Source organism: Mycolicibacterium brisbanense, from assembly GCF_001570425.1.
Lineage (GTDB): Bacteria > Actinomycetota > Actinomycetes > Mycobacteriales > Mycobacteriaceae > Mycobacterium > Mycobacterium brisbanense.
The window spans coordinates 1-226010 of sequence record NZ_BCSX01000051.1; the positions used below are offsets into that span (position 1 = coordinate 1).

The following is a 226010-nucleotide window of genomic DNA, read 5'->3' on the forward strand; positions in this document are numbered from 1 at the left end:
ACTCGTCGAACACCGCCAGGACCGTTTCCCGGTCCATCACCGCGTTCGCAAGCATGTTCGAATTCTACCGCCACCACCCGACACCCCAACCAGTTATCCACAACCCGCACTTCATCCACAGATCCAGCTGCACAACACAATTGGCGTTCGCGGCGCGGTATCCTGGCGGCAGACAACAAGGCGGGCAACAGGCCAGACGTATCGGCCTTTCACGTCTGACAGCTGGGACACCAATAGGTCACGCGATCACCGCTGCTGTCTGTCTCGATGAGTGTGCCGCATCGCCGGCAGGGCGCGCCGGCTCGGCCGTACACCCACAGTTGGCGGCCGTTCCTGGTGTCGCCGGTCGTGGTCCGATTCCAGCGGGACCTGTTGAGCCACAGCATGTCCCGTGCTCGCTGCACCACCCGCAGTGGATCGTTCAGCGCGCTGACGGGGGTGGTGGGGCGACGACCGAACACGAAGCAGAGCTCGTTGCAATACACATTGCCGACGCCTGCCATCACCCGCTGATCGAGCAAGGTCTGAGCGAGCGCCCGGTCCGGGTCGGCCGTGAGATTGGTGGCCGCGGTGCGCGGATCCCAGTCCGGCCCGAGCAAGTCCGGTCCCAGGTGCGCGACGGCATCCATGTCGCGGTCGCGGTCGAGTACTTCCAGCACGCCGAGGTCGATACCCGTTGCTCGGCTGTCATTGGTTTCCAACACAATTCGGATGCGGTGCGGGGCGCCGGAGCTCTTCCACCCGACCCGCCAGCTGCCTTCCATCTTCAAATGCGAGTGGATGCTTGCCGTGCCGACCCGGATGAACAGATGCTTCCCCCGGCTGACGACTTCGTCGACGACGTCGCCGCTCAGATCGACCGCGGCATATTGCGGAACACGGATATCGCAGCGGGTCAACGTCTTTCCCGCCAGCGCGTTGCGCAGAACCGCGGCGGTGTGAAAAACGGTGTCGCCTTCGGGCATCTCCTTATTGAACAGCTCTCTACCCGTGGCTTCAACATTCCCGCTGCTGGAGCCGCCTGAGGAGTCGGTCGTGTAGCCCCCGGGCTAGCCGTATTCTTGCGAGGCGTATCGCGATCTCATGGCATGGATTTCCTCACCGCAATCGAAGGCCGCGCGGAGTCCGGCTGAAGCCGGCGCCTGTCAGCGCGTCTTGCACGACGCTGCGTGCGTCATCGGCGCTGGGGTCGAGCACTGCCGTCCCGTTGACCCGTTCCACGAGCAGTGACGGCACCCGGCCGGAGCTGACCAGATCGGCCAGGGCGGCTGCGGCGGCCCGCTGTGCATCGGCGTCAGAGCCGAAGCTGAGCAGCGACTTGCCGCCACGCTCCAGGAACCACACGAGCTGCCCGTCGACCAGCGCCACCAACGCGCCCGCTTTACGGCCAGGCCGGTGGCCGGATTCGCCGTCATCGGGCCAGCTCAGCGCGGCGCCATAGGGATTCGCAGGGTCCGTGGCGGCGAGCACCACCGCGTGATACTCGGGCCGTTGCGGGTCGACACTGTCCAGATAGGACCGCAGCCGGTCAACGGTCGACGCCGCGGCGAACTGTGCGCCACCGAGCGATTCGACGAAATATCCACGTTGACACCGCCCGGCGTCCTCGAATGCGCTGAGCACCTTGTAGAGGGTGGCGAAGCCGCCTGGCACCCCTTCGGCGTTGACTGCACCCTTGGTCAGCACGCCGTGCCGGCTGAGCAGAAGTTCGGCCTGGAAATGTGCGCGCACTGTCGAGTCGGGTTCGGGGCCGGGCAGTGCCGACCAACGTCCGGACACGGTCGGATCGGCGGCGCGGGCCTGCGGCCGGGCCACGCTGTAACGGCTCAGCCGTGGCGGTCTCTGCCGCTGCCGGTGCGCGGGGGTGCCGGTGCGGCGCGGGCCCGCCAGCACCGCCCGCACGGGAGCGAATGTGTCGCCGGTGACCCACCCGGCCCAGATGAGTTCCCACAGGGCGGTTTTGAGCTCATCTGCGGGCAGTCCGTCGGCGAGCTGACGGAAGAAATAAGCTCCGCCGCCGCCCAAGGTCTCCATGATGGCCCGGTGGGTGTCGGTGAACTCGATCTCGGTGGGCGCGGCCAACGTCAACGGCACGGTGTCGGCCTGATGGAACGCGATCCAGCCGTCACCTCCACCGATCTGCCCGACGCCCGACCACGTGATCTCACCGGAGGCCAGCAGCTCGTCGAGCATGGCCGGCTGGTAGTCGCGCACGCGCTGGCCGAACACCAGCGACTCCACTGCCGAGGCCGGTACGGGCACCCCCGCGAGCTGATCGATCACTGCGGCCAGCCCGTCGATGCCGCTGCTGTGCGACGACCCCACATGCTGCCAGGACGGCAGGAACCTCGCGTACGCCGCGGTGGACACCGGTTCCACCTGGGCCCGCAGCGCCGCCAGTGACCGCCGGCGCAGGATCTTGAGCACCTCGGCGTCGCACCACTGGTCTCCAGGCAGGTCCGCGACGAACTCGCCGCGCACCATGCGCCCGTCCACGGCCATGCGGCCCAGCACGTCGGCGGTCACGCGCAGCCCGAGTCCGAATCGCGTCGCCGCGTCGGCCGTGGTGAAGGGACCACGGGTGCGGGCGTAGCGACCGAGCAGATCCCCGAGCGGATCGGGGACGGATTCGGTGAATGCGGCGGGCACGCCGATCGGAACCGGCACCCCCACGCCATCACGAAGCAGGCCGATGTCCTCGACCGCCACCCACCACGTCTGCCCGGCGAAGCTGACCGGCAGCGCCCGCTTGGCGGCGTGCAGACCGTCGAGCCAACCCCCGATCGTCTCCACCGTGCAGCGTTGGGCGATCTCTTCCTCGGTGAGCGGGCCGAGTAGCCGCAGCAGATCGGCCACACCTTCGGCATCGCGGGCGGCCCGTTCGGGGGTCAGGTGTTGCAGCTGGGCGGCGGTCGACGCGATCACCGCGGGGTCGAGCAGCTCCCGCAGTTCCACGCGGCCCAACAGCTCCGACAACAGCACGGTGTCCAGGGCCAGTGCCGCGGCGCGTCGTTCGGCCAGCGGGCTGTCGCCTTCGTACATGAATGCGCCGACGTAACCGAACAACAGCGACGCGGCGAACGGCGAGGGTGTCGCGGTCTCCACGTCGACCACCCGCAGCCGGCGCTGGGCGACCTTGCGCATGAGCTCGATCAGCGCCGGCACGTCGTAGACGTCCTGCAGGCATTCCCGGACCGCTTCCAGCACGATCGGGAAGTCGGGGTACTTGCGTGCGATGTCGAGCAGCTGTGCGGCGCGCTGACGTTGATGCCACAGCGGTGAGCGTTTCCCTGGATGCCGACGGGGCAGCAGCAGGGCCCGGGCGGCGCATTCCCGGAATCGGGATGCGAACAGCGCAGACCCGCCCACCTCGGCGGTGACGATGGATTCGATCTCGTCGGCATCGAAGACGAAAAGATCGGCGCCTGGCGGGTTTTCACCTCCGTCGGGCAAGCGGACGATGATGCCGTCATCCGATGCGGTGGGCTTCTCGTCGATGCCGTACCGTTCCCGCAACCGGCGGCCGACCGCCAGTGCGAGCGGGCCGTGCACCCGCAGCCCGTACGGCGAGTGCAGGATCACGCGCCAGTCGCCGAGCTCGTCGCGGAATCGCTCGACCAATAGGGCGGTGTCGCTGGGGACGATGCCGGTGGCCTCCCGCTGCTCGCGCAACAGCTGGTGCAGATTGTCGGTGGCATACCCGGCGAAACCCATTGCCAGGCAACGTTCGTCGAACGTGGCGCGGTCCAGTGCGGCGAGCTCACCGGTGAACGCACCGACGGCCGCCCCCAGCTCGGCCGGCCGGCCCACACTGTCGCCGCGCCAGAACGGCAGCCGCGCGGGCTGCCCTGGCGCAGGGATGACCAGCACCCGGTCGTGGGTGATCTCGGTGATCCGCCAGCTGGTGGCGCCCAACGAGATGACGTCGCCGGGGCGCGACTCGTAGACCATCTCCTCGTCGAGTTCGCCTACCCGGGAAGGTTTTTCGGAATCGGTGGCCAGGTAGACGGTGAACAGCCCTCGGTCGGGGATGGCCCCGCCGGAGGTGACCGCCAGCCGTTGCGCACCGGGACGCGCGGTCAGCGTGCCGGCGTCGCGGTCGTAGACCAAGCGCGGCCGCAGCTCGGCGAATTCGGTCGACGGGTATTTACCGGACAGCAGGTCCAGCGTCGCTTCGAAGGCGCTGCGCGGCAGCGTGGCGAATGGTGCGCTGCGCCGTACCGCGTCGAACCAGCCTTCGACGTCGAGTGGTTCGAGCGCAGCCGCCGCCACGGTGTGCTGCGCCAGCACGTCGAGCGGATTGGCGGGCACCTTCATGGTCTCGATCTCGCCGGCCCGCATGCGCTGCACCGTCACCGCGCAGCCGATCAGATCCGTGCGGTGCTTGGGGAAGAGCACGCCCTGGGAAATCTCGCCGACCTGGTGCCCGGCGCGACCGATACGCTGCAGTCCGCTTGCCACCGAGGGCGGCGCCTCGACCTGGATGACCAGGTCCACCGCACCCATGTCGATGCCCAGTTCGAGGCTCGAGGTGGCGACGACGGCACGCAGCCTGCCGCTCTTCAGATCGTCTTCGACCTGAGCGCGCTGCTCCTTGCTGACCGACCCGTGGTGGGCCTTGGCCAAGAGGGCCGGTGCGCCGTTGGCTTGACCGCTGGCCATCAGCTGGGCGGGGGCGCCTCCGCCCACCTGCGAGTTATGGGCGAGCGCAAGTTCAATACCCGCACGTTCGGCGTGAATTTCGTTGAGCCGCGAGGTGAGTCGCTCCGCGAGGCGGCGGGAATTGGCGAACACGATCGAGGAGCGGTGCGCCTCGATGAGATCGACGATGCGTTCCTCGACGTCCGGCCAGATGCTGTTGTTGGCGAGATTGGCCATGTCAGGCACAGGGACCTGCACCGTCAAATCGAACGTCTTGCTGGCAGGGGGAGCCACGATGGTGGTCGGTGCGGGCCCCGACAGGAACCGGGCCACTTCCTCGGGCGGACGAACCGTTGCCGACAGCCCGATCCGCTGGGCGGGCCGGTCCAGCAGCTGGTCCAGTCGTTCAAGGGACAGCGCCAGGTGCGCGCCGCGTTTGGTGGCCGCGACAGCGTGCACTTCGTCGACGATGACGGTCTGCACGGTGGCCAGCGTTCCCCGGGCCGCCGAGGTGAGCATCAGGAAGAGCGACTCGGGGGTGGTTATCAGGATGTCGGGTGGTTTGGTGATGAGAGCGCGCCGCTGGTTGGGTGGGGTATCCCCGGAGCGCAGGCCGACGCTGATGGACGGTGCGGGCAGGCCTTGGCGTTCGGCGACGCGGGTGATGCCGGTCAGCGGTGTGCGCAGGTTGCGCTCGACGTCGACGGCCAAGGCCTTCAGGGGCGACACGTAGAGCACGCGCGTGCCCGTGCCTGCGGCGCCGGCCTGCTGTTCGAAGGCCAGCCGGTCGATCGCCCACAGAAACGCAGCCAGCGTCTTGCCCGACCCCGTCGGCGCGATGACCAGGGTGTTGTCCCCCTTCGCGATGGCAGCCCACGCTTGCGCCTGCGCGGCTGTGGGCTCCGGAAAGGCGGTCGCGAACCACTCCCGGGTCAGCGCGCTGAACCGGGCCAGTGGATCGGGTGGGGCCATCCGTCCATACTGCCGCGTGGCACCGACAAGTGGCCGCAGCGTGCGGCCGCTAGCGGTGCTCGGGAGCGGCGGCGCAGACCAGCTCGGCGGGCAGCCCGGGCACCCGGCCCACGGCGTCGAGCAGGGCGTGTGCACACGTGTCGGCGACGAATCCGGCGTCGACCGACGGATCGAGCAGGCGTTGGCGGCACATCTCGAACGTGAACGCCAGCCAGCCGTAGATGGTGGCCCGGAGGTCGCGTTCCAGCTTCGCGTCCAAGGGCTGAGACGCCGCCTCGGCGATGCGGCCCATGATCCGGTTTGCTTGCCGGTCGTTGTCGATGTCGTCGATGCCCCGCAGCACCGGATCGGCTCGTCCCATGCCCATGTAGGCGGCCCACGCGCCGTGCGGATGTTCCTCGTCGTAGCGCAGATAGGCCATGACGCCGGCGCGCAACTGACCGAACAGGCTTTCGCCGGGCTCGGGCGCGGTGTTGGTGGCGGCGAACAAGCGCTCGCCCTCGGCGCGCACAACGGCAGCGAAGAACGCCCGCTTGTCGGGGAAGTAGTGATACATCAGCGCCCGCGACACCCCGGCGCGCTCGGCGATCTCGTCGATGCGGACTTCGTCGTAGGGCCGCTGACCGAACACTTCGGCTCCCAACGCCAACAGCTCACTGCGCCGATCGGCGGGGGAGAGACGTCGTCTCGCCTCGGCTCCCACCCGGCCAGCTTAACTTCACTTGATTCGTCGGGGACGCAAGGACGGGGCCGGCGACGTCGCAAAGCGACAGTTCGCGCCGGCCCCGATTTGCGCGGGCTAAGTGCGGCCCGTCTGAAGACGTGCCGGAGGCGACCGTTGGGTGGCCCACACATTTGCGGCGCGCCGTCGAGTCGGTTGAGCGTCCACTGAGTCGAATGACAAGTCCGACAGACCCTTTCGGTATCGATCGGTGAGCACTCTGAGGCGAGCTCGCACGGTCCGCGCGACGGGCAACTCCATGTACGACGCTGCAGCCCGGGCCCACCGTTCGTCGGCCATGAGGCGCATCCACTCAGCCTCCACAATCGCTGCCGCCTCATCGATCACGTCAGAAGGCTCGAACCCGACGGCTGTGGTCTCATACATCTCGCACCCCCCTCTCGCTCAGAGCTCGTTGTCGCACAACGTGTTACGTCACTGGCCGCAATCCGACTACGGCGCCGGGACGGGCGCGGGTGCACATCCCACGCGCCCACCCCGGCTCGATAACTGCCGCGCGGTCCACATTGAGAGCGGGCCACGATCAGTGGCGGTGCGTGCGCATCGGGCGCGTCAGCCGCTGTCTTCTCGTCGCAATCGGTGTGGACGGCACGGCGTTACCGAAGATCTGTACTACTGCGGAGCTGTCGATGTTTGATATCCCGGAGTTGACGCATCACCTCCTCGCGCTGACGGTCGGGCGTGGGATCGCAGGGCCGCGGCCGGGGTCGGTGCCGGGCGACAGTGCCGCGGCCCTGGCGTTCTCAGGCGTTGATCGCCGTCTGGTGACCGTCGCGGCTGATCGCGATGCGCCGCGGCTTCGCCTTCTCGGCGACCGGAATGGTCAACCGCAGCACGCCGTCGTGGTAGCCGGCCTCGATCTTGTCCGCGTCGAGATTCTCGCCGAGGAACACCTGGCGGGTGAAGACGCCCCGCGGTCTCTCGGCGCTGAGCATTTCGCGGTCTTTATCCACGTCGGGGCGCTCAGCGCGCACGGTCAGCACATCGCGTTCGACGTCCAGCTGTAGCGAGTTCGCCTGCACCCCTGGCAGATCGAATTCGATGATGAACCGGTCGCCGTCTCGCCAGGCGTCCATCGGCATGATTGCCGGCCGGGCCGCGGTGCCCAATACCTGCTGAGTCAGTCGGTCCAGATCGCGGAATGGATCTGTGCGCATCAACATCATGGTTCACCTCCCAGTGGCGGAAGATAATCTATGTAAGTCGATATAGCTTTGTGATACCACTCCATGCATGTGTACGCAAGGGTCTGCGGAGAAATTTTTGACCGTAGTTCCACCAAGGCTTGGTGAACAATCGACCACATTTTGCATTAGCTCAGGCTTGGAAAATCTATGGCCAAGCGCATAGCCTTGTTGTATCGGCGGGTCCGCCTTTGCTGGGATGGACATCATCGGGTGAGGAGATTTGGTGGTCGAGAACGGAGACAGGGTGTGACCGGGGAACATAAGGCGTCGCGGTCGGCGCGCGGCGTCTATGGCATCTCGGTTGCTGCCGAGCTGTCGGGGATCGGACCGCAGACGCTACGCCTGTACGAACGTTCCGGGCTGCTCAGCCCAGCACGCACCGCCGGGGGGACCCGTCGCTACAGTGACGACGACATCGAGCAATTGCGGCGGATCACCGAGCTGGTCGAACAGGGCGTCAACCTGGCAGGGATCGCTCAGATCCTGCACTTGCAGGACAAGAACAGCCAACTGGAGTCCGACAACAGCAAGCTGGAAGCGCGCAACGCGGCGCTCGAAGCAGGACAACCATCTCAGCTGCAGCAGGACCAGGCACCGCACCACCGCAGCCGCCGCGACGCTCGACGCAATCCCGGCATCTCCAAACACCCGGCCCGATAGGGCGAAGCCGCCGCCGGCGACGTCGATCGAATTGGCGTCGGCCGCACAACGTTTCCCGGTGTCCCGCTGTTCGATCGTGCTACCGCGTGACCGCGCCGCGGCGGCAGCGAACGCCAGACATTGCCGCCGCGAGGTCTGGGTGCTTAGCATGGACAAAGCCCCTCGACAGGCCCACTCATGCAATGGTTCACCGCACCCGAATACTGGTTGGCCAGACAGGTGTTGCAGCGGGGGATCGCGGCGATCTACCTGATCGCGTTCGTCGCGGCCGCTCGGCAATTCCGTGCGCTCATCGGTGAGCGGGGCATGCTGCCGGTTCCCCGGTACCTCGCCCGCACCCCGTTCCGCGCCGCGCCGAGCATCTTCCAACTCCATTACTCCGACCGGTTTTTCGCGCTGATCTGCTGGGTGGGCGCGCTGTTGTCGGCAGCGCTTCTCGCCGGTGGCGGCGATCTGGCGCCGGTGTGGGCGGCCATGCTGGTGTGGTTGCTGATCTGGGTGCTCTATCTGTCGATCGTGAACGTCGGGCAGACGTGGTACTCGTTCGGCTGGGAGTCGCTGCTGCTCGAAGCCGGGTTTCTGGTGATGTTCCTGGGCAACGACGACATCGCACCTCCTGCGCTGGTGCTGTGGCTGGCGCGGTGGCTGGTGTTCCGGGTCGAGTTCGGTGCCGGCCTGATCAAGATTCGCGGTGACAGCTGCTGGCGCACATTGACGTGCCTGTACTACCACCATGAGACGCAACCCATTCCGGGTCCGCTCAGTTGGTACTTTCACCATCTGCCCAAGCCGCTGCACCGCGTCGAAGCCGCGGGCAACCACATATCTCAGCTGGTGGTGCCGTTCCTGCTGTTCGCGCCGCAGCCGGTCGCGGGTGCCGCAGGCGTCGTCGTGGTGGTGACGCAGCTGTGGCTGGTGCTGTCCGGGAACTTCGCCTGGCTCAACTGGGTGACGATCGTACTGGCGTGCAGTGCCATTCCGGATCGCTTCGTGGGGGTCGGATCGCCGGCACTGCCCGATCCGCCGGTCTGGTTCGTCGGTGTGGTCGTCGCATTCACCGTGGCGGTGGTCGTCCTCAGTTACCGTCCGGTGCGCAACCTGCTGTCGCACCGACAGCGAATGAACGCCTCCTTCAACCGATATCACTTGGTCAACACCTACGGAGCGTTCGGCGTCGTCGGCCGCACCCGAGACGAGGTGGTGATCGAAGGCACCGCCGACACCCGGCTGACCGAACACACGGTGTGGCTGGAATACGAATTCAAGGGCAAGCCGGGCGATGTGCGTCGCCGGCCCCCGCAGATCGCGCCCTACCATCTGCGCCTGGACTGGTTAATGTGGTTTGTCGCGATATCCCCGGCGTATGCCAGAGATTGGCTGCCCGCCTTTCTGCGGCTGTTGCTCGACAACGACGCCGACACCGTTCGACTGTTGCGGCGCAACCCGTTTCCCGATTCACCCCCGCACTTTGTGCGCGCGCGGCTCTACCGGTACCGCTTCAGTAGTTGGCACGAGCTTCGGCACGAGCACATCTGGTGGCATCGCACGCTGCTCGGTGAATACGTCCCGCCTGTCGCGCGCCGCGCCCCGCACGGCCAGACCACGGGTGGATGAAGGCGCGTCACGAGAAGCTCACGACCAGATCAGCAGGTCCTGCCCGCCGCTGTGGTACACGACGCTGGTCGGTGGCGGGCCGGAGACATCGAAATACACCGCCCCCGTTGCGGAGTCACCCTGACTCAGCGGGGACGGCGCCAAAGCAGGCGGGCTGGGCGCCTTGTCCAGCGCGGAGTAGTTGTGTCCGTCGTCGGTGCGCGCGGTGAAGTTCGACACGGCCGGGATGGTTTCGCCATGAACCGCGGTCGCCGTCGCGACCGCCTTCCACAACTGGCCGGTGACCGGAAACGGCATCGGGTCGTCGCTGGGCTCAAGGCTGCCGACTCTCCACTGCGTGGCCACTGTCGCGTCGGCGTTGCACAGGGGTTGCTCACTGCCGAACTTGCTCATGGTCGGGTAGGCGGACGCAGGAGCCGGCGTGAACACCCCCGCAACTGTCGTGGCCAGCGTTTCCGCCGCGGTCACGGCCGCCTTGCGTAGATCCATGAGGTTGCCTCTTCCTGCCGCTGTGGCGGCCACCGCTGTGGGTCGCATGCTGCCCCTTGCGCTACCCACTATCGGCGTCGGCTAACCGTCGGCGCCTACGTGCCGCGCAGTGTCCGCTGGTAGCGACGCATACCCGAGATCCACCGGTCGTAGTCGCTGCCCTTGTGGCGGTACATGTCCAACACTTCCGGGTGCGGCAGCACCAGGAACCGGTCGGCGCGAATGGCGTCCACGGTGGCCGCCGCCACCTGTTCGGGCGTGATCACCGCACCGGAACGCACCACGGCTTCGGCACTGGCGTGGGTGTCGGGATCGGATGCCGTGCGCACCGCGTTGAGCAGCGGGGTGTCCACGCCCAGCGGGCAGACACAACTCACTCCCACGCCATCGTCGCCGTAGGTGATCGCCAGCCATTCGGCGAACCCGACGGCCGCGTGTTTGGTGACGGTGTAGCCGGCGGCGCCGATCTGTGACAGGAGCCCGGCCGCCGAGGCGACCGAGACGAAGTAGCCGGTTCCGCGGGACACCCACTGGGGCACAACGATGTTCGCTGCCCGGATGTGTGCGCGCAGATTGACGTCGAGGATGACGTCCCAATCCGCGTCGCCGCCCAGCCCCGGCGCCCCCATGATCCCGGCGTTGGCGACATAGATGTCGACCGGCCCGAACTCACTTTCCGCCAGGCTGACCAAGTTCTCGATGTCTGCGGTGACGGCGGCGTCGGCCCGGGCCGCCAGCGCCGCACGGCCGGAACCGGCGATGAGCTCTGCGGTCTCCGAGGCCCCCGGATGATCGATGTCGGCGACCACCACGCGAGCACCGGCCGCACTCAGCGCCTGTGCCAACGCCCGCCCGATGCCAGAGCCGGCGCCGGTGACTATCGCTACCCCGTCTTCGATGTGCATCCCATCTGCTTACCGGACTTTCTGCCGGAATGGGTTGTCTGCAGGGATCTCGACGAGGTCGCGCAGCGACCATCCGGCCAACACCACGACGATCACCTCAGAGATCAGGCTGATCAACGCGTGCGGAGCCGGTTGTAGGCCGTACTCGACGAAACCGAACAGGCCCGTCGAGCGGGACAGTCCGAATGCGCCGATCGCGCCGACCGCGCCAACCAGGGCGGCCAGCCGCAGCCAAGCCGGTCCGCCCACCGCGATCAGGACTGCCAGCGCCGCGAAAACCGATGACAGGACGAGAAATCCGGGTCCGATCGCGGGGATGTGTTGGTAGCCGTGCAAGTACAGATAGGCGTGACTGGCGGCGCTGGCCAGCAGCGCGGCGGCGATCCCCAGGTTGACGGCAACTTTGGCGACGGCATTGTCCGAACTCATTGCAGCTTCTCCTCTTTGAGCGCCAGTGCGGTGTTTCCTTTGGTGTAGGTCACTTCTCGGATACCCAGGGCGTCCTGCAGCCGACCGGCGGGCAGCGTCAGCGGTTTGGGTGCCGGGCCGTCGCCGGGATGCGGCAGCGGGTACGCCGTGGTGGTCCCACTGTAGAACGTCACATTGCCCTCAGTTTTCGAGAACAGTTGGTGGACATGGCCGTTGAGGCATGTCACCGACGAGAACCGGCGCAGGTAGCTCAGTGCCTGGGTCGCATCGTCGGTGCCCCAGCCCCACTCCGGGTACATCGCGAACAACGGTATGTGGCTGAACACCACGATCGGGGTGTCAGCCGACAACGAGGCGACGTCCTTCTCGACGAACTCGAGCTGGTCGGGTCCGAGGTGGCCGAGCTTCTTGAGGTTGAGCGTGTTGACCAGACCGATGACATGCACGCCCGCGACGTCGAAGCTGTACCAGCCGTCGCCGCGAGTGCCCGCTCCGAACACCGACCGGTATTTCTGGCCGGCGTCGTCGACGGAATCGTGTTCCCCGGGCACGGTGAAGACATGCGGGGTCTTGAGGCCCTGCATCATCTGTTTGACCTGGTCGAACTGAGCCGGCGTGGCCAGATGCGTCAGGTCGCCGGTGTGGATGACGAAATCCGGTGTGTAGCCGAGCCCGTTGATCTGGTCGATGGCCCGGCCGAACGAGCCGACGACGTCGGTGTTGGCGCTGCCGGTGAACCCGATGTGGCTGTCACTGACCTGGGCGAAGCGCAGCGTCGGTCGGGCGATGTTGGCTGTGGGAGCGGCGGCGGCGTGTGAGAGCACCTCACCGCCGACGACGGCGAGCCCGACCGCGGCGCCGAACCAGGCGCCGTGCCGGATCAGTTGCCGACGGGTCATGCCCTGTGGGTCGGCGTTTGTGTCCTGCTGGCTGGTCATGGCGTCACCACCACCGAGCCGTGCATGAACGGATGGATGCTGCAGATGTAGTCATAGTTGCCTGCGTTCGTGAAGGTGTACGTGTAGGTGGCATTGGCGTCCATGCCGGGGGAGTGGAACGAGCCGTCATTGGCGGCGATCGTGTGCGGTTCCTCGTCGTGGTTGGTCCACGTGACGCTGTCGCCGCGGTGCACCGTCAGGGTGGCGGGTACGAATGCGAAGTTGTTGATGCTGACCGCCGTACCCGACACCGGTGCCGACGGTGTGTCGGCCGTTGTCCCTGCGGTGGCCGCGGGTGCCTGCGGATTCATCGGCGCCATGCCCTGCATCGGGGCCATACCGACCGAGGTGCCGCCATTGGGCCCGAAGTTGACCGTCGGCGGCGCTGACGGCTGGGGCGCCGACGGCGTATTCGAGCACGCCGCCAGTGCGGTGGTCGCCGTCATCACCGCGGCGGCGACGACGGCGCTTGTTCGGGATCGTCGGAACATGACGGAACCTCCGGTTGGAAAGCGGTGCAGAACGGTCACCACGAGATAGCGCGCCGGGTTACACGTGGGGAGCCGCGGTTGTTTTCCGCTCGCAGACACCGAGCCGGGTGGATGCTTGAGGGATGTGGTGCGCGGTCGTGTGTAACCCGCCGTCCTACCTAGGTGTGCGGAGCTACCGCACGACGAAAGGCAGGAGGCCGGTGACGGCGCAGAAGACGTTGCAGGGGCACCCGGAGAAGCTCGATGTCGGCCCAACGTGACCGGCCCGAGCTGCGGTTGGTGCCGGAGGCCTGTTATCCGAGCTGGGAAGCGGTGTATGACGACAACGTGACGTGGGTGTACCGGATGCTGTACGCCCGGCTGGGCAGCCGGGCCGATGCCGAGGACCTCACCTCAGAGGTGTTTCTGGCGGCGTTGCGGCCGCTGCGGTTGTCGGCGAGCGTTGCCGAGGCCCGGTCATATCTGCGCGCGACCGCCAGAACGGTCCTGGCAGCGCATTGGCGGGCCACCATGGGGCGGGAGATCACCGCCATCGACGACATCGCCGCCGTGGAAGCGTCCCCGGACGACGAGACGGTCAGCACAGCGCCGCAACGCGTGGCCAGCGTGCTGGCCCAACTGCCGCCGCAATACCGGCGGGTGCTGGAATTGCGCTTCCTGCAGGGACGTTCGGTCCGGGAGTCGGCGAACGACATGGGGGTCAGCGTCGCCAACGCAAAGGTCCTGCAACACCGGGCGCTGCGGCTGGCAGCTCAGATCAACGAGGGAGGGACACCGTGACCAGGCGCGGGGTACGCAAATACGTCGACGATCTACTCGCGGGCCGCCGACCGGAATCTTTCCCCGCCGACGACTTCGAAGCTGCCCAGATCCGTACCGCGATCGAGTTGCGGGCCGCCCGGCCCGGCGCCGACGAGCCTCGGCCCGAGTTCGTGGACGACCTCAAGAACCGTATCGCCCAACAGCTTTCCCGTGAGCAGGCGGATGAACCGGCCCAGGCCGGGCGGGGCCCGTCGGCCACGCGTCGCCAGGTCATCGTCGGTACCGCCGCGGCGGCCACCGCTGCCGTGGCCGCCGTGTCCATCGACCACGTGGTGACCGGTAGGAGTACCCCGGCCGAGCCACACGAGGCCGAGAGTTCCGAACTCGTTCCCAACGACGGCGCATGGCTGCCGGTGGCGAAAAGCGCAGAGCTGAACGAGGGGTCGGTTCTGCCGTTCGATCTGGGGACCGTGTCGGGATTCGTGCGCCGGGCCGCCGGGGGCCGCGTGGAGGCGGTGTCAGGGGTGTGCACGCATCAGGGATGCAAGTTGTGGTTCGACGACTCTGCCGACAGCCTGCGGTGCCCGTGTCACGTCACGTCGTTCTCACCCGCCGGGCAGGTGCTCACGCACCAGTTGCCGATTGCACCGAAACCGCTGCCGCACTTCGATGTTCGGGAGCATGACGGTGTCATCGAGGTGTTGGCGCCCGCACCTCCGGCCCAGCCGGCGTGAGGACGGTGTAACCGTCGCGCATATCGATTGGTGAGGCACGGATGCAGGAGGTCCGGAGATGAACAGATCGATATGCACCCTGGCGGTGGCCGCGTTCGGCGCGGTGGGTTTGGCCGGGGTGGCCGTGGCCGCACCGACCGGTGGCATGAAGGCCCCGGATGTGGTGCGGGACTTGACCGAAGCCGGCTACTCCGTTCAGGTCAACGGCGCCAACGGGGTGCCGCTGTCGCAGTGCACGGTGACCGGGGTGCACGGGGTGCCGTCCGGCACCCAGGCCACCGCGCAGCGGTTCACGACCGTCTACGTCGACGTGGAGTGTGAACCCGAAGGTTGACCTGGCGCTAGCCGAAATGCACGCCCTGGGCCAGGGGAAGCTCTGACGAATAGTTGACGGTGTTGGTAGCGCGGCGCATATAGGCCTTCCAGGCGTCCGATCCGGATTCCCGGCCGCCGCCCGTCTGCTTCTCGCCGCCGAATGCGCCGCCGATCTCGGCGCCGGACGTACCGATGTTCACGTTGGCGATACCGCAGTCCGATCCGTCGGCAGCCAGGAACCGCTCGGCCTCACGCACGTCGGTGGTGAAGATGGCCGATGAAAGGCCTTGCGGCACCTCGTTGTTCAAGGCGATCGCCTCGTCGAGTGTGTCGTAGGTCAGCACGTAGAGAATCGGCGCGAACGTTTCGTTGTGCACCACGGCGGTCTGGGCCGGCATGCGTACCACTGCGGGCGCCACATAGAACGCGCCCTCCTCGCGTCCGGAGGAATCCCCCATGTCGTGACGCTTGCCACCGAACACCTCACCGCCGTCGGCGCGGGCCTGGTCCAGCGCGCCGACCATGTCGCGGTAGGCGCGTGCGTGGATGAGCGGGCCCACGAGCGTGCCGTCGGCTCCCGGCGCGCCGATCGGCAGGCTCCGGTAGGCCGCGACGATCCGCGACACCAATTCGTCGGCGACGCTTCTGTGCGCGATCAGCCGGCGCAGTGTGGTGCAGCGTTGCCCTGCCGTGCCAGCGGCCGAGAAGACGATGGCACGTACCGCCAGGTCGAGATCGGCCGACGGCGTGACCACCGCCGCGTTGTTGCCACCCAGCTCCAGTAGCACCTTGCCGAACCGGGCCGCCACCCGCGGGCCGACCTCACGACCCATCCGCACCGAGCCGGTTGCGCTGAGCAGCGCCACCCGCGGGTCGTCGACGAGACGCTCGCCCAGCTCTCGGCCGCCGATCACCAGCCGGCATACGGACCCGGTGACGCCCACATCTGAGGCGGCCCGTTCGATCAGCGCCTGGCAGGCGATGGCGGTCAGTGGGGTCAGCTCCGAAGGCTTCCACACCACGGTGTCGCCACACACCAGCGCGACCGCGGTGTTCCATGCCCACACCGCGACGGGGAAGTTGAACGCGGTGATGACGCCGACGACGCCGAGTGGGTGCCAGGTCTCCATGAGTCGGTGTCCCGGCCGCTCGGAGGCAATGGTGCGCCCGTAGAGCTGCCGGGACAGTCCCACGGCGAACTGGCAGATGTCGATCATCTCTTGCACCTCGCCGAGGGCCTCTGAGACGATCTTGCCTGCTTCTATGGTGACCAGCGCCGCCAGCGCGGCCTTGTGTTCGACGAGCAGTTCACCGAGCCGAGCCACGAGCGCGCCACGTACCGGTGCCGGTGTGGTTCGCCACGTCGAAAAGGCCTGGGCAGCTTCAGCTATGGCCGCGTCGAGTTGTTCGGGCGTGTGCTCGGCGACGGTGAACAGCACATCCCCGGTGATCGGCGTGCTGGCGGGCACGCCGGCCGGATGGGCTCCGGGAGGGCCCAACGTGACCGTTGCGCCAATGGACTCGAAGGCCTCACGCACCTGTCGGCGCAGGTCGTCGGCGGTGGGCAACTGCGTGCGTTCGGTCGTGGTCATCGTGCGCCTTTCTGATGTGCCCGGAATCGGATCGGGGTCAAGGGGTTACAGTTCGGGCCATGGGTGAACCGGACGAACAACCTCTGGATGGGATCGACCGGATCCTGGTTCGTGAGCTCGTGGCCGACGGCCGGGCCACGCTGGCGCATCTGGCCTCGGTCGCCGGGCTGTCGGTGTCGGCGGTGCAGGCACGGGTGCGGCGGCTGGAGGCCCGCGGTGTGGTGACCGGGTATTCGGTGCGGCTGAACCACGAGGCGCTGGGCAACATGCTGTCGGCGTTCGTGGCCATCACTCCTCTCGATCCCTCTCAACCCGATGATGCGCCCGCCCGCTTGGAGAGCATCCCCGAAATCGAATCGTGCCACTCGGTCGCTGGTGAGGAGAGCTACATCCTGCAGGTGCGGGTCGCATCAGCGCGGGCGCTGGAGGACCTGTTGCAGCGGATCAGGACAGCGGCCAATGTACGCACCCGGAGTACCGTAATCCTGCAGACATTTTACACCGGAAGAAACTACATTCCGTAACTATTCCTGCTGTCAACCCGCCCAGGCGTAAAAATCGCGCTAAAGTGGGCGCCATGACTGCTGTGCTGACATCTATCACGCCCGGCCGTGTGCGCGAAGTGCTCGCTCGCAGCATCCTGACCGACGGCTACGACTTCGTGCTGGACCTCGACCGGTCGGTCGGTTCGTATCTGGTGGACGCCACCACCGGTGAGCGCTACCTCGACATGTTCACGTTCTTCGCGTCGTCGGCGCTGGGGATGAACCATCCGGCCCTGGCCGACGACGCGACGTTCCACGCCGAGTTGTTGCAGGCAGCGTTGAACAAGCCGAGCAACTCCGACATCTACAGCGTCCCGATGGCACGCTTCGTCGACACGTTCCGCCGAGTTCTCGGCGACCCTGCCTTACCACACCTGTTCTTCGTCGACGGCGGCGCACTGGCCGTCGAAAACGCACTCAAGGTCGCGTTCGACTGGAAGAGCAGGCACAACGAGGCGCGCGGTATCGATCCGGCATTGGGCGGCAAGGTGTTACACCTGCGCGGAGCTTTTCACGGGCGCAGTGGTTACACGTTGTCGCTGACCAACACCGATCCCAACAAGGTGGCCCGCTTCCCGAAGTTCGACTGGCCGCGCATCGACGCGCCCTACCTCGGGCCGGGCGCAGACATGGACGAGGTGGAAGCCGAATCGTTGCGTCAGGCCAGGGCGGCGTTCGAGACGGCTCCACACGACATCGCGTGCTTCCTGGCCGAGCCGATCCAAGGGGAGGGCGGCGACCGGCATTTCCGGCCGCAATTCTTCGCCGCGATGCGAGATCTGTGCGACGAGTTCGACGCCCTGCTGATATTCGACGAGGTGCAGACGGGGTGCGGCATCACCGGAACCGCTTGGGCTTACCAGCAATTGGGAGTGACGCCCGACGTCGTGGCGTTCGGTAAGAAGACGCAGGTGTGTGGGGTCATGGCGGGCGGCCGCGCACGCGAGGAGCGAATTGAGGACGGCGCACGCGAGGAGCGAGCCAAGACACGTGTCGACGAGGTGGCCGACAACGTGTTCGCCGTCAGTTCGCGGATCAACTCCACGTGGGGCGGCAACCTGGCGGACATGGTCCGCTCGCGGCGCATCCTTGAGGTCATCGAGACCGACGGCCTGCTGGACCACGCCGCGTCGACAGGCCGGTATCTGCTCGGCCGGTTGCATGAGCTGGCACATGATTTCCCGGAGATCGTGCTCGATCCCCGCGGGCGCGGGCTGATGTGTGCGTTCAGCCTCCCGACACCCGCCGATCGGGATGCGCTGATCGCTCGACTGTGGGATCGGCACATCATCATGCTGCCGAGTGGTAGCCACAGTGTGCGGTTCCGGCCCGCATTGACAGTGTCACTCAGCGAAATCGACGCTGCTGTGGACGCGGTGCACGCGGCGATCCGTTAGCGGCTGCGTCGATCGGGACCACGGGTTAGCCGGAGCAGATTCTTTCAAGTAATCGCTCGAGGTCGACGGTATCGTTTACCGGGACAGTGACTGGCTGCACAAGGCTGGCTGGCATCCCAAATACCGGGTGCTCTGCGCGATCAGCTGAATCCGAGGACTCCCCAACCCTGATAGAACGAGGTGGGCCCAAACGGCTGAGATCCGCTATGCCAGCTACGACGGATAGGTCATGGTTGCCGGCCAGTCGCTCCGGGCGTCAATGTGAAACCTGAGCCCGTACGTAACTCGCGTACTCGGGCCCGAACACGAGCAGTGCGCGTGCAGCCTCGGCGGGCACCGTGAGATCCAAGCCCGTGTGATCACGAAATGCATTGAGACGATTGATGATCGTATTTCTGTGGCAAAACAGGCGCTCACCGGTCTGCTTAATTGAACCCGTCCGAATGTACTCAAATACGGTATCGAGGTCGCCAACCAACTGACGATTGGAGCGGCGGAGCGCCTGCAGGCTTGGGAGCGCATCTCGGAGCTGATATTCGGCGATGCCCGGCCACACCTCCGATTCCACGGCTAGCCGGCTACGTTCGTCTCCAGCGAACCGGGTAATGGTGCGGGCCAATTCGATTGCTGCGGGCACCGCGGCGAGCGTGTGGATATCGCCGACATACCCACCGCGGACTCCCGTCAGTTGGTCGAGCCAGTTTGACCCGACTGCTTGCTCGCGCACGAATACGGTCACGTCGTCGTAATCCCAACTGACAGTGCGCCCACGCTGTTCGGCGCACTGTGTGAGCCGGCGGGCAGCAGCCGCATCGGCGGAGACCAGGGCGGCAACTTCGAACACACTGTTGAAGCGGACTCCCAGCACTGCCGCCACCTCTCGCCCGACCCTGTCCACCTCAGGTCCTGCGTTCAGCAACCGTGAAAACGCCCGCCACGCCTCGGCGCGTGAGTCCTGCGCAAGAGCGGTCTCCTCTGCAAGAAAGGCGGCTTGGATGTCGCTGGCGTACCACTCAACTGCGGCGAAAAGTTCGTCGATATGCAGGACAAGGACCTCTGGCGATTGTTGGCCAGCACGGAGCATGCCCGCCCACAGCACGCGGAAGTCAAGCCGCACGGCTTCGAGCAAATGCTCGCGGGCAACGCCCTGGCGGGCCCGGCGCACTCCGACTCGAACGGGAAGATCGGACAGGTCTGATGGCAACGGAAGGCCTGCGAGCTGGCGGATGAGTAAGTCCATCGTATCGCCGGCGGTTCGGCGCAGGTCATCCTCTGACACGTGATAACCCGAGTAAAAGCCGGAACCGGATAGCTTTTCGATGAAATCGTCCACGAGTGCGGACCGGTCGGCGGCAAGCCGTTCCACGATGTCATCCCATGCCCCGACGTCGGTCTCGGCTCCGCTCACAGGGATACCGTAAGTCGCCATTGGAAGGCAGGTTGAGGCTTGTGCGAAATCACCTGAATTTGCCCCAACGGTAGCCTACAGCGGCGAACATACCGCGCCCGGATGGGCGTTTGCACATCGCGCGACAGATTCCGTGTGCTGATGCCTATTGTTTCGCCGCGAACACGGTCCGACAATTTGCTTCCTGATGTTAGTTCGAAGGAGAACGACTGTGAACGTGCGCAATTCGTCGAGAACGAGGTCGCGATGGTGGCAAACGGCGATACTCGTCTTTGACTTCCTAGTGCTACTTGCGCCGCCGTTGCACTGGTACTTCGGCAATGGGAAAGCCGTTACCGCAGTGGGATACTTCTTGGTCGCCAACCTCGTGGTTGTTGCGTCGCTGTTCGTGATGTACCGGCTGGTGCTGTCCGCTGGTGGCGAGGCCGACTCGTGAGCATGCTCGTCGGGTACGGAGCAGTCGCGGCATTTTTTGCCGTGGTTGTGATCGCCATGGAGAAGAGTCGTCATGACGGCACCACCTTGAGTGACTATGCGACCGGCGGTCGATCGTTCAGTGCATGGTTTGGCACCATGTCGTTTCTCAACACTTGGTTGGCCGGTTCGGTGTTCACCGCATTCGCCGGAGCATGCGCGGGCAGCGGTGTGGTCGGTCTGTACGCCATCTCCTACGGCCTGCTCGCAGTCGTGTTGATGTTCTTTCTCGGCAAGCCGGTGAATCGCTGGGGCGAGGTGCACGACCTTCGCACGCAGGCGGATCTGCTGGGCCTCCGGTACAACTCCGGCGCCGTGCGGATCATCGCAGCGTGCATCGGCACCGCAGCATCGATCCCGTGGATTGTTCTCGGCATGCAGTCGCTGTCGCTGGTCTTCTCCAAGCTGTCGTTCGGACGGGTCGACGCCTACGTCGCCCTATTCATTGGTGTGGCATTCATTGCGCTGCGGCAGGTCTGGACCGTCCGGTTCGGGACGTACGGGTTAGTCGTCAGCGATATGGTTCAGGGCCTCGTCGCATATGGCGTAGGGTTCCTGGCGATTCTCGGGATGCTCATGTGGCTTTTCCAGAACGACCACGGATTCGATTCTGTTGCACCGCAATTGCTGACCTTGCCCGGGCCGGGCAGCGAGCTCGGCCCCCTATATCTGTTCTCGATAATTGCCACGGGCGCGACCGGCGCATGGTGCTGGCCGGACATCTTCGTTCGGCTATTCAGCGTCAAGAGCCCGCGAGAGGTGCAGAAGTCGGCGCTGCAGGCCGCCCCCATCATGTTCCTGTTCTCCGCGGCCCTGTACACGATGGCGTTGCTTGCATCGAGTGTCCCCGGAGTATCTGATGCCCCAGACCATGTCTGGTTCACCATGGCCAGCGTGGTTGGAGGCGTCGGGTTGGTGTCGATCGCGGGTGTCTGCGTGGTCGCAGCGACGATGGGTAACGCGGGAGCCAACCTGCAGGCTGTCGGAACGCAAATAGTCAACGACGTCATCGATGTCGTGCAGGGCCGTCGCGACGACAGAGCGCGTAGCGCAAAGGTTGCCGTCGCTGTCGTGACCCTGGCATCTGCGGTCGCGGCAATCGCGACGGCCAAGATGACGTCAGGTCTGCTGAACGTGGCTTTGGTCTCGTATACAGCGATATGCCAGCTTGCGCCGACGATCTTGCTCGGCATTTTCTGGCGCCGGGGTACAGCATCCGCAGCTAGTGCCTCGATGCTGACGGGCATTGTCGTCGGAGCGGCTTTTGAGATCGCATACCCGATGTCCATTCCGTGGCTCGGCGGTCTCACCGCAGGGGTCGCTGGCCTGGTGGTCAATCTGGTTGTCTACGTGGGTGGGTCGCTGCTTTATCCGGCCGGTGCCGCAGAGCGCGGCCGTGTCGATGCGCTGTTCGACAGCCTCGACGCGACTGAAAGTACCGCGACCGTTTCGCATCTGGTGAGCGATGCCCATCCCTCTGCAAGGCGAAGGAGCCTCCTGTGACCACTTCCAGCGATCGCGCCGCCCAGTCGGCCAGTTTCCTGAAGGACTGGCGCACCCTCTGCACCATTGGTGAGACACCGGATGGAGGGGTCGACCGGCAGGCCGCCTCCGCCGCCGATGGGCAATCCCGCGCCTGGTTCAGCGCCTTGGCCGGCCAATATGGTTTTCGCATCGAACTCGATAAGATCGGCAATCTGTTCGCACTCGCCGAGTGGACTCCGGGCGCGCCGTATGTGGTCGTCGGTTCACACCTGGACAGTCAACCGACTGCCGGCAAGTACGACGGTGCATACGGCGTGGCCGCGGGCCTGCATGCCGCTAAACGCATCAACGATGAAGTTCAAAGTGGCGCTCCCGCACCACAATACAACCTAGCCGTCGTGGACTGGTTCAATGAGGAAGGTAGCCGTTTCGTACCCTCGATGATGGGCAGCTCGGTCTACACCGGCAAGCTTGCGCTGGAAACGGCGCTCGACGCCCGCGACACCAACGGGATCACCGTCCGGGAGGCGCTAGACCGCATCGGTCAGCGCGGAACGGGCGATGGGCCAAAAGCTGTGGCTGCAGCGGAGATTCACATTCAGCAGGGACGATCCATGGAGGAGTCGGGAATTACGATAGGTCTGGTACACGCTTGCTGGGCGGCGGCGAAGTACACAGTGACGGTGCATGGAGAACAGGCCCACAGCGGAGGCACCATCATCGCTGATCGGCGCGATGCACTGCTGGGCGCCTCGCATTTGGTGGTGTTTCTGCGTGAGCTCGCGAATTCATATCAAGGTGGCGCCCTGCGTACCTCGGTGGGTCAGCTCGATGTATACCCCAACTCGCCGGTCGTGGTGCCGAGCCGCGTCGAACTCCTGATGGATCTGCGAAGCGCCGACAACGCTGTGCTGGACGACGCCCGGAAACGACTGTGGTCCGAGATCGCCGACATCGAGAAGCGGGCCAGCGTGACCATCGAGGTAAACGAATCGCACAAGTGGGGCCTCTTGCCCTACCATCCAGCCGGCGTCGAGCTTGCCGGCGAATGCGCTGACGCGCTCGGCTTGACTCACGATAAGGTCCTCACGGTGGCAGGACATGACTCCATCAACCTGAAGGATCAGGTGCCCACTGTGATGTTGTTCGTGCCCAGCGTCGACGGCATTTCGCACAATGAGCAGGAGTACACCACCGACGAGGACATCTGTGCGGGCACCGACGTGTTGACTGCCGTAGTGCGCCGCCTCTGCGACGGTGAGCTGGATGGCGCAACGGTCGACGCTTCGGGCTATGCCCAATGACACGTGGCGGTGTTGGATCGTGCCGGTCCACACTCAATGTCGCTGTGTTGCAAGCGACGAGTCCGGTCGATCACGACGTCGACAACTTGACATATCTGTCGTCGCAGGTCGCCGCCGCACGCGACCTCGGCGCGCAGCTGTTGGTGACACCGGAGTTGTTTATCGCGAGCTATAACCCACCCGCCGTCCGTGACCGAGACGGCGCCGAACACCGGGAACAGATCGCAGCAATGGCCGATGAGTATGGGATCGGCATCGTGGCATCCACCGTGGAGCATGCTGGGACTGACCGCCACATCAGTGCGTCGTTGTTCGGCGTCGACGGCACAGAGATCACCCGCTACCGAAAGGTACATCTGTTCGGCGAGGCGGAGCGAGCGGCGTTCACCCCGGGTACGACGGCCCCGGAGATCGTGGAGTTCCTTGGGGTCCGCGTAGCTCTGGGAATCTGCTTCGATGTCGAATTTCCTGAGTTCGTGCGGGCAGCAGCGGTGGCGGGGGCCGAACTGCTGTGCATCCCGACGGCGGTACCGCTACGCGCGGCAGAAGGTTATGGCGCCAATCCATTCGACGCCCGTCTGGTCCCCGCGATGGTGGTTCCGACCCGGGCATTGGAGAGCCAACTCTTCATCGCCTACGCCAACCACGCCGGGCCGCAGTTTGCCGGCTTGAGTACGGTTGCCGATCCCTACGGCCGACGGCTGGCGATCGCGGACGGCGACAATTGCGACCTCATCGTCGCCGAAGTGTCCATGGCGACCCTCGACCAGGCTCGGCGCGATACCGACTACCTCGGCAGCGCGAGCATCACCGGGCGCCTCGGGTAGGCGTCTTGCTACCGCGTCGTCCAGCGGCCGCGCGTCGAACGCGCATATGAGCACGAGAATGCGGCCTCTGTCGGCGCCGACCAGCCGCGACGCAGGTTCGACAACCGTTGTGGATCTGGCGGGATTGCTGTCACGGCCGCCCTATTGCACGGTGGCCCGGCGGATCACCGATTTCAGTCGGGGAAGGTCGGCGCCGCCGACCAGTTCGCAGCCGTGCAGCTCGGCCAGTTTGCGTGCGGCCGGGGTGAATTCGTGATTGGTGACCACCATCGTCCTGGCGCAGTCCTGCATCGGGGCGCCCGCGACCACCTCCTGAACAGCGCCCGCGCCGACCGGGCGGGACTGCCGTTTGCATTGAACGGCAAGCCGATTGGGCCGGCGCCCGACGATGAGATCCACCCCCCAGTCTCCGCTGAGAGGGGTCATGATGACCGGGACACCGCAGGATCGGGCGACACGGGCCACGTAGTCCTCGAACTCCAGTCCGCTCATCTCGCCGGTCGTGTTCTCACGTTTGCCCGGAGTGCTCGCACCTGCCACGACGGCGATCACGAAGCGAGGCGCGACAGCGAGTGCGAGCGGCAGGGCCACTCCTGCCCCGACGCTCACGCCCGGGCCGAGGCCGTACAGGTGGAGCGCGGCGGCGCACGCCACCCCTGCCGCCAGATAGAGCTTGAACCTCAGCCGCCTCACGCACCGAACGCTAGCTGCGGACACCGACAGATCGACGCCGTTCAGGTCGGCCGGTGAACGGGTAATTTCGTCATATGACGGATGATGCGGATCCGGTTGGCGTCGAGTCGCCCCTCGAGCACGCGCTGGCGGGCGGCGAACCGCAGCGTGTCGGCTGGTTCCGCTTCTATTTCGCCGACGAACGCTGGGAGTGGTCTCCGCAGGTCGAGCGGATGCACGGATACTCACCTGGTACGGCACAGCCCACGACCGAGCTCGTGCTGTCGCACAAGCATCCCGAGGACTACGGGCAGGTTGCTGCGACGCTCGACCAGATCCGCCGGACCGGTGGCGCGTTCAGCACGAGACACCGGATCCTCGATACCGACGGCAATGTCCACTACGTCGTGGTGGTGGGAGATCAAATGTTCGACGACGACGGCTCCGTCGTCGGCACCCACGGCTTCTACGTCGACGTCACCAAGTCGTTCGCGGCGGCGCAGGAACGGCTGGTCACGGCCACGGTGGCCGAGCTTGCCGAAGCCCGCGGCGCCATCGAACAGGCCAAGGGCATGTTGATGGTGTTGTACCGGATCGACGCCGATGCCGCCTTCGAGCTGCTGAAATGGCGATCACAGGAGACCAACACCAAGCTGCGCGTGTTGGCCGAACAGATCGCGCACGATTTTCTCCATTTGGACTACAGCGAGACGTTCCCCAACCGCATCGTCTTCGACCGGTTGCTGCTCACCGCGCACCTGCGGGTGAATCGAGAGGTTTAGCCCGGCGCGTTACGGGGAAGTCGCTTCGGCGACATGCGCGCGGACATCCGGGAGGCGATATGGCGATTTGCGCCACCTGCGGCAACGACTACGACAAGGCGTTCACCGTGAGCTGGAATGGCCTCACCGAGACGTTCGACAGTCTTGAATGCGCGGCCGTGCGAGTAGCGCCGGAGTGTGCGGCGTGCGGTTGCCGGATCTTGGGTCACGGCGTGGAGGCGTCGGGCATCATGTACTGCTGCGCGCACTGCGCGCGGCAGGCCGGGCATCCGACGATGGTCGACCGGCAGAGCGTGATCGGCGGCTGAGATGCTCAACAATTCGGCCCATGTCGGGCCGCGCGTTCTCCATCGCGACGCCGATGCGCACGCCGCCGTGCGGTTCGGGTTCGCGGCCGCAGGCGCCGGGGCGGCGTTGCTGATCGCCGCGGCCGCATGGATGAGTACCTGTGCCGGTGCGACAGCCGGCGGACTGGCATGCGGCGCACCTGAACGTTCCCTGTTTGCGCTGGCCGCACCCGCCGTGCTGTTGGTAGCGGGTGTCCGTGCGTTCGCCCGGGCTTACCAGGCGTCGCGGCGCGGCGAGAATTGGCGCAATTGGCAGTGCGCCGCCTTGGCATTGATGGCGCTCACGCTGCTGGCGTTCACCCTGGCGCTGTCCATGCTGGCCAGGGTGTCGTAACTCCCACGCCCTGCACATCGCGCGAAAAGTGGCTTGTCCCAATGGCGATGGCCCAGCCGTATCGGCTGGGCCATCGTCGCATCGCTAGGGCCGCTGATGGGCCTGCTCGCGCTCTTCGGCTGCCTTGGCGCCTGCGCGTGCAGAGTCGGCCTGTGCCTCCTTCTTGGCGGCATCCTGCTGTGCATCGGCCTTGTCCTGCTGGGCCTTGCCCTCACGGACCATGTCTTCACGCCCGGTTACCGTGCCGATCGCTTCCTTTGCCTTGCCTTTGGCGTCTTCGACGACACCCTTGACTGCTTCCTCGGGACCTGAATTCTTCTTCTCGGTCATACTTACCTTTCCGCTACGGGAGTGGATTGGTCACTGCACGCGCCGTTGCGTGCACGGCCCGTATTCCCGGTGCCTCCCGCGATCAAACGTGCGTGGTTCGGGTGATCAAAGTGGTTATCAACCCGTCTATCTGGGACATCGGTGTTTGTTCCGGGTGGTGCGCGGGTACCGGAGAGAGGGCCACGCGAAAGGAATGAGATGACGGCTTTTGCCCTGGACGGTGTCTACCCACCGCAGGAGGATTCCCAGTTGCTGATCGACGTGCTCACCGGCTTCACTTCGCTGCAGGAGCGCAGCGTCGTCGATCTCGGTACGGGCAGCGGTGTGGTGGCGGTGGCGGCAGCCCGGCTTGGCGCGCGGTCTGTCACAGCATTCGACATCTGTCCGAACGCCGTGCGCTGCGCTCGCGGCAACGCGTTGGCTGCCGGCGTGGATGTCCATGTCCGCCTGGGCTCTTGGACTCAGGCCCTGGAGTGCGAACCGTTCGATCTCGTGGTGTGCAATCCGCCTTACGTTCCCTCCGGCGCGGAGGCCGACACGGGTTCGATTCCGCCATGGGCCGGGCCGATGACCGCGTGGGATGGGGGTGAGGACGGACGCCTCGTCCTGGATCCATTGTGTGCGACCGTCCCGCAGATGCTGAGCGATGGCGGGTCGCTGCTGCTGGTCCAATCCGAGTTCTCGGACATCGGCAAGTCGGTGACGCTGCTGCGCGAAGCCGGCCTGGAGACGAAAATAGTTGCGGTGCAGTCTATTCCGTTCGGACCGGTGCTGACGGCGCATGCCGCGGCGTTGGAGGCATCCGGTCAGCTCACCGAGGGGCGCCGCCACGAACTGCTGGCAGTCATCAGAGCGGACAAGCGATGAGCGAGTTCCGGACGGTGCGGGTGGTGCCGGGCGGTCCGATCTTGGTCGAGGGGCCGGTCAAGATCGAGACGGCCGACGGCCGCACCGTCGAATCGTCTCGCTTCATGGTCGCGATCTGCGCGTGCCGACGGTCGAAGAACTATCCGCTGTGTGACACCAGCCACCGCAAGACGAGGCAGTCAGTCGAGCGGGCGAAGTAGCGAACTACGCCCGCACGTCCAGCATTTCATCATCCAGTAGGCGAGCCGGTCCTCGACGACTTCCCAGGCGCGGATCCCGAACACCACGTCATCGGCCAGCGCCGGTTCGCTGGACAGCAGGCTGTTGATGACGTCGGTGCGGACCACCTGTTCATGGACAGCGTCGGCTTCCACATGCTCGCGGTAGAACTTGGTGCATGCCTCGGGTGCCTTCATCCGCTTCAATGCGGACACCATCCGCTGGGACCCTGGAGACGACGTGATCTCGGTCGCCGCGAAATGCCCGACCGCCGCACCCCGTAACCGCCGGTGCAGGCCGAACAGCGACATGAGGTTCACCGCGATCAAGGCCTCGGCCGGCACTGCTCCCAGGTAGGCAAGATAGTTGCTGTCCAGTTCTGCGGCGGTCATCAGATCGGCGAACAACTGTTGGTGCACTTGACTTCCCGAACCGGCTCCGAACTCGTCGAATTCGACGGCCACGAACGACGCCTTCGCCTGCCCGCCCAACCGTGGGATCAACCAGGCGTGCGGATCGCCCTCCTTGAGGTGGTACACCGATCGGTGCACGAAGTATTCGCGCATCTGCTGCCAGGTTCCGTGGTCACGCAGATAGTAGCTGGGGCCGGTACCGTCCGCCGGCTCGGTCGACAGGCGGTCCATCTCGGTTGCCGGCGTGGCGTCCGCGTCGATCGCCCCGACCTCGCGGCGAATCGCCCCGAGGAAGGCGTGTTCCATACGCGAACGGAGGTGCAGCAGACCTGCGTTCCACTCCCAAGCGGGGTCGACACCGGCGAAATCTCGGTAGTGCAGTTCGTAGCACACGTAGAGCGCCAGCTGGAGGTCGAGCCCCAACGGGTCGGAGTCGTGCAGCCGTGCTTCGACTGGTTCGAGGTGGGTATGCGGTGCGCATTCAGCGAGCAATTCGATGACCGCAGCCGAAACAGGTCCGCGAGCGTCGGGCAACTTGGGCTGTGCGCAAAGGGGCAGTGTTGTCATGTTGCCGGGGTGTATTCCCAGCCGGGGTCGCGTCAAAACGTCGATGGGATTGCCGAGCCCGCGACGGGGTATCACTGAGGTACCAGACGCCGTCAAACCTGTCTGTCGTCCCGGAACCACGATCGACAGGTTTGACGCCCAACAGCCCGGGTATCGCGTGCTCATGGGATTTCAAGTAACAGAAGTACAGCGCTACCTCGGTGGATTCGACTACCCCGGAACACCGAAAGACCTTGCGGCTCACGCTCGTCAGAATGGTGCGGACGATGAACTTGTGGAGAGCCTGGGTGGGCTGTCCGAGCAGCAGTTCGATGGACCCAACGCCGTGATGAAGGCATTGGGCAGCGAGAACGCTTTGGGCGACTGACGCAGGCCCTCGTCAGCCTCAGGCGTGGCGCAGCCCGTCCAGCTGAGGCCTGCCGCCCAGGTGCCCGACTGTGGCACTCGCGGCGGCGGTGGCCAGGTGGCCGGCCTGCACGGGATCCGCGTCTCGGCGCAACGCCGCGATCAGCCCTGCCATGAACGCGTCGCCCGCGCCGGTGCGGTCGACCACCGGGGCGGATGAGAGCGGAAACAACCGGCTGCCGTCACGCCATACCAACAGGTCGCCGACACCGGGTATCGCGAGCGCGACGAGCACCGGGCCTTTGCGCAAGATCCGGCTCGCCAGAGCCGTGGCCGCGGCGGCAGTGCTCACAGGCTCGCCGGCGAGCAGTTCGGCTTCGTCCGCGTCCGCGCGAAACACGTGGACGAGCTCGAACAGTTCGTCGGAGTGGTCCGGGTCGACAGCGCCGTCGGCGAGAACGAGGGCACCCGCTTGTCGGCCCTGCCTCGCGGCGCGCAGGGTCGACTCGATCGGTTGCTGCAGCTGCACGGAGACGGTGTCGGCGGCCAGTAGCGCCGCTCGCCCGCGGTCGATGTCGTCCGGGGTGAGCAGCGCGTGCTGCGGAACATGTTCGAGCAGAAGTCGATTGGCTGAGTCGTCCACAACGCTCACCAAGAGCGCGGTAGTGCCGCGCCGAACCACGTGAGCAGTGTCGATACCGTCGGACGACGCCTGCTGGAGCGCGGTGGCGCCCGGTTCGTCGGCACCGACCACACCGATCAGACCCACCGGAACGCCGAGCTGAGCCAGCCCGACCGCCTGATTGGCGCCCTTTCCGCCCAGCATCTCCCTGCGCTCGCGGACCGGGTGACTGCCGCCGGTTCCCGACAGGTCCGGTGTCTGCAGCACCATGTCGCGGCCGATCTGGCCGACCACCATCACGCTCACCGCACCACCTCCTGTGTGCCCTTAGCGCTACCCTGTGGTAGAGACGCACAAACCGCGGGGACGCGGCGTTTGGATGCGCGACATCCTGGGAAACCGCATCGTGAACGAACGGAGTTCGCGATGACGGCTGATGCGCTCGCCCCACCGAAACTCGCGCCGCACCGCCCATTCCCGGCGCGCCTCGGGCCACGGGGCAACCTGGTCTACAAGCTGATCACCACGACCGATCACAAGCTGATCGGCATCATGTACTGCGTCGCGTGCTTCGCCTTCTTCTTCATCGGCGGGCTCATGGCACTGCTGATGCGGGCGGAGCTGGCCGAGCCAGGTCTGCAGTTCCTGTCCAACGAGCAGTACAACCAGCTGTTCACCATGCACGGCACGGTGATGCTGCTGTTCTATGCGACCCCGATCGTGTTCGGCTTCGCCAACCTGGTACTCCCGTTGCAGATCGGCGCGCCGGACGTGGCGTTCCCGCGCCTGAACGCATTGTCGTTCTGGTTGTTCGTGTTCGGCGCGCTGATCGCCCTGGCGGGATTCATCTGCCCGGGTGGCGCCGCGGACTTCGGCTGGACGGCGTATTCACCGCTGACCGACGCGATCCACTCGCCGGGGCCGGGTGGTGATCTGTGGATTCTCGGGCTGGCGGTTGGTGGTCTCGGCACCATCCTGGGTGGGGTCAACATGATCACCACCGTGGTGTGTATGCGGGCCCCCGGCATGACGATGTTCCGGATGCCGATCTTCACCTGGAACGTCTTTGTGACGTCGATCCTGGTGCTGTTGGCCTTCCCGATCCTCACCGCGGCCTTGTTCGGGTTGGCGGCCGACCGCCATCTCGGCGCCCACATCTATGACCCGGCAAACGGTGGACCGATCCTGTGGCAGCACTTGTTCTGGTTCTTCGGCCACCCCGAGGTGTACATCGTCGCATTGCCGTTCTTCGGTATCGTCACCGAGATCATCCCGGTGTTCAGCCGTAAGCCGGTTTTCGGCTACACCACGCTGGTGTACGCCACCGTCTCGATCGCGGCGCTTTCGGTCGCGGTATGGGCACATGTTTGCCACAGGAGCCGTTCTCCTGCCGTTCTTTTCGTTCATGACCTATCTCATCGCGGTCCCGACCGGCATCAAGTTCTTCAACTGGATCGGCACCATGTGGAAGGGGCAGTTGACCTTCGAGTCGCCGATGCTGTTCTCGGTCGGCTTCCTCGTCACGTTCCTGCTCGGCGGTCTGACCGGGGTCATGCTGGCCAGCCCGCCACTGGATTTCCACGTCACCGACAGCTATTTCGTGGTCGCGCACTTCCACTATGTGCTGTTCGGCACCATCGTGTTCGCGACGTTTGCCGGCGTGTACTTCTGGTTCCCCAAGATGACGGGCCGGCTGCTCGACGAACGTTTGGGCAAACTGCATTTCTGGTTGACCTTCATCGGGTTTCACACCACGTTCCTGGTGCAGCACTGGCTCGGCAACCAGGGTATGCCCCGGCGTTACGCCGACTATCTGCCGTCCGACGGGTTCACCACGCTCAACGTCGTCTCGACCGTCGGCGCGTTCATCTTGGGCGTCTCGATGCTGCCGTTCGTCTGGAACGTGTTCAAGAGTTGGCGGTACGGCGAACCGGTCACAGTCGACGATCCGTGGGGTTACGGCAACTCACTGGAGTGGGCGACGAGCTGCCCGCCGCCGCGGCACAACTTCACCGAGCTGCCCCGGATCCGTTCGGAGCGACCCGCATTCGAACTGCACTACCCGCACATGGTCGAACGGATGCGCACCGAATCCCATGTGGGGACGGGACCATCGGGTCGCGATGGAACAGGCTGACGCCGGCTGACTCGTCGACCGTTTCGGAACGACGCGAGGCGGGTAGCTCTATGCCAACGACCGACCCGAGAGGAGCAGTGATGGGGGACACCGCCAAGGACCCAGTCGATCACGCCCGTACCACGCGACCGCATGCCGGCGAGACGATGAAAGACACCAAGAACATGCCGGCAATCGGTCTTCTCTTTGTTGCCGTCGTGTCTCTCGTCGCGTGTCTTGCGGCATTCGCCACCTCACACAGTGACGTCGGCACATGGTTGGCAGTGCTGGCCGCCGTCTTGTTCGTGGCGTGTGCGGTGTGGTTCGGCGTGGAGCACCGGCGCGTGCGCCGTAGGGAAGCCGAGTGGCACGCCCATCGCGAGGGCGACGAGGGACCCGCACACCGCTGACGCGCGGGCCTGCTGCGCGAAACCGGCTCAACCGAGCAGTGTTTGGGGGGACATCAACGTGTCCGCCCGTCGTCAGTGTTCGCGGTCGATGTCATCGAGTTCGGGATCGAGATCCACTTCATCGCGTTGTTCCTGCCAGTCGCTTTCACTACTTTCCAGGGGCGGGCTGGAACTCGGTTCGATCGCCTCGTCATCGCCCGGTGGGGGCGGCTTGACGTCGCGTTGCTGCTCGACGGCGTCCGCGACCGGCACTTCGTCGTCCTCGGTTTGCATGGCCTCGGGAGTACCCAGCGCTGCTCGATGCCAAAACTCTTCGCGTGTTTAAGAGTGGGTTGCCAGGGTACTTCCGCCCCATGGATGCAGACCTCCCGCGCACGGTGCTCGCGTGGCATGTGCACGGCTCATGGATGGAGTCGTTCGTCGCCGGGCGGCATCGCTATCTGATACCCGTCAACGAGGCGGGCGATGCAGATGGGAAGGGTCTACTTGGCCGTGATTGGCCACGCGCACAAGAAGTTTCGACAGACAAACTCCGCGAGCAGGACATCGACCTGATCGTGCTGCAGCGACCGCGAGAGATCGAGTTGGCTGCAGAGTTGCTGGGCAGGCGTCCCGGTATCGACATTCCGGCCGTCTACGTCGAGCACAACGCCCCACGGCCGGATGCGGTCGACAGTAACCATGTGCTGGCCGACCGCATGGATATCCCGCTGGTCCACGTCACGGAGTTCAACAGGCTGATGTGGGACAACGGCATTGCTCCGACCAAGGTGATCACCCACGGCATCGCCGACCCCGGCAATCTCTACACCGGTGACGTGGCGGCTGCGGCGACCATGATCAACGAACCACTGCGCCGGTGGCGCACCGTGGGAGCCGACTTGTTGGCCGAACTCAGCAGTCAGGTCCCGATCGACGTGTGGGGCATCGGTTCTCGGGAACTCAACCGCAAAGGCGCATTCGCGGCGGTGCGCGGTAAGGGCGATGTCCCGCATCCGCGGGTGCTGTATCAGATCGCCCGCCGTCGGGTGTATCTGCACACCGCACGATGGACGTCGTTGGGCATGTCGCTGGTCGAGGCGATGTTTCTCGGCATGCCGATCGTTGCTGTCGGCTCGACGATGGCGCCGATGACGGTGCTCGCGGAGGCAGGCGTGGTGAGCGCGGACGTCAAGACACTCGCATATGCGCTGCAGGGATTCGTGACTGACGCATCCGCGGCTGCGATCGCGGGCAAGGCGGCCCGTGCGTACGCGCTGGCGCACTTCGGCCTCGACCGGTTCCTCAAGGACTGGGACCGGGTGATCGCCGAATGCTGCCGGTGAATTCTGGAAGGAGTTGCGAATGAAGATTGCAATGGTCTCCGAGCATGCCAGCCCACTGGCCGCACTCGGGGGCGTCGATGCGGGCGGCCAGAACGTCCATGTGGCAGCGCTTTCCGCCGCTTTGAGCCGGCGTGGCCACGAAGTCGTCGTCTACACCCGGCGCGACGACCGGGCCCTGCCGGAGCGCGTGACCACCCCGGACGGATACAACGTTGTACATGTTCCGGCGGGCCCCGCCGAACACATTCCGAAAGACGAGCTGCTGCAGTACATGGGGGAGTTCGCCCGGTTTCTCGACAGCGATTGGATCGCGCACCGCCCGGACGTCGTCCACGCGCACTTCTGGATGTCCGGAGTGGCCAGCCAACTCGCTGCACGCCACCTGAATCTCCCTGCGGTGCAGACTTTTCACGCGCTCGGTGTGGTCAAGCGAAGGCATCAGGGTGCCGACGACACGAGCCCACCGGAGCGGCTCAAGCTGGAAAGCATGGTGGCGCGTTGTGCCACCTGGGTGGCCGCGACGTGCACCGACGAGGTATTCGAGCTCATGCGCCTCGGCCGCTCGCGGAGTCGGACGTCGGTGGTGCCCTGCGGCGTCGATCTGGACCTGTTCACACCGGAAGGTCCGAAGTCGCGCCGTGGCGCGGCACACCGCATCGTCAGTGTCGGCAGGTTCGTGCCCCGCAAAGGGTTTGATCTCGCCATCCGCGCATTGGCCAGCATCCCCGATACGGAATTGGTGATCGTGGGGGGACCGGACCGAGCGGCGCTCAGGCGCGATCCCGAGGCGCGTCGGTTGAAGGCGTTGGCCCGGGAACTCGGCGTCGACGATCGGGTCAAGCTGTGCGGATCGGTGGCCCGGGCGAACATGCCGGCTGTCCTGCGGTCCGCCGACATCGTCGCGTGCACACCGTGGTACGAGCCCTTCGGCATCGTGCCACTGGAGGCGATGGCCTGCGGTGTGCCTGTCGTGGCGTCGGCGGTTGGCGGCATGCTCGACACGGTTGTGCACGATGTGACGGGTCGACTGGTCCCGCCGAAGCGGCCGGACCTGTTGACCGACACGCTGAACAGCCTGCTGCGCGACGACTTCCTGCGGCGCAGCCTCGGAGCCGCGGGCCGCGACCGCGCTCGGTCGCGGTATTCGTGGGACCGGATCGCAGCCGACACCTTGCGGGTATACGACCGCGTGGGCCCGGCGGCATACGTACCGCCGGTAATTCCGGCTGACGCCTCTGAGAGTGCTGTTCAGTGACCGGATTTCGCACGGTCCAGCAGGGTGACCGCATGTTCGACCGCGGCGGGCAGCCGTCGGCGCGATGCGATCACAGCGGGCAACCGCAGCAACGCTTCTGCGGCTGCCCGGGCATGCGCGGTGTCACCGGACGCGGCGCACGCCAACGCCGCGGCTCCACCGAAGCACGGCCCGATGGGGCGACGCAGCCAGGTGGTCAGTACTGCGTTGCGCAGGCTGCGAGCGTCCTGCGCCGCGTTCGTCTCGCGCAGCTGCGACGGCTGGTGGATGGCGGTGAGCTCCGGGCAGTAACACAGGTCCCAGCCGCGCGCAGCCAAATCCATTGCCAGCAGCTGTTCCTCGCCGCGGAAGTGCAGAATCGGACTGAATCCTCCCGCTGCCTCGAAGGCCGTCTTGCGGACGATGGCGGAGCAGGAGAGAAAGCCCAAGATCGACGGACCCGGCAGGTCGGGCCGGCGCCCGAGCGGACTGTTCGCGAGCTGCTCGACCACAGGGTCGTCTTGTCGCTGCGGCCATACCTCGGTGCGTGCCGCCAGCAGCGCGACGCTCGGATGACGTTCGAACATGTCCGCTGCGACGGCCGGGGACTCCGGCGTCCACCACGAATCATCGTCGCAGAACGCGACGTACGGTGTGCGGCACGCCGCGACGCCGACGTTGCGCCCCACCGCGCCGAGGTTGGACCGCAGACCCAGCACGGTGACCCGGTCGGCCGATCGCGCGGCGACGCGCCGGATGCGATCGACGGCTCCGGCCTCAGAACCGTTGTCCACGACGATGATCGGACACGGTGTCGTGTCGAGGAGTCTGCTCACCACGGTGGCCAGTTCGGCCGGGCGATTGCGGCTGGCGATGACGAACGAGACCTTACCTGCATGTTCCATAGCGCAGGCGGCTACCCGCGACGGCGAGAGGCAAACCCTCATGCGTGAACTGAACCGAGTTCTGGTGACGGGCGGCGCAGGGTTTGTGGGCAGCCATCTGTGTGACCGATTGCTGGACTCTGGCGTCGAGGTGGTGTGCGTGGACAACGGGGTGACCAGCATGCTGGATGCGCCGACCCGGCTCGCGGAGCGGCCGGGCTACCGGTTCGTGCTTCACGACATCGTTCATCCACTGCCGTCCCTGCCCAGTGTCGACACGGTTTTTCACCTTGCGTCGCCCGCGTCACCCATCGACTACCAGCGGCTACCGGTACAGACCTTGACGACGAACTCCGCCGGCACTGCCAACGCACTCGATTACGCCGAGCGGTGCGGCGCACGTTTCGTGCTGGCGTCGACGAGCGAGGTGTACGGCGACCCGCTGCAGCATCCGCAGCGCGAAGACTATTGGGGCAACGTCAATCCCGTCGGTCCCAGAAGTGTCTACGACGAGGGGAAGCGATACGCGGAAGCCCTGACATTCGCCTACGCGCGGGCCCGTTCCGCCGATATCGGCGTGGCTCGTCTGTTCAACACCTACGGTCCACGGATGCGCCGCGCCGACGGCCGCATCGTGCCGACCTTCTGCGAGCAGGCGCTTGCGGGCAAGCCGCTCACGGTTCACGGCAGTGGAGGGCAGACCAGGTCGCTGTGCTACGTCGACGACACCGTCGACGCGCTCTTGGCGTTGGCCCGGGCCGACTGTCAGGGACCGATCAACATCGGCAATCCGGACGAACTGACCGTGCTGGCCATCGCGGAACTCATTCGGGAGTTGGCAGGCAGCGAATCGCCGATCTGCCGGGTGCCCGGAGTCGACGACGATCCGCAACGCCGCTGCCCGGACATCACCGAGGCGGGTCGGCAGCTCGGCTGGAAGCCGCAGGTGGATTGCCGCGACGGGCTGCAGAGGACCATCGAATGGTTTGTCCAGCAAGGCATGTCAGAAAGCGACTGAGGAGGAGTCGGTGCGAGTACTCGGAATCAACGCGGTGTTTCACGATCCGGCCGCCGCACTTGTGGTGGACGGCCGGATCGTGGCGGCCGCCGAGGAGGAACGGTTCAGCCGCCGCAAACACGGGAAGGACGCCGTCGCGTTCTCGACCTGGGAACTGCCGGTGGCCGCCGCGCGGTGGTGCCTGGAACAAGCGGGTCTGGAACCCGCTGACCTGGACGCGGTCGGTTACTCCTACGATCCCGGGTTGCTCCGCGGCAGTGCGGCTGATCTGATCGGACATGACGGACAGTGGGAGAGCCTGCGGACCCTGTACGCCGAACGCGCACCGAAGTTTCTGCAATCGGCCTTCCCGGGACTCGATCCGGGCATCGTCCGCTACGTCCGGCACCATGTCGCCCACGCCGCATCCACCGCGTTGGCCTCGCCGCACCCGGACTGCGCTGTCCTCGTGGTCGACGGACGCGGTGAGACCACGTCGATGCTGGCCGGCGCATACACCGACAACAAGCTGGATGTGCTGGCGACTCAACAGCTTCCACACTCACTCGGCCTGCTCTACGAGGAGCTCACCGAACATCTGGGGTTCAAACGCTCCAGCGACGAGTACAAGGTCATGGCGATGTCGTCGTACGGTGAACCACGTTTCGCCGACCGGTTCCGAGAACTCGTATACAGCTGTGGAGATGACGGATTCCGCACGGAACCGGTGGACTGGCAGTCTTTCGGCACCAGTTGGCAGGACAGGGTAGATCTGGCCTGCAGCGTGCAGCGGGTCGTCGAAGAGGTGCTGCTCGAGCTGGTGGCATGGCTGCGCGACCACACCGAGCACCGGCACCTGTGCCTGGCCGGGGGAGTGGCGCTCAATTGCGTCGCCAACTCGAAGATCCACCAGCACAGCGGGTTCGACGACGTGTGGATCCAGCCCGCCGCAGGCGATGCGGGTACCGCGCTGGGCGCCGCACTCGCTTTGGCTGCCGAGGCTCACGATCCGATCACGCCGATGCCGTCGGCCGCACTGGGCCGAGGTTGGACCGAAGCTCAGATCGCCGATGTGCTCGACACCGCGGCCGTCCGGTATGAACGCCCCGCCGATCTTGCCGCCACGGTCGGCGACGCGCTGGCCGATGACCAGTTGGTGGGCTGGTTCCAGGGCCGCGCCGAATTCGGCCCGCGGGCCCTGGGCGGGCGGTCCCTGCTGGCCGATCCCCGCAGTGCGGCCAATGTCGAGCGCCTCAACGCGGTGAAGGGCCGTGAGCAGTTCCGGCCCGTCGCGCCCATGGTGTTGGCCGAGCGTGCCGACGAGATCTTCTCGGGCGGGCCGATTCCCAGCCCCTACATGCTGTTCGTGCACGATGTGGCAGCCGACTGGCAGCGGCGGATCCCGGCCGTCACACACGTCGACGGCACCGCCCGGATCCAGACGGTCGACGGGGCCGATCCGTTGCTGCACGGCACCATCAGCCGGTTCTGCGATCGCACCGGGGTACCGGTGATCGTCAACACCAGCTTCAACACGGCGGGCCGACCGATGGTCGATTCGCCGCGCGACGCCCTCGAATGTTTCGGCAGCGCACCGATCGATCTGCTGGCGATCGGTCCGTTCGTGGTGCGGAGGCGACCGTGAGCTTCGCGATCGTGATACCGACGATCGGGCGAGCGACGTTGCAGCGGTTGTTGTTGGCGTTGGACCACTCCGAGGGCCCGGCGCCGGACTCGGTGGTTGTCGTGGACGATCGCGTCGAATCGGACCCGCCGATCCTGACCACCGCGACACTGCCGGTGAAGCTTTTGCGCTCCGGCGGGCGTGGCCCCGCGGCGGCGCGCAATGTCGGCTGGCGCAGCTGCGCGGCGGACTGGATCTGTTTCGTCGACGACGACGTTCTTCCGCAAAACAATTGGTTCACAGCGCTTTACCAAGATCTACTCGATGCCGAGGCTGCCGGGGCGGTCGGGTCGCAAGCTGTCATCGAAGTGCCCGCGCCGTACGGGCGGCGCAGCACCGATGACCAACGCCGGACCCAACGGCTGGCCGACGCGCAGTGGATCACCGCCGACATGGCATATCGGCGCAGCGCGCTGGTGGCCGCGGGCGGGTTCGACGAGCGATTTCCCCGGGCCTATCGCGAGGATTCCGATCTCGCACTGCGCATCACATCGGCCGGCGGGTCGATTGTGCGTGGTGCCCGGCGTTCGCGCCATTCGCTGTCCCGCACCTCGTGGGCCGCCAGCGTGCGTGCGCAGCGGGGCAATCGAGACGACGCGCTGATGCGCCGCAAGCATGGGCGCGGTTGGCGTTCTGCGGTGGGCGAGGGACGCGGCCGGTTACCCCTGCATGCGGCGACGACGATCGCGGCGCTCCTCTCGCTTGCGACACCACCGCCGCTGTCGTGGTTCGCCCGCGCCTCATGGTGTGCACTGACAACCGATTTCGCCGTGCGCCGGTTCCTCGCGGGCCGCCGCACGCCCGTTGAAGCGGTCAAGATGCTGATCACCAGCATCGTGATTCCACCCGTCGCGGTGGCGCACCGGCTGCGTGGCGAATGGGAATTCCGTGGCGCGCACCGGGATCCGTGGCTTGCCGTACTGCTCGACCGCGACGACACCATCATCAAGGACGTCCCGTATCTCAACGATCCCGCAGGCGTGCAACCGGTGCCCGGCGCGGTGGAGGCGATCGAGCGTCTTCGGCAACGCGGATTGCTCCTGGCGGTGGTGTCCAATCAGTCCGGTGTGGCGCGGGGATTGATCACCGCCGACCAACTCGATGCGGTCAACGCGCGGGTCAATGAGCTGGTGGGCCCGTTCGATTCTTGGCAGGTGTGTGTCCATGCCGAGCAGGATGGCTGTGGTTGCCGTAAGCCCGAGCCAGGCATGGTGCGGGCGGCTGCCGAAGTGCTCGGCGTCGAGCCGAAACGGTGTGTGCTGATCGGCGATACCGGAGGCGACGTGCGTGCCGCGCTCGCGGCAGGCGCCGCCGCGATCCTGGTTCCCACCGAACGCACGTTGCCCGATGAGGTCACCGAGGCCCGGGCCGTCGCGCGGGTTGCGGCGAGCCTTCCGGATGCGGTGGCGCTGGTGCTGCAGGGGGCGCGATGACTGCGGTGGTGGCCCGGCTCGACAGTGCGGGTGACGTCTTGATCACCGGCCCCGCGGTGCGCGCGGTCGCGAGCCGGCACGGCCCCGTCGTGTTCTTGGCAGGTCCACGCGGCTGCGAGGCGGCACGACTGCTGCCTGCCGTCGCCGACGTCATCGAATGGCAGGCACCCTGGGTCGATTTCGACTCCCCGGAGTTGACCTGCGACCATGTCGAGTCACTGGTCAAACAGCTGCGCGACGTCGGGCCCGATCGGATGTACATCTTCACGTCGTTTCACCAGTCACCGCTGCCGCTGGCTCTGATCGGTCGCATGGCCGGGGTGCCGTGGATCGGTGCGATCAGTGAGGACTATCCGGGCACGCTGCTGGATCTTCGGCACCACGCCGAGCCGGGGGTGCCGGAACCGGAGCGGGCCTTATCGTTGGTCAGCGCCGCGGGGTGTGCGCTGCCGCGCGGCGACGACGGTGCGCTGAGGGTCGACGTAGCCTCGTCGTTGCCGGCCGATCTCGACGAAATCACCAGGGTGGCACCGTATGTGGTATTCCACCCGGGTGCCGCGGTGCCGGCTCGGCGCCCCACGGCCGACCGCAGCGCGGCGATGGTGAGAGCACTTGCCGACGCCGGCTACCGGGTACTGGTCACCGGCGACCGCGCCGAGTGCGCCCTGACCGCCCAGGTGGCCGGTGATACCGCGGTCGATCTGGGCGGGAGAACGTCACTGGCGACGCTGGCCACGGTTTATGCGAGATCCCGCGTCGTCGTGGTACCCAACACCGGCCCAGCGCATCTGGCCGCGGCCGTCGCAACGCCGGTGGTATCGCTGTTCGCGCCGGTAGTGCCGGCATCGCAGTGGCTTCCATACGGCCGCAATGTGATCCGGCTTGGCGACCAAACGGCCCCGTGTCGGCTGACCCGAGCCCGGCAGTGCCCGGTATCCGGGCATCCGTGCCTCGACGGCATCACCGATGCCGAGTTGCTGGCCGCTGTCGATCAATACGGAGGTAGGACAACATGATTGCTTCGCACATGCACGCTCTGACGACCGCGGTGGACCGCATCGACGGCGAGACCGCGCGGCTGACCAGGTGGGGGCGGCACCTCGCCGCCGTACTGACCGGTGGCGGTCGGCTGCTGGCCTGCGGCAACGGTGGAAGCGCGGCGGAAGCGCAGCATCTCACCGCTGAGCTCGTGGGCCGGTTCAAGGATGAACGAATCCCGTTGTCGGCCATTTCTCTACACGCCGAGACATCCGCGTTGACCGCGATCTGCAACGACTACGGTATCGAAGACATGTTCGCGCGCGGCGTGCGAGCACACGGCCGACCCGGTGACGTGCTGATAACACTGTCGACCAGCGGCACCAGCCCGAACGTGCTCTCGGCGGTCAAGGCAGCACACGACGTCGGCCTGACCACGTGGGCGCTGACCGGGCCCGCGCCCAATCCGCTGGCGTCCATGTGCGACGACGCCATCTGTGTCGAGGCGCCGAGCACCGCGACGGTTCAGGAGATCCACTTGCTGCTCGTGCATTCGCTGTGCATCGCGCTCGACGATGTGGTGTTGGGCGCCCCTGACGTGCCGGGGGGTGTCTGATGGCCAGGCCCATCGTCGTGGTAGGCGACTGCATGCTCGATATCGACATCGACGGCAGTGCGACCCGGCTCAGCCCCGAGGCCCCGGTGCCCGTCGTCGACGCGGAGCGGGTCTGGCATCGTCCCGGCGGCGCGGGGCTGGCAGCTGTGCTGGCAGCTCGCACCGATTCGGACGTGATTCTGGTGACCGCGATCGCCGATGACGCCGAGGGCCGCGAACTCACCGAATTGCTCGAGTCGGCGGGCGTGACGGTGGCCCGGCTGCGGATGAACGGCACGACTCCGTGCAAGACCCGAATCCGGGCCACCGGACAGTCCGTGCTGCGGCTGGACTACGGCGACGGCACAGTGCCCGCGGGGACCGTGCCCGGACCTGTCGTCGAAGCGCTCGACGACGCCGCCGCGGTGTGTGTGGCCGACTACGGGCGCGGTGTGACCGCACATCCGGCATTACGCACGTTGATCGAGTCGGCCGCACAGCGCGTGCCCGTGGTGTGGGATCCCCATCCGCGCGGCGCCGATCCGGTCGAAGGATGCCGGCTCGTGACCCCGAACCAGGGTGAGGCCCAGTCGTGTTCAGCGGACGCGTTGAGACAGAAGTGGCAGGCGCACGCGGTCTGCGTGACGCTCGGTTCGGACGGCGCCGTGCTGTCGACCGACACCGGAGAGACCACGCACGTGCCGGTGCCACCGGCGGCACGCGCCGGCGCCGGCCGCAACGACGCGTGCGGCGCGGGCGATCGGTTCGCTGTCGCGGCAACGCGTGCGTTGGCCGACGGCGTGGACACCGCTGAGGCGGTACGGGTCGCGGTCACCGCGGCCAGCCGGTTCGTCGCCACCGGCGGCGCAGTCGCTGTTTCCACTCCGGTAGCCGTGGGTACGCCGGGGCGCGGGACCGATGGGACCGCGATGATCACCACGGACGTCAGCCAGGTCCGCGACCGCATGCGGGCCAGACCGGGCACATTGGTGGCCACGGGAGGCTGTTTCGACCTCCTGCACACCGGCCACGTGCGACTCCTGCACCAGGCCGGTCAGCTCGGAGACACCCTGGTGGTGCTGCTGAATTCCGACGCATCGGTACGGCGGCTCAAAGGCCCTGGACGACCCGTGACGGCAGCGTTGGACCGAGCCAGGGTGCTTGCGGCACTGGCCTGTGTCGATGCGGTACTGATCTTCGACGAGTCCTCGCCCGAATCTCAGCTGGAGGCACTGCGCCCGGATGTGTGGGTGAAAGGCGGCGACTACACCGAAGCCGATCTACCGGAGGCGGCCGTTGTCCGCCGCAACGGCGGTGAGGTGGTTCTGCTGCCGACCGTCGCCGGTTACTCGTCATCGAAGTTGATCCGCGACGCGGCCATGACCGAGAGGGGCAATTCGTGAGTTTGGGAAACGTCATCATCACCGGCGGTGCATCCGGCCTCGGTGCGGCAACTGTCGAAGCCGTTGCACGCCATGGCGGGACACCGATGGTCATCGACCGCAAACCTCCGCAGGCGGACGTGCCGTATCAGGCCGCCGACCTCGCCGACACCGAAGCGGTTGATTCCGCGGTGGGCCTGCTGGCCGACCAGGCGGGCAGAAGGATCGACGGGCTGTTCACCGCGGCGGGTATCGATTCCTGCGGCAAGCTGGCCGATGTCAGCGCGAAGGACTGGGAACGGGTGATCCACGTCAATCTGCTCGGCACGGCGGCCGTCGTCCGTTCTGCGCTGCCCTTCCTCAAGGCCAGTGGCGGCCGCATCGTGACGTGTGCGTCGACCCTGGGAATCAAGGCGGTCAGCGACGCCACCGCGTACTGCGCATCGAAATTCGGCGTCGTCGGGTTCAGCCGCGCGTTGGCAGCCGAACTCGCCGGCGAGGTCGGTGTCACGATGCTGATACCGGGCGGCATGCACACGCCGTTCTTCGACGGTCGTGCCGACCAGTACAAGCCGCCGCCCGATGCCGTTCTGAACAAACCGGAAAATGTCGCGGAGACAGTCGTTTTCGCGCTGTCACAGCCCGCGGGTTGTGAGATCCGCGAACTGGTGGTCTGTGCATCGACGGAATCGTCATGGCCGTGAGTTCGGCGGGCTCGCCGCATATCCTCGTCTTGCGGGCGCTGGGTCTCGGCGACCTGTTGACAGGGTTCCCGGCGCTACGAGGGTTGCGCCGAGCGTATCCCGACGCCCGCATCGTGCTTGCCGCGCCGGAGCGGTTCAGCCGGCTGGCCATGCTGTCGGAGGCCATCGACGAACTCGATCCGACGCCGGGCCTGGGACGCCTGCACCCCCGCCTGCGGGTGCCCGACATCGCCGTGAACCTGCACGGGAGCGGGCCCGAGAGCATCGCGGACCTCAGATCGCTGCAACCGAAATCACTGCTCAGTCACCGCCACCCGGACCATCCCGATGTGCAGGGACCGCCGTGGCGTGCCGATCTGCACGAGGTCGATCGCTGGTGCGCCCTGCTGGAATGGTACGGAATCACCTGCAACCCAGATGATCTGGCGATCACCCGGCCGCCGGGGTACCCCGACCGCTCGGGTGTGGTGGTGATACACCCGGGTGCCGCGACGGCGGCCCGCCGGTGGCCCGTCGACCGATTCGCCACCGTGGCCGCGGCACTGCGCAATTCCGGCTACGACGTGGTCCTCACCGGCGACAGCAACGAGATCGGACTTGCCCGGGCAGTGGCCGAGCAGGCGGGCCTGCCTCAGTCCGCCGTTCTGGCAGGAACTCTCGGGCTACTCGGCATGGTTGCGTTGATCAGCGATTGCCGCCTGCTGCTGTGCGGTGACACCGGAGTCGGACACATCGCCACCGCGACGGGCACTCCGTCGGTACTGTTGTTCGGCCCGACCCCGCCGAAACTCTGGGGGCCGCGCGGATCCGGCGAGCACGTCGCCCTGTGGGCCGGTGACCGAGGCGATCCCCACGCTGACGAGCCCCATCGTGGGCTGCTGTTGATCACGCCGCAACGGGTCCTCGACGCGGTCGAGGGCGTTCTGGGGGTGAAGACGTGAGGGTCGGAGTCGTCGGGGCCGGTTACGTCGGGCTCACCTCGGCGGTGTGCCTTGCCGAACGCGGGCACGCCACGGTCTGCGTCGACGTCGACGCACGGCGGGTGCGTACGCTGGCGGCAGGCGAGGCGCCGATCGACGAACCGGGCCTTCCGCAGCTTCTGACGTCGACACTGCGCACCGGGACGCTGCGATTCAGCGGACGTTTCGAGGAGTTGGCCGACTGCGAAGTGGTGTTCGTGTGCGTTCCCACGCCGAGCCGGCCGGACGGGTCCGCGGACCTCACCGCTGTCGATGCGGCCGTCGGCGAGCTGGCCCGAACCCTGCGGCCCGGTGCGGTGGTGGTGATGAAATCGACTGTGCCGGTGGGCACGACCCGCACCGTGATCGACCGGTTACGTCCCACCGGCATCTCGGCGGTGTCCAATCCGGAGTTCTTGCGGGAAAGCCATGCGATTTACGACTTCCGCCACCCCGATCGCATCCTGATCGGAGCAGCCGATGACCGTGCCGCCGACCTACTGCAGCAGGTCTACGGTGCAGGGGACGCCGATGTGCTCCGGATGAGTCCGGAAAGTGCCGAACTGGCCAAGTACGCCAGCAACGCGTTTCTGGCAGTGAAGATTTCGTACGCGAACTCGCTGGCTCAACTGTGTTCACGCGTCGGCGCTGACGTCGCCGATGTGGCCAGGTGCATGGGGGCCGATGTCCGGATCGGTAAGCACTTCCTGCAACCGGGCCCGGGCTGGGGAGGCTCGTGTCTGCCCAAAGACACTGCGGCACTGTTGGATACCGGGCGCCGCAACGGAGTCGAACTGGCCGAGGTGGCCTCGGCCCGCGATACCAACCTGGGCCAGGCCGACCGGATCGTGGCGGCCTTGGCCCGCACCATGACGGGCCCGCTCGAGGCAGCGCGGATCGCGGCGTTCGGTCTGACGTTCAAGGCAGGCACCTGCGACGTGCGGGATTCGCCCGCCCTCTTCATCAGCAACCGGCTCGCCGACCTCGGCGCCCAGGTGAGCGGTTACGACCCGCGGCTGGCCATGATCGACCAAGACGCGGTGCGCCGGGCGTCCGTCGCCGCCGTCGACGATCCGTACTTGGCCGCGAAGGCGGCCGACGCGATCGTCGTCTTCACCGAGTGGCCGGAGTTCCGCGAACTCGACTGGGTTCGCATTGCCGGACAGGCGCCGGCCGCGGTGGTGATGGACACGCGAAACCTGCTCGACCCCAACGAGATCATGCAGGCCGGGCTCAGGTATCTGGGCAACGGAAAAGTCCCCGGATTCTGATGAGGTGGTGGCCGCATGCGACTCGGAGTATTGGACATCGGCTCGAATGCCGCTCAGCTGCAGGTGGTTGACGCGTTGGCGGGCGCGCCACCGCTTCCCATTCGCTCGGTCAAGATTCCCACCCGGCTGGGACAGGAGGCCAGCATCGAGCGGTCGATCGGTCAGCAAGGGATCGACCGAATCGTCGCCGCCGTGCAGCAGGCCATCGAGGCAGCCCGGGGCATGGACGTCGATCAGCTCTACCCGTTCGTCACCGCGGTGATCCGCGACGCCGACAACCGCGAGGAGGTCCTGCGTCAGGTCGCTGAGACCACGGGTATGTATCTGCGTTTCCTCAGCGGCGAGCAGGAGGCCCGGTTGACGTACTTCGCCGTCCGCAGCTGGTACGGCTGGCAGGCCGGTCGGCTGCTCAACATCGACATAGGCGGCGGATCAATGGAACTTGCGTTCGGTCGGGACGCCATACCCGATCTTGCCGTATCGCTACCGCTCGGAGCGGGACGGGTGAGCACCAGCTTCCTGCGGCCGGATCCGCCGTCGCAGGCCCAGGTGAAAGATCTGCGTCGGTATGTGCGCCAGCAGGTTCGGGAGGTGGCCAACCGTGTGCAGTGGGACGGCACACCGCGTCGCGTGGTGGCGACCTCGAAGACCTTCAAACAGCTGGCCAGGCTCGGCGGTGCGGCCTGTGGTCGCAAAGGCCCATTTGTCCGCAGGACGGTATCGCGATCGGCGATAGCGACGGCGATTCGTCGGCTGGCAACGGTCGACGCCCAGGATCGCTCCCAGTTCCGCGGCATCAAGCCGGCTCGTGCCTGGCAGATCCTCGGCGGCGCCGTCGTGGCCTACGAGACGATGCGCTGTCTCGGCATCGAACGCGCGGACGTGAGCCCGTGGGCGCTGCGTGAGGGCATCATGCTGGGCTACCTGTCGTCGATCCGCATGCCGGAAGGCGAATTGGTTTTGCAGCCACTGACTTTCGACCGATCCGACGGGACGGCGACGGTCACGTCACTGGTGCCCAAGGGCTAGCGCGACACCTTGCGGATCAGCCGTGCCGTGCCGCGTCCCAGGATGGCCTGTCGTTCGTCGGCGTCCTTGGTGTGCGCTGACCGCCGTACGCTCGTGGCGATGGTGAGACCCTGCCGGTAGGCCTTCGACACGCGCGGGTCGATATACGCGCTGCGCGCAACGGCTGGGGTGTTGCCGAGTTCTTCTGCGACTTCACGGGTTACCGCTGCCTCGACCCTCTTGATCACTTTGTCGTCGACCGGGGGATCGGCGTCGGCGAATGCCGCAGCCGCCAGAACGGTGCCGTGCCACGTGCGCAGGTCCTTGACGGTGTATTCGTCGCCGACCATCTGCTTGAACCGGGCGTTGAGATCGTCGGCATGAACAGCGCTGAACCCGTCGCCGTTTCGGTACGACAGCAGGCGGTGATCAGATCCGGCGGCGCGGCGCAGACTGCGGACGGCGCGGACCGTGTCCGGGTCTTCGATGTCGAGGACCCGGCGCACACCGCTTTTCGCTGGATAATCGAATTCGACCGACCCGGAATGCACGGTCACGTGTTCGCCCATGAGTGTGGCGATACCGAAGGAATTGTTTTCTTCCGCGTATTGGTCACCGCCTGCGCGGAAATAGCCGAGATCCAGCAACCGTAGGCCGACCGCGAGCACCCGCTGCCGCGACAGCCCTGGCCGCCGCAGGTCCGCCGCCACCGCCCCGCGCCAATCCGGCAGCAGCGCAGACATTTCCAGGACGCGGTCGAACTTTTCCTCGCTCCGGTCCTCATGCCACTGCGGATGGTAGAGGTATTGGCGGCGGCCTGCCGCGTCGGTGCCGACGGCCTGGATATGACCGTCCGGACGCGGACAGATCCATACGTCCTTCCAGGCCGGCGGGATCACCAGCTCCTCGATACGTTGCAGCGCTCTCGGCGAGGTCACCCGTCGGCCGTCGTCGGTGTGGTAGCTGAAACCACGACCACGACGTACCCGGTGTAGACCTGGACCGCCGACTACGCTGCGGCGCAGGCGCATCGCGACCGACGCCGGCCGGGGCGCGGCCGATCACACAGCAAAGATGGCATCCGTTGCGCCGCCCCGGTACGAGAAGCCGTTGCGCAGCTTCGACAAGGCTGCCTTGACCGTTGGGGCGGCGGGCAGTTGCTCATCGGGGTCGCAGATTCGGAGCACGCGCAACACTGCGGGGCTCGGTACCAGCGCCCAGCCCACACCCTCACGGGCGCAGCGCATGTTCAGGTTGTGAAGCACGGGAACGCACGACACGGAGAAGAACTGTACGGATTGCAGGTCGAGGATGAGCTCTTTGCTGCGGCTGATATGCCCTATCACGTACTCGGCGAATTGCCGCGAGTTGGCGGCATCGAGTTCGCCGCGAACGGTCACCAGCGCAGTTGACGGTCGCGCCCAGCGGGTGCTGAAACCTGCCATCTGGTCGCCGCGGAAGCCGGACTGCTTACCGGTGGTAAAGGACGGCACGTTGAGTATGGACACGTTGCCTCCATCAATCGAAAAATGTCGATTCATACATGGCACGCAAACGAGCTCTGGGTTTTCAAAGCAATGAGCGCAGGGGAGTCGAGCAGCTCTGCGCACCAACGCGCGTGTTTGGGCTGTTAACTCAACCTGTTCATGACTCTACGTCGCGGCGGCGCCACGGACAATCGGCTAAGGGATTTCTCATGGTTGCCTGGGCAAATTGGGTCGCCAAAAGCCCAGGTAATCCCTAATTGACGGGGGTGTCTGCAGAATTGTCACAGACAAGCACGGTGACAATTCTCAGGCAGGGACCATATCGGTCACGCGGTCCCATGCGCGGTGTCGTTCGAGCGCTGCGACGAGTGCACCGATGAACGCGTCGTCGAGCTCGTCGCCGCTCGTGCTCGACGTGATGACTCCGGCATCTGAGACGGCTCCCGACCCGTTGGCCGGTCGGGTTCTCACACCGGCCACCTGCAGTACGTCGATACCTGCGCCGAAGGCGGCGACGGGCTTGAGGTGCTTGTACGCCTCGCTCACGAAATGAACCATCGCTCCGTCTTGTGCGAGCTGTTCGACCGATTCTGCTCCGCCCGGTACCAGGACGGCGTCGTAGACCGCCGACGAGGTGGTGTTGATGCCCAGGTCCACCGCGAGTTCGTGGCCGGTGTCGCACCAGACCGTGCCGCCGCCGACCGTGCTGATGATGTCGACCGTGGCGCCGAGGCGGCGCAGTGCTGCGGCTGCGCGTTCGGTTCCACGCACGTCGACCCCGCCTGCCGCAAGGACGGCGATGCGTCGGGTGTCGATCGTGCTGGGGGCCGCGTTGAGCTGCGACAAGGCGGGTGACGGGGCGTGCCGGACGTCGATGGATACCTCGGCCGGTACGGGGAGTCCCAATTTCGCGGCGACGCGTGCGGCGAGATCGTGGTCGATCAGGTTGAGTTGCTCGACCACTCGCGGTCGTATGCCGGTCTCGGGCCCTACTTTGCCAAGTTCGAATGCGAACGCGGCGACGATGTGTTCGGCCTCGACCGCGGACATGCTGTCCCAGAACATGCGTGGCTGGCTGTAGTAGTCCTTGAAGCTCTCGGCGCGCTGGCGGATCTTGTGGCCGTCGACGCGTTCGGTGTAGTGCCGGAAGACGTCCTCATCGGCAAGAGCAGGGCAGCCACCGCCGAGGGTGTTCTTGTAGTAGCTCGTCGGCCCCTGGGCGATCGTGTGCTGGCCGTAGCCATCGCGCTGATTGTTGCGAACATCGGCAATGGGACGGTTGACGGGCAGATGGGCGAAATTCGGTCCGCCCAACCGGATGAGCTGCGTATCGAGATAGGAGAAGTTGCGAAACTGCAGCAGCGGATCGTTGGTGAAATCGATTCCCGGCACGAGGTTGGCGGTGTGGAACGCCACCTGTTCGGTCTCGGCGAAAAAGTTGTCCGGATTGCGGTCGAGCACCATCCGCCCCACCGGAAGCACCGGCACCCGTTCCTCTGGGACGAGCTTGGTGGCATCGAGCAGGTCGAAGGGGAATTCGAATTCGTCGGACTCGGGGATCAGTTGTACCCCCAGCTCCCACTCCGGATAGTGACCTGCGTCGATGGCATCCCACAGATCGCGCCGATTGAAATCGGGGTCCTTGCCTGCGATCTGCTGGCATTCCTCCCAGATGAGCGAATGCACGCCCAGCAGTGGCTTCCAATGGAATTTGACGAAAACCCCTTGGCCCGAGGCGTTCACGAGACGGAACGTGTGCACGCCGAAGCCCTGCATCATCCGATAACTGCGGGGCAGTGCGCGGTCGGACATCAACCACATGATCGCGTGCAACGTCTCCGGCTGCAGCGACACGAAATCCCACAGGGTGTTGTGCGCCGATGCGGCTTGCGGGATCTCGTTGTGCGGCTCGGGTTTGACCGCGTGGACGAAGTCGGGGAACTTGATGCCGTCCTGGATGAAGAAGACGGGAAAGTTGTTGCCCACGAGGTCGTAGTTGCCCTGTTCGGTGTAGAACTTCGTGGCGAACCCGCGCACGTCACGGACGGTGTCGGCTGAGCCGCGCGAGCCGGCCACCGTGGAGAACCGGACGAAGACGGGCGTTCGCAGGCCCGGTGTGGTCAGGAATTTGGCCGCGGTGAAATCCGCAAGCCCGTCGTCATACGGCTCGAAATAGCCATACGCGCCAGCGCCTCTGGCGTGCACGACCCGTTCCGGAATGCGCTCGTGGTCGAAGTGGGTCACCTTCTCCCTGGCGTGGAAGTCCTCCAGCAGGGTCGGGCCCCGTTCACCGGCGGTCAGGGCGTCATCGGTGTGGTCGATGCGCACGCCCTGCTGGGTGGTCAGATACCCCTTGCCATTGTCGACTCGGGCGTCGTCGAGTTGTTGTTGCTTCCGGTTTGGGGTGTTGTTCACCGCGATTCCTCTCATGGTGGGACCTCCGCGGTGAGTACCCGACGCGGACGAAGACAAACCAGGTGGAATCGGCGGTCAGAGTGAGGCGGCCCTCGCGTAATCGCGGGCGACCGCGTCCTCGACTGACGCGGGCGTCACTCGCTTGACGAAATCGCCGAGGTACCGAAGTGCGCGGCGGCCTTCCGGCAGGATGTCGGCGGCCAGCGGGAAGTCGTGGATCTGGCCGTCCCACAGGTGCAAATCGCACTGTGCGCCCGCGTCGACCATCCGTTGATACATCAATTCCGCGTCGGACAGCAGGAATTCATCGGTGCTCACGTGGATCGACACGGGCGGCATGTTCTCCAGTTGCGCATCGACGGGGGAGACGATCCGCCGGTTGAAGCGGCCCCGACGTTGTGCGGTGAGGTAACGGGAGAACGCCGTCATCGCACGGGCAGTGAACATCGAGCATCGCGAATGAGGCTGTGCCAGACGGTGCGCCGCATCGAGATCGGTCAACGGCGAGATCGCTGCCACGCCTGCCGTGGGTGTGCGCCCGCGGCGCAGGAGTTCGAGTGCGGTCGCCAGCGCGAGGTATCCGCCGGCGGAATCGCCCGCGAGAACGATCTCGTGGTCACGGTATCCCCGGCGCACGAGCCAGCGTAGCCCGTCGAGAGCATCGGCGATGGCGGCCGACGGTCCGTATGACGGGAGCATGCGGTAGCCGACGTTGAGGACTTCGGCGTCCGCGGCACCCGACAACCGGGCCACCAATGATCTGTGTGTGTTGAGGCCACAGGTGAGAAACGCCCCGCCATGCAGGTACAGCACCGCGCGACGCGCGGATGTGCCCGGCGCGCAGACCAATTCAGCGGGACAGGTGGGTAGCTCGACACGGTGTACCGATACCGCGGGCGGGTGTGGCGCCCAGCCTGCGATGCGATCGATGGAATCCAACGGCCAGCGCAGGTTCGGTTGCAGTGCCCATAGCCGCACGGCGTTCTTGACCAGAAGTCGACAGCCGGCTGCCAAAGCCAACGACTGCGGGCTGCGGCCGCGATGGTGGTGTCGCGTTCCCGAGTGCGCGACAGCCGATTTGCCCTGCGCTTTTCTCATGGCGTTCAACTCCTGTCACTGAGCCGGATACCCGCAGGTGACGGCATCGAAACGCAACGCGCTATCAAACATGTTTCGCACGTGGTGCTTTCGCCATCAGCGTCACTCGTAAGGCGGATACTGCGCGGCCTTGAGCGTCCGAGCCAGGTGTGCGGCGTTGCGTGCGGCGGCTTGGGTGGCGGACGCGACCGCGCCGGGCACGGTGTCGAGTTCGTTGTAGTCGGTGGACTCCATCGCGGCGCCGTTCCAGTACGTACAGCCTTGCGCGGGAATGGTGTAGCCGACGTCGTTGAGTGCCTGGAACAGATCGGCCACAGTCTTGTGGGCTCCGTCCTCGTTGCCCACGACGCTCACGATCGCCACTTTGCCTGCCAGGATGGGCCGCCCACCATCGCCCTTTTCGGAGAGCTCGGCGTCGAGGCGCTCCAGGACGCGCTGTGCCACGCTCGACGGATGCCCGAGCCAGACCGGTGTGCTGATCAGGAGAATGTCGGCGTCGAGAACCTGCCGCCGCAAGGCGGGCCATTCGTCGCCGTCGCCCATGTCCGTGGCGACCCCCGCAGCGATGTTGTAGTCGGCACACCGCTCCAATCCGTAGGTGACGCCCCACGGCGCGAACGCATCCATGACGTGCTGCGCCATCAACGCACTGCTGGAGGCCGCCGGGCCGGGTTTGAGCGTGCAGATCAGTCCCAGTACGTGCAACGGTGTTTCAGCCATGGCGCTGACGTACCCGGACGCGATGGCGTCAAACTTACCTCCGCCGCGTGACCGGCTCGTCGCCCGCGACAGTCACCGCGTCGTCGGGGCTCTCGTCGTAGAAGCTGAACACGCCGCTGCCCTCGCCGGAAACCACCTGAATCTCGTTCACGGTGAACCACCGGGCGGCCGCCGGGTCCCTGATGACATCGCCTTCCCTCACTTCGCGGGGAAGAACGGTCTCAACGGCGCCGTCAGCAGGCATGTCTGCGGATTACCCAGTGGTTGCGGCGGTTACTCCCACCGGCAGGCGGGTACTCGGCGAACGAGCTGAACACACGAGGGAGGCGGCATGACGACGAGCGTCGGTGACTACTTGATCGAACGACTGCGCGACTGGGGAATCAAACACGTCTTTGCCTATCCGGGCGACGGGATCAACGGGATCGTGGCGGCGTTCGGCCGGGCCAAGGATGCCCCGCAGTTCGTCCAGGCCCGGCACGAGGAGATGGCGGCGTTCGAGGCGACGGGCTACGCGAAGTTCACCGGTGACGTCGGCGTGTGCATGGCGACCTCAGGGCCCGGCGCGATCCACCTGCTCAACGGGCTCTACGACGCCAAGCTGGATCGGGTCCCCGTCGTGGCCATCGTCGGGCAGACCGCCCGCAGCGCCATGGGCGGCAGCTACCAGCAGGAAGTCGATCTGCAGAGTCTGTACAAGGACGTGGCCAGCGATTACCTGGTGGAGGTCAACGTCGCCAGCCAGCTGCCCAATGCCCTGGACCGGGCCATTCGTACAGCGCTGGCCCGGCGCGCACCCACCGCACTCGTGATCCCATCGGATCTGCAGGAGCAGCCGTACTCGGCGCCCGGCCACGAGTTCAAGCAAGTCCCGTCCAGCGATGCGATGTACGTCCGTCCCGTGGTGGACCCGCAGAGTGACCAGATTCGCAGGGCCGCAGACATATTGAACGCGGGTTCGCGGGTCGCCATCCTGATCGGCCAGGGTGCGCGTTCGGCCGCGGCCCAGGTACGCGAGCTCGCGGAGCTCACCGGCGCGGGGGTGGCCAAGGCGCTGCTCGGCAAGGACGTGCTGTCCGACGACCTGCCCTACGTCACCGGATCCATCGGGTTGCTCGGAACCCGGCCCAGCTACGAGCTCATGCGTGAGTGCGACACGCTGCTCATCGTCGGCTCGAATTTCCCTTACAGTCAGTTCCTTCCGGATTTCGGGCAGGCCCGCGCCATCCAGATCGACATCGACGGGGCAGCCATCGGCATGCGGTACCCCACCGAGGTGAACATCGTCGCCGACGCCGAAAGTGCGCTCAGGGCACTGCTTCCGCTGGTGGAGCCGAAACAGGACCGCTCGTGGCGGGAGGGCATCGAACGCGGTGTGGCTCGGTGGTGGGAAACCCTGGAACGCCAGAGCATGCTCTCGGCCAAGCCGGTGAACCCCATGCGCATCGCGTGGGAACTCTCAGAGCGACTGCCGGACAACGCCATAGTGACCGCCGACTCGGGCTCGTCGACCAACTGGTATGCGCGGTGCCTGAAGTTCCGCGATGGAATGCGGGGATCGCTGTCGGGGACGCTTGCGACGATGGGCCCGGGTGTGCCCTATTCGATCGGGGCGAAGTTCGCACATCCGGACCGGCCCGTCATCGCGCTGGTCGGTGACGGCGCCATGCAGATGAACGGCATGGCCGAACTTCTCACGATCCTGCGGTACCGGTCGCAGTGGTCCGATCCGCGGCTGGTGGTCTGCGTATTCCACAACAACGACCTCAACCAGGTCACCTGGGAGTTGCGCGCCATGGGTGGGGCTCCGAAATTCGTCGACTCACAATCTCTTCCCGATGTTTCGTACGCCGACATCGCCTGCACCATGGGGTTGAACGGCATCGCCGTGACCGATGGGGATTCGGTCGGCAATGCCTGGGATCAGGCCCTGGCGAGCGACGTCCCGACGGTGCTCGACATCCACTGCGATCCCGAAGTGCCGCCGATTCCGCCGCACGCCACCTACGAGCAGATCAAGGACATGGTCTCCGCTGTGCTCAAGGGTGACCCCAACGGCTGGCACCTGGTGTACCAAGGGGCCAAAACCAAGGCCCAGGAACTGATTCCACACTAGGGGCGACGAGATGACCAGTAACCAGGCACTGCGGCCATCGTCGCCGGCGGCGCCGCGCGAACCCGACGACGCCATAACTGATGACGAAAACGCAGTTACAGAAAGGAAATTCGGTGCCGACCAAAACCAGCAGGACGAATAACCAATTCGAGATCGACGTCACCGCCATTCGCGACGACGCCCGTAGACACATGGATGCCGGGGCGGTGACCAGTGGCAACACCATCGACGTCAAGCGACTGATCGATGTGCTCAACGAGGTCGTCGCCACGGAGGTGGTGTGCTACCTGCGCTACACCCAGCATGCGATCGCGGCGACCGGCATCGATCGGGCACAGGTTGCCGCGGAGTTCACCGAGCATGCCGCTGAGGAGCTGCAGCACGGAAAGTGGGCCGCGGAGCGGGTCAGCCAGCTCGGCGGTGATCCCGACTTCGACCCGACCACCCTGGCTCAGCGCAGCCACACCGAATACGTGACCGTCGAAGACGCCGACCTCAAGCGGATGTTGCAGGAGAATCTGGTCGCGGAGCGCATCGTCATCACCAGCTATCAGGAGATCATCCGGTGGATCGGAGATGCCGACCCCACCACCCGACGCCTGATGGAGAAAATTTTAGAGCAAGAAGAGGAACACGCCGACGACCTCAACGATCTGCTGGGCAACTAGCGGACGCAGCGACGGCGCACGGTGAGATCATGGACGTCGATCACCCGGAGCAGGACCAGCGGTGGGACACCCGTCAACGAAACGAGACGGAAACGGAACGGCTGGACCGTAATTGGGCCAGCCTGCTGCAGGAACTGAGGGTTACTCAGACCGGCGTGCAGCTGTTGACGGGATTCTTGCTGACCCTGCCCTTCCAGCAGCGATTCGGAGTGCTCGACGAGCGGATGCGGATCGTGTACCTGGCCACGGTGGGCGCATCGGTCGCGGCCACGGTGCTCTTGATAGCTCCGGTCGGGATGCACCGGCTGTTGTTCCGGCGGCACCGATTGGCAGTTCTGGTGGCTGCGGCGCACCGGTGCGCATACACGGGGCTGATCCTGCTCGGGGTGGCGCTCGTGGGCGTCACGGTGATCGTCTTCGATTCGGTGGCCGGTGGCACGGTCGCCTTGATCGCAGGCGCCGTCGCATTGGTGATGTTCGCGTTGTTCTGGTTGGCGGTACCACTTTTCATGAGGACAGGCGAAGTGCAGCCTCCGACGCCGTGAGGACCGTTCACACGGTCAGGCCGAGTCTTTCGGCGAGCACCAGGAACGCGACGGCGTAGTCGTTGTCCGCGGTCTCTTTGCGAATCCGATCCCAGTCCAGCACCTCCCGGGTGGCCCGTACGGCCGGCAGCAGCGACGTGAAATCGCACCGATGTTCCTCAAGGGCCCGCAGTTTCTGAATCATCACGGTGGTGGGTGGCAAGACCGGCATGCGGACCGCGACCACATCCCGGTATTCGGCAGCCTCCAGAGTGGCCGGCTCGACGGCTACTCCGTTGACGTGGTGCAGTACGTCGACCACCACGTCGCCGGTGCGGGCCTTGAACAACCAGTCCTCGGGCGGCTGTTCGATGATGAAACCCGCGGCGGCCAGCGTGAGTTCCGCGGCCTGCGCGTCGGCTTGGGTGACCACGAAGTCGACATCGTGGTCGGGTTCCGGCGCACCGTACACCCACAGTGCGTAGCTTCCCGCCAGCGCGAACGACGGGCCGTGATCCCGCAGCGCGGCCGCCGATGTCTTCATCGCCGTCCGTAGTCGCTCGCGCCTGCCGACATGGTCGGTCGCATCCATGAAAGCTTGATACCCAACACATCGGCACGGCAATCGGGATTCGGGTGCGCCGCCCGTGAACCACGGCCCCACAACGGGTACGCCGAGACCATGCGACTGGCCACGTTCAACATCCTGCACGGCCGCACCGTCGACGACGGTGTGCACGTGGACCGGCTGCGGTCGTGCGTGACCACATTGGCGCCCGATGTGCTGGCGTTGCAGGAGGTGGACCGCGACCAAGAGCGGTCTGGGCGGGCCGATCTCACCGCGGTGGCGGCCGAGGCGATGGGTGCCACCGAACACCGGTTCGTGGCAGCCATCTCCGGCACCCCCGGCGCGACGTGGATGGCCGCGACAGGACGGGAACAGCCGGGCACTGCCGCGTACGGCATCGCGCTGTTGTCCCGGTACCCCGTGAGCAGCTGGCAGGTGCTGCGCCTGCCGCGTATTCCGATGCGGTTCCCGATGTACCTGCCGGGGCCAAGGCGCGTGCTCATGGTCCACGAGGAGCCGCGCACGGCCGTCGTCGCCCGCATCGAGACTCCGCTGGGTGCGATCACCGTCGCGTCGACCCACTTGTCCTTCGTCCCACTGTGGAACCGGCTCCAACTACGGCGTGTCGTCCACGATCTCGCAGGCTTCCCGGGCCCCCGGATCCTGGCCGGCGATCTCAACCTGACGGCCCCCGCCGTGCACCGCTGGTCCGGCATGCGACCGTTGGCCCACGGCGCCACGTTCCCTGCTGCGGAGCCCACGCGCCAGCTCGACCACATCCTCACCGACGATCGACGACTGTATGCTCGCGCGGCCGACACACCTCTGCTGCCGATATCAGACCATCGTGCGCTGGTGGCAGAGATTGCCCGTAGGTGAATTCGGCGTTCGGTGCGTTGAGGAACTCGGCAAACCGGGTAACCGGCAGCTATGGCTGCCGATCATGAACCGGGACACCTTGGCCTGCCTGAGAGTGTGCGCGCCTGCCTTTTCGACCTGGACGGCGTACTCACCGAGACTGCGAGCATTCACGAGCGGGCGTGGAAGTCGATGTTCGACGAATATCTGCGTCGCCATGGTGACGGCCGCGCGTTCAGTGCACACGATTACCTCCGGTACGTCGACGGCCGTACCCGCGAAGACGGCGTACGTGACTTCCTGGCCAGCCGCGGCATCCAGCTGCCCGAAGGCAATCCGGACGACAGCCCCGACGCAGACACCGTGCACGGGTTGGCCGCCCGCAAGAACGCGCTGTTCCGGCAATTCCTGAAGGGCGGCGGGGTCACCGCTTTCGCGGGTTCCCGGCGCTATCTGCAGGCGGTGCGGGAGGCCGGGCTCGGGATCGCGGTGGTCTCGTCGAGCATGAACACCCGCGAGGTGCTCGACATCACCGGGATGAGCACGTACGTCGCCTGCCGGGTCGATGGCATCACGGTGGTCGAGCAGCATCTGGCGGGCAAGCCTGCACCCGATTCATACCTGTACGCGGCGCGGCAACTCGGCGTCGCACCGGCGCACGCTGCGGTGTTCGAGGACGCGGTGGCCGGTGTACAGGCAGGCAGGGCAGGGAATTTCGGGTGCGTGGTCGGAGTGGACCGGACCGGGTCGGCAGATGAACTGCGCAGCAACGGTGCCGACGTCGTCGTGAACGATCTGGCCGAGTTGCTGGTGGCGCAATGATCACCGACACCGCGTTTCCCGTCGAGCCCTGGCAGCTGCGCGAGACCGAACTCCAGTTGAACCTCATCGCGCAGACCGAATCAGTGTTCGCTCTGTCCAACGGACACATCGGATTTCGCGGCAACCTCGACGAGGGGGAGCCGCACGGGCTTCCCGGCACCTATCTGAATTCGTTCTTCGAACTGCGCCCGCTGCCGTATGCCGAAGCCGGCTACGGCTATCCGGAAGAAGGCCAGTCGCTGATCAACGTGACCAACGGAAAGGTGCTGCGGCTGCTGGTCGACGACGAACCGTTCGACGTCCGTTATGGCGAACTGCTCGAGCACGAACGAATCTTGGATTTCCGGGCAGGTACGTTGACGCGACGGGCGCGCTGGTGTTCGCCGGCAGGCAAGCAGGTTCTCATGCAGTGGACCAGGCTGGTATCCCTGGAGCACCGCAGCGTCGCCGCGATCGAGTTCTGCATCGAGGCGGTCGATGAATTCGCGCGCATCACAGTGCAATCCGAACTCGTCGCCAACGAGGACCAGCCGGTCACATCGCCGGATCCGCGGGCCGCGGCGGTGCTCAGCCATCCGCTCAAGTCGGTCACCCACGAAGGCCGTGGCCAGCAGGCGCTGTTGATGCACCGCACCCGCTCAAGTGAACTGACCATGGCTGCGGCCATGGATCACGTCATCGAAGTGCCCGGCAGGGTCGACGTCTCGACCGAGACCGCTGCGGACCTCGCTCGCACCACTGTGATCTGCGGGCTGCGGGCGGGCCAACGGCTGCGCATCGTCAAGTTCCTCGCCTACGGCTGGTCCAGTCTGCGTTCGCGTCCGGCCCTGCACGACCAGGTCGCGGGCGCCATCGCCGGCGCTCGCTATTCCGGGTGGCAGGGTCTGCTCGATTCGCAGCGGGCGTACCTCGACGACTTCTGGGACAGCGCCGATGTGGAAATCGAAGGTAATCCACGCTGTCAGCAAGCCGTGCGCTTCGGGCTCTTCCACGTGTTGCAAGCGGGGGCCCGCGCGGAGCGGCGGGCAATACCCTCGAAGGGATTGACGGGCCCGGGCTACGACGGGCACGCGTTCTGGGACACCGAGGGTTTCGTGCTTCCGGTGCTGACCTACACCTGGCCGCAGGCAGCCGCCGATGCGTTGCGGTGGCGGGCCTCGACCCTGAACCTCGCCCGCGACCGTGCCGCGGAGCTGGACCTGGCGGGCGCCACCTTCCCGTGGCGGACCATCGGCGGCGAAGAATGCTCGGCGTACTGGCCTGCCGGTACCGCCGCGTGGCATGTGAACGCGGACATCGCCATGGCTTTCGAGCGGTACCGGGTGGTCACCGGCGACGGGTCACTCGAATCCGAATGCGGGCTGCCCGTTCTGGTGGAGACGGCCCGGCTCTGGTACGCCCTCGGCCACTACGACCGCCACGGGGAATGGCACATCGACGGTGTCACCGGTCCCGACGAGTACACGGCGGTGGTGCGCGACAACCTCTTCACCAACCTGATGGCCGCAGAGAATCTGCGGATCGCCGCGGCTGCCTGCGAGCGCCATCCCGGTCAGGCCGCGGCGCTGGAAGTCACGGCCGAGGAGATGGCCATGTGGCGGGAGGCCGCGGAAACCGTTCATGTGCCCTACGACAAGGAGCTGGAGGTGCATCAACAGTGCGAAGGATTCACCCGGCTGCGCGAATGGCAGTTCAGCGATGAGACCACCTACCCGCTGTTGCTGAGCCAGCCCTATGTGCGGCTCTATCCGTCGCAGGTGATCAAGCAGGCCGACCTGGTGCTGGCCATGCACTGGCTGGGGCATTGCTTCACCGACGAGCAGAAGGCGCGCAACGTCGACTACTACGAGCCCCGCACCACCCGCGACTCATCGTTGTCGGCGTGCACCCAGGCGGTGCTGTGTGCCGAGGTCGGGCATCTCGAGCTCGCGCATGACTATGCGGCTGAGGCCGCTCTGATGGACTTGCGCGACCTGGAGCACAACACACGGGACGGCCTGCACATGGCGTCGCTCGCCGGTGCGTGGACCGCCTTGCTCGCAGGGTTCGGCGGCCTGCGCGACGGGGAGGGGATCCTCGCGCTGGACCCGCAGCTGCCCGACGACATCACGCGGTTGAGATTTCGCCTGCGCTGGCGGGATTGCCGGGTCACCGTCGACATCACACATGACACCGCGACGTACACGTTGCGCGACGACACGCACGGGCGGCTGCGGCTGCGCCATGCCGGCCGCGATGTCGAACTGACCACGGAATCACCGGTTTCCGTGCCGCTGCGGCGCCGCACTCCGCTGCTGGCGCGACCCCAGCAGCCACCGGGGCGCGAACCTGCCCGGTGGGACAGCCAGTCGCAGTGAACCCGCGCGCCACGAACACAGGACATCCCCAGATTGAGATGTGTCCAGATGGGTAACTCTGTCTGAATTCGTGATGACGGGGACTTGAGATGTGGAGCTGACATGAACGTCCTGAATACCGCGGCAGACGTTGTGACCCGCACGGCGGACGCTGCCGTCGCGGGGGCTGGGGCGCTGAGCGGCGCTGTTGTCAACGGCGTCGTCGGCGGCGTGCGAGGGACCGCGTCCGGCGTCGTGGACGGATTCGGTAAGGGCAGCCATTCGGTCCCGGCGGCCGCGCTGACCATGGCTGCCGTGGGCGCCACCGGGCTCGTCGAGTGGCCTGTCGTGCTCCTGGTCGGCGGGACCGCGCTCGCGGTCCGCCAGCTCCACGGGCACACCGCTGACGCACAGGCCGACCAGCCGGCCCGGCCTACCGATTCAGCCACCCGGCCGCCGGCCAGACGCAGGCCGCGGACCACAGCCACGGCACGGAAAGCCAAGGCGTCCGCCGGAAAGTAAGGCCACCTGTGCATCTTCCGCGAACATTGCAGGGCGCGGCGCTGCTCCCTTTTCGCCTGGCGAATGCCGGCATAGGCACCGCGCTGTCCATGACGGTGGCGGGCGCGGCGCTGCTCGAGCAGCCGGTCCGGGTCGGCGACGGGGTGCTCAGGTCCGTGACCGGCGCCGTGTCAGAAGTATTCGGCGCCAACGCCTCCCGCCGATGCCGACAAGCCGGCGATCGGTGCTGGATCGAGGTTCGCGGGCTCAGTGAAACCGAACCCGGGGGCGATCTCGGCATCTCGGTGACACGGCTGCTTGAGCGCAGACCCGGTGTGGTGGCGGTAAAACTGAACTACCCGTTGTCCCGGGCCATCATCCGGGTGGACCCTGATTCAGCGGTGCTGAGCGAACTCTGCGCTGCGGTGGCGGCAGCCGAGCGGCAGGCGGGAGCGCCTGACGCGCACCGCACACCCGCCGACCTGCCGGGTGACGGCGCGGCCTACGCGGGTGCCCTGGCGGTGACCGCGTTGAACGCGTGTGGGCTCGCAGTGGCGCTGGCCGGCCGGGTGCTGCCGCTGCCCCGGGTGCCCAGTGCCCTCAACGCTGTGGTCAACGTGGTCGATTACCAACCCCGGATCCGGCGCGCCCTGGAAGACAGGTTCGGCGGCACCGCCACAGACACCGGACTCGGGCTGGCCACTGCCTTCAGCTATGCCCTCACGCAGGCGCCCGGCTCGCTCGCGGTCGATTTGCTGGTAAAAGCGCTGAGGGCGGCGGAAATTCGTGCTGCAGCGCAAGCCTGGTCGCGGCGCGAACCGGTGATGGCCGACCGCGCCGAATGCGTCGACGGTGTGCGACCGGCGCCCCGGCCCTGTCCGCGACCACCCGGTCCGATCGAACGCTACAGCGACCGGGCGGCAGCCGCCCAGGTGTCCGGCGGCCTGGCGGCAGGAGTGTTCGCACGAAATGTGAGCGCCATGGCCACCGCGGCGGTCATCGCTGCGCCGAAAGCCGCCCGCAACTGTCGTGAGTCGTTCGCCGCCACCCTCGGGCGCGGGCTCGCCGACCGCGGTGTGCTGACGCTGCGGCCCGCCGCGTTGCGCAGCCTCGACCGCATCGACGCCGTCGTACTCGACCCGCGCGCACTGGAAGTGGACGAATTGCGGATAGGCCGCATCCGCGATGTCGAGGAGGACGACCGCGGTGCGGTATGGCGTTGGGCGCAAGAGGAATTGGGCCGCGGTGCGCTGCGGCCCGGATGGCAACCGGTCCGCGGCGGTGCCAGACCGGGTGAGGTCCTTGTGCGCCCGGCTCACCACCGGCTGGCCGGCGCACTCATCGGCGAGCTGCAAGGCGACCAGTCGCTCGCGGTCTCTCTCGACGTCGAGAGCCTCGATGAGCTGCGCGCCGGCTTCGACGACCTCGCTGAGTGCGCGTCCTCCTACGACGAGGCGCTCGCCGCGACCGTGACAGCGCTGCAGCGCGACGGACGCACGGTCGCGGTGGTGTCGGCGGCCGCCGCTCAGGCTCTCGCCGATGCCGACGTGGCCATCGGTATCGCAAACGGGGATACCGGTGTATGGCATGCCGATCTGCTGTACGACGACCTGGCGGGCGTTTGGCATGTATTGCACGCGCTGCCCGCCGCGCGCCGGGCGAGCCACCGTGGCGTCGAGCTGGCCCTCGGCGGTTCACTGCTAGGTGCGCTGTTGATGATCCCCGGTGTGCGCGGGCGCGGGCCCGGCCCGGTGACCGCGGGCGCAGGTGCCGGAGCCTGGACCGGTCTGATGCTCGCGCGCAACGCACTGAAGTGCGAAACCCCTTCTCCAGCACCGCTATACGAGTGGCACGGCATGTCACCGAGAGAAGTGCGGGCGCTGCTCCCCGCTCCGCCCGACCCCCGGCGAAGACCACGTGCCCGGGTGAGTGGAGGCGCCGTGGCGGTGCTGCGCGGCACGCGCGCGGTTGCGGGTCCCGTGGCACGGGCGATCGCCGACTTCACCGACGCGGTCCGCGACGAGTTGTCCGATCCGCTGACCCCGGTGCTCGCGGTGGGGGCCGCGGCCAGTGCGGTTCTCGGGTCGCCGGTCGACGCAGTTCTTGTCGGGTCGGTGCTCGGCGGCAATGCGGTGCTGGCCGCCGTCCAGCGCGTTCGTGCCGAGCGGCTGCTCAGGAGGCTGATCACCGGGCAAGATCCGGTGGCGCGCAGGATGTCCGCCGACGGGCAGGTGCACAACGTCGGTAGCACCGAGCTGCGTCCAGGAGATGTGGTCGTGGTCGCAGCGGGCGAAGTGGTTCCCGCCGATGCCCGGCTCACCGACGCTGTCGACCTCGAGGTCGACGAGTCCGCGTTGACCGGTGAATCGCTCCCCGTGGTCAAGCATGTCCACGAGACACCGGCCGCCCCACTGGCCGAACGGGCATGCATGCTGCATGCCACCACGACCGTGGTCGCGGGATCGGCAGTCGCCATCGTCACCGCGGTGGGCGCCGACACCCAGGCACACCGCGCGGTCCACGGCATTCGTACGCGGGCGCCCGATGTCGGATTGCAGAGTCAGCTGCGCACTTTGACCAACAAGGCCTGGCCGTTCAGTCTCTTCGGCGGCGCGTTGGTCAGCGGGCTCGGATTGCTGCGGCACACCGGTCTGCGCGAGGCCGTCAGCAGCGGGGTGGCCGTGGGCGTGGCGGCGGTTCCCGAAGGTCTGCCACTGGTGGCGACCCTGGCGCAGCAGGCCTCGGCTCGGCGGCTCACCCGGTGCGGTGTGCTGGTCCGCGCCCCTCGCTCCGTCGAAGCACTCGGCCGCGTCGATGTCGTCTGCTTCGACAAGACCGGGACACTGAGCGAAAACCGGTTGCGCGTCGTGCAGGTCGAGCACGCATCCGGGATGTCCGCTGAACACGTTCTCGCTCAGGCTGGTTCGGCCACACCACCGCCGAATGGCGACCGGCACGAACACGCGACCGACCTCGCGGTCGCCGAGGCGGCACGCGGTCAGGAGATGACCGAAATCGACACCGATGCAATACATCTCCCGTTTCGTTCGGGACGGCCGTTCTCGGCTTCCATCAACGGAACGCGGCTGTGCGTCAAGGGCGCTCCCGAGGTGGTACTCGCGGACTGCGACGGCGCCGAAACGGCCGACGTGTGGCAGCGGGTCCAGACCATGGCCGCCGACGGCTTGCGCGTCATCGCGGTCGCGCATCGGGAACTCTCGGAGCGCCAGGCCGCGGCGGCCCGTGACGACTCCGAGTTCTTCGCGGCGTTGTGCGTCGAGAATCTGTGCTACAGCGGATTGCTCGGGTTGTCCGACACGCCGCGGCCGGATGCGGAGGAGGTCCTGGCGAGCCTTTCCGATCGTGGTATCGGGATCCGGTTGATCACCGGCGACCATCCGGTCACCGCAGCGGCGATTGCCACGCGGCTGGGGTTGTCCGTATCCGTCGGCGATGTGATCAGTGGCTCGCAATGGGAGTCGATGCCGCGCCGGCTGCGGGAACGCGCGGTACGCGAGGGGATCGTCTTCGCGCGCATGTCTCCGGAGCACAAGGTGCAAGTGGTGGAGACGCTCGAGAAAACCGGGCTGGTGTGCGCCATGGTCGGCGACGGCGCCAACGATGCGGCCGCGATCAGAACCGCGACGGTCGGCATCGGAGTCGCCTCCCGGGGCAGTGATCCCGCCCGCACGGCAGCAGATGTGATGCTGCTCGACGGCCGCATCAGCTCGCTGTTGGATGCGCTGGACGAAGGACGTCAGCTGTGGGACCGGGTCCAGGCCGCAGTGTCGATCCTGTTGGGCGGCAACGCCGGTGAGGTGGCATTCGCGGTGGCAGGGACCGCGCTCACCGGGCGAGCGCCGCTGAACACCCGGCAACTGCTGTTGGTGAACATGTTGACCGACGCGTTGCCCGCGGCGGCGCTGGCGGTGGCTCCGCCCGATCCGGGGGCGCAATCCGGGGCGCGGGGACCTGATCAGGCTGCGCTGTGGCGCGCAGTGGGGATACGCGGTGCCACCACGGCCAGCGCCGCGACCGCAGCGTGGGTGGTGGGCCTTGCCACCGGGCGCCGCAGCCGGGCCTCGACGATCGCGCTGATCGCTCTGGTGGCAGCGCAACTGGGTCAGACACTGATCGACTCCCGCAGCGCGTTGGTGATCGGCACCGCCGCCGGTTCACTCGTCGCGCTCGGCGTCGTGATCAGCACGCCCGGGGTGAGCCATCTTCTGGGCAACACACCGCTGGGCCCGGTGGGGTGGGCGCAAGCTCTGAGCTGTGCGGCCGTCGCGACCGGTATCGCCGCGCTCGTGACGCTGCGGGCTCACGATAGGAGAGGGGAATGACATGGTGCAGAGGTCGCCGACGAAGCGCCACCTGACCGTCAACGAGAGGATCCGGGAAGCGGACACCGTCGAGATCGGGCTGCCATTATTGGGCACGGTGCGCATCCGGCAACCCGAACGGCTGGTCTACTACGGCGCTGTCGCCGTGCTGGCGGCAGCCGAGATCATCGAGTGGCCGGTGGCTCTGGTGCTCGGTGTGGGCCATGCGCTGGCCGACAACCACCACAGCAAGGTTGTGCAAGAACTGGGTTCAGCTCTTGAAGAAGCATGATGTGCGCCGTCATTCGACGACGTCGTAGAACGAATCACCGTCTTCCGGTGTGCCGTCGATCTGCCCCTTGGTGCGCGCCTGTTCGTTGCGCGTGAGCGCATCCGGCTCCGACTCGGATCCGCGCGGCGACATCGTGTCGTCCGGATCAGTCGCCACATCGTCCGGTGACGTGTCGGGGGTTTCCTCGGCAAGCCGATCATCCAGCGACTCGTTTTCCTTCGGTTCGATCCATTGCTCGGGCGGATCCACCGTCTGGTCTCCGTCGTCGTTGCGGACCTCGTCGGAGTCGAGGCTCTCCTGCTGGTCGAGCATGTTGTCGTCTTCTCGTGCCATCACCGCAGATTGCCCGTCGCCGTGGTCGGCCAAACCGGACGACACGGCTTGCGCATTACCGGTTTCGACTTGGCCCCACACGGCAACTCCACGGGCATGCCGATGTCGGGGCCTCGCGGAGATGATGCGGCGGTGACACCGGTTGTGCGGCGGACCGCCGAGTGGGCGTGGCGGCTACTCGTGATCGCGGTGGCAGTGGTGGTGTTGTTCGAGGCGTTGCTGCGCCTTGGCGTGGTGGTGGTTCCGGTCGCGCTGGCGATGCTCGTCACGGCATTGCTGCTGCCGGTGGTCGACCTGCTGGACCGGTTCGGCGCTCCACGCGGAGTGGCGGTCGCGTTGGTGATGGTGGCCGGGCTGGCCGTGGTGAGCGGGATACTGGCGTTTGTCATCACCCAATTCATCGACGGTGCCCCCGGTTTGGTCGATCAGGTCACCCACAGCATCGACTCGACTCGCGACTGGCTGATCAACGGGCCTGCTCACCTCAGTCCGGATCAGATCAATCATGCCGGCGACACGGCGATCCAGTCTCTGCGCAACCACCAGGAACAGCTCACCACCGGTGCGTTGTCCACCGCGGGAACTCTGTCGGAGATCCTCACCGGTGCGCTGCTGGGCCTCTTCACGGTGATCTTCTTTCTGCTCGACGGCCGGAATATCTGGCGATTCGTCACGTTGATCGCGCCGTCGAACATGCGCGAGCGGATCCGCAAGGCAGGCAACGCCGGATTCCACTCCCTGATCGGCTACATCCGTGCGACGTCGCTCGTCGCCCTCGTCGACGCCGCGGGTATCGGCACCGCGCTGGCCATCATGGGCATACCGCTTGCGTTGCCGTTGGCATCGGTGGTGTTCCTCGGTGCGTTCATCCCATTGATCGGGGCACTGGTCTCCGGATTTCTCGCGATCGTGGTGGCCCTGTTGGCCAAAGGGCTGCTGTACGCACTCATCACGCTCGGCGTCATCGTGGCCGTCATGCAGATCGAGGCGCACGTTCTGCAGCCTCTGGTGATGGGCCGGGCGGTATCCATCCATCCGCTGGCCGTGGTCCTCGGCATCACCGCAGGTGGAGTACTGGCCGGAGTCGTCGGAGCGTTGCTGGCAGTGCCGACCATTGCGTTCGTCAACAGTGCCGCACGGGTACTGATGAGGGAACAGCCTGTGCCGCAGGACAGTTCCGTCGACGGCGCCGCGCTCGGACGTTCGGCTGAAGGAGCCAGATCATGACGGCCAGACGAGTCGAAGGGGCAGCCGCCTACGTCCCCGAGACGACTGACCTCGAGCGTCTCGCCGGTGCCGTGCAGGACTGTCGCGGGTGCGACTTGTTCCGCGACACGACCCAGGCCGTGTTCGGCGCGGGGACGGCGGCGGCCGCCATGATGTTGGTCGGCGAGCAGCCTGGTGATCGGGAGGACCTCGACGGGCGGCCCTTTGTCGGACCGGCCGGTCGGGTCCTAGACGACGCCCTGCTCGCCGCCGAGATCACCAGGAAGCAGGTCTATCTGACCAACGCCGTCAAACATTTCAAGTTCACCCGGGCGGCCGGTCAAAAGCGTCGCATCCACAAGACGCCGAGCCGGACCGAAGTGGTCGCCTGCCGGCCGTGGTTGTTCGCCGAACTGGGCGCCGTACAGCCCGATGTGCTGGTACTACTCGGCGCAACGGCGGCAAAAGCATTGATGGGAAACGATTTCCGTCTTTCCGCTCATCGCGGCGAGGTATTGCGGCCACCCGATACGGTCATGGCCGGCAACGATCTGCAGGTCGTGGTGAGCATCCACCCGTCTGCTGTACTGCGCACACCGCGCGAGGACCGGGACGCGGCCTATGACGGGCTGGTGGCCGACCTGCGGCTGGCCGCGTCGCTGCTCGCCTGACCCGTCACGCGTCATGCCCGGGGTCCAGGTCCGCGACATCGGCCAGAGTGACCAGTTGACCGAGTGAGGCCGGTGCCTGTCCCGCCACCGGCTCCAGTAGATGACCCACATGGTCACCCATGTCGACCCGGGTGAGCACCCTGCCGACGAACCACGCCGCCGCATCATCGAGGATCGGCATGTTCTGCGTCCCGCCGTGCCAGGTGCAGCGAGCGAATTTGTCACACGTGTCTCCGGTCTGGCCACCGAACAACCGCGCCAGCTCGGCGTGTTGACGGCTCACGACATGAACTGCCAGATGATCCGCATCGCGAGCGATGCGGTAGGTGTAGTTGCGCTTGGACAACCCGATCAGAAACCGCGGCGGCTGGATGCTGCACTGACTCGCAAAGCCGACGAGGCAACCCGCGCGGCGACCGTCGTTCGCGGTCGTGACGATGAACATGGGGTAGTCCAACTGGCTGACGAGCCGCTCAAACGCATCCGATTCCGACACGACACAGCCCCTTTCCACGCCTCATCGCCCTGCAGTGCGACGGGCTCCTCGAATGTCGACGTGCGAGTACCCACATTGAGCGAAGGTGTCACCGCCGCCTGCGAGTCACTACCTGCCATGCATCTTCGCGCGCACTTCCATCGAGGTCTGCCGGGCATCGGCGGCGCGCTCGCGGGCGGCGCGGGCTTTCGAGCGCGTTTGCCGGGCGACGGCGATCGCATCGGCAAGGGCGGGCGGCGGCAGAGTGTCCATCGCGGCTTGCCGGTGAGCACGCTCCCGGTACGCCTTCTGCCGGCATGAGCCGGTGCAGTAACGCGCGTCGGCACGACCATAAAAGGACGCGCCGCATTCCCAACAGTGCTTGCGTGTCGCGGCCATGACGCCATGTTACGGCTATCCGTAACGCGTAAAAACAAGATCGTTGAAACGCCAAGGGCGGCAGCGGAAATCGACGATCGATCCACAGCCGAGTCATAAGACAGTTGGGCTGGGCGGCGGTATGGTCGTGGCATCGCCGCCTGTTCGAACGGACGGCTGCGAAATGGGTGGCGAGGTATGTGTCCGCGCCTGCGACTGCGAACGTCCGCTCGCGGTGCGGCAGGTCGAAGTGAAGCCAGGGTCGGGCGAGAAACGGGGGTTTGCGATGACTGTTGCCGCCGCGACCGTTGTGTGCACGTCATTCGCCGACGCTCTGGAACGTACCCGGGAATCTCTGTCGCAGAACGGGTTTCACATCACCAACGAAGTGGACGTGACGGCCACGATACGGCAGAAACATGCCGTCGACATGGAGCGCTACCTCATTCTTGACGCCTGTCATCCGCGGTTCGTGACCCGGCGCGCCGGTGACAGTGCTCCGTCCGGCGCTCTGCGGCTGGTGTGCAACGTCGTCGTCCGGGTTGATCCGGCGACCGTCGGCAATGTCATCATCGAGGTGATGAACCCCTGTGTGCTGTCGGACGGCAGCGACGGGGTGGGCCACGACGACGTCGCCCATAGTGACATCGCCGGTCAGGTCGGCGTCGCGTTGCGGGCCGTGATCGACGGGCTCGTGGCACGGGATGAAGGGGTGACCAATCTTCCCGGCTGAAAGTTGTCCTCGGCAGGTTTGACAGGACCGGCCCGCGGGTACGTCAAGCCGTCATGTGGTTGACCCGATCAGTGGCGACAGCACTGGATTTCTTGCGAGCCGAGAACCCCTTCCCGCATGGTCATATCGCGGCGGTCGTGTTGCTGCGCCACAGCGCCGCAGAATCGTCGGCCGGCACCGTCAGGAAGGGTGCGCCGTAGCCTCGGAACCCCGATGCAACGGATTGAGCAGTTCCTGCGGCGAGCACCCGTAATGTTCGCGGTGATACGCGGCGAACCGGCCGGCGTGCCCGAAGCCCCACCGGCGCGCGACCTCGCCCACCATCGTCGTCTCGTCGGCTGCGAGCAGGTCGAGATGAGCGTGGTGCAGGCGCACGCGGCGCAGGTACTCCATGGGTGTGCAGTCACGGTGCCTGCGGAAGAGGTATTGCAGAGCCCGGGGCGTCACGTAGACAGCGGCGGCGATATCGGAAAGTGAGATATCGGTGTGGGCGTTGTCGTCGATGAATGCGATGGCACGGCGCAACAGGACCGGGGAGCTGTCACGACGATCCTGTGCGGTCGGTTCCACGATCGAGTCATTGGGCAAAGTCGCCAGCAGGACGGCGGCGACATGCTGCTCCAACATCCCGGCCAGCAGCGGATTGCCCTGCAACTGGGGGTTGGCAGCGCACCGGCGCAGGTAACCGATGAGGTTGGCGAGCTGCTGGTTGGCTGCGGCCGTCACCGGGGCGGAACCGGTGATGTGCACAGGATCGTGCGCGCCCGTGACACTGGTCAAGCTGCTGGGGTCCACGACGAGTACGTGATAGCGGCCACGCATTACCCGTCCCTCGAACGGCGGTGCCTCGCGCGGTCCGAACGCGGTCACCTCGCCGGGGCGCGAACGTATGCTTCGTGACCAGGGCGAACGTTGTTCGATACCGCCGCTGGCCACATGACAAACCAGGATCTGCGTAGGTGGATCCATCTCGTAACCGAAGGCGCAACCGTAATCGGCGGTGTCGACACCGATGGGCCCGATGGTCGAGCGTTCGATGCGCATCGGAGTGGGTGCACCGCGATGCGGCGTCATGATCCGCATCTTCGAGAAGATCGTGCTCAACGTGGCCTCGGCAGCGCCGATGTCATCGGTATCGAGCAGAACGGCGGACATCGCACTCACCCCTGGACAGCACAAAACGACCAACGGCATCGTTCTGAGCCGACCTACGTTGCCCAGGTTATCCGAACTTCGCGGGAAGCCTGGTCACGGCCGCCCGAGGCCACCGAACGAAAAGCGATATCCGCAAAACGAACGGCCTCCGTGTGGCGCCCGGCGCGCCGGGGCGCCCAGCGACTGATACCAGTGGGCTCCCAAGGTCACGGTTCATTAAGAAGACGGCCGAATTTCTGTGGGACTATCGAGTTTTCTGACGAATTCGGCGCGAAATGCAGTCAATGTCACGGCGAGCGGGTGTAACGCGGGGTGTTGTTCGCCCGTCGCGAACTGGCTACCGGGCGCTGGCGCCCCGCCTACCGCAAATCGCAGCGCGGTTAACGGCTTTCGGTCCGCGCTACCGTGGATTTCGGGGTTGGGGAAATCACCGACAATTCGCAGTCAAAGAAAGAACGATCATGAAAATTCGCAGCAGAACTGCGCGCCGGGGTTTCACCGGTATTGGCGTGGGGTTTCTGTTCGGCGGGGTATGTGCGGCCACCATCGCCACGCCCGTCGCCTCAGCGGCGCCTGACCAGTGCAGCGCCCAGGCGCTCTCGGGCACGGTCAGCTCAGTCACCGGTGCGGCACATCAGTACCTCGCCGCGCATCCCGGTGCCAACAACGCGGTGACCGCCGCCTATGGCAAGCCGCGTGATCAGGCCGCGGCGGACCTGCGCGGATACTTCACCGCCAACCCGGGTGAGTACTACGACCTGCGCAACATCCTGGCGCCGATCGGCGACGCGCAGCGACAGTGCAACGTCACGGTGCTCCCTGCAGACCTCGCCTCGGCCTACGAACAGTTCATGGCCGGCTGAGTGGTGAGGCTCCGGTCCGCCGAGCCCTGGCGGACCGGAGCCTCACGCCTGTGCGGCCGTCGGCTGCCGGAGAAACGCCGTGAGCACATCGGCCAGCTGCGGGATAGATTCCCGCGCGATCACTTCGTAACCGTGCGTGCTCATCGTCGGCAGGCACAACAGCGCAGCCTTGGGGGTGAGCCCGCCGGCTTTGGCATGCGAGGCATCTGATTGGAACGCTCCGAGAACGGCGGCCTGCGGGCGTAGGCCCAATTGCCGCGAAACCTCCATCAGGCGGTCGGCGACCGACTTGTCGTACACACAGACGGCGTCGCTGTAGGCCACGATGGGACCACCTGTCACGGTGGTGCCGTACTCGGGCTCGGTGGGCCCGACCTCCACGGCGAGAGCGAGTTCTGCGGGCAGTGCCCGGTTGGCGTAGGCGGCACCCACCGCGCCGATTTCCTCGTTCGTGGTGAACACGAAGTACACATCTCCGGCCGGACGCGTTGCAGTGGAATGCAATTCGCGGGCACTTCGCAGCAGCGTGAGCACTGCGGCCCGGTCGTCCATGAAATAGCAACCCAGGTAGTCGCCGATTTCGACCAGGGTGCGCTTGCTGCGATCGATGCACACGCGGGTGCCCGGCCCGATTCCGGCTGTGTCGAGTTCGCGGGTGGTCCGCCCGGTGAACACATACACGTCAGGCCAGTCCAGCGCCCGGTCGCCCTGATCGGGTTTGGTCTGCCAGATGCGGGCGCTTTCCTGCGTCGTGTGCTCGGATCCAAGGGCGAGGACGCCGCACAGCATTTCGTGATCGCCGAGGATGCTGACGGGGCCGAGGCCGAAGTTCGCCGGATACATGGTGCCCAGCGGGGTGAGACGCAGAGTGCCATCGGGCTCGACCCGTTTCACCAGCATCGACAGCTCGTCCAGGTGTGCCATCACCGTGGTGGCAGGTCCGTCGCCGCCGCGGATCACGCCGATGAGGTTGCCTGCCGGGTCGATCCAGGTGTGGTCGGCGACGGGGGTCAATTCACGCCGGCAGATGTCGCGTACGGCGTCTTCCTGGCCGGCCGGGCCGTAGGCCGTCAGCAATTCCTGGAGAAGCTCGACGAACTGGCGATCATCCGGGTGCGACCGGTGCGCACCGGTAGTTGCCATGGTTCGGCTCATATCCCGCTCGATCGTGCATCAATCCTGGGGAGGTCTGCGTCAGCGTGGGCCAGCCCGCGCGTCGCAGGCCCTTCCAGCAATGTGCCGTCGGGAGCGAATCGGGAGCCGTGCAGCGGACACTCCCAGGCACGATCCGCATCGTTGAACGCCACGATGCCACCCAGATGCGGGCACACCGGCGAGACCGCATGGGTGACCCCGTCGACCGCGCATTCAGCGCGCAGCCGCCACGGCGGACCGCTGACCACGCCGTGGCCCTCAGAGGGGGCGGACGCAGAGCTGGTCAACGGTGCCAACCAGCCTTTGGCGAGATTGAGGCCGACCTCCAGATTCGCCCGCAGCGCGCTCGGTGTGCCGCTCACGTCGTGTGGGCTCCAGCTGCCGAATGCATCGGCCCAGTCCATGCGGCCACCGAGCAGCCGCGCCGACAGAGCGAGCGCCGCGGCCACGCCGTTGGACATGCCCCATTTGTCGAAACCCGTTGCGACCTGGATGCTCTCAAGCTTGGGCAGCAGCGGACCGACGTACGGCAGATCGCCGGCCGGCGTGTAGTCCTGTGCCGACCAGAAGTGCGTTCGTGTCGCGCCGGGATAGTGCTGTTGCACCCAGTCGGTGAGTTCGGCGATGCCCTTGGCCGCCGACTGCGCCCTGCCCACGACGTGACCGGCGCCGCCGACGACGAGCCGGTCGCCCGCCGGCGTGGGTGCGTGTCGCACTGAACGGGTGGGGGAGTCGACCGAGATGAACATCGAGCGAGTGATATCGCCCGGTACGTCGAACGCCATGCAGTACGAGCGCTGGGGTGTGAGGCGCGCGAAGAACATGCCCCGGTCGAGAATCGGCGTGCCGGTGGCCAGGATGCACTGCCGGGCGGAGATGGACCATCCGTCGTCGTCGGGCACTGCCGGACGACGAACGTGCACCCGCACGGGACCCAGGCCCGTCACCGATACGGCCCGCGCGCCCTGGATCAGCGATCCGCCGTGCACCTCGAGCTCGACCACGAGGCTGTTCAGCAGCGGCATCGGATCCAGCTGAGCCTGAGCAGGCAGCTGTACACCACCGGCGAACGGGAAGGGCACGTCGGCGCGCTGGACCCACCGGGCGTCATGCAGTCCGGCGCTACGGCACGCGGCCAGTGTCGCCTTCGCCATGGCCAGCCCCTGCTGCTCCTGCGCGTACGCGTGGTCGTCGGCATGCTGCACATCCAGCCCGTGATCGTTGCAGTGCCGCAACAACCAATCCCGCCCTTCGACGTTGCCCGTGACGTAGGCCGTCAAGACGTCCTTGCCGTGCTTGGCCGCGATGCGCGCCAGCTTGCTGCCCTGCAGGGCGCTGACCTTGCCGGTGGTGTTGCCGGTCGTGCCGGCACCCACCCATCGCGCCTCCACCACGACGACACGCTTGCCTGCGCGGGCGAGGAGCACGGCCGCCGTGAGTCCGGTGATCCCCGCACCGACGATCACGACGTCAGCTGCGTCCGCAGCGTTGTCCGCGCCCGGAGGTGTCGCCGATTCGATGCGGTCGCTATTCCACAGTGAGGGCATGCAGTGCTCTTACCCGGGCACTGGCAGACCAAACGTGACGTGCCGCGGCCGGCTTCAGCCGGTCTCGGCGGGCATCGGCGGACGAACCGCACGCTTTGCCTCAAGGAAGGTCGTGACGACGTGTAGCGGCTGGTCCGGGCAGACGATGCCGAGCAGGCGGCGGATCGTCGGCTGCGCCAACAGCACCCAGTTGGTGCCCGAGCGCGCGCATTTGTCGTCGAAGCATTGCAGTCCGCGAAGACCCAGCGTGCCGATGAAACTCATCGGGCGCAGATCGACGATCACCGCGCGCGGGCCAGCCGCGAAGCGGGTGAGAGACGTGACAAAGACGTCGGCGTTGGCGGCGTCGACCTCGCCGGTGGCAGTCAGGATGATGCAGTCGTTTTCGTGGCGCGCCTCGACGGTGGCACCACGACAATTGATGTGGTGGCGAAACGTCGCGGCCTTGGACTGTCTGTCCGCAGTAGGCACGGGGTACCCCCTCGCTGAATGCAAGCACTCAGGCGGGTTGGTGGTTCAACCCGCCGAGTTTCTGGACAGGCTGTCGACTCAACCGGTCCCAACACTAGATCAGCATCGTCTGCTTGGGTTCGCAACCGTTCGGATACCACGGTGGGCCGGATCGTCGGATGCCATCAAAGATGCTGTTACGCAGGTGATTTGGCGCTCTGAACGGCCTGCGCCCGCGGTAAGCTCTTCGTTTTCTGGATAGGCCGCCGCGTGTCCGGGAACTGGGTGGCCACCAGGTTTGACCCCGTACCAGGCGGGCTACGCCCACACCATGCAACACCAACATGCCCCGATCCTGGACGCACTGGTCGAATACCGGGCGCGCGACCGCTACGGCTTCACCCCGCCGGGACACCGCCAGGGACGCGGTGTCGACGACCGCGTCACCGCGGTGCTGGGCCTCGACCCCTTCCGCGCCGACGTACTGGCCAACGGCGGTCTCGACGATCGCCGATCGCGTGGGGCATATCTGGCCTGCGCCGAGGAGTTGATGGCAGACGCGGTCGGTGCGTCGTACGCCTACTTCTCGACCTGCGGAAGTTCGTTGTCGGTCAAGGCTGCCATGATGGCCGTCGCCGGTGGCGGTGACGGTGGCCTGCTGGTCAGCCGAGACAGTCACAAGTCGATCGTGGCCGGCCTGGTGTTCGGCGGTCTGCAGCCCCGCTGGATCACCCCGCGCTGGGATGCCGACCGGCACTTTTCGCACCCGCCCTCGCCCGAGCAGGTCGAAGAAGCCTGGCAGCGGTACCCCGACGCGGATGGCGCACTGGTCGTGAGCCCGAGTCCGTATGGCACGTGCGCCGACCTGCGCGGTATCGCCGAGGTCTGTCATCGGCGCGGCAAGCCGCTGATCGTCGACGAGGCATGGGGCGCGCACCTGCCCTTCCACGCCGATCTGCCCACATGGGCCATGGACGCCGGTGCTGACATCTGTGTGGTCAGTGTCCACAAGATGGGAATGGGTTTCGAGCAGGGTTCGGTCTTTCATGTCCAAGGCGACCTGATCGACCGCAACCGGTTGACGGCGTGCGCAGACCTGCTGATGACGACCAGCCCCAACGTGCTGGTGTACGCCGCCATCGACGGGTGGCGACGCCAGATGGTCGAGCACGGTGAGGAGTTGCTGGACGCGGCACTGGGAACCGCGGAGTCGGTTCGTGCCGCGCTCGGGCGGTTGCCCCGCGTGTCGGTGATGGAACAAGAGATGCTCGGCGTGCAGGCCTCGCACGACCTGGACCGGTTGCAGGTGTTGGTCGATGTGTCGGCAACCGGCACATCGGGATACCAAGCGGCCGACTGGCTTCGTGAGCACTGCAGTGTGGATGTCGGTATGTCCGACCACCGGCGCGTGCTTGCCACGATGTCGATGGCGGACGACGAGGACACCGCGGGACGGCTGCTCGACGCGTTCGGTGCCTGGCACACGGCCGCAACGGATTTCGACCCTCCGCCGCAGATGCAATTGCCAGACCCGGGACAGCTTCTGCTGGAGACGGTGATGCTGCCGCGCGACGCGTTCTTCGGCGACACCGAAATGGTCTCTGCGGCCGACGCGGTGGGCCGAGTCTCCGCCGAGCAGATCACGCCCTACCCGCCCGGCATCCCCGCCGTGGTGCCGGGTGAGCGCCTCGACACCGCGGTCATCGAATACCTGCGCACCGGCATCGAGGCCGGTATGAACGTGCCGGATCCCGCCGATCCGTCGCTCAAGGAATTCCGCGTCGTCGTCTGAGGTCCGCCCGTCGTCTGCCTGCGGATGTCAGCACTGCGCGCTATCGGGCTGGCACGCCTTGGGCAGACACTGTGACGACTCGACGATCCGGGCGTCCATGTTGCGCCTCATCATCTCCAGCGCTGCGGTGCCGAGATATTCGTCGATGTGTGCGACGGCGTCGGACGGGATGACGACGTCGAAATGGCGCAGATAACCGTCGAGCGCGCTGTAGAGGATGCACTGCTCGGTGACCTGCCCCGCGAGAATCAAGGTTTTGGTACCCAACCGTTGCAGGAGATAGTCCAGGGCCGTGGCGTAGAAGACGCTGTGCCTGACCTTCGTGAGGAACCCGCATCCGTCTGCGGGCAACAGTGGTTCGACCAGTTCCGGATAGCGTCCGCGCTGGGCCGAACGCACGATGTCGTGCCCGCTGGCGTTGAAGTCCCCGTGGTTGTCGTTGACGTAGACGATGTCGACCGCCGGGTGTTCCTGCGCAGCGTTCTGCAGCCGCTGCAGCGGCCCGAGGATTTCGGCGACATTGGCGGCGAGTTGATCGGCATCCTCATGCCGGTAGTCGTTGAACATGTCGATGATCAGCAGTGCGGTGTCACTCATCGGTGTGCGGCGCCTCCAGTAGCGCCCGTGTACTCGGATTCGCGGAACGCCGCCGCGAGGATCGTGTGTCGCGCCTGAGAACGCGCCAATTCACGGACCTGGGTGCGGCAGCTGACACCGTCATGGCCTTTCTCGAATCCGAAATGTCTTGCCAGTCGGTGGCTTTGCGTTGCAACAGTTCTCCGATCGGGTAGGTCTGTGCGGTGAGGCTGGAACCGCCCCGGCGGGTCGGCGACACGCAGCAGGCCGGCGATCGCGGCGGGACACTGTCCAACCTGTCCCGCTGCGACCACCGGCCTGCTGCCACCACCATTCATCGCGGTGGCAACTCACGCGAGTGCGCGTCAGCCGTGTCCGGATCCGCAACCCATACCCGGCACACAACCACCGCCGCCGGGCACGCCGCCCGGACCGCCGTTGACGCCGCCGGAGCCGCAGATCGGGCCGTTCGGGCCAGGCACGCAGCCACCGCCACCGGGGCCGCCGCCAGGTCCGTCATTGGTGCCGCCGGATCCGCACTCGCCGTTCATGCAGCCGCCGCCGCCCGGGTCGAGGGGGACGAACTGCACAGTCGCGATGCCGCCCGACACCTGCCCGGTGACCTCCGCTGCCGCGAACGGCGCGGCAGCCAATGCCGATGCGACGGCACCCGCGAACACCAGCGGTGCGACGCCGCGCTTCATCCTGGTTCCTAGGTTCAGATTCATCATGTTTTCGGGGTATCCGTATCACGCGGGCACGAAACCCGAAATGCCGATCTCGTCAGCTCCGCGACGGTCGGTGGCCGAATTCCAGGCGCAGCAAGACGAACAGCGCCGGCAGTAGTTGAGTCAGTGAGATGAGCACGTAGCGGCGCTCTCCCAGGGCGTCGAACTTTCGCAGATACCGGTAGAGCGACTCCAGCTTGATGAGCCGATCGCCGGCGTGCGCCAGCAGGTATGCGGCGCGGACCAGGATTCCGGTGTTCGGATCCTTGGCGAACAGTTCGGGGAACGGCGCAAAGGCGAGGGAAACCCGTTGAACTCCGGCGTGTTTCGCCCACTCGATCATGTCGACGCTGAGGCGTTCGTCGATTCCGTTGGGAGCACCTTTGCGGCGCCACGGCAATTCGAGGCTGAGGTCTGTTCCGCCGCCGGTGCCGGCATACCGGTGAAACGCCTGCGCCCGCCCCGAGCGGTCGCGCGCGATGATCAGCCACACGTCGGGGTAGTGGCCGGACAAGGTGTCGCCCAACATCATCGCGAATCCGCGTTCGCCGGCCGCGGCCCTACCGGACGCCTGCACGACATCCTGCAGCTCGGCACGCAACTGGGTACTGAGCGCCTGCTCGGCGACGACCTCGGTGCTGATGCCTGCGTTGTGGGTGCGCTTGACGGCCTGCCGCAGGTTGCGTTTGCCGCGGCCCGACAGACTGAACGTGCCGACATCGATGACGACGTCGCGTCCGATCGGGATGGCCTTGAGCCCGGTGATCCCGCCGGTTTGCTGCCACAGTTCCAGCCGGGAGTGCGAGGCGCCGAGGACCACGATGCGCCAGCCGCGGGACCGGCACAGCGCCGCGAACCGGAAGATCACCTCGGGGTATCTGTCGGCGTCGCCTATCGGATCGCCGCTGACCACAGCGAGCCCGCCCAGCGCCCGGTACGCCAAACCCGCGCTCGCGTCGGCGCTGAAGACGTAACTTTTGTTGGCCGCCATGGCAAATGGGGCCAAGGGATCGTCATGGGTCCGGTCCACCAGCCGGTGTACGTGCGGCAGCTCCTGCGGCTCGGGGCGTGATCGACACGGCAACATCAGCAGCAGAGCCGCGGCGAGGACCAGGGCCGCGAACACGTCGGCTTCGCCGTGGTCGCCCGCGAGGACCGCCAGCAGCACGGCGGCGGCCGCGAGGGCGCCGTGCAGCCAGGTGATGGGTCGTCCCAGGGTCAATCCGTGGCCGACGATCGTGACGGCCACCGCCGCCGCGGCAGCCTCGACCGACGCGCCTTCAATACTGACATGGGCCAGGCCGTACCAGGCGGTGAAGACGACCACCACGCCGCCAGCCACCATCAACGCAGGCATGCTGCGGCAGAACTGATTTCGTCCGGAGTCCACCGAACCCGGTGCGGCGGCACGCGGCTGCACCCCTCGTGCACGATCGCTCTCGAGCATCGCCGGAAACCTCCTCGGTGGCATGGGACGTGCGCGGTGACCAACTCGAGGGTTACCCCGCACGCGACCCGCCGCAACCCGTTTGATCGTGACACGTTTCGACTTAGCTCAAACGGGTATTCCGGGACGCATGAGACTCGGTGGTTCTCTCGGACTGATCGTCCTGATCTGGTTGCTGATCGGGGTATTCGCGGCCTGGCAGCGCGATTACTTCCAGACTGGCTCGGCCAGCTGCGCCACTGCGGGCAGTGTTGCGCTGACTGTCGTGGCGGGGCCGCTCAACTACGCGGGTGTGAACCCGAAGGTGGACCAGTGCCATCTGCCGCAACCGTCGCAATGACGCGAAACCCATCCCAACATCCATTGGAAACGAGGTCACGATGATCGTCTTCGGAGCGATACTGCTCATTCTCGGATTGGTGTTCAACATCTACCTGCTCTGGGTGATCGGCATCATTCTGCTGGTCATCGGGGCGGTGTTCTGGTTACTGGGCTCGATCGGCCGTCCGGTCGCGGGCCGGCGCGTCTGGTATTGACCTGCGCGCGTTGAGTTGATTTCGCCGGGCTGACGGATTGTTCGTCGGTCCGGCGAAATCGTTCTACTGTGGATACAGCCCCGCGCAGGGGCAGCAGGGCCAGCAGTTATGGCGGGAAGGAGCAGCCATGAAGGGTCCGAAAGATCCGGTGGATCACGCCAGGACGACGCGGCCGCACGCCGGGGAGTCGATGAAGGACAACGCGATCATGCCCGCGCTCGTCGTGATCGGTCTGGCGCTGGTGTTGTTCGTCGCTTGCCTGTCCGCCTTCGCGACGGGCCATTCCGATGTCGGGTTCACCGTGGGCAGCCTGTCCGCGGCGGGGTTCCTCGTCGGGTCGCTGTGGCTGGCGTTCGAACACATCAGGGTCAGGCGCATCGAAGAGCGTTGGTACGCCGAGCATCCGAGCGTGATGCGGCAACGGCCCAGCAGCTGATCGCGCCGTCACAATTGCACAAGGCCACCAGCCGGAACCCGGCCGGACGGGAAATTGCGGCGCCCGATCAAGGCCGGAAGGTCAGTGCGAGTACGGCGAAATCGATAGCCAGAAGTGCCAACGCGACAAGGGGAACCACGACGCCGCGGCGCAGTCGCGCGGTGAATGCCGTCACCACGATGGTCACGACGGGGACCACGAGCGCGCCGTAGAACAGAATCCCGAACCAGAGTTCATTGGGCCCTTTGTGGGCGCACGTCTGGTCGGTGCAGCCGGCCAGGCTCATCACCGCCGCCATGCCGTACAGAAACACCGCTATCGCCGCGGGAATCGTCAGAATCGCAAGCACCCAGGTCGCGGACAGCCGTCGCTTTTGCTCCGTGCGCTGAGTGTCTGTGTGTGACTCGGTCATGGCGGCTGGGTACCCAGTTTCACCAAGACATGCACGGGTATTCGATCCGCATGACGCGATTCGGATACACGTTGATGACCGAACAGAGCGGACCCCGCGATCTCGTTGACTACGCGGTTGCCGCGGAGCAGGCAGGGTTCGATTTCGAGGTGTGCAGTGATCACTTCTCGCCCTGGCTGGCGACACAGGGACACGCGCCCAACGCATGGCCGGTGCTGGGTGCCGTCGCCCACGCGACCCATTCGGTGCACCTCTATTCCTACGTGACCTGCCCGACCATCCGGTACCACCCAGCGGTGGTCGCGCAGCAGGCCGCGACCGTTCAGATCCTCTCCGATGGTCGGTTCACGCTCGGCTTGGGCACCGGAGAGAATCTCAACGAGCACGTCGTAGGGCGGGGCTGGCCCACCATCGAACGGCGACTCGACATGCTCGCCGAAGCAATCAAGATCATTCGAGAGTTGCTCGGGGGAGACCTGATCGACTTCCGGGGCCAGTATTTCGAAGTCGACTCGGCCCGCATCTGGGACATCCCGGACGAACCGGTGACCATCGGTGTCTCCATGACCGGCGGTAAGGCCGTGGAAAAGCTTGCGTTGCTTGCCGATCACCTGATCGACGTCGCTCCCGACCGCGCGATCGTCGACGAGTGGCGCGACAAGCGGCACGCCACCGGCGTGCTACCGGAAGGCCGCGTCATCGGGCAGATCCCGGTGTGCTGGGACACCGACCGGGACCGCGCCGTCAAGCGGGCGCACGAACAATTCCGGTGGTTTGCCGGAGGTTGGTCGGTGAACGCCGACCTGCCCACACCCGCGGGATTCGCCGCCGCCACGCAGTTCGTCAGGCCTGAAGATGTCGCGTCGGCCATCCCGTGCGGCCCCGACCTCGACGCCATCATCGAATCTGTCGACGAATACCGCAAGGCCGGTTTCACCGACATCGCGCTCGTCCAGATCGGCGGCGACAGCCAAGAGCACTTCCTGAACGAGGCGGCCAAACCCCTGCTGGCCGCGCTGCGTGCCGAGCTCAACTGAGCACCGTGACAGTTTTCACGGCAGAACCGGCGGGTACCCGCCTGCGTGTCGGGAGCCGATGTGGCCCAAGTCGATGCCCCGCAATCGTCGACCAAAGGCCTTGCCCGGCAAGGCAATCGAATCCGAAACGAAAGAGGGACGAGATATGACGAGCAACACGCAGACCGATACCGGCGCCGTGACAGGCACCGCGGACAAGGATTACAACCTCATCTGGTTCGTCGAAGCGTGCCTGAGCAATGCGCTGCGGATGGAGCAGTACTGTGCCGACGCGGAACGCCAGAAGGACACCGAACTCACCGAACTGTTCCGGCGCGCGCAGCACGAAAGCCGTAAGGGCGCCGAGGAAGGCAAGGCCCTGCTGGCCAGGCGCATCGCGTGACATAGCCGGGATCTGCCGGGGCTGCCGCTCATCGCCAGAGCGGTAGCCCTGATTGCTGCACAGTGAAGAACCGGGAGAGTCACGTTTGGACTGGGCGGTTCGCGGGCACTAGACCAGAGGAATTACCCGAGCTGCGGTCGAAATCTCGAATCCGCCGATACCACCGAGAGGAGCGGGAACATTGCCGAAGACCACCAGGCAGGGTCAGGCCAAGCAAAGCGAACTGCCGAGTACGTTGAAGAAATCGGACGCCAAGGCACAGCGGACGTTCGCCAAGGCGCATGACTCGGCCGTGGAATCCTACGGTGAGGGTCAGCGTGCGCATCGCGTCGCGTACTCGGCACTCAAACACAGCTATGAGAAGGTCGGCGACCACTGGGAAGCCAAGGACCACAAAGGGCCGTCCGACGCCCGGGCCCGCAGCGGGGGCCCGAATGCCAAGGGCGCTTCCGCAGAAGGTGTCGACGCCAATGCCAGCAAGAAGCATCTGCTGGAGGTGGCTCGCCGACTCGACATTCGCGGCCGTACCACCATGGACAAAAAGGAACTTGTCAACGCAATCGAGAAAGAGAATCGCAAGGAATCACGCAAACGGTGAAATGTTGTCTCAATCCATCCGCCGGCACCGCATGGAAGCGGTGAAACCGATCGCCGGGAGTATCGTGGGCACGAAAATGCCTGGAGGTTACATGGCCCAAGACAATCCACCCGGCGCAGGCGCGCGGTCCGTCGAATTGAGGGTCGCGGCCAGAGTGGAAAACCTCGCGGTGGTGAGGACGTTGGTGGGCGCCGCCGCCACATTCGAGGATCTCGACTTCGACATGGTGGCCGACCTGCGACTGGCAGTGGACGAAGCCTGCACCGCGTTGATCCGGTCGGCACTGCCGGATTCGACGCTCGTCGTGGTGATCGACCCGCGTGACGACCAGGTGGTCATCACGGCGTCGACCACCTGCCGGGTTGAACGCGTCGTGGAGCCCGGCAGTTTCAGCTGGCATGTCTTGACGTCATTGGCGCACGAGGTACGGACCTTTACCGACGGCCAAGGTGCCGACGCCGGCGCGGTCTTCGGTATCTCGCTGACAGCAAGGCGAGCGAGCCTATTGCAGTGACCTCGGAATATGCGGACGTCCTCGACATGTTCCGTGTGCTCGGCGGGTTGGACGAACATTCGCCGGCCTACGCGGAGCAACGCGAACAGATCGTCAGCCGGTGCCTGCCGCTGGCGGACCATATCGCTCGTCGCTTCGACGGGCGTGGTGAATCGCGAGAAGATCTCGTACAAGTAGCCCGAGTCGGGCTGGTCAATGCCGTCAACCGGTTCGACGTCGAAACCGGCTCGGACTTCGTGTCCTTCGCCGTGCCGACAATCATGGGCGAGGTCCGGCGTCACTTCCGTGACAACAGCTGGTCGGTCAAGGTGCCACGGCGACTCAAGGAACTGCACCTGCGGCTGGGAACGGCCACGTCCGAACTCTCGCAGCGGTTGGGCCGGGCGCCCACCGCGTCCGAACTGGCCGCTGAATTGGACATCGACCGCGACGAGATCGTCGAGGGGCTGGTCGCGGGCAGCTCGTACAACACCCTGTCCATCGACAGCGGGGGCAGCGGAGACGAGGATGCCCCCGCCATTGTCGACACCCTCGGTGATGTCGACACGGCGCTGGAGCGGATCGAGAATCGCGAGACGCTCAGGCCGTTGCTGGCAGCGTTGCCCGAGCGGGAACGCACGGTGCTGATCCTGCGGTTCTTCGAATCGCAAACCCAGACGCAGATCGCCGAGCGCGTCGGGGTCTCGCAGATGCACGTGTCGCGGTTGCTCGCGAAATCGCTAGCGCGATTGCGGGACCAGTTGCAGTGACCGCGCAGCCTTGGCATCGAGTTCGCTGAGGGCCTTGGACACCGTCGGGTAGACCGGCAGCGTCGCGGTGCTGAGTCTCAGCAGACGATCGACCGCGGGGCAGGACGTGAGGCCCCACGCCACGCTCTTGGCGCTGCACTTGCCGTCGAGGTCTTCGAGCGCCGCGAGCCCCGCGGTGCCGAAGAACTCGACGCCGGCCAGGTCGATGACCAACCTGCGGGTGTGAAACGTGTGGCGCATCGCGTATGTCGTGAACTCCGGTGCCGAGGCGGCATCCAGTTCGCCATGAACAGTGATCACGGCCGCTGATTGGGGAAGCCAGCGTGTGGCAAACGACGCGGTGTGGCCGCCACCGGCTGTCATGGGTGCGGTCGGTGAGGTGACGTGCATTGTGACTCCATCAGTCGGAATACATGTATTCGTTCTGTGGCGCGTGTAACGGGGAAGGACGGGAGTTCCGCCTGTTACGTCGTGGACGCCGCAGCGGCTGTGAACTCAACCTGCTTCGAACACTACGCCCCCTGCCATGGGGGGACAACCAATCGCGGCTGGGTCCAGACTGTGCGTATGCCGAAGTGTGGGTCTGTGGCCGCAGTGGTGCTCGCCGCGGGCGGCGGAACTCGATTCGGTATGCCGAAAGTTCTTGCCGGACAAGGGGAATGGCTGCGCATCGCGGTAGATGCACTCAGCGAAGGCGGATGCGCGGACGTTGTGGTGGTGCTGGGCGCCGCTGTCGTCGACGTCCCGCAGCCCGCCCGCGCCGTGGTGACCCCGAACTGGCGAGACGGCCTCGCGGCCTCGCTGCGGGCCGGGATCCTCGCCGTCGAGGCCAGTCCGGTCGACGCCGTGCTGCTGCACCTGGTCGACACCCCGGACGTCGGGGCTGATGTGGTGCGCCGGGTCCTCGCCGCGGCTCCGCGCTCCGGCCTGGCCCGTGCGGTCTACCAGGGTCGTCCGGGGCATCCGGTGCTGATCGCGCGCAGGCATTGGCCGGCGCTGCTGGAATCACTGCACGGCGACGAGGGCGCCCGGGTCTTCCTGCGCGGACGCGACGACGTCGAGGCGGTGGAGTGCGGTGATCTGGCCACCGGTGCCGATGTCGACGTCAGGCGGTGACGCTGTCCCGACCGGACCTCACGTGTGCACCTCAAGTCCCAGTACGGCCTCCGCATACCGCCGCACGGTGTCCTCGGAGATCGCGGCGGCATCCTCGAAGCCAGGACGGCCCCGGCTGCTCATGAACCCGGTGACGGGGTCGAGTGTCACCTCGGCGAGCAGCTCGCCGGTGGTGGGCTCGCATACGGCCCACGTGTAGCGGGTGTCATCGGCCCAGCCGTCCTCGGCGTCGTGGACGTAGTCCAGGTCCGTCTCGCCCAGATCGGCGAGTGCTGGCCGGTCGTCGACGCGGTCATCGGCGCGAAGCCCGCGCAGATACCACTGGCCGTTGTTGATCTCGACAGGTTCCACATGCCCTCCCGGAAATGGCGAATGGCCACCTATGACACAGGATTCACCAGAATCCGTGCCACAAGTGGCCACTCGGCGCGAAAGACCTACTTGATCTCGGCGATCACGGTGCCCTGGGTGATGGCGGCGCCTGCCTCGACGGCCAGGCCGGTGATCACGCCGTCCTTGTGTGCGGTGACGGGGTTCTCCATCTTCATGGCCTCGAGCACCACCACCAGATCACCCGCGGCGACCTCCTGGCCCTCCTCGACGGCGACCTTGACCACGGTGCCCTGCATCGGGGCGGTCACCGAGTCACCCGACGCGGCAGACGCGCCGCCGCCGCCACGCTTGCGCGGCTTGGGCTTCTTGCGGATCACGCCTGCGGGGGCAGCCCCGCCACCGCCGCCGAGCGCCAGATCGCCGGGCAGCGACACCTCGAGGCGGCGTCCGCCGACCTCGACCACGACGGTCTGCCGCGGGACGGTGTCCTCTTCCTCGATCGGGTCGCCGCCGGTGAACGGCTCGACGGTGTTGTTCCACTCGGTCTCGATCCACCGGGTGTGGACGTCGAACTTCTCGCCGTCACCGATGAACGCGGGGTCGGAGACCACGGCGCGGTGGAACGGGATGACGGTCGCCAGGCCCTCGACATGGAATTCGGCGAGTGCTCGGCGGGACCGTTCCAGCGCCTCTTCGCGGGTGGCGCCGGTGACGATCAGCTTGGACAGCATCGAGTCGAACTGGCCACCGATGACGGAGCCGGCCTCGACGCCGGAGTCCAGGCGCACACCGGGACCGGTGGGAATGTCATAGCGAGTAACTGGGCCGGGGGCGGGCAGGAAGCCGCGGCCGGCGTCCTCGCCGTTGATGCGGAACTCGAACGAGTGGCCGCGCGGGGTCGGGTCCTCGGTGATGTCGAGAGCCTCGCCGTTGGCGATCTTGAACTGCTGACGCACGAGGTCGATGCCGGAGGTCTCCTCGGTGACGGGGTGTTCCACCTGCAGGCGCGTGTTGACCTCGAGGAAGCTGATCAGACCGTCCTGGCCGACCAGGTACTCGACGGTGCCCGCGCCGTAGTAGCCGGCCTCCCGGCATATGCGCTTGGCCGACTCGTGGATCTCCTTGCGCTGTGCGTCGGTGAGGAACGGCGCCGGAGCCTCTTCGACCAGCTTCTGGAAGCGGCGCTGCAGCGAGCAGTCGCGAGTGCCTGCGACGACGACGTTGCCGTGCTGGTCGGCGATCACCTGGGCCTCGACGTGACGGGGCTTGTCGAGGTAGCGCTCGACGAAGCACTCACCACGGCCGAACGCGGCGACGGCCTCACGGACCGCCGATTCATACAGCTCAGGGATCTCTTCGAGGGTGCGGGCCACCTTCATGCCGCGGCCACCGCCGCCGAACGCAGCCTTGATCGCGACCGGGACGCCGTACTCCTTGGCGAACGCGACGACCTCGTCGGCGTCCTTGACCGGATCCGGGGTGCCGGGGACCAGCGGCGCCTGGGCGCGGGCGGCGATGTGCCGCGCGGTGACCTTGTCGCCGAGGTCGCGGATGGACTGCGGGCTGGGCCCGATCCAGATCAGCCCGGCGTCGATGACGGCCTGCGCGAAGTCGGCGTTCTCGCTCAGGAAGCCGTAGCCCGGGTGGATGGCGTTGGCGCCCGACTTCCGGGCGGCGTCCAGGAGCTTCTCGAAGACCAGGTAGGACTCGGCCGAGGTCTGTCCGCCGAGGGCGAACGCCTCGTCGGCGAGCCGTACGTGGGGGGCGTCGGCGTCGGGCTCGGCGTACACGGCCACGCTGGCCAGTCCGGCGTCCTTGGCGGCACGGATCACCCGTACCGCAATCTCCCCACGATTGGCGACAAGCACCTTGGAGATCTTTGAGCTGGCGTGGTTGGCCACGGTGCCTCCTCGGCAGGTTCTCTAAGAATCGTCTTTAAGAATGTATCGCGGGAAGTTTATGCGGCGCTCCTTAAGGCCCGGTGAGCCGGTCCGGTTACCGACAAGTAAGTTTTCGCGGAGTGCCAAGACGGCTTGTCAGAACGGTGACGCGTGGTGCCGTCGATGTGATCACGACCACATTTTTCGTCAACCGATGAGGCCGGTGCGGGTCGCGACCCACGGCAGTTCCTTGGTCAGGGCGGACCGGGCGGCGCCCCAGTCGTGTCGCCCGGAGACCTCCGTGTAGTGGGTGTCCATGCCGCCGGCGCGGGTCGCCTGCAGGACGATGTGCGCGGTCGTCTTGGCGTCGTCATCGCTGGATCCGGCCACGATGGCGCCCGCCGAACCGGTGAACGTGCGGGTGCGGAGCAGATCGAGGGGATCGACGCGGGCGAGTGCGGCGGCATCTCCGCCGAACGCCGCGTCGATGGTGGTCTGCAGATCACCCAGGCTCGGCTCGGCGTCGCCCGAAATATCGAGGAAGGTGGGATACACCTGCGGAAAATTGGTCGCGAGCTGCAACGCGCACGTACCTCCGTATGAGAAGCCGCCGACGGCCCACGCGCTGGGGTTACTGTCGACGTTGAGGTGCGTCTTGACCCACGCGGGCAGATCGACTCCGAGATAGGTCGCCGACTTGCCGAGCTTGGAATCCAGGCACAGCGGATTGGCGAAGTGGCTGCCGGTGGCGTCGGCGACCACCACGACAGGGGCAAGACCGCGATGCGCGGACGCGAAATCGTCCATCAACGCAGCGAGTCGTCCCGCGGTGATCCAGTCCCGCGGGCCACCCGGCTGACCCGGTATCAGCACCAGCACCGGTAGGACCGGTCGCGGATCGGCGAAATATGCTGGCGGAAGGTAGATCTCAGCGGGCCGGGTGGCGAATCCCGACGCCGGTGCTGGTATCACCGTGGCGGTCAGCTGCCCATGTGCTGGCGCGGGAATCCTTGGGTGCCAGTATTTTTCGATGGGTCGCTCGGTGTGGTGCACCGGCGCAGGAGGTGGCAGCTCGGCGAACGGTATCTGGTGGCGGTTGTCGATCCCGAGCGTGTCACGGACCGCGGGATATGCCTCGTAGAAGCGGTTGATCTGGTTCGCGCAGCAGGCTGTGACCAAGACCACAGCCGTCATCGCGGCGATCGAGGGCAACACGCGGCGATCACGGCTGATGCCGACCACGGCGACAGCGAGCGCGAGCACCGCCGTGGCGATCCACGCGTACACCGGAGGTGTCAGCTGATCGGGAAACAGGCGCAGGACGCGGCGCGCGAGATACACCAGCACGACCGTCGCCGCCGCGGACGCCAGCACGCACAGCGCCAGGACCCGAACAGGTGCGGGTCGTCGTATCCGCCACAGCAACCAGCCGCCCGAACCCGCCGCGAGCACCCCCAGCACCGGCGGAATCGGTCCCGACAACAGCGACCAATCAAGAACTTCCACCGCTGTTGTCGACTCCGTTCCAGCCCCTTGGCGACACATCCGCGTTGACTTATAGCCAGCGGACGGCGTGATGTTACCGCCGGAAACTGTGCACAGCCTTGCGCCGAGCAACACAGCCGGTGTCCGGAAGGAGTGCTGAAGACCTGCCGTCAGCGCAGCAGGCCGGGGCTCAGCGCAGGCGGCGCTTGATCCGGGCCAGCATGGCTGACATCCCGCGCAACCGCAGGGGGCTGATCAGCGCCGCCAGGCCGAGATCGCTGTAGAAGTCGTCGGGCACCGCCAGGATGTCCGCCGCGGATTGGCCATCGAGCCCGGCGGCGAGGATCGCCGCGAAGCCCCGGGTGGTGGGAGCCTCGGCAGGCGCGCTGAAGTAGAGCCGGACATGTTCGGGATCGGATGCGTCGACGTCGAGGAACAACGGTGACTGGCACTCCGGCACCGGCTCCATCGAGGCTTCTTCTAGCTCGGGCGGCAGCGACGGTAGATCGTTGGCGAACTCCAGGAGCAACTGCAGCTTGTCCTGGCCGGCCACTTCCTGGAAGCTGTCTCTTTCCTCCGCGAGAGCGGCCGGCATGCTCACTGGGCGGACCCCGGAGCTTCACCTGGGTCGGGGCCGACCGCAACCGGCACCCGTACCGCGTTGCCCCACTCGGTCCACGAGCCGTCGTAGTTGCGCACGCCCGGCAGGCCGAGCAGATGGGTCAGTACGAACCAGGTGTGGCTTGAGCGTTCACCGATGCGGCAGTAGACCACCGTCTTGTCCTCGGGCTTGAGGAACCCGTAGAGCTCCGCGAGCTCCTCGCGGCTGCGGAACTGACCGTTGTCCTTGGCTGCCTTGGCCCACGGGATGGAGCGTGCCGTCGGGATGTGCCCGCCGCGCAGCGCGCCTTCCTCCGGATAGTCGGGCATATGGGTCCGCTCGCCGGTGTATTCCTGCGGCGAGCGCACGTCGATCAGCGGCTGCTTGCCGAGGATGTCGAGTACGTCCTGCTTGTACGCGCGGATCGGCGCGTCGTTGCGCTCCACCACCGGGTAGCCCGAGGTCTGCCGGTTGGGGACGTCCAGCGTCGTGTCGCGGCCGTGGGACACCCACAGGTCGCGGCCGCCGTCGAGCAACCGCACGTCGGGATGGCCGAACAGCGTGAACACCCACAGCGCGTAGGCCGCCCACCAGTTGCTCTTGTCGCCGTAGATCACCACGGTGTCGTCGCGACTGATGCCCTTGCGGTCCATCAATTCGGCGAATTGTTCGCCCGTGATGTAGTCGCGGACATGAGGGTCGTTGAGGTCGGTGTGCCAGTCGATCTTCACCGCGCCCGGAATGTGGCCGGTGTCGTAGAGCAGCACGTCCTCGTCGGACTCGACGATGGCGAGCCCGGGCCGACCCAGATTGCTGGCCAGCCAGTCGGCGGTGACCAGGCGTTCCGGATGGGCGTAGTCGGTCAATGTGGGGCTGGGATCTGCAGGCAGCGGCACAACCATGAGCGTACCGCCGAGAGGGAATCCCCTGCTCGGCGGTGTGGCAGACGATAAATTGCCGCACGGGCCCGGCGTCGGCGGTCATTAGGATCCGGCTATGGGGGTCGCGATCCTATGTCTGCTCATCGGTATCCCGCTCGGGCTGGTGATGCTGTGCAGACCGAAACAGATGTGGCGCGCGACCCAGTCGTGGAAGTTCAAGAACCCCGAAGCCAATGAGCCCAGTGAGGCCGGCTACGCGGTGTCCGCCCTCGGCGGCCTCGTGGTGATCATCGTCGCGATCGGCTTGGCATTCCTGGCATGGACGACGGCGAGCGAGAAGAAGGCGGCGGACGAAAAGCAGCGACAACAACAGGAATGGGACGCCGAAGTCGCGGCGTATGTCCCGCCCGAACCCGAGAGTCGCGGTGCCCTGCCGATCATCGGGTACATCGAGAGACCGCTCACGGACAGCAGTCGTGTCACATACGACGTGTACTACCTGCACCCGCCGAACGTGTTCGACGTCCGCATGAAGCAGATGGCCAACAGCAGGGGCCGGTATCAGTGCGTCAGCCATGCGGGGGTGGACTTTGAGCGACGACAAATCCACACTGCAGGTGACTGCCGGCCTGAGTTGGGAACCCGATGTGCCCCAGCCGGACAGCAGCGCCTCGGACAACTGCCGCGTCGGCGATCTGACATCCAGCGGTGCGATCGACTCATTCACCGCCTACGTCTCGCCGGGCTTGACAGTCATCACCGATTCGCCGATCGTCGATGCCCGCGGAGTCGAACTGAAGGCGGCGGCGCCTGGCAACGCCGTGCCCAAACTCGTCGACATTCCGCGCCGCTAGCGCGCTCGCCGGACAAGTGTTGTGCGGCAGAGCGTTACGGGGCGATCAGGCGGTGTACACGAACTCGTAGGCGACGGCGTACCGGCGCATGGCCTGGCCGGTGCGGCTCTTCATCTGAGAGGACCGGGTACGGAACAGCGACCCGCCGTCCTGGCACCAGGTGACCACCCGCAGCAGGCGCTTGCCGGGGGCGAGTTGCTTGGCGATGACGTCGGCAAATGCGGCGCGCAGCCGCTCCAGATCATAGGTTTCGATGTCGCGTGTCACGCGTACGTCCCACATCGTCTCTTCGACTGGCATGCGGCCCAGTGTCGACCCGCCGGAGCGTGGATCGGAGTCAGCGCCCCGGCGTGCCGCCGCGGAAAAAGGTTGCAATTTGGTCACTGCCGATCGGCGGTATCGGCCCGGTGCTGTCCGCTCGAGACTGCTCTGCCTGCTTCTATGCTGAATTCTGTTGCTATGCAACGTTAATCATCTCTTTTATAGTCATCGCCAATTGCTGTCCAGACGGCGCAACGCGAAATCGACCGCTTGACTGTCCATCCCGTCTGACGCGTAGAGCACGTGAGCCGCGCTGTCGTTGCCGTCCACCGAGCAGATCGGGTCTCCGTTGGCGCACACGTCGATGGTCTTGTCCTTGTACAGCCGGCCGATGGTGATGGGCGGCGCGCCAAACCGATTCAGGAAGTCGTTGGACGGCCTTCCAAACAATGCGACCGCCGCGACGTGGTCGGCGACGCCTGCCGGCATCGGGCCCGTGATGCCCGGTGGCGGGATGTACCCCGCGGGCACGGCATCGGAGGTGATGTAGCCGATCACGGCTGCGCCCTGCGAGTAGCCGCCGAGCACCATCTCGGTGGCGGGGCAGTTCGTGGCCATGTTCTGTACATGCGAGCTGGCATCGATGACGCCGTCGGCCGCGGTCGGAAAGTCCAGACTTGCGGGGTAGTTGACCGCGTAGACACCGACCGAACGGTTACCGAGGCGCGAACGCAGCGAGTCGACGAACGCCTGGCCGGTGTCACCGACGCCCGGTGGTTCGCTGGTACCCCGGGCGAAGACGACCTCGACGTCGGGGCATGGCGCCGCGGCGGCCGAGGGAGTGCCGACCGGCAATCCCAGCAGGGTCGACGATGTCGCGGCCAGCACTGCGAGGGTGCGGCCAGATCTGGTCAGCTGAGCCTTGGTCATCGCGATGCCGGTCATATCCGTCGCACCCGCCTCATGTCACTTCTGAAATACGCTCAAATCGCAATACCCGCTGGTGAGGCAGTCGAAACCCGCAAAATGTCTCCTCTCGGACGGATGGCGCCTGCGCGCGCCGGACTCCGAGTTTGACGAAGCGGGCCGCGGGTATTCAGGCCCCAAAAGAGGAGAGATGCCCGATGAATGCGGCGACATCCGGTCGAGCGGGAGCCAGGGTTCGACTGTCCCACCACGTAATTCGGCTCGAGGACGGACACCAGGTCGGTGTTTCTGTTGGAGGCAGGGGAGTACCGCTGGTTTTTCTGCACGGCCTGGGACTGAGCCGGCGGGCGTACCTCCGGATGCTCAGCCGGGTCGCCGGTCTGGGCTTCCTCGTCGTCGCCGTCGATACCGCGGGCCACGGTGACACCCACGATCTGCCCTGTGACGCAGGAGAACTCAGCGACCGCACCGATCTGGTGATCCGGACCCTCGATGCGCTCGGCATCGAACGAGCGGTGTTCGCGGGGCATTCGATGGGTGGCAGGATGACGATCCACCTCGCGGCCAGCGCGCCCCAGCGGGTGATCGCGGCGATCCTGTTCGATGCCGCCGCGGGCAGTGCCTTCGACACGGCGGTATCGGCCGCCGTGCATTCGCCCCGGGAGATCTGGCGCGCACTGTCCGGAGCGTTGGTCGACCTGTCCCGTGACCCGTTCTGGATGCAGATAGCCTCCGCGAGTAGGTATCTGCGTCTGCTGACCGCTGTCGCGATGGGCAGGTTGATGCCGTCGACGGGACTGACCGGTGCGGCGCGAGCGATCCTGCAGTCGGGGGAATGCACTCCACTGCTGCGCATCATGCGCGATCGGCATATCCCGACGATGGTGGTCCACGGGGATGCCGATGCGATCGTGCCCTTCGAAAGTGCTTGCGACGTCGCAGATGACGCCGATGCCACCCTGTACCGGGTGCGCGACGCCTGCCACTCCTGGCTCATCACCAACCCTCGGCACGGGGCCGATTCGGTGCGTCGACTGCTCGACGGTGCGCTGGGCGACGTCCTTCGTCAGACCGCCGACGCGCTGAGCATCGACGACTGGCGTGACGTCGCGGAGTGGGACCGCGCCCTGGTCGCGGCGGACGCGCGGGTTCGGAAACTGAACGCGGACAGCAACTTACTCGGTATCGATGTGCGTGAGCGGGTCGACATGGAACTGGTGCGCCGAGCCGATCGACGCAGCACTGCCCGCCAGCACGTCACGGCGATGCGCGAGGTGCTGCGACCGAGCGACGCCCGTACCGCATGAGTCGATGTGCGGTCAGGTTTCGGGAGCGTCGTCGCCGTGATGAAGTTGGTCGTGCAGCGCCTCCTGGTCGCTGACCTCCTGGTCTTCGAGATCGATGAAATCCGCCTTGGCGTCGGTGGTAGCCCGGATCAGCTCATCGAGTTTGATCAGGATTGCGGTGGTCTGCCGGTTGGTGGTGTGCTGCAGGACGAACAGCATCGGTAGTGTCACCAGCGCGGCAGCGGAGGCGATGAACACCTGCCACCAGTGGCCGAATCCGGTAGTGGCCCCCCCGATCAGGAACAAAACCGCCGAGCTCGCGATAGCCGCAGCAGCCCAGCGTGATCCGGCGACCCGGCTGGTGGTGTCGAGTACCGCCGTCAAAGCCCGCGGCGTCGTCGCTCGCGTTGCCATCGGCCTGCGCCTCTTCCCGAACATCGAGCCAGCACAGCTGGCCTGCAGCAACGGTGGTACCCCACAGCACCCGGCCGAAACGCGCGGTTTCGTTCGACGACGCGCGGGTACCCGCCGTGCTGATCGATGAAAGGGTTCGCATGGGTGTTCTCGCTGCGCTCACTGTGCCCCTGCAATGGGGTGCGGCTATGCGCCGCCGGCGCGTGTTTCATCCGAACGGAGTTCTGACGACCGCCTCGATCACGCGGCTCGCACCTCATGGTGAGGGCCTCCCGATCGAAGATGCCGTCGGTGTCGTCGTGCGCATTTCCAAGGGCGTCGGAACCCCGGGAAGCTTGCCCGACGTCATCGGGCTCGCGATGCAGTTGCCCGCGCTCCCTTTCGCGGCGACACCGTGGGACATCCTGATGGCCTCGGCCGGAACCGGCACAGCGGGCAGGGTGCTCGGGATTCGGCCGGTGCTCCGGTGGACGGGGCAACCGATGTCTACCTTGATGCCGCTGCGGTACGGCGGTGATATCTGGTGGATCAGCGCCCGAATGACCACGCCCGTAGGTACTTTCGGTGTGTCGCTGGACAGTCTGCGCGAGCGGCTGCGCACCGGCCGCATCGAGTTCGGCATCGAGCAGGCTCGGGGCACCGAGACGTTCCGGCCGTTGGCGAGGCTCACGGCGCGGGGAGTGATGGAAGCCGGCGAAACACCCGATGTCGCCTTCGATCCTGTCCGCCACACCGCACCGGGGGTGCAGTTGATGCCGACGTGGCTGTCGAGGTTGCGCGAACAAGCCTACGACCGCAGCCGGCGCGGCAGGCAGGCCCGCTGAGGGCGACCGCAGAGGGGCCGGCACTGCGCCGGCCCCTCTGGGTTGTCATTACGTGGTCGCCGAATGCTGTTCGTGGGTGAAGGGTTTGTCGCTGTGGACGGCGGGCTCGCCGTCGGGGTTGTTCTCGACGCCCTTGTTCTCCCGCATAGAGCTCCCGAGCCATTCGTCTGCCGGGGACTTGATGTACTTCCACTTCATGCCCTCGGGCCACGGCCCCTGACCCTGGTTCCACGGGCCTCGGACATCCCCGTCGCCGTTGGACATGTTGAAAGCGACGTTCTGGAAGCGGTCGTCGCCCGCCAGCGTGCCGGGCGGGAAATTGACCGGCAGTTCGTTGAGCGCCGCGGTGAACTGCTGGAAGTGCGCGACTTCGCGAGTCATCAAGAACGTCAACGTGTCCTGTACACCAGGGTCGTCGGTGAACTGTTTCAGGTACTCGTAGACGATCTTTGCGCGCGACTCCGCGGCGAGATTGCTGCGCAGGTCCACTGAGGGATCTCCGTTGGCATTCACGTACGCGCCCGACCACGGCACCCCGGCCGAGTTGCTCACATCGGGGCCGCCGCCGGTGAGGGCAAAGTAGAGCGGGTTGACGGCGACCTGATGGATCGCCTGTTCTTTCCCGTCGGCGCTGGCCACCGCGGGCATCCAGTCGCAGCGTTCGTTGGCCAGCTTGAGGTCGTCATTGCAACCATCGAGCAACATCGTGATGGTGGCGCCGACCATCTCCAGGTGGCTCAGTTCCTCGGTGGCGATATCCATGAACAGGTCGTACATCTTGGGATTGCTCTGGCGCAGGATGAACGCCTGGGTGAAATACTGCATCGCTGCTTTCAATTCACCGTTTGCGCCGCCGAACTGTTCCTGCAAAATCGTGGCGAACCGTGGATCGGGCTGATTCACCCGGACTTCGAACTGCAGGTCTTTGTTGTGAACGAACACCGGTACTCCTTGGGCTGGCTCGGATAGATCCCGCTCGCATACCACGGGAAATGCCGCACCAAACCCTCGCGATCAGACCGAAGCCGACGCCTTCCAGAGATCGGCGACCGACACCCCGGCATCGGCCAGCATCCGGCGCAACAACGGCAGACTCAGGCCGATGACATTCGACGGGTCACCCTCGATGCGGTCGACGAACCAGCCGCCCAGCCCGTCGAGCGTGAAACCGCCTGCGACACCGAGAGGTTCGCCGGTGGCCAGGTAAGCCTCCAGGTCCTCGGCTGTCGGGGTGGCGAAATGCACTGTGGTGACTGCCGTTTCGCTGATGCGATGGCTGACGGACCCATCGCGCACCGTCACGACGGCGTGGCCGGTGTACAGCTGACCCGCCTGCCCGGACATCGCCAGCCACTGCTCACGTGCCAGCTCGGGCGTACCCGGTTTGCCGCTCAACCGGCCGTTCAGGAAGAGCATCGAATCGCACCCGATCACCACACAGTCGGTGGCGATCACGGCGGGCAGCCGGGTCACGACATCGTCGGCCTTGGCGGCGGCCAGCTCACCCACCACCAGCCCGGGTGCGGCATCGCCCAGCCCGGCGATGATCGCATCCTCGTCGACACCCGAGACCACCACGAGCGGCTCGATGCCGGCTTGGCGCAGCACACCGAGCCGGCCCGTCGACGCCGAACCCAGGACGACCCTGGTCATCAGTACCGTTTCTTCTTCGCGCAAGCGCTCATCGGTGCTGTTTCTTCTTCGCGCAAGCGCTCATCAGCGCCGGATGTGGGTCCGCTCCAACAACGTCACCCTCTGCCAACTGAAGATCGAGTAACGCAGCTTGTCCACGGGGTGGCCCCACAGATTGCGCTCGCGCAGGGCCGGCCCGGGGGAGCCGCTACCGGCAGCACCCAGGACAGCCATCAGCGCGGCCATGTCCTCGTCGGTCGGGTTGCCGCTGAGCACCTTGATGTGGGCCTCGTGGTCGACCTTGGCTTCGTCCGTCTCGGTGACGGTTTCGTTCGCGCTCACAGCGGCTGAATCGTTCGCCCCGCTCACAGCGGCTGAATCGTTCGCCCCGCTCACAGTGGAATGTTCCCATGCTTCTTCGGCGGCGTCTGCACGATCTTGCGCTCCAGCAGTCTCAGGGCGGTACCGATGTAGCCGCGGGTGTGCGACGGCGGGATCACCGCGTCGACGTAACCCCGCTCGGCGGCGATGTAGGGGTTGACCAAGGTGTCCTCGTAGGTCTGCTGCAGCTCGAGGCGCAGGGCGTCGACGTCCTGCCCCTCAGCGGCCGCCTTCTTGAGGTCGGAGCGGTAGACGAAGCCGACCGCGCCGGACGCGCCCATGACGGCGATCTGCGCCGTCGGCCACGCCACGTTCACGTCGCAGCCCATGTCCTTGGACCCCATCACGCAGTACGCGCCGCCGTACGCCTTGCGGGTGATGACGGTGATCTTGGCGACGGTCGCCTCGCCGTAGGCGTAGAGCAGCTTGGCGCCGCGGCGGATGATGCCGTTGTACTCCTGGTCGGTTCCGGGCAGGAAGCCGGGAACGTCGACCAGCATGACGATCGGGATGTTGAAGCAGTCGCAGGTACGCACGAACCGTGCCGCCTTCTCGGAGGCGTTGATGTCCAGGCAGCCGGCGAACTGGGTGGGCTGGTTGGCGACGATGCCGACCGGGCGGCCCTCGATCCGGCCGAACCCGATGATGATGTTCTGCGCGTAGCCGGCCTGCACCTCGAGGAACTCGTCGTCGTCGAGGATGCGCGAGATGACCTCGTGCATGTCGTACGGCTGGTTCGGCGAATCCGGGATCAGGGTGTCGAGCTCGAGGTCCTCTTCGGTGAGGTTGTCCTCGATGGCGCCCTCCGGTGCAGGAGCCGGGTAGTGCGGCGGCTCGGCGTAGTTGTTCGGCGGCAGGTAGCTCAGCAGGTCGCGGACGTAGTCGAAGGCGTCCTGCTCGCCGGAGGCGACGTAGTGCGCGGTACCCGACTTGGCCTCGTGGGTATGTGCGCCGCCCAGCTCCTCCATGGTGACGTCCTCGCCGGTGACGGTCTTGATGACGTCGGGGCCGGTGATGAACATCTGGCTGGTCTGATCGACCATGACGATGAAGTCGGTCAGCGCGGGGGAGTAGACGTGGCCACCGGCAGCGGCGCCCATGATGAGCGAGATCTGCGGGATGACGCCCGAGGCCAGGATGTTGTTGCGGAAGATCTGGCTGTACAGGCCGAGGGAGACCACACCCTCTTGGATGCGGGCACCTGCGCCGTCGTTGATGCCGATCAGTGGCCGGCCGGTCTTGATGGCCAGCTCCTGCACCTTGACGATCTTCTCGCCGTAGACCTCACCGAGGCTGCCGCCGAACACCGTCGCGTCCTGGCTGAAGATGCAGACGTCGCGGCCGTCGATGGTGCCGTAGCCCGTGACCACACCGTCGCCGAGCGGACGGTTCTGATCGAGCCCGAAGTTGGTGCTGCGGTGGCGGGCCAGCGCGTCCAGTTCGACGAACGAGCCCTCGTCGAGCAGCGCGTAGATGCGCTCGCGGGCCGTCAGCTTGCCCTTGGCGTGCACTTTCTCGACGGCGGCCTCGCCGACGGGATGCAGCGTCTCTTCGGTGCGCTTGCGCAGGTCGGCAAGCTTGCCTGCAGTCGTGTGGATATCCACCTTGTGCTCGGCTTGGGCTTCCGCCGGCTCGGTAACGCTCGTCATGGGTCACGATGCTATCGGTAACCCTAAGATACGTCTAAGAGAGGTGGGCGTGGCGCGCGTCACTCTGCCCGGCTCGGTGTGCTGCATGTGGACTGCCCCCAGTGCGCTGGGCATACCCTCTGGAGCATGACCACGGGGCCGGTTCTCCTGTCGGAACTGGGCACCGATCCCGCATCGGTGCTGCGTCTCGTCGCGCAGTTCGATGCGCTCGAGGAACAAGAGGCCGACGCCGACGCCGCGGTGCGGTTTGCCGCGCTGGCCGCGCAGTGCCCGGTGAGTGTGTGCTGGCCGGGCGGAGCCGTCGTCCGTTATGACGCGTCCGGGCGGCCGGATCCCGTCGGCGGCGACCCGGTGCCCGCGTCGGACGGACCCGAACCGGTGGCCTGGCTGGAACGTGACGGTTCCGGACACCCCCTCGACGACGTACTGCTGGACCGGCTGCGCCGAGTGGTGCGACGGGTCGCCGCGAGAACTGGCGTGAGCGGGACTCCGCATCTGGGTGACCCGGCCTTGCTCGAGGTCGTGCTGTCGGGCAAGGAACACCGCGAAGACCGCGCTCGGGCCATCCGGCTGCTGGGCCTGGACGAGACCAGGCCGACGTGCGTGCTGGCGGCCTCTGGCCATTCGCCGGCCGCGACGGTGCGCCTCATCACCGGTGAGTTGCCCGTGACGACAGTGCGCTCGGCGGTGATCGGGAATGCGACGGCGATCCTCTGTCAGGGGACCTTCGACATGCGAGAGCTTTCCGACCGTCTCGAGCGCGTCGTCGTCGAGCACTTCCCGGCCACGGTGAACACGCACACCGCAGCGGGACCGTGGGTGGGAATCGGTTCTGTGGGAACCGCTTTCAGCGCTTCGACCTCGTGGCACGAAGCCGTGCGTGCATTGCGATTCGCGTCGTCGACCGGATTCGGCAGGCGCGTGGTCGCCTACGAACGCCTCAGCTCGCTGGAGTTGCTGGCAGACCTTCCGATCGATCGGGTGCGGCGCAATCGGGATGTGGCCCGTATCAACGAGATTGCGGCAACGCCCGCGGGCGAACTGGACGTGGAGACCACCGAGGCGTTCTTCGTCTACGGGTCGCTGCGACGGACCGCCGCCGAACTGCACGTGCACCACAGCACGGTCGCGGCCCGGTTGGCGAGGATCCAGGCCCGGATGGGATGGGACTTCGAAGATCCCGTGGACCGCTTCCTGGGCACGCTGGTGCTCATGGTTCGGCGGATCGCGCTGTCATCGGCGGAGCTGGCTGACGCCGATCTGCTCTGAGACGCGATTGTCGGGCGGATTGGCGGCCGCATCGAAACTGAAGCCAGGGACAAACGTGGGCGCACTTTTGTCCCTCAATTCAGTCTCGGCGAGATCGAGGCTGCGGCCACCCGACGCGCGTCGGGGGATCCGCCCTGATACACCGACGTATGGCTGGTGACGGGCATCACCTTATTGGCCAAGATTGCGATGCAGCCCGCAAAAGACAAGGAGGCCGGCATGGCCATCATCGACCCGACCAAGACCTGGATCCCCGTGGAAGAGCGTCTCGCCGCCACCACGAACCAGCGGCATCGTCAGGTGCTGAGCATCGTTGTCGAACACATGAAGGCCGAGGCCGAGCCCGACATGGAGCGGCTCATGGCCACCTTGGCTCCGAATCCGGACTACCACTTCTGGTACGCCAATGCCGATATGGGACCGAAGACCACCGAGGGGGTGCGCGCCTACTACGAGGCCTTCGTGGCCAGCGGTGCCAACCACCTCGTCTTCGAGATCGATCGCCTTGCCGTCGACGATGATCTGCTGATGACCGAAGGCTGGATGAAGATGATCTATCCCGGCGCGGCGGCCCAGGCGATCGGCGTCGAGGTCGACGATCCGGACGGCGACTATCTGCTGCTGTTCCGTCAACTCATCAACTGGCCGATCGACGCCGACGGCCTGATCGTCGGTGAGGACGCCTACCAGACCGGCCCGGTCAGCGTGACCAAGCTGAGCCAGGAAGAGCTGCCGCAGAAGTACATCGACCAGAAGCGCGCTGCCGCCGAAGCTCATGCCTGACCTAGTGCGCGACACCGTGGCGGGCATGCTGCTCGACCGGGTCGGCGACGAGCGGCTCGGCCTGCGCACCCGCGAGCAGGACTGGACCTGGGACCAGGTCGTGGCCGAATCGGCCGCTCGGGGTGCCCTGGCCCAGTCCCTGCGCCGCGACGGGCCCTTTCACATCGGGGTGCTGCTGGAGAACGTGCCCGACTTCCTGTTCTGGCTCGGTGGCGCGGCGCTGGTCGGGGCCACCGTCGTCGGTATCAACCCGACCCGGGGAGCCGCCGAGCTGCAGGCCGAAATCCGGTTTGCCGATTGCCAATTGATCGTCACGGACGCCGCGGGCGCGCAGCGGCTGAGCGGCCTGGAGCTCGGCTTGGCCGCCGACCGGTTCCTGGTCGTCGACACCGACGGATACCGCGACGCGCTCGCCGCGCATCGCGTGGTGCCCACCGTCGCCGCAGGCGTCGATGCCGGAACGCTGATGCTGCTGTTGTTCACTTCCGGCACCACAGGGGCGTCCAAGGCCGTCAGGTGCAGTCAGGGCCGGTTGGCGATGATCGCCCATGCCGCGGCCGAGAAGTTCGGCCATGTCCGCGACGACGTCGAATACTGCTGCATGCCACTGTTCCACGGCAACGCGATCATGGCGCTGTGGGCGCCCGCGCTGTCCGTGGGCGCCACGGTATGCCTCACCCGGGCGTTCTCGGCGTCGGGATTCCTGCCGGACGTCCGGTATTTCGGCGCGACGTTCTTCACCTATGTCGGCAAGGCTCTGGGCTACCTGATGGCGACCGAAGAACAGCCCGACGACGCGGACAACACGTTGCAGCGCGGGTTCGGCACTGAGGCATCACCCGACGACCAAGCCGAATTCCGGCGTCGCTTCGACGCCCAACTTTTCGAGGGATATGGATCGAGCGAGGGTGGCGGTGCGGTCGCGATCGCGCCCGACGCTCCCGCCGGAGCGCTGGGCAGGCCCGCACATCCGGGTGTCGCGATCGTCGATCCCGAAACGCTCAAGGATTGCCCACCAGCGGTTTTCGACGAACACGGCCGCGTGCTCAATCCGGACGATGCGGTTGGCGAGATCGTCGACAAATTCGGCACCCGCACCTTCGAGGGCTACTACAAGAACGACGAAGCCAACGCCGAACGCATCCGCAACGGCTGGTACTGGACCGGCGATCTCGGGTATCTCGACGAGCGGGGGTTCATCTACTTCGCCGGCAGGCGCGGTGACTGGATCCGGGTCGACGGCGAGAACACCTCGGCGCTGACCATCGAGCGCGTGCTGCGCCGGCACCCCGACGTGGTGGCTGCCGGTGTGTACGCGGTGCCGGATCCGCGCTCGGGAGACCAGGTGATGGCGGCTGTCGAGGTGGCCGATCCGTCGACGTTCGACACCGCAGAATTCGCCGACTACCTCGCCGGGCAAGCCGACCTCGGGGCCAAGGGCGTGCCGCGGTTCCTGCGGCTGTCGAAGAACCTGCCCGTCACGGGATCCAACAAGGTGCTCAAACGCGAACTGCAACAACAGCGTTGGCGCACCGACGAGCCGGTGTACCGGTGGGTGGGACGCGGCGCGCCGGTGTATGAAGCCATGGGCGACGATGCCAAGGATGCGCTGGACGCCGAGTTCGCGCAGTACGGGAGGCAGCGGTACCTATGACGACGTGGGACGAAGAGTGCGACGTACTCGTGGCGGGGTCTGGTGGCGGTGGGGTGACCGGCGCCTACACCGCCGCCCGCGAGGGGCTCGACGTGATCCTCGTGGAGGCCACTGACAAATTCGGTGGCACCACAGCGTATTCCGGCGGCGGAGGAGTCTGGTTTCCCTGCAACCCGGTGCTGCTGCGGGAAGGTACCGACGACACCATCGAGGACGCGCTGGAGTACTACCATGCCGTCGTCGGTGATCGCACCCCACGAGAATTGCAGGATGCCTACGTGCGCGGCGGCGCTGGTCTCATCGAATATCTCGAGGCCGACGACAACCTGAAATTCGCGGCGTTGCCATGGCCGGACTACTTCGGGAAGGCGCCCAAGGCACGCGCCGACGGGCAGCGGCACATCGCGGCACGCCCGCTCAAGGTGGCCAAGGCCCCGCATCTGCGCGAGCTGGTCCGTGGCCCGCTCGATGCCGACCGCCTCGGCGCCGAGCAGCCCGCCGACTACTTCATCGGCGGACGCGCTTTGATCGCCCGGTTCCTGAAAGCCATCGAGCAGTGCCCGAACGCGTCGCTGCGGCTCAACACCGCCCTGATCGAACTGGTCAGGTCCGACGGCCGGGTGACCGGCGCCGTCGTCGAATCCGGCGGACTGCGCCGGACTGTCCGGGCCCGTCGCGGTGTGCTGCTCGCCGCGGGCGGATTCGAGGGCAACGACGATCTGCGGGCCCGTTACGGCGTGCCCGGTACCGCGCGGGACACCATGGGGGCGTGGGGAAATGTCGGTCAGGCCCACGAAGCGGGCATGGCCGTGGGTGCCGACGTCGACCTGATGGACCAGGCCTGGTGGTCACCCGGACTGACCCACCCCGACGGCCGGTCGGTGTTCGCGCTGTGGTTCACCGGCGGCATATTCGTCGATCAGAACGGGCATCGCTTCGTCAACGAGTCCGCGGCCTACGACCGGATCGGCCGTGCCGTGCTACAGCGGCTCGCTGACGGCACGATGAAGCTGCCGTTCTGGATGGTCTACGACGACAAAGAAGGGCTCGTGCCGCCCATCAAAGCCACCAATGTCTCGATGGTGCAACAGGATCGCTACGTCGAGGCCGGGTTGTGGCACACCGCGGACACGCTCGCCGAGCTCGCCGGCAAGATCGGTGTCCCGTCCGAGACGCTCACCGCCACCGTCGACCGATTCAACGAGTTTGTCGCCACCGGCGTCGACGAAGACTTCGGCCGCGGTGACGAACCGTACGACCGCGCGTTCTCCGGAGGTGCTTCGCCTTTGGTGGCCATCGACCGCGCACCGTTTCACGCCGCCGCTTTCGGACTGTCCGATCTGGGCACCAAGGGCGGGTTGCGCACCGACACCGCAGCGCGGGTGCTCGACACCACGGGCACCGTCATCGACGGTCTGTACGCCGCGGGCAACACCATGGCCGCTCCCAGCGGCACCACCTACCCGGGTGGGGGAAATCCGATCGGCACCAGCATGCTGTTCAGCCACCTCGCGGTCAAAGACATGCTAGGCAGGACTGTGGGAGGTCCCGATGAGTGATATCCGTGAAATCGATGCGGGCACACCGATGACCCGGTTCGCCCGGGGTTGGCACTGCCTGGGCCTGGCCGAGGGCTTCCGCGACGGGCAGCCGCACGGCATCGAGGCATTCGGAACCAAGCTCGTGGTGTATGCCGACTCGACGGGTGCGCTGCACGTTCTCGATTCCTACTGTCGGCACATGGGCGGTGACCTGTCGATGGGAACCGTCAAGGACGACAATCTGGCCTGCCCGTTCCATGACTGGCGGTGGGGGAGCGACGGCAAGTGCAAGCTGGTGCCGTACGCGAAACGCACTCCGCGGCTGGCCCGGACCCGCACGTGGCCCACGTCCGAGGTCAACGGGCAGCTGCTGGTGTGGCACGACCCCGAGGGGTCGGCCCCGCCACCGGAGCTGCTTCCGCCGACCATCGAGGGCTATCACGACGGCATCTGGTCGCCATGGCAATGGAATTCGATCCTGATCGAGGGGTCGAACTGTCGCGAGATAGTGGACAACAACGTCGACATGGCGCATTTTTTCTATATCCACCATGCGTACCCGACGTTCTTCAAGAACGTCATCGAAGGCCATACCGCCAGCCAGTTCATGGAGTCGAAGCCGCGACCGGACTACGCCACCCGCGAACTCTGGGATGGCACGTACTTGCGTTCAGAGGCAACGTATTTCGGACCTGCTTACATGATCAACTGGCTGCACAACGATCTCGCGCCGCAGTTCACCGTCGAGATCGCGCTCATCAATTGCCACTACCCGGTCACCCACGACTCGTTCGTGTTGCAGTGGGGCGTCGCGGTCCAGCGGAATGCCGCACTGCCACCGGAGAAGGCCCACAAGCTCGCGGCGACCATGAGCCGCACCTTCGGCGACGGCTTCATGGAGGACGTCGAGATCTGGAAGAACAAGACGCGCATCGAGAATCCGCTGCTCACCGAGGAGGACGGCCCGGTCTATCAGCATCGCCGTTGGTACGAGCAGTTTTACGTCGATCTCGCCGACGTCCAGCCGGACATGACGGCACGCTTCGAGCAGGAGGTCGACACCACGCACGCCAACGACCTCTGGCAGCAGGAAGTCGCCGAGAACATGGCGGCGAAGGCGAGCACTACTGCCGGTTGATGCCGGGTTGGCCGTAAGCTGGCCGCGATGAACACCAGGCCACCACTGGACGTGACGGTGCTGCGCGACGGGCTGGCCGGCCTGCCGTGGCGGCGCGTCGACGTCGTCGAGGAAACCGGATCGACCAACGCCGACCTGCTGGCCAGGTCTGCCGCAGGCGAGAACATCGCCGGCCACGTGTTGTTCGCCGAATATCAGAGCCAAGGCCGCGGCAGACACGGCAGGCAGTGGTCGGCGCCCGCGCGCTCACAACTGTCGGTGTCGGTCGGTGTGGACGCCTCCGAGGTTCCCGTCGAAACGTGGGGCTGGCTCCCGCTGGCGACCGGTGTTGCCGTCGTCGATGCGGTCGCCGAGGTCACCGGTGTGCGCGTCGGCCTCAAGTGGCCCAACGATGTGCTGGTCGGTCCGGACGGCGGCAAACTGGCAGGCATCCTGTCGGAGGTCGCATCGCCGTCCCAGGTCATCGTGGTCGGACTCGGTCTGAACGTGACCATGACGGCCGAGGAGGCCCCCGACCCTCGGGCCACATCCCTGACGCAGCTCGGGGCTGCCACGGTGGATCGCAATCCGTTGGCGCAGGTGCTGCTGCGGCACCTGGCCGCTCGGATCGCTGCGTGGCGCCGAGGCGACCCCGCGCTGGCGGGCGATTATCTGAGCCGCAGCGTGACCGTCGGCACCCGGGTGCGGGCCATGATGCCCGGTGATCAGGCCGTGGTCGGTGTCGCCGAGACGATCGACGAGCTGGGCCGTCTGGTCATCGGCACCGGCGGCGAGCAGGTAAAGGTGTCCGCCGGTGACATCACCCATCTCCGTCCCGACGAACCGTAGGTGCTGCCGTGGGTTACCCGCAGAATGTGCTGGCCAACGACGAGCAGGTGGTCCTGCACCGGCACCCGCACTGGAAGCGCCTGATCGGCGCGGTGGTCGTCCTGGTGGTCGCCAGCGCGGTCGCGGCGTTCGCCGCCGCGGTGGTCAACACCACCGACTGGCAGTCGACCGCCAAGAACGTGTTGTTCATCGTGATCGGCGCAATCTGGTTGATCGTCGTCGGCTGGCTGACGGCCTGGCCGTTTCTCAACTGGTGGACGACCCACTTCGTCATCACCGACCGGCGGGTGATGTATCGCCACGGCGTGCTGACGCGCTCCGGCATCGACATCCCGCTGGCGCGGATCAACAGTGTCGAGTTCCGGCACGGCCTGAGTGATCGGCTGCTGCGCACCGGAACGCTGATCATCGAATCGGCGTCCCAGGATCCGCTGGAGTTCCACGACATTCCCCGCGTGGAGCGGGTGCATTCACTGCTGTATCACGAAGTTTTCGACACTCTGGGCTCTGAGGAGTCCCCGAGCTGACGGTTGCGCCGACCGGGCCTCCGTAGCGGTGTCACGGTGCCCGCCTGCCGCTGATGTTCCGCGTGATCCTCGAACGCCTCGGCGATGCCGCCACCGGTGAAGGTGGATTCCAGCGCCAGCTCGGGGTTGTCGACGAACTCGTCGGGGAAGACCCAGCGGCGGAACGCCCAGAAGCGGAAGGCCATCTGCAGCAGGTTGCCCAGGATGTAGGCCGAGATGAAGTCGGCGATGTTCTCGACCGTCAGCGAGACTTCCGGCACCCGCAATCCCAGCACGTAACTGGAGAAGTACAGCGGGAGCATCGACAACAGCACGCCAACCCCGCTGAACGCGAAGAACAGCAGCGCCTCGTGGTGGCGCTCGCGGCCGCCGCGGTTCTGGAAGCTCCATTCGCGGTTGAGGATGTAGGAAGCGATCACTGCGACGATGCCCGCGATGATCTTGGCGGTCACCGGTTTGGGCTCCAGCACCGTCAGCTTGAGGGTATAGAAGATCGCCGAGTCGATGACGAACGTCGTGGCCCCGACGATCGCGAACTTGATCAGCTCGTGATGACGTTCGGCGAACGGACGGACGAATCGCGGTAGTCGTGCGATCGTCGCATCGGCAAAGGACACAACTCCGCAGTGTACGTAAACAACCTGTCACTTGCCGCATCGTTGCCTGTCGCCAAGGCTTAGCAGCAGGTCAATGCGGTGGCCGTGACGAGCATGTGAATGCCGCATGACACGATGTACACCGTGCCGAACACACCCAACAGCCCGGTCGTCGCCATGATCGGCGGTGGTCAGCTCGCCCGGATGACACACCAGGCGGCCATCGCGTTGGGCCAGACCCTGCGGGTCCTGGCCCACGGGACCGACGAGCCCGCCGCCCAGGTCACCCCCGATGTCGTCATCGGGTCCCACACTGACCTCGATGCGCTGCGCCAGGCGGCCAAGGGCGCCTCGGTGCTGACCTTCGACCACGAGCACGTGCCCACCGAGCACCTGGAGAAACTGGTTGCCGAGGGGGTCACCGTGGCGCCCCCGCCACAGGCGCTGGTGCACGCACAGGACAAGTTGCTGATGCGTCGCCGTCTCGAGGCGCTGGGTGCCCCGGTCCCGCGGTACACCGAGATCACCTCGGTCGACGACGTCGAGGCGTTCGTGCGCCGGATCGATGGTCCCGTGGTGATCAAGACCATCCGCGGCGGCTACGACGGCAAGGGCGTGTCGATGGCCGATAACCTGGAGCAGGCTCGCGAGATCGTGGCGGGCTACCTGGGTGACGGGGTCCCGGTGCTGGCCGAGGAACGCGTCCAGATGCGTCGGGAGCTCGCTGCACTCGTCGCACGCTCGCCGTTCGGCCAAGGTGCTGCGTGGCCGGTCGTGGAGACCGTGCAGCGCAACGGCATCTGTGTGGAGGCCTACGCGCCGGCCCCCGGCTTGTCCGATGACCTGGGCGCCGAGGCGCAGGAACTCGGCCTGCGCCTGGCCAACGAGCTCGGTGTCGTCGGCGTGCTGGCAGTCGAGTTGTTCGAGACGGTCGACGGCAAGCTGATGGTGAACGAGCTGGCGATGCGACCGCACAACTCCGGGCACTGGACCATGGACGGCGCCGTCACCAGCCAGTTCGAGCAGCATCTGCGGGCGGTACTGGACTATCCGCTGGGCGACACGTCGGCCATCGCGCCCGTCACGGTGATGGCCAATGTGCTCGGCGCGCCCGAGACACCGGCCATGTCGATGGACGAGCGCATGCATCACCTTTTCGCCCGGATGCCCGAGGCCAAGGTGCACCTGTACGGCAAGGGGGAGCGGCCCGGCCGCAAGATCGGGCACGTCAACATGCTCGGTTCCGATGTGACCGAGCTGCGGGAGCGCGCGGTCCGCGCGGCGCATTGGTTGTCGCACGCGGAATGGACCGATGGATGGGATCCACACCGATGAGCGCTCGCGCGAAGAGGAGACACCATGGCGAGTGAGGCGAACCAGCCCCGCGTCGGGCTCATCATGGGCAGCGACAGTGACTGGTCGGTGATGTCCGACGCGGCCACTGCGCTGGCCGAATTCGACGTGCCGTTCGAGGTCGGGGTCGTCTCGGCGCATCGCACGCCCGGGCGGATGCTCGACTACGCCAAGGGCGCGGCCGACCGCGGCATCGAGGTGATCATCGCCGGCGCCGGCGGGGCAGCTCACCTGCCCGGCATGGTGGCCTCGGCCACCCCGTTGCCCGTGATCGGCGTGCCGGTGCCGCTGGCCCGGCTCGACGGCATGGATTCGCTGCTGTCGATCGTGCAGATGCCGGCCGGGGTGCCGGTCGCCACGGTCTCGATCGGGGGCGCCCGCAACGCGGGGTTGCTGGCCGTGCGCATCCTCGGCGCCGCCGACACCGCGCTGCGTGACCGGATGTCGGCCTTCCAGGCCGATCTGGAAGCCATGGTGCTGGCCAAGGACGCTGCCCTGCGCGATCGCCTACTGGGCGAGGGCTGACCTCGGCGCGGGATAGTGCCCGCGCCGGTCAATCGCCGATCAACCCGCGGATGCGGGGTGTCAGAGACTCGATCGGCTCATCGGTCGACATCACGACAACCGCGGTGCGACCGCCGCCACCCCGGTAGATCGGCCACGTCGCGGCCAGGGCCTCGGCCAGGTCGGCCCGTGGGTTGGGCACGTCGCCACGCAGCCATCGGCGCAGCACATGGTTGTGTGCGGCGACCACGGCGTTGGCGAACAATTCGGCGCGCAGGTCCGCCGTCCAGTCCCCGGTTTGCGCGGCCCTCAGGTGTTTGGTGAACAACCGCGCATACCGCGACACCACGGCTGTTTCGAAATCGCGCAGCGCAGGGACCGACCGGGTGAGCCGGTACCTGGTGCGGGCCCGGTCGCCCTCGGCGAGATAGTGCTCGAACACCGAGGTTGCCACCGCGATGACTTCGGCGGGGAGCGCCTCGGCCGGAACGGTCGATAATCGCTCGTCGGCGCGGCGCAGCAACGCTTCGTGATCGGGAAAGATCAACGCCTCTTTCGATCCGAACTGACGAAACGCGGTGGTGCGTCCCACCTGTGCCCGTGCCGCGATGTCATCGACGCTGGCGGCTTCGTACCCGCGTTCTTCGAACAGCTCGAATGCCGCGCTCACCAGGCGTTCTCGGGTGTTGGGCAGGCTGGGCATGGGCGCACCTCTTTCAGGTACTGAGTTCCGATGCTATGGTACTGAGTACCAAACGTAGCAGGGCGATGTACTCGATGAGCAGTCCGGGCAACGATGGAATCAAAGCGAGCCACGAGCTGAAAACGAAGGAGAAGATCATGGCTGCATGGGGCGGTAACCCGTCATTTGATCTGTTTCAGCTGCCGGAGGAGCATCAGGAACTTCGCGCGGCGATCAGGGCGCTGGCCGAGAAGGAAATCGCGCCCCACGCTGCCGATGTCGACGAGAACGCGCGGTTCCCGCAGGAGGCGCTGGACGCGCTGAACGCCTCGGGGTTCAACGCGGTGCACGTGCCCGAGGAATACGGCGGTCAGGGTGCCGATTCGGTGGCGGCATGCATCGTCATCGAGGAAGTCGCCCGGGTGGATTGTTCGGCGTCGCTGATCCCGGCGGTCAACAAGCTGGGCACGATGGGGCTGATCCTGCGCGGCAGCGAGGACCTCAAGAAGCAGGTGCTGCCGTCGCTGGCCGACGGGTCGGCGATGGCGTCGTATGCCTTGTCGGAGCGCGAGGCCGGCAGTGATGCGGCGTCGATGCGTACCCGCGCCAAGGCCGACGGTGATGACTGGGTTCTCAACGGCACCAAGTGCTGGATCACCAATGGCGGCAAGTCGACCTGGTACACCGTGATGGCCGTGACCGATCCGGACAAGGGCGCCAACGGCATTTCGGCGTTCATCGTGCACAAGGACGATGAGGGCTTCAGCGTGGGCCCGAAGGAACGCAAACTCGGCATCAAGGGATCGCCGACCACCGAGCTGTATTTCGAGAACTGCCGGATTCCGGGTGATCGCATCATCGGAGAGCCGGGTACCGGGTTCAAGACCGCGTTGGCGACGCTGGACCACACCCGCCCGACCATCGGCGCCCAAGCGGTGGGCATCGCGCAGGGTGCGCTGGATGCGGCGATCGCATACACCAAGGACCGCAAGCAGTTCGGGCAGTCGATCAGCGACTTTCAGGCCGTGCAGTTCATGTTGGCCGACATGGCGATGAAGCTGGAGGCCGCCCGGTTGATGGTCTATCACGCAGCCGCACGCGCCGAGCGCGGGGAGACCAACCTGGGCTTCATCTCGGCGGCGTCGAAGTGTTTCGCCTCCGACGTGGCCATGGAGGTGACCACCGATGCCGTGCAGCTGTTCGGCGGCGCTGGCTACACGGTGGATTTCCCGGTCGAGCGAATGATGCGTGACGCCAAGATCACCCAGATCTACGAAGGCACCAACCAGGTCCAGCGCGTGGTCATGAGCCGCGCCCTGCTCAAGTAAGCGTTCGGGGGAGCCTTCTTCCCGCGAGCAGACGTGAAAGTTCGCGACACGCCGCGTGTTGCGAACTTTTGCGTCTGCTCGGCAGAGAAGGCGAGCGATCAGTGCGGGCCGAGGTGCTGTTCGTGGCCGCGGGCCGACGTGATGGTGCGGTGGCCACTGAGGTGGCGAGCGGTGTTGATGAGCCCGACCAGGCTGAAAGCCTGTGGCGTATTGCCGATTTGACGCTGGGCGACGGTGTCGTATTCCTCGCTGAGCAGCCCGACGTCGTTGCGCAATGTCAGCAGGCGCTCGAACAGCTCGGTGGCCTCGTCGGTGCGCCCGATGCCTGCCAACGCATCGGCGAGCCAGAAGCTACATGCCAGGAACACGCCTTCGCTACCGGGCAGCCCGTCAGCGCTTTGGCCCTGGCGGTAACGCAGCACGAATCCGTCGTGACACAACTCCTTCCGCACGGCCTCCACCGTGCCGACGACTCGCGGGTCGTCCCACGGCAGAAACCCGACGCGGCCGATCAGCAACAGTGCGGCGTCCAAGTCCGGCTCGCCGTAGGACTGTGTGAAGGTATTGCGTTCTGCGTCATAGCCATTGGCGCACACGTCGCAGTGGATCTCATCGCGCAGCGCGCGCCAGCGGTCGACGGGGCCGTCGAGATGATGGTTGACGACCGTGCGCACCGCGCGGTCGACACCGGCCCAGGCCATCACCTTCGAATGGACGAACTGCCGCCGCGGGCCCCGCATCTCCCACAGTGAGCTGTCGGCGTCGCGCCAGTGGCCTTCCAGGTAGTCGAGCAGCGCGCATTGCACATCCCACGCGGTCTCGTCCACCTTCATGCCGGCTTCCCGCGCCAGATGCAGACCGTCGAGGATCTCGCCCCACACATCGAGCTGGAACTGCTCAGCGGCGGCATTGCCCACCCGTACCGGTCGCGAATTTTCGTAGCCGCCAAGCCAATCCAGCTCGTGCTCGGACAGCCGGCGCCTGCCGTCGAGGCCGTACATGACCTGCAGGTCGGCAGGGTCGCCTGCCACTGCCCGCACGAGCCACTCGCGCCACGCCTGCGCCTCCTCGACGAAGCCGGTGCCCAGCAACGCCTGCAGCGTGAACGTCGCATCGCGCAGCCAGCAGTAGCGGTAATCCCAGTTGCGGGATCCGCCAAGCTGTTCGGGCAGCGATGTGGTGGCCGCCGCGAGGATCCCTCCGGTGGGCGCGTAGGTCAGCGCCTTGAGCAGCAGCAGTGAACGCTTCACCTCGGACTTCCAGCGCCCGTCGTAGGTGCACCGCTGCACCCACTGCGTCCAGTACTTCCCGGTCTCGTTAAGGGCATCCTCGGCGTCGACCGGCTCCGGCCGGGGCAGGTGCGACAACTGGTAGGTGAGAACAAATGGGATGCGTTGGCCCGCAGTCACATCGAACTCCGCGACAGTGGACATGTCGTGTCCGCGGGTGGGTATCGGGGTGCGCAGCCACACCGCGTCGGGTCCGGCGACGGCAGTCAGATCCTCGCCGCGGCGGCGTACCCACGGCACGATGCGTCCGTAGTCGAAGCGCAGCCGAAGGTTCATCCGCATCGGTACCCGGCCGCGCACACCTTCGACGATGCGCACCACGTCGGCGGCGATCCCACGCGGCGGCATGAAGTCGATGATCCGTACTGTGCCGTCGTCGGTCTCCCACACGCTCTCGAGCACCAGGGAGTCGTCGAGGTACTGCCGGGAAGTGGCGGCCCCGCCCGCCGCGGGCGCCAATTCCCAACTGCCCGCGTGCTTGTCGCCGGAATTCCCGTCGTCGCCACCATCGGCCAGCAGTGCGGCGAAGCACGCCGGTGAATCGAAGCGGGGCAGACACAACCAGTCGATCGAGCCATACCGGCTCACCAGGGCGGCGGTCTGCAGATCGCCCAGCAGGGCGTAGTCCTCGATACGGGCCATCGTCAGCTGCCGGAATCCAGTTCGATGACGACCGTGACGTCGGTGGGTCGTGCGCCGCACGGCACCGGGTCGGGGCGCTCCAGGGGCACCCGGCGGGCGAGCCCGTCGGCGTCGGCTTCCAACACGATCCCGCGGCTCACGTCACCCGCGTCGATCCGTCAGGACGGTGACACTCCGGTCAGGCTCAAGGGAACCAGGCTGTTTCGGCGCAACGGTCAGGGCACGCATATCGGCCGTCACTCCCTTCACGGTCACGTCGAGGGCGCGAAGTGCTGAGTGAATAGTTGCCGTAACACGGCAAAATCAAACACCGGACGGCGTAGTGGGCGTGTGAGACCCGTCAGCCCCGGGTGACCTTCTCCATGGCACGGCGACGCTCCAGCGCCGCCGGATCGGGATTGGCGACCTGCACCAGCGACGCACCCGCCACGAACACCGACAACAGGTGCTCGATGAGATCGTCGGCGGTGTCCCAGGCCGCGGTGTCGAGCACGCGATCCCGACTGGTGAAACCCTGTGCAGCCGCGGCATTTCGGGCGGCGTCGAGAACGTCGGCGACCGACCTGCCCGCCAGCGCCGGACCGGGGTGACGCTCGGGCACGATCTGATCGCCGTGTACCCGCACCGCGGTCGCGTAGTCGGTCACGCCGATCGGCAGATCCGCGGCGGGCTTGCCGAACGGGTCCAGCGAGAGCACCGCGACCTCACCGCCGCTCACGGTGTCGTCGGCTTCGTCGAGCCGGTCGCGGGTGCACAGGGCGATGTCGGCGGAATCGTCGGAACCACCGTTCAATACCACTTCACTGCCGATCCACCAGGCACCGAACAGCACCGCGGCGGTCTGCCAGTGCGCGGGCAACAGCACCGCGACCCGGGTTCCCGGGCCCGCGCCCAGCTCATCGCGTAACAGGTTGGCGGTCTTGGCCGCCCAGTTGGCCAGTGTCACCGCGGACAATTCGATGCGCTCACCGGTGGCATCGTCGTAGTACGTGATCCGGGGGCCCGCGGGATCGGACGCCAGCAGGGGATCGAGGACGGCCGCGCTGAGGGTGCTCAATTCACACACGCCGGATCATCGGAACCTGCGGTCAGGATGGGCGAAGGCGGCGGCGGCGCGTCACCGGTATCGGTGCTAGCGGTGGAAGCCGAACCAGTGGTGGCCGATTCGGCGTCGAGAGTGGCATCGCGACCGTCGAGACCGGAGCCTGGGCCCGTGTAGTCCGCGGTCAGCACCACGCGCACCGTGCCCGGCGGGACCGAGGCGTCCTCGGTGACCGGAAGTCCGCCGAGATCCTTCGAAACCGCTTGGGCGCCAAGGTCGTCGGTCTTGGCGGCCTGCACCTGACTACCGGAAACCGCACCGCCCTGGTGATTGCCGGTATCGCCCGGTGTGAAGCCCTTGGTGGTCAGCACATGTGACACGGCCGCGGCCAGCCCGTTGATGTCGCTCGCATTGACCACCTGCACGGTGGTCTTGTCCGGCGAATACGCGACCTGTTCGGTCTTGCCCTCACTCTGGTCCTGCAGCAGGCTCGACACCCACTCGTGCACCTGGGCCGGGTCGACGCGAACCACGCTCTGCATGCCGTCGTCGCTCCAGCCGTCCTCTTGCAGGACGGGGATGGTCGCGAACGCCACATTGCCTGCCGCAAGCTTCTGCAGCTGGTCGATGAAATCCATGATGTTCCAACCACTGGACATCACCACCGAGCGTTGCACGGCCTCCTGCAGCTTGCTCAGGGTCGAGGGGCTCGACAGCGTCTTGCCCGAGATCACATCGTGGGCCAGTGCGGCCATCACCGCCTGCTGCCGGGTGACGCGGTCCAGATCGCCGCGCGGAAGGTCGTGGCGCTGCCGCACGAAGCTCAACGCCTGCGGGCCATTGAGCTTCTGCCAGCCGGCCGGGAAATCCGCACCCGAAAGTGGTTCGTCGACGGCATTTTTCAGGCACACGTTGACGCCGCCGAGCGCGTCGGTGATCAATGCGAAGCCCAGCAGCCCGATTTCGGCGTAGTGATCGACCGTGACACCGGTCAGGTTGGCGACCGTCTTGATCAGCTCTTCGCGTCCGGCCTCGACGGCCTGCGGCTCGGCGACGGCGGGATCCTCACCCTGGACCTCGACGAGCTGTTTCATCTTGTCCAGCTTGACGTCGCCGAACACGCCGTTGATCTTCATCTTTCCCCAGCCCGGCGCCTCGACGTAGGAGTCGCGCGGGATGGAGATCGCGGTGGCGGACTTCCCGTTGTTCGGGATGCGTACCAGGATGATCGTGTCGGTGTTGGTCGACACGTCGTCGCCCGCGCGCAACGTCTGCAGTTCCTGTTCGGACAGCGGGTTGCCGTGCGCATCGGTGCGGCTGTCCATCCCGACCAGCAGGATGTCGATCGCACCGTCGTCGCCACCCCCGCCGAGCGCGGCGGAACTGATGTGGTTGATGCCCGATTCGAACGAACGGATCTGGCTCCAGGCCACTCCCGTCCCGAGGACCACGGCGGACGCTGTCGTCACAGCGAGCGCGCGGATGAGGCGGTTAGGCACCTGCCCAGGCTACTTGCGGGGTACGCGTGAGCCGGGTAACGCCGACCGGCGTGCCAGACTCGGCGTATGTCGCAGCGCATTGTCGTCACCGGGGCCGGTGGCATGCTTGGCCGTGTTTTGACTGATCAGGCGCGTCGCGCCGGTCACGAGGTGCTGGCCTTGACGTCGTCGGAATGTGACATCACCGACCGTGAATCGGTGCGTCGGCACGTCGCGGCGGGCGACGTGGTGATCAACTGCGCGGCATACACCCAGGTCGATGCCGCCGAAACCGACGAGGCCCGGGCCTACGAGGTCAACGCGGTCGGCGCGGGCAACATCGCCCAGGTGTGCGCGCAAACCGGCGCCGACCTGGTCCATGTCTCGACCGACTACGTGTTCAACGGGGTGTTCGAGGGGGATCGGCGCCCGTACGAGGTCGACGACGAAACCGGCCCCATCAACGCCTACGGTCGCACCAAACTGGCAGGTGAGCAGGCCGTGCTCGCGGCCAAACCGGATGCCCACGTGGTCCGCACCGCCTGGGTGTACAAGGGCGGCGAGGGCACCGACTTCGTTGCCACCATGCGGCGGCTGGCCGCGGGCGACAAGGTGATCGATGTCGTGGACGACCAGATCGGCTCGCCGACCTATGTGGACGACCTGGCGGCGGCGTTGCTGCAGCTCGCAGGCGGCGGGGTCGATGCACCCGTGCTGCACGCCGTCAACTCCGGGGTGGCCAGCCGTTTCGAGCTCGCGCAGGCCACGTTCGCCGCGGTGGGTGCCGATCCCGAGCGGGTGCGGCCCGTCGGCAGTGACCGGCATCCGCGCCCGGCCACCCGTCCCAACTACACGGCGCTCTCCCAGCAGCGGTCGGTGGCGGCCGGGCTGACCGGGCTGCGGGACTGGCGCGATGCGCTGCTGGCGGCGGTCGGCACCCACGAGGGGAAAACCACGGCCGACAGGAACGGCGTCGCCGGGCAGCTACCCTCTACGCCGTGACACAGGAAGCCCTGCGCCCACTTGTCGTGGTGACGGTGACGTACTCGCCGGGGCCGCACCTGGAGCGATTCTTGGCGTCGCTCTCGCTGGCCACGGACCGTCCCGTCACGGTCGTGATGGCCGACAACGGGTCCGTCGACGGCGCACCGGAAGAGGCCGAACAGCGGTATCCGAACGTGCGGCTGCTGCGGATCGGCGCCAACCTCGGCTATGGCAGCGCGGTCAACCGCGGTGTGGCGGCCTACCACAACGACGACTTCGATCCCGAGTTCTTCGTGGTGGCCAACCCGGATGTGCAGTGGGGTCCCGGTTCGATCGACGTGCTGCTGGATGCCGCGGCGCGCTGGCCCAAGGCAGGCGCGCTCGGCCCGCTGATCCGCGATCCCGACGGTTCGGTGTATCCGTCGGCGCGTCAGCAGCCCAGCCTGGTCCGCGGTGGCATGCACGCCGTCGTCGGACCGTTCTGGAAATCCAACCCGTGGACGGCGACCTACCGGCAGGATCACGAGCAGCCCAGCGAACGCCCGGTCGGATGGTTGTCGGGCTCGTGCCTGTTGCTGCGCCACGCTGCTTTCGATCAGATCAACGGCTTCGACGAGCGCTACTTCATGTATATGGAGGACGTCGACCTGGGAGATCGGCTCGGCCGGATGGGTTGGCAGAACATATACGTGCCTGCTGCCGAGGTTTTGCACTACAAGGGCCATTCGACCGGGCGTGACCCCGCCCGCAATTTGGCCGCCCATCACCGCAGTACCTACACTTTTCTGGCCGATCGGTACCCAGCAACCTGGCAGGCTCCGTTACGGTGGACGATCCGGGGCGCGCTCGCGGTGCGTGCGGGCCTGGTGGTCGGCAGTTCTCGGCGTAAACAGGCGAAAGGGCGGCGTTGAGGTGACCAATCCTGCGGAGGTCGATGCCGTCATCCTGGTCGGCGGGCAAGGTACCCGGCTGCGTCCGCTGACGCTCTCGGCGCCGAAACCCATGCTGCCCACCGCGGGACTGCCCTTTCTGACGCACCTGCTCTCGCGCATCGCCGCGGCCGGGGTCACCCACGTGGTGATGGGCACCTCGTACAAGGCCGAGGTGTTCGAGTCCGAGTTCGGTGACGGATCCAAGCTGGGGCTGCAGATCGACTACGTCACCGAGACCGATGCGCTGGGCACCGGCGGCGCCATCGCCAACGTCGCCGGGCACCTGCGCCACGACACCGCGCTGGTGTTCAACGGTGACGTGCTCTCGGGCGCCGACCTGGGCGCGCTGTTGGAGTCGCACGACAACCACCAGGCCGATGTGACGTTGCATCTGGTTCGCGTCGGGGATCCCCGTGCCTTCGGCTGTGTGCCCACCGACCCCGACGGGGTCGTGACCGCGTTCCTGGAGAAGACGCAGGATCCGCCGACCGATCAGATCAACGCCGGCTGCTACGTGTTCAAGCGGGACGTGATCGACCGCATCCCGAAGGGCCGGGCCCTTTCGGTGGAACGGGAGGTGTTCCCCGGTCTGCTTGCCGACGGGCATCGCGTGTGCGGATACGTCGACGCGTCGTACTGGCGGGACATGGGCACGCCCGAAGATTTCGTCCGCGGTTCGGCTGACCTGGTTCGGGGGATCGCCCCGTCGCCGGCGCTGCACGGCCAGCGCGGCGAGTCCCTGGTGCACGACGGTGCCGGGGTGGCGCCGGGCGCGCTGCTGATCGGCGGCACCGTGGTGGGCCGCGGAGCCGAGATCGGTGCGGGCGCCCGCCTCGACGGCGCAGTGATCTTCGATGGTGTGCGGGTCGAGGCAGGTGCGGTGATCGAACGCTCGATCATCGGCTTCGGGGCCCGCATCGGGCCGCGGGCCCTGATCCGCGACGGCGTCATCGGCGACGGGGCCGACATCGGTGCCCGTTGCGAACTGCTGCGCGGCGCCCGGGTGTGGCCCGGGGTGTCGATTCCCGACGGCGGCCTGCGCTTCTCGACCGACGTCTGAGGCCCCTGGCCTCGCCGAGGCTACGCTTTTTGGCGCGAATCGGCGGACACTGCGACAGAACTCGTCGTTTCGGCGAGGTGACGCAAGCCGAAGTCGGTGCCTGCGGGCAACCCGTCCAACGGCCACCACCGCAGATCCAGAGACTCGTCGCTGCAGGCGATCTCGGCGTCGGCGGGGGCCCGTACCACGAACTGCAGGTCCAGGTGCCGGGTCGGGACGCCCAGTGAGCACGTCACCGGATGTACATGCAGCGCGGCCAGTTCCGGATCGATGGCGAGCCCGGCGATACCCGATTCCTCGGTGGCCTCGCGCAATGCGGCCGAGCGGATGTCGGGGTCGGTGTCCTCGCAGTGCCCGCCGAGTTGCAGCCACCGGCCGAAGCGCGGATGCAGGGTGAGCAGAGTCTGGGTGCCGGTGTGATCGAGCACCAGGGCCGATGCGGTGATATGGCCTGGGACACAAGCCCGTTGACAGGCATCGGGCCGGGCCGCCAAAAACGCCAGCACCGCGTGCCGCAGCGTGTCCTGAGTGGGATCGGTTGTCTGCCAATCTGTGAGAATCTCCACAGCAGACGAGTGCAGACTCATCTCAAGCCGTCTCTCTTCGCGCACGCGCTCATCGCAGAACGAGCAGATCGTCGGTTGCCACCGGCTCACGTGGCGGCTGTGGTTGCTCGGGATAGCCGATGGCGATGGCGCCCAACGGTTCCCAGTCGGCAGGCAGGTCCAGTTCGGTACGTACCAGATCGGCGGCGAAGATCGTGGAACCGATCCAGCAGCTGCCCACATCGCGCACGGCAAGCCCGACGAGCAACGCCTGTACGGCAGCGCCGACCGCCACGGTGAACATGGTGTGCTCGGCCGCGGTGCGGGCGGCGTCGGGGTAGCTGTGGGCGCCGTCGGGAACCATGAAGGGGATGACCAGTTCCGGTGCGGCGTAGAGGATGTCGCCGCGGGCCACGCGGCGTTCGACGGATTCGGCGGACCTGCCGTCGCCGGTCAGGTCGGCGCGCCACCGGTCTTTCATGCGATCGAGCAGGCGCACGCGCGTGTCCCGGTCGCGGACCCAGACGAACCGGACCGGACGAGTGTGGTGCGGTGCCGGCGCGGTCAGTGCCTCTCCGACGGCGGCCTCGATGAGTTCGCCGGGCACGGGTTCGGCCGAAAATCGGCGGACCGATCGGCGCAAGAGTTGAGCCTGCTTGCGTCCCAGGTCAATTGACTCGGCAGTGCCCAGCCAGAACAGATCGTCCTCGCCGGAGCGCAGCAGGGTGCGCGCGGTGGAGCCGTCGTCGGCGAGGTCAAGTCCGCGAACCACCGCCACGGGGATCGCGGTCAGCTTGCCCTTCACCAGATCGGCGGCGGCCGCGATTTCGTCGGCCACGGCGACCTCGGTGACGACGAGCTCGTTGCCGTGCCGGTCCATGGCCCCGGCGTAGCCGTGCAGCACGCTCAAACCCGATGCGCCGATGGCGAAATCGGTCTGGCCGTTGCGCCAGGCGCGGCCCATGGTGTCGGTGATCACCACGGCCACCGTGACGCCGAGTCGGTCACGCAGCGCGTCGCGCAGTACCGCGGCGCTGCCGTCCGGGTCGACGGGGAGCAGGGCCAGTTCGGTGGATCCGACATTGGAACCGTCGACCCCGGCAGCCGCCTGGATCAGCCCGATGGCGTTCTCGGTGATCAGCGTCCGTCCCTTGCGGGCCAGCACCCGGACCGCTTCGCTGTCGATCAACTTGCGCCGCAGCGTATCCCGCTCCTCGGGATCGGCAGGTGCGTCGACGATGCGGCCCTCGCACTTGGAGACCACCTTGCTGGTGACCACCAGCACGTCGCCGTCGCGCAGCCACGGCGCCGCGGCGGCGATCGCACCCGCCAGGTCGTCGCCGGGCCGGAACTCGGGCAGGCCGGGCACCGGCAGGATCTCGACCCGGTCGGCCGAACCGTGCTCGGTGCTCACAGTCGAACCCCCGCGAGATCAAGCCCGGCGCGCACCATTTCGGCGGTGGTCGCGGGATCGGTCATCAATAGCGGTACTGCGCGTACGGCCACGCCCTCGATATCGGCGTGATCGCCGGCGTCCACCAGCCAGCCGTCCAGCAGACCGGTCGCCGACCGCGCCCCGAAATGCCGACCGACGGCTTCAGAGGTGGACTCGACACCGATGATCGACAGGCATTCATCTGCCATGCCACGCAACGGTTTTCCCGCCACGATCGGAGAGTAGCCGATGACCGGCGCCGCCGTGGAGCGAAGTGCGCCGCGGATGCCGCCGATCTGCAGGATCGATCCGATGCTCACGACGGGGTTCGACGGTGCCAGCAACACCGCGTCGGCCTCGGCGATGGCCTCGGCGACACCCGGTGCCGCGGTAGCTTGTTCGGCGCCGACGTACGCGAAGCTGTGCGAGGGCACCTGAGCGCGGTAGCGCACCCACCACTCCTGGAAGTGGATCGCCCGCCGCTCGCCCTCGTGCTCGCCGGGGCCGGGGTCGGTGATCACCACGTGTGTCTCGCAGCGGTCGTCGCTGGCGGGCAGCAGCCGCGCACCGGGTGCCCAACGCTTGCAGAGCGCCTCTGTGACCTGCGACAACGGGTAGCCGGCGCGGAGCATCTGGCTGCGCACCAAGTGGGTGGCGAGGTCGCGGTCGCCCAGGCCGAACCAATCGGGCTGTACGCCATAAGCGGCGAGTTCCTCCTTGGCGTGCCAGGTTTCGTTACGATGCCCCCAGCCCCGCTCGGGGTCGATACCGCCTCCGAGTGTGTACATACACGTGTCGAGGTCGGGGCAGATCCGCACGCCGTACATCCACGCGTCGTCACCGACATTGACGATCGCGGTGAGTTCATGCTCCTGTGTCTGGTTGCCAGAGTCGTCGGCAAAGGCGCCGAGTCGCAACAGATTCTGGACGCCCAGCAAAAACCGAGCGCCGCCGACGCCGCCGACCAAAACGGTGATCTTCACAACGCTCGACATTAGGCGCAGAGGGGTCTCGCATGGAAACGACGGCGTCACGACCAGGACACGCCGATGTTGCGACGCGCCGAATTGATATCACGGGATGGTATGAATTCCCGCCGATCCGCTTGACCCTGGCAGCTAACACGTGTGTAATCACAGCAGTGTCATTTCCCGGTTAGCGACTGATTCCGGTGTTGCAACCCGAGATTCGATCAAATGTTCGAATGAAATGGCCTATATCACAATAGTGGGGCTCCACTGTGGATCTACGAGACCGAGTGAGGAGGCGGGGGATATGTCTTATGAGAGCGGCGATTTCGATCGTGTTGTCCGGTTTGACAGCCGGCTACTCGGCTCGGTAGACAACGCACCGCACATCAACACCGGGCCGACACCGATGGGGGCAACCGGACGTCCTCAACTGAGTTTGGTTCCCGATCAAATTGATGTTGATCCGGCAACTGAAGATGACCAATGGCAGGAACGTGCATTGTGCGCGCAGACTGATCCTGAGGCATTCTTCCCGGAAAAGGGCGGGTCTACCCGTGAGGCCAAACGCATCTGCCAGGGCTGCGAAGTCAAGGATGCGTGCCTCGATTATGCGCTGGCGCATGACGAACGCTTCGGGATCTGGGGCGGGCTGTCGGAGCGCGAGCGTCGTCGGCTCAAGCGCGGCATTATCTGAAGCTCTGCGCGAAGCGCTTCAGAAAGCACTCTGAGCCGCTTTGCGAAGCGCTCATGGCGTTCTGAGGCGCTTCGCGCGAGTGTCCGGTGCGGGTTGTCATCGCACCAGCGGCACTCAGTCGTCGTCGATCGAAGGATCGATGACCGACGGTTCTACCCCCAGATAGGTGGCCACCTGAGCCACCAGAATTTCATGCAACAGCTCCGCGAGGTCGTCGGCACTCTTGGCCCGGCGCTCGATCGGCTTGCGAAACAACACAATTCGGGCCCGGGTGGTATTTCCCCGGACATCTACCCCCGCCGGTATCAACCGGGCCAACGCAATCGGACCATCCGCGATGACTTCCGGCGGCCACTGCACCGTCTCCGGATCCCGAGGTGACATGCGCGGGATCTCATCGACAGCGATGTCAAGCACACTGACCCGAGAAGCCCACCGCCGCTCGATCGGCTCGTAGGCCTCCAGCACTGCCATGTCGAAGCGTTCGGCGCGGCTGCGCCAGCCGGGAACCGAGCGGGGAAGCAGCGGCCCGCGGACATCGCGACCGCGACGCGATCGCCAAAGGTTCCGCTGAGCCACGCAGGAGATCGTAACGGTTCGAGATCGGCCGCTCGGCGGCTGCGCGTGTCCGAACCCGTCCAGCGACCGTGCAAGATAATCTCTGGTGCGTGAATGTTCCCCGTCGCTGCTGCCGGCCCGGGTGCCCGCACTATGCCGTGGCGACGCTGACCTTCGTCTACTCCGACTCGACAGCCGTCGTCGGACCGCTCGCCACCGTTTCCGAACCGCATTCCTGGGACCTGTGCGTCGGGCATGCCAGCCGGATCACCGCACCGCGCGGCTGGGAGCTGGTACGCCACGCGGGGCCGTTGCCGACGCACCCGGATGAAGACGATCTGGTGGCGCTCGCGGACGCGGTGCGTGAGGGGCACGACGGCGCCGTGATGAGCGGTGGAGTGACGGCAGGTTTCTCCGATCCCGCCACCGGTGTCACCGGCGGTGCCGTGATGGCACCGGCGGTGCGTCGGCCCGAACAGAACGGGAGACGCCGGGGTCATCTGAGGGTGTTGCCTGACCTCGACGATTAGACAACTGTTAAGGCAGCGTGGTGGGCTCAAGCTAGTGCCCGTGTGGTCGTCTTTCGGCGGTTAGGCTGGCGCCAACGATCCCGTTTGCAAGGAGTTCCTAATGTCTCGGCCAGCTGCTGCTGTTCAGCGTGTCATCAAGGCGTATGACGTACGTGGTTTGGTCGGCTCGGAGCTCGACGAGCACCTCGTTGCCGAGGTGGGTGGGGCGTTCGCCCGGCTGGTTCGCGCTGAGGGCGCGTCCCAGGTCGTCGTCGGACACGATATGCGCGCGAGCTCGCCCGAGCTGGTCGCGGCGTTTGCCGAAGGGGTGCTGGCCCAGGGCCTCGACGTCGTCCGGATCGGGCTGGCCTCCACCGATCAGCTCTACTTCGCCTCCGGTCTGCTGGACTGCCCGGGAGCGATGTTCACCGCAAGCCATAATCCGGCCGCATACAACGGCATCAAACTGTGCCGCGCCGGGGCCAAGCCCGTCGGCAAGGACACCGGGCTCGCAACCATCTCTGATGAGGTGATCGCCGGGGTGCCCGCGTTCGACGGCGCGGCGGGAACCATCACCGACCGCGACGTGCTCGCCGAGTACGGCGAGTTCCTGCGGTCGCTGGTGGACCTGAGCGGGATGCGGCCGCTGCGCATCGCGGTCGACGCGGGCAACGGCATGGCCGGGCACACCACGCCTGCGGTACTCGGCCCGATCGCCGGGGCCACCGTGCTGCCGCTCTTCTTCGAGCTCGACGGCACCTTCCCGAACCACGAGGCCAATCCGCTGGACCCGGCGAACCTGGTCGATCTGCAGGCCCACGTCCTGGCGACCGGCGCCGACATCGGCCTGGCCTTCGACGGCGACGCCGACCGGTGTTTCGTCGTCGACGAACTCGGCCGTCCGGTCTCGCCGTCGGCGGTGACCGCACTGGTGGCGGGGCGCGAGCTCGGCCGCGAGATCGGCGCGACCATCATCCACAACCTGATCACCTCGCGGGCCGTTCCGGAATTGGTCGTCGAACGCGGCGGCACACCCGTGCGGTCGCGGGTCGGACATTCCTACATCAAGGCACTGATGGCCGACACGGGCGCGATCTTCGGCGGCGAGCATTCGGCGCACTACTACTTCCGTGACTTCTGGGGCGCCGATTCCGGCATGCTCGCGGCCATGCACGTGCTGGCCGCGCTCGGCGAGCAGGACCGCCCGCTTTCGGAGCTGATGGCCGACTACCAACGCTACGAGTCCTCCGGTGAGATCAACTTCACCGTCAGTGATGCCGCCAAATGCGTCGATGCGGTGCTGGAGAGCTATGGCTCAGGTATCCAGAGCATCGACCACCTCGACGGCGTCACCGTGGACCTCGGCGAGGGCAGCTGGTTCAACCTGCGCACGTCCAACACCGAACCGCTGCTGCGACTCAACGTGGAGGCCCGCACCAGAGAGGACGTCGACGCGATCGTGAAGACCGTGGCCGACCGGATCAGCACGGTGAGTGAGGCGGCGAGGTGAACGCCGTCGATTCGACGGTGGACCTCGACGACGGCGACGGTCTGCTCGCCGCCGACCGCAACGGTCTGCTGCGGGCCGCGGCGATGGCCGGTGCGCAGGTGCGTGCCACCGCCGCGGCGCTGGCCGAAGGCGTGCTGGAGCCGCTGAGGTCAGACCTACCGCCGCGCACCGTGGTGTGGGTGGCCGGTCGCGGGGTCGCGCACAGTGCCGGCACCATGCTGGCCGCTGCGCTCGGTGGATCCGTGGCCGCCCCGATCGTCATCGCGGCGGAGGCACCGCCGTGGATCGGCGCCCTGGACGTGGTGATCGTGGCGGGCGACGATCCGGGGGACCCGGCGCTGGTGAATGCCGCGGCCACCGCGGTTCGCCGCGGTGCGAGGGTTCTGGTGGTGGCACCGCAGGAGGGTCCGCTGCGCGACGTGACTGCAGGTCGCGCCGTGGCGCTGCCCGCGCGCCTGTGGGTGCCCGACGACTTCGGGCTCACCCGCTATCTGGCCGCCGGGCTGGCGGCTCTGCATGTGGTGGATCCCGGTACGCGAGTGGATCTCTCGGCGTTGGCCGACGAGTTGGACGCCGAGGCTTTGCGCAACGGTACGGCGCGGGAGCTGTTCACCAACCCTGCCAAGACGCTCGCCGAGCGGATGTCCGGCGCCGACGTGGTGCTGGCAGGAGACACTGCGGCCACGCTGGCGCTGGCCCGCCACGGTGCGGATGTCATGTTGCGACTGGCCGGGGAGGCGACGGCCGCGGCGGGCCTGGGTGATGTGCTGGCCGCCGTTGCCAACCGCGCGGCCGACCGCAGGGAGCCCGAGCGGTCCCTGTTCCACGATGAGCAGATCGACGGACCGCTGCCCCGCCGGCTACGGACATTTGTTCTCACCACGGACACCGAACGGCCCGCGGTGTCCGCGCGTATCGCCGGGTTCGACGACATCACGGCGATCGGTGCCGAAGACGTACCCGACGCGGGCCCGGCCATCCCGGTCGGGCGGGCGGAACAACAATTGGCGATCCTCGCCGTGCGGTTGGAGATGACGGCCGTCTATCTGAAACTGGTTCGAGGTTAAGCGAGTGCATCTGCTACGGGGAGCGGTGCGGACCTATGCCTGGGGTTCGCGGACCGCCATTGCCGATTTCACCGGAAGGCCAAGCCCCACAACTCATCCGGAGGCCGAACTGTGGTTCGGCGCGCATCCGGGCGACCCTGCGTGGCTGCAGACCGAACACGGTGAGGAGTCGTTGCTCCAAGCCGTCGCCGAGGATCCGGAGGGTCAGCTCGGCGCGACGACTATCGGACGCTTCGGCGATACGCTGCCCTTCCTGGTCAAGGTGTTGGCCGCCGGGGAACCACTGTCCCTGCAAGCACATCCGAGCGCCCAGCAGGCCCGCGAGGGCTACGACCGCGAGAACCGCCTCGAGATACCCATCTCGGCGCCGACCCGCAATTACCGCGACCGCAGCCACAAACCCGAATTGCTCGTCGCGCTCGAACAATTCGACGCGCTGGCAGGATTCCGCCCGGTGGCGCAGACAGTCGAACTGATGCGGGCATTGGCGGTCTCCGACCTCGACCCGTACATCAACCTGCTGTCCGACCAGTCCGACGCCGACGGACTGCGGGCCTTGTTCACCACCTGGATCACCGCTCCGCAACCCGACCTCGACGTCCTGGTGCCCGCGGTGTTGGACGGCGCGATCAACTACATCCGTTCGGGGCAAAAGACTTTCGCCGCCGAAGCCAAGACGGTGCTGGAGCTCGGTGAACGCTACCCGGGCGATGCGGGCGTGCTGGCGGCGTTGCTGCTCAACCGGATCAGCTTGCAGGCGGGCGAGGGCATGTACATCGCCGCAGGCAGTCTGCATGCCTACCTACACGGCATCGGGGTCGAGGTGATGGCCAACTCCGACAACGTGTTGCGTGGCGGCCTCACCCCCAAACACGTCGACGTTCCCGAATTGCTGCGGGTGCTGAATTTCACACCGACCCCGCAGGAGGAGTTGCGTCCCAAGATCATCAAGGACGGACGCGAACGGATCTACCAGACGCCGGCTTCGGAGTTCGCCGTCTCGGTTCTGGAAGTCGACGGGGATCAGCTCGGCCACGAGATCGACGCGCCGTGCCGGCACGATGGCCCGCAGGTGCTGCTGTGCACCGAGGGTGCCGCGGTGCTGCACGCCAAGAGTGGCACGTTGACGCTGGAACGCGGATCTGCGGCCTGGGTACCTGCCGACGACGGGCCGATCCGGCTGACCGCCCAGCAGCCGACCCACCTGTTCCGGGTCACGGTCGGGCTGTAGCCACCCGACCGGCTCGTCACTCGGTCGAAGCGCTGAGCGTGGGCTCGGTGCGTTCGACGGCCGGTCCCACTGCCGTGTCCACGGCGGCAGGGGCGCCGCCGGTGCGCGCCTGGTGCCGCTCGGCCCGCATCAGCCGCAGGTTGTTGCGAATGGCGCGCCCGACAAGTCGTGGGGTTGGCAGCAACCACAGGCTGTCGAGCAGGCTCGTGCGCCGCAAGAACCACTCGGCGAGCACCGGGTCGGTCTCCGCGGCGCCGACGAACTGTTTGAACAAGCCGAACACCGGTCCGTACCACCATGGACGCGAACCTTGCGCGCCATGCTCCTCGAGATCGGCGACCGCGTTCATCAGCCACACGGGGAACGTGGTTTTCGCGGTTGCCCGGGCCAGCCGACCTGCCAGATCCTGCGTTCCGCCGTCGAGGACGGCACGCAGATTGCTTGCCTGCAGCGCCGACATCGTCACGCCCTGCCCGAACGTCGGGTTGAGGCTGGCGACCGCGTCGCCGAAGGGGATGATCCCGCCCGGCAACTCGGGCAGTTTGTCGTAGCGTCGCCACTTGGCGGTGGGGTAGCGGTGGAAGTTCATCTCGCCCACCGGTTCACCTTCACGCAGTGCGGCACTGATGTGTGACGGCAGCACGGTATCGGCCAGCGTGCAGATGCCGGCGAAGTCCCGCGGCGGCTCGGCCTTGCCGACACCGAACGCCGTCACGATCCAGATGCCGTCCTCGTGGAACAACATGCCGATGCCCCGCGGCCGGTCGAGCGCGGCGCCGACTACCACCATCTTCTCGGTGATCAAGCCCTCGGGGATGTGGACCCGCTGCGATGCGTAGGTGACCCCGACCTGGACGGCGTCCTCCCTCGGCTTGCCGTACCCCCACTGTTCGAACCAGAGCGGCAGGCGGCTACCGCGGCCGGAGGCGTCGACCACCAGGTCGGCCGCGACGGTCTGGCCGTCATCGAGCACGACGCCCGTGACGGCCCCGGCCGCGGCGTCGAACTGCGGATTGGAGACCACTCGCCGTTGCACGTCGACCGATGGGATGGCGAGCACGCGCTTGCGGATCTGCCATTCGAGGTGCCCACGGCTCGGCAGATACGCGGTGAACTTGCCTTCCAGATCCTGCCTGCCGGTGCCCAGCACATAACCCGCCGCGGAGAAGTGGATCGACTCGGGCTGGTTGCGCACCACCGGCACGCCTGCGGCGGCCATGTCGGCGAGCAGCCCGGGAAAAACCGACTCCAGTTCCTGCGCGCCGCGGGCCATCAGGAGATGGACGTGCTGACCCTGCGGTATGGCACTGCGATTGACCGGTTCGTCGGGCAGTTCGTCACGTTCGTAAATCGTGACGTGATCAAAGTGATCGGATAGCACCCGGGCAGCGCACAGGCCTGCAATGCTGCCACCGATGACAACTGCATGGCGGGAACGGGACTGAAGATTACGACGCATCGGTGTCGACAGTAATGGATTCAATCCCCGGATCGGGTCAAGTATGAGAGGTGGCGTCAATTATGAGCTCACGGTGGCGGACCAAGTCCGTCGAACAGTCGATTGCTGACACCGACGAGCCGTCGACGCGGTTACGTAAAGACCTGACCTGGTGGGATCTGACCGTATTCGGCGTCTCGGTGGTGATCGGGGCCGGCATCTTCACCATCACCGCGTCGACCGCGGGAAGCCTCACCGGTCCCGCGATTTCGATTTCTTTCGTCATCGCCGCAATCGCATGCGGATTGGCTGCGTTGTGCTATGCCGAGTTCGCCTCGACCCTCCCGGTCGCCGGCAGCGCGTATACGTTTTCCTATGCCACCTTCGGTGAATTCATTGCCTGGGTGATCGGCTGGGATCTGATCCTGGAGTTCGCGGTGGCGGCGGCCGTGGTAGCCAAAGGGTGGTCCAGTTACCTCGGAACAGTGTTCGGATTCGGCGGCGGCACGCTCAGCATCGGCGGGTTCGAAGTGGACTGGGGTGCGCTGCTGATCGTCGCGGTGGTGACGCTGCTGCTGGCGCGCGGCACCAAACTGTCGGCGGAAGTGAGCCTGGTGATCACCGTCATCAAGGTCTCGGTGGTGTTGCTGGTGGTCGTCGTCGGCGCGTTCTACATCAAGCCGCAGAATTACTCGCCGTTCATCCCGCCCGCCGAGGCCGGTACCGGCGGAAGCGGTGCCGACCAGTCGCTGTTCTCGTTGATCAGCGGCGCCACGGGCAGTCACTTCGGCTGGTACGGCGTGCTGGCGGGCGCCTCCATCGTGTTCTTCGCGTTCATCGGCTTCGACATCGTCGCGACCACCGCGGAGGAGACCAAGAACCCGCAGCGCGACGTGCCGCGGGGCATCCTCGGCTCGCTGGCCATCGTGACGGTGCTCTATGTGGCTGTGGCCATCGTGCTCTCGGGCATGGTGTCCTACCGGGAGCTGCGCGGCTCGGACGGCCACTCGGCCAACCTCGCGACGGCGTTCGCGGCCAACGGCGTGCACTGGGCCGCCAAGGTCATCTCGATCGGGGCGCTGGCCGGCCTCACCACGGTGGTGATCGTGCTGATGCTCGGGCAGACCCGGGTGCTGTTCGCGATGTCGCGGGACGGACTCATGCCGCGCCGGTTGGCCAGGACCAGCCCGCAGGGCACGCCGGTGCGCATCACGGTGATCGTCGGCGTGCTGGTCGCCATCGCCGCATCGGTCTTCCCGATGGGCAAGCTCGAGGAGATGGTGAACATCGGCACGCTGTTCGCCTTCGTACTGGTCTCGGCCGGGGTCATCGTGCTGCGGCGGACCCGTCCGGACCTGCCGCGCGGATTCCGGACGCCGTTGGTGCCGCTGCTGCCCATCGCCGCGATCGCGGCGTGCGGATGGCTGATGCTCAACCTGACCGGGCTCACCTGGATCCGGTTCCTGATCTGGATGGCCATCGGGCTCGTGGTGTACGCGCTGTACGGCCGCAGGCATTCGGTGCTGGGTCAGCGGGAGTCCGCCGCCGCGGGATAGTCCGTCGCCGGGCGCCCGGCATCCACGTGAAAAGCGATATCGCCTGCGATATCGCTTTTCTTTTGCGTGCCCAACGATAGTCGTGGTTTACAAACGCGCATAAAATGTCTAGACAGACGACATATGGCCATCTATAGTCAAGTCATTGCAGTGATCGCTCTCACACAAGGAGGTATGACGTGGCGATAGACAGCTCAGCCCTTTCCAGCGGCGCGGACGTCGCGGACGTGCAATGGCGAGACAAGAAGCGGTACCTGTGGCTCATGGGCCTGATCGCCCCGACCGCACTGTTCGTGATGCTGCCCATCGTGTGGGCGCTCAACCAGGCGGGGTGGCACACGGCGGCGCAGGTGCCACTGTGGATCGGCCCCATCCTGCTGTACGTGCTGTTGCCTGTGCTGGATCTGCGGTTCGGTCCCGACGGTCAGAACCCGCCCGACGAGGTGATGGAGCGGCTGGAGAACGACAAGTACTACCGGTATTGCACCTACGTCTACATCCCGTTCCAGTACGCGAGCGTGATCCTGGGTGCATATCTGTTCACCGCGTCGAACCTGAGCTGGCTCGGATTCGAAGGTGGCCTGGGTTGGCTGGGCAAGATCGGCGTGGCGTTGTCGGTCGGGGTGCTCGGAGGGGTGGGCATCAACACCGCACACGAGATGGGGCACAAGCGCGACTCGCTGGAGCGCTGGCTGTCGAAGATCACGCTGGCGCAGACGTTCTACGGCCACTTCTACATCGAGCACAACCGCGGTCACCACGTGCGGGTCGCCACTCCCGAGGATCCGGCGTCGGCCCGGTTCGGGGAGACGTTCTGGGAGTTCTTGCCGCGCAGCGTGTTCGGCAGCCTGCGCTCGTCGTGGGAGCTGGAGGCCCAGCGGCTGCGCCGGCTCGACAAGTCGCCGTGGCACTGGTCCAACGACGTGCTCAACGCGTGGGCCATGTCGGTGGTGTTCTTCGGAATCCTGATCGCGGTGTTCGGTCCGGCGCTCATCCCGTTCGTCGTCATCCAGGCCATCTACGGGTTCAGCCTGCTGGAGTCGGTGAACTACCTGGAGCACTACGGTCTGCTGCGACAGAAGACGCCCAGCGGGCGTTACGAGCGCTGCGCGCCGGTGCACAGCTGGAACTCCGACCACATCGTGACCAACCTGTTCCTGTACCACCTGCAGCGGCACAGCGATCACCACGCCAACCCGACGCGGCGGTACCAGACCCTGCGCAGCATCGATGGCGCGCCGAATCTGCCCAGTGGCTACGCGACCCTGATCGGGCTGACCTACCTGCCGCCGCTGTGGCGCAGGTTGATGGATCACCGCGTGCTGGAGCACTACGACGGCGACATCACGCGGGTGAACATCCAGCCGCGGCTGCGGGAGAAGGTGCTCGCACGGTACGGAGTAGCACAGTGAGCGCCTACGAATGCCCCGGCTGCGGATACGTCTACGACGAGGCCAAGGGCGCGCCGCGCGAAGGGTTTCCGGCAGGCACACCGTGGGACCAGGTGCCCGACGACTGGTGCTGCCCGGACTGTGCCGTGCGGGAGAAGATCGATTTCGAAGCGACAGGAGTCACACAATGAGCGAGCCGTACAAGCTGTTCGTCTGCGTGCAGTGCGGATTCGAGTACGACGAGGAGAAGGGCTGGCCCGAGGACGGCATCGCCCCGGGCACCCGCTGGGACGACATCCCCGACGACTGGAGCTGCCCGGACTGCGGTGCGGCCAAGTCCGACTTCGAGATGGTGGAGATCGCCCGACCGTGACCGCGGCGCGGATCAGCACGACGGGAAGTGCGGGAAGCCCGATTGCGACGCCGCGAGCGATTAGAGTCGCGCGTGTGAGTCGACCGAGTGACAAGCAGCGCATCCCGTACGCCGAGGCGTCCCGGGTGCTGCTGCGCGACTCGATCCTCGACGGCATGCGTGAGCTGCTGCTGACCCGGGACTGGTCGGCGATCACGCTGTCGCACGTGGCCACCGCGGCCGGCATCAGCCGTCAGACCATCTACAACGAGTTCGGGTCGCGGCAGGGGCTGGCCGAGGGGTACGCGATGCGGCTCGCCGACAGGTTGGTGGACGCGGTGGACGAGGCCATCAACCACAACGTCGGCGAGGTGCATGCGGCGTTCCTGGAGGGGTTCCGGGCGTTCTTCGCCGAGTCGGCCGCCGATCCGCTGGTGATCTCGCTGCTCACCGGGGCGTCCAAACCCGACCTGCTGCAGATCATCACCACCGGCAGCGGGCCCATCATCAGCCGGTGCTCGGACCGGCTGACGGGGACCTTCCAGAACAGCTGGATGAAGGCGAGCGACCAGGACGCCGGCGTGTTGGCGCGCGCGATCGTGCGACTGGCGATGAGTTACGTGTCCATGCCGCCCGAGGCCGATCATGATGTGGCCGGTGACCTGGCCCGACTCATGACGCCATTCGCCGAGCGCTACGGTGTGATAGATACCCCTTAGCTGTCAGAGCGCCGCCGCTGTACGCATGAGCGCCTGTCCCGCGAGCCCGCAGGCTAGAGGTATCTGCATGTGGCGTCGCCGTCGGGTACGCCCGTGCGCCGGCAAGCAATCACGACTGAAAGAGGGCTCTACATGACCGAGTTGAAGGCCGACAGCCTTAACGGCATCGACTTCAAGGTTGCTGACCTGTCGCTGGCCGACTTCGGCCGCAAGGAAATTCGCCTGGCCGAACACGAGATGCCCGGCCTGATGGCGCTGCGCCGCGAGTACGCCGACGTGGCGCCGCTCAAGGGTGCACGCATCTCCGGCTCGCTGCACATGACCGTACAGACCGCGGTGCTGATCGAGACGCTCGTTGCGCTCGGTGCCGAGGTTCGGTGGGCGTCGTGCAACATCTTCTCCACCCAGGATCACGCTGCCGCGGCCGTCGTCGTCGGCCCGCACGGCACCGAGGAGGCGCCCAAGGGTGTGCCGGTCTTCGCGTGGAAGGGCGAGTCGCTCGAGGAGTACTGGTGGGCCGCCGAGCAGATGCTCACCTGGGAAGGCGAACCCGCCAACATGATTCTCGACGACGGTGGTGACGCCACCATGATGGTGCTGCGCGGCGCGCAATACGAGAAGGCCGGTGTGGTGCCCCCCGCCGAGGACGACGACCCCGCGGAGTGGAAAGTCTTCCTGTCGGTGTTGCGCAAGACCTTCGAGACCGACAAGACCAAGTGGAGCAAGATCGCGGAGTCGGTCAAGGGCGTCACCGAAGAGACCACCACCGGTGTGTTGCGGCTGTACCAGTTCGAGGCCGCCGGTGAGCTGCCGTTCCCGGCGATCAACGTCAACGACTCGGTCACCAAGAGCAAGTTCGACAACAAGTACGGCACGCGGCACTCGCTCATCGACGGCATCAACCGCGGCACCGATGTGCTCATCGGTGGCAAGAAGGTGCTGATCTGCGGCTACGGCGACGTGGGTAAGGGTTGCGCGGAATCGCTTGCGGGCCAGGGCGCCCGGGTGTCGGTCACCGAGATCGACCCCATCAACGCACTGCAGGCGCTGATGGACGGCTTCGACGTCGTCACGGTCGAGGAGGGGATCGGTAGCGCCGACATCGTCGTCACCGCCACCGGCAACAAGGACATCATCACCCTCGACCACATGAAGGCGATGAAGGACCAGGCCATCCTCGGCAACATCGGCCACTTCGACAACGAGATCGACATGGCCGCCCTTGAGCGCTCAGATGCCAAGCGGCTCAACATCAAACCGCAGGTCGATCAGTGGACGTTCGACAACGGCAAGTCGATCATCATCCTTTCGGAAGGTCGTCTGCTGAACCTGGGCAACGCGACCGGGCACCCCTCGTTCGTGATGAGCAACAGCTTCTCCAACCAGGTGATCGCCCAGATCGAGCTGTGGACCAAGAACGACGAGTACGACAACGCCGTGTACCGGTTGGCCAAGCATCTCGACGAGAAGGTGGCCCGCATCCACGTCGAGGCACTCGGTGGCACGCTGACCAAGCTCACCAAGGAGCAGGCCGAGTACATCAATGTCGACGTCGAAGGCCCCTACAAGCCGGAGCACTACCGCTACTGAGGTAGTCCGAAGTCGATACGAAATCGCCCAAACCCGTGCGGGTTTGGGCGATTTTGTCGGTGGGGTCCGGTGCCGCGGTGGCACCCGGGAACCCGGTGGCGCCGAACCCGATTGCGTAACCCGGGTTCGGGCCGATAGAGTGACGCGCGGCACACTTCGAGGTTGAGGTGGCTCACAACTCAAGACGCCGTTGAGGCGCGGCGGGAGAGTCCCACCCCCATCCAGTGGGCGGGCGCCGCAGGAGCAAATCCTCCCCGGGAATCTCTCAGGCAATCGATACCGCCGCGACTAGGCACCTCTGGAAAGCAGTCAACCGCTACCGGTTTGGCTCACCGAAGGGGCAAGCGGACCGTCGCGCGATTCAGTCGGCGGTACGTGAAAACTCTCAGGTCCAATGGACAGAGTCGGGGAGGCGCCCTAGTCCGCGCTCTCCATCGCGCCTGATCCCAGAGGATGTTGTGACCCAATCCAATGATCTGACTGTTCCAGTAGCGCAACCAACTCTCTCGCCCGGTGAGCCGCAGCTCTCGCGCCAGCTCTCCAACCGCCATATCCAGCTCATCGCCATCGGTGGCGCGATCGGCACCGGGCTGTTCATGGGCTCGGGCAAGACCATCAGTCTGGCCGGCCCGTCGGTGATCTTCGTGTACATGATCATCGGCTTCATGCTCTTCTTCGTCATGCGGGCGATGGGCGAGCTGTTGCTGTCCGACCTGCACTACAAATCGTTCGCCGATTTCGCCGCGGATCTGCTCGGCCCGTGGGCCGGGTTCTTCACCGGCTGGACGTACTGGTTCTGCTGGATCGTCACCGGTGTCGCCGACGTCGTCGCGATCTCCGGCTATGTCACCTACTGGTGGCCGCACCTGCCGCTGTGGATACCCGCCCTGGTGACCGTCGGCGTGCTGATCGGGCTGAACCTGCCGACCGTGCGCGCGTTCGGGGAAACCGAATTCTGGTTCGCCCTGATCAAAATCGTCGCGATCGGGGCGTTGATCGTCGTGGGCCTGGTGATGGTGATAAACCACTTCCAGGCGCCGGGCGGGGCGCATGCCAGCTTCGCCAACCTGTGGAATGACGGCGGCTTCTTCCCCACGGGCCCAATGGGATTCGTGGCCGGGTTCCAGATCGCCACGTTCGCGTTCGTCGGCATCGAACTCGTGGGCACCACCGCGGCCGAGGCCAAGAACCCCGAGAAGAACCTGCCGAAGGCCATCAACTCGATCCCGGTGCGCGTGATGCTGTTCTACGTCGCCGCGCTGGCCGTCATCATCTCGGTCACACCGTGGCGTGAGATCAGCGCCGACCGCAGCCCGTTCGTCGCCATGTTCAGCCTCGCCGGGCTGGGCATCGCCGCGTCGGTGATCAATTTCGTGGTGCTCACCTCGGCCACCTCATCGGCCAACTCCGGCATCTACTCGACCTCGCGAATGGTCTACGGCCTGGCTCAAGAGGGCGATGCGCCAACCCGATTCGGCAAACTGACCTCGCGACGGGTGCCTGCCAACGCGTTGTTCCTGTCCGGGGTGTTCCTGCTCTCCGGTGTGGTGATGGTCGCCGTCGGTGACTCGATCATCGAGGCGTTCACCATCGTCACCACCATCTCGTCGCTGTGCTTCATCTTCGTCTGGACCATCATCCTGACGAGCTACCTGGTGTATCGCCGGCGTCGGCCGCACCTGCACGAGGCGTCGAAGTTCAAGATGCCCGGCGGCATCGCGATGTGCTACGTCGTGCTGGCGTTCTTCGTGTTCCTGGTCTGGGCGTTCACCCAGAAGCCCGACACGCTGCACGCGCTGCTCGTCACGCCGGTGTGGTTCATCGTGCTCGGCATCGCCTGGGCGGTGCTGCGGCGTCGGCCCACGCACGTCGCTCGCGAAGCCAAGTTCCGCGCTGAACTGAACGACACCGCGGCCGACTGACGGTGCGGCAGGCCGGCGGTGTCCGACAGCGACACCGCCGGCCATGCGCGGCGGTCACGAACCGGCGCAGCGATACGCTCGCTGGGTGCCCAACGCGATCCGTGCCGTCATCGCCGTCCTGGTCAGCACCGCGCTGGTCCTGACCGGCTGCACCACCGGGCACGATGCGGACACGCAGCGTCCGTTCCCCGCTGCGGTGGGACGGGGCCCGTGCGAAGTGACGACCGAACACGACGTACCGGCCTCGATGCGCGACGGCACCGTCTTGCGCGCCGACGTCTACCGTCCCAAGACCTCCGACGCGGTACCGGTCATCCTGATGCGTACCCAGTACGGCAAGTCGGCGGCACAGACGGACGTGGACCGCTTCGAGCCGCCCGATTGGTTCGCGTCGCACTGTTATCTGGTTGTGGTGCAGGATATTCGGGGTCAGGGCAACTCGGGCGGCGTGTTCAGTGAGTTCACCCACGACATGGACGACGGTTACGACTCGGTGGAATGGGCGGCCGCCCTGCCGGGTTCGAACGGCAAGGTCGGCATGTACGGGTCGTCCTACGTAGGGGCCACCCAGTGGCTGGCGGCGGTGACCACGCCACCGCACCTGGTGACCATCGTCCCCGCGAACACCGCATCGGACTACTACGACGGCTGGAACTACGAGGGCGGGGAATTCCGGTTGGGGTTCGTGCTGCCGTGGGCGATCGAGGACATCGCCACCACCGCCGCTATCAACCGCGATGACAAGCAGGCCGTGGCGCAGCTGAACGCCGCAGCCGCGGACCCGACCCGATGGCTGAATTTCCGTCCGTTCAAAGACCTTCCACCGATGCAGCCGGCCAACCCTGTGGTCGCGCCGTGGTATTTCGACTGGATCCGGCACAGCACCCGTGACGACTTCTGGCGCCGGTTCAGCATCAGAGACCGTTACCCCGCGGTGAAGATCCCCGTGCTGCACGTCGAGGGCTGGTACGACGCCTTCCTGGCCGGCGGCATCGAGAACTTCACCGGGATGACGGCCCACGGCGGCAGCGATCTGGCGCGGACCAACCAGCGGCTGGTCATCGGACCATGGGACCACGTCGGTTGGGGCAGAACCGACTCCGTGGCAGCGCCGATGCTCAAGGACATCGGGCCGGTGGCCAACAGCCCCATCAACGAACTCCAACTCGCCTGGTATGACCACTTTCTCAAGGGTCAGGGCAACGATGTGGCCGGCTCGCCCCGCGTCGACTACTTCCTGATGGGCGCCAACGTTTGGAAGACGGCACCGAATTGGCCGCTGCCGCAAACACATTGGGCCAACTGGTATCTCTCCGGCTCCGGCGGGCTGGCCGAGAGGGAGGGGGAACTTACGGCCCAGCCGCCGGCCGCGCAACCGCCCGACACCTATCTCTACGATCCGGCCTTTCCCGCGCCCAGCCTCGGCGGACACTCCTGCTGCGGGGCGACGAAGAGCCAGCAGGGGCCCTACGACCAGACTCCGGTCGAGCAACGCTCCGACGTGCTGGTGTACAGCTCGGCGCCGCTGACCAAGGACACCGAGGTCACCGGCCCGGTCACGGTGACGCTGTGGGCCCAGTCCACGGCTGCCGACACCGACTTCACCGCGAAACTCCTCGTCGTCAAACCTGACGGGCAGGCGGTCAACCTCAACAACGGCATCCTGCGCACACCGTTTCGCGATTCGCTGTCCGACCCGACGCCGACGACGCCGGGGCAGCCCTACCAGTACCGGATCCAGGTCTGGCCCACGAGCTATCTGTTCCGGGCGGGCGACCGCATCCGGTTGGAGGTCTCCAGCAGCGACTACCCGCAGTTCGCACCCAATCCCAACACCGGGGCACCGTTCGGGCAAGACACCAGGACCCAGCAGGCCACCCAGACCGTCCTGCACGATCCGGCCCATCCGTCGTCGATCACTCTGCCGGTCATCGGCTGAGACCCGCGGGGAACAATCCGGCGCCGCTGCGCGACTATAGGAGGGTGAACTGCGAGGTGGCGCGCGAGGCGCTGTCGGCCCGGCTCGACGGTGAGCGCGAGCCCGTGCCGTCGGCGCGGGTCGACGAGCACCTGCGCGAGTGCGCCGACTGCCGGGCCTGGCGCGACGCCGTCACCAGTCAGGCGCTCGACCTGCGTCGGCTGGCCGAACGCCGACCCACGCTCACCGCGCTCGAACACTCCGTCGAGCAGCCCCGGCGCGCGTGGCTGGGCTGGCGGCGCGGGGCGCTGCTCGCTGTCGGCGTGGTGCAGATCCTGCTCGCGGCCGTACAGGGGCTCGGGCTCAGTGTGGGGCTGGCCCACGATCACGGCATGGGCGGCGGGCACCTGCTCAACGAGTCGACGGCGTGGTCGGCCGCGCTCGGCGCCGTGATGATCGGCGCGGCGCTGCGGCCTGTCGCGGCCGCAGGCCTGGCAGGGGTGTTGAGCGTGTTCGCCGCGGTGCTGACGGTGTACGTCGCCGTCGACGCGACGATGGGCGCCGTCACGCCGGTGCGGATGCTCACGCATCTGCCCGTGCTGCTCGGCGCGGTCCTCGCGGTCCTGGTGTGGCGCGATGCGGCGTCAGGGCCGGAACCCGGACGGCACGCGGCCGAGTCCGATATCGCCTTGCCGCACAACGCATCCCGAGGCCGTCGCCGCGGCCATCTGTGGCCGACCGACGGCTCGGCCGCCTAGAACACGGTGAATTTCGAGTAGTGCACTACGCGGGACGACAGTGTGCCCGCAGGCCAAGACTGATGCGTGTCGACGGGTCCGGGCACAGGGACTCGGCTCAATCACCTGCTCGACGACGACGGCTCGGAGGGCGTCATGTCGAAAAAATTTGTCATCACACCGGGTGGGCGGCGCGCCGCCGAACTCGTGCACCACGTCGCGCCGGACTCGGTGGTCCACGTCGCCGACGGTAGGATGCGCCATGTCACGCGGGCAGGGGAGCTACTCCGCGATGTCGGGCCGGTGCCGCCGCACGAGCCGGGTGTACCGCTGATGCCCGCGAACGTCATGCAACCACCCGAGCAGCTTCCCGAATTCGGAACGGGCTGGATCACATTCGCCAACTTTCAGAGCGGCGCACCGCTGCAGTCGTTCCTCACGACGTGGGTGGTGCCCGGCGCACCTCAGACGCAGAACGGTCAGCTGCTCTACCTGTTCAACGGCCTGCAGAACAGCTCGATGATCTTGCAGCCCGTCCTGCAGTGGGGCGACAACGGCATCTTCGGCGGCGACCACTGGTGTGTCGCGAGCTGGTACGCCGACGGCCAGGGCGGCGCGGCCTCCTACACCTCGCCGGTGACCGTGCACGTCGGTGACACCCTGGTCGGCCGGATGACGAGGGTCACCGGCACCGCAGGCCTACCGCTGGGCGCGGTGTGGACCTGCGAATTCGTCGGGATCGCCGATAGCAAGCTGACCATCCTCACCACCGACGAACTGCTGGACTGTGTGCAGACCCTCGAGTGCTATTCGATCACGCGGGCCTCGGACTACCCGAGTTCGACCGACACCCGGATGCGGGCGATCGCGATCACCGATAGCGACGGCTCGGCGGCACCGTTGAGTTGGAGCCCGGTCGACAAGATCACCGACTGCGGCCAGCACACCGTGATCGTCGACAACTCGTCGACCCACGGGGAGGTGCAGCTGTGGTATCGCGACGACATCCTGCCCGGAGCGGCTGTGGCACAAGGCCGTTGGAAGACGATCCAGCTCACGCACCAGTTGATCCCGATGCCTGACGGCAAGGTGCTGGACTGGGTGCCCGCCGACGGGACGTGGCGGCTGTGGCATTACGACGCGTCGAGCACGCATGACGTGTTGCCGGGTAACCCGGTGGCGAGCTGCCAGTGGCAGACGATCCGCTCCGGGCATCAGTTGGTCCCGATGCATGACGGCAAGGTGCTGGACTGGGTGCCGGGCGACGGGACGTGGCGGCTGTGGCATTACGACGCGTCGAGCACGCATGACGTGTTGCCGGGCAACGCGGTGGCCAGTGGGCAGTGGCAGACGATCCGCTCCGGGCATCAGTTGATCCCGATGCATGACGGCAAGGTCCTGGATTGGGTGGCGGGTGACGGGACGTGGCGGCTGTGGAACTACGACGCCACCCACGTCCATGATGTCCTGCCCGGCAACGCGGTGGCCAGCGGCCAGTGGAAGACGATCGGCTCCGGGCACCAGCTGGTCCCGATGCATGACGGCAAGGTGCTGGACTGGGTGCCCGGGGACGGCACGTGGCGGTTGTGGAACTACGACCCCGCCAGCGTGCACGACGTGCTGCCCGGTTCGCCGGTGGACATCGGCAACTGGTTCAGCATCCACGCGCCTCAGCAGCTCATCGTCATGCACGATGGCTTGGTCCTCGACTGGGATCCGCTCACCGGAGACTGGCGCCTCTGGCGCTACCAGCCCTAGTCGCTACGGCCTCGTCAGAGCATCACCCCGAACATCACCGCCATCCCCGCCGCCATCATGGCCTGGCACGCGGCACCGATGTGGCGTCGCGTCGGATCAGCTTGGCGCGCAGCGAAATAGCGGTACAGCCACCATACGGCGGCAGCCGCGAACACCACGGTGCACAGCCAGTCGACGGCGTCGATCCAGCCCGGATAGCCCGGGCCGGTCGACGCCTCGGCTGCGGTGGACATGTCCATGCCGGGCATGTCCATCGCCATCGCCGAGGCGTGCGTGTCGTGGTGCCCCGATGTCGTCTGGCCCGGTAGTAGCCCGCCGTTCATCACGGCGTACATCCACGCCATGGCCAGCATCATGAAGGCGTGATACCCGGCGACGGCCCGGTGCGCAGCCGTCGTCGCCGCGATCGCCGCGAACCACACGGTGGCCGCGGCGAAGAACACCATCGGGCCGGTGGTGGGCAGTGCCGCACCTCGCGGCCACGCCATCACCGCCATGGCCACCGCCATGACGAAGTGCAGAAGATGGCCCACCACATGTGTCCACGACCGGCTTCCGGTCACGATGGCGTAACCGCATTCCAGCGCGCTGACGACGAACAACGCCGTAACAATCCAGCGCAAGAAGAGATCGCCGATCACCGCCGCACCCTCCGTGCCTGTCGCCAGCCCAGCGCGGCATCGATGGCGATGAACGCCACCAGCGACACCCCGAACAGCGGCGCGAAGTATCCGAAACTGGCCAGCGCGAGAGTGACCAGTACCGCCTCATGCGGCCGTAGCCCGCTCAGCACACCGCGGCGCGGACCGGCGGGCAGCGTCAAACCTGTTGCCCGAGTGGGCCTGCGGCGCCACCACATCCGATAACCGAGCACGATGACCACGATCAGCGCGACGGCCACCGCGGCCAGCAGCACCTGGTTGACGACGCCGAACAGGATTCCCATGTGGGCCCCGACGATCCAGTCGGCCACCTTGGCCATGACCGGCCAGTCGGCGAAATCGACACGGGCGGTGACCGCTCCGCTCTGCGGGTCGACGGCGATGGCGTCGTAGCGCGTCGGCCAGTCCCGCTTGTTCTCGGCGACCTGCCAGCCCTGCGTCGGTGAGGCCGGCGGGTACATCCAGATCGGATTGCTCAGCGCGGCATCGTGTGCGGCTCGCAGCGCCGTATCGGCGCCGCGCAACGCCTGAGATTCGTCGAATCCGGCTGCAGCCGTGGGGGTTCCGTGATGTGCGACGACCGCGTCCGGTGTGCCGCCGGGCAGCGTGGTATCCACCGATGGCGTCGACCAGGTCAGGTGGGAGCGGATCTCGCTGACGTTCGCGCCTGCGAAACGCGACCATGTCATGCCCGACACCGACAGCAGCGCCAGGGCCGCGATGATCCAGACGCCCAGCGCGCCATGCCAAGACAGCAGTCGGCGGCGCCCGGTCACGCCGGTGTCGGGGGAGGCGATGCGGCGGAGCTTTCCGGTGCCGACGCGATGCCCGATCCACAGCAGCAGACCGGCTCCGGCGATCACCCACAACCAGCTGGCCGCGAGCTCACTGTAATTGCGCCCGATCGCTCCGAGATGAAGGTTGCGGTGGAATTCGTCGAACCAGGCCCGCAGCGGCAGCCACTGCCCATATGTCGTCAGCGCGCCGCGAATCTCGCCGGTGTAGGGGTCGACGAAAACCGTGCGCGCATAGTCCGGCGGGACGTCGTCGACGTTGAGCGTGACCCACGTCGTCTCGTCGGGCGCAGCCGGCGGCCGGATGCTGGCCACGCTGCCTTCGGGATGGGCCCGACGCACCGCGGCGATCTGGTCGGACAGCGGGAGACGGTGATCACCGACGTGCTCGACGGTGAGTTCGTGCCGGTTCACGAACGTGTCGATCTGCGGGATCAGCGCGTACAGCAGGCCGGTGAACGCCGCGATCAGGATGAACGGGGCGACGAACACCCCGGCGTAGAAATGCAGGCGCATCAGGACCGGGCGGAATCTGGCCCATGCCGAGGCGGGCGCCGGTTTCGGGTTCGGCGCAACGGGCCCGTCGCGGTCGACGGGATCTTCCAGCGGTGTGTGGCTCACGTCTGCATTGGTCGGTGGGGGTCGGCGGATAGTTCCCGCGGCCGTCAATCTCTACGACGTGCGGTCGTAGACTCGTCGGCGAGTACCTGTCTCCGACGGAGGGCGTCACCCCGGTGCAAACAAGCCAGAAGCGCCCGCGGGCGATGAGCGCCGCGGTGGCGATCACCGCCGCGCTGGCCGGCCTGGTCACTTACGGCCTGACCGGACGGGCGGGCGTCTATGCGGCCACGGGCGACTCCTACCCCGGGGCGCTGACGGCGGCGGCGCTACCGGTCGGACAGTTCGTCGCCACGCTGTGCGGCGCCGCGTGTCTGGGCGGCCTGCTCTACGTCATGACCACCGCCCGGCCTGACACCGCCGGGGTGATCGACGAACGAGCGTTCCGGGTGCACGTGGTCGTCGAGCGCGCCGCGGCGATCTGGGCGGTGACGGCGCTGCTGATGGTGGCGGTGTCGGCGGCCAGCGCCGCCGGTGCCGACGCGGTACGACTGCTGTTGAGCGGAGCCGTGATTCCGGCGGTCGCGGCTTCGGAGACCTCCAGGGCGTGGATCGTGGTGGCCGCCGCGGCAGCTGTCGTGGCAGTCGCCGCACGCTTGTCGGTCAAGTGGATCACCCACGTGGTGCTGCTGGTGCCCACCGTCGTGGCCGTGGTCGCGGTGGCGGTCAGTGGCAACGCCGGTCAGGGACCCGACCACGATTACGCGACGAGCGCAGCGATCATGTTCGTCGTCGCACTGGCTACGCTGGCCGGCTTCAAGCTCGCGGCGGTCGCAGCGCCGCCCGCCCCCGAGGCCGCGCGTCGGGTGCTGCTGATCGAAACGCTCAGTGGCGCGGTCGCACTCGGCTACGGCGCGATCCTGCTGACCCTGCTCGCAGGCTCGGCGCTGCCGACCGGCACCGGCTACGGCAGAGCCGGGCTGGGCGCCGGGGTCCTCCTGCTCGCCGTGTGGCTGGGTGACGTCATCACCGTGTGGCGCCGTGACTTGCCGCGCGCGAAGCGCGTCATCGACGTGGTCGCCGTGATCGGGGTGATGGCCCTGGTCGCCGCGATGGCCACCCAGCCCGCGCCGCGGCTGCTGGCGCACCGATTCACCGCGTGGGACGTGTTTCTCGGGTACGAACTGCCCGAGCCGCCGAGCGTGCTGACGCTGTTGACCGCCTGGCGGTTCGACACCTTCATCGGCGTGGGTGCGATCGTCCTGGCGGGGCTGTACCTCGCCGGCTACCTGCGGCTGCGCCGGCGCGGGGACAGCTGGGCGGCCGGACGACTCGTGGCGTGGCTGGCCGGGTGTGCGCTGCTGGTCTTCACCACCGGTTCCGGTGTGCGGGCGTACGGGTCGGCGATGTTCAGCGTGCACATGGCCGAACACATGATCCTGAACATGTTCATCCCGGTGCTGCTCGTGCTCGGCGGCCCGGTGACCCTGGCGCTGCGTGCACTGCCCGCCGCCGGTGACAGCCGGCCACCCGGGCCCCGCGAATGGCTGCTGTGGCTCGTGCACTCGAAAGTCACGGCGTTCCTGGCGAATCCGATAATCGCGTTCATCCTGTTCGTGGCGTCGCTGTACATCGTCTACTTCACGCCGATCTTCAACACGCTGGCGCGGTATCACTGGGGCCACGAACTGATGAGCCTGCACTTCCTGCTCGTCGGCTATCTCTTCTACTGGGGCATCATCGGTATCGACCCCGGCCCGCGGAAGCTGCCGTTCCTGGGCCGGCTCGGACTGCTCTTCGCCGTGATGCCGTTTCACGCCTTCTTCGGCATCGCGACCATGACCATGACCTCGGTGATGGGCGGACCGTTCTACCGCAACGTGGGCCTGCCGTGGCTGGGCAGCATCGAGGACGACCAGCATCTGGGCGGTGCAATCGCCTGGGGCTCAAGTGAACTGCCCGTCATCATCGTCGTCGTCGCCCTGGTCGCGCAGTGGGCGCGCCAGGACCGCCGGGCGGCGTCCCGCTCGGATCGCCACGCCGACTCCGCCTACGCCGACGACGAGCTGGACGCCTACAACGCGATGCTGCGGGAGTTGTCCCGCGATCGGCGGTGATCAGTTCCCGGGAACCACAGGGGGCTTCGGCGCGACCAGATATGCGGACGACGAAACCGGGTGAAGGAGGATCAGCGGTGACGGGCGACGCATTCACGGACACCCTGCGCACGATCGAAGGCCGCGTGCTCGACGAGGTGTGGCTCGGGCGGTGGCGGCTCACCGGCGGTGTCGTGGCTGTGCTGGTCCTCGCGGTCGGCGCGGTGGCGTGGTGGTGCGTCGCGGATACCGGTGCGGCACAGGGCATCCCGGCGGTGAGCCTGGCGATGTTCGCGCTCGCAGGCGGTGCATCCGCTGCGGCGCTGGCCCGGCGGCGTTACCGCTGGTGCTGTGCCGCGGCGTATTTCAGCGGGTTGGCCACCGTCATCGGCGTGGGCGCACTGTGGTGGCTGCGCACCGGGCACCACGCCACCGGGCTGGCTTGGTTGGTGGCAGCGGATCTTGCCGTGACGGCACTGGCAGGCCAGTGGCTGACGCTCGTCTTCACGCCCATCGAACGCTCCCAGCCGGACATGCGCGGTGGTGGTCGATGAGGGGCTCAGCCCTATCGCGGGTGTGAATCCTCAGCGATTGTGCGGCCGATTTTTCGCAGACGGTTCACGCTCGCGGTAGCTAACGCCCGAAATTGCGCAACCGCAAGCTGTTCGACACCACGAAGAACGACGAGAATGCCATCGCCGCACCGGCGATCAGCGGGTTGAGCAACCCGGCCGCGGCGATGGGGATGGCCGCCACGTTGTAGCCGAACGCCCACACCATGTTGACCCTGATGGTGCGCATGGTCGACGCGGCCAGATCCAGCGCGAGCGGGACGACATCGAGGTTGTCGCGGACCAGGATGATGTCGGCCGCGCCGATCGCCACGTCGGTGCCCCGCCCGATGGCCATGCCGAGATCGGCGCACGCCAGCGCGGGGCCGTCGTTGATCCCGTCGCCGACCATCGCCACGACGCGGCCGCGGTCGCGCAGCTGCTCGATGACGTCGACCTTGCCCTCGGGCAGTACATCGGCGATCACCTCGTCGATGCCGACACGGTCGGCGACCGCGGCGGCCGACGCCGGATTGTCCCCGGTGAGCAGCACTGTGCGCAGTCCGCGGCGGTGCAGCGCGGCGACGGCATCGGCCGCGGAGTCCTTGACGGCGTCGGACACCGCGATGACCCCACACGCCTCGCCGTCGACTTCGACGTACACCACGGTGTCGCCCCGGGATTCGGCGCTGCGGCGGCCCGCGATCAGCGTCGGCGAATCACAGTGCGGGGCGATCCAGGACGGTTTGCCCACCCGCACGGCCCGGCCGGTCACGGTGCCGCTGACACCGCGGCCCGGCACCGCGCGGAAATCCTGCACGGGTTCGCCGCGGCCACCGGCGGTCGCGATGGCCAGTCCCACGGCATGTTCGGATGCCGACTCCACGGCCGCGGCCAGGGCGAGCACGTCCTCGGGCCGCCAGCCCGACACCGCGACGACCGTGTTGACACTGAGCCGTCCCGTCGTCAGGGTGCCGGTCTTGTCGAAGACGACGGTGTCCACCGCCCGGGTCGCCTCCAGCGACTGGTGGCCTTTGAGGAAGATGCCGAGTTGGGCGCCGCGGCCGGACGCCACCATCATGGCCGTCGGCGTCGCCAGGCCCAGCGCGCACGGGCAGGCGATGACCAGCACGGCCAGCGCCGCGGAGAACGCGCGGTCGGGGCCGCCGCCGGCGAGCAGCCATGCCGTGGCCGTCAGCGCGGACAGCACGAACACCGCGGGCACGAACACCGATGCGACCCGGTCGGCGAGGCGTTGTGCGTTGGCCTTCTGCGTCTGGGCGTCCTCGACGAGCCGCACCATCCCGGCGAAACGGGTGTCGGCGCCCACCGCGGCGGCCTCGACGATCAACCGGCCGTCGAGCACCACCGTGCCGCCGATGACGTTCGCGCCTGCCTCGGCGCGCACCGGTCGGGCCTCACCCGTCATCGCGCTCATGTCGACGGCGGCCGAGCCCTCGATCACCAGGCCGTCAGCGGCGATCGTCTGGCCCGGGCGCACGACGAACCGCTGCTGCTCCTTGAGTTCGTCGGCCGGGATGAGCATCTCCGAACCGTCGGCCAGCAGCACGGTGACGTCCTTGGCCGACAACGCGGCCAGCGCACGCAGCGCCCCGCCCGCCTTCGATTTGGCCCGCGCCTCGAAGTAACGCCCGGCCAGCACGAACACCGTCACCCCGGCAGCCACCTCGAAGTAGATGGCGTCGCTGCCCAGCAGGGCCTGCCAGATGCCTCGGCGATCGGTGGTGTGGTGCGTGCCGAACAGCGTGTAGAGCGACCAGATGGTGGCGGCGGTGATGCCGACCGAGATGAGCGTCTCCATCGAGGCGCTGCCGTGACGCGCGTTGCGCAGCGCGACGCGGTGAAACGGCCACGCCGCCCACGTCACCACCGGCAGCGCCAGCGCGGTCAGCACCCACGTCCAGCCGGTGAAGCGCGTGCTCGGCACCACGGCGAACATCACCGAAAGATCGGCCAGCGGCACGAACAACACGGCTGCGACGGCCAACCGGATCAGCAGGCTGTGCGCGTGATCGGCGTCGGGGTCCCCGCCCTCGTCCACGCCCGCCTTGCGGGGTTCGGCTTCGTATCCCGTCCGCTGCACGACCTCGCACAGCTCCTGCGGGCCGGTCTGCTCATCGGCATCGATGGTCGCGACCCGGGTGGCGAAATTCACCGAGGCCCGCACACCGGGCAGCTTGTTCAGCGCCTTTTCCACGCGGTTGGCGCACGCGGCGCAGGACATCCCGCTGACGTCCAGTTGGATCCGCCGCGCGCCCACCGCGTCGTCGCATACCGCTGCCGAGCTCGACATCGTGTCGCTTACCTCCTTGAAGACCTGGGCCGCCGGACTTTGCCCATGCGTCTACTGGTCGGTGCAACGCGGCGAAAAGTTCCCGGGCGCGATGGCCTAGGGTGACTAGCCGTGGCGACAGGTGACGACGACCAAATTACCCACCTCGCCAAATCCGCAGGCCGAGGCGACCAGGCTGCGCTGTCCCAGTTCATCGAGGCCACCCAGCGCGACGTCTGGCGCACGGTGGCCTACCTGGCGGACCCCGGCAGCGCCGACGATCTGACCCAGGAGACGTTCCTGCGGGCCATCCGCTCGCTGCCGCGATTCAGCGGCCGGTCCAGTGCCCGCACGTGGCTGCTGTCGATCGCCCGGCGGGTGGTGGTGGACCAGATCCGGTACAACACCAGCCGGCCGCGCACCGTGCACGTGATCGAACTCGACGATGTCACCGGGCCCGCAGCGCGTGGCGCGCGGATCGAGAACATGGTCGAGATCCGGCTGCTGCTGGCGGATCTGGACGCCGACCGCCGGGAAGCGCTGATCCTCACCCAGGTGATCGGGATGTCCTACGCCGAGGCCGCCGAGGTGTGTGGCTGCCCGGTCGGCACGATCCGGTCGCGGGTGGCGCGCGCCCGCGACGATCTGATGCGTGCCGCGAATGCCGACGACCGTGCCGGATAGTTAGGCTCGCGGCGTGCTGATCGCGATCGAGGGCGTCGACGGCGCCGGCAAACGCACTCTGACCAACGGGCTGCGGGCGGCGTTCGAGTCTGCGCACAAGTCCGTCGGCACTCTGGCGTTTCCGCGCTACCACCATTCCGTGCCCGCCGACCTGGCCGCCGAAGCGCTGCACGGCGCGCACGGCGACCTCGCCGAGTCGGTGCATGCCATGGCGGTGCTGTTCGCGTTGGACCGTGCCGGTGCGCGCGAGGAGATCGAGCATCTGTGCGCCGCCTACGACGTCGTCATCCTCGACCGCTACGTGGCCTCCAACGCCGCCTACAGCGCGGCGCGGCTGCATCAGGGCGCCGACGGCGACGTGGTGTCCTGGGTGCGTGAACTGGAGTACGACCGGTTGAAGCTGCCGCACCCGGACTGGCAGGTGTTGCTCGACGTGCCCACCGAGCTGGCCGCGGAGCGCGCCGAGCACCGGGCCAACACCGAGGCCGACCGCGCCAAGGACGCCTACGAGCGCGACGGCGGGCTGCAACGGCACACGGGCGAGGTGTACGCCGGGCTGGCCGCTGCCGACTGGTGCGGGCGATGGGCGCTGGCGGGCCCCGACGTGGACCCGGCCGCGCTGGCTCTGCGGTTCGGCTGAGCCGGATGCCGGTTGCGCGAAACTGACCTTTCTGCGACTCGAGGACCCCTGCGGACGACAAAATCGTCGGTTTCGGGGCTCGGCAGCGGGTGGAACCCAAGATCACCGCGTGTGGTACCCGAGTTTTATCGCATTCTGGTGACACCATGGACTCCATGAGGCAAAGGATCCTTGTCGTAGACGACGACCCATCGCTGGCCGAGATGCTCACCATCGTGTTGCGTGGTGAGGGTTTCGACACCGCGGTCATCGGCGACGGCAGCCAGGCGCTCACCGCCGTCCGCGAGCTGCGACCGGATCTGGTTCTACTGGACCTGATGTTGCCCGGTATGAACGGCATCGACGTCTGCCGCGTGCTGCGCGCCGATTCCGGTGTACCGATCGTCATGCTGACCGCCAAGACCGACACCGTTGACGTGGTGCTCGGACTGGAGTCCGGCGCCGACGACTACGTGATGAAGCCGTTCAAGCCCAAGGAATTGGTGGCCCGGGTGCGGGCGCGCTTGCGTCGCAACGAAGATGAACCGGCCGAGCTGCTCTCGATCAGCGACGTCGAGATCGACGTTCCGGCTCACAAGGTGACCCGCCAAGGCGAACAGATTTCGCTGACACCGCTGGAGTTCGACCTGCTCGTGGCCTTGGCGCGGAAACCGCGGCAGGTGTTTACTCGTGATGTGCTGCTCGAACAGGTGTGGGGATATCGCCACCCCGCTGACACCCGTTTGGTGAACGTGCATGTCCAGCGGTTGCGGGCCAAGGTCGAGAAAGACCCGGAGAACCCGCAGGTGGTGCTGACCGTTCGAGGAGTGGGATACAAGGCCGGACCCCCGTGATCTTTGGTTCCAGACGGCGCATTCGTGGGCGCTGGGGAGGTTCCGGCCCACTACTGCGCGGATTGGGGACGCTGGGCAGGGCTGTTGGTCTGATTTGGCGCCGCTCGCTGCAGTTGCGGGTGGTGACGCTGACGCTCGGGCTCTCGCTTGCCGTCATCCTGGTGCTGGGATTCGTGCTGACCAGTCAGATCACTGACCGGATTCTGGAAGTCAAGGTCAAGGCCGCCACTGAAGAGGTCGAGCGCGCCCGAAACACCGTGAGCGGCATCGTCGGTGGGGAAGAGTCGCGGTCCCTGGACAGCAGCCTGCAGCTGGCTCGCAACACCCTCGTCGACCGCAAGGCCGATGTGCGTGGTGACCTCGCAGGCGCGTTCGACGCGGTCCTCGTGGTCCCCGGCGACGGACCCCGCGCGGCCACGTCGGCGGGCCCGGTCGCCCAGGTGCCCAACGCATTACGTGACTTCGTCAAGGCCGGGCAGGTCAGCTACCAATACACCACGGTCCGCACCGACGGGTTTTCCGGGCCGGCCCTCGTGGTGGGCACCCCGGCGTCGTCGTCGGTGCCCAATCTTGAGCTGTACCTGATCTTTCCGCTGAACAACGAGGAAAGCACCATCTCGCTGGTGCGCGGCACCATGGCCACCGGCGGCATCGTGCTGCTCGGGTTGCTGGCGGCCATCGCACTGCTGGTGGCCCGTCAGATCGTGCAGCCGGTGCGGTCGGCGTCGCGCATCGCGGAGCGGTTCGCGGAGGGCCACCTCACCGAGCGGATGCCCGTGCGCGGCGAGGACGACATGGCCCGCCTCGCGGTGTCGTTCAACGATATGGCCGAGAGCCTGTCCCGGCAGATTCAGCAGCTCGAGGAATTCGGTAACCTGCAGCGCCGCTTCACCTCTGACGTGAGCCATGAGCTGCGCACCCCGCTCACCACGGTGCGGATGGCGGCCGATCTGATCTATGACCACAGCGACGATCTCGACCCGGCACTGCGCCGCTCCACCGAGTTGATGGTCAACGAACTCGACCGGTTCGAGACGCTGCTGGCCGATCTGTTGGAGATCTCGCGCCACGACGCCGGTGTCGCCGAACTGTCGGTCGAGTCGGTGGATCTGCGCAGCACCGTGCGAAGCGCCCTGGACAACGTCGGGCACCTGGCCGCCGATGCCGCCATCGAACTCGACGTCGACATGCCGGCCACGGAAGTGATCGCCGAGGTGGATCCGCGTCGGGTGGAGCGCATTCTGCGCAATCTCATCGCCAACGCGATCGACCACGCCGAACACAAGCCGGTGCAGATCCGCATGGCCGCCGACGAGGACACCGTCGCCGTCACCGTCCGTGACTTCGGTGTCGGGCTGCGCCCCGGCGAGGAGAAGCTGGTGTTCAGCAGATTCTGGCGGTCCGATCCGTCGCGCGTGCGGCGCTCCGGCGGCACCGGCCTGGGCCTGGCCATCAGCATCGAGGATGCGCGGTTGCACCAGGGCAGGCTCGAGGCGTGGGGCGAGCCGGGTAAGGGCGCCTGCTTCCGGCTGACCCTGCCGCTGGTCCGTGGGCACAAGGTGACCGCGAGTCCACTGCCGCTCAAACCGATTGAACCGCAACATAACCCGCGTCGGCCGGTCAGGGAAGAGGAGAACGTGTGAAGCGCCTGCTGGCCGCGTCGATCGTCGGCCTGGTGGTGCTCACGTCGGGTTGCGCCGGAATTCCCAACACGTCCTCGCCGCAGGCGATCGGAACCGTCGAGCGCCCCGCACCGCAGAACCTGCCCAAGCCGTCGCCCGAGATGGATCCCGACGTGTTGCTGCGGGAATTCCTCAAGGCCACGGCCGATCCCGCCAATCGCCATCTCGCGGCGCGGCAGTTCCTCACCGAATCGGCGTCGAGCTCGTGGGACGACGCGGGCAGCGCCCTGCTGATCGACCGCGTGGTGTTCGTCGAAACCCGCAGCTCTGACCGGGTTTCGGTGACCATGCACGCCGACATCCTCGGGTCGTTCTCCGACCTCGGCGTGTTCGAGACGGGGGAGGGCGCGCTGCCCGACCCGGGACCGATCGAACTGGTCAAGACCAGCGGCGGGTGGCGCATCGACCGGCTGCCCAACGGGGTTTTCCTTGACTGGCAACAGTTTCAGTCGACCTACAAGCGCAACAACCTGTATTTCGTCGACCCGACCGGCAACACCGTGGTACCGGATCCGCGTTACGTCGCGGTGTCCGACCCCGACCAGCTGGCCACCGAGTTGGTGACGAAACTGATCGCCGGCCCGCGCCCGGAGATGGCCAAGTCGGTGCACAACCTGCTCGGCGCTCAGCTGAAACTGCGTGGGCCCGTCACCCGCGCGGACGGCGGCAAGACCGGCGTGGGCCGCGGCTACGGTGGCGCCCGCATCGACCTGGAGAACCTCTCGGCCGCAGATCCGCACAGCAGGCAGCTGCTGGCCGCACAGATCATCTGGACCCTGGCGCGAGCGGGTATCAGCGGGCCGTACGTGATCAACGCCGACGGAGCGCCGCTGGACGACCGGTTCGCCGACGGCTGGGAGACCTCCGACGTCGCCGCCACCGATCCGGGGGCCGCCCCCGGCGCGGCAGCGGGTCTGCACGCGCTGGTGGGCGGGTCGCTCGTCTCGCTGGAGGGCCAGGAGGCGCCGCGCGTCGCGGGTTCCTTCGGGTTGGCCCCCAACCAGGTCTCGGCCTCGGTGTCGCGCAACGGTCAGGAGGCCGCGTCGGTGGTCGTCGTGCCGCCGGGCGCTCCCAGCCCCCCCGCCACGCTGTGGATCGGCCCGCTGGGCGGCACCGCGGCGCAGGCCCTGGAAGGCCGGACACTGTCGCGCCCGAGCTGGGCCTTGGACCAGGCGGTCTGGGTGGTGGTCGACGGCATCAACGTGGTGCGGGCGATCCAGGACGCGTCCGGTGCCCCGGGCCGGATCCCGGTGGACACGACTGCCGTGGCCACGCGCTATCCGGGCCCGATCGCCGACCTGCAATTGTCCCGCGACGGCACCCGGGCGGCGATGGTCATCAACGGCCAGGTGATCCTGGCCGGGGTCGAGCAGAACCAGGACGGGCAGTTCCAGCTGACGTACCCGCGCCGGCTCGGCTTCGGGATGGGCAACACCGTGGTGTCGCTGGCCTGGCGGACCGGCGACGACATCGTGGTCTCCCGCACCGACGCGCAGCATCCGGTGTCCTACGTCAACATCGACGGCGTCAACTCCGACGGCCCGAGCCGCAACCTGGTGATGCCGGTGACCACCGTCGCGGCCAACCCGTCGACGGTGTATGTGGCCGATCAGCGTGGCGTGCTGCAACTTTCGGCGTCGGCCAGCAATGACAACCCAGGCTGGTCGGAGGTGCGCCCGTTGATGGTGCCTGGCGCGATGCCGGTGTTGCCGGGCTGACGGCCGAGCATCGCGTCCAGGGCCTGATGCATGTTCTTGCTCGAGATGTTGTACAGCCCCTTGTACGGATCGACGATATCGATGATCGCAAAGATCATGCTGCTCAACGTGATCGCCGCCAGGACAACCATGATGACGACAAAAGGGTCGGCCGGCGTCCGCATTCCGAAGCACGCGAAGATCATCATCAACCACGAGATCAGCGCTCGCAGGAATGCCGGTGGCAGCGAACTCTGCGGGGCCAGCAGCAGCGACCAACGCGCCCTGGCAAGCTCTTTCAACTGGTCGAAGCAATCGCCCGCCAGCCGTTCGTGCAACGGATCGGCCGGCGCCAATCGGATGATCCCCAGCTCGATCCGGGAGAGAAGTTCGGTGAGGACCTGCTTTGCGTCGTCTCGGGACAGCCGGCGCACGTCCGGGTACGACACACCGGCCGGAATCGTATCTGCCCGCCAGAAATTGGCGATCCCACCGGCGGTGAAGCTCTGGAGCTGTCGCCGCGTCGGTTCCGACTCCGGTCCGTAGTTTCGCAAGGACTGATCCAGCTGCAGCAGTTGCCCGGCGAACACCGCCCACCGGTGTTCGGTGGCATCGATGAAACTCTTCGTCGAGTTGATGAGCAGGCCGATGACGATGGCAGTGATGGTCACGAGGAACGAGATCACCAGATTCGTGGAATCGGCCCCGGCCTTCTCGGTGGAATCCCCGAGCAACTGGCACCGTAACAGGAGGCCGGTGGCGGTGCTGCCGCACAGAAGGGCGAACATGGCCAACGCCCGCAGAAAGCTCGCCATCGTGGTGTCACCGCACCGCTTACCGCGGTGCGGGTACCTCGAACAGATTGAGCGTGAGGCTGACCGTGTGATAGATGCCGATCAACATCGCGATATCAGTCAATCCCTTTGCCCCGAAACATGTTTCGGCCTGCCGGTAGAGCGCTTCGTCGACCCGGTGAGCGGTTGAGAGCTGGCGGGTGAGTTCCGCGGCGATCGTCTCGTCCTTGCTCACGTCATCCGGCACGGCGCCGCTGACCAGCGCCCGGATGGCGTCCTCGGAGAGGCCGACTTTGCGCGCGGCGGCCGCGTGCGCGTACATCTCGTACTCGGACTGCCAGGCCGCGCCGACGGCGAGAATCACCACTTCGCGCACCCGCGGGCTCAGCGACGTGTGCTCCCGCTCGCCCAGCAGCAGCGAAGCGGCCGCGGATGTCATCTCCGGATTGTGCAACGCCGGGTTGAACGGGCCGATGAATCGTCCGTCGGCGGTGGTGCTGTGGCATCCGGTCTCGTCGGCCCACGGCACCACGGTGCTCGTCATCTTGTCGAAGAGTTCCCGTTGCGTTGCACTGAGGTCGGCAGGATCTGCCAGTGGCAGCCGGCCGCCGAGGCCGGTCTGGTGTTCGGTCATCTGAATATTCTCCAGTTCTGTTGTGTGCGTTGTGCTTCTATGGGACTGCGGTCAGCTGCCTGCGGAGGTGTTGTCGTCCACGCGCGATTCGTGACATCACCGTTCCGCGCGGGGTACCCATGATGTCGGCGATGTCCCGGTGTGGCATGCCCTCGACGTCGGCGTAGTACACCACTGCCCGGAACTGCCGGGGCAACGCCTGCAGCGCCGCGTTGATTTCGGTGTGCGGCAACGCTGCCAGCGCCTCGTCCTCGGCCGAGACCGGTCCGGCTCCGCTGCGCTGTGCATGGTTCACCAGCTCTTCGTCGGAGAGCCCTTCCATCGAATACGAAATCGGTTGCCGTTGGCTGCGGCGGTAGCCGCTGATATGGGTATTGGTCATGATCCGGCTGAGCCACGCCTTGAGGTTGGTGCCCGGCGTGAACGTGTGAAAACCGCTGTACGCCTTGATCATCGTCTCCTGTACCAGATCCTCGGCATCCGCATGATTGCGGCACAAGCTCATGGCCCGGCGGTACAGCGTATGGCGCAGTGGTTCGACGTCTCGCTGAAATCGCGCAGCCAGTTCAACCGGCCCGGCATCCGCAACCGCGGCAATATCCATGATGTGACTACTTTCTTCTGGGAGATTGTTCGATAGGTCGTCTTCCGCGTGTCGGCGTGCACATCGGTCATCGTGCCGAGCTGTCGTAACCCACCGGCGCGCCACGTGTCCCGGCGAACGCGGGCACGGCACGGCAGATGGCCGCCGTGTCAACGCTCGCCTGCATGACCGTCCGGTCGGGCCGGACGATGGCGGCCGTGGCCCGTCCTTCGCGCAGCCACCGGGCGAGTTCGCTGCCGGCGGAGGCCGCCACCACGACTGTTCCGCGGCTGTCGAGTTCTCCTCGTTGCGCATCCGTGAGCGGCACAGAGGTGACGAGCGCGAACCGATTACCCACCATCTCGTCGAACGACACGCCATCGCTGAGTACCGGATTGGGACACAGGGTGCCGGCCAGCCCGCCGCGCCTGCGCGATTTGATCACGAGGTCCGAACTGCGCAGGCCGGGAGTGACCCCCTCGACCGCGCTGGCCCTGGTGCCCGGCAGGCGCAGGCCCTGCATGCGCGGGAACACCACCTGGCGGATCAGATCCCCGGCGCGGCCGCCACCGGTCATCGCGGTACCCACCGACACGGCCATCAGGATCATGGCGGCCACGTGTAGCTTGCGTTCCTGCTCGTAGGTGTCGAGCACGCTTTCCGGCAGGCTCTTGTCAAGCACCCCAACGAGTTTCCAGGTGAGGTTCAGGGCATCCCGCAAGCCGGCTGCCATGCCTTGGCCGACGAACGGCGGCGTCAGGTGGGCGGCGTCACCGAGGATGAACACGTTGCGATCACGCCAGCGGCTGGCCACTTGCGCGCGGAACGTGTAGGCGGTCGACCGCACCAGCTCCAACGCGTGGATCGGGATGTCGCGCAGCCAGGGCCTGATCAACGTCTCGACGTCGGCGAGGCTCTGGTAGTCGGCCACGGTCTCGCCGTCGAGCAGCTGAAATTCCCAGCGGTAGCGGGTTTCTGAGATCCGCATGTACGTCCCGGCGCGCTGCGGGTTGCACAGCTGGTGGCAGCCCTCCCACTGGTCGAGTGCTGCCTCGGTGTTGACGTCGATGACCAGCCAGTTCTGGGTGAACGGTAACCCGTACAGATGCGCGCCGATCGCGGCGCGGGTCGCGCTGTTCGCGCCGTCGCAGCCGAGCACGTAGTTGGCCTGCACGCTCTGCTCACCACCGCGCACGCGGTCGAGGAAGCTCACCCGTACGCGGCCCGGTTGGTTCTGGGTGACCGACGTGACCTCCACGTTGCCGTGGACGGTCACGGTGGGGTAGTGCTTGACGTTCGCGCGCAGCATCACTTCCAGCTCGGGCTGGTCGAACATGTTCATCTGCGGGAACCCGTGGGCCACACTGGGTTCCGTGCCGCGCGAGATTTCGCTGAGGACCCGCATCTGGGAATCGACGAGTCGAAGGCCGTGCGCGGGCCTGCTGTGGGCGGCGAACTCCTCGCCGACTCCCAGCCGGGCCAGGATGCGGAAAACCTCGTCGTCGGCGTGGACCGCCCGCGGCAGCGGGTAGACGGTCTCATGGCGGTCCAGCACGAGGGTTTCGACGCCGTACTGGCCGAGCAGGGTCGCGGCGGCGATGCCGGCGGGGCCGGCACCGATGATCACGACCGGGACGAATTCCGGCAGGGCCGTGTTGTGCGCGGTCATTTGTACACCACCACATTGCGCTGGACCCCGAGATCGATGGCGCCGTCGTCGGTGGCGACGGTGGCTTCGATCACGTCGCCGTCATGCAGATAGTTCGGATTGTGCGCGGCCTGCCCGGCCAGGAACGCGGCGAGGTCGATGTCGCCCTTCGGGGCGATACCGTGCGTGGTGAGCGCGGTGCCCACCGGGGTGCCGGTGAGCACGATGTCACCCGGCTCGAGCTCCTGGAACTTCGAAAGCGCTTGCAGCGCTTGCACGGGAGGGAACATGATGTCGCCCGCGACGAGCATGTCCTGCCGCGTTGCTCCGTTGACCGACAGCTGCAACCGTAGCTCGCCGAACCGCGCGAGTTCGTCGGCGTCGAGCAGTACCAGCGCGGGCCCGACCGGCGTGAACGTGGGGTACGACTTCGATTCGAAGAACTGCATTTTGGACAGCTGGACGTCGCGCGCCGAGATGTCGTTGGTGAGCACGAGGCCGACCACGAAGTCGGCCAGGTTGGCCTCGGTGACCTCGGTGCCGACGGGCAGTGCGCGGCCGATCACCAGGCCGATCTCCACCTCGTAGTCGAGCAGCATGACGTGCGCGGGTTTGATGACGTCCCCGAACGGTCCGGTGACCGAGCCGGATGCCTTGCGGAAGAACGTCAGTGACGTCTTGGCGGGGTCGCGGCCGACGTCCCTGACGTGCGAGGCGAAGTTGGTGGCCTGAGCGACCACCCGGCACGGGGTGGTGATGGGCGACAGCAGCTGCAGGCTGTCCACCGGGACGGTACCGGCGCTCGCGGCCGCAGCGGCGATGGCCGCGCGGTCCGCCAGCAGTTCGCGGGTGGTCGCGGCGTCGGTGTCGACGCGGGCCGCACCCGAGACGGTGTGCACCCACCAGGCGTCGGCGGTGCGCAGGATTGAGATGGTCATGATGGCTCCTTGTGTGAGTTGTGTTGTGCGGATCAGGAATTCGCCACGGCGAACAGCCCGCGCAGGGCGGACAGGTCGAATTCGTTGTCGTGGCGCAGTGCGTCGACCATGGCGGCCAGTTCACTCGCGGTCTCGCGCGCGGACCCGACGCCCAGGAAGTCGCGGCTCGGCGGAGGTCCCCACTGGTACAGGCCGGAGGCAGCCAACGGGGCCCAACCGGGCTCCAGCGTGTTGTCGAACATGTCGCCGTCGGCGAAGTGCTCGACCAGGAAGCCGTCCGGATCGCGCCAGTAGTCGAAGATCTGGCTGCCCTGGATATGCCTGCCGATGCCCCACGAGCGGAAATACCCTCGCTCGCGCAGGTATTCGCCGCCGGCTGCCAATGCGTCGAGATCGGCTACCTGGTACGCCGAGTGCACGTAGCGGTTCACCGGGCCCAGCGCCATCGCCAGGGTGTGATGATCGGCGGGCAGCGATCCGCGGTCGCAGCGGATGAAGCTCATGATCGGGCCGCGGTCGCGCTGGCCCGGGTAGAAGCAGAAGTCGCTGACGATCATGCCCAGCTTCTCCAGGTACCAGTTGAGCGCCTCGATGTACTTCGGGGTCTGCACCACGATGTGGCCGAGCCGCTGCACGGTGGCGGGCACCCGCGGTGGACGCTGGGTGGCGTTGGCCCGGGCCACCTCGTGGCCGAAGTTGAACACGTGCGGGGCCTGTGCCGGCAACGTGTCGAGCTGATGGGTGCCCGACACCACCCGCACCGGAAGACCGCTCGGGTCAACGAGATCCACGGTCAGCCCACCCAGCGAATCCGGTAGCGGGCGGACGGTGGTACCGGTCGCGTCGGCCAGCCGCACCAGATCGGACTGCTCCGCGGCGACGAATGCCGGGCCGAGGAATTTCTCGCGGTGGCCGCGGCGGATCAGCACGCACGGCGCATCGGCATCGCTGCCGCGCAGATGCAGTTCGTCGCTGGTGCGCAGCGCCGTCGCGAACCCGAACGACTGCGCGAAGGCCTCGGCCTTGACCAGGTCGGGTTTCTCGAACTCCAGCCAGGCGACGTCGGTCACCTTGATGATCGGGTTGGCGCTGCGGCCCGGGTGTTCTCCGGGGCGGGCACCCTGCTCGCTGTGCAGGTCGTTGTGGGCGTTGTGGGCTCCGATGAGTTGGTCAGTCATGAGTGTGTCTCTCTCAGATGTGTTGGGCGGGACGGGAATTGACGTGGGCGACCTTGGACCCCCAGGAGATGACCTCGGGGCCGGCGTCCTCGTTGGGGATCTGGCATTCGATGAGCACCGGACCACCACGGTGGGCCCGGGCCGTGGCGATCGCGTCGGCCAGTTCTGCCGGGGTGGTGGCGGTCAGCCCCAGCCCGCGGCCGTCGTCGGCGTTGAACACGTCGATCAGCCCGGCGTAATCCCAGTTCTTGTAGTAGTTGTAGGGGCCGTCATGGATCGCCGACTCGATCACGTAGCCACGGTTGTTGACCAGGTAGATCAGGATCTCCTGACCGTGGCGGATCATGTTGGACACCTCCTGGGCGGTCAGCTGGAAAGACCCGTCGCCGATCGCGGCGACAAGGCGCCGGCCGGGTTCCAGACCGAGCGAGTAGCCGAAGGCGGCGGGCACTGACCAGCCGATGGAGCCCCACTGCATCTCGATCTCGAATCGCGCACCGCCGGGCAGCCGGGTGTACACGCCGTCCCACCACGAGATGCCGGTCTCCACCAGCAGCGTGGAATGCGCATCGAGGTCGGCCTCGATCTGACGCCAGAGTTCACGTCGGCTCAACGGGGTGTCGGCGTCGACCTCCGGTGCCGGTGCCGGTGCCGCGGCGGGCGCGGCCCCCCGCAAGCGATGGAACTGCCGCAGGGTGGCGTCGTTGCCGGTGACCTTCTTGGCCAGATCCGACAGGAAGTCGGCCAGCGCGACACCGGTGTATTCAGCGCCGTCGAACCGCACGACCTGCGGCTCGGCGCTGATCATCCGCTGCTGGGCAGGCTGCGCGCTCCACCCCACGGTGGTGTAGTCGGAGAACACCGGCCCTGCCGCGACGATCAGGTCCGCCCAGTCGACGATGGCCTGACAACCCGGCGTGCTGACCTCGCCCCAGTAGATGCCGGCGTACTGCGGATGGTCCTCGGGGAAGAAACCCTTGGCGTTCGGCATCACCGCCACGGCGCAGCCCAGTGCCTCGGCCAACTCCCGGAAGGCGTCGACCGCGCCGTAGGAGCGCAGGTGCGCCCCGGCCAGCAGGACCGGTTTCTTCGCCTTCTCCAGCAGTTGGCGGGCCTGGTCGACGGCGCCGGTCAGGGCCTGCGGGTTGGTGGGCTGCCAGGACAGCATCGTCGAGGCCAGGGTCATGTCGACGGGTGCGGGCTCGGGGCATGGCGCCGCCGACAGGTTGCACGCGATCTCGATGTACACCGGCTTGCGCTCGCGCAGTGCGGTGCTGATCGCCTGGTCGATCAGTGTCGGCGCGTTGTCGGCGTGCAGGATGCGCACCGCGTCGCAGGTCACCTGCCGGCACACCTCGTATTGATCGGAGAAGTCGTGGGTGCCCATCGTGTGGTGCATGATGTGGTTCGCCACAGGGTCATTGGTGTTGGGCCCGGAGGACACGAAGATCACCGGCAGCCGTTCGGCGTACGCGCCCGCGACACCGTTGAGCGCGGAGTACGCGCCCACGTTGTAGGTGGTGAACACGGCGCCGGCCCCGTTGACCCGGGCGTAGCCCTCGGCGGCGTAGGCGGCGTTGAGCTCGTTGCAGCAGCCGATCTGCTCAAGGTTCTCGTTGGTCAGCAGCTCGTCGAGCAGCACCAGGTTGTAGTCCCCGGGGACCATGAAGTAGTGCTTGAGTCCGATCTGCTCGAGCCGGGCCGCCAGGTACTTGCCCACGGTGAAGTCAGCCATGATTGTCTTTCCTTGTCTCAGTGGGGGATTGGTCAGGCCGGGGCGTCGATCGGCACGACGTTGATGAGCTTCTTGTTCACGAACTCCTCGATGCCCAGGTGGGCGAGTTCGTGGCCGTAGCCCGAAATCTTGACGCCGCCGAAGGGCAGGTCGGCCTTCAGGCGGGCGGGATGGTTGATGTTGACCATGCCGGTGTCGATGCGCTTGGCGATCTCGATGCCGCGGGTGACATCCTTGGTGAACACCGACCCGCCCAGCCCGAAGCGGGAGTCGTTGGCCAGCCGCACAGCCTCGTCCTCGTCGGCGACCCGGAAGAACAGCGCCACCGGCCCGAAGAACTCCTCGTAGTACGCCGGGTTTCCGGGCGCGATGTCGGTCAGGATCGTCGGCTGTACGAACGCACCCGTGGTGGGCACCGGCTCGCCGCACACGATCGCCTTGGCGCCTGCTTCCACGGCGGCAGTGATCTGTGCGTTGAGGTCGTCGGCGGCCTTCTGGCTGGACATCGGCGCCAGCGTGGTGGCCGCGTCGAACGGATCTCCGGCCGTCAACCCGGACATCGCATCCTGGAACTTCGTCAGGAACTCGTCGGCGATCTCGTCGACGACGACGATGCGCTTGGAGGCCACGCAGCACTGCCCACCGTTGAAGACCCGGCCGTGCAACGCCCACTGGACCGTCTTGTCCAGGTCACAGTCGGCCAGCGCGATGAACGCATCCGAACCGCCGAGTTCCATGGTGGACTTCTTGAGATTCCGGCCCGCGCGCGCCGCGACGACCGCGCCTGCGCCTTCGCTGCCGGTGAGCGCGACCCCGCGCACCCGCGGATCGTCGATCAGCAGGTTGATCTGATCCTTGGTGGCGTAGAGGTTGGTGTAGGCACCCGCCGGTGCACCGGCCTCGGCGAGCAGAGCCTCGAAGGCGGCGGCCGCCTGGGGCACGTTGGACGCGTGCTTGACCATGACGACGTTGCCTGCCATGAGGTTCGGCCCGGCCACCCGCGCCAGCTGGTAGTACGGGAAGTTCCACGGCTGCACGCCGAGGATGACGCCCAGCGGCGCGCTGACCAGCATGGCGTTGTCATCGCCCGCGGTTTCCAGCGGCTCGGGGGCCAGGAACGTCTCGGCGTTCACCGCGTAGTAGTCGAGGATCTGCGCGCTGAGTTCGACCTCACCGAGGGCCTCGGCGTAGAGCTTGCCCATCTCCAGGGTCAGCAGCCGGGCGAACTCGTCGGCCCGCTCGCGCAGGATCGCCGCGGCACGCGCGATGACAGCGGCGCGGTGCGCAAAAGTCGTCTGGCTCCACGACGCGAATGTCGTGTGCGCCCTCGTGAGAAGTTGCCGGGCCTCGGTGTCGGTCAGCTCCTCGAAGCTGGCCAGCACCTGGTTGTCGAACGGGTTGACGGTCTGATACGGCATCGGTTTTCTGTCCTTCGGTTCTTGGCGGCCCGCTGCCGCCGCATTGCTGATCTGGCCTTCACGGCTCGCCACAGATGCTTCCGACGGGGGCGGGAAAGAGCCGAAATCGCGGCGGGGCGGCGTCGGTCGCCGGGGGTGGAAAGCGGGCCGGGGCGCCCGAAAAATTTCGGGCGCGACCAGCGGGATCGTGGATCAGGACGGCCGGGAATTCACCGAAATCTCAGCGGCGCAGCCGGTCCAGCAGGGTGCGTGTGCTGGCGGCGGGTGTGATCCCGGCGCTCTGCAGTGCGCGCTCACAGTGCGCGAACGTGGTGATGACTCCGTCGTAGTCGCCGACGGCGGCCCGCACGCGCATCAGCAGGCGCCACATCGCTTCGCGCAGCGGGTCGCGGTCGAGCACCGCGGTGGCGAGGCGGTTGGCGTCGTCGTAACGGTCGACGGAGAACGCAGCGTCGGCGGCGGCGGCGCGGGCCGAGGCGGCCAGCTCGGCAAGCTGATCGCGGCGCTCATCGACCCAGGCGGAACTGATACCGGGTAGGTAGTCGCCGTGTGCCAGTGGCTCCAGCGCGTGCTCGGTGGCGACCACGAGCGCTTCGCCCTGCAGGCGCGCCGCCGCGGCGAGTTCGTGTTCGACGCGGGCGGATTCACTGGCCAGGACGACGTCCGGGTCGAGGCGTACGCGACCGTCGTCGCCGACGCTCAGCGCGTCGGGCGGGAGCACGCGGCGTACGCCGATGACCGTCTTGCGCAGGTAGGAGCGCGCCGACTCGTCGCCGCGGCCGTCGAACAAGGCGTCGAGCAACTCGTCACGGCCGGCCGGGGCGCCGTTGCGCACCGCCAGAAAACTCAGCAACTCGTAGCATTTGGACAGGTTGGGCTGCACCTCGAAGCCGTCGAGAATGATTGCGGTGCGGCCGAATTCGATCAACTCGACCGCGGTCGGGATGCGGGTGCCCACTGCGACACCCTGGGCGGCCAGGGCGCGTCCGATCGCGTGCCATGCGGAATCGGCGTCCGGTTGCGCGTCGATGCACCGGGCCACCACCGCTGGGAAATCCGCAAGTGCCTGCAGCAGTACGTGATTGGATCCGTGCCTGCGCGCGGCCTGCAGTGCGACGTCGGCTGCCCGGTCGGCGGCGTCGGGGTTGCCGGCGCGCCACTCGGCCTCCGCCAGATAGACCGCCGCCGTGGGCAATTCCAAGATCCGGCCGCCTGACCGCATACCGGCGACCGCGGCGCGCAACGACGACAAGGCACCGTCCACATCGTCGCGTATGAGCGCAGCGAGCCCGTGCCAGGTCTGGGCGAATTCGAAAACCACTGCGTAGCGCCGGGCGGCGTCGCGCTCGATCTGGTTCAGAATCGCGGTCGCACCTGCGGTGTCGCGGTCGGCGCGCAGCATGAGCTTCGCCGCAAGCACCTGATGCAGCGCCGTCAGCATCGGTGATCCGTTGGCCTGGATGAACGTGCTCCCGCGGGCCAGCGCGGCGCGGGCCTCCTCGGGCCGCCCGGCATCGAGCAGCACATCCGGTGCGATCACGGAGTCCACCACGCCGCGGAAGAAGCCCCCGCCCGCCGCCGTCTCGTACTCCTGTAGCGCCTCGGCGGTGCGTCCCGTCGCGCGCAGCGCACCGATCCGCCCGGCGCCCATGGCGGCCCGCGTCCACGGCGACGGCGCATCGCCGGTCAGTTCGTGCACCCGGCCGCGGAAGTAGTCGATGCCGAATAGCATGCCGTCGAGCAGCCCCCCGGTGGGCTCGGGCCTGGCCGGGCCCCCTTCTGGATCCACCAGCGCCAGCGCATAGCGCACGATGTTCACGTCGGGGCCCGCGGGCGCCGCGCGCAGGACGGCGTTCATCTCGTCGATGCGCCCGGCCAGCAGATAGCACCATGCCATCAGCGCGGCGGCATGCTCCGATGCCGCGGCGAGTCGATCTCGCAGTCCGAGAACGGCCAACTCGTCGGCGATACGGGCGCCGTCGCGCTGGTCGTCGCGTGCGACGACCAACATCAATCGGGCCTCGGCGAATCCGTCGTCGCCGACGGGGACGACGGGTGCGAGCGCATCGATCCAGCGGTCGGCCACGGCGAAGTCCAAACGGCCGAGAACAGGCAGAATCGCATGCCGGGCCGAGGCGTACGCATCGGTGAGCGCACTCACCGCAAGCAGCTCTTCGACCGCCTCTTCGTGGAACCCGTTGGATGCCAGCAGCCGTCCATGGGCGGCTCGCAGCTCGCGAACGGCCGTGCTGCCACGCTGGTCCAGCAGTCCACGCAGGTACTCCCGAAACCGGGAATGGCAGCGCATGGCCAGGGGATCGGATGACCATTGCGCGGGGATCGTGGCTCGTCGCAGCGACGCCAGCCGCCGCGCGGCGTCGTCGATGCCCAGTGCCACCGCCGAATCGACGCTCACCTCGTCCAGCACCGACGTGCTGACGAGGAACTCCCGGTCGTCGGCGCCGAGCTCACCGAGAATGTGTGCGCCCAGATAGGCGCCCATGGCTTCGGGGTCGGTGCCGCCGCTGCCGTGTCCGGCGGAACGCCACGCCTCGAACAGCACCCCGATCACCCAGCCCCCGGTGGCCTGTACGGCCTCGGATGCGTCCGACCCCGAGCGGCCCAGCTGCTGCAGCGCCACGCGCGCCTCGTCGACGTTGAATGCCAGATCGGCATCGTCGACGCGGGCCACGGCGCCTGCCAGCGCGGGTGACCAGACCTCGGCCGGGATCGGTTGGCGGCTGATCAGGATCAGGCGCGTGCTGGGTGCGGCGTAGCGCACCACCGAGCCGATGACCTCCCACGCATCCGGTGATCCCTGCAACCGCTCGAGATCGTCGAGTACGAACACGAGCTCGGTGTCGGCCGCCGCGTCGATGAGCAGGCCTGCCGCCTCGGCATGCGGGATACCTGCGGCCAGCGCACCGGTGGCGACTCCCCGCACGGACGGAAGTTGTTGTGCCAGTGCTTCTTCGAGATAGGTCAACAGGCGACCGGGTGCGGCGTCGGTGGCGTCGACGCTCAGCCACGCGACCGGCTTGCCGAAGGTGCGGCTGGCGTGGGCCGCGGCCACCGACTTGCCCGCTCCAGCCGTCGCCGCGATCGCGATGATCCGGTGGGTCTGGACTAGTTGGCAGAGCAGCCGGTCGAGACGCTCGCGCGGTGCCGCGTCCGCCGGTGTCTCCGGAACGATGATCTTGCGCCGGATGACCCGGGGCCGCTCCACGTCCGGTGCCGACATGCCCACTCCTGTCCGGCGCAATTTTATAGGCGGCGAGTGGGTATCACCGAGAATCGGCTTCGCGGCTCCGCGTGCACCGACGTCACATGTCACCCCTGTCGAGCACACTGCCGACATGCTCGACCTGATCCTGCCGCTGGAGTGCGGCGGCTGTGGCGCCCCGTCGACGCGGTGGTGCCCGGCGTGCGCGTCGGCGCTGACGGTTCGCGCCGACGAACCGCACCTCATCGCCCCGCGCACCGATCCCGGCGTGCCGGTGTTCGCCCTCGGCCGCTACGCGGGCGCCAGGCGCCGGGCCATCGTGGCCGCCAAGGAGCAGGGCCGCTCGGATCTGCTGGCGCCGCTGGCGGCCGCGCTGCGGGCCGGGCTGGACCGGCTGCTGGCCTGGGGCGTCGTCGACGCCCCGCTGACCGTGGTGCCTGCGCCCACCCGCAGGCTCGCCGCGCGCCGGCGCGGAGGCGACCCCGTCACCGCGATGGCCGTCGCCGCGTGCGCGGGACGCCCCGGCGTGCAGACGGTGCCGGCGCTGCGCCTGCGGCCGTGGGTCCGCGATTCCGTCGGCCTGTCGGGCACCGCCCGGCAACGCAACATCGCCGGACGGGTCCGGGTGGTGACCGGTGTGACCGGTGAGGTGCTGCTCGTCGACGACATCGTGACGACCGGTGCCACGGCTGCCGAGTCGGTGCGCGTCCTGCATGGCGCCGGGGCGAACGTGGCCGGCGTGTTGGTGGTCGCGCATGCCTGACACAGGTGGCAATTACCCCGCAATCAAACAGAAATGAAGAACTGCAAACATGTCGTCGAAATTGGTGGCACGAACCGGTGAACACGGACTACCGTCGGCACCAACCACCCGTGAACACCTCACGGCGACGCTCCATCACAGCGTCACTTCACCGCACCGGTAGGAGGTGAGTACTCGACACCTTGCGCCGATGGGGAGAGCGACAAAACCCTGACCCATCGCCGCGATTCGTTAGAGCCCGGCACGCAGATCGCGTGCAACGAGTGAGAGAAACGAGTTGCCAAGTATGTCAACCAATTCCCTGGATTCAGGCCCCGCGATGGTGGTCGAGGATCGTGACACAGCTGCCAACCCGGAGCCCAACGCGGAAGTTGTGGTCAAGGGGCGCAACGTGGAAGTCCCCGACCATTTCCGAATCTACGTCTCGGAAAAGCTGTCACGCCTGGAGCGCTTCGACCGGACCATCTACCTCTTCGACGTCGAACTTGACCACGAACGCAACCGACGACAACGCAAGAACTGCCAGCACGTCGAAATCACTGCCCGTGGCCGCGGCCCAGTTGTCCGCGGCGAGGCGTGTGCAGACAGTTTCTATGCGGCCCTCGAATCCGCAGCCGGAAAGCTTGAGGCCAGGCTGCGCCGCAGCAAGGACCGCCGCAAGATCCACTATGGCGACAAGACCCCCGTATCCCTGCACCAGGCGACCGCGCCCGACCACCTGACCGGGGAGACCGCCGCCGAGCCGGTGGTCGACGCCACCGAACCCGCAGGCCTCGACGATCACGAACCCGGCCGCGTGGTCCGCACCAAGGAACACCCGGCCACGCCCATGACCGTGGACGACGCCCTGTACGAGATGGAACTGGTCGGCCACGACTTCTTCCTCTTCCATGACAAGGAGAGCGACAAACCGTCGGTGGTATACCGGCGGCACGCCTACGACTACGGCCTCATCCGACTGGCCTGATTCGCCGAACCGGCCGAAAGCGCACCCCGGAGCGATCCGGGGTGCGTTTTCGTGTTCGCCGAGTGAGTACAACCAGGTATTTCGACGGGTCACCTACGATGGACCACGATCAACACCGAAAGATCCATCGATACCCACAGGGGAAATAGCGTGCTGTCGAAGTTGCTCCGTCTCGGTGAAGGCCGCATGGTCAAGCGCCTCAAGAAGGTGGCTGACTATGTCAACACTTTGTCCGACGACGTCGAGAAGCTCTCCGACGCCGAGCTGCGAGCCAAGACCGACGAGTTCAAGAAGCGGGTCGCCGACGGCGAGGAGCTCGACGACCTGCTGCCCGAGGCGTTCGCGGTAGCCCGCGAGGCGGCGTGGCGCGTGCTCAGTCAGCGTCACTTCGACGTCCAGGTGATGGGCGGCGCAGCCCTGCACTTCGGCAACGTCGCCGAGATGAAGACCGGTGAGGGCAAGACCCTGACCGCGGTGCTGCCGTCCTACCTCAACGCGCTGAGCGGCAGGGGTGTGCACGTCGTCACCGTCAACGACTACCTGGCCAAACGCGACAGCGAGTGGATGGGCCGGGTGCACCGCTTCCTCGGCCTCGACGTGGGCGTCATCCTTTCCGGGCTGACCCCCGAGGAGCGCCGGGTCGCCTACGCCGCGGACATCACCTACGGCACCAACAATGAGTTCGGCTTCGACTACCTGCGCGACAACATGGCGCACTCCACCGACGACATGGTGCAGCGCGGCCACAACTTCGCCATCGTCGACGAGGTCGACTCGATCCTCATCGACGAGGCCCGGACGCCGCTGATCATCTCCGGCCCGGCCGACGGCGCCTCGAACTGGTACACCGAGTTCGCCCGGCTGGCCCCGTTGATGAAGAAGGACGTCCACTACGAGGTGGACCTCAAGAAGCGCACCATCGGCGTGCACGAGCTGGGTGTGGAGTTCGTCGAAGACCAGCTCGGTATCGACAACCTGTACGAGGCCGCCAACTCGCCGCTGGTCAGCTACCTCAACAATGCGCTGAAGGCCAAAGAGCTGTTCGAGCGCGACAAGGAGTACATCGTCCGCGACGGCGAGGTGCTCATCGTCGACGAGTTCACCGGCCGCGTGCTGCTGGGCCGCCGCTACAACGAGGGCATGCACCAGGCCATCGAGGCCAAGGAGCACGTCGAGATCAAGGCCGAGAACCAGACGCTGGCCACCATCACGCTGCAGAACTACTTCCGCCTGTACGACAAGCTCTCCGGCATGACCGGTACGGCCGAGACCGAGGCCGCCGAGCTCCACGAGATCTACAAGCTGGGTGTGGTGCCGATCCCCACCAACAAGCCGATGATCCGGCAGGACCAGTCCGACCTGATCTACAAGACCGAAGAAGCCAAGTACATCGCCGTCGTCGACGACGTCTCGGAACGCTACGAGAAGGGCCAGCCGGTCCTCATCGGCACCACCAGCGTCGAGCGCTCGGAGTACCTGTCGCGGCAGTTCACCAAGCGCAAGATTCCGCACAACGTCCTCAACGCGAAGTACCACGAGCAGGAAGCCGGCATCATCGCCGAGGCGGGCCGGCTCGGCGCGATCACGGTCGCCACCAACATGGCCGGTCGCGGTACCGACATCGTCCTCGGCGGCAACGTCGATTTCCTGGCCGACAAGCGGCTGCGCGAGCAGGGTCTCGACCCGGTCGAGACGGCCGAGGAGTACGAGGCGGCCTGGGACGACACCCTCAAGAAGATCAAGGAAGAGGCGACCGAAGAGGCCGAGAAGGTCGTCGCGGCGGGCGGTCTCTACGTGCTGGGCACCGAGCGTCACGAGTCCCGGCGCATCGACAACCAGCTGCGCGGCCGGTCCGGCCGCCAGGGCGACCCGGGCGAGTCCAGGTTCTACCTGTCGCTGGGCGACGAGCTCATGCGGCGGTTCAACGGTGCGACGCTGGAATCGCTGCTCACCAGGCTCAACCTGCCCGACGACGTGCCGATCGAGGCCAAGATGGTGACCCGCGCCATCAAGAGCGCGCAGACCCAGGTCGAGCAGCAGAACTTCGAGGTCCGCAAGAACGTCCTCAAGTATGACGAGGTGATGAACCAGCAGCGCAAGGTCATCTATGAAGAGCGCCGCATGATCCTCGAGGGCGAGAACCTGCAGAAGCAGGCCCACGACATGCTCGTCGACGTCATCACCGCCTACGTCGACGGCGCCACCGCCGAGGGCTACGCCGAGGACTGGGATCTGGAAACCCTGTGGACGGCGCTCAAGACCCTGTACCCGGTCGGCATCGACCACCACGATCTGGTGGACTCCAACGCCGTGGGTGAAGCCGGTGAGCTCACCCGCGACGAGTTGCGGGACACCCTGATCAAGGACGCCGAGCGGGCCTACGCCGAACGCGAGAAGGAGCTGGAGGCGATCGCGGGCGAGGGTGCCATGCGCCAGCTGGAACGCAACGTGCTGCTCAACGTGATCGACCGCAAGTGGCGTGAGCACCTCTACGAGATGGACTACCTCAAGGAGGGCATCGGCCTGCGCGCGATGGCGCAGCGCGACCCTCTGGTGGAATACCAACGCGAGGGCTACGACATGTTCGTCGGCATGCTCGACGCGCTCAAGGAGGAGTCGGTCGGCTTCCTGTTCAACGTTCAGGTCGAGGCGGCCCCGGCTCCGCCCAGCGCTCAGGTGGCTCCGGTTGCCGCTCCGCAGGGCCTCGCCGAGTTCGCCGCGGCGGCTGCGGCCAAGGCGTCGGAATCCTCGGAATCCGCCGCCGAGCCTGCCGCGGTGGCCACCAAGGAACGTCCGGCCGCCCTGCGGGCCAAAGGCATCGATGACAATGCGCCGCAGTTGACCTACAGCGGTCCGGCCGAAGACGGTTCGGTGGAGGTGCAGCGCTCGGGTAACGGCGGCGGCCGACATGCCGCGCCGAGCGGCGGTAGCCGACGGGAGCGTCGGGAAGCCGCGCGCAGGCAGGCCAAGACCGGCAAGCCGACCCGCTCGCACCGCAAGGGCTGACCCTTCCCTCGCCGAAACTACGGTTTCTTGCGCGATTTCCGCGTTTTGACGCGAACAACCGTAGTCTCGGCGGGGCGGGAGATCAGCCCACCTGTAGGGCGGTCAATTGCCAACGGCCGCCGTGCGATTCGATTTTGGCGGCGATGGCGTGCACCCGCGGCCCGCGCGTGAAGGTGGCGAACACCTCCGCCGCGCCGGGCCCGGGTGCGGCGCGTACCCGCACCCGGCGCAGGGTGGCTGCGGCCGCCCGCCTGGCCGGGGGGAGTGCCAACACCGCATCGAGCACCTGCGGGCTGATCAGCGGGCGCAGCTGCGCGGGTGGCCTGCGCCGGTCGACGACCTCCAGCACCCGGCGCAGCACCGCCTCGGCGAACTGGGTGGCCTCGGTCTGCGGCGGATGATCGGCCTGCTCGACCAACCGCAACCGGCGCGGGCTCGGCCGGTGCAGCGCGGTGGGCGTCGGGCAGGCCTTCGCCCTGGACCCGGCCGCGGATGTCGGGGCAAGCAGGTACGCGGGCGGCTCGCAGTCGATCACCGGCGACGTCAACGACGACGGGGCCGGGGTGGTTTCGGGAACGGGCACGGCAATCTCCAGCGGTGGTCAGGTACAGGACGCATCTGCTGGAGAGGTGCAGACCCGTTCATCATCGCATGGCCAATAGGTGCCCCGAGCGCCCAGTTTCGCCGGATACCGTGGCGGTGTCCGACGGACGGGGGCAGGGATGGTTCAACCCAGCATCGATTGGCCCGGCGAGCCGCTGCGCTCGCTGGTGTGGACACTGCAAGCGTGGGTGATCACCCTCGTGGTGTTCCTCGCGGTGGCGTTCGTCGTCGCCCGGTTCACCCGGTGGGGACAACAGTTCTGGCGGGTCAACGCGCCGTTCTTCACCGGCAGCCCGCGCACCTGGGCGCTGCTGGCATTCATGCTGTGGCACACGGTGTATTCGGCGCGGGTGGTGGTGATCTTCACCTACCAGTACGCGGACCTGATGAATGCCGTACAGGTCGGGGCCGAAGCGCTGGCCACCCATGATGCCGGCAAGTTGGACGCCGCGCGGCATGCGTTCATGACGTCCTTTGCGATCAGCGGGATTCTGGTGCTGCTGACCGTGATCTACACGGTGGTCGACCTGTTCCTGCGCCGGGTCTTCGCGATCCACTGGCGCATCTGGCTCAACACCCGCCTGGTCGACGACTGGATGACCGGGGATGCGTTCTACCGCAACCGTTTTCTGCATCCTCCCGTGGAGAACCCCGATCAGCGGATCCAGACCGACGTCGAGACCTTCACCACCAAGTCGGTGGACATGAGCATCGGCGCGGTGAACAAGTCGTTGTTGATCGTGATGTTCACCGGTGTGCTGTGGCACCTGTCCGGCCCATTGCAGTTGGGCGGCTGGGTCATTCCGCGGGCCATGGTGTTCGTGGCATTCGTCTTCTCGATCACGGTGACGATCATCGCGTTCTGGATCGGCCGCCCGCTGGTGCGGCTGAACTTCCTCAACGAACGGTTCAGCGCGAGTTTTCGCTATGCGCTCGTGCGCCTGCGGGACAGTGCCGAACGTGTCGCGTTCTACCGGGGCGGCGAACGTGAGCGGCAGTTGCTGCACTCCCGGTTCGCCGAGATCATCGCCAACATGTGGCGCATCGTGTTCGCCCAGTTGCGGCTGGGCGGCTGGAACCGCGGCGTCGGCGACGTGACGACCGGCATGATTCCCTACATCGTGCAGGCGCCCCGGTTCTTCGCCGGGCAGATCACCCTCGGCGGCCTGCTGCAGACCGTCGCCGCGTTCGGAAACGTCTGTGGCGCACTGTCGTTCTTCCGGGACAGCTATGACGAGTTCACCGTCTACCGGGCCGCCCTGATGCGCATCGACCAGATGCTGGACGGTGATCACCGTGCTCGAGAACTGCCCCGGATCAATATCGGAGCCGCGCAGGATTCCCTGGCGCTCAGCGGCGTCGGAGTCGATGACCTGAACGGTAATCCGCTGATCTCCGATCTGACCATGGTGTTGACCGCTGGTGACAGTGTGGTGGTGAAGGGGCCGTCGGGGTGCGGGAAAACCACCCTGCTGCGCAGCCTGGCCGAATTATGGCCGCGGACAACGGGACTGGCCTGTTATCCCGCCGGATGGGCGACGCTGTTCCTGCCGCAGCTGCCGTACCTGCCGCTCGGGGATCTGCGCGAGGCCGTGGTGTACCCGCTTCCGGTCGCCGACGTCACCGACGACGCATTGCGGGACACGCTGCGCGCGGTGGCCCTCGGGCATCTGATCGAACGCCTCGACGAGGAGGCGGACTGGGCGTCGGTGCTGTCGCTCGGTGAGCAGCAGCGGGTCTCATTCGCGCGGGTGCTGCTGGTCCGGCCCCGGGTGGTGTTCCTCGACGAGTCGACGTCGGCGCTCGACGAGGGACTGGAGGACGCCATGTACACCCTGGTGCGCGAGCGGCTGCCCGACTGCGTGGTGGTCAGCGTCGGGCACCGGTCCACGATCGACCGCCATCACCGCTCCCGGCTGCAGTTGACCGGCGGCGGACACTGGGTACTCTCCCCGCTGACCTCGATTGACGCACCCGTCATGCGCACTAACAGTTCCGCCGGTTACCGTGACGGGGATCATGGCGACTGAAGGGGAGGTTGGCGCCGCATGGTGAGCAGGCTGTCGGCGTCCGACGCAACGTTCTTCCACTTGGAGAACACCTCGACGCCGATGTATGTGGGGTCGCTGGCGATACTGCGCAAACCCCGTGCCGGACTGAGCTACGAGACGCTTCTGGCGACCGTCGAACAGCGGTTACCGCAGATTCCGCGCTACCGGCAGAAGGTGCGTGAGGTGACGCTGGGGCTGGCCCGGCCGGTCTGGGTCGACGACCGTGATTTCGACATCACCTACCACATCCGCCGCTCGGCGCTGCCGTCGCCGGGCAGCGATGCTCAGCTGCACGACCTGGTCGCCCGGCTCGGCTCGCGCCCGCTGGACAAGACCCGTCCGCTGTGGGAGATGTACCTGGTCGAGGGCCTGACCAAGAACCGCATCGCCATCTACACCAAGACCCACCAGGCGTTGGTCAACGGGATGACGGCCCTGGAGATCGGCCACGTGATCGCCGACCGCACGCAGAAGCCGCCGGAGTTCGGCGAGGATATCTGGATCCCGGCCCGCGAACCCAGCGACCGGCAGTTGGTGCTCGGTGCCATCGGAGAGTGGATCGCCCGGCCGACCAGCCAGCTGGCCGCCGTCCGGGAAGCGGTCTTCGATCTGGCCACCAACAGCGGTGAGCTGGCGGCAGTCGGTCGCCGGGTGGCCGATGTGGTGCGCACCGTGGCCCGCGGCACCGCGCCGAGTAGTCCGTTGAACACGACGGTATCGCGCAACCGCCGGTTCTCGGTGGCCGAGCACCGGCTGGAGGACTACCGGGCGGTGCGCGCGCGGTACGACTGCGACATCAACGACGTGGTGCTCGCGGTGGTGGCCGGAGCGCTGCGCAACTGGCTGCTGTCTCGCGGCGAGCCGGTCACGCCCACCACCACGGTGCGGGCGATGGCGCCGATGTCGGTATATCCCGACGCCGAACTGGACTCGACGGCGCCCGGGCAGGCGATCAGCGAGGTGTCGCCGTTCCTGGTCGACCTGCCGGTGGGGGAGGGCAACCCCGTCGTGCGGCTCTCTCAGATCGCCCACGCGACCGAATCGCATTCCACCGCCGCCAGCCTGGTGGACGCGCGCACCATCGTCACACTGTCGGGGTTCGCCCCGCCGACGTTGCACGCCATGGGAATCCGCGTGGCGACAGGGTTCTCGGCCCGGTTGTTCAACCTGCTGATCACCAATGTTCCCGGGGCACAAAAGCAGATGTACGTGGCCGGCACCAAGCTTCTGGAGACCTACGCGGTACCGCCGTTGCTGCAGAACCAGGTGCTGGCCATCGGCGTGACGTCCTACAACGGCATGCTGTATTTCGGGATCAACGCCGACCGTGACGCCATGAGCGATGTCGATGTGTTGCCCAGCCTGCTGCGCGAATCGCTGGACGAATTGCTCGACGCGGCCAGATGAACCGCTGACATCCGGCCCGGCGCGAACCGCGCAGCAATGGCGCTGCGCCCACCTAGAATTCGCGCATGAGTGCAGCATCGAACGACGGACCGGCCGGCGGGCAGAAGCGCAACGGCAAGCAGAAGCTCCCGAACAAGGTCTATGAGGCCGAATTGTTCCGGCTGCAAACAGAGTTCGTCAGGATGCAGGAGTGGGTGCGGCACACCGGTGCCCGCATCGTGGTGGTGTTCGAGGGTCGCGACGCCGCGGGTAAGGGCGGCACCATCAAGCGGATCACCGAATACCTCAGCCCGCGCATCGCCCGGGTGGCCGCGCTGCCCGCACCCACCGAACGCGAACGCGGGCAATGGTATTACCAGCGCTACATCGCGCACCTGCCCGCGAAGGGCGAGATCGTGTTGTTCGATCGGTCCTGGTACAACCGGGCCGGCGTCGAACAGGTGATGGGTTTCTGCACACCGCACGAGCATCAGCTGTTCCTGCGGCAGACCCCGATCTTCGAACAGATGCTGCTCGAAGACGGGATCCTGTTGCGCAAGTACTGGTTCTCGGTGTCCGACGATGAGCAGCTGCGCCGGTTCCGGTCGCGCAAGGACGACCCGGTCAGGCAGTGGAAGCTCTCGCCGATGGATCTGGAATCGGTGTACCGCTGGGAGGACTACTCACGGGCCAAGGATCAGATGATGGTGCACACCGACACACCGCAAAGTCCTTGGTACGTCGTCGAATCCGACATCAAGAAGCATGCCCGGCTCAACATGATGGCGCATCTGCTGTCCACCATCGACTACCACGACGTCGAGCGGCCGCCCGTGACATTGCCCGATCGACCCGTGCTGACGGGCGATTACCGGCGTCCGTCGCGGGACCTGGCCCGATACGTCGACGATCATGTCGCGACGCTGATCGGGGACCGCGAGTAGAACACCGCTCCCGACGGCTAGTCTCGCGGGGTGCGCGTGTACATCCCGGCGACTCTGGCCGGCCTGCAGCAGCTCGTCGCCGACCGGGTCCTCCTCGTGACGAACGGGACCGCGTTCGCGGTCACGCCGGCACTGCGAGAGGCCTACGCCGAGGGCGACGACGACGAGCTCGCCGAGGTGGCGCTGCAGGAGGCGGCCTTGGCCTCGCTGCGCCTGCTGGCCTCGGGGGGCGATACCGGGCTGCCGCCGCGGCGGGCGGTGGTGGTCGCCGAGGTGGCCGCTGCGACGCCGCGGCCCGATCTCGACGACGCGGTGGTGCGGCTGTCGGGGCCCGTGCCCATCGACGACATCATCGCGGCCTACGTCGACAACGCCGCCGCCGAATCCGCGGTGCTGGCGGCGGTGGAGGTGATCGACGACGCCGACCTGGGCGAAGAGGACGCCGAGCTCACCGTCGGAGATGCCCAGGATCACGACCTGGCCTGGTACGCGTCGCAGGAACTGCCGTTCCTGCTCGAACTGCTGTAGAGACGGCGCGACCGCGATGCAGCGTCACAGGCGTCATGAAGGACGGCACGGTCTACAAGAACTCCCTGGTCTCGTAGTCGCCGAACCGGTTGATCTGGTGGAGAATCAAACCATGATGTGTGCCGCTCGCCGGATGCTACGACTAGCTACGGCACCGTAAGTTACGGTACCGTAGGTTGTCATGGCCAAGAACTCCATCAAAGTCTCGGCCAATGTGGCCGACACCGTTCGTCCCACTGTCGCGGGTGCCAAGGAGCGTCCCGGCTGGCATGCTCTGCGCACCATCGCGGGCCGGATCACCACACCGCTGCTACCCGATGACTACCTGAAGCTCGCCAACCCGCTGTGGTCGGCCCGCGAGCTGCGGGGGCGGGTCGTCGAGGTGCGGCAGGAGACCGCTGATTCGGCGACGCTGGTGGTCAAGCCGGGCTGGGGATTCTCGTTCGACTACGAGCCGGGGCAGTACATCGGCATCGGCGTGCTGATGGACGGCCGGTGGCGGTGGCGCTCCTACTCGCTGACCTCCGTGCCGGACAAACATCCGATCGCCGGCCAGCGGACCATCGCCATCACGGTCAAGGCGATGCCCGAGGGCTTCCTGTCCAGCCACCTGGTCAACGGCCTGGCGCCCGGCACCGTGGTGCGGCTGGCCGCGCCGCAGGGCAACTTCGTCATGCCGGATCCGGCACCGGCGTCGGTGCTGTTCATCACCGCCGGATCGGGTATCACCCCAGTCATGTCGATGCTGCGGACCTTGGTGCGTCGCGATCAGATCACCGACATCACCCATGTGCACTCCGCGCCGACGGAGGCGGATGTGATGTTCAGGACCGAGCTCGCCGAGCTGCACGAGGCGCATCCCGGGTACCGGTTGCACCTGCGCAGCACCCGCACCGAGGGGCGGCTTGACCTGTCCCGGCTGGCAGAGGTCGTGCCGGACTGGCAGGACCGCCAGGCCTGGGCGTGCGGGCCCGAAGGCATGCTCAACGACGCCGAGAAAGTGTGGGCCGCGGCGGGTATCCCAGAGCGTCTGCACCTGGAACGGTTCGCGGTGTCGCGGGCCGCGGTGCATGGTGTGGGGGGCACCGTGACGTTCGAGCGCAGCGGCAAGTCTGTCGACGTCGACAGTGCGACGCCGTTGATGGAGGCGGGCGAGCAGGTCGGCATCCGGATGCCCTTCGGGTGCCGGATGGGTATCTGCCAGTCCTGTGTCGTGGGCCTGGTCGGCGGACATGTCCGCGATCTGCGGACCGGCGTCGAATATGAGCCCGGGAACCGGATCCAGACCTGTGTATCGGCAGCTTCCGGCGATTGTGTACTCGACGTTTAGGCTTTACTGACTGGTAACCTACGGCATCGTAGGTTACGCTACCGTAGGTAAGAGAGAGGAGGCTGACGATGGCTATCACCGACGTTCCCGCGTTCGCGCATCTGACCGATGCCGATATCGAGAACCTGGGCATCGAGCTCGATGCGATCCGTCAGGACATCGAAGACTCCCGCGGTGAGCGCGACGCGCGCTACATCCGCCGCACCATCGCCGCCCAGCGCGCCCTCGAGGTGTCGGGCCGGCTGATGCTCGCGGCGAGCTCGCGCCGCTCGGCCTGGTGGGCAGGCACCGTGACTTTGGGCGTGGCCAAGATCATCGAGAACATGGAGATCGGCCACAACGTCATGCACGGCCAGTGGGACTGGATGAACGATCCCGAGATCCACTCCTCGTCGTGGGAGTGGGACATGAGTGGGGCGTCCAAGCACTGGCGGTTCACCCACAACTTCATGCACCACAAGTACACCAACATCCTGGGTATGGACGACGATGTGGGCTACGGCCTCATCCGCGTCACCCGCGATCAGAAGTGGAAGCCGTTCAACCTGCTCAACCTGTTCTACAACACCATGTTGTGCACGTTGTTCGAATGGGGCGTGGGGCTGCAGCACCTGGAGCTCGGCAAGATCTTCAAGGGCCGTGACAACCGCAACGCCACGCTGATCCGGGTGAAGGAGTTCGGCATCAAGGCCGGTCACCAGGTGGCCAAGGACTATGTCGTCTGGCCCGCGCTGACGGCGCTGTCGCCCGGCGCGACGTTCAAGTCGACCCTGAAGGCCAACGCCATGGCCAACATCATCCGCAACGTGTGGGCCAACGCCGTGATCTTCTGCGGCCATTTCCCCGACGGTGCGGAGAAATTCACCAAGACCGACATGGTCGGTGAGAGCCGCGGCCAGTGGTACCTGCGGCAGATGCTGGGCAGTGCCAACTTCGAGAACGGGCCGGTGCTGCGGTTCATGAGCGGCAACCTGTGCCACCAGATCGAGCATCACTTGTACCCGGACCTGCCGAGCAACCGGCTCTACGAGATCTCGATCCGGGTGCGGGCGCTGTGCGACAAGTACGACCTGCCCTACACCACGGGTTCGTTCCTGGTGCAGTACGCCAAGTCGTGGCGCACCATCGCCAAGCTGTCGCTGCCGGACCGGTTCCTGCGGGACACCGCCGACGATGCGCCGGAGACCCACAGCGAGCGGATGTTCCTCGAACTCGACGCTGTGGAAGGCGGATTCGGCCAGACCGATCCCGTCACCGGGCGCCGTCGCGGCCTCAAGACCGCGTTCGAGACGGCCCGCGAGTGGCGTCGTGAGCGCCGGGCGGCCAAGCGTGCCGTCAGGCACGCCGCGTAGCTGACGCGTTGACACTGCGGTGAGATCGCGGTCCATTTGGACCGAGATCTCGCCGCAGTTGTCGTTTCGGGGTGAAGTGGACCGAAGTGTCCGGTTTACAGTGGGATGGTGTCCGAACAGCAGCCGGTGACGCGTCGGCGGTTGACGCCCCGCGGGGCCGCCACCCGCGGCAGGATCGTGGCGGCGGCTGCGGAGCTGATGTACGTCAAAGGCGTTGCGGCAACGACCATCGACGAGGTGCTGGCGGCCAGCGCGGCCAGCAAGTCGCAGTTCTACCAGCATTTCGAGGACAAGTCGGAGCTGGTCTACGAGGTCATCACACTGCAGGCCGGTGAGGTGCTGTCCTGGCAGCGGCCGCGGTTGGAGAAGGTGGACACACTGCGCGGGCTGGACCTGTGGCGGGACGCCATGGTCCAACGCTGCACGCTGCGTCGCGGCCTGTGGGGCTGCGAGCTGGGCTCGCTGGCCGCGGAACTCTCGGACAGCGACGACCGCGCACGGGTGGCCTTGGCGCAACACTTCGCCCAGTGGCGTGACCTGATCGCCGATGCGCTGGGACGTATCCGCGACACCGGTGTGTTGCGCGCCGACATCGACACGACAGACTTGGCCACCGGCCTGCTGGCCGCTGTCGAGGGCGGCTACCTGCTATCGCAGACCGCGCACGACCCGCGCTTGATGCAGTCGGCGCTGAACGTCGCTATCGCCCACATCAAGTCGTATCAGACTGGGGCGCAAGCGCTTTAGTGTTTGCGCCGACCAGGCTCTTCGGTCGGCGCGGCGGGAGCCAACACGGTCGGGGTGAACAGGTTGCCACCGCCGGGGCTGATGCTCTTCTCGGTGGGCGCCACGCTCGGCGCCGCTGTCGTCGGCGTGGGCGCCGGCGTCGTGGTGGTGGTCGTGGTCGTGGTGGTCGGCGTGCTCGGAGCCTTCTCACCTGACGTGCTGCACGCAGCGGTGAGCCCGCCCAGGGTGACCAGCGCTGCCAGGCCTGCGGTTGCGGCGAGTCGGCGGGGGAATCGGCCTGTGGTCATCTCGAATGTCCTGTCTCTTGGCGAGCTCAACAAAACTGAACTTTATCGTCCAATTTGGGTATGGTCAACGCAGCTAGCTGCTGGTATGTGGATGATCACGCGAATGGGCGGACCTGGGAGTCCAAGCTGTGAGGATTCCAAGCAACTGTGCCACCAATTCCCAGAGTCTTGACAGCTATCCCACATAACCTCAGGCCCTCACTGTGAGACGGCTAGGAGGACGGGATGAAGAAGCTGGTTGGTATGGCTGCCATAGCAATCGGTACGTCGGCCATTCCGGTGGGAATCCTGGCGACCGGCGTGGCGTCAGCGGATGACTACGCGGGCAAGACGTACGCCGACGCGCAGTCGGCACTGTCCGATGCCGGGATGAAGGGCGTCATCGCCACCCGTTCCGGGGACACCCAACCCGACGACAAGTGTGTGGTGACCAGCTCGGAGAAGGCGCCGTGGATCAAGGGTGACAGCTTCGCGCCGGTCACCGACACCGTGCTGCTCAACCTGAACTGCAGCGCCAGCGTCGCCACGGCGACCCAGCCCGGTAACTCCGCGGCCAGTCCTGAGGGGCGGGCGGCGATCCAGGCGGCGCAGCAGCAGGCGGCGCAGGACCAGGCGCAGGCGGCTGAGGACACCACCAAGAAGCACTGATCGGCGCTGCCGGCCGTCGGCGGACGGCCGGAGTTTCACCGCCGATCGGCAGGCGAAATTCAGGTTTCTTTCAACACGGCCAGCAGCCGGCGGGCCGCGGCGACGCGATTCGCGGCGGGGCCCGACAGTTGGTCCAGCGCGCATTCGGGATCCGCGGGCGGCCCCATGTGCCCACAGCCGCGGGGACAGTCGGCGATGGTCTCGGCGAGATCGGAGAACGCGAGCAGCACGTCGTCGGGCTCGATGTGGGCCAGCCCGAACGAGCGGATACCCGGGGTGTCGATCACCCAGCCTTCGCCGTCCAGCGGCAACGCCACGGACTGGGTCGACGTGTGCTTACCCTTGCCGACACCCGACACCTCGCCGGTGGCGCGATCTGCCTCGGGCACAAGGCGATTGACCAACGTGGACTTGCCAACCCCGGAATGGCCGAGGAACACCGTCACCTGACCACCGAGCAGGGGAGCGACCGCGTCGAGCGGATCGTCGCGTCCGGCGTTGACGATGGTCAGATCCAGGTCGGCGAACTGGGCGGCGAACGGTTCCGGTGGCGCCAGGTCCGATTTGGTCAGGCACAGAATGGGTTTGAGTCCGCCGGCGTAAGCCGCGATGAGTGAGCGCTCGACGAAGCCGGTGCGCGGCGGCGGGTCGGCGAGCGCCACCACGATGAGCAGTTGATCGGCGTTGGCCACGACCACCCGCTCGGTGGGGTCGGTGTCATCGGCCGTGCGGCGCAACACCGTTCGACGCTCACCCCGCCGCACGATGCGGGCCAGGGTGTCGGGGCGGCCGGACAGATCGCCGACGACGTCCACGTCGTCGCCGACCACGATCGGAGTGCGCCCAAGTTCGCGCGCCCGCATGGCCGTGACGACGTGATCGGGGTCGCGCCCCAGCGCACAACCCCACCTGCCGCGGTCGACGGTGACCACCATCGCCGAGCGCGCGTCGGCATGCTCGGGCCTGGTCTTGGTGCGCGGGCGGGTGCCCCGACCCGGCCGGATGCGCACGTCGGATTCGTCGTAGTCCCGAAAATTGCCGCCCCGCGGGCTCAAATCAGTTGTTCCCCCCGTGAACCCGCCAACATGGCGGCCCACATCCCCGGGAAGTCCGGCAGGGTCTTCGCGGTGGTCTCGATGTTCTCCACCTCCACGCCTGGCACCCTCAACCCGATGATCGCGCCCGCGGTCGCCATCCGGTGATCGGCGTAGGACCGCCACACCCCGCCGTGCAGCGCACGCGCCGTGATGAGCAGGCCGTCCTCGGTCTCGGTGCATTCGCCGCCCAGCCCGTTGATCTCGGTGCTCAGTGCCGCGAGCCGGTCGGTTTCGTGGCCGCGCAGGTGGGCGATACCGCTGAGCCGCGAGACCGATCCCGCGGTGGCCAGCGCGGCCAGGGCGGCCACCGTCGGCGCCAGTTCACCGACGTCGTGCAGATCGGCCTCGAATCCGCCGTAGCTTTCGGCGCCACGGACTTCCAGACCCGAATCGCCTTGCCGCACAGTCGCATCCACCTTGGCGAGCAGGGCCAGGATGGTTTGGGCGGGCTGGATGCTGGCCTGCGGCCAACCGGCGATCCGGACCGTGCCGCCCGTCACCAGCGCGGCCGCCAGGAACGGCGTGGCGTTGGACAGGTCGGGCTCGATGCTCCAGGCGCGGGGCGCCACCGGGCCGGGCTCGACCCGCCACTGGTTGCTCACGCTGTCGTCCACCTTGACGCCGGCATCGCGCAGCATCGTCACCGTCATGGTCACATGAGGGGCCGAGGGCACCGATGTGCCCGTGTGCACGATGGTGAGGCCATCGGTGAACGCCGCACCCGACAGCAGCAGGCCGGATACGAACTGCGAAGAGCCGGACGCGTCGATGCGGACCGTGCCTCCGGTCACCGCACCGCGGCCGCGGACCACGAACGGCAGCCCGTCACCGTCGATGTCCACACCGAGCTCACGCAGTCCGTTCAGCAGCGGCGAGATCGGGCGGGCGCGGGCCTGCTCGTCGCCGTCGAAGGTCACGCTCGCGGTGCTCACGGCCGCCACGGGAGGGACGAATCGCAACACGGTGCCTGCCAGGCCGCAGTCGACGTGGGCGTTGTCGGCAGGAGAGATGCGCCCGCCGACGGTGAGGCTGGTGCCGTCACCCGCGCTGTCGTCCACGGTCACGCCGAGTGAGCGGATCGCGTCGATCATGAGATCGGTGTCGCGGCTGCGCAACGCACCGGTGATCGTCGACGGCCCCTGGGCGGTGGCCAGTGCGGCCAGCACCAGCGCCCGGTTGGTCAGCGACTTGGAGCCGGGGACCGTCACCGTGGCATCGATCGGGCTCGTTGTCGCCGGGGCAGGCCAGTACGTCTGCTGCTCCTCACGTCCGCGTGTTTGCACAGCTACATCCTGCCTTGTCCGCGAGTTCTGCAACCATGGGCACCATGTGTGGACGTTTCGCAGTGACCACCGATCCCGCGCTTCTCGCGCAGAAAATCCAGGCCCTCGACGAAACCGCGGCGAGCGCGGCGAGCTCCGGTGACAAAGACCTGGCGGGTCCCAACTACAACGTGGCGCCGACGACGATCATCAGCAGCGTGGTCAAGCGGCACACCGAACCCGACGACGAGTCGACACGCCGCGTGCGGTCCATGCGCTGGGGGCTGATACCGCCGTGGGTCAAGACGGCCGAGGACGGCAGCCCGGACAACAAGGGGCCGCTGCTGATCAACGCGCGCGCCGACAAGGTGACCAGCTCACCGGCGTTCCGTAACTCGGCCAAGAACAAGCGCTGCCTGATCCCGATGGACGGCTGGTACGAGTGGCGGCCCAACGCCGCCGAGGCCGGCAAGAAGGCGAGCAAGACTCCGTTCTACATGTACGGAGCCGACGGCGAGCCGTTGTTCATGGCAGGTCTGTGGTCGACGTGGCGCCCACACGGCGCACCCAAGGATGCCCCGCCACTACTGAGCTGCACCATCATCACCACCGACGCGGCCGGGCCACTGGCCGAGATTCACGACCGGATGCCGCTGTCCATCAGCCAATCCGATTGGGATCGCTGGTTGGACCCGGACGCCCCGATCGACGAAGGCTTGCTGCGCGGCCACGGCGACCTGGACCGGATCGCCATCCGTGAGGTGTCACGGCTGGTCAACAGCGTGCGCAACAACGGCCCCGAGCTCATCGAGCCCGCCAAGCCCGAACCGGAAGAGGCGGGGCTGTTTTGACCGGGCCGGACGATCCGGGCCCGCTCGAACCCGCCGTGGTCGATGCCATCGGTGCCGATCTGCGCGAGGCCGGCTACACCATCGACGGGGTCGCCGAACTGCTGGGCGAGCAGGCCAACGCGGCGCTCGGGCGTGGCGTGTGGTGGCCAGTGCTGCGGGCGACGCGCGCCGCTCCCGCCGGGCGGCAACGGCTCGCGGTGCTCATCCGGTTGTTCTTGCTGGGTGCCGAGGAACCGCACGAGCAGGTGCAGGCGGCCCTGCCGTCGACCCCGTTGGCGACACTGGCCGCCAACGGCGTGCTGGAGATGTCCGGCGGCATGGTCCGCGCGGCGCTCGACATCCGCCCGCACAGTGACGGCGTGCGTGAGTTCTACGTGGTGTCCGATCAGGACGCGGCTCTGCGCAGTGGACCGTTGCGCCACGACCATGTGCTCGGCATCGGCGCCGCGTCCATGTCGCTGGCCCGAGCCGTCGTTCGCACGCCGGTGGGCCGGGCGCTGGACCTGGGCACCGGCTGCGGCATCCAGGCGCTGCATCTCGACGCGCATTGTGCCCAGATCGTGGCCACCGATACGAACAACCGGGCGCTCGCACTCGCGGCGGCCACCGCCCGGCTCAACGGCATGTCGTGGGATCTGCGTGCCGGCAGCCTGTTCGAGCCCGTGGCCGGCGAGCGGTTCGACCTGATCGTCTCCAATCCTCCGTTCGTGGTGGGCTCCGGCGCCCGCGACTACATCTATCGTGACTCGGGGGTCGCCGGAGATGCCCTGTGCCAGAGCATCATCGAGCAGATCCCCGATCATCTGAATCCGGGCGGAACAGCTCACATCATGGCCAATTGGATTGTGCGCGACGACGACTGGCGCGACCGGGTCCGCGGTTGGCTGGCCGGCACAGGGCTGCATGCCTGGGTGGTGCAGCGTGAGCTGGCCGACCCCGTCAGCTACGTGTCGCTGTGGCTCTCCGACGCGGGTGAGACGCCGGAGCAGGCGGCCCAGCGCGGTGGTCCGTGGCTGGATTGGTTTGCCCAGCAAGGCATTACGGGTGTCGGCATGGGCATGATCGCGCTGCGCAAGCCGTACGGCGACGAGGCCCCCGAGCAGATTCTGGAAGAGATCACCGGCGCCGACGAAGCCGTGACGGGTCCAGAAGTGGACGCGTTCTTCGCCCGTCGGGCGTATCTGCGCAGCACCGATGACGACGCACTGCTGGGCGCGCGGCTCTCGACGGCGCCGGTGTTCCTGGAGGAACAGTTCCTACCCGGCCCCGACGGCTGGCAGTCGCTCGGAGCTGCGGTGCGCCGCCCCGGCGGCCCCGGCGCGATCATCGGTGTGGACGAGGTGCTGCGGGCGCTGATGGCCGGCTGCCGCGGTGAGGTCCCGCTCGGAACCCTCATCGCACTGCTCGCTGCGCATCACGGTGTCGATGCCGGCGCGCTGGCGCGCGCCGCGTTGCCCGAGGTCCGCGAGGCGATCGGGCGCGGCATCCTCTACCAGGCGCAATGAGGCCAGTTCGCCCGTCGAGTGCGCTGGGCTTGGCCCCGCCGATCGGATGGCGCACACCCATCGCGACGTGACCGAGGATTTCTCGGTACTGATAGAGTTTTTCTCGTGGTTGGGTCTGACGCCGCACGGCCGGACGCCCGCAGCCGGCTGTTGGCGGTGGCGCGGCGGCGGTTCGCCGCCGACGGGGCGCTCGGCCCGACGCTCGACGAGGTGCGCCGTGAGGCGCAGGTCAGCGTCGGCGCCCTCTACCACCACTTCCCGGACAAACCCGCGCTCGCGGCGGCGGTGTACGCACAGGTGATGGCCGAATACCAGGCCGCATTCCTTGCCGCGCTGCGGGAGCACGACAGCGCTGAGCAGGGAATCCGCGGGGGCGTCCGGCAGCATCTGGAATGGGTTGCCGCACACCGTGGCGAGGTGCGCCTGCTGCTGGGCGACCGGCTGGACAGTGCCGAACTGCAGGAGGCCAACCGAGGCTTCTTCGCTGCGATCCGCGACTGGTGGCGTCCCCACCATACGTACGGAGCGCTGGTGGCCATGCAGCCGGGAGTGACTGCCGCGTTGTGGCTGGGCCCCGCTCAGGAATATGCCCGTCACTGGATCACCGGCGAGGAAGCCGAGATCGAGGCCGGGATCATCGAGACGTTCGCTGATGCGGCGTGGGCCGCGTTGCGCGCCAAGCAGATCGAGGAGGATGCCCAATGAGTCTGTACCGGGACATGATTGCTGACGGCGATGCGGCAGACGCGCCACAGCGGGTGCGTGTAGAGCGCCGCGACGACCGCGCGGTGGTCATCCTCGACGAGCCGGACAGGCTCAACGTGCTGTCGGCCCCGCTGGTCCGGCAGCTGCGGCGAGTGCTGGAAGAACTGGTGTCCGACAACGATATTCGATCGGTCGTGCTGACCGGCACCGATCCGGGCTTCAGCGCAGGTGGCGACCTGCGGATGATGCGCACGGCCGTGCAACGCCAGGACGAGCCCGAGGGCACCGCGGACGTCTGGCGGTGGATCCGTCGGGAATTCGGTGGCATCGCACGACTCATCGCCGGATCCGACACGATCTTCGTGGCCGCCATCAACGGTCCGGCAGCCGGCGTCGGGCTGGCCTGGGCGCTGACCTGCGACCTGGCCATCGCCAGCGAGCGGGCCGTGATAGTGCCCGCCTTCGGCCGCCTCGGCCTGATCCCGGAGGTGGGCACCAGCTGGGCGTTGACGCGTCGGCTCGGGTATCAGGGGGCGCTCGCCTATTACCTGCGGGGCGATCACATCGACGCGCAGACGGCGCAACGCCTCGGGCTCGTGCACGAGGTCGTTCCGCACGACCAGCTGCTCACCGTGGCCGACCAATGGTGTTCGCGCGTCGCGGCATTGCCGCCGCATGCGGTCTCGATGACCAAGCCGCTGCTGCGGACCGCCGCCGACGCCGGCTGGAACGATGCCCTGACGCTGGAGGAGTTCGCCGAACCGACGTGCTTCACCACAGGCGCGTTCGCCGACAGCGTCGAAACCCTGCTGTCGGGCGGTACCCGGTCGGACTAGCCGCGCCGCTCGGCGGCCAGGGAACTAGCTGCGGCGAGCCGTGGCGATCAGGTATGGGCTGTCGAACACCACGTGACCGGTGTCCTCGACATGGCGGCCGAATGCCGATTCGAACGCGCCGAGCAACGCGGCGCGCTGTGCGTCGTCCAGCCGGCCCAGCATGTTGACGTGCATCGGTGATTCGTTGGTCAGAAAAGCCATTGCCGCGGACAGCGATTCGAACAGCCAGGTGTGGCTTCCGGTGCCGATCGTGATGTCCTCGAAACCCTCCGAGAGCCGGGCCCGCAGCACGTCGGACCGGCCCCACTGGTCGGGGGAGTGGCCCGATGCCGGTGGCGGGCCCAGAGTCTCGACGATCGGAGTGAAGAACGGGCTGTCGGCATCGGGGATCCACGACGAGAACCCGAGAATGCCGCCGGGCCGCAGCAGCCGTGACACCTCGGCGACCAGGCTGTCGGGCTCGACGAAGATGATGCCCATGTTCGACACCGCTGCGTCGAATTCGCCTGTGGCCAAACCAGTGTGCGCCGCGTCGCCGACCACCCAGCGGACGGCGTCGGCGCCGGGCTTGCCCTGTGCGATCGCGACCAGTTCGGCGGTGAGGTCCACGGCGGTGACCTGAGCCCCCAGGGCGGCTGCCGCGAGCGCTGCACTGCCGGTGCCGCAGGCCAGATCGACCACCGTGGCGTTTCCCAGCGGGTGCCTGCGATCGACGGCGGCCACCACTTGGCTGGCGATGCCCGCAATGCGTTCGCCGACAGCTTCGTAGCGGCCTGCCGCCCAATCAGTGGAAGTGGAGTCTGACATGACCCGAGCGTAGATGGCCGTAGGGTATTCGCCAGTGAGCGATCATGGCTGGACGTAGCCCGGCGGGTTGGGAGTGTCGACCCACAGGTCCACGCCGAGATCCGAGCCGGGAACGCAGTCGTACACGGACAGGTCGGTGACGCCGTTGGCGAGCAGCACGTCTTCACACAGCAGGCTCTGGCCGGTGTATTCGCGGGCGTCCTGGGTGAAGATGGTGTAGGCGGCGTCGGCGTAGACCGAGGGTTTGCGGGCCCGGGCCATCGCCTCGTCACCGCCGAGCAGGTTCTGCACCGCGGCGGTGGCCACCAGGGTGCGCGGCCACAGCGTGTTCGACGCGATGCCGGCTTCGCGCATCTCTTCGGCAATACCCAACGCGCACAGGGTCATCCCGAACTTGGCCATCATGTAGGCGGTGGGCTTGAGCCACTCGGACTCCAGGCGGATGGGCGGGGAGAGGGTGAGGATGTGCGGGTTCTCCCGACCCTTCATGTGCGGGATGCACGCTTGCGACACGGCGTAGGTGCCGCGGATCTGGATGCCGTTCATCAGGTCGAAGCGCTTGAGCGGCACCTCTTCGATGGAGCCGAGGTTGATGGCCGAGGCGTTGTTGACACACAGGTCGATACCGCCGAACTGCTCGACGGCGGCGGCGACCGCGGCGGCCACCGAGTCACCGTCGCGCACATCGCCGACGATCGGCAGGGCTTGGCCACCGGCCTCCTCGATCTCCTTGGCCGCGGTGTAGATGGTGCCTTCGAGCTTGGGGTGTGGTTCGGCGGTCTTGGCGACCAGCGCGATATTGGCACCGTCGGCCGCAGCCTTCTTGGCGATTGCCAGGCCGATGCCGCGGCTGGCGCCGGAGATGAACATGGTTTTTCCAGACAACGAGGTGTGTGCCATGGGGCCACGATATGCGCCGGGTGGTCCCCGGCGGTCACACTTGCCGATCAGCGGTGAGCCCGTGCAGCGCGGCCAGCACGTTGCCGATCACCGCCGAATCGTTGCCGGCCAGTCGCGCGGCCACCAGATCGACGCCGAGAGTATCGGGGCCCAGCGGCACGTAGGTGACTCCGGCGATGTCCAGCGCGGCGGTGGGGGCGGGCACGATCGCGACTCCGAGACCGGCCGCGACCAGCGTGATCAGGGTCGAGGTCTCGGAGACCTCCTGGCGGATGGTGGGGGTGTAGCCGGCCTCGGCGCACACCGTGGCGACCAGGCTGCTCATCACCGACCTGCCGTGCCCCACGTGGCCGACGAAGGTGTCGTTGCGAAGGTCGCCGACGGCTAGTTCGTCGCGCCCGGCCAGCGGATGATCGGCGGGCAGGGCGACCAGCAGTCGGTCACGGCGCACGGTCTCGGTAATCAGGCCATCGCCGTCCACGGGTGGGCGGAGTAGCGCCAGGTCAATGTCGCCGGCCCGCAGGGCGCTCAGCTGGGCGGGGGCGAGCATCTCGCCGCGCACGCTGACCTCGACACCGGGCACAGACTCGCCCAGTGTGCGTACCAGGCGGGGGAGCAGGGAGTAGGTGGCGGAGCCGACGCACCCGATCGTCACCCGGCCCTCGACTCCGGCGGCGATGCGCCGGGCCTGGGTTCCGGCCTCGTCGACAGCGTCGAGGATCTCGACTGTGCGGTGCAGATATGCCCGCCCGGCGGGGGTGAGCTCGACGATGCGGGTGGTGCGGGTCAGCAGCGGGACACCGAGCTCGCGTTCGAGCTGACGGATCTGCTGCGACAGCGGCGGCTGGGCGATGTGCAGGCGTTCGGCAGCCCGCCCGAAGTGCAGCTCCTCGCCGACGGCGCGGAAGTACCGGAGGTGACGCAACTCCACAGATTAGGAGGCTACAGATATTAATAGTGCAAATCTAGGTATTTCAGAATATGTGTGCAGGTGCCTACCGTCGAAGTATGAGTTCCGCGACCGATGTGGTGATCTGCAATCCCGTCCGCACGCCGGTGGGCCGCATGGGCGGCGCGCTGGCGGCGCTCACGGCCGCTGATCTGGCCACCCTGACGCTGCGGGAACTCGCCGCCCGCGCCGGGCTCCGCGAGAACGACGTCGACGACGTCGTCCTCGGCAACGGTTACGCGAACGGCGAGGCGCCTGCCATCGGGCGGATCGCCGCACTGGACGCCGGACTGGGCACCGGGGTTCCCGGTCTGCAGATCGACCGGCGCTGCGGTTCGGGCTTGCAGGCCGTTCTCTACGCCGCGGGCCAGGTGGCCACCGGCGCAGGCCGTCTGGTGGTGGCCGGTGGCGCCGAGTCCATGTCCAACGTCGAGCACTATGCCCTGGGGTTGCGCACCGGCGTCCGCCAGGGCGGCATCGAACTGCGCGACCGCCTCGACCGTGCCCGTGAAACAGCCGGTGGCACAAGCCACCCGATCGCAGGGGGAATGATCGAGACCGCGGAGAACCTGCGCCGTGAATACCGCATCACCCGCGAAGACCAAGACGAGCTCGCGGTCCGCTCGCATCACCGCGCGGTGGCCGCCCACGACGCAGGCCGGTTCGCCGACGAACTCGTCGCCGTCACCGTCCCGGGTCGACGCGGCAGGCCCGACACCGTCGTCGACCGCGACGAGCACCCACGCGCCGATATCAGTGTGGAGAGCCTCTCGGCGCTGCGCGCGATCCGCGGCAAGCTCGACGCCGACGCGACCGTGACCGCAGGCAACGCCTCGGGTCAGAACGACGGGGCCGCCATGCTCCTGGTCACCACCCGCGCCGAGGCCGAAAAGCGCGGTCTGACACCGCTGTTGGCGTTGCGTGCCTGGGCGGTCACCGGCTGCGCCCCCGAAACGATGGGCATCGGGCCGGTCGCCGCCACCGCCGCGGCGCTGGATCGAGCCGGCCTCACCCTCGACGACATCGACCTCATCGAACTCAACGAGGCCTTCGCCGCGCAGGTGCTCGCCGTACTGGCCGAATGGAAGGTCGACCCGCTCGATGACCGGCTCAACCCGAACGGATCGGGCATCTCACTCGGGCACCCGATCGGCGCCACCGGTGCCCGGATCCTGGCCACTGCGGCATATGAGGCCCATCGGCGCGACGCGCGGTACATGCTGGAGGCCATGTGCATCGGTGGTGGACAGGGCCTGGCGGCGGTGTTCGAGGTGACCAAATGAGTGCCGTCGAGGTTCACGCGGTGGTGACGGGCTCCGGGCCCGCGGTGGTGTTGTCGAACTCGCTGGGCTCGACCCACCGCATGTGGGATGCCCAAATCGCGGACCTGGAACGGCATTTCACCGTGGTGCGGTACGACACCCGCGGGCACGGCGCATCGCCGGTGCCCGATGGTCCGTACACCATCGACGATCTGGCCGACGACGTGATCGCCCTGCTGGACCGGCTCGCAATCGCACGCGCGCACATCGTCGGCCTGTCACTGGGAGGCATGACCGCCATGCGGTTGGCGGCCCGCAATCCCGAGCGCGTCGCGCGAATGGTGTTGTTGTGCACCGGTGCTCAGTTGCCACCGGCCCAGGCCTGGACCGACCGCGCGGCAACCGTGCGAGCCGAGGGCAGCCAGGCCGTCGCGGCGGCCGTGGTGGACCGCTGGTTCAGCCCCGGCTACCCCGGCGACCGCGCGCCCTGGGAGGCGATGGTCGCTGCCACGCCTGCCGAGGGCTACGCCGGATGCTGTGAGGCCATCGCGCAACTCGATCTGCGCCAAGAACTTTCGACGATCACCGCGCCGACGCTGGCCATTGCGGGCGCCGACGACCCGGCCACCCCGCCGGCCAAGCTCGAAGAGATCACCGACGCAGTTGCCGACGCGAAACTGCTCGTGGTCGAGCACGCGGCCCACCTGGCCAACGCCGAACAACCCGGCACCATCACCCCCGCCCTCATCGCACATCTGGAGCAGTCATGACGCTGAACAAAGTGGTCGGCTCGGCCGCCGAGGCGGTCGCCGACATCCCCGACGGCGCCAGCCTGGCTGTCGGCGGATTCGGCCTCGCCGGTATCCCGTGGTTTCTCATCGAGGCGCTGCTGCAGCAGGGCGCCGGGGACCTGACCATCGTGTCCAACAACTGCGGTGTCGACGGCGCCGGGCTGGGCCTGCTGCTGGAGGCCCGCCGGATCAGCCGCGTCATCGCCTCCTACGTAGGGGAGAACAAGGAGTTCGCCCGTCAATACCTGGCCGGTGAACTCACCGTCGAACTCACCCCGCAGGGCACGCTCGCCGAGCGAATGCGCGCCGGCGGCAGCGGTATCGGCGCGTTCTTCACGCCCACGGGCGTCGGCACGATGGTCGCCGACGGTGGCCTGCCGTGGCGCTACCACACCGACGGCACCGTGGCGCTGGCCTCACCGCCCAAAGAGGTCCGCACCTTCGGCGGCACCGAGATGGTGCTCGAAGAAGGCATCGTCACCGATTACGCACTGATCCGCGCGGCCGTCGTGGACAAGGCAGGCAACTGCAAATTCCACGCCGCCGCACGCAACTTCAACCCGCCCGCCGCGATGTCGGGACGCGTCACCGTGGTCGAGGCCGAGCGCGTCGTCGAGGTTGGCGAACTGCACCCCGACGAGGTGCACCTGCCCGGGATCTTCGTCAAGCGGATCGTCGAGCTGACTCCGGAACAGGCCGCCCACAAGGACATCGAAAAGCGCACCACCCGCACCCGAGGAGCCGAGCGATGAGCTGGAACCACGACCAGATGGCCGCCCGGGCCGCCCTTGAGCTGCGCGACGGGGACTATGTGAACCTGGGCATCGGTCTACCGACCCTGATCCCGGACCATCTGCCCGACGGCTCCGACGTCACGCTGCACGCCGAGAACGGCATCCTGGGCGTCGGGCCGTTCCCGTACGACGACGAGGTCGACCCCGACCTGATCAATGCAGGCAAGCAGACCGTGTCGGTGGTGGCGGGGGCGTCGTACTTCGACTCGGCGACGAGTTTCGCGATGATCCGCGGCGGCCACGTCGACGTCGCGGTGCTCGGCGGTATGCAGGTGGCAGGCAACGGCGACCTGGCCAACTGGATGGTGCCCGGCGCGATGGTCAAGGGCATGGGTGGGGCGATGGATCTGGTCAACGGCGCCGGCCGGGTGATCGTGCTGATGGATCACGTCACCAAAAAGGGTGCGGCCAAGCTCGTTTCGGCCTGTGATCTGCCGCTGACCGGTAAGGCCGTGGTGAGCCGCGTGATCACCGACCTGGCGGTGCTCGACGTCACCGGCGACGGGTTCGCGGTCGTGGAACTGGCTCCCGGCGTCACCTTCGACGAGGTGGTCGAGAAAACGTCAGCACCCGTTACGGATCAGCGGCGCAGCGCGACGAGTTCGGCGCGCGAACGCACACCCAGCTTGGCGTAGATCCGGGTCAGGTGGTACTGCACCGTCTTCGGCGAGACGTAGAGCTCTGCTGCCACCTCCCGGTTCGAGAGACCTTGGGCGACAAGTGAACTCACCGCATCCTCCTGAGGGGTGAGCTCGACGCTGTCGCGGGAACCGCGCATCAGGTGCAGGCCGCCGGCCTTGAGTTCACGCTCGCAGCGCGTCACGTAGGTCTGCGCGCCCAGCGCCAGGTAGATATCGCGGGCCGTGCTGATGACGGCGTCGGCCTCACGGCGCTTGCCGGCCCGGCGCAGCGTCTGCCCGTAGGCGAAGTTCACCCGTGCGGTGTCGTACCGCAGCGGCAACCCGTCGAGCAGCTCCAGCGCCCGCTCGAACGCGGCCCGGGCTGCGGGCAGATCCCCACGCGCCCCGAGTAACCGGCCGCGCGCGTAGCCCAGCCGCGCCATCGCCGACCGGTGCCCGCGCTCGGCGGCACGGCGTTCGTGGGGCCGCAGAAACTCGTCGGCGGCGTCGAGGTCACCGCCGAGAACCATGGCGTTGGCCAGCATGTCCGGCCACGGCCAATAACCCGGTTCGGTCAGCGACGTGCCGGCTGCCATCGCCGCCAACGGCTCGAGCACGCGGCGCACCTTGGCGTAGTCCGCGTCGGCCTCGGCGACGTAGGCGCGGGCCAGCAGCACCGGGATCTTCATCATTTCGTAGTCCTGCGTGACGGCGTCGGCCGCGCGAAGAGACGCCTCGGCCGCGGTCCAATTGCCGCGCAGCGCCTGGATTTGCGTGGCCGTCCATTCCAGCAGCGGGGTCACGATGGTGATGCCGCTAGTCTGCGCCAGCGCTCGACCCGACTCGACACTGGCCAGCGCTTCGTCCCAGTCGCCGCACACGAATTGAACGCGGGCCAGCCACCCCAACGCCCACAGCGTGATTCGGGTCGACCCGCCCAACGCGGCCGTCGCGACGGCACTCTCCAGATTGCTGCGGGCCGTCTCGACATCGTCGCGGATGAACTGTAACCAGCCGCGCCCCATCGTCACCCGTTGCGCCTGGGCGCCGTGCGGCAGCCGCGCGGCCACCTCGTCGTAGGCCGCAGTCGCCTCCCGAGGATGTCCTGCGGCGGCCAGACCGAGTCCCCGGACCGCCGCCGATTCGATTCCGGCGGGCGAATCGGGATTGGCCAGCTGCAGGGCCGTGTCGGCCCAGTCGACGACCTCGTCGCCGCGGCACCGGACCAACGTGTGCAGCACGTACCGCTGTGCGATGAGCGCCGCGGTCTCGGGGTCACGGTCGACATTGACGATGTCCCACGCCCGGCGCAGTCGCACCTCGGCCTCGGTGGCGCGACCCCGCAGGATGGCCAGATACGCCAAAACCGCATTGCGCAAGGGTGTTTCGCGCAAACTCTCGACCGCGGGCACCAGCGCCGCCGCAGCGCCGCAATCGCCCGCCGCGACCAGCGCGTCTACCGCGAGCGTCAGCCGCTGCTCACGCAGCAGCGGGTCCGGCGTCAGCCGGCTGGCGTCGCGGAACAGCGCCGCCGCCGAAGCCCAGGATCCCTCCGCGCCGCGCTCGCGCGCCAAGCGGTCGACGTCGGCGGCCAGCTCGGCGTCGAGGGTGGGAGTGGCCGCCACCAGATGCTGCAACCGGGCCACCGGATCCCCGACGATATCGGCCGCGTGCCGGTGGGCCGCGCCGGCCGCGCGCACCCCCATGATGTCGAGCAGGGCCGCGCGGGTCATCGGATCTCGCAGCCGCGGCTCCAGCGGTGACACCCGGTCGAGCAGCCTGGCCGCGTCGTCGATGGCCCCGCGTGGATCGGTCAGTCCGGCCAGCTCGGAGGCCTCGCTGAGCGCGACACCGGCGTCGCGGACGGTTTCCAGGACGGCCAGGGCATCAACCAGCGCCCGGGCCTCGGGGCCGCAGCGGCTCAACATGTCCGCCACCTCGGCCGTCACATGCGCCGGCGCGGGCAACGACGCGTCGGGCCGCGCCCAGATCGACCCCGGCAGCTCGTCGAGCAGCGCGAGCACGTCACGGGGACTGCCCGCGGTGTGCTCGGTGAGCAGCTGCGCCATTGCCGGATGCAGGGCGTGGCCCCGTTCGGCGGCCAGCTCGGCGACCGCGTGCCGACTCAGCCCGTGCAGCCGGATCCGGTCGGCAGCCAGATCGGCAATCGGCTCTGGTGGGATGCCGGCGCAGGTGGCCACCACCACCAGTACGGGAAGCTCGCGCTGATGCCGCACGAGCGTGGAAATCGCTTGTAGGGACAGCGAATCGGAGTGTTCGACGTCATCGATGAGCAGCAGCGTGGGCTCCGGACCGCGCAGCAGGTCGACCAGATGCGCGGCGGCGTCAACGGGATCGTCGGGGAAGTCGTCCTGCAGCAGCTGGGCCAGGACGCCGCCCGGCAGATCCGACTCCCACGCCGCCGCGCCCGCCCACCTGGCCCCCTCGTGCCGGGCGGCCAGTTCCCTCAGTAACGCGGTCTTACCGATGCCCGGTCGCCCGAGCAGCGCGACCACCGCGGCGCCGCGGGTGGCGGTCGCTGCGAGCCGGGCCGACAGGTCGGCGAGATCCCCGTCCCGGCCGACGAAGCCGCTGGACCCTGCAGGCATCGTCACATGGTAGGTCGGGTCAGGGCTGGAGCAGCACCTTGATGGCGCGGCGTTCGTCCATGGCGCGATATGCCTCGGCCACGTCGTCGAGCGGCATCACGGTGTCGAAGACCTGGCCCGGGTCGATGGTGCCGTTGAACACCAGGTCGATCAGGTGCGGCAGAAACCGGCGTACTGGTGCCAGGCCTCCGTTGACGCCGACCTGGCTGCGGAACAGTTTGGTGCCGTCGATGGTGACCCCGTGCGGCACCCCGACGAAGCCGACGGTGGCGCCCGGGCGCGCCGAGGCGATCGCCTGATCCATGGCATCGGCGGTCCCGACGCATTCCAGCACGGCGTCGGCCCCGACACCTTCGGTCATGTCCTTGATCTTGGCGACGCCCTCGTCGCCGCGTTCCTCGACGATGTCGGTGGCGCCGAACTCGCGGGCCAGCCGTTGCCGCGGGGCGTGCCGGCTCATGGCGATCACCCGTTCCGCACCCAGCTGCCGGGCCGCGATGATCCCGCACAACCCGACCGCGCCGTCACCGACGACCGCCACGGTCATGCCCGGCGCGACCCGCGCGGCGTCGGCGGCGAACCAGCCGGTGCCCATCACATCGGAGGACGCCAGCAGGCTGGGGATCAGGTCGGCCGAGGGTTGCTCGGGAGTGGCGACCAGGCTGCCGTCGGCCCACGGCACCCGCACCGCCTCGGCCTGACAGCCGATCATCGGTTTGGCGTTCAGGCAGTAGGTCTGAAAACCGTTGCGGCAGTTGGGACAGGTGCCATCGGAGGAGAAGAACGAGCCGATCACGAAGTCGCCCGGCTTGACGGTGGTGACAGCGTCACCGACCGCCTCGACGACCCCGCAGTACTCATGGCCGAACGGTCTGGGCTTCGGGGTCTCGTTGATGCCGCGATAGTTCCACAGGTCCGACCCGCACACGCAGGAGGCGGCGTTGCGCACGATCGCGTCCGTGGGCTCGACGATCGTCGGTTCCGGTAGTTGCTCCAGACGGACGTCGCCCTTTCCGTACATGACCGCTCCGCGCATAACCTTGTCTCCCTTACTTGTTCGATTACTTACCGTCGATGTAACGCCATGCGCCGCCGGGGTCCCGGTCGAACCGGCTGCGCTCGTGCAGGATGTGGCGCTTACCGTCGTGTTCGTACTGGGCGCGGAATTCCACCACGCCGGTGTCGTCGTCGGTGCCGCCCGCGTCGGTGTCGACGATCTGCAGTCTGCGCCACACGATGCCGTCGTCGAGGTCCAAACGCTTCGGCCGGGTCTTCGGATGCCAGGTGGCCATCAGGTAGTCGGCGTCTGCGAGGGCGAATGCGCTGAAGCGGGATCGCATCAGTGCCAGCGCCGTGGCGGCAGTGCGTTCACCGCGGTGCAGTGCGCCGCAGCAATGCCCGTACTTCTCACCGGATCCGCACGGGCATGCCTGTTGCATCGGCCGATTATCCCAAGCCGTGGCGCACCGGTGCCACTGCTGCGGCGATCCGATCCAGCAGGGATTCGATCTGCGCGGGATGCCGTACCTGCTCGGGAACCCAGGCCAGCGCGATTTCCGCCGGCGGCCAAGTGCTTTCGTCGATGGGAATGAGGTCGAACTCCGGCGGCGAGAATATCCTTCCGATCGCCGACGCCGGGGCATAGCTGACCACGGCGACCAGGTGACGGTTGAACACCTGGGTCGCCATCTCCAATTCGCCGCCGAGTTGGCTCGTGGTGCGCACGATGCGGGTGACGCCGCGGGCATTGAGCCGACGCGTCAGGCCGGCCAGCACGACGGGATTCGGCCGGGCGAAGTCGATCACCACGTCGCGGTCGTGCAACTCCTCGATGCCGATCATCTCTCGACCCGCCAGGGGATCGTCGAAGCGTACTGCCACGGCACCCTGATAGGTGGCGACGATCCTGTGCCGCAGTCGCCGGTCCGCCGACGGCAGGTGGATCAGCCCCAGGTCGATATGCCCGGAGACCAGTTTCGCGGTCACCTCAGCGGCAGACCCCGGCACGCTGAACTCGGTCGGTTCCGGCTGCCGGGCGACCGCGGTCTCCACCTGGGCGAGGAAATCCGACGGGGCATACGCCGTGGCCCCGACGCGAATGGGTGTGGTGCCCTTGGTGATTCGTTCGGCCGTGTCCTTGAGTTCGTCGACCTGGCGCAGGATGTCGCGGGCTGGGCCCAGCAGTTGCGCGCCAAGCGTCGTCAGCCGCACCTCGTGGTAGGTGCGCTCGAACAGGTCGCCGCCAAGCTCCTTCTCCAGCAGTTTGATCTGCTTGCTCAGCGGCGGCGGGGTGATCATCAGCCGGTCGGCGGCGCGCTTGAAATGCAGTTCCTCGGCGACGGCCACGAAATACCGCAGGCGGGTGAAGTCGATCTCCATTGCCGCTACGCCCGCCGATCCGTTGGTGCTGTGATGCCCCGAATCCTACGAGACCTTGGGCCCGTCAACGCTCGGCGCGATCTCCAGTACGCCTGCGGCGAGGAGATCGTCGATCTGTGGGTCCGACAGGCCCAGCAATTGCGCCGCGATCTGGCGGGTCTGCTCACCCAGCAGCGGCGCCTGGCCGAGCGGCGGATCGGCGACCCGCTCGGCATGGATCTGCGCATTCTCCATGGTGAACGGTTCCGCGCCGTGTGGATGGAGTTCCTCGCGAAACGCACGGCGCTGCACGTAGTAGTCCCACTGCGGCACGCCGGCGGCGTGCAGCACGGCACCTGCCGGGACCCCGGCGGCCTGAAGTCGTTGCATCGCTTCTCTCGGGCACCGCGCCGTGGTCCACGCGCGCACCGCGTCCTCGATCCGGCCGCGATGCCGGTCGCGCCCGGCCCGGTCGGCCAGCTCGGGGTCGGCGTGCAGGTCGGGGCGCTCGATGGTCGCGCACAGCGCCGCCCAGTCGGCGTCATCACGCACCGTGACCGCCACCCACGCGTCGGCCCCGGCGGCGGGGAACAGGCCCCACGGCGCGTCGTGCTGCGGCCGGTCCGAACACCGGTGCCCGCGCTGCTGCAGTACGTCGGCCGCGATGTCGGCGTCCAGATGGCTGAGCATGACCTCGGACTGGGCCACGCTCACCGAGCCACCGGTGCCGGTGCGTTCCCGGCGCAGCAGCAGCGCCAGAGCGGCCAGCGTGCCGATGCGGGCGCAGACGTGGTCGGGGTAGACGGTGACGGTGTCGCAGAACGTGTCGGGATCGTCCAGGTACACCCACGCGGCGGTGAACCCGGCCGCGGCACGCACCAGGGGCCCGTAGCCCAGCCGCTTCGCCCACGGCCCCGTCGGGCCGAACGCCGAGCTGTCCACCACGACGATGCCCGGGTTGACGGTGCGCAGCGTCGCGTGGTCCATGCCGAGCGCCTCGGCCACACCGGGTTTGAAGTTCGTCAGCACCACGTCGGCTTGGGCCACCAGCCGGTGCGCCAGCTCGCGGCCGGGCTGCGAGCGCAGGTCGACCCCGATCGAGCGCTTGTTGCGGTGCCCGGCAGCGAAGCCCTGGGTCATGTACTTCAGGTTGCCGCGCAGCCCATCCGGGTAGGCCGAGTTCTCGATCTTGACGACGTCGGCGCCCAGGTCACCGAACAGCCGACCGGTGTCGCTGCCGACCACGATCACCCCGAGGTCCAGCACCCGCAGCCCTTCCAGCGGTAGCCCCTCGTCGCGCCGCGGCCGGCCGGACAGCACCGGGGCGGATGCGGGCCGTGCGGCACGGTCGGCGGGGCTGTTGAGCGCGCAGGCTCGCACGCCGTCGATCTCGGCGATACCCACCGGAATCGGGGCGATCACCCCGGGGGCGAGCTCGGTGTCCCGCAGGAAGCCGCGCTCGCGGACCTGTTCGGTGGCCAGCGCTTCATCGAGGGTCAGCACCGCCGCGGTCGGCACACCGTGGCGCTGGCCGGCGATCTCCAGCTCGGCACGGGTCTTGTCGGCGCAGAAGGATTCGATGGCCGTGAGCAGCGTGGGCGAGGCGAACCGCTCGCGCAGGCCGTCGAACCGCGGATCAGCGAATTCCGTTGGGCGGCCCATCCATTCGAACATGCCGCGCCACTGGCGTTTGGCCAGCAGACAGAACCGGACGTGCCCGTCCTTGCACGCGACGATCGGATAGCGCTGGCGTTCGGCATTCCAGTCCCGGCGCTGGGCACTGATCGGCACCCCGACCGACGCCGTCCCCGCGGTGCCGAACGGTGGGTCGAGGGCCGCCATGGCTCCGTCGAGAATCGAGAAGTCGATGAGATCGCCCTGGCCCGTGCGCAACCGGTCCAGGAACACGCTGAGCACCATCACCGCGGCCTGCGCGGCCGCGACCTGGTACGGCAGCCGATCACCGGGCGGGACCAAAGGTTCCCGTCCCGGGATTCCCGAACGCGACAGCTCACTGGTCAGGGCATGCAGCACCGGGGTGCTCGCCTGCCAGTGGCTGAAATCTGTGTCGCGGCCGAAGTCGCTGAGCGACAGGATGACGCATGCCGGATGCTCGGTGTGGATCCGGTGCACACCCAATGCCGCTTCGGCAGCCGACCCCGGCCGGGTGTCCTCGATGAGAACGTCGGCGTCGGTGAGCAGCTGCGCCCAGCGGCGTCGGCCGTCGGGTGTGGTCGGGTCGATGACGACCGGGCTCATGCCGTGGCGGTCGATGGCCGTCCCGAGCCACACCCCGCCGACCTGCGGTCCGACGGTGGCCTGTTCGGTCACCCCGCGCAGGTCGACCGGGCTCACGTCGGCACCCAGATCGGCCAGCAGTCGACCGACGGCTGTCATCGGACCGGTCGACAGGTCGAGGACACGGACGCCGGACAGCGGCGGGTCATATCCCATGGCGCTCAGCTCCGCCGGGCCTGACGGAACGGGATGTCCCGGTCGACCTCGGGCTCCTTCGGCAGTCCCAGCACGCGTTCGCCGATGATGTTGCGCTGGATCTGGTCGGTGCCGCCACCGATCGAGGTGAAGTAGGCGTTGAGCGTCAGGAAGTTGACGTCGTCGGCCTCCGGATTGTCAGGGCCCGCCAAAAGCGCTTGCGCCCCGATGATCTCGGTTTTCAGCTTGGCCTCGGCGTGCAGGATGCGCGACATGGCGAGCTTGCCCAGCGACATGATCGAGCTCGACGTGCCCTGCGCTGCCGCCGCCTTGGCACGAGCGTTGTTGAGCGCGTTGAGTTCCCGCAGCGACAGCACGGTCGCCAGTTCGTCGCGGATCACCGGATCGTCGAGGCGGCGATGCTCGCGGGCCAGTTCGACGAGATCGTCGGCGCGGGTGCGGTTGCGTGACGCACGGCCCCTGTCGCCCATGATGGAGCGTTCGTAGGCCAGTGCGGTCTGCAGCACCCGCCAGCCATTGCCCTCGCCACCGATCAGATGCGTGGCGGGCACCGACGCGTCGGTGATGAACACCTCATTGAAGTGGGATTCGCCGGTGATCTGCACCAGCGGCCGCACCTCGATGCCGGGTTGGCGCATGGGCATGATGAAGAAGCTCAGCCCCTTGTGCTTGGGCACGTCCCAGTCGGTGCGGGCGATCAGCAGGCCGTAATCGGCGGTTTTGGCTCCTGACGTCCACACCTTCTGGCCGTTGACAACCCAGCGGTCGCCGTCGCGCACCGCGGTGGTGCGCACCCCGGCCAGGTCCGAACCCGCGCCGGGTTCGCTGTAGAGCAGGCACATGCGGCTGCGTTCGGTCAGGAAGTCGCGCAGCAGAGTGCTTTTCAGGTCGTCGCTGCCGAACGTCAGCACGGTGTTGGCGGGGATGTTGTACTTGTCCTGCCGCGCCCCCGGAGCCTTGACGGCCCGGAACTCCTGCTCGATGACGGCGGCCAGGGCGTTGGGGTAGCCACGGCCGAACCATTCGGTCGGGTAGGTGGGTGCCGCGTAGCCTGCGTCGAGCACGCGTTCCAGCCACGCGATGTGTTCGGGCGGGCTCACCCACGGATCGGGGGATTTCGGCAGCCCGCGCCAATTGGCGGCCAGCCAGTCGCGGACCTCGGCACGCAGCTGCTCTGGGGTGGGGACCGTCATGTCAGGCGCCTTTCGAAGCGAGGTACCGGTCGCGGTGCAGCCGCGGGCCGCCGAGCAGGGGGACACCCGTGCGGGCCCGGCGCAGATACAGGTGCGCGGGGTGCTCCCAGGTGAAGCCGATACCGCCGTGCATCTGGATGGCCTGCATCGCGGTGTGCCGGTAGGCCTCCGCACACGTGAAGCCGGCGAGTGCGATTGCACCCGCGGCGTTTTCGCTGCCCGCGGCGTGCTGGGTGGCCGCGTGCTGGGCGGCGGAGGTGGCCGATTCCACGTCGAGCAGCAGGTCGGCGGCCATGTGTTTGAGTGCTTGGAAACTGCCGATGGGACGGCCGAACTGGATGCGCGTCTTGAGATAGTCGACGGTGATGTCGAAGATGCGCCGCGCCCCGCCGACCTGCTCGCCGGCCAGCGCGATCGTGGCGAGGTCGAGTGCCTGTTGCACGGCATCCCATCCCGCGGTGCCGAGCCGCTGCGCCGGCGTGTGGTCGAACGTGTATGTCGAGAGTGGCACCGTCGGGTCGAAAACCGTTGCCGCGGTGCGGGTGAACCCGTCAGCATCCGGCTGCACCTCGAAAATGCCGGGGCCGTCGGCGGTTTCGGCGATCACCAGGATGAGGTCGGCGATCTGGCCGAACACGACGTAGTGTGCGCTGCCGGTCAGGGTGCCGTCGGCGCGTACGTCGACGCCGTCGGGTGTCCAGGTGCCCCGGCTGCCGGTCACCGCCGCGGTGCCGATGCTCGTGCCGTCGGCCAGGTGGGGCAGCAGACGGCGCTTGTCCTCTTCGGTGCCCGCCGCGGCGATCAGCGCGGTCGTCAGCACCGCGCTGGACACAAACGGCGCGGGCAGCAGTGCGGCGCCGGTCTCCTCGGCGACTGCCTCGACGTCGAGCGCACCGAGCCCCACCCCGCCGTACGCCGGCTCGATGACCATGCCGGCCACGCCCTGCTCGGCGAGGCGTCGCCACAGGTCGCGGTCGAAGCCGTCGGCCGAGGCCATCACGCGGCGCACGTCGGCCTCGGTGCATCGACTGTGCAGCAGGTCGCGGACCGCGGCGCGCAACTCCGCGCGCTCGGCAACGCTGATCGTCATGCCGGAACCTCTCTGTCGGTGTCGATGTCCATGCAACCGTGCCTGCCCCGTGGTGTAAATCACGCATCGCGACACCGGCAGGTTTCCGTTCCGAACATGCCCCGGTGAGCGGGTCGGTCGTTTACAAGCGTGGACGGCACGGGCGAAAGTGGGGTGGCAGCGAGCGAGGAGCATCCATGACTGACATCACGCAGGCCATCGCGGGACTCGGCATCACCGAACAGGGCAAGGTGTACGGCCGGTCCGCGCGTCAGTTCGCGGCGCAGGCGGTCCGATTGGCGGCTGCCGACGCCGGTCTGCAGCTCTCCGACATCGACGGTCTCATCGTGTCGGGCGGCATCAAGGCCGGTGTCGGCATCGATCTGCAGGGTGCTCTCGGCCTGGTGGATCTCAAACTGCTCACGGCCATGCAGGGATTCGGGTCGACCGCGGGCCAGATGGTCCAGTACGCGTCGATGGCGGTGCAATCGGGCATGGCCGACACCATCGCGGTGGTGTGGGCCGACAATCCGCTCAAGGAATCCTCCAGCGCCTCCGCCGCTTATGTCGCAGCCCGGTCGGTACCCCGAGGCTGGGGCGGTATCACCGCCTCCAACGGCATCACGTCGCCGACCACCATGTACGCGCTGGCGGCCCGCAGACACATGAAGAAGTACGGCACCAAGTCCGATCACCTGGGCCATATCGCGGTTGCGCAACGAGATTGGGCGCAACTCAATCCGGGCGCACACTTCTACGGCACCCCGCTGACGCTGCCGGAGTACCACGCCAGCCGCTACATCGCCGAGCCGTTCCACCTGTACGACTGCTGTCTGGTGAGCAATGGCGGTGTGGCGATCATCGTCACGTCGCTGGACCGGGCCCGGGCGCTGCGGCAGCCGCCGGTACGGGTGCTTGGCTGGGCACAAGCCCACCCGGGCCGTACCGGGGTGCGCAACGACGACTTCGGATTGGTCAGCGGCGCAGCCCAATCCGGTCCCCGCGCGCTGGCCATGGCCGACACCACGCTCGACGAGATCGGTGTCGCGCAGATCTACGACTGCTACACGTTCACCGCGCTGGTCACACTGGAGGACTACGGCTTCTTCCCGAAGGGGGAGGGCGGCCCGGCGATGGCCGAGCCGGGGATGATCGGGCCCACCGGCAAACTCAAGTTCAACACCGGCGGTGGCGAACTGAGCGCCTTCTACATGTGGGGCATGACCCCGCTGCACGAGGCCGTGGTCCAGGCCCGCGGCCAGGGCGGGCCGCGCCAGGTCGCCGACCACGACCGGGTGCTGGTATCCGGCAACGGCGGCATCCTCGATTACCACTCGACGCTGGTCCTCGGCACGGACAACTAGAAGGGACTTCCCATGCCTGCGTTCGCCATTGCGCGCGACGATGCGACTGCCGCGTTCCTCGACGCCACCAAGCGCGGCGAATTCCTGATCGTCAGGGACACCCACACCGGCGAGCTGCTCTCACCGCAGTTCGACGTGACCATCGAGCCGGGCCGCTACGAGTACGTGCCCGCCGCCGGTACCGGAACGGTGGTCAGCTGGGCCGTGGTGCATCAGCGCGGGGCCGGCCGGCTGCCGGTCGGCATCGTCGAACTCGACGAGGGCCCGTGGTGGTGGACCTCGTTCCCCGAGGCTGATCCGGACGCCGATCTTTACGGCGCGCGTGTCACCGTCGCGTTCGAGCTGCTCGGTGATGGCGAAGCGGCAGAAGCGATTCCGTACTTCCGCGTGGTGTGAGACTCACCCCAGATCGCCACCGGCCACGGGCAGCACCGTTCCGGTGATGTAGGACGCCTCGTCGGAGGCCAGGAAGCAGATCGCAGCGGCCTGCTCATCGAGGGTTCCGTACCGGTGCAGAAGTGACGAGCCGAGGGTCTGCTCGATGTGGGCGTCGAACCAGGCCTGTTCGGTGTCGTTGACGGGAACCGGTGTGCCGCGGGAGATCCGGCGCGGGGGAGCCTGGGTACCGCCGGGCGCGGTCGCGACGACGCGGATACCGGCGTCGGCGTACTCCATGGCCAGCGATGCGGTGATGGCGTTGATCCCGCCCTTGGCGGCCGAGTAGGGGATGCGGTGGATGCCCCGGGTGGCCGCGGAGGACACGTTCACGATCGTGCCCGCACCGCGGGATACCATGCCCGGCAGCACCGCGCGGCAGGCGTACAGCGTGGTCATCAGCGAGCGGTCGACCTCGGCGCGGATCTCGGCCTCGGTGAACTCGGTGAACGGCTTGAAGTTGATGGCCCCGCCGACATTGTTGATCAGCACGTCGACCCGCCCGAACGACGAAAGTGCCTGCTGGGCCAGCGATTCAGCGCCCTGAAAATGCTCGAGGTCGACGGTCACCGCCACGGCGGTCAGTTCGTCGGCCAGTTCCTTGACCAGCTCCGAGCGGTCGGCGAGCACCAGCATGCCGCCTTCGGCGCCGATCCGGCGCGCGGTCTGCTCACCGATGCCCTGTGCGGCGCCGGTGACCACCACCACCTTCCCGGCGAACCGTCCAGGTGTGATGAACTTCGGTTGCTTCGCCGCCCTGGACGTTTCGGCATCGGCCATGGCGCGGCGCATGGTCTGCTTGGATCTGTCGGCGTGTGCGACGATGAGGGCCCGGGCGGCGTCGCGGTCGCCCGCCTCGAACGCGGTGACGATGTCCACGTGGTCCTGCGCGCACAGCGGGTGACACCAGGTGGCGTTGCGCAGCACCTCGCCCATGCGGCCCTTGACGCCGAGGGCCTGATAGGCGTGCAGCAGATGCTCGTTGCCGGTCAGACTGAAGAGGTAGTCGTGGAATGCGGCGTTGGTCTCGGTGTACTGGGCGGCGTCGACGAAATGGTCGCCGTCCACGTACGGCACGGTGGCGTCGGCGAGCAGCCGGTAGCCCGCCAGTTGCCTGCTGGACAGCCGGCCCAGGGTGAGTTCGAGCGCACCGAGTTCCAGGGCCTGCCTGGCCTCGAACAGCGCATCGGACTCGTGTACCTCGGGATGCTCCTCGCCGATCTGGTAACCGTCGTCGGTGACGGGTGCTGTTGGTGCGGAGTGGGTTTCGCGGGTCGCGAAGATCTCCTGTCCGGCGATGCCACGGGCGCCGCACGCGATGAGCGTGCCGGGGTCGGGCATGATGAGTTGTCCGGGCGGATTCTGCGACGAAACCCACTGTCCGGCAAGTATTTCGGCCGCAGGGAGCATGGTCTGGCCGGTGACGGCGCGGGCGTCGGGAGCGGTCTGCAGGATCTCGGTGGCGGCGCTCGCGGACACCGGCGGCATGTCTCGGGCCGGCGTGGGCTTCTCGCCGTGTGCGAGGGCGAACTTCTCGTAGAAGAATCCGCTCACGTCGATCCCGAATCCGGTGATGTGTCCGCGCACCGAGTCGACCATCGCCGGTGGCCCGCACAGGTATACCGCGACGTCGCCATGGTATAGCTGCTCAGGACGCATCAGCGTCATCACCCGGCCCTTGTTGGCTGCGGTGCTGGCCGGGTCGGACACGCAGTGCTCCCAGGTGAAACCCGGTAACCTGTCCGCGATTTCGGCCAGGCTGGCGGTCTCGACCACATCGATGTCGGATTTGACGCCGTAGATCAGGTGGATCTTGCGGTGGCTGCCCGCGGCGGCCAAGGTGCGCAGCATCGACAGGATCGGTGCCAGTCCGGTGCCACCGGCCAGCATCAGCACCGGCCGGTCCGCCTCCCGCAGGAAGAACGATCCGTGCGGGCCGCTGAACGTGATCTCGTCGCCGACGGCGGCACGCCGGCCCAGATAGTCCGACATCAGGCCGCCCGGGCTGAGTTTCACCAGGAACGTCAGGCGATTGTCGTGCGGGGCGTTGGCGAACGAATATGAGCGCGTTTCGCCGCTGCCCGGGACGGTGATGTTGACGTACTGCCCCGGCAGGAACGCCAACTCGCTGCGGTTCGGGATGTCGATCGAGAAGCGGATGGTGCTGTCGGACAACCGGTCAAGGGCCACCAATGTGCCGGTGTAGTGCGCGGCCTGGGTCTTGGCCACATCGGAGGTGCTGGCGATCTGCAGCACCAGGTCCGAGGTCGGCTTCATGCAGCAGGGCAGCACATAGCCGGCGGCGGCCTCGTCGTCGGAGAGGGCGTCGGAGATGTAGCTGCCACCGTCGTAGCTGCCGGATTCGCACAGCGCCTTGCAGGTGCCGCAGGCCCCGTCGCGGCAGTCCAGCGGGATGTTGATGCGCTGCCGGTAGGACGCGTCGGCAACGGTCTGGTCGTCGCGGCAGGTGATGAACCGCGTGACGCCGTCCTCGAAAGCCAGGGCCACGGAATGTATTGAGCTCATGGCGATCCTAGAAGTGGTAGACGTCCACCACGTGGTGGATGTAGTCGTTCTTGAGCACGACGGTCTTGCGCCGGATCAACGGCTGCGCACCGGAGAAGTCGATGGTGTAGAAGGAGGTCCCGTAGTACGGGTCGACCGTCTTGTAGCGGAAATACATGGTGTGCCAGTTGAATCGGACGTCCACCAGATCGCCGCGGCGTTCGATGACTTCGACGTTGCTGATGTTGTGACTCGTGCGCGGTTCGGGCAGCGACGTCGCCGACGACCGCTCGGTGCGGATCCGGAACACCCGGTCGGCCAGGCCGCCCTTGTTGGCGTAGTAGATGAGCGAGATGTCCCGTTGCGGATCGGTCACCAGCTGATCGTCATCGGTCCACGACGGCATCCAGTAGACGACGTCGTCGGCGTAGCAGTCCAGCCACTTCTCGAATTCACGGTCGTCGAGGTAGCGGGCCTCGCGGTAAAGAAACTGTTCGATTGCGTTCTGGGTGATGAGTTTTGCGGCCTGCTCGGTGCTGGTCATGTCACTTCCCGCTTTCCTGCGCCACGGCCGCCCGCATGGTCTGCAGCCAATACCCGTGCTGGACGGGGTAGAGGCCCTCGTCCTCGTTCTTGACCCCCGCCGACACCACACCGTGCATGCCCAGCGACTCCGCGAGCGGGTCGGGGCCGGAAAGCCAGTGCTGCGCACCGCGACTCATGTCGTTCCACGGTGCGGCGGTCGCGCGGAAGGTCAACTGGCAAGACCGGAACTCCTCCAGATCGTCCGGGGTGGCCATGCCGGAGGCGTTGAAGAAGTCCTCGTACTGCCGGATCCGCTGGGCCCGGGCGGTGTCGCTCTCGCCTTTCGGGGCGATGCAGTAGATGGTGACCTCGGTCTTGTCCGGCGCGATGGGGCGGAAATGCCGGATCTGCGTCGAAAACTGGTCCATCAGATACAGATTCGGGTAAAGGCAGAGATTGCGTGAGCCCTTCACCATGAACTCGCCCTTGGCCTCGCCGTGCTGCGCCTTGAGCTGCGCGAGCTGATCCCACAGTGGGCGATCCTGCGGGTTGGCCGCCCACGTCCACAGGCACAGGTGCCCGTGCGGGAACGACCAGTAGCCACCACCGGACTTGCCCCACCCTCCGGCGTCGAGCACCTTGGCCTCGTTGGCGGATTCGCCGGTGCCTCGCCTGCTGGTGGTGGCGGCGTAGTTCCAGTGCGTCGCGGTGACGTGATAGCCGTCGGCACCGTTCTCCGCCTGCACTTTCCAGTTGCCGTCGTAGGTGTAGGTCGACGATCCGCGCAGTACCTCAAGACCGTCGGGGGACTGATCGACGAGCATGTCGATCACCGCCGTCGCGTCGCCGAGATGCTCGGTCAGGGGCAGCACATCAGGGTTGAGGCTGCCGAACAGAAAGCCCCGGTAGCTGTCGAATTTCGGCACTGCCGTCATGTTGTGCGAGCCGCCCGAGTCGAAGGTGTCCGGGTAGCCGGCGCCCTCGGGATCCTTGACCTTCAGCAGAGATCCGTCGTTGCGGAACGTCCACCCGTGGAACGGGCATGTCAGTGTCATCCTGTTGTCGGTCTTGCGCCGGCAGATCATCGCGCCGCGGTGCGCGCAGGCATTGATGAGACAGTGCAGTTCGCCGTTGCGGTCGCGGGTGATGACCACGGGCTGGCGGCCGATGTAGGTGGTGAAGTAGTCGCCGGGGCGGGGCAGCTGGCTCTCATGCGCCAGATAGATCCAGTTGCCTTCGAAGATGTGCTTCATCTCCAGTTCGAAGATGTCTTCGTCGGTGAAGATGCGGCGGTTGGTGCGGAACAGACCAGCGGCCGGATCGTCGATGACGGCGTCGGCCAACACGGCCTCGACGCGGTGCAGATGCTCGGTGGTCGGTGCGCTCATGGATGCCCTCCAGCAGATCGGATATTGGCACCTTCCCACCGCGTGGTACCCGTCACACCAGGCCTATTGCTAGTCCTGGCCTGGGGCGTGATTGATCAATGCTCACGATCAATCGCGCGAAACTGTGTCCTTGTCATGTATGGATCGCGCTCTTAGCCTGGGATTCAGTGTCGCCCGTCACAGGCGGCGGCGCCGGAACCCAGGAGGTGGACATGGAGCTTCGGCACCTGCGCTACTTCGCCGCCGTCGCCGAGACGTGCCACTTCGGGCAAGCCGCCGACCAGCTGCATGTCGCGCAGCCGGCACTGTCCTACGCGATCCGGCAGCTCGAAGCCGAACTCGACGTGACCCTTTTCAACCGGACCACCCGCCAGGTCGAACTGACCGCGGCGGGGGAGTTCCTGCAGACCGAGGCCGCCCGCATCCTCGGCGGGGTCGACGACGCGGTGCGCGGCGTGCGGCGCATCGCCGCCGGACGCAGCGGGCTGATCCGATTGGGATTGACTGGGACGGCGGCGTTTTCGCACCTGCCACGCATCGCCCGGGTGGTCAAGCGCGAGCTGCCTGATGTCGCACTGGAGATCCGGGCCGACATGCTCACCCCCGACCAGTGCGATGCGCTGCGGGCCGGAGCGCTCGATCTCGGCGTCCTGCGTCCCCCTGCCGTCGGCGCGGACGTGCAGCTGCGCACCATCGAGGTCGAGCCACTCATCCTGGCGGTGTCGGTGGACCACCGGCTCGCCGTCGAGCCGGTCGTCTCCATGTCGGACCTGCGCGACGAGCCGTTCATCGTCTATGGCAGCCGCGATTCGGCCGTCAACGCGGCCGTGTTGCGCAGCTGCCGGGACGCCGGCTACGCGCCACACCAGGAGCACCGGGCTCCGGGTACCGCCGTGCTGCTCGCACTGGTCGCCGCAGGCCTCGGTGTCGCGGTGGTGCCGCAGTCGGTGCGGGCGCTGCCGCTGGACGGGCTGGTGTTCCGCGACCTGCTCGACGCACAGCACGTGGAGCTGTCGCTGGCCTGGCGTACCGGTGAGGACAACCCGCTGCTGCAGGCCGTACTCGACCTGCTCACCACCGCTCTTGTCACCGATTCCGTTGGGAGACAACGATGAAGATCACCCAGATCGAAGCAATCCCGTTCAGGGTGCCGTATCGCAAGCCGCTGAAGTTCGCCTCCGGCGAGGTGCACGCCGCCGAGCACGTGCTCGTGCGGGTGCACACCGACGACGGCGTCGTCGGCGTCGCCGAGGCGCCACCGCGGCCCTTCACCTACGGCGAGACCCAGCGCGGCATCATCGCGGTGATCGACGGGATCTTCGCGCCGCAGCTCGTCGGCCTGGCCCTGACCGAGCGGGAAGTCGCGGCGGCCCGGATGGCCCGCACGATCGGCAACCCGACCGCCAAAGCCGCTGTCGACATGGCCATGTGGGACGCGTTCGGGCGCACCCTCGGCCTGCCTGTCACCGATCTGCTCGGCGGCTACACCGACCGGATGCGCGTGAGCCACATGCTCGGATTCGCCGAGCCGGCCCGCATGGTCGCCGAGGCCGAACGGATGCGCGAGCAGTACGGCATCACCACGTTCAAGGTGAAGGTCGGCCGTAAGCCGGTCTCGCTGGACACCGCGGTCGTGCGGGCGCTGCGCGAGCGCTTCGGTGACACCGTCGAGCTCTACGTCGACGGCAACCGCGGCTGGTCGGCCGCCGAATCGCTGCGGGCGATGAACGAGATGGCCGATCTGGGGCTGTTGTTCGCCGAGGAGCTGTGCCCGGCCGACGACGTGCTCGGGCGACGCTGGCTCGTCGGGAAGCTCGGCGTGCCGTTCATCGCCGACGAATCCGTGCCGACCCCGGCCGACGTGACCCGTGAGGTGCTCGCCGGCGCGGCGACCGCGGTCAGCATCAAGACCGCACGCACGGGCTTCACCGGCTCGGCCCGCGTGCTGCACCTCGCCGAAGGGCTCGGCGTGGACGTGGTGATGGGCAACCAGATCGACGGTCAGATCGGCACGGCGTGTGCCGTGGCGTTCGGTGCGGCGTCCCCGCTGACCACCCGCTACGCCGGCGAGCTGTCGAACTTCCTCGACATGAGCGACGACCTGCTGACCGAGCCGCTGCAGATCAGTGACGGGTACCTGCACCGCCGGCCCGGAGCGGGGCTCGGCATCGACATCGACCCCGACAAGCTCGCCACCTACCGCACCGACCTGTGACTTGTGGAGTTTCAACCGTCCTCAGCACGGCTGAAACTCCACAAATCACTCGAAACAGAAGGGAATTGACCATGACCACCACCGAGAAGGCCTCGGCCGCCGCGTCCGGAGCCTCGGCCACCGAGCGGTTCCACACCGACAAGTCACCGTTCGAGGCGGTGCGTGACGTCCCGGCAGAGCGAGTCGACATGCTGGCCCGCGAAGTCCTCGACGCCGTGCACGCGACCATCCGCCGCCACCGGGTCAGCTACGACGAGTACAACGCACTCAAGGCGTGGCTCATCGGCGTCGGCCAGGACGGGGAGTGGCCGCTGTTCCTCGACGTCTGGGTCGAGCACGTCGTCGAGGACGTGGCGACGTCGCACCGGCACGGCAACAAGGGCAGCATCGAGGGCCCGTACTACGTTCCCGACGCGCCGGAACTGGGCGCCGACGCGACGTTGCCGATGCGCGACGGCGAGGCGGGCACGCCGCTGGTCTGGGAGGGGCAGATCACCTCAACCGACGGAAAACCGTTGGCGGGCAAGGTGGAACTGTGGCATGCCGACTCCGACGGGTTCTACTCGCAGTTCGCCCCCGGCATCCCGCAATGGAACCTGCGCGGCAGCATCTCCGCCGGGGCCGACGGCCGATTCCGCATCACCACCATCCGGCCCGCGCCCTACCAGATCCCCACCGACGGCTCGTGCGGCAAGCTCATCGCGGCGGCCGGCTGGCACGCCTGGCGCCCGGCGCATCTGCACGTCAAGGTCTCCGCGCCCGGGCACGAATTGCTCACCGCGCAGCTGTACTTCCCGGGTGATCCGCACAACGGCGACGACATCGCCGACGCGGTCAAGCCCGAGCTGATGCTGGCCCCGGTGGCTCAGCCCGACGGCAGCGAGCGTGTGCAGTACGGGTTCGTGCTCGATCCGGCGGGTGCCTGATGCTGTTTCACGTCCGGATGGACGTCCGCATCCCCCACGACATGGATCCCGACGTGGTCGCACACACCGTCGCGCGGGAGAAGGCCTACTCGCAGCAGCTGCAGCGGTCCGGCAAGTGGCCGCACATCTGGCGGATCGTCGGTGAGTACTCGAACTTCTCGATCTTCGACGTCGAGTCCAACGACGAGCTGCACACGTTGATCTCTGGCCTACCGCTGTTCCCCTACATGGACATCCATGTGACGCCGCTGGCGCATCACCCCTCCGACATCAACTAGGCGGTGATGTCGGCCGTCACCGCGTCGGTGGCGCGGATCAGGTCGGCCGGTGCCAGCGACACATCCCAGCCGCGCTTGCCCGCACTGCACAGCACCCGCTCGAAGTTCAGCGCCGAGGCGTCCACGACGGTCGGCAGCGGTTTGCGCTGACCCAACGGCGATATGCCGCCGAGCACGTACCCCGACGAACGCTGGGCTGCGGCCGGATCGGCCATCTCGGCTTTCGGCACCCCCAGGGCAGCGGCCGCCGCCTTCAGCGACAGCTTGGCCGGCACCGGCACGACGGCCACCGCCAGGCCCTTGGGCAGGGCTATGACGAGGGTTTTGAACACCTGCTCGGCGATCACTCCTGCCGCCGCGAGCTCGGCCACGGCCTCTGCGCCGAACGATTCATTGCGGGGGTCGTGGTGGTATTGCACCACTTCGTGATCGATGCCCGCCGCGACGAGAGCCGCGATGGCCGGGGTCGCTGCGCGTGCCACCGGGCCAGGTTAGCCCGAAATTGGCCCAAAACCGCCCGGGAACACAGCGCGCCCTGTGTGCTGTTGTTGCATGCAGCTTCGGTGGCCAGGGTGCACACCGGAGCTACCTGTCGGTAGCACGCTCTAGGATCGGAAGGGGATTTTTGGTGCCAACCGTGTGCCTTGAACGTCCGATTGACATCGGGCAGTTCGGCGGCGCCGCGACAGAAGGGACGGTGTTCCGCACCATGACTGACGTCGACGAGCGGGCTATGTCCGAGCCGCAGGAAACAGATGCGGAGCTCACCGCACGGTTCGAGCGGGATGCCATTCCGCTTTTGGACCAGCTCTACGGTGGTGCGCTGCGCATGACGCGCAACCCGGCCGACGCCGAGGACCTGCTGCAGGAAACCATGGTCAAGGCCTATGCCGGCTTCCGGTCGTTCCGCGAGGGCACGAACCTCAAGGCGTGGCTGTATCGCATCCTGACCAACACCTACATCAACAGCTACCGCAAGAAACAGCGGCAGCCGTCGGAGTATCCGACGGATGAGATCACCGATTGGCAGCTGGCGTCCAACGCCGAGCATTCCTCGACCGGCCTGCGTTCAGCGGAGGTCGAAGCACTCGAGGCGCTGCCCGACACGGAGATCAAGGCTGCGTTGCAGGCACTGCCCGAGGAGTTCAGGATGGCGGTGTACTACGCCGACGTCGAGGGATTCCCCTACAAGGAGATCGCCGAGATTATGGATACGCCGATCGGGACCGTGATGTCCCGGCTACACCGCGGTCGCAAGCAACTGCGCGATCTGCTGGCCGATGTGGCCCGCGATCGCGGCTTCATCCGAGGTGAGCAGCTTGGCGCACCGGAGGGAGTGACGTCATGAGCGACTTCGACGAGAACGAGCGCTGGACGCCTCCGATCGGACCCATCGACCCCGAGCATCCCGAATGCGCGGCGGTCATCGCCGAGGTATGGACGCTCCTGGACGGTGAGTGCACCCCGGAAAGCCGTGACAAGCTCAAGCATCATCTCGAAGAATGCCCGGCCTGCCTGCGCCACTACGGCGTCGAGGAGCGGGTGAAGCGGCTGATCGCCACTCGGTGCAGCGGTGAGAAGGCGCCGGATAGCCTGCGCGAGCGGCTGCGCATCGAGATCAGCCGCACCACGATCATCCGGGGCTGATCGGCGAAAGGCCTGGACAAGGCCAATTAATGCATGAAGGCCGGGCGATTGCCCGGCCTTCAGATCGCGGTTGACGCGGTCAGCGCACTGACTTCGAACCGGCGTTGGGACGCTTGCCGTGGTTCGCCTGTGAATGCTTACGATCGCGCTTCTTGCGGCCACGCTTGGCCATGATGTTCCTCCAGATGTTCGAGAGCTTGCTCCCCAGTGTCTCACGGCCTGGCTACAGCACCGTCCACCCGGTCTTGTGGTTCGATATAGCCCGAGATACAGACAGCAGCCAGAGTGAGTGGGGTGAAGAATGGCCGAGGACGTTCGCGCTGAGATCGTGGCCAGTGTGCTCGAGGTCGTGGTCCACGAGGGCGACCAGATCGGTGAGGGTGACACTCTGGTGCTGCTCGAGTCGATGAAGATGGAAATCCCCGTCCTCGCCGAGGTCGCGGGCACCGTGACGAAGGTCAACGTGGCCGAGGGCGACGTGATCCAGGCCGGCGATCTGATCGCGGTGATCGACTGACACTGGGCGCTCTTGCTTCTCGCACCAAGGTTGGTTGATGTCCACTCTCGGTGACTTGCTGGCCGAGCACACCATCCTGCCCGGCAGCGCGGTCGACCACCTGCACGCGGTGGTGGGTGAGTGGCAGCTGTTGGCGGACCTCTCGTTCGCCGACTATCTGATGTGGGTACGACGCGACGACGGCGTGCTGGTGTGCGTCGCACAGGTGCGGCCTAACACGGCGCCGACGGTGCTGCTCGCCGACTCGGTCGGCACTCTCGCCGCCGCCGATGATCTCCCGGTGGTCACCACGGCCTTCGAGTCCGGCGCGATCGCGGCAGGCACCGACGGCCAGCAGCACCTTCAGGAGGTGCCAGGGCTCAATGTCGAGGCGGTCCCGGTTCGGCACCGAGACCGGGTGGTCGCGGTGCTGACCCATCAGACCGCGCTGGCTGCCCGGCGGCTCGCGAGCCCGCTGGAGGGTGCGTATCTGAACTGCGCGAGCGACTTGCTGCACATGTTGGCCGAAGGCACCTTCCCCAACGTGGGTGACCTGGCGATGTCGCGGTCCAGCCCGCGGGCGGGCGACGGGTTCATCCGGCTCGATGAAGTCGGTGATGTGGTCTACGCCAGTCCCAACGCCATCTCGGCCTATCACCGGATGGGTCTGGCCTCCGAACTCGACGGGCACAACCTCGTCGCCACCACCCGCCCGCTCATCTCGGATCCGTTCGAGGCCCAGGAACTGGCCAACCATGTGCGGGATTCGCTCGCAGGCGGCTCCAGCATGCGCATGGAGGTCGACGCGGGCGGTGCGGCGGTGCTGCTGCGCACCCTGCCGTTGGTGGTGCACGGGAAAGCCGTGGGGGCCGCTGTGCTGATCCGTGACGTCACCGAGGTGAAGCGCCGCGACCGGGCACTGCTGAGCAAGGATGCCACCATCCGGGAGATCCACCACCGGGTGAAGAACAATCTGCAGACCGTCGCGGCGCTGCTGAGGCTGCAGGCTCGGCGCACCAACAACGTCGAGGCTCGTGAGGCGCTGATCGAATCGGTGCGCCGGGTGACCTCGATCGCGCTGGTGCACGACGCACTGTCGATGTCGGTCGACGAAGAGGTCAACCTCGACGAGGTGGTGGACCGGATCCTGCCGATCATGAATGACGTGGCATCGGTGGACACCCCGATCCGGATCAACCGGGTGGGGGATCTGGGCGTGCTGGACGCCGACCGCGCCACCGCGCTGGTCATGGTCATCACCGAACTGGTCCAGAACGCCATCGAGCACGCCTTCGACGTCAAGGCCCCGCACGGGTGCGTGACCATCCGCTCGGAGCGATCGGCGCGCTGGCTCGACGTGGTGGTGCACGACGACGGCCGCGGCCTGCCCGCGGGGTTCAGCCTGGAGAAGTCCGACCGGCTCGGCCTGCAGATCGTGCGGACGCTGGTCTCGGCAGAGCTGGACGGATCACTGGGGATGCACGACGCGCCCGATGGCGGCACCGACGTGGTGCTGCGGGTGCCGATCGGACGACGCGCACGGGGCATTCAGTAACGACGCCGGCTCAGCCGAATGCACAGATTCGTTTCGATTCGCAATGTGATTGTCGTAACGCAATTTGCTACCGAATTCGTCAAAAAAGAGTTACGGCCCCGACGAATTTCGTCGAGGCCGTAGCAACCTGTCGGGACAGGCGAGGGTTACACGCTGGTACGCGCCTTGGTGCGGGCGTTGCGACGCTTCAGCGCACGACGCTCGTCCTCGCTCATGCCACCCCAGACGCCTGCGTCCTGGCCGGATTCCAATGCCCAGCTGAGGCACTCGGTGGTCACCGGGCAACGGTTGCACACAAGCTTCGCGTCAGCGATCTGCGCGAGCGCCGGTCCGCTGTTTCCGACCGGGAAGAACAGCTCCGGATCCTCGTCGCGACAGACAGCCTTGTGGCGCCAATCCATTGGTCTAACTCCTTGTCAGATATGTATGTGTGCGCAGCAGAGCGCACGAGCTTTTTCTTCGGCTGTTAACGCGTGCATACGAAATGTTTCTGCACTGTTGCATCCGATGCTTTCACAGGCTGAACAGATGTCAATACTCGCGAGTTAACAAGTGCGCAATGTCACTTGCCCGACCTGTTACCAGAACCCTTACTCGGTTGTACTAGGCTCAACTCACCTGCGCCTTAAAACGACGGTAGCGGCTCAGTAATCGCAGGTCAAGAGGTTTTTGCCGGTGGCGCGACAACCCCGAGGGCCTCTGGGACGGCTGTGAACGTCATAGTTTCGCGCAGTCCGGCGTAATCTCCGTCGATCTGACACGCAACCGGCGTGTCGCTCGTCACTGTCACGCTTGTCACGTCGTCGTTACGGATCAGGTGCTTGCCGGCGATCCGTGGCTTGCGGGACACCATCTGCCGCACGAGCTTCAGGTTGGCCCACACGTTCATGCTGGTCGTCGCGAACACACCCAGCCCGGTCTCGAACGTGGTGTCGGGGTTGGTCCACACCGGGCGGCTGTTGGCGTAGGTCCACGGGCTCGAATTGGACACGAACACGAAATGCACGCCGGGGACAGGCTCGGCGCCGGGCAGGTGCAACGTCATCGTCGGATCTCGGCGGGCACTGGCCAGCACTTCCCGCACCGCCACGCGGATGTAGCGGGATGCGGTCACCTTGCGGCCTTTGGCGCGCTGCGCCTCCACGGCGGCGACGACCGCCCCGTCGACTCCCATCCCCGCGGTGAACACCGCCCAGCGTTCACCGCAGTCCATCAGCCCGATCCGGCGCCACTTGCCGCCGCGCCGGTAATCGCTGAGCAGGTCGACGAGCTGATTGGTGGCTTCGATCGGGTCCGGGCTGATGCCGAGAGCCCGGGCGAAGACGTTGGCGGAGCCACCGGGAACGACTGCGACCGCAGGTGCGGCGTCAGCGTCCGGGCGGCCACCGGAGTGCCCGAGAATGCCGTTGACGACCTCGTTCACCGTGCCGTCGCCGCCGTGGACGATGAGGACGTCGACGCCGTCGCGGGTGGCATCGCGCGCGATCTCGATGGCATGGCCGCGGTGGTCGGTGTGGACGACGGTCAGCTTCACCCGGCTTTCCAGGGCGTGGGCCAGAAGGTCACGCCCCGCAGGAGTGGTCGACGTCGCGTTCGGGTTCACGATCAGCACGGCGCGCACGGGGCATGAGCCTATCGGTGTTGTCAGCCCGCCGCGTTGGGGAGCAACGGAGGACAGGTGCCGGACGGGTCGGCGGCCAGCTCGAAATGCCACAACTCGTTGGCGTAGATCCGGCACAGTCCGAACCGCGCGCCGTTGGCGATCAGCCATTGATCGGCGCCCGGGCCGCCCACGTCGACCGCTTGGCCCATGACGTGCTTGGACTGCTCCGGCGTCTGCACGTACTGGCGCGCGGCGGCCATGCTGCCGTAGGTCTGTACCGCCTGCTCCAGCAACCGTTGTTGGAATTCCGGGGACCGCCATCCCGAGTTGATCGTCATGGTCACGCCGTCGGCCGCAGCGGCGGTGGTGGCGTGCTGGATGGCGGCCAGCAGCTGGGGGTCCAGGCGCCCGATCGCGGGGTCCTGCGTGTCGAAGGCGGTCAGCACCTGACCGTCGGCCAGCGCGCCCTCACTGTCGGCGGCCGCGGTTGGCGCCAGTGCCAACGCGGCGGCGGTAGCTACGACCCCGACGGTCACGGCGATACGCATGCGGCTCACCTTACGTCGGTCAGATTTCGCCGTCCTCGGCGAGCACATGGCTCGCGATCCGGAACGCGGTGTTGGCGTCGGGGACACTGCAGTAGATCGCCGTCTGCAGCAGCAGCTCTTTGATCTCCTCCACGGTGACGCCATTGCGCCGTGCGGCACGGACGTGCATCGCCAGTTCGTCGTGGTGGGCGCGAGCGACCATTGCGGTGAGTGTGATCAGCGAGCGGCTGCGCCGGTCCAGCCCCGGACGAGTCCAGATCTCGCCCCAGGCATAGCGGGTGATCAGATCCTGGAAGTCAGCGGTGAACTCCGTGACGGCGGCGGTGGCGCGGTCGACGTGCGCGTCGCCGAGCACCGCGCGGCGCACCGCCATACCGTCGTCGTAGGTGCTCATGACGTCTCCTTCAGATACTGGTGGGCTCGCTGTACCGCGATGTCCACGAGTGCCTCGGTGGCACCCAGATAGTCCGGGGCCGGCGGTTTCCCGGCCAACGTGCTCATGGCCTGTTGCTCGTCGTAAATACCCTGTGCCGCCGCTTGATTGGCGGCGGCGGACGCAGGGTCGAACCGCAGATCGGTCAGCAGCTCGGTGGCCTGTGACCCGGCCACCACGGTGCGACGGGCCAAGATGGCCAGTGTGGCCCATTCGGCGTGCCAGCCGCCGTCGGCGCGTTCGTCGACGCTCGCTGCTGATGCGGAGTGCAACGTCGCGCCCAACGGTGGCGCGGTGAGAGCGGCGCGGCGCAGTAGCACTGTCAGCACCGGATTGTTCTTGTGCGGCATGGTCGACGACCCGCCCCCGGAGCCCTCGGCCAGCTCGCCGGTGCGAATCCCGGCGGCGATGTCGTTGGCGATGTGCCCCCAGGCGTCGCAGCAGCCCACCAGAGCGTCACCGGCCCGGGTGACGGGTGACCGGGTGGTGTGCCACGGTGCCGCCGGCGCCAATCCCAATGCGGCCGCCCATTGTTCGGCGAGCTGCAGAGCCGTCTGCGCTGATCCGGTGAGCTCGGTGGTCGCGGCCAGGGTGCCGGCCGCGCCGCCTGCCGAAACCGCAGGCGCAGGTACAGCATTGAGCGTATCGCCCGCATCGAGCACGGCGGCGAGCCAGATCGCGAACTTGCGACCCGCGGTGCCCGGCAATGCCGGCTGGGTCAGGGTATGGGTGAGCATCGGTGCGGCTCGATGAGTTTCGATCAGCTCGACCAGTAGGCGCACCTGCGTGGTGAGGTCGCGGCGCACCGCGGCCAAGGCGTCGCGCAGACAGAGCATCAGCGCGGTATCGAGCACATCCTGACTGGTCAGTCCGCGGTGCAGCCACCGTGCCGTCTCGACACACGCCCGGGATCGCAACAAGGCCACCAAGCCGGTGACAGGGTTGCCGTCACGTTCGGCGCCCGCGGCGATCTCTTCCAGGTCCGCCCGCCCGACCAGTGTGCCGAGTTCTGTGGCCGCTGCCCAAGGTGCCACGCCTGCCGCGACAAGCGTTGCCAGCCAGGCATTTTCGGCCGCCACCAGCGCGCCGAGGAGTGCCGCCTCGCTCATCACGGGGCCGGCTCGATGGTCCCCGGGCCAGAACAGGTCGGTCACTGGCCCGGGTACCGCAGGAAGACCGTCTCGTCGCGACCCTGCAGCCGGATGTCGAAGCGCAGGCCCTGCGCGTCGCGCTCGGCGATCAACGTCTGCCTGCGATCCGCGGGCAGGCCGGCCAGCAGCGGCTCGGCGGCGCAATCCGGACCGGGTACGTAGGCGCGGGTGAAGAGCCGGTTAAGCAAGCCGCGCCCGAACACGGTGACGGCGATGAACGGGGCACGGCCCGGATCGGTGGCGCCGGGTTCGACTGTGCTGAAACCGAAGTGACCTTCGTCGTCGGTGGCCACCCGCCCGAACCCGGTGAATGTCCAGCCGTCGCGGCGAAGCGAACCCGCGGTGTGTGCGACATTGCCATCGGCGTCGGCCTGCCAAATCTCCAGCATGACGTCGGGCACGGGTCTGCCGTCACCGTCGGTGACCGTGCCGTGGAACCGGATGGCCCCCGGGATGCCCGGGGGGACAAGCTCGTTGCCGCGTTCGAACGGCAGCGCGTAGCCGTAGAAGGGGCCGATGGTCTGGCCCGGAGTCGCCGTCAACAGGGGGGCCTGGGGTGTGGCCGCCATCAGTGGTCCTCCTCGAAATGCGTACGCTGCGAACCGGTCAGGACGATGTCCCAGCGGTAGCCGGTGCACCACTCGTGCGTGGTGACGTCGTGGTCATACGCGGCGACGAGCCGGTCGCGGACCTTGGCGTCGGTGATCGACTGGTAGATCGGGTCCAGTGCGAACAGCGGGTCGCCGGGGAAGTACATCTGCGTGATCATCCGCTGCGTGAAATCCGTGCCGAACAAGGAGAAGTGAATGTGCGCCGGCCGCCATGCGTTGTGGTGATTCTTCCACGGGTACGGTCCGGGTTTGATCGTGGTGAACCGGTAGGTGCCGTCATTGTCGGTGAGGCAGCGTCCGACGCCGGTGAAGTTGGGGTCCACGGGTGCCCGATGCTGGTCGCGCTTGTGGATGTAGCGTCCCGCCGCGTTGGCCTGCCAGATTTCGACGAGTTGGCGGCGCACCGGCCTGCCGTCTCCGTCGACGATGCGTCCGGTGACGACGATGCGCTCGCCGATCGGGTCACCATGGTGTGCAATGGTCAGATCGGATTCAAGTGGGTGCACATCGCGTGCGCCGAATACCGGACCGCTGAGCTCGAGGGTCTCGGGATCGGCGTGGTGCAGATCCTTGGTGGGGTGACGCAGCAGGCTGCTGCGGTACGGTGCGTAGTCCAGCCGCGGCTGGGTTTCCTCGATGCCGGACTGCAGATAACCGGTTTCGATGGCGGCCATCTCGGCGTTGATCTCGGCCTGGCTTGCCGAGGCGCTGTCGGGATTGGTGTCGATGATCTTCACGGCGGCTTCTTTCAATCTCACTGCGCGACAGTCTTGTCGGCGGTCGGGCGGATGCCGAGCAGTTCCGTGGGCACCCCTCGGGTCTCGCGGGCGGTCATGGCGGCGCCCGCGGCGATCAGGCAGACAACTGCGGTGAAGATGCTGATCACCACCCAGCCGCCGTCGCGCACGCCACCCAGCGCGGTGACGATCGACGGCGCGAAACCTGCCACCAGGAAACCTAATTGGGTGCCGATCGCCACGCCGGAGAAGCGGACCTGGGTGGAGAACATCTCGCCGTAGAACGACGGCCAGACGGCGTTGGCCGCGGCGTAGCCGAACGAGAAGGTCGCGACCGCCAGCGCGAAGATGAGTGCCTGGTTGCCGCCGCTCATGGACAACATGTAGAAGGGCATCATCACCGCCGAAGACAGCGCTCCGTAGATGAACACCGGTTTGCGCCCGATCCGGTCGGCCAGCTTGCCGAACAGGGGCTGGGTGCCCAGCGCGACCACGTTGGCCGCCACCACGAGCCACAGCGTGATGTCGGCGGGCAGACCCACCTCTTTGCCGTAGGCGATGGCCAGGTTGCCGAACACTGTCGAAACCGCGGCGATGAACGCGCAGAAGATGACTCGCAGTACGTCGGCCCAGTGGTTGCGCAGCAACGGGATCAGCGGCATCCGGGCGATGGTGCCCGCGGCCTTCGCCTCGGTGAATTGCGGTGTTTCGTGCAGGCGACGGCGGATGAAGTAGGCAACGACGACCACTACGGCGCTCATCCAGAACGGCACCCGCCAGCCCCAGCCGTACTTGGCCTCATCGGGCAGCGAGACGAACGGGATGAGGATCAGCGAGGCGAGGATGAGACCACCCTGGGTTCCGGTCAGGGTCCACGACGTGTAGTACGCACGCTGATCGTCGGGGGAGTGCTCGAGGGTCAGTGAGCTGGCTCCGGCCTGCTCGCCGGCCGCTGAAAACCCTTGCATCAGACGGCAGATCACCAGCAGTGCCGGCGCGGCCCAGCCGATGGTGTCGAAGGTCGGCAGACAGCCGATCAGGAAAGTCGACAGGCCCATCAGCACGAGCGTGAACATCAGGACCCGCTGGCGGCCGACCCGGTCACCGAAATGGCCCAGTATGAATGCACCGATGGGGCGGGCGACGTAGGCGAATCCGAAGGTGGCGAACGACATGACCAGTGCCGCCTTGTCGCCGGACGGGAAGAACACGTGCGGGAAGATCAGCGCGGCGGCCGAGCCGAACAGGAAGAAGTCGTAGTACTCGACGGCGCTGCCCATGAAGCTGGCCAGCGCGGCGCGTCGTGGGGTACGGCCGGTCGTGGCGTCCGCAGACTGCGGGGCGGTTGTGGTCATGGCATGTTCCTCAGGTCGAATTGTGCTGGGCCGGGCTGGTTTACGAGACAAGATCGCGGAAATGGGCGGACATCCGGGCAGCGTCCGGGGCGACGCCGGTGATCAGGGCGAACGCGTCAACGGCCTGGTAGACCGCCATGTGACCGCCGTCGAGGGTGCGGCAACCGGCGGCGCGCGCGGCCTGGAGCAGGGCGGTGTCCAACGGGCGGTACACGATGTCGGCGACCCACATGCCGGAATGCAGCAGGGCGGTGTCGAAGGCCACGCCGGGGTGTTCGGCCATGCCGGTCGGGGTGGCGTGCACGAGGCCGTCCGTGTTGGGTAGCAGGACCGAGAGCTTGTCGAACGACGAGGCCTCGACGCGCGCGTCCGGGTGCCGGTCGGCGAGTTCACGGGCGAGTGCCGAAGCCCGGTCGACGTCGAGATCGACGATGCTCAAGTGGGCGGTGCCCAGGCGCATCAGGGCGTCGGCGACCGCGGTGCCCGCGCCGCCTGCGCCCACCAGGGTCACCGATGCGGTGGCAGCATCGGGTAGCCCTTCGGCGAAACCGTGCGCGAAACCCGTGGTGTCGGTGTTGTAGCCGACGGCCCGGCCCTCGCGGAACACGACGGTGTTGACCGCGCCGAGGGTGCGGGCGGTGTCGTCGATGTCGTCCAGGTGGTCGACGACGAGTTGCTTGCAGGGATGGGTGATGTTCAGACCGTCGTAGCCGAGCCTGCGGCTCCACGTGAGGATCTCGCCGACCTGCTCGGGGGAGAGCCCGAGAACGTTGAGGTCCAAGGTGCGGTAGACGTATTCCAGCCCCTGCGCTCGGCCTTCGGCCATGTGCAGTGCGGGTGTCAGCGAGGGGCCGACGCCGGTGCCGATGAGGCCCGCCAAGTAGGGCTGTCGCTGTGTCATGCTCCCTCGATCCTTAATGTACTAACTGGTTCGTTCGGAAAGTAGAGCACTGTGACGCCCGTCGCGTCAAGGGCGCACTGTGAGGTGGATCTCCGATCGAGGGGGTCAGGCCTGGCTGGTGAGCCAGCCGACCACCACGTCGCCGAGCATGCGACGCAGGTGGGCCCGACGCGACGTCTCGGTGAGGTCGGTGCCGAACAGGTAGCCGAAGGTGTAGCGGTTGGCCACCTGGAATACGCAGTAGGAGCTGATCACCAGGTGCACGTCGAGGGCGTCGACGTCATCGCGGAACATGCCGGCGGCGCGGCCGTCGCGCAGGATCCCGTCGAGCAGGGAGGTGGCGGGGGCGGAGAGTTCGGGCAGCTCACGCAGCTGCCGAATGAACTCGCCGCGGTGGATGTTCTCGATCGACACCAGTCGGATGAAAGCGTCGTGGGCGATGTGGTGGTCGAATGTCACCTCTGCCAGCCGGCGGATCGCCACCACCGGATTGTCGTGATCGACCCGAAGCTTCTGTTCGGCCTCGCGGATGCCGCGGTAGGCGTTCTCCAGAACGGCCAGGTAGAGCTGCTCTTTGCCGCCGAAGTAGTAGTAGATCATCCGCTTGGTGGTCCGGGTGCGTTCGGCGATCTCGTCGACGCGGGCGCCCGAATAGCCAGATTCGGCGAACACCTCGGTGGCCACCTCGAGCAGCTCCGCGCGCGTGCGCTCGGCATCGCGTTGCAGCTCGGCTTTGGGCTTGGCGGCCATGACCGGTGAGCTTACTGGGCAGCCGGTGACTTCCCGGCGCCCTCTTCCGCCCTAATGAACTAATTGGTACATTACGACGCCATGAGGATGTCGATCGCCACGGTCTCGCTGTCCGGCTCGCTGGTCGAGAAGCTGCACGCCTGCGCCGCCGCGGGTTTCGACGGCGTCGAGATCTTCGAACCCGATCTGATCGCCAGCGACCACTCGCCGGAGGAGATCCGCCACCTGGCCCGCAGGCTGGGGCTGAGCCTGGACCTCTACCAACCGCTGCGTGACCTCGAAGGCGTCGACGAGGCGACGTTCACCGACAATCTGCGACGTGCTGCCGCGACGTTTGCCACCGCGCAGCGGCTCGGCATCGACACCGTTCTGGTCTGCAGCAACGTCGCGACCGCCACCGTCGACTCCGACGAGGTCTCGGCGGACCAGTTGCGCCGTATCGGTGATGTCGCGGCCGGCTACGGCATCCGCATCGCGTTCGAGGCGCTGGCCTGGGGTCGGTTCGTCGACGACTATCGCCGCGCGTGGCGCATCGTCGAACTCGCCGACCACCCGAATGTCGGTGTGTGCCTTGACAGTTTCCATGTGCTCTCGCGCGGGCACGACCCGGCCGCCATCGAGGACATCGACGGGGAGAAGATCTTCTACCTGCAGTTGGCCGATGCCCCCGCCCTCACCATGGACGTCCTGTCGTGGAGTCGGCATCACCGGCTGTTCCCCGGTGAGGGGTCTTTCGACCTGCCCGCCTTCGTCCGGCACACGCTGGCTGCCGGATACGGCGGGCCGCTGTCCTTGGAGGTCTTCAACGACACGTTCCGGCAGACCGATCCCGGCCACACCGCGGTCCACGCGCTGCGGTCGCTGTTGTGGCTCGCCGACAGCGTCACCCACGTGTTGACCGAGGCCAAGCCACCCACCGGTTTCGACTTTGTCGAGATCAAGGCCGAGGACACCAGCGAGGTAGAGGTGATGCTGGGCCAGCTCGGCTTCACCCCGCGCGGGCGCCACCGCAGCAAGCCGGTGTCGCTGTGGTCGGCAGGGCAGGCGCGCGTCGTGCTCAACGAGCAGCACGCGCGGGATCAGGTACCGCACGTCGCGGCCGTCGGGCTGCAGGTGCCCGACGCCGGCGCGACCAGCGCCCGGGCTGCCGAGCTGATGGCTCCGGTCGCGTACCGGCGCACGTACGCCACCGAACAACCGCTGGGTGCCGCGGTGGCCCCCGACGGCACCGCGTTCTTCTGGACCTCCGCCGACACCGCGGAGCCCGCCTGGGCGGCCGAATTCGGCGGCGGCATCGACCAGGTGCCGACGCCCGTCCGGGCGATCGACCACGTCAACCTCTCTCAGCCGTGGCAGACCGCCGAAGACGCCGTCCTGTTCCTCACCAGCGTGTTCGGCCTGTCCGCCGACGCTCCCGCCGAGGTGCCCGGTCCGAGCGGTCTGGTCCGCAGCCAGGTCATGCGCAACGCGGACTGTTCGGTGCGGCTGCCGCTCAACGTCGCGCCACACATCCTCGACGGAGCCGACCTGCCTCAGCACGTCGCATTCGCCTGCACCGATGTGGTCGCACTGGCCCGCGCGGCGGCCGCCAACGGACTGCCCTTCCTGCGGGTACCGGACAACTATTACGACTATTTGTCGGGTCGGTTCGGCCTCGACGATGCTGTGGTCGCCGAACTGCGCGAGCTGAACCTGCTCTACGACCGGGCCGGCGCGGGCAGTTTCATCCACGTCTACACACGTACCGTCGGCACGGTGTTCTTCGAGTTCTTACAGCGGGTCGACGGTTACGACGGGTACGGCACCGACAACGCACCGGTCCGCCTTGCCGCCCAGCGCAGCGGCGTCGGTACCGTACTGACGTGACCGCTCGCCGACTGCTCCTGCTCAACGGCCCCAACCTCAACCTGCTGGGCACCCGCCAGCCCGAGGTGTACGGCGCCACCACCCTGCCCGAGATCGAGGCGTCGGTGAGCGCGCTGGCCGCCGAACTCGGCTTCGAGGTACGTGCCGTGCAGAGCAACCACGAAGGCGTCCTCATCGACGCCATCCACGCGGCCCGGGCCGACTGCGCGGGCATCATCATCAACCCGGGCGCCTACAGCCACACGTCGGTGGCCATCCCCGACGCCCTCACCTCGGTCGAATTGCCGGTCGCCGAAGTGCATTTGAGCAACATCCACCGCCGGGAACCGTTCCGGCACCACTCCTACGTGTCGGCAGTCGCCGAGATGGTCATCGCCGGGGCGGGCCCCGCGGGATACGAGTACGCCGTCCGTTACCTCGCCGGCAAGCTGCCATGACGCCACCGCCGGTGCAGCCGCCCATCGTCCGCTACGCGGGCTACCTCGTCGCGGCCGAAGGCGCGCTCGGACTCGCCGCCGCCGTGGTCCTGGTCGTACGTGCGCTGGCCGGCGCCGATCAGCACGTCGTCAGTGGATACGGCACGGCACTGTGGTTCGTCCTCATTGGTGGTGGTGTGCTGGCCGGGGGCTGGGCGTTGATCACCGGCCGCCGCTGGGGCCGTGGCATCGGCGTGTTCGCCAACCTGCTGCTGCTCGGCGTCGCCTGGTACGTGTTCACGTCGCACCAGGTGGGGTACGGCATCGCCGTCGGGGTGCTGGCTCTCGTCACATTGGGCATGCTGCTCAGCCCGTCGGCCGTGCACTGGTCGTCCGGCCGGCAGTAGACCGACGCCTGCTACGTCGCCGCCTGGCCGTCGCCGAGTCGGTCGAGCTGTGCCGCCGCGGCGGCGGTGGCCGGGGTGTAGACGACGATGTTGAGGTCCGGCTGGTCGGCCGGGATGAGCCGGTGGTACTCCAGTTCGATCTCGCCGGTCACCGCGTGATCGAAACGCCGGATCCGGGTCTGGAAGCCCTCGATGGTGTGATCGTCCCAAATGCGGTCGAACTCCGGGCTTTTCGCGCGCAGCCGGGCCAGCAGGCGCCCGACCGCGGCGTCGTCGAGCCGCGCGCCGTTCTGCATGCGGAACTCTGACACGAAGCGCCGGCTCTCCACCTCCCAGTCGGGCATCAGCAATTTGATCGACGGATCGGTGAACACAAGCGACAACAGATTCCGATCTTCGTCCGGCACCGTGCGCACCCGCGGATACAGCGCCGCGTAGGCGCGATTCCATGCGGTGATCTCCCAATCCGGGTCGAGCGCGAAGGCGGGGGACCGGCCGAACGCCTCCAGGAGCCGGTGCACGTGGTCGGGTGGCTCACCCGGCGGTGCCGTACCGCCCGGCGAAAACCCGGCCAGCGACAGCAGATACGTCTGATCGGCGGGGGAGAGCGCGAGTGTCTGCCCGATGGCGTCGAGCACTTGCCGCGACGGGTTGATGTCGCGACCCTGCTCGAGCCAGGTGTACCAGGTGACGCTGATCGACGACAGGAACGCCACCTCCTCACGGCGTAACCCGTTGGCGCGGCCGCGGATCGGTGGTAGACCGTGCACTGAGCGGGCCACCGATTCCCGGCGCATACGCAGGAACCCACCGAGCTCTGCGCGCGCGGCCTGGTTGGGCATCGTTCAATGGTAAAACTGGTAGTCGCAGTACTAGTGCCAGGACCGTCTTCGCCTGTCGCCCATGGTCCACAACCATGGGCATCATGCCCGAATTGAGATCCAGGACCATCACCCACGGCCGCAATATGGCGGGTGCGCGTGCCTTGCTGCGCGCTGCAGGCGTCTCCGCCGCCGACTTCGGCAAGCCGATCGTGGCCGTGGCCAACAGCTTCACCGAGTTCGTGCCCGGCCACACCCATCTGCAGCCCGTGGGGCGCATCGTGTGCGAGGCGATCGGCGCGGCGGGCGGCATCGCCCGCGAGTTCAACACGATCGCGGTCGACGACGGTATCGCGATGGGCCACGGGGGCATGCTCTACTCGCTGCCGTCGCGCGACCTGATCGCAGATTCGATCGA

The 226010-nt window shown here is 67.1% G+C and carries 225 protein-coding genes, 2 pseudogenes and 1 riboswitch (1 of these 228 running past the window's edge); of the genes and pseudogenes, 126 read left to right on the plus strand and 101 right to left on the minus strand.

Annotated features, from left to right (window positions below):
- Positions 1-209 precede the first annotated feature (209 nt).
- From nei2 to RMCB_RS28855, 4 genes are all read right to left on the minus strand, one after another.
- On the minus strand, positions 210-965 hold the full coding sequence (nei2, locus tag RMCB_RS28835) for an endonuclease VIII Nei2 (protein ID WP_062831489.1): 756 nt from the start codon (positions 963-965) through the stop codon (positions 210-212).
- Positions 966-1098: 133 nt separating this feature from the next.
- On the minus strand, positions 1099-5613 hold the full coding sequence (locus RMCB_RS28840) for an ATP-dependent helicase (protein ID WP_062831490.1): 4515 nt from the start codon (positions 5611-5613) through the stop codon (positions 1099-1101).
- Between the two features lie 49 nt (positions 5614-5662).
- Positions 5663-6316, minus strand: a complete 654-nt coding sequence (locus RMCB_RS28845; RefSeq protein ID WP_062831491.1) for a TetR/AcrR family transcriptional regulator — start codon at positions 6314-6316, stop codon at positions 5663-5665.
- 782 nt (positions 6317-7098) lie between these two features.
- Positions 7099-7521 (minus strand): Hsp20/alpha crystallin family protein, encoded by a 423-nt coding sequence (locus tag RMCB_RS28855; RefSeq protein ID WP_276064413.1) that lies wholly within the window; start codon positions 7519-7521, stop codon positions 7099-7101.
- A gap of 267 nt (positions 7522-7788) precedes the next feature.
- Here RMCB_RS28855 and RMCB_RS28860 point away from each other — a divergent pair, with 267 nt between their 5' ends.
- Positions 7789-8202: a heat shock protein transcriptional repressor HspR gene (locus RMCB_RS28860; protein WP_029370552.1), complete on the plus strand. Its 414-nt coding sequence runs from the start codon at positions 7789-7791 to the stop codon at positions 8200-8202.
- 177 nt (positions 8203-8379) lie between these two features.
- Positions 8380-9816: a lipase maturation factor family protein gene (locus RMCB_RS28865; RefSeq protein WP_062831493.1), complete on the plus strand. Its 1437-nt coding sequence runs from the start codon at positions 8380-8382 to the stop codon at positions 9814-9816.
- A gap of 18 nt (positions 9817-9834) precedes the next feature.
- Here RMCB_RS28865 and RMCB_RS28870 read toward each other — a convergent pair whose 3' ends face one another.
- The 5 genes from RMCB_RS28870 to RMCB_RS28890 are packed head-to-tail and all read right to left on the minus strand — an operon-like array spanning position 9835 to position 13068.
- Complete coding sequence (locus RMCB_RS28870; protein WP_084388636.1) at positions 9835-10353, minus strand: DUF1942 domain-containing protein; 519 nt, start codon at positions 10351-10353, stop codon at positions 9835-9837.
- Positions 10354-10400: 47 nt separating this feature from the next.
- Positions 10401-11210, minus strand: coding sequence for an SDR family oxidoreductase (locus RMCB_RS28875; RefSeq protein WP_062831495.1), 810 nt, complete (start codon positions 11208-11210; stop codon positions 10401-10403).
- A 9-nt stretch (positions 11211-11219) separates the two neighbouring features.
- Positions 11220-11639, minus strand: a complete 420-nt coding sequence (locus RMCB_RS28880; RefSeq protein ID WP_051243909.1) for a hypothetical protein — start codon at positions 11637-11639, stop codon at positions 11220-11222.
- Complete coding sequence (locus RMCB_RS28885; RefSeq protein WP_029370548.1) at positions 11636-12577, minus strand: metallophosphoesterase family protein; 942 nt, start codon at positions 12575-12577, stop codon at positions 11636-11638. The genes RMCB_RS28880 and RMCB_RS28885 overlap by 4 nt, the downstream gene beginning before the upstream one ends.
- Positions 12574-13068, minus strand: coding sequence for a cupredoxin domain-containing protein (locus RMCB_RS28890; protein ID WP_407662148.1), 495 nt, complete (start codon positions 13066-13068; stop codon positions 12574-12576). The genes RMCB_RS28885 and RMCB_RS28890 overlap by 4 nt, the downstream gene beginning before the upstream one ends.
- 243 nt (positions 13069-13311) lie before the next feature.
- Here RMCB_RS28890 and RMCB_RS28895 point away from each other — a divergent pair, with 243 nt between their 5' ends.
- The 3 genes from RMCB_RS28895 to RMCB_RS28905 are packed head-to-tail and all read left to right on the plus strand — an operon-like array spanning position 13312 to position 14898.
- Positions 13312-13848: an RNA polymerase sigma factor gene (locus RMCB_RS28895; RefSeq protein ID WP_062831496.1), complete on the plus strand. Its 537-nt coding sequence runs from the start codon at positions 13312-13314 to the stop codon at positions 13846-13848.
- Entirely contained in the window at positions 13845-14564 is a 720-nt protein-coding gene (locus RMCB_RS28900; protein WP_062831497.1) for a QcrA and Rieske domain-containing protein, read from the plus strand. Before RMCB_RS28895 ends, RMCB_RS28900 begins: the two co-directional genes overlap by 4 nt.
- Positions 14565-14622: 58 nt before the next feature.
- Positions 14623-14898 (plus strand): hypothetical protein, encoded by a 276-nt coding sequence (locus tag RMCB_RS28905; RefSeq protein WP_029370544.1) that lies wholly within the window; start codon positions 14623-14625, stop codon positions 14896-14898.
- Between the two features lie 7 nt (positions 14899-14905).
- Here RMCB_RS28905 and amaB read toward each other — a convergent pair whose 3' ends face one another.
- Positions 14906-16471 carry an L-piperidine-6-carboxylate dehydrogenase gene (gene amaB, locus RMCB_RS28910; protein ID WP_062831498.1) on the minus strand — a complete coding sequence of 522 codons (1566 nt, stop codon included), beginning with the start codon at positions 16469-16471 and terminating at the stop codon, positions 14906-14908.
- Between the two features lie 59 nt (positions 16472-16530).
- On the opposite strand from amaB, the gene RMCB_RS28915 reads away from it, so the two are divergent.
- Positions 16531-16995 carry an Lrp/AsnC family transcriptional regulator gene (locus RMCB_RS28915; RefSeq protein ID WP_029370542.1) on the plus strand — a complete coding sequence of 155 codons (465 nt, stop codon included), beginning with the start codon at positions 16531-16533 and terminating at the stop codon, positions 16993-16995.
- A gap of 53 nt (positions 16996-17048) precedes the next feature.
- On the plus strand, positions 17049-18413 hold the full coding sequence (gene lat, locus RMCB_RS28920; RefSeq protein ID WP_062831667.1) for an L-lysine 6-transaminase: 1365 nt from the start codon (positions 17049-17051) through the stop codon (positions 18411-18413).
- A 256-nt stretch (positions 18414-18669) separates the two neighbouring features.
- Here lat and RMCB_RS28925 read toward each other — a convergent pair whose 3' ends face one another.
- Positions 18670-19821 carry a PucR family transcriptional regulator gene (locus RMCB_RS28925; RefSeq protein ID WP_201028365.1) on the minus strand — a complete coding sequence of 384 codons (1152 nt, stop codon included), beginning with the start codon at positions 19819-19821 and terminating at the stop codon, positions 18670-18672.
- A gap of 211 nt (positions 19822-20032) precedes the next feature.
- Here RMCB_RS28925 and RMCB_RS35905 point away from each other — a divergent pair, with 211 nt between their 5' ends.
- The 4 genes from RMCB_RS35905 to RMCB_RS28940 are packed head-to-tail and all read left to right on the plus strand — an operon-like array spanning position 20033 to position 23911.
- Entirely contained in the window at positions 20033-20257 is a 225-nt protein-coding gene (locus tag RMCB_RS35905; RefSeq protein ID WP_131805589.1) for a hypothetical protein, read from the plus strand.
- Positions 20258-20259: 2 nt separating this feature from the next.
- Positions 20260-21798 carry a sodium:solute symporter family protein gene (locus RMCB_RS28930; RefSeq protein WP_063979683.1) on the plus strand — a complete coding sequence of 513 codons (1539 nt, stop codon included), beginning with the start codon at positions 20260-20262 and terminating at the stop codon, positions 21796-21798.
- Entirely contained in the window at positions 21795-23084 is a 1290-nt protein-coding gene (locus RMCB_RS28935; protein ID WP_062831500.1) for a M20 family metallo-hydrolase, read from the plus strand. The genes RMCB_RS28930 and RMCB_RS28935 overlap by 4 nt, the downstream gene beginning before the upstream one ends.
- Positions 23085-23128: 44 nt before the next feature.
- Positions 23129-23911 carry a nitrilase-related carbon-nitrogen hydrolase gene (locus RMCB_RS28940; protein ID WP_201028366.1) on the plus strand — a complete coding sequence of 261 codons (783 nt, stop codon included), beginning with the start codon at positions 23129-23131 and terminating at the stop codon, positions 23909-23911.
- A 141-nt stretch (positions 23912-24052) separates the two neighbouring features.
- On the opposite strand, the gene RMCB_RS28945 is transcribed toward RMCB_RS28940, so the two are convergent.
- Positions 24053-24604 carry a restriction endonuclease gene (locus RMCB_RS28945; protein ID WP_062831502.1) on the minus strand — a complete coding sequence of 184 codons (552 nt, stop codon included), beginning with the start codon at positions 24602-24604 and terminating at the stop codon, positions 24053-24055.
- 74 nt (positions 24605-24678) lie between these two features.
- Here RMCB_RS28945 and RMCB_RS28950 point away from each other — a divergent pair, with 74 nt between their 5' ends.
- Genes RMCB_RS28950 through RMCB_RS28960 form a run of 3 tightly spaced genes read left to right on the plus strand, consistent with a single transcriptional unit; the run spans position 24679 to position 26046 of the window.
- Entirely contained in the window at positions 24679-25365 is a 687-nt protein-coding gene (locus RMCB_RS28950; RefSeq protein WP_062831503.1) for a PAS and ANTAR domain-containing protein, read from the plus strand.
- A 59-nt stretch (positions 25366-25424) separates the two neighbouring features.
- A complete protein-coding gene (locus tag RMCB_RS28955) occupies positions 25425-25673 on the plus strand; it encodes a metallothionein (protein ID WP_062831504.1) in 249 nt (82 codons plus the stop codon).
- A gap of 1 nt (position 25674) precedes the next feature.
- Complete coding sequence (locus RMCB_RS28960; RefSeq protein WP_062831505.1) at positions 25675-26046, plus strand: hypothetical protein; 372 nt, start codon at positions 25675-25677, stop codon at positions 26044-26046.
- An 84-nt stretch (positions 26047-26130) separates the two neighbouring features.
- Here the strand turns inward: RMCB_RS28960 and mbp1 are convergent, their stop codons facing one another.
- Positions 26131-26376: a microaggregate-binding protein 1 gene (mbp1, locus tag RMCB_RS28965; RefSeq protein ID WP_062831506.1), complete on the minus strand. Its 246-nt coding sequence runs from the start codon at positions 26374-26376 to the stop codon at positions 26131-26133.
- 198 nt (positions 26377-26574) lie between these two features.
- Here mbp1 and RMCB_RS28970 point away from each other — a divergent pair, with 198 nt between their 5' ends.
- On the plus strand, positions 26575-27243 hold the full coding sequence (locus RMCB_RS28970; protein ID WP_062831507.1) for a HemK2/MTQ2 family protein methyltransferase: 669 nt from the start codon (positions 26575-26577) through the stop codon (positions 27241-27243).
- Positions 27240-27443, plus strand: coding sequence for a CDGSH iron-sulfur domain-containing protein (locus RMCB_RS28975; protein WP_062831508.1), 204 nt, complete (start codon positions 27240-27242; stop codon positions 27441-27443). The genes RMCB_RS28970 and RMCB_RS28975 overlap by 4 nt, the downstream gene beginning before the upstream one ends.
- On the opposite strand, the gene RMCB_RS28980 is transcribed toward RMCB_RS28975, so the two are convergent.
- A complete protein-coding gene (locus tag RMCB_RS28980) occupies positions 27423-28442 on the minus strand; it encodes an iron-containing redox enzyme family protein (protein WP_062831509.1) in 1020 nt (339 codons plus the stop codon). The genes RMCB_RS28975 and RMCB_RS28980 overlap by 21 nt on opposite strands.
- Before the next feature lie 163 nt (positions 28443-28605).
- Here RMCB_RS28980 and RMCB_RS28985 point away from each other — a divergent pair, with 163 nt between their 5' ends.
- Positions 28606-28809 (plus strand): DUF2795 domain-containing protein, encoded by a 204-nt coding sequence (locus RMCB_RS28985; protein ID WP_062831668.1) that lies wholly within the window; start codon positions 28606-28608, stop codon positions 28807-28809.
- A gap of 18 nt (positions 28810-28827) precedes the next feature.
- Here RMCB_RS28985 and RMCB_RS28990 read toward each other — a convergent pair whose 3' ends face one another.
- Positions 28828-29706 (minus strand): PfkB family carbohydrate kinase, encoded by an 879-nt coding sequence (locus RMCB_RS28990; protein WP_234792289.1) that lies wholly within the window; start codon positions 29704-29706, stop codon positions 28828-28830.
- A gap of 129 nt (positions 29707-29835) precedes the next feature.
- On the opposite strand from RMCB_RS28990, the pseudogene ctaD reads away from it, so the two are divergent.
- Positions 29836-31546 (plus strand): annotated as a pseudogene (gene ctaD / locus RMCB_RS28995) (aa3-type cytochrome oxidase subunit I).
- Positions 31547-31626: 80 nt separating this feature from the next.
- Positions 31627-31935: a protein UsfY gene (gene usfY / locus RMCB_RS29000; RefSeq protein WP_062831511.1), complete on the plus strand. Its 309-nt coding sequence runs from the start codon at positions 31627-31629 to the stop codon at positions 31933-31935.
- A 72-nt stretch (positions 31936-32007) separates the two neighbouring features.
- Here the strand turns inward: usfY (RMCB_RS29000) and RMCB_RS29005 are convergent, their stop codons facing one another.
- A complete protein-coding gene (locus RMCB_RS29005; protein ID WP_062831512.1) occupies positions 32008-32208 on the minus strand; it encodes a hypothetical protein in 201 nt (66 codons plus the stop codon).
- Positions 32209-32288: 80 nt separating this feature from the next.
- On the opposite strand from RMCB_RS29005, the gene RMCB_RS29010 reads away from it, so the two are divergent.
- A complete protein-coding gene (locus RMCB_RS29010) occupies positions 32289-33260 on the plus strand; it encodes a glycosyltransferase (RefSeq protein ID WP_062831513.1) in 972 nt (323 codons plus the stop codon).
- A gap of 19 nt (positions 33261-33279) precedes the next feature.
- The gene (locus RMCB_RS29015; RefSeq protein ID WP_062831514.1) at positions 33280-34515 is read left to right on the plus strand and encodes a glycosyltransferase; all 1236 of its coding nucleotides are present in this window, start codon (positions 33280-33282) and stop codon (positions 34513-34515) included.
- On the opposite strand, the gene RMCB_RS29020 is transcribed toward RMCB_RS29015, so the two are convergent.
- Positions 34509-35399, minus strand: coding sequence for a glycosyltransferase family 2 protein (locus RMCB_RS29020; protein ID WP_062831515.1), 891 nt, complete (start codon positions 35397-35399; stop codon positions 34509-34511). The two genes, RMCB_RS29015 and RMCB_RS29020, sit on opposite strands and share 7 nt — an antisense overlap.
- Positions 35400-35439: 40 nt before the next feature.
- Here RMCB_RS29020 and RMCB_RS29025 point away from each other — a divergent pair, with 40 nt between their 5' ends.
- From RMCB_RS29025 to RMCB_RS29070, 10 genes are read left to right on the plus strand one after another with little or no spacing between them, the layout of a single operon-like run.
- Positions 35440-36396 carry an NAD-dependent epimerase/dehydratase family protein gene (locus tag RMCB_RS29025; protein WP_062831516.1) on the plus strand — a complete coding sequence of 319 codons (957 nt, stop codon included), beginning with the start codon at positions 35440-35442 and terminating at the stop codon, positions 36394-36396.
- Positions 36397-36406: 10 nt separating this feature from the next.
- A complete protein-coding gene (locus RMCB_RS29030) occupies positions 36407-38020 on the plus strand; it encodes a carbamoyltransferase family protein (RefSeq protein ID WP_062831517.1) in 1614 nt (537 codons plus the stop codon).
- Positions 38017-39492, plus strand: coding sequence for an HAD-IIIA family hydrolase (locus tag RMCB_RS29035; protein WP_234792273.1), 1476 nt, complete (start codon positions 38017-38019; stop codon positions 39490-39492). Before RMCB_RS29030 ends, RMCB_RS29035 begins: the two co-directional genes overlap by 4 nt.
- Positions 39489-40508, plus strand: a complete 1020-nt coding sequence (locus tag RMCB_RS29040) for a glycosyltransferase family 9 protein (protein ID WP_084388639.1) — start codon at positions 39489-39491, stop codon at positions 40506-40508. Before RMCB_RS29035 ends, RMCB_RS29040 begins: the two co-directional genes overlap by 4 nt.
- Positions 40505-41086 carry a D-sedoheptulose-7-phosphate isomerase gene (locus RMCB_RS29045; RefSeq protein ID WP_084388640.1) on the plus strand — a complete coding sequence of 194 codons (582 nt, stop codon included), beginning with the start codon at positions 40505-40507 and terminating at the stop codon, positions 41084-41086. The genes RMCB_RS29040 and RMCB_RS29045 overlap by 4 nt, the downstream gene beginning before the upstream one ends.
- On the plus strand, positions 41086-42468 hold the full coding sequence (locus RMCB_RS29050; RefSeq protein WP_062831519.1) for a PfkB family carbohydrate kinase: 1383 nt from the start codon (positions 41086-41088) through the stop codon (positions 42466-42468). Before RMCB_RS29045 ends, RMCB_RS29050 begins: the two co-directional genes overlap by 1 nt.
- Complete coding sequence (locus RMCB_RS29055) at positions 42465-43151, plus strand: SDR family oxidoreductase (protein WP_062831520.1); 687 nt, start codon at positions 42465-42467, stop codon at positions 43149-43151. The genes RMCB_RS29050 and RMCB_RS29055 overlap by 4 nt, the downstream gene beginning before the upstream one ends.
- Entirely contained in the window at positions 43142-44092 is a 951-nt protein-coding gene (locus RMCB_RS29060) for a glycosyltransferase family 9 protein (RefSeq protein ID WP_062831521.1), read from the plus strand. The genes RMCB_RS29055 and RMCB_RS29060 overlap by 10 nt, the downstream gene beginning before the upstream one ends.
- Positions 44089-45381: a UDP-glucose dehydrogenase family protein gene (locus RMCB_RS29065; RefSeq protein WP_062831522.1), complete on the plus strand. Its 1293-nt coding sequence runs from the start codon at positions 44089-44091 to the stop codon at positions 45379-45381. Before RMCB_RS29060 ends, RMCB_RS29065 begins: the two co-directional genes overlap by 4 nt.
- 15 nt (positions 45382-45396) lie before the next feature.
- On the plus strand, positions 45397-46410 hold the full coding sequence (locus tag RMCB_RS29070; RefSeq protein ID WP_062831523.1) for a Ppx/GppA family phosphatase: 1014 nt from the start codon (positions 45397-45399) through the stop codon (positions 46408-46410).
- Here the strand turns inward: RMCB_RS29070 and RMCB_RS29075 are convergent.
- The 6 genes from RMCB_RS29075 to RMCB_RS29100 all read right to left on the minus strand — a co-directional run bounded on the left by RMCB_RS29075 (position 46407) and on the right by RMCB_RS29100 (position 52353).
- On the minus strand, positions 46407-47420 hold the full coding sequence (locus RMCB_RS29075) for a DNA topoisomerase IB (protein WP_062831524.1): 1014 nt from the start codon (positions 47418-47420) through the stop codon (positions 46407-46409). The two genes, RMCB_RS29070 and RMCB_RS29075, sit on opposite strands and share 4 nt — an antisense overlap.
- Before the next feature lie 30 nt (positions 47421-47450).
- Positions 47451-47897 carry an STAS domain-containing protein gene (locus tag RMCB_RS29080; RefSeq protein WP_062831525.1) on the minus strand — a complete coding sequence of 149 codons (447 nt, stop codon included), beginning with the start codon at positions 47895-47897 and terminating at the stop codon, positions 47451-47453.
- Between the two features lie 285 nt (positions 47898-48182).
- Positions 48183-50306, minus strand: coding sequence for a catalase (locus tag RMCB_RS29085; RefSeq protein ID WP_276064415.1), 2124 nt, complete (start codon positions 50304-50306; stop codon positions 48183-48185).
- Positions 50307-50366: 60 nt separating this feature from the next.
- Positions 50367-51389, minus strand: coding sequence for an alpha/beta hydrolase (locus RMCB_RS29090; protein ID WP_084388641.1), 1023 nt, complete (start codon positions 51387-51389; stop codon positions 50367-50369).
- Between the two features lie 102 nt (positions 51390-51491).
- Positions 51492-52109, minus strand: a complete 618-nt coding sequence (locus RMCB_RS29095; protein WP_062831527.1) for a flavodoxin family protein — start codon at positions 52107-52109, stop codon at positions 51492-51494.
- A gap of 34 nt (positions 52110-52143) precedes the next feature.
- Positions 52144-52353 (minus strand): hypothetical protein, encoded by a 210-nt coding sequence (locus tag RMCB_RS29100; RefSeq protein ID WP_062831528.1) that lies wholly within the window; start codon positions 52351-52353, stop codon positions 52144-52146.
- An 87-nt stretch (positions 52354-52440) separates the two neighbouring features.
- On the opposite strand from RMCB_RS29100, the gene RMCB_RS29105 reads away from it, so the two are divergent.
- The 3 genes from RMCB_RS29105 (at position 52441) to RMCB_RS29115 (ending at position 55438) form a co-directional block, all read left to right on the plus strand.
- A complete protein-coding gene (locus tag RMCB_RS29105) occupies positions 52441-54225 on the plus strand; it encodes a thiamine pyrophosphate-requiring protein (protein ID WP_062831529.1) in 1785 nt (594 codons plus the stop codon).
- Positions 54226-54338: 113 nt separating this feature from the next.
- Positions 54339-54893, plus strand: a complete 555-nt coding sequence (locus tag RMCB_RS29110) for a ferritin-like domain-containing protein (protein WP_234792274.1) — start codon at positions 54339-54341, stop codon at positions 54891-54893.
- Positions 54894-54922: 29 nt separating this feature from the next.
- The gene (locus tag RMCB_RS29115; RefSeq protein WP_029370507.1) at positions 54923-55438 is read left to right on the plus strand and encodes a DUF6328 family protein; all 516 of its coding nucleotides are present in this window, start codon (positions 54923-54925) and stop codon (positions 55436-55438) included.
- Between the two features lie 7 nt (positions 55439-55445).
- On the opposite strand, the gene RMCB_RS29120 is transcribed toward RMCB_RS29115, so the two are convergent.
- Positions 55446-56009: a nucleotidyltransferase gene (locus RMCB_RS29120; RefSeq protein ID WP_062831531.1), complete on the minus strand. Its 564-nt coding sequence runs from the start codon at positions 56007-56009 to the stop codon at positions 55446-55448.
- A gap of 90 nt (positions 56010-56099) precedes the next feature.
- Between RMCB_RS29120 and RMCB_RS29125 the strand changes: the two genes are divergently transcribed.
- The 6 genes from RMCB_RS29125 to RMCB_RS29150 all read left to right on the plus strand — a co-directional run bounded on the left by RMCB_RS29125 (position 56100) and on the right by RMCB_RS29150 (position 65116).
- Positions 56100-56864, plus strand: a complete 765-nt coding sequence (locus RMCB_RS29125) for an endonuclease/exonuclease/phosphatase family protein (protein ID WP_062831532.1) — start codon at positions 56100-56102, stop codon at positions 56862-56864.
- A 51-nt stretch (positions 56865-56915) separates the two neighbouring features.
- Positions 56916-57665: an HAD family hydrolase gene (locus RMCB_RS29130; RefSeq protein ID WP_062831533.1), complete on the plus strand. Its 750-nt coding sequence runs from the start codon at positions 56916-56918 to the stop codon at positions 57663-57665.
- Positions 57662-60022, plus strand: a complete 2361-nt coding sequence (locus RMCB_RS29135; RefSeq protein ID WP_062831534.1) for a glycoside hydrolase family 65 protein — start codon at positions 57662-57664, stop codon at positions 60020-60022. Before RMCB_RS29130 ends, RMCB_RS29135 begins: the two co-directional genes overlap by 4 nt.
- 102 nt (positions 60023-60124) lie before the next feature.
- On the plus strand, positions 60125-60523 hold the full coding sequence (locus tag RMCB_RS29140; protein WP_062831535.1) for a hypothetical protein: 399 nt from the start codon (positions 60125-60127) through the stop codon (positions 60521-60523).
- A gap of 8 nt (positions 60524-60531) precedes the next feature.
- Complete coding sequence (locus tag RMCB_RS29145) at positions 60532-64845, plus strand: HAD-IC family P-type ATPase (protein WP_109784460.1); 4314 nt, start codon at positions 60532-60534, stop codon at positions 64843-64845.
- A 1-nt stretch (position 64846) separates the two neighbouring features.
- Positions 64847-65116, plus strand: coding sequence for a hypothetical protein (locus RMCB_RS29150; protein ID WP_062831537.1), 270 nt, complete (start codon positions 64847-64849; stop codon positions 65114-65116).
- Between the two features lie 9 nt (positions 65117-65125).
- On the opposite strand, the gene RMCB_RS29155 is transcribed toward RMCB_RS29150, so the two are convergent.
- Positions 65126-65449, minus strand: a complete 324-nt coding sequence (locus tag RMCB_RS29155; protein WP_062831672.1) for a hypothetical protein — start codon at positions 65447-65449, stop codon at positions 65126-65128.
- A 102-nt stretch (positions 65450-65551) separates the two neighbouring features.
- Between RMCB_RS29155 and RMCB_RS29160 the strand changes: the two genes are divergently transcribed.
- Together RMCB_RS29160 and RMCB_RS29165 are read left to right on the plus strand one after the other, a co-directional pair.
- Positions 65552-66676: an AI-2E family transporter gene (locus RMCB_RS29160; RefSeq protein ID WP_062831673.1), complete on the plus strand. Its 1125-nt coding sequence runs from the start codon at positions 65552-65554 to the stop codon at positions 66674-66676.
- Positions 66673-67326 carry a UdgX family uracil-DNA binding protein gene (locus tag RMCB_RS29165; RefSeq protein ID WP_062831538.1) on the plus strand — a complete coding sequence of 218 codons (654 nt, stop codon included), beginning with the start codon at positions 66673-66675 and terminating at the stop codon, positions 67324-67326. Before RMCB_RS29160 ends, RMCB_RS29165 begins: the two co-directional genes overlap by 4 nt.
- A 4-nt stretch (positions 67327-67330) precedes the next feature.
- Here the strand turns inward: RMCB_RS29165 and RMCB_RS29170 are convergent, their stop codons facing one another.
- A complete protein-coding gene (locus RMCB_RS29170; protein WP_407662149.1) occupies positions 67331-67822 on the minus strand; it encodes a flavin reductase family protein in 492 nt (163 codons plus the stop codon).
- 108 nt (positions 67823-67930) lie between these two features.
- On the minus strand, positions 67931-68200 hold the full coding sequence (locus tag RMCB_RS35910) for a hypothetical protein (RefSeq protein WP_131805590.1): 270 nt from the start codon (positions 68198-68200) through the stop codon (positions 67931-67933).
- Positions 68201-68465: 265 nt separating this feature from the next.
- Between RMCB_RS35910 and RMCB_RS29175 the strand changes: the two genes are divergently transcribed.
- Positions 68466-68912, plus strand: a complete 447-nt coding sequence (locus RMCB_RS29175; protein ID WP_063979686.1) for a DUF302 domain-containing protein — start codon at positions 68466-68468, stop codon at positions 68910-68912.
- A gap of 180 nt (positions 68913-69092) precedes the next feature.
- On the opposite strand, the gene RMCB_RS29180 is transcribed toward RMCB_RS29175, so the two are convergent.
- Positions 69093-70067, minus strand: coding sequence for a helix-turn-helix transcriptional regulator (locus RMCB_RS29180; RefSeq protein WP_062831540.1), 975 nt, complete (start codon positions 70065-70067; stop codon positions 69093-69095).
- Between the two features lie 461 nt (positions 70068-70528).
- On the opposite strand from RMCB_RS29180, the gene RMCB_RS29185 reads away from it, so the two are divergent.
- Positions 70529-70930, plus strand: a complete 402-nt coding sequence (locus RMCB_RS29185) for a heme-binding protein (protein WP_062831541.1) — start codon at positions 70529-70531, stop codon at positions 70928-70930.
- Between the two features lie 42 nt (positions 70931-70972).
- Here RMCB_RS29185 and RMCB_RS29190 read toward each other — a convergent pair whose 3' ends face one another.
- The 3 genes from RMCB_RS29190 to RMCB_RS29200 are packed head-to-tail and all read right to left on the minus strand — an operon-like array spanning position 70973 to position 74103.
- Positions 70973-72073, minus strand: coding sequence for a M42 family metallopeptidase (locus RMCB_RS29190; protein WP_062831542.1), 1101 nt, complete (start codon positions 72071-72073; stop codon positions 70973-70975).
- 8 nt (positions 72074-72081) lie between these two features.
- On the minus strand, positions 72082-73632 hold the full coding sequence (locus RMCB_RS29195) for an FAD-dependent oxidoreductase (protein WP_062831543.1): 1551 nt from the start codon (positions 73630-73632) through the stop codon (positions 72082-72084).
- Between the two features lie 54 nt (positions 73633-73686).
- A complete protein-coding gene (locus tag RMCB_RS29200) occupies positions 73687-74103 on the minus strand; it encodes an STAS domain-containing protein (RefSeq protein ID WP_062831544.1) in 417 nt (138 codons plus the stop codon).
- Between the two features lie 310 nt (positions 74104-74413).
- On the opposite strand from RMCB_RS29200, the gene RMCB_RS29205 reads away from it, so the two are divergent.
- Positions 74414-75874: an aminotransferase class I/II-fold pyridoxal phosphate-dependent enzyme gene (locus RMCB_RS29205; RefSeq protein ID WP_062831545.1), complete on the plus strand. Its 1461-nt coding sequence runs from the start codon at positions 74414-74416 to the stop codon at positions 75872-75874.
- A 27-nt stretch (positions 75875-75901) separates the two neighbouring features.
- Here RMCB_RS29205 and RMCB_RS29210 read toward each other — a convergent pair whose 3' ends face one another.
- The 3 genes from RMCB_RS29210 to RMCB_RS29220 all read right to left on the minus strand — a co-directional run bounded on the left by RMCB_RS29210 (position 75902) and on the right by RMCB_RS29220 (position 78625).
- Positions 75902-76471 (minus strand): cysteine hydrolase family protein, encoded by a 570-nt coding sequence (locus tag RMCB_RS29210; protein ID WP_062831546.1) that lies wholly within the window; start codon positions 76469-76471, stop codon positions 75902-75904.
- Between the two features lie 344 nt (positions 76472-76815).
- Positions 76816-77154, minus strand: coding sequence for a hypothetical protein (locus tag RMCB_RS29215; protein ID WP_029370485.1), 339 nt, complete (start codon positions 77152-77154; stop codon positions 76816-76818).
- A 79-nt stretch (positions 77155-77233) separates the two neighbouring features.
- Positions 77234-78625 (minus strand): MprF family protein, encoded by a 1392-nt coding sequence (locus RMCB_RS29220; RefSeq protein ID WP_234792276.1) that lies wholly within the window; start codon positions 78623-78625, stop codon positions 77234-77236.
- A 130-nt stretch (positions 78626-78755) separates the two neighbouring features.
- On the opposite strand from RMCB_RS29220, the gene RMCB_RS29225 reads away from it, so the two are divergent.
- The 3 genes from RMCB_RS29225 (at position 78756) to usfY (RMCB_RS29235) (ending at position 79597) form a co-directional block, all read left to right on the plus strand.
- On the plus strand, positions 78756-78965 hold the full coding sequence (locus RMCB_RS29225; RefSeq protein WP_029370483.1) for a hypothetical protein: 210 nt from the start codon (positions 78756-78758) through the stop codon (positions 78963-78965).
- 40 nt (positions 78966-79005) lie between these two features.
- Entirely contained in the window at positions 79006-79161 is a 156-nt protein-coding gene (locus tag RMCB_RS29230; protein ID WP_109784461.1) for a DUF6131 family protein, read from the plus strand.
- 127 nt (positions 79162-79288) lie between these two features.
- A complete protein-coding gene (gene usfY / locus RMCB_RS29235) occupies positions 79289-79597 on the plus strand; it encodes a protein UsfY (RefSeq protein WP_029370482.1) in 309 nt (102 codons plus the stop codon).
- A 67-nt stretch (positions 79598-79664) separates the two neighbouring features.
- On the opposite strand, the gene RMCB_RS29240 is transcribed toward usfY (RMCB_RS29235), so the two are convergent.
- Positions 79665-80009, minus strand: coding sequence for a hypothetical protein (locus RMCB_RS29240; RefSeq protein ID WP_062831547.1), 345 nt, complete (start codon positions 80007-80009; stop codon positions 79665-79667).
- A 50-nt stretch (positions 80010-80059) separates the two neighbouring features.
- On the opposite strand from RMCB_RS29240, the gene RMCB_RS29245 reads away from it, so the two are divergent.
- From RMCB_RS29245 to RMCB_RS29265, 5 genes are all read left to right on the plus strand, one after another.
- Positions 80060-81046 carry an LLM class F420-dependent oxidoreductase gene (locus tag RMCB_RS29245; protein WP_062831548.1) on the plus strand — a complete coding sequence of 329 codons (987 nt, stop codon included), beginning with the start codon at positions 80060-80062 and terminating at the stop codon, positions 81044-81046.
- 145 nt (positions 81047-81191) lie between these two features.
- On the plus strand, positions 81192-81428 hold the full coding sequence (locus tag RMCB_RS29250) for a hypothetical protein (RefSeq protein WP_062831549.1): 237 nt from the start codon (positions 81192-81194) through the stop codon (positions 81426-81428).
- A 181-nt stretch (positions 81429-81609) separates the two neighbouring features.
- On the plus strand, positions 81610-82026 hold the full coding sequence (locus RMCB_RS29255; protein ID WP_062831550.1) for a ChaB family protein: 417 nt from the start codon (positions 81610-81612) through the stop codon (positions 82024-82026).
- 91 nt (positions 82027-82117) lie between these two features.
- Positions 82118-82540, plus strand: a complete 423-nt coding sequence (locus RMCB_RS29260) for an ATP-binding protein (protein WP_062831676.1) — start codon at positions 82118-82120, stop codon at positions 82538-82540.
- Positions 82537-83289 carry an RNA polymerase sigma factor SigF gene (locus RMCB_RS29265; RefSeq protein WP_029370477.1) on the plus strand — a complete coding sequence of 251 codons (753 nt, stop codon included), beginning with the start codon at positions 82537-82539 and terminating at the stop codon, positions 83287-83289. The genes RMCB_RS29260 and RMCB_RS29265 overlap by 4 nt, the downstream gene beginning before the upstream one ends.
- Here RMCB_RS29265 and RMCB_RS29270 read toward each other — a convergent pair.
- Positions 83260-83589 (minus strand): STAS domain-containing protein, encoded by a 330-nt coding sequence (locus RMCB_RS29270; RefSeq protein ID WP_234792277.1) that lies wholly within the window; start codon positions 83587-83589, stop codon positions 83260-83262. The genes RMCB_RS29265 and RMCB_RS29270 overlap by 30 nt on opposite strands.
- A 267-nt stretch (positions 83590-83856) precedes the next feature.
- On the opposite strand from RMCB_RS29270, the gene RMCB_RS29275 reads away from it, so the two are divergent.
- A complete protein-coding gene (locus tag RMCB_RS29275) occupies positions 83857-84405 on the plus strand; it encodes a nucleotidyltransferase family protein (protein WP_062831552.1) in 549 nt (182 codons plus the stop codon).
- A gap of 18 nt (positions 84406-84423) precedes the next feature.
- Here the strand turns inward: RMCB_RS29275 and RMCB_RS29280 are convergent, their stop codons facing one another.
- The 5 genes from RMCB_RS29280 to RMCB_RS29300 all read right to left on the minus strand — a co-directional run bounded on the left by RMCB_RS29280 (position 84424) and on the right by RMCB_RS29300 (position 89600).
- A complete protein-coding gene (locus tag RMCB_RS29280) occupies positions 84424-84756 on the minus strand; it encodes a hypothetical protein (RefSeq protein WP_029370474.1) in 333 nt (110 codons plus the stop codon).
- A gap of 86 nt (positions 84757-84842) precedes the next feature.
- Positions 84843-86639 (minus strand): acetyl-CoA carboxylase biotin carboxylase subunit, encoded by a 1797-nt coding sequence (locus RMCB_RS29285; RefSeq protein ID WP_062831553.1) that lies wholly within the window; start codon positions 86637-86639, stop codon positions 84843-84845.
- Positions 86640-86825: 186 nt separating this feature from the next.
- Positions 86826-88124, minus strand: coding sequence for an alpha/beta hydrolase (locus RMCB_RS29290; RefSeq protein WP_234792278.1), 1299 nt, complete (start codon positions 88122-88124; stop codon positions 86826-86828).
- Between the two features lie 169 nt (positions 88125-88293).
- Positions 88294-88698 (minus strand): SufE family protein, encoded by a 405-nt coding sequence (locus RMCB_RS29295; protein WP_062831555.1) that lies wholly within the window; start codon positions 88696-88698, stop codon positions 88294-88296.
- Between the two features lie 2 nt (positions 88699-88700).
- Positions 88701-89600 carry a sulfurtransferase gene (locus RMCB_RS29300; protein ID WP_062831677.1) on the minus strand — a complete coding sequence of 300 codons (900 nt, stop codon included), beginning with the start codon at positions 89598-89600 and terminating at the stop codon, positions 88701-88703.
- Positions 89601-89700: 100 nt separating this feature from the next.
- Here RMCB_RS29300 and RMCB_RS37010 point away from each other — a divergent pair.
- Positions 89701-89889 (plus strand): annotated as a pseudogene (locus tag RMCB_RS37010) (DUF6199 family natural product biosynthesis protein); the annotation flags it as partial.
- A gap of 286 nt (positions 89890-90175) precedes the next feature.
- Positions 90176-90439 carry a hypothetical protein gene (locus RMCB_RS29305; RefSeq protein WP_131805591.1) on the plus strand — a complete coding sequence of 88 codons (264 nt, stop codon included), beginning with the start codon at positions 90176-90178 and terminating at the stop codon, positions 90437-90439.
- A gap of 45 nt (positions 90440-90484) precedes the next feature.
- On the opposite strand, the gene RMCB_RS29310 is transcribed toward RMCB_RS29305, so the two are convergent.
- A complete protein-coding gene (locus RMCB_RS29310; protein WP_232006390.1) occupies positions 90485-90739 on the minus strand; it encodes a hypothetical protein in 255 nt (84 codons plus the stop codon).
- Between the two features lie 186 nt (positions 90740-90925).
- Positions 90926-91645, minus strand: a complete 720-nt coding sequence (locus RMCB_RS29315) for a cutinase family protein (RefSeq protein WP_234792279.1) — start codon at positions 91643-91645, stop codon at positions 90926-90928.
- Between the two features lie 179 nt (positions 91646-91824).
- On the opposite strand from RMCB_RS29315, the gene RMCB_RS29320 reads away from it, so the two are divergent.
- Positions 91825-92934: an alpha/beta fold hydrolase gene (locus tag RMCB_RS29320; protein ID WP_062831557.1), complete on the plus strand. Its 1110-nt coding sequence runs from the start codon at positions 91825-91827 to the stop codon at positions 92932-92934.
- Between the two features lie 12 nt (positions 92935-92946).
- On the opposite strand, the gene RMCB_RS29325 is transcribed toward RMCB_RS29320, so the two are convergent.
- Positions 92947-93327 (minus strand): low affinity iron permease family protein, encoded by a 381-nt coding sequence (locus tag RMCB_RS29325; RefSeq protein ID WP_072278569.1) that lies wholly within the window; start codon positions 93325-93327, stop codon positions 92947-92949.
- Positions 93328-93467: 140 nt separating this feature from the next.
- Between RMCB_RS29325 and RMCB_RS29330 the strand changes: the two genes are divergently transcribed.
- Positions 93468-94151, plus strand: coding sequence for a hypothetical protein (locus tag RMCB_RS29330; protein ID WP_062831680.1), 684 nt, complete (start codon positions 93468-93470; stop codon positions 94149-94151).
- Positions 94152-94199: 48 nt separating this feature from the next.
- Here RMCB_RS29330 and RMCB_RS29335 read toward each other — a convergent pair whose 3' ends face one another.
- The 4 genes from RMCB_RS29335 to RMCB_RS29350 form a co-directional block, all read right to left on the minus strand.
- The gene (locus RMCB_RS29335) at positions 94200-95093 is read right to left on the minus strand and encodes a manganese catalase family protein (protein ID WP_062831558.1); all 894 of its coding nucleotides are present in this window, start codon (positions 95091-95093) and stop codon (positions 94200-94202) included.
- Between the two features lie 72 nt (positions 95094-95165).
- The gene (locus RMCB_RS29340; protein WP_084388649.1) at positions 95166-95807 is read right to left on the minus strand and encodes a Maf family protein; all 642 of its coding nucleotides are present in this window, start codon (positions 95805-95807) and stop codon (positions 95166-95168) included.
- Positions 95808-95867: 60 nt separating this feature from the next.
- A complete protein-coding gene (locus RMCB_RS29345; RefSeq protein ID WP_062831681.1) occupies positions 95868-96152 on the minus strand; it encodes an acyl-CoA carboxylase subunit epsilon in 285 nt (94 codons plus the stop codon).
- Between the two features lie 23 nt (positions 96153-96175).
- Positions 96176-97813, minus strand: coding sequence for an acyl-CoA carboxylase subunit beta (locus RMCB_RS29350; RefSeq protein WP_029367797.1), 1638 nt, complete (start codon positions 97811-97813; stop codon positions 96176-96178).
- A gap of 126 nt (positions 97814-97939) precedes the next feature.
- Between RMCB_RS29350 and RMCB_RS29355 the strand changes: the two genes are divergently transcribed.
- From RMCB_RS29355 to RMCB_RS29385, 7 genes are all read left to right on the plus strand, one after another.
- Entirely contained in the window at positions 97940-99082 is a 1143-nt protein-coding gene (locus RMCB_RS29355) for a PucR family transcriptional regulator (RefSeq protein ID WP_062831560.1), read from the plus strand.
- Positions 99083-99301: 219 nt separating this feature from the next.
- Entirely contained in the window at positions 99302-99865 is a 564-nt protein-coding gene (locus RMCB_RS29360) for a nuclear transport factor 2 family protein (protein WP_062831682.1), read from the plus strand.
- Positions 99858-101519: a steroid-22-oyl-CoA synthetase gene (locus tag RMCB_RS29365; protein WP_062831561.1), complete on the plus strand. Its 1662-nt coding sequence runs from the start codon at positions 99858-99860 to the stop codon at positions 101517-101519. The genes RMCB_RS29360 and RMCB_RS29365 overlap by 8 nt, the downstream gene beginning before the upstream one ends.
- Complete coding sequence (locus RMCB_RS29370; protein WP_062831562.1) at positions 101516-103078, plus strand: FAD-binding protein; 1563 nt, start codon at positions 101516-101518, stop codon at positions 103076-103078. Before RMCB_RS29365 ends, RMCB_RS29370 begins: the two co-directional genes overlap by 4 nt.
- Positions 103071-104198: a 3-ketosteroid-9-alpha-monooxygenase, oxygenase component gene (locus RMCB_RS29375; RefSeq protein ID WP_062831563.1), complete on the plus strand. Its 1128-nt coding sequence runs from the start codon at positions 103071-103073 to the stop codon at positions 104196-104198. Before RMCB_RS29370 ends, RMCB_RS29375 begins: the two co-directional genes overlap by 8 nt.
- Before the next feature lie 27 nt (positions 104199-104225).
- On the plus strand, positions 104226-105026 hold the full coding sequence (locus RMCB_RS29380) for a biotin--[acetyl-CoA-carboxylase] ligase (RefSeq protein ID WP_062831564.1): 801 nt from the start codon (positions 104226-104228) through the stop codon (positions 105024-105026).
- Between the two features lie 8 nt (positions 105027-105034).
- Positions 105035-105553, plus strand: coding sequence for a PH domain-containing protein (locus RMCB_RS29385; RefSeq protein ID WP_029367806.1), 519 nt, complete (start codon positions 105035-105037; stop codon positions 105551-105553).
- Here the strand turns inward: RMCB_RS29385 and RMCB_RS29390 are convergent.
- Positions 105508-106170 carry a GtrA family protein gene (locus tag RMCB_RS29390; RefSeq protein WP_029367807.1) on the minus strand — a complete coding sequence of 221 codons (663 nt, stop codon included), beginning with the start codon at positions 106168-106170 and terminating at the stop codon, positions 105508-105510. The genes RMCB_RS29385 and RMCB_RS29390 overlap by 46 nt on opposite strands.
- A 114-nt stretch (positions 106171-106284) precedes the next feature.
- Between RMCB_RS29390 and RMCB_RS29395 the strand changes: the two genes are divergently transcribed.
- Positions 106285-107484 (plus strand): 5-(carboxyamino)imidazole ribonucleotide synthase, encoded by a 1200-nt coding sequence (locus RMCB_RS29395; RefSeq protein ID WP_072278576.1) that lies wholly within the window; start codon positions 106285-106287, stop codon positions 107482-107484.
- A 24-nt stretch (positions 107485-107508) separates the two neighbouring features.
- Positions 107509-108027: a 5-(carboxyamino)imidazole ribonucleotide mutase gene (gene purE / locus RMCB_RS29400; RefSeq protein WP_062831566.1), complete on the plus strand. Its 519-nt coding sequence runs from the start codon at positions 107509-107511 to the stop codon at positions 108025-108027.
- 28 nt (positions 108028-108055) lie between these two features.
- Here the strand turns inward: purE and RMCB_RS29405 are convergent, their stop codons facing one another.
- The gene (locus RMCB_RS29405; protein ID WP_062831567.1) at positions 108056-108709 is read right to left on the minus strand and encodes a TetR/AcrR family transcriptional regulator; all 654 of its coding nucleotides are present in this window, start codon (positions 108707-108709) and stop codon (positions 108056-108058) included.
- Between the two features lie 137 nt (positions 108710-108846).
- On the opposite strand from RMCB_RS29405, the gene RMCB_RS29410 reads away from it, so the two are divergent.
- Positions 108847-110016, plus strand: a complete 1170-nt coding sequence (locus RMCB_RS29410; RefSeq protein WP_062831683.1) for an acyl-CoA dehydrogenase — start codon at positions 108847-108849, stop codon at positions 110014-110016.
- Positions 110017-110114: 98 nt separating this feature from the next.
- Here the strand turns inward: RMCB_RS29410 and RMCB_RS29415 are convergent, their stop codons facing one another.
- The 4 genes from RMCB_RS29415 to RMCB_RS29425 all read right to left on the minus strand — a co-directional run bounded on the left by RMCB_RS29415 (position 110115) and on the right by RMCB_RS29425 (position 114488).
- Entirely contained in the window at positions 110115-111947 is a 1833-nt protein-coding gene (locus RMCB_RS29415) for a glycoside hydrolase family 15 protein (RefSeq protein WP_062831568.1), read from the minus strand.
- A 2-nt stretch (positions 111948-111949) separates the two neighbouring features.
- Entirely contained in the window at positions 111950-112087 is a 138-nt protein-coding gene (locus tag RMCB_RS36150) for a hypothetical protein (protein WP_165606343.1), read from the minus strand.
- 200 nt (positions 112088-112287) lie between these two features.
- The gene (locus tag RMCB_RS29420; RefSeq protein WP_062831569.1) at positions 112288-113013 is read right to left on the minus strand and encodes a TIGR03089 family protein; all 726 of its coding nucleotides are present in this window, start codon (positions 113011-113013) and stop codon (positions 112288-112290) included.
- The gene (locus tag RMCB_RS29425; protein ID WP_062831570.1) at positions 113001-114488 is read right to left on the minus strand and encodes an LCP family protein; all 1488 of its coding nucleotides are present in this window, start codon (positions 114486-114488) and stop codon (positions 113001-113003) included. The genes RMCB_RS29420 and RMCB_RS29425 overlap by 13 nt, the downstream gene beginning before the upstream one ends.
- A 66-nt stretch (positions 114489-114554) precedes the next feature.
- Between RMCB_RS29425 and rfbD the strand changes: the two genes are divergently transcribed.
- Genes rfbD through manB form a run of 3 tightly spaced genes read left to right on the plus strand, consistent with a single transcriptional unit; the run spans position 114555 to position 117443 of the window.
- Complete coding sequence (gene rfbD / locus RMCB_RS29430) at positions 114555-115469, plus strand: dTDP-4-dehydrorhamnose reductase (RefSeq protein ID WP_062831571.1); 915 nt, start codon at positions 114555-114557, stop codon at positions 115467-115469.
- Positions 115466-116362 carry a glycosyltransferase family 2 protein gene (locus tag RMCB_RS29435; RefSeq protein WP_062831572.1) on the plus strand — a complete coding sequence of 299 codons (897 nt, stop codon included), beginning with the start codon at positions 115466-115468 and terminating at the stop codon, positions 116360-116362. Before rfbD ends, RMCB_RS29435 begins: the two co-directional genes overlap by 4 nt.
- Position 116363: 1 nt before the next feature.
- Positions 116364-117443 (plus strand): mannose-1-phosphate guanylyltransferase ManB, encoded by a 1080-nt coding sequence (gene manB / locus RMCB_RS29440; RefSeq protein WP_029367820.1) that lies wholly within the window; start codon positions 116364-116366, stop codon positions 117441-117443.
- A gap of 20 nt (positions 117444-117463) precedes the next feature.
- Here manB and RMCB_RS29445 read toward each other — a convergent pair whose 3' ends face one another.
- Genes RMCB_RS29445 through cofD form a run of 3 tightly spaced genes read right to left on the minus strand, consistent with a single transcriptional unit; the run spans position 117464 to position 120406 of the window.
- A complete protein-coding gene (locus RMCB_RS29445) occupies positions 117464-118030 on the minus strand; it encodes an NUDIX hydrolase (protein ID WP_062831573.1) in 567 nt (188 codons plus the stop codon).
- Positions 118031-118058: 28 nt separating this feature from the next.
- The gene (locus RMCB_RS29450) at positions 118059-119402 is read right to left on the minus strand and encodes a coenzyme F420-0:L-glutamate ligase (protein WP_062831574.1); all 1344 of its coding nucleotides are present in this window, start codon (positions 119400-119402) and stop codon (positions 118059-118061) included.
- Positions 119399-120406 (minus strand): 2-phospho-L-lactate transferase, encoded by a 1008-nt coding sequence (cofD, locus tag RMCB_RS29455; protein WP_062831684.1) that lies wholly within the window; start codon positions 120404-120406, stop codon positions 119399-119401. The genes RMCB_RS29450 and cofD overlap by 4 nt, the downstream gene beginning before the upstream one ends.
- A 292-nt stretch (positions 120407-120698) precedes the next feature.
- On the opposite strand from cofD, the gene RMCB_RS29460 reads away from it, so the two are divergent.
- Positions 120699-121088 carry a WhiB family transcriptional regulator gene (locus tag RMCB_RS29460; protein WP_062831685.1) on the plus strand — a complete coding sequence of 130 codons (390 nt, stop codon included), beginning with the start codon at positions 120699-120701 and terminating at the stop codon, positions 121086-121088.
- Between the two features lie 114 nt (positions 121089-121202).
- On the opposite strand, the gene RMCB_RS29465 is transcribed toward RMCB_RS29460, so the two are convergent.
- The gene (locus RMCB_RS29465) at positions 121203-121667 is read right to left on the minus strand and encodes a metallopeptidase family protein (protein ID WP_062831575.1); all 465 of its coding nucleotides are present in this window, start codon (positions 121665-121667) and stop codon (positions 121203-121205) included.
- A gap of 89 nt (positions 121668-121756) precedes the next feature.
- Here RMCB_RS29465 and RMCB_RS29470 point away from each other — a divergent pair, with 89 nt between their 5' ends.
- The 4 genes from RMCB_RS29470 to manA all read left to right on the plus strand — a co-directional run bounded on the left by RMCB_RS29470 (position 121757) and on the right by manA (position 125963).
- A complete protein-coding gene (locus RMCB_RS29470; protein ID WP_036423026.1) occupies positions 121757-122176 on the plus strand; it encodes a DUF3499 domain-containing protein in 420 nt (139 codons plus the stop codon).
- A 100-nt stretch (positions 122177-122276) separates the two neighbouring features.
- Entirely contained in the window at positions 122277-123665 is a 1389-nt protein-coding gene (locus RMCB_RS29475) for a phosphomannomutase/phosphoglucomutase (protein ID WP_029367829.1), read from the plus strand.
- Complete coding sequence (locus RMCB_RS29480; RefSeq protein ID WP_029367830.1) at positions 123662-124732, plus strand: hypothetical protein; 1071 nt, start codon at positions 123662-123664, stop codon at positions 124730-124732. The genes RMCB_RS29475 and RMCB_RS29480 overlap by 4 nt, the downstream gene beginning before the upstream one ends.
- Positions 124733-124736: 4 nt before the next feature.
- Positions 124737-125963 carry a mannose-6-phosphate isomerase, class I gene (manA, locus tag RMCB_RS29485; protein WP_029367832.1) on the plus strand — a complete coding sequence of 409 codons (1227 nt, stop codon included), beginning with the start codon at positions 124737-124739 and terminating at the stop codon, positions 125961-125963.
- A gap of 16 nt (positions 125964-125979) precedes the next feature.
- On the opposite strand, the gene RMCB_RS29490 is transcribed toward manA, so the two are convergent.
- Complete coding sequence (locus RMCB_RS29490; protein WP_029367834.1) at positions 125980-127422, minus strand: FAD-dependent oxidoreductase; 1443 nt, start codon at positions 127420-127422, stop codon at positions 125980-125982.
- Positions 127423-127484: 62 nt separating this feature from the next.
- Here RMCB_RS29490 and RMCB_RS29495 point away from each other — a divergent pair, with 62 nt between their 5' ends.
- The 10 genes from RMCB_RS29495 (at position 127485) to RMCB_RS29540 (ending at position 139344) form a co-directional block, all read left to right on the plus strand.
- Entirely contained in the window at positions 127485-128957 is a 1473-nt protein-coding gene (locus RMCB_RS29495; RefSeq protein WP_062831576.1) for an amino acid permease, read from the plus strand.
- A gap of 263 nt (positions 128958-129220) precedes the next feature.
- Complete coding sequence (locus tag RMCB_RS29500) at positions 129221-130369, plus strand: alkane 1-monooxygenase (RefSeq protein ID WP_234792292.1); 1149 nt, start codon at positions 129221-129223, stop codon at positions 130367-130369.
- A complete protein-coding gene (locus RMCB_RS29505) occupies positions 130366-130539 on the plus strand; it encodes a rubredoxin (protein ID WP_062831577.1) in 174 nt (57 codons plus the stop codon). The genes RMCB_RS29500 and RMCB_RS29505 overlap by 4 nt, the downstream gene beginning before the upstream one ends.
- Entirely contained in the window at positions 130536-130721 is a 186-nt protein-coding gene (locus RMCB_RS29510) for a rubredoxin (RefSeq protein ID WP_029367840.1), read from the plus strand. Before RMCB_RS29505 ends, RMCB_RS29510 begins: the two co-directional genes overlap by 4 nt.
- Before the next feature lie 74 nt (positions 130722-130795).
- Positions 130796-131419, plus strand: coding sequence for a TetR family transcriptional regulator AlkX (alkX, locus tag RMCB_RS29515; RefSeq protein WP_029367841.1), 624 nt, complete (start codon positions 130796-130798; stop codon positions 131417-131419).
- 132 nt (positions 131420-131551) lie between these two features.
- The gene (gene ahcY, locus RMCB_RS29520) at positions 131552-133009 is read left to right on the plus strand and encodes an adenosylhomocysteinase (RefSeq protein ID WP_029367842.1); all 1458 of its coding nucleotides are present in this window, start codon (positions 131552-131554) and stop codon (positions 133007-133009) included.
- A 191-nt stretch (positions 133010-133200) separates the two neighbouring features.
- Positions 133201-133301, plus strand: a riboswitch (glycine riboswitch).
- 166 nt (positions 133302-133467) lie between these two features.
- Positions 133468-134931 (plus strand): D-serine/D-alanine/glycine transporter, encoded by a 1464-nt coding sequence (cycA, locus tag RMCB_RS29525; RefSeq protein WP_407662151.1) that lies wholly within the window; start codon positions 133468-133470, stop codon positions 134929-134931.
- Positions 134932-135016: 85 nt separating this feature from the next.
- The gene (locus tag RMCB_RS29530; RefSeq protein WP_062831688.1) at positions 135017-136870 is read left to right on the plus strand and encodes a CocE/NonD family hydrolase; all 1854 of its coding nucleotides are present in this window, start codon (positions 135017-135019) and stop codon (positions 136868-136870) included.
- A gap of 44 nt (positions 136871-136914) precedes the next feature.
- Positions 136915-137607, plus strand: a complete 693-nt coding sequence (locus RMCB_RS29535; RefSeq protein ID WP_062831578.1) for a zf-HC2 domain-containing protein — start codon at positions 136915-136917, stop codon at positions 137605-137607.
- Between the two features lie 135 nt (positions 137608-137742).
- On the plus strand, positions 137743-139344 hold the full coding sequence (locus RMCB_RS29540; RefSeq protein WP_131805592.1) for a WD40 repeat domain-containing protein: 1602 nt from the start codon (positions 137743-137745) through the stop codon (positions 139342-139344).
- A gap of 14 nt (positions 139345-139358) precedes the next feature.
- Here the strand turns inward: RMCB_RS29540 and RMCB_RS29545 are convergent, their stop codons facing one another.
- Both RMCB_RS29545 and RMCB_RS29550 read right to left on the minus strand, forming a co-directional pair.
- A complete protein-coding gene (locus RMCB_RS29545) occupies positions 139359-139985 on the minus strand; it encodes a DUF5134 domain-containing protein (RefSeq protein ID WP_062831580.1) in 627 nt (208 codons plus the stop codon).
- Positions 139982-141421 carry a PepSY-associated TM helix domain-containing protein gene (locus tag RMCB_RS29550; RefSeq protein ID WP_062831581.1) on the minus strand — a complete coding sequence of 480 codons (1440 nt, stop codon included), beginning with the start codon at positions 141419-141421 and terminating at the stop codon, positions 139982-139984. The genes RMCB_RS29545 and RMCB_RS29550 overlap by 4 nt, the downstream gene beginning before the upstream one ends.
- 143 nt (positions 141422-141564) lie before the next feature.
- On the opposite strand from RMCB_RS29550, the gene RMCB_RS29555 reads away from it, so the two are divergent.
- Both RMCB_RS29555 and RMCB_RS29560 read left to right on the plus strand, forming a co-directional pair.
- The gene (locus tag RMCB_RS29555) at positions 141565-143475 is read left to right on the plus strand and encodes a cytochrome c oxidase assembly protein (RefSeq protein WP_084388644.1); all 1911 of its coding nucleotides are present in this window, start codon (positions 141565-141567) and stop codon (positions 143473-143475) included.
- A gap of 77 nt (positions 143476-143552) precedes the next feature.
- Positions 143553-144008 (plus strand): hypothetical protein, encoded by a 456-nt coding sequence (locus tag RMCB_RS29560; RefSeq protein WP_234792282.1) that lies wholly within the window; start codon positions 143553-143555, stop codon positions 144006-144008.
- A 79-nt stretch (positions 144009-144087) separates the two neighbouring features.
- On the opposite strand, the gene RMCB_RS29565 is transcribed toward RMCB_RS29560, so the two are convergent.
- On the minus strand, positions 144088-146319 hold the full coding sequence (locus RMCB_RS29565) for a heavy metal translocating P-type ATPase (protein WP_062831584.1): 2232 nt from the start codon (positions 146317-146319) through the stop codon (positions 144088-144090).
- A 111-nt stretch (positions 146320-146430) separates the two neighbouring features.
- Between RMCB_RS29565 and sigC the strand changes: the two genes are divergently transcribed.
- The 5 genes from sigC (at position 146431) to lpqB (ending at position 151855) form a co-directional block, all read left to right on the plus strand.
- Positions 146431-146982, plus strand: a complete 552-nt coding sequence (sigC, locus tag RMCB_RS29570) for an RNA polymerase sigma factor SigC (protein WP_029373663.1) — start codon at positions 146431-146433, stop codon at positions 146980-146982.
- A gap of 13 nt (positions 146983-146995) precedes the next feature.
- Positions 146996-147622: a dTMP kinase gene (locus RMCB_RS29575; RefSeq protein WP_062831585.1), complete on the plus strand. Its 627-nt coding sequence runs from the start codon at positions 146996-146998 to the stop codon at positions 147620-147622.
- A 146-nt stretch (positions 147623-147768) separates the two neighbouring features.
- Positions 147769-148455: a two-component system response regulator MtrA gene (gene mtrA / locus RMCB_RS29580; RefSeq protein ID WP_029373661.1), complete on the plus strand. Its 687-nt coding sequence runs from the start codon at positions 147769-147771 to the stop codon at positions 148453-148455.
- Positions 148452-150098, plus strand: a complete 1647-nt coding sequence (gene mtrB / locus RMCB_RS29585; protein ID WP_062831586.1) for an MtrAB system histidine kinase MtrB — start codon at positions 148452-148454, stop codon at positions 150096-150098. The genes mtrA and mtrB overlap by 4 nt, the downstream gene beginning before the upstream one ends.
- Positions 150095-151855 (plus strand): MtrAB system accessory lipoprotein LpqB, encoded by a 1761-nt coding sequence (lpqB, locus tag RMCB_RS29590; RefSeq protein WP_062831587.1) that lies wholly within the window; start codon positions 150095-150097, stop codon positions 151853-151855. Before mtrB ends, lpqB begins: the two co-directional genes overlap by 4 nt.
- Here the strand turns inward: lpqB and RMCB_RS29595 are convergent.
- From RMCB_RS29595 to RMCB_RS29635, 9 genes are all read right to left on the minus strand, one after another.
- Positions 151747-152649: a bestrophin-like domain gene (locus RMCB_RS29595; RefSeq protein WP_062831588.1), complete on the minus strand. Its 903-nt coding sequence runs from the start codon at positions 152647-152649 to the stop codon at positions 151747-151749. The genes lpqB and RMCB_RS29595 overlap by 109 nt on opposite strands.
- 19 nt (positions 152650-152668) lie before the next feature.
- Positions 152669-153262, minus strand: coding sequence for a carboxymuconolactone decarboxylase family protein (locus RMCB_RS29600; protein WP_062831589.1), 594 nt, complete (start codon positions 153260-153262; stop codon positions 152669-152671).
- Positions 153263-153299: 37 nt separating this feature from the next.
- Positions 153300-153866: a sigma-70 family RNA polymerase sigma factor gene (locus RMCB_RS29605; RefSeq protein ID WP_062831590.1), complete on the minus strand. Its 567-nt coding sequence runs from the start codon at positions 153864-153866 to the stop codon at positions 153300-153302.
- A 67-nt stretch (positions 153867-153933) separates the two neighbouring features.
- A complete protein-coding gene (gene mhpA / locus RMCB_RS29610; RefSeq protein ID WP_062831591.1) occupies positions 153934-155514 on the minus strand; it encodes a bifunctional 3-(3-hydroxy-phenyl)propionate/3-hydroxycinnamic acid hydroxylase MhpA in 1581 nt (526 codons plus the stop codon).
- The gene (locus RMCB_RS29615) at positions 155511-156431 is read right to left on the minus strand and encodes a fumarylacetoacetate hydrolase family protein (RefSeq protein ID WP_062831592.1); all 921 of its coding nucleotides are present in this window, start codon (positions 156429-156431) and stop codon (positions 155511-155513) included. The genes mhpA and RMCB_RS29615 overlap by 4 nt, the downstream gene beginning before the upstream one ends.
- A gap of 32 nt (positions 156432-156463) precedes the next feature.
- On the minus strand, positions 156464-157609 hold the full coding sequence (locus RMCB_RS29620) for a VOC family protein (RefSeq protein WP_062831593.1): 1146 nt from the start codon (positions 157607-157609) through the stop codon (positions 156464-156466).
- Between the two features lie 13 nt (positions 157610-157622).
- A complete protein-coding gene (locus tag RMCB_RS29625; protein ID WP_062831594.1) occupies positions 157623-159344 on the minus strand; it encodes an alpha-keto acid decarboxylase family protein in 1722 nt (573 codons plus the stop codon).
- A 32-nt stretch (positions 159345-159376) separates the two neighbouring features.
- Complete coding sequence (locus tag RMCB_RS29630; protein ID WP_062831689.1) at positions 159377-160762, minus strand: NAD-dependent succinate-semialdehyde dehydrogenase; 1386 nt, start codon at positions 160760-160762, stop codon at positions 159377-159379.
- Between the two features lie 220 nt (positions 160763-160982).
- Positions 160983-164003 carry an AfsR/SARP family transcriptional regulator gene (locus tag RMCB_RS29635; RefSeq protein WP_062831595.1) on the minus strand — a complete coding sequence of 1007 codons (3021 nt, stop codon included), beginning with the start codon at positions 164001-164003 and terminating at the stop codon, positions 160983-160985.
- A 115-nt stretch (positions 164004-164118) separates the two neighbouring features.
- Between RMCB_RS29635 and RMCB_RS29640 the strand changes: the two genes are divergently transcribed.
- The 3 genes from RMCB_RS29640 (at position 164119) to secA (ending at position 168721) form a co-directional block, all read left to right on the plus strand.
- A complete protein-coding gene (locus RMCB_RS29640) occupies positions 164119-164748 on the plus strand; it encodes a ComF family protein (protein ID WP_062831596.1) in 630 nt (209 codons plus the stop codon).
- A gap of 286 nt (positions 164749-165034) precedes the next feature.
- Entirely contained in the window at positions 165035-165715 is a 681-nt protein-coding gene (gene hpf, locus RMCB_RS29645; RefSeq protein ID WP_062831597.1) for a ribosome hibernation-promoting factor, HPF/YfiA family, read from the plus strand.
- Positions 165716-165865: 150 nt separating this feature from the next.
- Complete coding sequence (gene secA / locus RMCB_RS29650) at positions 165866-168721, plus strand: preprotein translocase subunit SecA (protein ID WP_062831598.1); 2856 nt, start codon at positions 165866-165868, stop codon at positions 168719-168721.
- 82 nt (positions 168722-168803) lie between these two features.
- Here secA and RMCB_RS29655 read toward each other — a convergent pair whose 3' ends face one another.
- Positions 168804-169304, minus strand: a complete 501-nt coding sequence (locus RMCB_RS29655; protein ID WP_062831599.1) for an Rv3235 family protein — start codon at positions 169302-169304, stop codon at positions 168804-168806.
- A gap of 139 nt (positions 169305-169443) precedes the next feature.
- On the opposite strand from RMCB_RS29655, the gene RMCB_RS29660 reads away from it, so the two are divergent.
- The 7 genes from RMCB_RS29660 to RMCB_RS29690 all read left to right on the plus strand — a co-directional run bounded on the left by RMCB_RS29660 (position 169444) and on the right by RMCB_RS29690 (position 177662).
- Positions 169444-171354, plus strand: a complete 1911-nt coding sequence (locus tag RMCB_RS29660; RefSeq protein WP_084388646.1) for an ABC transporter ATP-binding protein/permease — start codon at positions 169444-169446, stop codon at positions 171352-171354.
- Between the two features lie 18 nt (positions 171355-171372).
- Positions 171373-172782, plus strand: coding sequence for a WS/DGAT/MGAT family O-acyltransferase (locus tag RMCB_RS29665; protein ID WP_062831600.1), 1410 nt, complete (start codon positions 171373-171375; stop codon positions 172780-172782).
- 65 nt (positions 172783-172847) lie between these two features.
- A complete protein-coding gene (ppk2, locus tag RMCB_RS29670) occupies positions 172848-173705 on the plus strand; it encodes a polyphosphate kinase 2 (RefSeq protein ID WP_062831601.1) in 858 nt (285 codons plus the stop codon).
- Between the two features lie 30 nt (positions 173706-173735).
- The gene (locus tag RMCB_RS29675) at positions 173736-174233 is read left to right on the plus strand and encodes a DUF6912 family protein (RefSeq protein WP_062831602.1); all 498 of its coding nucleotides are present in this window, start codon (positions 173736-173738) and stop codon (positions 174231-174233) included.
- A gap of 181 nt (positions 174234-174414) precedes the next feature.
- Positions 174415-175563, plus strand: coding sequence for a ferredoxin reductase (locus RMCB_RS29680; RefSeq protein WP_062831603.1), 1149 nt, complete (start codon positions 174415-174417; stop codon positions 175561-175563).
- Positions 175564-175631: 68 nt separating this feature from the next.
- A complete protein-coding gene (locus RMCB_RS29685; RefSeq protein ID WP_029373649.1) occupies positions 175632-176915 on the plus strand; it encodes a fatty acid desaturase family protein in 1284 nt (427 codons plus the stop codon).
- A gap of 108 nt (positions 176916-177023) precedes the next feature.
- On the plus strand, positions 177024-177662 hold the full coding sequence (locus tag RMCB_RS29690; RefSeq protein ID WP_234792284.1) for a TetR/AcrR family transcriptional regulator: 639 nt from the start codon (positions 177024-177026) through the stop codon (positions 177660-177662).
- On the opposite strand, the gene RMCB_RS29695 is transcribed toward RMCB_RS29690, so the two are convergent.
- On the minus strand, positions 177659-177949 hold the full coding sequence (locus tag RMCB_RS29695; protein ID WP_029373647.1) for a hypothetical protein: 291 nt from the start codon (positions 177947-177949) through the stop codon (positions 177659-177661). The two genes, RMCB_RS29690 and RMCB_RS29695, sit on opposite strands and share 4 nt — an antisense overlap.
- A gap of 225 nt (positions 177950-178174) precedes the next feature.
- Between RMCB_RS29695 and RMCB_RS29700 the strand changes: the two genes are divergently transcribed.
- Complete coding sequence (locus RMCB_RS29700; RefSeq protein WP_029373646.1) at positions 178175-178597, plus strand: PASTA domain-containing protein; 423 nt, start codon at positions 178175-178177, stop codon at positions 178595-178597.
- A gap of 59 nt (positions 178598-178656) precedes the next feature.
- Here RMCB_RS29700 and rsgA read toward each other — a convergent pair whose 3' ends face one another.
- Together rsgA and aroA are read right to left on the minus strand one after the other, a co-directional pair.
- A complete protein-coding gene (gene rsgA, locus RMCB_RS29705; protein WP_036426065.1) occupies positions 178657-179652 on the minus strand; it encodes a ribosome small subunit-dependent GTPase A in 996 nt (331 codons plus the stop codon).
- The gene (gene aroA / locus RMCB_RS29710; RefSeq protein WP_062831605.1) at positions 179649-180977 is read right to left on the minus strand and encodes a 3-phosphoshikimate 1-carboxyvinyltransferase; all 1329 of its coding nucleotides are present in this window, start codon (positions 180975-180977) and stop codon (positions 179649-179651) included. Before aroA ends, rsgA begins: the two co-directional genes overlap by 4 nt.
- 44 nt (positions 180978-181021) lie before the next feature.
- Here aroA and RMCB_RS29715 point away from each other — a divergent pair, with 44 nt between their 5' ends.
- The 4 genes from RMCB_RS29715 (at position 181022) to RMCB_RS29730 (ending at position 184853) form a co-directional block, all read left to right on the plus strand.
- Positions 181022-181807: an SOS response-associated peptidase gene (locus RMCB_RS29715; protein WP_201028367.1), complete on the plus strand. Its 786-nt coding sequence runs from the start codon at positions 181022-181024 to the stop codon at positions 181805-181807.
- On the plus strand, positions 181804-183312 hold the full coding sequence (locus tag RMCB_RS29720) for a DUF7059 domain-containing protein (RefSeq protein WP_062831607.1): 1509 nt from the start codon (positions 181804-181806) through the stop codon (positions 183310-183312). Before RMCB_RS29715 ends, RMCB_RS29720 begins: the two co-directional genes overlap by 4 nt.
- 105 nt (positions 183313-183417) lie before the next feature.
- On the plus strand, positions 183418-184017 hold the full coding sequence (locus tag RMCB_RS29725; RefSeq protein ID WP_062831608.1) for a TetR/AcrR family transcriptional regulator: 600 nt from the start codon (positions 183418-183420) through the stop codon (positions 184015-184017).
- The gene (locus RMCB_RS29730) at positions 184014-184853 is read left to right on the plus strand and encodes an enoyl-CoA hydratase/isomerase family protein (protein ID WP_062831609.1); all 840 of its coding nucleotides are present in this window, start codon (positions 184014-184016) and stop codon (positions 184851-184853) included. The genes RMCB_RS29725 and RMCB_RS29730 overlap by 4 nt, the downstream gene beginning before the upstream one ends.
- Before the next feature lie 24 nt (positions 184854-184877).
- Here the strand turns inward: RMCB_RS29730 and RMCB_RS29735 are convergent, their stop codons facing one another.
- The 3 genes from RMCB_RS29735 to RMCB_RS29745 are packed head-to-tail and all read right to left on the minus strand — an operon-like array spanning position 184878 to position 187491.
- Positions 184878-185660: a class I SAM-dependent methyltransferase gene (locus RMCB_RS29735; RefSeq protein WP_062831610.1), complete on the minus strand. Its 783-nt coding sequence runs from the start codon at positions 185658-185660 to the stop codon at positions 184878-184880.
- A gap of 42 nt (positions 185661-185702) precedes the next feature.
- A complete protein-coding gene (locus tag RMCB_RS29740) occupies positions 185703-186560 on the minus strand; it encodes an SDR family oxidoreductase (protein WP_072278571.1) in 858 nt (285 codons plus the stop codon).
- Between the two features lie 34 nt (positions 186561-186594).
- Positions 186595-187491: a LysR substrate-binding domain-containing protein gene (locus tag RMCB_RS29745; RefSeq protein ID WP_062831611.1), complete on the minus strand. Its 897-nt coding sequence runs from the start codon at positions 187489-187491 to the stop codon at positions 186595-186597.
- Between the two features lie 77 nt (positions 187492-187568).
- Here RMCB_RS29745 and RMCB_RS29750 point away from each other — a divergent pair, with 77 nt between their 5' ends.
- Genes RMCB_RS29750 through RMCB_RS29765 form a run of 4 tightly spaced genes read left to right on the plus strand, consistent with a single transcriptional unit; the run spans position 187569 to position 190991 of the window.
- A complete protein-coding gene (locus RMCB_RS29750; RefSeq protein ID WP_234792286.1) occupies positions 187569-188792 on the plus strand; it encodes an acetyl-CoA C-acetyltransferase in 1224 nt (407 codons plus the stop codon).
- The gene (pcaD, locus tag RMCB_RS29755; RefSeq protein ID WP_062831613.1) at positions 188789-189541 is read left to right on the plus strand and encodes a 3-oxoadipate enol-lactonase; all 753 of its coding nucleotides are present in this window, start codon (positions 188789-188791) and stop codon (positions 189539-189541) included. Before RMCB_RS29750 ends, pcaD begins: the two co-directional genes overlap by 4 nt.
- On the plus strand, positions 189538-190314 hold the full coding sequence (locus tag RMCB_RS29760) for a CoA transferase subunit A (protein ID WP_029373634.1): 777 nt from the start codon (positions 189538-189540) through the stop codon (positions 190312-190314). The genes pcaD and RMCB_RS29760 overlap by 4 nt, the downstream gene beginning before the upstream one ends.
- A complete protein-coding gene (locus RMCB_RS29765; RefSeq protein WP_029373633.1) occupies positions 190311-190991 on the plus strand; it encodes a CoA transferase subunit B in 681 nt (226 codons plus the stop codon). The genes RMCB_RS29760 and RMCB_RS29765 overlap by 4 nt, the downstream gene beginning before the upstream one ends.
- Here the strand turns inward: RMCB_RS29765 and RMCB_RS29770 are convergent.
- From RMCB_RS29770 to RMCB_RS29800, 7 genes are read right to left on the minus strand one after another with little or no spacing between them, the layout of a single operon-like run.
- On the minus strand, positions 190937-193585 hold the full coding sequence (locus RMCB_RS29770) for a helix-turn-helix transcriptional regulator (RefSeq protein ID WP_062831614.1): 2649 nt from the start codon (positions 193583-193585) through the stop codon (positions 190937-190939). The genes RMCB_RS29765 and RMCB_RS29770 overlap by 55 nt on opposite strands.
- A 19-nt stretch (positions 193586-193604) precedes the next feature.
- Complete coding sequence (locus RMCB_RS29775; RefSeq protein WP_062831615.1) at positions 193605-194621, minus strand: zinc-dependent alcohol dehydrogenase family protein; 1017 nt, start codon at positions 194619-194621, stop codon at positions 193605-193607.
- Positions 194622-194646: 25 nt separating this feature from the next.
- The gene (locus RMCB_RS29780; RefSeq protein WP_062831616.1) at positions 194647-195024 is read right to left on the minus strand and encodes a YchJ family protein; all 378 of its coding nucleotides are present in this window, start codon (positions 195022-195024) and stop codon (positions 194647-194649) included.
- A 7-nt stretch (positions 195025-195031) separates the two neighbouring features.
- Complete coding sequence (locus RMCB_RS29785; RefSeq protein WP_062831617.1) at positions 195032-195964, minus strand: LysR family transcriptional regulator; 933 nt, start codon at positions 195962-195964, stop codon at positions 195032-195034.
- 45 nt (positions 195965-196009) lie between these two features.
- Positions 196010-198397, minus strand: a complete 2388-nt coding sequence (locus RMCB_RS29790; RefSeq protein WP_062831618.1) for a CaiB/BaiF CoA-transferase family protein — start codon at positions 198395-198397, stop codon at positions 196010-196012.
- Positions 198398-198402: 5 nt separating this feature from the next.
- Positions 198403-199590, minus strand: coding sequence for an acyl-CoA dehydrogenase family protein (locus RMCB_RS29795; RefSeq protein ID WP_062831619.1), 1188 nt, complete (start codon positions 199588-199590; stop codon positions 198403-198405).
- A 1-nt stretch (position 199591) separates the two neighbouring features.
- The gene (locus RMCB_RS29800; RefSeq protein ID WP_062831620.1) at positions 199592-200680 is read right to left on the minus strand and encodes an acyl-CoA dehydrogenase family protein; all 1089 of its coding nucleotides are present in this window, start codon (positions 200678-200680) and stop codon (positions 199592-199594) included.
- 176 nt (positions 200681-200856) lie between these two features.
- On the opposite strand from RMCB_RS29800, the gene RMCB_RS29805 reads away from it, so the two are divergent.
- Both RMCB_RS29805 and RMCB_RS29810 read left to right on the plus strand, forming a co-directional pair.
- On the plus strand, positions 200857-202023 hold the full coding sequence (locus RMCB_RS29805) for a thiolase family protein (RefSeq protein ID WP_062831621.1): 1167 nt from the start codon (positions 200857-200859) through the stop codon (positions 202021-202023).
- Positions 202024-202035: 12 nt separating this feature from the next.
- The gene (locus tag RMCB_RS29810) at positions 202036-202419 is read left to right on the plus strand and encodes a Zn-ribbon domain-containing OB-fold protein (protein WP_062831622.1); all 384 of its coding nucleotides are present in this window, start codon (positions 202036-202038) and stop codon (positions 202417-202419) included.
- Between the two features lie 3 nt (positions 202420-202422).
- On the opposite strand, the gene benC is transcribed toward RMCB_RS29810, so the two are convergent.
- The 3 genes from benC to benA are packed head-to-tail and all read right to left on the minus strand — an operon-like array spanning position 202423 to position 206876.
- A complete protein-coding gene (gene benC, locus RMCB_RS29815; protein WP_062831623.1) occupies positions 202423-204984 on the minus strand; it encodes a benzoate 1,2-dioxygenase electron transfer component BenC in 2562 nt (853 codons plus the stop codon).
- A 7-nt stretch (positions 204985-204991) separates the two neighbouring features.
- Positions 204992-205507, minus strand: a complete 516-nt coding sequence (gene benB, locus RMCB_RS29820; RefSeq protein WP_029373624.1) for a benzoate 1,2-dioxygenase small subunit — start codon at positions 205505-205507, stop codon at positions 204992-204994.
- A 1-nt stretch (position 205508) separates the two neighbouring features.
- Positions 205509-206876, minus strand: a complete 1368-nt coding sequence (gene benA / locus RMCB_RS29825) for a benzoate 1,2-dioxygenase large subunit (RefSeq protein WP_062831624.1) — start codon at positions 206874-206876, stop codon at positions 205509-205511.
- Between the two features lie 212 nt (positions 206877-207088).
- Between benA and RMCB_RS29830 the strand changes: the two genes are divergently transcribed.
- The 4 genes from RMCB_RS29830 to catC all read left to right on the plus strand — a co-directional run bounded on the left by RMCB_RS29830 (position 207089) and on the right by catC (position 210295).
- The gene (locus RMCB_RS29830) at positions 207089-207991 is read left to right on the plus strand and encodes a LysR family transcriptional regulator (protein WP_029373622.1); all 903 of its coding nucleotides are present in this window, start codon (positions 207089-207091) and stop codon (positions 207989-207991) included.
- Positions 207988-209091, plus strand: a complete 1104-nt coding sequence (locus tag RMCB_RS29835; RefSeq protein ID WP_062831625.1) for a mandelate racemase/muconate lactonizing enzyme family protein — start codon at positions 207988-207990, stop codon at positions 209089-209091. The genes RMCB_RS29830 and RMCB_RS29835 overlap by 4 nt, the downstream gene beginning before the upstream one ends.
- Positions 209092-209162: 71 nt before the next feature.
- Positions 209163-210017, plus strand: a complete 855-nt coding sequence (catA, locus tag RMCB_RS29840) for a catechol 1,2-dioxygenase (protein ID WP_062831626.1) — start codon at positions 209163-209165, stop codon at positions 210015-210017.
- The gene (gene catC, locus RMCB_RS29845) at positions 210017-210295 is read left to right on the plus strand and encodes a muconolactone Delta-isomerase (RefSeq protein WP_029373619.1); all 279 of its coding nucleotides are present in this window, start codon (positions 210017-210019) and stop codon (positions 210293-210295) included. The genes catA and catC overlap by 1 nt, the downstream gene beginning before the upstream one ends.
- Here the strand turns inward: catC and ybaK are convergent.
- A complete protein-coding gene (gene ybaK, locus RMCB_RS29850) occupies positions 210292-210777 on the minus strand; it encodes a Cys-tRNA(Pro) deacylase (RefSeq protein ID WP_029373618.1) in 486 nt (161 codons plus the stop codon). The genes catC and ybaK overlap by 4 nt on opposite strands.
- A gap of 227 nt (positions 210778-211004) precedes the next feature.
- Here ybaK and RMCB_RS29855 point away from each other — a divergent pair, with 227 nt between their 5' ends.
- Complete coding sequence (locus RMCB_RS29855; protein WP_109784474.1) at positions 211005-211643, plus strand: sigma-70 family RNA polymerase sigma factor; 639 nt, start codon at positions 211005-211007, stop codon at positions 211641-211643.
- Entirely contained in the window at positions 211640-211942 is a 303-nt protein-coding gene (rsrA, locus tag RMCB_RS29860) for a mycothiol system anti-sigma-R factor (RefSeq protein WP_029373616.1), read from the plus strand. The genes RMCB_RS29855 and rsrA overlap by 4 nt, the downstream gene beginning before the upstream one ends.
- A 79-nt stretch (positions 211943-212021) precedes the next feature.
- On the opposite strand, the gene RMCB_RS37015 is transcribed toward rsrA, so the two are convergent.
- A complete protein-coding gene (locus RMCB_RS37015; RefSeq protein WP_087078850.1) occupies positions 212022-212114 on the minus strand; it encodes a 50S ribosomal protein bL37 in 93 nt (30 codons plus the stop codon).
- Positions 212115-212243: 129 nt separating this feature from the next.
- On the opposite strand from RMCB_RS37015, the gene RMCB_RS29870 reads away from it, so the two are divergent.
- The gene (locus tag RMCB_RS29870; RefSeq protein ID WP_029373615.1) at positions 212244-212459 is read left to right on the plus strand and encodes a biotin/lipoyl-binding carrier protein; all 216 of its coding nucleotides are present in this window, start codon (positions 212244-212246) and stop codon (positions 212457-212459) included.
- Positions 212460-212496: 37 nt separating this feature from the next.
- Positions 212497-213993 carry a two-component system sensor histidine kinase PdtaS gene (locus RMCB_RS29875; RefSeq protein WP_029373614.1) on the plus strand — a complete coding sequence of 499 codons (1497 nt, stop codon included), beginning with the start codon at positions 212497-212499 and terminating at the stop codon, positions 213991-213993.
- A gap of 146 nt (positions 213994-214139) precedes the next feature.
- Here the strand turns inward: RMCB_RS29875 and whiB1 are convergent, their stop codons facing one another.
- The 10 genes from whiB1 to RMCB_RS29925 form a co-directional block, all read right to left on the minus strand.
- The gene (whiB1, locus tag RMCB_RS29880; protein ID WP_029373613.1) at positions 214140-214394 is read right to left on the minus strand and encodes a transcriptional regulator WhiB1; all 255 of its coding nucleotides are present in this window, start codon (positions 214392-214394) and stop codon (positions 214140-214142) included.
- A 257-nt stretch (positions 214395-214651) separates the two neighbouring features.
- On the minus strand, positions 214652-215614 hold the full coding sequence (locus RMCB_RS29885) for a diacylglycerol/lipid kinase family protein (protein WP_062831628.1): 963 nt from the start codon (positions 215612-215614) through the stop codon (positions 214652-214654).
- 23 nt (positions 215615-215637) lie between these two features.
- Positions 215638-216144, minus strand: a complete 507-nt coding sequence (locus RMCB_RS29890) for a M15 family metallopeptidase (protein WP_062831629.1) — start codon at positions 216142-216144, stop codon at positions 215638-215640.
- 19 nt (positions 216145-216163) lie between these two features.
- Positions 216164-216538, minus strand: a complete 375-nt coding sequence (gene pcaC, locus RMCB_RS29895; protein ID WP_062831630.1) for a 4-carboxymuconolactone decarboxylase — start codon at positions 216536-216538, stop codon at positions 216164-216166.
- Positions 216535-217731: a lyase family protein gene (locus RMCB_RS29900; protein ID WP_062831631.1), complete on the minus strand. Its 1197-nt coding sequence runs from the start codon at positions 217729-217731 to the stop codon at positions 216535-216537. The genes pcaC and RMCB_RS29900 overlap by 4 nt, the downstream gene beginning before the upstream one ends.
- Positions 217728-218297, minus strand: coding sequence for a protocatechuate 3,4-dioxygenase subunit alpha (gene pcaG, locus RMCB_RS29905; RefSeq protein ID WP_062831632.1), 570 nt, complete (start codon positions 218295-218297; stop codon positions 217728-217730). The genes RMCB_RS29900 and pcaG overlap by 4 nt, the downstream gene beginning before the upstream one ends.
- A complete protein-coding gene (gene pcaH, locus RMCB_RS29910; RefSeq protein WP_084388652.1) occupies positions 218297-219013 on the minus strand; it encodes a protocatechuate 3,4-dioxygenase subunit beta in 717 nt (238 codons plus the stop codon). The genes pcaG and pcaH overlap by 1 nt, the downstream gene beginning before the upstream one ends.
- An 80-nt stretch (positions 219014-219093) precedes the next feature.
- Complete coding sequence (locus RMCB_RS29915; protein WP_062831633.1) at positions 219094-220431, minus strand: MFS transporter; 1338 nt, start codon at positions 220429-220431, stop codon at positions 219094-219096.
- Between the two features lie 40 nt (positions 220432-220471).
- Entirely contained in the window at positions 220472-221332 is an 861-nt protein-coding gene (locus tag RMCB_RS29920) for a shikimate dehydrogenase (protein WP_062831634.1), read from the minus strand.
- Positions 221333-221437: 105 nt separating this feature from the next.
- On the minus strand, positions 221438-222082 hold the full coding sequence (locus RMCB_RS29925) for a TetR/AcrR family transcriptional regulator (protein WP_029373605.1): 645 nt from the start codon (positions 222080-222082) through the stop codon (positions 221438-221440).
- Positions 222083-222163: 81 nt separating this feature from the next.
- On the opposite strand from RMCB_RS29925, the gene RMCB_RS29930 reads away from it, so the two are divergent.
- Genes RMCB_RS29930 through RMCB_RS29940 form a run of 3 tightly spaced genes read left to right on the plus strand, consistent with a single transcriptional unit; the run spans position 222164 to position 224771 of the window.
- A complete protein-coding gene (locus RMCB_RS29930) occupies positions 222164-223948 on the plus strand; it encodes a bifunctional sugar phosphate isomerase/epimerase/4-hydroxyphenylpyruvate dioxygenase family protein (protein WP_062831635.1) in 1785 nt (594 codons plus the stop codon).
- The gene (gene aroQ, locus RMCB_RS29935) at positions 223945-224385 is read left to right on the plus strand and encodes a type II 3-dehydroquinate dehydratase (RefSeq protein WP_029373603.1); all 441 of its coding nucleotides are present in this window, start codon (positions 223945-223947) and stop codon (positions 224383-224385) included. Before RMCB_RS29930 ends, aroQ begins: the two co-directional genes overlap by 4 nt.
- Positions 224382-224771, plus strand: coding sequence for a hypothetical protein (locus RMCB_RS29940; RefSeq protein ID WP_062831636.1), 390 nt, complete (start codon positions 224382-224384; stop codon positions 224769-224771). The genes aroQ and RMCB_RS29940 overlap by 4 nt, the downstream gene beginning before the upstream one ends.
- Positions 224772-224782: 11 nt before the next feature.
- On the opposite strand, the gene RMCB_RS29945 is transcribed toward RMCB_RS29940, so the two are convergent.
- Positions 224783-225613 (minus strand): helix-turn-helix transcriptional regulator, encoded by an 831-nt coding sequence (locus RMCB_RS29945; protein ID WP_062831637.1) that lies wholly within the window; start codon positions 225611-225613, stop codon positions 224783-224785.
- An 83-nt stretch (positions 225614-225696) separates the two neighbouring features.
- Between RMCB_RS29945 and ilvD the strand changes: the two genes are divergently transcribed.
- Positions 225697-226010 carry the beginning of a dihydroxy-acid dehydratase gene (ilvD, locus tag RMCB_RS29950; protein ID WP_062831692.1) on the plus strand. Its footprint extends 1597 nt past the window's final position, so only the first 314 of its 1911 coding nucleotides appear in the window; its start codon is at positions 225697-225699; its stop codon lies beyond the right edge, outside the window.

What these genes read in the sequence shown, in the direction of transcription:
- nei2 (WP_062831489.1), bottom strand. Translation starts at nt 965, where the DNA reads ATGCCCGAAGGCGACACCGTTTTTCACACCGCCGCGGTTCTGCGCAAC.
- RMCB_RS28840 (WP_062831490.1), bottom strand. Translation starts at nt 5,613, where the DNA reads ATGGCCCCACCCGATCCACTGGCCCGGTTCAGCGCGCTGACCCGGGAG.
- RMCB_RS28855 (WP_276064413.1), bottom strand. Translation starts at nt 7,521, where the DNA reads ATGATGTTGATGCGCACAGATCCATTCCGCGATCTGGACCGACTGACT.
- RMCB_RS28865 (WP_062831493.1), top strand. Translation starts at nt 8,380, where the DNA reads ATGCAATGGTTCACCGCACCCGAATACTGGTTGGCCAGACAGGTGTTG.
- RMCB_RS28870 (WP_084388636.1), bottom strand. Translation starts at nt 10,353, where the DNA reads ATGCGACCCACAGCGGTGGCCGCCACAGCGGCAGGAAGAGGCAACCTC.
- RMCB_RS28875 (WP_062831495.1), bottom strand. Translation starts at nt 11,210, where the DNA reads ATGCACATCGAAGACGGGGTAGCGATAGTCACCGGCGCCGGCTCTGGC.
- RMCB_RS28880 (WP_051243909.1), bottom strand. Translation starts at nt 11,639, where the DNA reads ATGAGTTCGGACAATGCCGTCGCCAAAGTTGCCGTCAACCTGGGGATC.
- RMCB_RS28885 (WP_029370548.1), bottom strand. Translation starts at nt 12,577, where the DNA reads ATGACCAGCCAGCAGGACACAAACGCCGACCCACAGGGCATGACCCGT.
- RMCB_RS28890 (WP_407662148.1), bottom strand. Translation starts at nt 13,068, where the DNA reads ATGTTCCGACGATCCCGAACAAGCGCCGTCGTCGCCGCCGCGGTGATG.
- RMCB_RS28895 (WP_062831496.1), top strand. Translation starts at nt 13,312, where the DNA reads ATGTCGGCCCAACGTGACCGGCCCGAGCTGCGGTTGGTGCCGGAGGCC.
- RMCB_RS28905 (WP_029370544.1), top strand. Translation starts at nt 14,623, where the DNA reads ATGAACAGATCGATATGCACCCTGGCGGTGGCCGCGTTCGGCGCGGTG.
- amaB (WP_062831498.1), bottom strand. Translation starts at nt 16,471, where the DNA reads ATGACCACGACCGAACGCACGCAGTTGCCCACCGCCGACGACCTGCGC.
- RMCB_RS28915 (WP_029370542.1), top strand. Translation starts at nt 16,531, where the DNA reads ATGGGTGAACCGGACGAACAACCTCTGGATGGGATCGACCGGATCCTG.
- lat (WP_062831667.1), top strand. Translation starts at nt 17,049, where the DNA reads ATGACTGCTGTGCTGACATCTATCACGCCCGGCCGTGTGCGCGAAGTG.
- RMCB_RS28930 (WP_063979683.1), top strand. Translation starts at nt 20,260, where the DNA reads ATGCTCGTCGGGTACGGAGCAGTCGCGGCATTTTTTGCCGTGGTTGTG.
- RMCB_RS28950 (WP_062831503.1), top strand. Translation starts at nt 24,679, where the DNA reads ATGACGGATGATGCGGATCCGGTTGGCGTCGAGTCGCCCCTCGAGCAC.
- RMCB_RS28955 (WP_062831504.1), top strand. Translation starts at nt 25,425, where the DNA reads ATGGCGATTTGCGCCACCTGCGGCAACGACTACGACAAGGCGTTCACC.
- RMCB_RS28960 (WP_062831505.1), top strand. Translation starts at nt 25,675, where the DNA reads ATGCTCAACAATTCGGCCCATGTCGGGCCGCGCGTTCTCCATCGCGAC.
- mbp1 (WP_062831506.1), bottom strand. Translation starts at nt 26,376, where the DNA reads ATGACCGAGAAGAAGAATTCAGGTCCCGAGGAAGCAGTCAAGGGTGTC.
- RMCB_RS28970 (WP_062831507.1), top strand. Translation starts at nt 26,575, where the DNA reads ATGACGGCTTTTGCCCTGGACGGTGTCTACCCACCGCAGGAGGATTCC.
- RMCB_RS28975 (WP_062831508.1), top strand. Translation starts at nt 27,240, where the DNA reads ATGAGCGAGTTCCGGACGGTGCGGGTGGTGCCGGGCGGTCCGATCTTG.
- RMCB_RS28980 (WP_062831509.1), bottom strand. Translation starts at nt 28,442, where the DNA reads ATGACAACACTGCCCCTTTGCGCACAGCCCAAGTTGCCCGACGCTCGC.
- RMCB_RS28985 (WP_062831668.1), top strand. Translation starts at nt 28,606, where the DNA reads ATGGGATTTCAAGTAACAGAAGTACAGCGCTACCTCGGTGGATTCGAC.
- RMCB_RS28990 (WP_234792289.1), bottom strand. Translation starts at nt 29,706, where the DNA reads ATGGTGGTCGGCCAGATCGGCCGCGACATGGTGCTGCAGACACCGGAC.
- usfY (WP_062831511.1), top strand. Translation starts at nt 31,627, where the DNA reads ATGGGGGACACCGCCAAGGACCCAGTCGATCACGCCCGTACCACGCGA.
- RMCB_RS29005 (WP_062831512.1), bottom strand. Translation starts at nt 32,208, where the DNA reads ATGCAAACCGAGGACGACGAAGTGCCGGTCGCGGACGCCGTCGAGCAG.
- RMCB_RS29010 (WP_062831513.1), top strand. Translation starts at nt 32,289, where the DNA reads ATGGATGCAGACCTCCCGCGCACGGTGCTCGCGTGGCATGTGCACGGC.
- RMCB_RS29015 (WP_062831514.1), top strand. Translation starts at nt 33,280, where the DNA reads ATGAAGATTGCAATGGTCTCCGAGCATGCCAGCCCACTGGCCGCACTC.
- RMCB_RS29020 (WP_062831515.1), bottom strand. Translation starts at nt 35,399, where the DNA reads ATGGAACATGCAGGTAAGGTCTCGTTCGTCATCGCCAGCCGCAATCGC.
- RMCB_RS29025 (WP_062831516.1), top strand. Translation starts at nt 35,440, where the DNA reads ATGCGTGAACTGAACCGAGTTCTGGTGACGGGCGGCGCAGGGTTTGTG.
- RMCB_RS29040 (WP_084388639.1), top strand. Translation starts at nt 39,489, where the DNA reads ATGACTGCGGTGGTGGCCCGGCTCGACAGTGCGGGTGACGTCTTGATC.
- RMCB_RS29045 (WP_084388640.1), top strand. Translation starts at nt 40,505, where the DNA reads ATGATTGCTTCGCACATGCACGCTCTGACGACCGCGGTGGACCGCATC.
- RMCB_RS29050 (WP_062831519.1), top strand. Translation starts at nt 41,086, where the DNA reads ATGGCCAGGCCCATCGTCGTGGTAGGCGACTGCATGCTCGATATCGAC.
- RMCB_RS29060 (WP_062831521.1), top strand. Translation starts at nt 43,142, where the DNA reads ATGGCCGTGAGTTCGGCGGGCTCGCCGCATATCCTCGTCTTGCGGGCG.
- RMCB_RS29070 (WP_062831523.1), top strand. Translation starts at nt 45,397, where the DNA reads ATGCGACTCGGAGTATTGGACATCGGCTCGAATGCCGCTCAGCTGCAG.
- RMCB_RS29075 (WP_062831524.1), bottom strand. Translation starts at nt 47,420, where the DNA reads ATGCGCCTGCGCCGCAGCGTAGTCGGCGGTCCAGGTCTACACCGGGTA.
- RMCB_RS29085 (WP_276064415.1), bottom strand. Translation starts at nt 50,306, where the DNA reads ATGAGAGGAATCGCGGTGAACAACACCCCAAACCGGAAGCAACAACAA.
- RMCB_RS29090 (WP_084388641.1), bottom strand. Translation starts at nt 51,389, where the DNA reads ATGAGAAAAGCGCAGGGCAAATCGGCTGTCGCGCACTCGGGAACGCGA.
- RMCB_RS29095 (WP_062831527.1), bottom strand. Translation starts at nt 52,109, where the DNA reads ATGGCTGAAACACCGTTGCACGTACTGGGACTGATCTGCACGCTCAAA.
- RMCB_RS29100 (WP_062831528.1), bottom strand. Translation starts at nt 52,353, where the DNA reads ATGCCTGCTGACGGCGCCGTTGAGACCGTTCTTCCCCGCGAAGTGAGG.
- RMCB_RS29105 (WP_062831529.1), top strand. Translation starts at nt 52,441, where the DNA reads ATGACGACGAGCGTCGGTGACTACTTGATCGAACGACTGCGCGACTGG.
- RMCB_RS29115 (WP_029370507.1), top strand. Translation starts at nt 54,923, where the DNA reads ATGGACGTCGATCACCCGGAGCAGGACCAGCGGTGGGACACCCGTCAA.
- RMCB_RS29120 (WP_062831531.1), bottom strand. Translation starts at nt 56,009, where the DNA reads ATGGATGCGACCGACCATGTCGGCAGGCGCGAGCGACTACGGACGGCG.
- RMCB_RS29125 (WP_062831532.1), top strand. Translation starts at nt 56,100, where the DNA reads ATGCGACTGGCCACGTTCAACATCCTGCACGGCCGCACCGTCGACGAC.
- RMCB_RS29130 (WP_062831533.1), top strand. Translation starts at nt 56,916, where the DNA reads ATGGCTGCCGATCATGAACCGGGACACCTTGGCCTGCCTGAGAGTGTG.
- RMCB_RS29135 (WP_062831534.1), top strand. Translation starts at nt 57,662, where the DNA reads ATGATCACCGACACCGCGTTTCCCGTCGAGCCCTGGCAGCTGCGCGAG.
- RMCB_RS29140 (WP_062831535.1), top strand. Translation starts at nt 60,125, where the DNA reads ATGAACGTCCTGAATACCGCGGCAGACGTTGTGACCCGCACGGCGGAC.
- RMCB_RS29150 (WP_062831537.1), top strand. Translation starts at nt 64,847, where the DNA reads ATGGTGCAGAGGTCGCCGACGAAGCGCCACCTGACCGTCAACGAGAGG.
- RMCB_RS29155 (WP_062831672.1), bottom strand. Translation starts at nt 65,449, where the DNA reads ATGGCACGAGAAGACGACAACATGCTCGACCAGCAGGAGAGCCTCGAC.
- RMCB_RS29160 (WP_062831673.1), top strand. Translation starts at nt 65,552, where the DNA reads ATGTCGGGGCCTCGCGGAGATGATGCGGCGGTGACACCGGTTGTGCGG.
- RMCB_RS29165 (WP_062831538.1), top strand. Translation starts at nt 66,673, where the DNA reads ATGACGGCCAGACGAGTCGAAGGGGCAGCCGCCTACGTCCCCGAGACG.
- RMCB_RS35910 (WP_131805590.1), bottom strand. Translation starts at nt 68,200, where the DNA reads ATGGCCGCGACACGCAAGCACTGTTGGGAATGCGGCGCGTCCTTTTAT.
- RMCB_RS29175 (WP_063979686.1), top strand. Translation starts at nt 68,466, where the DNA reads ATGACTGTTGCCGCCGCGACCGTTGTGTGCACGTCATTCGCCGACGCT.
- RMCB_RS29180 (WP_062831540.1), bottom strand. Translation starts at nt 70,067, where the DNA reads ATGTCCGCCGTTCTGCTCGATACCGATGACATCGGCGCTGCCGAGGCC.
- RMCB_RS29185 (WP_062831541.1), top strand. Translation starts at nt 70,529, where the DNA reads ATGAAAATTCGCAGCAGAACTGCGCGCCGGGGTTTCACCGGTATTGGC.
- RMCB_RS29190 (WP_062831542.1), bottom strand. Translation starts at nt 72,073, where the DNA reads ATGGCAACTACCGGTGCGCACCGGTCGCACCCGGATGATCGCCAGTTC.
- RMCB_RS29195 (WP_062831543.1), bottom strand. Translation starts at nt 73,632, where the DNA reads ATGCCCTCACTGTGGAATAGCGACCGCATCGAATCGGCGACACCTCCG.
- RMCB_RS29205 (WP_062831545.1), top strand. Translation starts at nt 74,414, where the DNA reads ATGCAACACCAACATGCCCCGATCCTGGACGCACTGGTCGAATACCGG.
- RMCB_RS29210 (WP_062831546.1), bottom strand. Translation starts at nt 76,471, where the DNA reads ATGAGTGACACCGCACTGCTGATCATCGACATGTTCAACGACTACCGG.
- RMCB_RS29215 (WP_029370485.1), bottom strand. Translation starts at nt 77,154, where the DNA reads ATGAAGCGCGGCGTCGCACCGCTGGTGTTCGCGGGTGCCGTCGCATCG.
- RMCB_RS29220 (WP_234792276.1), bottom strand. Translation starts at nt 78,625, where the DNA reads ATGCTCGAGAGCGATCGTGCACGAGGGGTGCAGCCGCGTGCCGCCGCA.
- RMCB_RS29225 (WP_029370483.1), top strand. Translation starts at nt 78,756, where the DNA reads ATGAGACTCGGTGGTTCTCTCGGACTGATCGTCCTGATCTGGTTGCTG.
- RMCB_RS29230 (WP_109784461.1), top strand. Translation starts at nt 79,006, where the DNA reads ATGATCGTCTTCGGAGCGATACTGCTCATTCTCGGATTGGTGTTCAAC.
- usfY (WP_029370482.1), top strand. Translation starts at nt 79,289, where the DNA reads ATGAAGGGTCCGAAAGATCCGGTGGATCACGCCAGGACGACGCGGCCG.
- RMCB_RS29240 (WP_062831547.1), bottom strand. Translation starts at nt 80,009, where the DNA reads ATGACCGAGTCACACACAGACACTCAGCGCACGGAGCAAAAGCGACGG.
- RMCB_RS29245 (WP_062831548.1), top strand. Translation starts at nt 80,060, where the DNA reads ATGACGCGATTCGGATACACGTTGATGACCGAACAGAGCGGACCCCGC.
- RMCB_RS29250 (WP_062831549.1), top strand. Translation starts at nt 81,192, where the DNA reads ATGACGAGCAACACGCAGACCGATACCGGCGCCGTGACAGGCACCGCG.
- RMCB_RS29260 (WP_062831676.1), top strand. Translation starts at nt 82,118, where the DNA reads ATGGCCCAAGACAATCCACCCGGCGCAGGCGCGCGGTCCGTCGAATTG.
- RMCB_RS29275 (WP_062831552.1), top strand. Translation starts at nt 83,857, where the DNA reads ATGCCGAAGTGTGGGTCTGTGGCCGCAGTGGTGCTCGCCGCGGGCGGC.
- RMCB_RS29295 (WP_062831555.1), bottom strand. Translation starts at nt 88,698, where the DNA reads ATGCCGGCCGCTCTCGCGGAGGAAAGAGACAGCTTCCAGGAAGTGGCC.
- RMCB_RS29310 (WP_232006390.1), bottom strand. Translation starts at nt 90,739, where the DNA reads ATGCCAGTCGAAGAGACGATGTGGGACGTACGCGTGACACGCGACATC.
- RMCB_RS29315 (WP_234792279.1), bottom strand. Translation starts at nt 91,645, where the DNA reads ATGACCGGCATCGCGATGACCAAGGCTCAGCTGACCAGATCTGGCCGC.
- RMCB_RS29320 (WP_062831557.1), top strand. Translation starts at nt 91,825, where the DNA reads ATGAATGCGGCGACATCCGGTCGAGCGGGAGCCAGGGTTCGACTGTCC.
- RMCB_RS29325 (WP_072278569.1), bottom strand. Translation starts at nt 93,327, where the DNA reads ATGGCAACGCGAGCGACGACGCCGCGGGCTTTGACGGCGGTACTCGAC.
- RMCB_RS29330 (WP_062831680.1), top strand. Translation starts at nt 93,468, where the DNA reads ATGGGTGTTCTCGCTGCGCTCACTGTGCCCCTGCAATGGGGTGCGGCT.
- RMCB_RS29350 (WP_029367797.1), bottom strand. Translation starts at nt 97,813, where the DNA reads ATGACGAGCGTTACCGAGCCGGCGGAAGCCCAAGCCGAGCACAAGGTG.
- RMCB_RS29355 (WP_062831560.1), top strand. Translation starts at nt 97,940, where the DNA reads ATGACCACGGGGCCGGTTCTCCTGTCGGAACTGGGCACCGATCCCGCA.
- RMCB_RS29360 (WP_062831682.1), top strand. Translation starts at nt 99,302, where the DNA reads ATGGCCATCATCGACCCGACCAAGACCTGGATCCCCGTGGAAGAGCGT.
- RMCB_RS29365 (WP_062831561.1), top strand. Translation starts at nt 99,858, where the DNA reads ATGCCTGACCTAGTGCGCGACACCGTGGCGGGCATGCTGCTCGACCGG.
- RMCB_RS29370 (WP_062831562.1), top strand. Translation starts at nt 101,516, where the DNA reads ATGACGACGTGGGACGAAGAGTGCGACGTACTCGTGGCGGGGTCTGGT.
- RMCB_RS29375 (WP_062831563.1), top strand. Translation starts at nt 103,071, where the DNA reads ATGAGTGATATCCGTGAAATCGATGCGGGCACACCGATGACCCGGTTC.
- RMCB_RS29380 (WP_062831564.1), top strand. Translation starts at nt 104,226, where the DNA reads ATGAACACCAGGCCACCACTGGACGTGACGGTGCTGCGCGACGGGCTG.
- RMCB_RS29395 (WP_072278576.1), top strand. Translation starts at nt 106,285, where the DNA reads ATGTACACCGTGCCGAACACACCCAACAGCCCGGTCGTCGCCATGATC.
- purE (WP_062831566.1), top strand. Translation starts at nt 107,509, where the DNA reads ATGGCGAGTGAGGCGAACCAGCCCCGCGTCGGGCTCATCATGGGCAGC.
- RMCB_RS29405 (WP_062831567.1), bottom strand. Translation starts at nt 108,709, where the DNA reads ATGCCCAGCCTGCCCAACACCCGAGAACGCCTGGTGAGCGCGGCATTC.
- RMCB_RS29410 (WP_062831683.1), top strand. Translation starts at nt 108,847, where the DNA reads ATGGCTGCATGGGGCGGTAACCCGTCATTTGATCTGTTTCAGCTGCCG.
- RMCB_RS29415 (WP_062831568.1), bottom strand. Translation starts at nt 111,947, where the DNA reads ATGGCCCGTATCGAGGACTACGCCCTGCTGGGCGATCTGCAGACCGCC.
- rfbD (WP_062831571.1), top strand. Translation starts at nt 114,555, where the DNA reads ATGTCGCAGCGCATTGTCGTCACCGGGGCCGGTGGCATGCTTGGCCGT.
- RMCB_RS29445 (WP_062831573.1), bottom strand. Translation starts at nt 118,030, where the DNA reads ATGAGTCTGCACTCGTCTGCTGTGGAGATTCTCACAGATTGGCAGACA.
- RMCB_RS29460 (WP_062831685.1), top strand. Translation starts at nt 120,699, where the DNA reads ATGTCTTATGAGAGCGGCGATTTCGATCGTGTTGTCCGGTTTGACAGC.
- RMCB_RS29475 (WP_029367829.1), top strand. Translation starts at nt 122,277, where the DNA reads ATGTCTCGGCCAGCTGCTGCTGTTCAGCGTGTCATCAAGGCGTATGAC.
- RMCB_RS29490 (WP_029367834.1), bottom strand. Translation starts at nt 127,422, where the DNA reads ATGCGTCGTAATCTTCAGTCCCGTTCCCGCCATGCAGTTGTCATCGGT.
- RMCB_RS29495 (WP_062831576.1), top strand. Translation starts at nt 127,485, where the DNA reads ATGAGCTCACGGTGGCGGACCAAGTCCGTCGAACAGTCGATTGCTGAC.
- RMCB_RS29500 (WP_234792292.1), top strand. Translation starts at nt 129,221, where the DNA reads ATGGGCCTGATCGCCCCGACCGCACTGTTCGTGATGCTGCCCATCGTG.
- RMCB_RS29510 (WP_029367840.1), top strand. Translation starts at nt 130,536, where the DNA reads ATGAGCGAGCCGTACAAGCTGTTCGTCTGCGTGCAGTGCGGATTCGAG.
- ahcY (WP_029367842.1), top strand. Translation starts at nt 131,552, where the DNA reads ATGACCGAGTTGAAGGCCGACAGCCTTAACGGCATCGACTTCAAGGTT.
- RMCB_RS29540 (WP_131805592.1), top strand. Translation starts at nt 137,743, where the DNA reads ATGTCGAAAAAATTTGTCATCACACCGGGTGGGCGGCGCGCCGCCGAA.
- RMCB_RS29555 (WP_084388644.1), top strand. Translation starts at nt 141,565, where the DNA reads ATGAGCGCCGCGGTGGCGATCACCGCCGCGCTGGCCGGCCTGGTCACT.
- RMCB_RS29565 (WP_062831584.1), bottom strand. Translation starts at nt 146,319, where the DNA reads ATGTCGAGCTCGGCAGCGGTATGCGACGACGCGGTGGGCGCGCGGCGG.
- mtrA (WP_029373661.1), top strand. Translation starts at nt 147,769, where the DNA reads ATGGACTCCATGAGGCAAAGGATCCTTGTCGTAGACGACGACCCATCG.
- RMCB_RS29595 (WP_062831588.1), bottom strand. Translation starts at nt 152,649, where the DNA reads ATGGCGAGCTTTCTGCGGGCGTTGGCCATGTTCGCCCTTCTGTGCGGC.
- RMCB_RS29600 (WP_062831589.1), bottom strand. Translation starts at nt 153,262, where the DNA reads ATGACCGAACACCAGACCGGCCTCGGCGGCCGGCTGCCACTGGCAGAT.
- RMCB_RS29605 (WP_062831590.1), bottom strand. Translation starts at nt 153,866, where the DNA reads ATGGATATTGCCGCGGTTGCGGATGCCGGGCCGGTTGAACTGGCTGCG.
- mhpA (WP_062831591.1), bottom strand. Translation starts at nt 155,514, where the DNA reads ATGACCGCGCACAACACGGCCCTGCCGGAATTCGTCCCGGTCGTGATC.
- RMCB_RS29615 (WP_062831592.1), bottom strand. Translation starts at nt 156,431, where the DNA reads ATGACCATCTCAATCCTGCGCACCGCCGACGCCTGGTGGGTGCACACC.
- RMCB_RS29620 (WP_062831593.1), bottom strand. Translation starts at nt 157,609, where the DNA reads ATGACTGACCAACTCATCGGAGCCCACAACGCCCACAACGACCTGCAC.
- RMCB_RS29625 (WP_062831594.1), bottom strand. Translation starts at nt 159,344, where the DNA reads ATGGCTGACTTCACCGTGGGCAAGTACCTGGCGGCCCGGCTCGAGCAG.
- RMCB_RS29630 (WP_062831689.1), bottom strand. Translation starts at nt 160,762, where the DNA reads ATGCCGTATCAGACCGTCAACCCGTTCGACAACCAGGTGCTGGCCAGC.
- RMCB_RS29635 (WP_062831595.1), bottom strand. Translation starts at nt 164,003, where the DNA reads ATGTCGGCACCGGACGTGGAGCGGCCCCGGGTCATCCGGCGCAAGATC.
- RMCB_RS29640 (WP_062831596.1), top strand. Translation starts at nt 164,119, where the DNA reads ATGCTCGACCTGATCCTGCCGCTGGAGTGCGGCGGCTGTGGCGCCCCG.
- hpf (WP_062831597.1), top strand. Translation starts at nt 165,035, where the DNA reads ATGTCAACCAATTCCCTGGATTCAGGCCCCGCGATGGTGGTCGAGGAT.
- RMCB_RS29660 (WP_084388646.1), top strand. Translation starts at nt 169,444, where the DNA reads ATGGTTCAACCCAGCATCGATTGGCCCGGCGAGCCGCTGCGCTCGCTG.
- RMCB_RS29665 (WP_062831600.1), top strand. Translation starts at nt 171,373, where the DNA reads ATGGTGAGCAGGCTGTCGGCGTCCGACGCAACGTTCTTCCACTTGGAG.
- ppk2 (WP_062831601.1), top strand. Translation starts at nt 172,848, where the DNA reads ATGAGTGCAGCATCGAACGACGGACCGGCCGGCGGGCAGAAGCGCAAC.
- RMCB_RS29680 (WP_062831603.1), top strand. Translation starts at nt 174,415, where the DNA reads ATGGCCAAGAACTCCATCAAAGTCTCGGCCAATGTGGCCGACACCGTT.
- RMCB_RS29685 (WP_029373649.1), top strand. Translation starts at nt 175,632, where the DNA reads ATGGCTATCACCGACGTTCCCGCGTTCGCGCATCTGACCGATGCCGAT.
- RMCB_RS29695 (WP_029373647.1), bottom strand. Translation starts at nt 177,949, where the DNA reads ATGACCACAGGCCGATTCCCCCGCCGACTCGCCGCAACCGCAGGCCTG.
- RMCB_RS29700 (WP_029373646.1), top strand. Translation starts at nt 178,175, where the DNA reads ATGAAGAAGCTGGTTGGTATGGCTGCCATAGCAATCGGTACGTCGGCC.
- RMCB_RS29715 (WP_201028367.1), top strand. Translation starts at nt 181,022, where the DNA reads ATGTGTGGACGTTTCGCAGTGACCACCGATCCCGCGCTTCTCGCGCAG.
- RMCB_RS29730 (WP_062831609.1), top strand. Translation starts at nt 184,014, where the DNA reads ATGAGTCTGTACCGGGACATGATTGCTGACGGCGATGCGGCAGACGCG.
- RMCB_RS29735 (WP_062831610.1), bottom strand. Translation starts at nt 185,660, where the DNA reads ATGTCAGACTCCACTTCCACTGATTGGGCGGCAGGCCGCTACGAAGCT.
- RMCB_RS29740 (WP_072278571.1), bottom strand. Translation starts at nt 186,560, where the DNA reads ATGGCACACACCTCGTTGTCTGGAAAAACCATGTTCATCTCCGGCGCC.
- RMCB_RS29750 (WP_234792286.1), top strand. Translation starts at nt 187,569, where the DNA reads ATGAGTTCCGCGACCGATGTGGTGATCTGCAATCCCGTCCGCACGCCG.
- pcaD (WP_062831613.1), top strand. Translation starts at nt 188,789, where the DNA reads ATGAGTGCCGTCGAGGTTCACGCGGTGGTGACGGGCTCCGGGCCCGCG.
- RMCB_RS29760 (WP_029373634.1), top strand. Translation starts at nt 189,538, where the DNA reads ATGACGCTGAACAAAGTGGTCGGCTCGGCCGCCGAGGCGGTCGCCGAC.
- RMCB_RS29765 (WP_029373633.1), top strand. Translation starts at nt 190,311, where the DNA reads ATGAGCTGGAACCACGACCAGATGGCCGCCCGGGCCGCCCTTGAGCTG.
- RMCB_RS29770 (WP_062831614.1), bottom strand. Translation starts at nt 193,585, where the DNA reads ATGCCTGCAGGGTCCAGCGGCTTCGTCGGCCGGGACGGGGATCTCGCC.
- RMCB_RS29775 (WP_062831615.1), bottom strand. Translation starts at nt 194,621, where the DNA reads ATGCGCGGAGCGGTCATGTACGGAAAGGGCGACGTCCGTCTGGAGCAA.
- RMCB_RS29780 (WP_062831616.1), bottom strand. Translation starts at nt 195,024, where the DNA reads ATGCAACAGGCATGCCCGTGCGGATCCGGTGAGAAGTACGGGCATTGC.
- RMCB_RS29785 (WP_062831617.1), bottom strand. Translation starts at nt 195,964, where the DNA reads ATGGAGATCGACTTCACCCGCCTGCGGTATTTCGTGGCCGTCGCCGAG.
- RMCB_RS29790 (WP_062831618.1), bottom strand. Translation starts at nt 198,397, where the DNA reads ATGGGATATGACCCGCCGCTGTCCGGCGTCCGTGTCCTCGACCTGTCG.
- RMCB_RS29795 (WP_062831619.1), bottom strand. Translation starts at nt 199,590, where the DNA reads ATGACGGTCCCCACCCCAGAGCAGCTGCGTGCCGAGGTCCGCGACTGG.
- RMCB_RS29800 (WP_062831620.1), bottom strand. Translation starts at nt 200,680, where the DNA reads ATGACGATCAGCGTTGCCGAGCGCGCGGAGTTGCGCGCCGCGGTCCGC.
- RMCB_RS29805 (WP_062831621.1), top strand. Translation starts at nt 200,857, where the DNA reads ATGACTGACATCACGCAGGCCATCGCGGGACTCGGCATCACCGAACAG.
- RMCB_RS29810 (WP_062831622.1), top strand. Translation starts at nt 202,036, where the DNA reads ATGCCTGCGTTCGCCATTGCGCGCGACGATGCGACTGCCGCGTTCCTC.
- benC (WP_062831623.1), bottom strand. Translation starts at nt 204,984, where the DNA reads ATGAGCTCAATACATTCCGTGGCCCTGGCTTTCGAGGACGGCGTCACG.
- benB (WP_029373624.1), bottom strand. Translation starts at nt 205,507, where the DNA reads ATGACCAGCACCGAGCAGGCCGCAAAACTCATCACCCAGAACGCAATC.
- benA (WP_062831624.1), bottom strand. Translation starts at nt 206,876, where the DNA reads ATGAGCGCACCGACCACCGAGCATCTGCACCGCGTCGAGGCCGTGTTG.
- RMCB_RS29830 (WP_029373622.1), top strand. Translation starts at nt 207,089, where the DNA reads ATGGAGCTTCGGCACCTGCGCTACTTCGCCGCCGTCGCCGAGACGTGC.
- RMCB_RS29835 (WP_062831625.1), top strand. Translation starts at nt 207,988, where the DNA reads ATGAAGATCACCCAGATCGAAGCAATCCCGTTCAGGGTGCCGTATCGC.
- catA (WP_062831626.1), top strand. Translation starts at nt 209,163, where the DNA reads ATGACCACCACCGAGAAGGCCTCGGCCGCCGCGTCCGGAGCCTCGGCC.
- catC (WP_029373619.1), top strand. Translation starts at nt 210,017, where the DNA reads ATGCTGTTTCACGTCCGGATGGACGTCCGCATCCCCCACGACATGGAT.
- RMCB_RS29855 (WP_109784474.1), top strand. Translation starts at nt 211,005, where the DNA reads ATGACTGACGTCGACGAGCGGGCTATGTCCGAGCCGCAGGAAACAGAT.
- rsrA (WP_029373616.1), top strand. Translation starts at nt 211,640, where the DNA reads ATGAGCGACTTCGACGAGAACGAGCGCTGGACGCCTCCGATCGGACCC.
- RMCB_RS37015 (WP_087078850.1), bottom strand. Translation starts at nt 212,114, where the DNA reads ATGGCCAAGCGTGGCCGCAAGAAGCGCGATCGTAAGCATTCACAGGCG.
- RMCB_RS29870 (WP_029373615.1), top strand. Translation starts at nt 212,244, where the DNA reads ATGGCCGAGGACGTTCGCGCTGAGATCGTGGCCAGTGTGCTCGAGGTC.
- RMCB_RS29875 (WP_029373614.1), top strand. Translation starts at nt 212,497, where the DNA reads ATGTCCACTCTCGGTGACTTGCTGGCCGAGCACACCATCCTGCCCGGC.
- whiB1 (WP_029373613.1), bottom strand. Translation starts at nt 214,394, where the DNA reads ATGGATTGGCGCCACAAGGCTGTCTGTCGCGACGAGGATCCGGAGCTG.
- RMCB_RS29890 (WP_062831629.1), bottom strand. Translation starts at nt 216,144, where the DNA reads ATGCGTATCGCCGTGACCGTCGGGGTCGTAGCTACCGCCGCCGCGTTG.
- pcaC (WP_062831630.1), bottom strand. Translation starts at nt 216,538, where the DNA reads ATGAGCACCTACGACGACGGTATGGCGGTGCGCCGCGCGGTGCTCGGC.
- pcaG (WP_062831632.1), bottom strand. Translation starts at nt 218,297, where the DNA reads ATGGCGGCCACACCCCAGGCCCCCCTGTTGACGGCGACTCCGGGCCAG.
- pcaH (WP_084388652.1), bottom strand. Translation starts at nt 219,013, where the DNA reads ATGGCCGCCATCGAAACCGGTTATCTGCAGTCCGGCATCGAGGAAACC.
- RMCB_RS29915 (WP_062831633.1), bottom strand. Translation starts at nt 220,431, where the DNA reads ATGACCACAACCGCCCCGCAGTCTGCGGACGCCACGACCGGCCGTACC.
- RMCB_RS29920 (WP_062831634.1), bottom strand. Translation starts at nt 221,332, where the DNA reads ATGACACAGCGACAGCCCTACTTGGCGGGCCTCATCGGCACCGGCGTC.
- RMCB_RS29925 (WP_029373605.1), bottom strand. Translation starts at nt 222,082, where the DNA reads ATGGCCGCCAAGCCCAAAGCCGAGCTGCAACGCGATGCCGAGCGCACG.
- RMCB_RS29930 (WP_062831635.1), top strand. Translation starts at nt 222,164, where the DNA reads ATGAGGATGTCGATCGCCACGGTCTCGCTGTCCGGCTCGCTGGTCGAG.
- RMCB_RS29940 (WP_062831636.1), top strand. Translation starts at nt 224,382, where the DNA reads ATGACGCCACCGCCGGTGCAGCCGCCCATCGTCCGCTACGCGGGCTAC.
- RMCB_RS29945 (WP_062831637.1), bottom strand. Translation starts at nt 225,613, where the DNA reads ATGCCCAACCAGGCCGCGCGCGCAGAGCTCGGTGGGTTCCTGCGTATG.